Origin of the sequence: Hahella sp. KA22, from assembly GCF_004135205.1 — a bacterium.
Lineage (GTDB): Bacteria > Pseudomonadota > Gammaproteobacteria > Pseudomonadales > Oleiphilaceae > Hahella.
The window spans coordinates 4,274,995-4,505,680 of record NZ_CP035490.1 but is presented as its reverse complement, the minus strand read 5'-3'; the positions used below and the strand labels follow the sequence as shown (position 1 = coordinate 4,505,680).

The following is a 230,686-nucleotide window of genomic DNA, read 5'->3' as shown; positions in this document are numbered from 1 at the left end:
TCTACGGAGTCCTTGTGCAGCAGCTGCGAGCGGAACCAGAAGTCCAGATGGAAGCCGTTGGCGTCCTCTTCGCCGTACACCTCCAGGTCAAAGCGGATCTGGCCGGGCTGCGGCAGGCGCAGCGGCGTCACCTGCACGCCTTCCAGTTCGAATGCGTCCATGGGCGCGTTCTGCAGCACGAACAACAACTGGATCAACGGCGGGAAGCTGAGATCCCGCTCAGGCTGCAGCGCCTCCACCATGCGCTCAAAGGGCAGGTCCTGGTGATTGTACGCGCTGAGGGCGGTATGTTTGACCCGGCGCACCAGATCGCGGAAGTTGGGATCGTCGGACAGATCGCAACGCAGGGGCAGGGTGTTGACGAAGAAGCCCACCAGGGCTTCCACATCCGCCTGATTGCGATTGGCGATCAGACTGCCCACCACCACATCCTGCTGGCCGCTGAGACGGCCGATCAGCACATTGAAGGCCGCCAGCAGCACCATATACAGGCTGGCGCCGGACGCGCCGGCGAAATGTCGGGCCTGATGCGCCAGACGCGCGGGCAGATCGATGCGCACGTAGTCCGCATCCGGCGACGGCTGCTGGGTGCGAGGATAGTCCAGAGGCAGATTCACCAGCGCGGGAGCGCCTTGCAACTGTTGACGCCAGAAGTCCAGTTCCTGCTGCAACAGATCGCCCTGCAGGCGCTCCCGCTGCCATACGGCGAAATCCGCATACTGCAGCGCCGGCGGCGGCAGTTCGCAGGGGCGATGGCGCAGGGCGGCGCGGTACAGGGCCGCCAGCTCCCGCACGATCACGCCCACGGACCAGGCGTCGGCGATGATGTGATGAATGCACAGATTCAGCCAGCTCAGACTGTGAGAACGGCTGCTGTCCAACTCCACCAGGGTGGCCCGCAGCAGCGGCCCCTGAGTGAGATCGAAGGGGCGGCGATTCTTCTCCACGAAATACGCCTGCGCGCGGGCTTTGCGGGCTTCCAGGTCGCTGTCGGCGAACCACACGCGCTCGATGGCGATGTGCAGGGACGGCAGCACCCGCTGGGTCGGCAGGCCGCCGTCGCTGACGAACAGGGTGCGCATAATCTCGTGGCGGGCGATCAGCGTATCCAGCGCCCGCTGCAGCGCGGCGGGGTCCAGAGGGCCCTCCAGTTGCAGCGCGGCGCTGATGTTGTAGGCGACGTTGTCCCCCTCGAACTCGTGCAGGAACCACAGGCGCTCCTGGGCGAAGGACAGGGGGAATTGATAAATCTGTACGGCGGTGGAAGCTTCGGTCATAGCGGCGTACTTGCTCGTTATTATGTTCTTTGGGTTGTCGTTATGGTTGTTGTCTGTTTAATCCTGTTGTCAGGACGACTCCGCAGCGGCGGGGTCCTGCGTCTCCGGGGTCTGGTTTTCCGGTTTTGGCGCGCTGACGGCGTAGCGTGAACGGTCGACGCGACGAATGCCGCTCTCGGACGCCGGCGCTGCGGCGGTCGCCAGCGCATCCATGGCGGCGGCCAGGTCCTTGAGCACAGGCTTGTCGAACAGCAGCGCCAGCGGCAGATCCCGCTGCAGTCGTCCGCGTAGCTGCGACAGGACGCGGGTGGCGCTCAGGGAGTGCCCGCCCAGCTCCAGAAAATGATCACTGCGGCCAATGGGGCGCCGATCCAGCACCTGACTCCAGATCTCCGCCACCTGCTTCTCCGTTGCCGTCTGCGGGGCTTCGTAAGGCGTTTCTGCGCGCAGTTGCTCCGCTTCGCGCTCAAGCGCCTTGCGATCCAGTTTGCCGTTGGCGTTCAACGGCAGGCGGTCCCGCTCCCGCAGAATGGCGGGAGTCATGTAGGACGGGGCGCGCCGCGTCAGCCATTGGCGGATGTCGTCCAGGTCCAGTGGCGAGTCATCCGCGCTGCGTGGCGTCACAAAGGCCGCCAGCAGCGTGTGTCCGTCCGCGCCCCGTGTCGCCGCCACCGCCGCGGCGCGCACCCGTTCGTGGCGGGACAGCAAGTGTTCGATCTCCGCCGGCTCCACGCGATGTCCGCGCACAGATAACTGGTCGTCGATGCGTCCGAGGAAATCCAGATTGCCGTCTTCGCGCCAGCGTCCCTTGTCTCCGGTCAGGTACACCCGTTCGCCGGGCTTGCAGGGGTGCGCCACGAAACGTGCGGCGGTAAGGTCGGCGCGCCCCCAGTAGCCTCGCGCCAGAGAAGGCCCGGCCAGCGCGATTTCTCCGGCTGCGCCCAGGGGAGCCAGACGTTGCTGGCGATCCAGAATCAACGCCTCGGCGTTGGCGATGGGCTTGCCGATGGGGTAAGGGCTGGGCTCCTGAGGCGCCAGGTAGCAGGAGGTGGCGCACACGCTGAACTCGGACGGCCCGTAGTTGTTTGAGACCTTGATACGGTCGCTGGCGCCGCCGTTGCGAATGCCTTTCAAGGTGTCGCCGCCGGATTGCAGCACGATGTTCTGCAACAGGTGCGGATAGTTGACGCAGGCTTCCTCACACAAGGCCGGCGGCAGAAAGGAGATATCAATGAGCCGGTCATGCAGAAATTGACACAGAGGACCTACATCCCGTCGTATTGCGTCCGGCGTGATGACAATGGTCGCCCCTGCGCACAGCGACGGCAGCGACTCCCATACGGAAGCGTCGAACGCCGGCGACGCCAGCAGGGTGGTGCGCTTGCCCGCGAGAATGCCGAATTGACGGCGGCTCCACTGGATCAGGTTGATCAGGCCCAGATGCTCCAGCATGACGCCTTTGGGCTCTCCCGTGGAGCCGGAGGTGAATATCACATAGGCCAGACTACGCAGCCCACAGGCGCGAGCCGGCGCCTGGGGGCGACGGCTGTTGGGGTCGAGGGCGTCCAGGGGGATGAAGGGAATCTGGCTGTGCTCGCGCCACAGCTTGTATTCGCCCCACAATGCGGCTTCCTCGGCGTCGCCGATCACCAGTTTGCATTGCGCCTGCTGGAACGTGCGCAGGCGGCGCTCCGGCGGGTAGTCCGGGTCTACCGGAACAAAGGCCGCGCCGGCTTTGCCCGCCGCCAGTTCGGCGATCAGCAGGGCGGCGCTGCGAGGCAGAGCGACGCCGATGCGGTCTTCCACTCCCACGTCATAGCGCTCTTGCAGCAACGCAGCCAGAGCGTTGGCGCGTTCATCCAGCTCGCGATAGCTGATGCGACGCTCGCCGTCTTCCACCGCAATGCTGTCCGGCGCAGCGGCGACGGCCTGCTCGAACAGATCCAGATAGCTGTCGCAGGAGGGCAACGGATGCGTCTCGCCATGAAAGGCGCGCAGGCGGTCGTACTCAGCGGCGCCCAGCAGGTCTATCTGCTGCAGCGGTGTGGAGGCCACATCCCCGCTCGCGCCCAGTCCCTGGCGCAACAGGCGCTCATAGTGTCCGCTCAGGCGCTCGACGAAGGCGCCTTCGAACTGCGCCGGGTTGTACAGGTAGCGCATCACCAGCGTCGTCCCCTGCGGGCTATGTTCCGGTGTGGCGGTGACGCCGAAATCGTAGGGAATGTCTTCGTGCTTGCTGATGCTTTCCACCTGAATGGCGTCGCGGAAAGCCCCGTCTGGTTGCGCCGGTGCGGGATAGTTCTCGAAGGCGAACAGATGGGTGAGCAGATCTTTGCCGAGAGGACTGAGCTGTTGCACCTCGCTTAACGGCAGGTACTGGCGCGACTCCGCCTCCAGCAAACGCAATTGCGTGGCCTGAGCCAGTTCGCGCAAGGTGGCGTCGGGACTGATGCGCAAACGCAGCGGCAGGGTGTTGATGAAGACCCCCACCATTTCCATAGTCCCGGGAAGTTCCGCCGGACGCCCTGACACCAGGGTTCCGAACACCAGGTCGTCACAATCGTTGTAGCGGGCCAGCAATGCGCCCCAGGCGGCTTGCAGGATGGCCCCGGGCGTCATTCCCCAGTCCGCCGCGGCCTGCCGCACGCGTTCACTGAGGGGCCTGGGCAGCGCGTGAGTGAAGGTGCGTTTGCCGGCGCCGGCGGGGGCGAGGGTCTGCTGCCGTGGTATCTGGGCGGCCTGATGGTAGTCCTCCAGTTGTTCGCGCCAATAATTCCGGGCCTGGGTTGCGTCCTGACGCTCCAGCCATTGAATATAACGGCTGTAAGGCGGCGGCGCTGGCAAATCCAGCGGGCGCGCTTCGCGCAGGGCGTCATAGATCAGTGTGAAGTCCCGCAACAGCAGGCTCAGGCACCAGCCGTCCATGAGGATATGATGCAGGCTCCACAGCAGCACAAAGCGGTCGTCCGCCAGTTGCAGCAGACGCATGCGCATCAGCGGCTCCCGTTGCAGATCGAAACTGCGCTGACGGTCTTCCGCCTGGGCCTGACGAACCAGCTCCTCCTGAAAATCCGGCGACGCCTTGCGTAAGTCGTTGTAATGAAACTCGCCGACCCGTTGATGCAGCACCGCTTGCAGAGGTCGGGACACTTTCTCGGCGATGAACTGGACGCGCAGGATATCGTGACGCTGGAATAACCGCTCCCAGGCCTGCTCCAGCAGATCCACCCGCAGCTCGCCGCGCAGCCGGTACAGCGCCTGCTCGTGATACACCGGCGCGTCGGGATGCAGCAGGCTTTGATAGAGCATGCCTTCCTGCATGGGGGACAGGGGATACAGGTCCTTGAGGTTTTCCTTTTTTATCATGAAATGATTCCTTCCAGCTCATCCAGGCTGATATCAGAATAGGTCAAATCCGAGGGCGTGACGGTGGCTCCCGCGCAGCCCAGGCAGTGCTCAGCCAAATGCGCTAGTTGTTCGCTCCAGCGGGTCAGCAGGACGTCGGCGTCCAGCAGGGGCCGCGCCCGGTCGATGCAAAGTTGCAGGCGCAGGCGTCCTTCCAGGGCCATGGCGCTGATCTCCAGAGCGCAGGGACGCGGCGCTTCGGGACGCACGCAATCGCCGCTGGGTTCATCGCTGAAGCGCAGGCTGGCGTCAGCGAGAGGCGCGTCGAGCTGCCCCAGATAGTTGAAGCTGATCTGCGGCCGCAGGTTGAAGCGCAGCGCCGCAGCAGCGTCGCCGCCGAATTCCTGCAACAGCGAGTAGCCCGCGCCTTTGCGGGGAACGCGACGCAGGCTCTCTTTCACTGATTTGATCTGATAGGCCAGTTCGCGGTCGCCGGGCAAGGTCAGGGACAGCGGCCACAGACAGGTGAACCAGCCGGCGCAGCGGGACAGGTCCAGATCCGTCTCCAGCAGGTCGCGGCCGTGGCTCTCCATCAACAGGCACAGGTTGACCGCCGTGTTGTCGGAAGGCGCCATGGCGCGGGCCAGGGCGGTGAGCAGCAGGTCTTCCGGCGTGGTGTTGTAAGCCTGATTGGCGGCGGTCAGCAGCGCCTGGGTCAGCTCAGGGTCCAGCTCCCGGGTCAGAGTCAGGGCGTCGCCATAGCGGCAGGGTTCGCTATCGGAGGCGTCGAGATCATGGGTTTCCTCCTGCGCCGCCCAGTAAGGGATGTCCGCCTGCAGTTCGCGACTGCCGCCGAAACGTGCCAGTTGCGCCGCCCAGTGCGTAAATCCGGGCGCTTCCGGCAAGTGCACGGGCTGGCCGTCGCAAGCCTGGGCGTACCCTTGCAGCAGATCATCCAGCAGAATACGCCAGGACACCCCGTCCACCGCCAGATGGTGGGCCGCCAGCAGCAGTCGGTCGCCGTCCGGGCAGCGCAACAGCGCGGCGGCGAACAGGCGTCCGTTTTCCGGGTCCATCGCGGCGTGCAGTTGCTCACCCTGGTGGACCAGCGCAGAGGGAAGGTCTTCGCTGTCCTTTAAATCGATTTCCCGCAGCCGCACTCCCGGCGCGTCGTCCAGGGCCATGGCCTCCTGCATCCAGCGGTTGTCGTCATCCCGCAGAAAACGCAGACGCAGGGATTCATGGGTGGCGTATACCCCGTCCAGCGCCGCCTGAAGCGACGAGGCGGACAAAGGTTGCTCGCTGCGCAGCAGGAGCGCGTGATTGAAGCGGCGCGGATTCTCGCTATGCTCCCGGAAGAAGCGACTCTGCGCCGGGGGGAGGGGAACCGGCCCTTGCGGGGCCGCCCAGTCCTGATCCTGGCGTTGCTCCAGCGGCGTGACCCAGGGCGCCAGCGCCGCGATAGTCGGATTGGCGAACAGGTCTTTGATGGCCATTTTCCAGCCTTCCCGGTGCAGCCGGGACGCCAGTTGGATGGCTTTGATGGAGTCGCCCCCCAGGGCGAAATAGTTGTCGTTGGCGCCAACCTGCTCCCGTCCCAGAATCTCGCTCCACAGATGCGCCAGCAGCGTTTCCAGGGGACTTTGCGGCGCGGTGAAGGCGGTGGTCACGCCGAGGCGCTCGCTTTGCCGCAGCGTCGCCAGCGCTTTGCGATCCAGCTTGCCGCTGGCGTTCAGAGGTAGCGCGTCCAGGGCGACATAGCCGCTGGGCAGCATGTATTCCGGCAAACGCTCTTGTAAGTATTTTCTTAAGGTGTCTGCGCCAACCTCTTGTTTTACAACAATATAGGCAAGTAGCTCGGCGCTGGCGGATTCACTCTCAGGGTTGGGGGCGACGAGCAACGCCGCGGCCTGCTCCACGTCAGGATGGCTGCGCAGATGGGACTCCACGTCTCCCAATTCGATACGATGGCCGCGCACTTTCACCTGATCATCCATGCGTCCCAGGAACTCCAGCGCGCCGTCCAGGGTCCAGCGTCCGCGATCGCCGGTCTTGTAAAAGCGAACCGCACCGGAAGCGGAACAGGGAGAAGAGAGGAAGACGAACTTCTCTCCGTTCAGCTCCGGCCGGTTCAAATAACCTCGACTGACGCCTGCGCCAGCCAGCGCGATTTCGCCGGGAACCCCCGCCGGGACCGGCGCGCCATGGCGGTCCAGCACCCAGGCGCGGGTGTTGCGCAGGGGCTGACCGATGGGAACGCAGGGGGATGGCGGCAGGCGTTTGCTGTCGATCACGTAGGCGGTAGCGTCCACACAGCACTCAGTCGGCCCATAGACATTGATCAGGCGGACGGCGGGCAGGGCCTCGCCAACGGCCTGCGCCAACGCGCTGGGCAGGGCTTCGCCGCCCACCAGCAGGGTGTCCAGCGCCAGTTCGTCGCTGCGCCGCGCCAGCTCCGGCAACCACAGCGCCAGCAGCGTGGGCGTGCAGTCGCTGAGCGTAATGCGTTGCTGAATGAACAGGTCGGTGAGACGGGCGGCGTCCTGCCGCGTCTCTTGATCCACCACCAGCAGTCGGTGTCCGTGCAGCAGGGCGGGAAACAGCTGTTGCACGCTGGCGTCGAATACGGCGTTGGCCAGCAGCGCCACATTGACGGGGCGACTGTAACGGCGGTAGGCGATATCCCAGAGCGCGTCGTTCAGGTTGACCACGTTGCGATGTTCGACGGCGACGCCTTTGGGGACGCCGGTGGAGCCGGACGTGTAGATCACATAGGCGAGCTGGTCCGGGCGCAGCGTCCGCTGCAGCTCCAGTTCCGGCGCGGCTTCCAGATGCTGGGCCGCATCCGGCAGCGCAAGGATCTGCACGGGGGCGCCGGCGTCGATGTCCCGCAGCGCCGCCAGCGTGGCGTTATCCGCCACCATGACGCGCAAGCCGCTGTCGATGATTTGCTGGCGCAGGCGCGCTTCCGGTTGTGCGATATCCAGCGGCAGATAAGCCCCGCCGGCGCTCAGTATTCCCAACGCTCCCACCGCCAGATTGACGGAGCGGCCGGTGCACAGGCCGACGGGCTCGTCGTCGGCGACATTCTGTTCCGCCAGGCGGCGCGCGAGTCGGTTGGCGGCTTCGCGCAGGGCGTCATAACTCAGCTGCGCATCGCCATCGCTGACCGCAATGCGTTGAGGCGAGGCCTGGGCCTGACGTAGGAAGCGGTCAATCAAGGTGTCGCTGTCCGGCCGCCAGGACAGCCCCTCGCAAACGTCCCGCAGCAGCTCCAGACTGGCTTCGGAAAGCAGGGGGATGGCGGCGACCTTAACCTCGATATTACTGCAGAAAGACTCGATAATTGTTTGAAATATAAGTGGAATAGATTCCACATAAGCGGGTTCGTAGCGGCTGCGGTTGTAGATCAGTTTGCCTTGCAGACGCTCTCCGGGCATGAATTGCAGGTCGAAGTCGTAATGGGTTTTTTCGAAGCTGAACACGTCCTCCACGGCGAAACCGAGGTCGGTCTGTTCTGTGGCCCGTTTCACCATCGCATCCACCGGATAGTTCTCCACCGCCATCACCAGATTGAACAGGCCCTGATCCTGACCGGCGAAACCGGCGGCCGCCTGAATTTTAGCCAGGGGATAGTAGTGATGGGGGGCGGACGCCAGATGACGCTGCTGCAGCGTCTGCGCCAGTTGCAGCAGGCTGTAATCGGGATCGACGCGAATCCGACAGGGGACGGTGTTGATAAAGGGCCCCACCATGTTTTCCACGCCCGCCAGATCCGCCGGCCGGCCGGACACCACGGTTCCGAAGGCCACGTCTTCCTGATCGCAACAGCGCGCCAGCAGGGTCGCCACGGTCGCCTGCAGCAGGGCGTTGAGGGTAATCCCATGCTGCGCGCAGAGGCTTTGCAGGCGCTCGGTCTGGCCCCGGCTCAACTGAAAGCTCAGTTCGGCGCTTTCCGGCTGGGCGTCCGGGCGGTATTTGCGAAACGGCGGCTCCGTCGGCTCTGCAAAGCCGTCCATATAGGTCCGCCAGTATTGCGCGGAGGCCGCCTGATCCTGGGCCGCCAGCCAGCGCGCATAGCGGCTGAACGGAGGCGTCGGCGTGAGGTTGAGCTGCGCCTCTGCGTCCTCGCCCTCACACAGGCTGCGATAAGTTGCGAGCAGCTCGCTCAACAGTAATCCATAGGACCATCCGTCCAGCAGGATGTGATGATGGCTCCACACCACTTCCCACAGATCGTCCTCCAGGCGCAGCAGGCTGATGCGCCACAACGGTCCCTGGCTCAGGTCGAAGCCCTGGCGGCGTTCGTTGTCGCGAAAGTGGCGGCAATAGGCGTCGGAACGCAGCGAATCAATGTAACGCAGGTCCTGGCGTTCAATATGCGGAGGCAGTTGGTGCAGTACGATTTGCAGGGGCTGGTCGCTTTGCTGGTGGGAAAACAGGGTGCGCAGCAGATCATGGCGCTGCGCGAGCAGACGCCAGGCCTGCTCAAAGGCGTCCGCGTTCAGTTCGCCCCGCAGCCGCCAGGCGGTCTGCTGAAAATAAGCGCTGGATTCGGGCTCCAGCAGCGCATGAAACAGCATGCCTTCTTGCACTGGCGTCAGGGGATAGATGTTCTTGATGTCCTTCTTGGTAACTGTCATGGTCCTTGTCCGATTCTTGTTGTTCAGGGACTTCTGGATCTGACGCCTTCAGCGACGCGGACTTTGCAGCCGCTGAAGGCGTTTTCCCGCACGTCTTCCCATACGAGCGGAACGGGTTAACTCAACCGGTCTATGAACTCATCCAGTTCCTCCAGGTTGAAGCCGTCATAGTCAATGTCCGCCGGGGTCAGCTCCGCTTCGGTTTTGTCGGCGGCGTGGCGGATGATGCGGCGCAGATCGTCCATCAGGGCTTCCGCGAACATCACCAGATCGCCGGCGCTGAAACAGCCGGCGCAGCCGGTCAGACGCAATTGCAGGCAACCGTCCAGCACCAGCGCCACCACTTCCAGCGCCTGCAGGTTCAGCGCCTGCGGGTCCCGGGTCGGTCCTGCGTTTTCTTCCGCGAGCTGTAACAGGTCGCCGGTGAAAGTGCGGTCGAACCGGCCGAGATAGTTGAACGCCACCGCGGGCAAGGGGGCAAAGGCGATGGCGTCGTCGCCGTCGATATCTTTCTGATCGCGCATGTAGCGAAGGATGCCGTAGCCCGCCCCCTGTTGCGGCGCGCTGCGCAAGGTCTCTTTCACCACTTTGATCTGGCGGTCGATCTCGTCTTCAGCGTTAACCGCGAAGGCGAGGGGGTACAGACTGGTGAACCAGCCCAGGGTGCGTGAGATATCGAGGCCGGCGCCCAGGTCTTCGCGGCCATGTCCTTCCAGCAGCAGGCTGGGCGGCGCCAGCTGTTGTCGCATCAGCGTACGCAGCAGGGCGGTGATGAGCAGTTCGTCCCCTCGGGTGCGGTAGCCTTGGTTGGCGTCGCGCAGCCATTGTTCGGTGGTTGCGCCGTCGAGATGGCTTTCCACATAGTGGTAGGCGGCTTCGCGGCGCTGCAGGCGCGCAGGGATGGGCTGACTGGCGCGCAGACTCTCCTGACGCCGCCAGTAATCCAGCTCTTTATGGGAAAAGACCGGCGCGCCGCTGTTGACGGCCTGGGCCCATTGAGCGAAATCCGTCACTGGCGCCAGCGTAATCTCCGATCCCGCAACAGCCTGCTCGTAGGCCAGGGTCAGGTCTTCCAGCAGCACGCGCCAGGACACTGCGTCCATGATCAGATGGTGGGCGGTCAGAAACAGACGTTGCTCGCCATCGCCCAGGCGATACAGCGCCGCTTTGAAGAGGCCGCCTTTACGCAGGCTGAAGCGGGTTTGCAGATCCGCCATATGGGCCTCCATTTGCGTCCTGAGGTCCGCCATCGGGTCTGCTGTGGAGTCCGACGCAGCAGGCAGGTCAATGACGCTAAGCAGGCTGTCGGGATCGACCTTCACACGCACTTGACGCAATTGGTCAGGCTCGCCCTGAAAGGCCAGTTGCAGCGCGCCATGGTGATGCAGCAGCGCGGTCAGACTGCGCTGCAAAGGCTCTGTTTGCAGTTCGTGGGCGGGACGCAGCAATATCGCCTGATTGTAATGATCGCGACGACCTTCAAAGTGACTGAAGAACCAGCGCTGTATCCCCGTCAGCGGCGCTTCCGCCGGCGCGGCGTTAGGGGCGATGGTTTCTACGATGGCCTGTAGCTGCGGCGCCAGTTCAGCGATGCTGCGGTATTCGAAAATCTGCCTGACTTCCATACGCCAGCCGATTTGACGCAAGCGCGCAGAGATCTGCAGCGCCTTAATGGAGTCGCCGCCGAGCGCGAAGTAGTCGTCCTGGGCGCTGATATCGGCGATATGCAGAACGCTGCTCCAGACCTCCGCCAAGGCGGTTTCTCTGGCTCCGTCAGGGGCGCGGCGCGGACGTTTTTCCTGGTCGGGAGCGGTGGCTTCGCATTGCGGCAGGGCGCGACGGTCGATCTTGTTGCTGGCGGTGAGCGGCATCTGCGCCAGAAACGACCAGCGCGTGGGAATCATATAATCCGGCACGCGATCCTGCAGAAAGCTGCGCAACGCCTCCACCGCGGGCGCCTGCGCCTCTTCCCGCAGAGTGAGATAGGCCGCCAGCTCATGGCGTCCCGGTTCGGTTTCCAGGGCGATCGCTGCGGCTTCCGCCAACGCGGGATGCTGGCGCAAGTGCGATTCGATTTCTCCCGGCTCCACCCGATGACCGCGGATCTTGATCTGCTGGTCCATGCGGCCGAGGTACTGGATGGCGCCGTCCTGCAGCCAGCGTCCGCAGTCGCCGGTGGCGTACAGGCGGCGCTCGGAAATCTCGGGGTAATAGGCGAATTTTTCCCGGGTCAGAGCGGGTTGATTCAAATAGCCGCGGCCGACCGGGTCGCCGCCGATGAATATCTGGCCGGGGGCGCCCAGAGGAACCGGCTGACAGAACCTGTCCAGAATGAACGCCTGCGCGTTAGGCAGGGGCGTCCCGATAGGAACGATGGGAAAGTGATAGGGATTGTCCCGGGGAACCCGCAACGCGGTGACGTCCACCGTGCATTCCGTGGGGCCATAGACGTTGAAGAGCGTGGCCCGGGGGTTTTGTTGATAAAACGACTGCGCCAGCTCCCGGGTCAAAGGCTCGCCGCCGGTAAGCAGAGCGTCCAGGCGTAAGCCGGGCGTCGCCGGCAATCTGTCCGCCGTCATGATCGACAGCAGGCTGGGCGTGCAGTCCGCCACCGCCACGTTGTGATCCAGAAAACACCGGGCCAGGCGCGCTGGTTCCAGACGTTTCTCCGGAGCCACGACCAGCAGTTTATGTCCCAGCAGCAGAGCGGCGAAGATCTGTTGCACCGAGGCGTCGAACACCGGGTTGGCCAGCAACGCCACGCATACCGGCTCCTTATAGCCCCGATAAACCAGATCCCGCAGTCCCTCCACCAGATTCAGCACATTGTGATGCTCCACCTGACTGCCTTTGGGCGCGCCGGTGGAGCCGGAGGTGTAGATGATGTACGCCAGTTGGCTGCGTTGTATGGCGAGTGGGCTGGTGGGAGCGGCCACTGGCCTGGCCAGGGCCTGCTCGATGCAGATCAGCTCGGCGGGATAGGGCGCCACGGTGGAGCGGGCGGGGTTCAGCGTGGCCTGGTCGACCACAATCAGGCTCAGGTGGGCGTCGCGGATCTGGTGCTGCAGGCGGGCGCGGGGATGGGCGATGTCCATGGGCATATAGCCGGCGCCGCTTTTCAATATGCCCAGGATGCCAATGATCAGATTGAGGCCGGGACGTACGCACAACCCCACCGGCTGATCCGGCAACGCGCCCTGATGACGCAGGCGCGCCGCCAGCGCATCGCTGCGCTGGTCCAGCTCGGCGTAACTTAACTCGCCATCGTCGGCGATGACGGCGGTCTGCTGCGGATTGCGGGCCGCCTGCTGGCGGAAGCAACTGACGATGTCGTCGCCCAGAATAGGCTGCTCCACCGGGCGAGCGGCGGTGGGAGGCGAGCGCCAATGCTCGTTGAAGGCGCGTAGCTGGCGCAGGTCTTCGGCGTCGATCATGGTCAACTGATCCAGCTCGGCTTGCGGCGCCATGATCACGCTGTCCACCAGAGTGGCGAAGTGTCGGGCCATGCGCTCAATAGTTCCTGACTCGAACAGGTCGAGGCTGTATTCAAACTCGCATTGCAGGGCGCCGTCGGTCTCCGTGACCAGCAGCGACAGGTCGAACTTGGCGCTGCCCCGGTTGACCGGCAGGGATTCAATGGTGAGGCGCGGCAGCCGCAGGCTCTCCATGGGCGCGCTTTGCAGCAAAAACATGACCTGGGCGATGGGCTCGTAGCCGGGGCGGCGCTCCGGCTGCAACGCCTCCACCAGTTTGTCGAAGGGCATTTCCTGATGTGCGAAAGCGCCCAGCGTGGTTTCCCGCACCTGTTGCAGCAATTCGATGTAATTGGCGACGCCGCTGAGATTGACCCGCAGCGCCAGGGTATTGACGAAGAAGCCCACTACGTTTTCCAGCTCGGGACGTTCCCGGTTGGCCACCTGGGAGCCCACCACCAGATCGCTGGCGCCGCTGTAGCGTTGCAACAGTATGTTGAAGATCGCCAACAGCGCCATAAACAGGCTGCACCCCTGTCGCTTGGCCAGGGCCTGCAGGGCGTCGCCCCGGTCCGCGGACAGGGTGATGAAATGACTGGCGCCGCGATAGCTGCGTTGCCGGGGGCGCGGGTGATCATACGGCAGATCGGGGGGCGGCGGCGGATTCTGCAGGCGCGGCAGCCAATATTCGCGCAGACGAAGCAACTCCGCCGGCAAAAAGCTTTGCTGTTGCCAGCAGGCGTAGTCCGGGTATTGAGTAGACAATGGCGGCAGCTCGCCGGAGCCGGCGTAAAGCGTCATCAGCTCACGGGTGAGAATGCCCTTGGACCAGCCGTCGGCGATGATGTGATGCAGGGTGAACAGCAGCACGTGGCGCTGTGGTCCCAGTTTCAACAGGCGCGCACGGGCCAGGGGAGCGCGGCTCAGGTCAAAAGGGGCCACGGCCTCCGCATCCGCGAGTCTGGCGGCGGCGCGCTCCGCCGCGCCGGGCTCCAGACTGCTCAGGTCTTCCTGGGTCATCGACAGAGTCGCCTGTTCGGCGATGTGCTGGCGGGGCCCGTCCGGCCCCTCGATGAAACTGACGCGCAAAGCTTCGTGACGATCTGCAATACGCTGCAGGCAGCGGCGCAACAGGCTAATGTCGATGACGCCGTCCAGACGCAACGCTTCAGGAATATTGTAGGCGGCGTCGCCAGGTATATCGTAGGAGGCATCGACAGGGATATCGTAGGAGGCATCGACAGGGATATCGTAGGAGGCATCGCCAGGGATATTGCAGGCGGCGTCGCCTCCCGGGCCGGTCTGCGTTTCCGCCATGGCCATCACGAACCAGAGTCCCATCTGATTCAGAGACAAGGGCGCGTTGTTAGCGTAGGCCGGGGCGCGCGGCGGAATGCCCCGACGCGGAGCCACCGCCTGCAGACGGGGCGGCGCCGGCTGCCTGGGCAGCAGGGGCAGAATGGTGTCCTTCATGATCTTGAGGCGGGCGACCAGCTCCGGCGTCATGGCGTTTTTCGGCGCCCGATAGCGCAGCTGCCCGTTATCGTTCCAAAGCTGTACGCCGCTTTGCTCGACTTCCCGTAGAAAGGCGTACACTTCCATCACAGCACCCCTTCATCCATTTCTTCCGACAGATCCGTGTCCACGGCTTCCGGACAGGCGCGCTGCAGCCATTCGGCGAAGGCGGCCACGCTGGGATAGTCGAACAGGGCCTGCATGCTGATATCCGGCGAGAACCGGCTTTTCAGCCGCGACGCCATCTTGATGGCGATGAGACTGTCGCCGCCCAGGTCATGAAAATTGTCGTGTCGTCCCACCAGGTTAACTCCCAGCACCTCGCGCCAGATGGCGGCGATATCCCGTTCCAGATCGCTGGCGGGCGCATCGGCGCCGGCTTGCTCGTCCTGGGCCGCGTTGCTGAGTCGGCCCTGTTCGACGATGCGCTGCAGGTTGACGTTGCGGGCGTCCCGCAACAGATCGTAGATATGGCGGCGGGACATTAGCACCTGACTGAGGCCGCGTTGGGACAGCATGCGCAGGAAAGCGTCGGCGCCGGTTGCCGGGTCCATGCCGCCTTCCGGGTCATGCCCTGTTTTCTGGCGATACAGGGCCTCGTAGGCGCAGGCCATGCCCACATGCCGCCAGCGTTCCCAGTTGATGGACAGGGCCGCCACGCCCTGGCTGCGCAGTTGATGAGCGAAGGCGTCCACGCAGGAGTTAGAGGCGCAGTATTCGGCGTCGCCGACCCCGGGCGCCACGGCGCTGGTGGAGGAGGACAGCGCCACGAAATCCAGTTCCTTGACCGGCAATATCGTCAGCAGGTTGCGCACGCCGTGGACCTTGGCGGCGAACTCGCCGGCGCCGGGATCAGGTTGCTTGAGCTGAATGGGGCCGCGGTTTTCCGAGGCTGCGCAATGAATCAGGCCATTGATGGGGCCGAAATGCTGTTGCGCCTGCGCCAGTTGCTCCTGTAGCGCCGCCAGATCGGCAATGTCCGTCTGTAAGGTCATGACCTGGGCGCCGAGACTGCGCAGGCGACGCAGTTTGGCGCTGCGGTCGCAGGCGGCCCTTTCCGCGTCAGGGCTGACCAGGGCGAACGGCTCCGCCACGTTGGCGTCGCCGGCGGCGGCCAGTATCAGGCCGCAGTCGACTTCCTCCGGCCTCCTGTCCTCACCGGGGAACGCGCGCACGTCCTGATAACCCAGATCTTCCAGCAGCACGCGCCATTGCGGCAGAGACAGAAGCGGACAGTTCTCCCGCAGTCCGTCAGCGAAATACCACCATCCCGCCGCCAGCCCGTAGGCCATATTGGTCCAGCGTTCTGTGTGGGTGGACTCCAGCAGGCACAGCAAACCTCCGGGGGCCAGCAAACGCCGGGTCTGGCGCATGGTGGCGGGCAGGTCCGCCGTGGCGTGCACCGCGTCCAGCTCTATCACCAGATCGAAACTGTGCGGGTCCAGCCCCTGTTTCTCCGGCGGCAGTGAGGCGTCGAATTTGGCGAAACGCATTTTGCCCGCCAGATCGGGATCTTGCTGAAAGCGTGCTTCCGCCGCCATCACGAAGCTGCGGCCGATATCGGTGAACCAGTATTCCACGTTCGCTTCACGCAGGGCGGGGGCGATCCAGTCGGTAAGAATGCCGGCGCCGGCGCCGATTTCCAGAATCCGCAAAGGTCTGGCGTCAGGCTGCGCCGCGCGGGCCTGATTGAGGTCCCGCAACAGTCTCTGCAATAACAGGCCGTACAGACGGTGATGCGTATGCTCCACGGTTTCCGCTGCGGCTTTCTTCAGCTTGTCCCCCTGACCGGAGGGATACAGCACGCTGATGGCGTCGACTTCACCCGTGAGAGCAGGGCGATAGTGGCTGACGCAGTGATCCAGAAACGCCAGCATGGGGGCGAAACCGGGATGCCGCTGGCTGATTTCCTCGCGCATGACGGAGGCGTCCGGCAACTGCTCCAGGGCGGGTGACAGGCGCACTTGATCACCATCCAGTCCGACCACTTCGTCCTCCGCCAGAATGGCGAACATCCAGCGGAAGAACTTGTCGAAACGGGCGTCCAGACCGCAGACATTCATGAACTCATCCACACTGACGACCTTTCTTTCGTCCAGATGGTCCCGCCACAGGGCGCTGATAAACTGACCGAGATAGGCGGAGCACAGGCCATGCAGATCAGCGCGCAGACCCGGATGAGCGTCCACGGTCTGAATCCCCAGTTCGTCCTTCAGTTCGCTTTCCATGGCGGCGATGCGCTTGGGCTCAGGCAATTGCGTGATGAGGCCGCTATGGTTGGCGCCGGCGTCCTCGCTCCAGGCGGGAGCGGGCTGGCGACCGGCCAGAATCAGCCTGGCGCGGCATTGTTGCGCTACGCACTCCGCCAGTTGCAGGCCGATGCCGCCCAATCCGCCGGTGATCAGGTACACGCTGTCATCACGTAAAGGCAATTGTTGCGGGTCGCTGATCGCCGCGGTGGGCGTGGGCGTGAATTCGCAGACCCAACGGTGATGGCGGGGCGGTTGCGTCAGATCCAGGCCGCGCAACGCCAGTAAGGGCTCATCGCTGGGACGCTGGGCGAGGTCGATCAGATCGCGACACAACGCCTCCTGCTGGGCTTGCGATTGCGGCGGGATAACGTCGATGCACAGACTGCGCAGGTCGGCGTACTCCAACGGCGCCACCTTGATCGGCCCCATGACCGCCCCCAGTTCCGGCGTGACGGTTTCGTCGCCGAGCACCGACTGTGCGGTCGCCGTGACGGCGCACAGCATAGGCGCAGGAGAGGTCAGGCTATCGAACTGCTGGATCAGTCGGATCAGACTGCTGTATCCCAGGCTCAGCAGTGTCTCACTGCGTTTCTGTGCGTCGGTGGCGTCGATGTGGGGCGCGTAGGCCCAGGCGTGCAACACGACATCCGGCGCCTGGTCGTCCGCCTGTAATTGCGCAAACAGGGCCTGGAAATCTTCTTCCTGCGCGGGATCAATACGCAACGTATTTGCTATGTGCAGATCTTGAGGCGCATAGGTTGAGCGCACCTGAGTCATGCTGTCGCCGCGCCGCTCAATCTCGGCTCGCAAGCCCTGGGCGAGCGGGGCGTCGTCCACCAACACCAGCCAGTGACGGGGCCTGGCGTCTGTATCTGGCTTGTCTGTACCTGACTTGTCTGTATCTGACTTAGCCGAAGACCGCTGATCTGAGAGTTCGGCGGTCATGGGCAGACGCCGCCAGGACGGCGCATAGAACCAGTCCTGTAACGGCGGCTCCGCCTGATTGTTCCGGACGCTCGCTGTGATCGTCTGATTGCTGGGAGGGTCGATCCAATAGCGCTGGCGGGCGAAGGGATAGCCTGGTAAGTGCCGGCGCTGGTAACGGCGACGACTCTCTGGCGCGGCGGCGTTGATGACGCCATCGTAATAGGCGCGCCAATCCAGGTCGCAACCGCGACGCCAGAGTTCCCCCAAGGTTTCCAGTAGCTGTCGTTCCGGATGTTCCCGGCGCGACGCCGGCGGAATCAGCGACAGAGCGTCATGACGCCAGCCCTGTTGATGCGCCAGGGCGGTGAGCGCGCGTCCCGCGCCCACTTCCACGCAGACGTCCACCCCTTCGCGCCTCAACGTTTGCAGGCCGGCGGCGAAGCGCACCGGCTCCAGCATATGGCGTACCCAGTAGTCCGGGTCCGCCGCCTGCTCCGGGCGCAGCAGGTCGCCGGTCAGGTTGCTGACAATGGGAATCTGCGGCGCCTGCAGGCGCAGGCTGCGCAACAACTCACGCAAGGGGGCCGCCACCGGGTCCATGGCTGGCGAGTGGAAGGCGCCGCTGGTGTTGAGGCGCTGGCAGGTGACGCCCTCGGCGATGAGGCGCGCCTGCAGTTGTTCGATCGCCGCCGGCGGGCCGGACAGAGTGCAGCACTCCGGGCTGTTGACCGCCGCCAGAGACAGACGTTCGCCCTGGCCTTTGTCGCCGGCGTGGGCGCGCAGATAAGGAATGACGCTTTCTTCGCCAAGGGAGACCACCAGCATGGCGCCGGCGGCGGTGTCCTGCATTAAACGGCCGCGTTCGGTGAGCAGACGCAGAGCGTCCGGCAGGGAGAACACTCCAGCGAGGCAGGCGGCGACGTATTCTCCCAGGCTGTGACCCAGTAACGCATTAGGTTGCAAACCCCAGCTTTGCAGCAGGCGCGCCAGAGAATACTCCAGCGCGAAGTTCAGCGGTTGCGCCAGGGAGGTGGGAGTAAGCGCGCGGTCTTTCTCCCTGTCGTTGCAGAGCAGCGAGCGAATATCCAGGTTCAACAAGGGTTGCAACAACGCCGCGCATTGATCCAGGTCGCGACGAAAAGTGGCGTAACGCTGATACAGAGACGACGCCATTCCTGCGTATTGAGAACCCTGGCCGGTGAGCAAGAACGCCAGCTTGTGGACAGGGCGCTCTTCCGGGTGGTTTCTTTCGTGAAAGTCCGCCGTACCTTGGTCGCTGATTGTATAAGCGCGCTGCTCCAGACGACGGCGTCCGCAGGCCAGGGTGAAGGCGACGTCCGGCAGCGCCTGCGCAGGCAGGGTTTGCAGATGCTCGCGTAATTGCGCCTGCGCCTGTTGCAACGCGGTGTCCGTGCGGGCTGAGACCAGCAACAGTTGCGGCAGCGCCGCCTCTGAGTCTTGCAGGGCATGGGCGTCAACGCAGGCGTCCGGGGCCTGCTCCAGCACCACATGGGAGTTGGTGCCGCCGACGCCGAATGAGCTGACGCCGGCGCGCCGGGGTAAGTCAGCAGGCCAGTCCACGGTTTCGGCGTTGACGAAAAACGGACTGTTTTCCAGATCCAGTTTGGGATTAGGGCGCTGGAAATGGCGGGTGGAGGGAATCTTGCCGTGTTTGATCGCCAGGGCCGCCTTGATCAAACCCGCCATGCCGGCGGCGGTGTCCAGGTGGCCAAAATTGGTTTTCACCGATCCCAGGGCGCAGAAGCCTTTGCGCGCGGTGGTCAGGCGGAAGGCTTTGGTCAGCGCCGCCACTTCGATGGGGTCGCCCAGGGGAGTGCCGGTGCCGTGGGCTTCTACGTAGCTGATGGTGTCAGCGGTGATGTCCGCCAGCGCCTGCGCTTCTGCGATCACGGCCGCTTCGCCGTCGACGCTGGGGGCGGTGTAGCCGATTTTGTCGGCGCCGTCGTTGTTGATGGCGCTGCCGCGAATCACCGCATAGATGTCATCGCCGTCCTCCAGGGCGTCCTCCAGTCGGCGCAGCAACACCACGCCCACGCCGCTGCCGCCCACCACGCCCTGAGCGTCGGCGTCAAAGGCGCGACATTGGCCGTCGGGAGAGGGAATGCCGCCTTCCTGATACAGATAGCCTTCTTCCTGAGGCACGCGCAGGGTGGAAGCGCCGGCCAGGGCCATGTCGCACTGACAGGACAGCAGACTCTGGCAGGCCAGATGCACCGCCACCAGGGAGGTGGAGCAGGCGGTGTTGACGTTGAAGCTGGGGCCTTTCAGGTCCATCTTGTAGCTGACCCGGGTGGCGGCGAAGTCCTTGTCGTTGCCGATCAGCAGCTGATAATCCATGTCCGGTCCGGTGTACTGCGGATGCGGAACAATATTGCGCAGGATATAGGTGGGCATGCCGACGCCGGCGAAAACGCCGATGCGGTTTTCCTCACCCTGACCGGTGTGGCCGCCGTCTTCCAGCGCGCGCCAGCAACTTTCCAGAAACAGCCGATGCTGCGGGTCCATCATTTCCGCTTCCCGGGGCGTATAGCCGAAGAAAGCGGCGTCGAATTTGTCGTAATCGTTGACCACGCCTTTGACGGGAACGTAGTCCGGGTGGTCGATCAGCGCGGCGGGAATTCCTCCCTGCAACAGTTGTTCACGGGTGAAGCGGGTAGTGGAGATCACGCCGTCGAGCAGGTTGCGCCAGAACCCCTCGATGTCGTCCGCGCCGGGAAAGCGGCACGCCATGCCGACAATGGCGATAGCGTCCGCTGGGATGTCTTGGGATAGGGTGTCCTTCATGGTTGTATTCTTTTTTTTCCGTTTATTGTTCTAGCATTTACTTGATTGGCAGTGATTGACTCACGGCGCGGGCGTCGGCCTGGCGGCGGCGCGCCTGTCGTTGCCGGTCCACGCGCTGGGCGACGCTGTCCCGCAATGCGGCGCGTTCGCTCTCCTCACCGCCGCCTGCCTGGTCCGCCAGATGGGCGGCGAGCTGGGCGATGGTGGGATAATTGAACAAGGCAGTCAGCGGCGTCCGGAGCTCCAGGCGCAGCAGGCGTTCATAAACTCGCGTCAGCAGCAGGGAGTAGCCGCCGATGTCGAAAAAGTTGTCATGGATACTGATGCGTTCCTGCCCTAATACGTCGCGCCAGATGGCGGCGATTTCCTGTTCAAGGCGATTACGGGGCGCCTGGAACAGGGCGGAGGAAACCCGGTTGGGCGTAGCCTGGGGCAGACGTTTGCGGTCAATCTTGCCGTTGCTGTTGAGGGGCAGCTCCGACAGGATCATATAACTGGTGGGCGCCATGTACTCCGGCAGCTTGCTGCGGGCCAGCTTGCGCAGTTCCTCGAACAGGCTGGCGGGATCGTCTGGCGCGCGACGCGGCACCAGAAACGCGGCCAGATATTCGCCGCCATCCTCCGCGTACTGTTTGCACACCACCGCCTGATTCACCAGCGCATGCTCGGTGAGCAGCGACTCGATCTCTCCCGGTTCGATGCGGAACCCGCGCAGTTTGATTTGAAAGTCGCTGCGTCCCAGATAATCGATGGCGCCGTCGGCGCGACGTCTCACCAGATCGCCGGTTTTGTAAACACGGCCGCGACACAGCGGGTGCGTCATGTGGACGAAGCGCTCTGCGTTAAGCTCCGGACGTCCCAGATAACCCCGGGTGACGCCGGCGCCGCCGATGCACAGTTCACCGGCGACTCCCGCCGGGGCGGGCTCGCCAAAGGCGTCGACGACGTACAGTTGATAGTTGGCCAGGGGCGCGCCGATAGGCAGCGTCGCCAGCTCCGCGTCCGCGCCGGTGACCCGATGAATGGAGGACCACACGGTGGCCTCCGTCGGACCATAAAAATTCCATACCGGCAGACCGAATTTTAATATCGGCGAAACCAAGCGGCCGGGAAACGCCTCGCCGCCGCAGCAGAAAGCGCGTAACCGGTAGGGAAATGCGTCGTCCTCCCGGGTGGCCGCCAGCAGTTTCTCCATATTGCTGGGGGTCAGGTTCAGCACAGTGGCGTTCTCCCTGCGCAGCAGCCGGGCCAGGGCGTGGGGGTTATGACGCTCTTCCTCAGTGGTCACCAATAAGGTGCCGCCGTACAACAGACAGCCCCAGATTTCCCACACGGAAAAATCGAAAGCGTATGAATGGAACAGCGTCCATACATCGTCCGCAGAAAACTTCACGATGGGTTGCAGCGCCGCCAGCATGTTGAGCACGTTACGGTGCTCGATAGGCGTGGCCTTGGGCGCGCCGGTGGAGCCAGAAGTGAAAATGGCGTAAGCGAGATGATCCGGGCGCGCCGGGTTGCCAGGCGTCGGTAGGCCGCAGCGGCAGGGCTGGCGGCTCAAATGGTCGACCTCATGCAGGTGACGTAACGGATCGCTGCACTCGGGGTCGTTGCGCAACAGTCGGTCCAGCCGCACCAGGGTGCAGCCATCGGGCAGGTCCAGCGCCAGATCCGAGTGGGTGACCACCAGCGCTGCGCCGGCGCTGGCGAGCATATCGGCGATGCGGTCGCGGGGGTTGGCCGGATCGATAGGCAGGTAGGCGGCGCCGGACTTTAACACCCCGACGAGCGCCGCGATCATATCCACGCTGCGTCCCATGTAGACCGCCACCAGTGTGTCCGGGGCGACGCCAAGATGTTGCAGCTGTAACGCCAGCAGGGTGGCGCGGCGGTCCAGCTCCAGATAACTGATGCGCTCGTCGCCGCAGATCACAGCGGTTTTATGAGGGTGCGCCAATGTCGCTTCCCGCAGCAGGTCGGTCATGCGCCGGTCGCTGGGCAGGTTTTTCGCGGTCGCGGCGGCGTCGTTCCATTGCTGGGCTTCCGCCGCCGTTAACATGGGCAGACGCAGTGGCGGCGTATTCAGGCCTCTCGGCAGTTCCGCCAGCAGTTTGCGATAGTGTCCGATCATGCGGCGGATGGTGGCGGCTTCGAACAGACTGCTGTTGTAGACAAACTGCCCCTGCAGCTCGCCGTCCACTTCCCACAGATGCACTTCCAGATCCACGCTGACGTTGCGGCGCTTCAGCGCCAGCGGTTCGATCAGCAGTCCGCGCAGGCTCAGTTCCGGGTGCGGCGTATGGCGCGGCGAGTTCTGCAGGGCGAAGATCACCTGCACCAGCGGATTATGGGAGAGGTCCCGCTCCGGTCGCAGCGCCTCCACCAGTTTTTCAAAAGGAAGCTCCTGGCGCTCCATGGCGCCCGCGCAGAAATCCCGTACCTGATCCAGGTATTCAGAAGTGGTGGCGCAGGCGCCGGGGCGCAGCCGCAGGGGCAGGGTGTTGGCGAAATAGCCGAGCAGCCCTTCTACTTCACGGCGGTTGCGATTGGCCACCGGAGAACCGATCAGCAGATCGTCCTGGCCGCTGTGGCGGGCCGCCAGCACGCCAAACGCCGCCAGCGTGGCCATGTACAGCGTCAGGTTGTGACGGCGGCACAGGTCTTTAAGCGGTTGCAGTAAGGTGGCGGGAATCGTGAAATGCTCCACGTCGCCATGAAAGTGCTGCACTGGCGGGCGCGGATGATCCAGCGGCAGCTCCAGACGCAGGGGCGCGCCCAGCAGTCGCGGCAGCCACCACTCCAGCTCCGGCGGGCTGGCGTCGCGGGAGTAGCGTCGCTGTTGCCACGCCGCGTAATCGCCATATTGAATGGGCAGCGCCGGCAACGCGGGCGGACGATTCTGGGAAATGGCGTTATACAAAGCGGAGATTTCCTCCACCATGACGCCAATGGACCAGCCGTCGGTGACGATATGATGCAGGGTGATGAGCAACACATGGTCCTGCGCGCCTTTACGCAGCAACTGCATGCGCAGCATCGGCCCAAGCTTCAGATTAAAGGGTTCGAACGCCGCTGACGCCGCCAGTTCCTGGATGCGTCGGTCCTGTTCCGCCGCGGGCAGGGCGGACAGGTCCAGCTCCGTCAGCTCTACGCAGGGCAGCGGCTCTACGAACACTGCTTCGCTGTCCGGGTAGCGCGTGCGCAACACTTCATGGCGCACCATGAGAGCGCGCAGACTCTTGCGCAGCGCATCCACATCCAGCGGCCCCTGCAAGCGCATGGCGGTGGGCATGTTATAGCCCTGACCGCCGCCCTCAAGCTGGTCGAGGAACCACAGTCGCTGTTGACCGAATGACAGAGGCGGCGGTTGCTCGCGCCCGGCGGGCGCCACAGCGTCGCCTTCGGCGCTGCTCTGTCGTTGCAAAAAGCGGATGACTTCGTCCTTGCGGGACTTCAGTTCGTCAATCAGTCCGGCGACGACTGGATCTTGCAGCAGTTCGGCGGGCGCGTTCAGTTTCAGCGCGCCCTGGTCCAGTCGCAAGCGCACATCGCTTGCCGCCAGTTGGGCGAGAAAATTATGAATGCCTGACTCCATAGTCACCCAACACTCCCTTTGTCTGTCGTTGTCTTTATAGTTCTATTTCAACCCTCGTCGGCGCGTCCGCAGATGGCGCCTGACCGCTTTCGGCGCTGTCCCCGCCAGTTTTGTCACGGGTCAGCGCGGCCAGCTCCCGCACCGACGGACATTTGAAAAAATCCGCCAGAGACAGGTCCGCGCCACAACGTTCGCGAATACGGGAAATCGCTTGCGTTGCGATCAGGGAATCGCCGCCGAGATCAAAAAAATTGTCCTTTACGTTAAGGATCGGTACAGCCAGAAGTTCGCCCAGAATGTCGCACAGCATAAGCTCCGCGTGATCGCCGGGCGCATGATCACCGCTACTGCCGGGAGGTACTGAATGTGGCCGAGAACAGGCTCCGACGTCATGGCCGGGAGCGTTTCTCCGGGGATGGTAAAGTCGGTAGAACCGAGACTTCAGCGATAGTGTGGATATCGCAACTTGGTGCTCGTCTTCCATCTGTAGCAAGGCATCCGATAACTGCAATGCCTGCTCAAGCGCCAAAAACCCTTCCTTTGAATCTATAGCATTGGCGGCCAATGTGGATTTGTCAAAAAATTCCTGCGCAATTTTTGCGTTCGCGCCCATCCCCAGGCCGCTGGCGCTATCCGGACGCCAAGCATCCCAGTTAAGCGACAGCCATTTGGCGCCCTGATTTGCGTCGCGGCGGGCGGCGCACTGCGCGACCTCCAGGTCCATGACCAGATTGGCGGCGGCGTAAGCGCCCATGTGATAGCCCCCCAACAGGGCCGCCAGGGAGGACATGCAGACCACCCGCCGCACCGGACGTTGCGCGACCAGCCCGGCCAGCGCGCGGACGCCCTCGACCTTGGCCTGGATCATGGTTTCCCAGGCCTGCGCCAGGTCGGCGTTGATGGCTTGTTCCTGGGCCTGGGACATATCGGCGGCGGCGTGAATAATCGCGTCGATGGCTCCGTAGCGATCGCACACTTCATCCAGCAATGCGCCCATGGCGTTGGCGTCAGTGACGTCCGCCGCCGTGACGCTGACCGGCGCGCCGGTTTCTTGCAGGGCCAACAGGGTTGAGATGGCGTGGCGTTGCCGGGCGGGCGTTGATGGATCGTCCAGATAATGCGGCCACTGTTCAGGTGACGGTATAGGCGTGCGCGACACTAAGCGGATATGTCGCGCGCCGCGCTGGGCCAGACCTGTGGCGAGGGCGAGCCCGATCTTGCCGAGGCCGCCGGTGATCAGATAAACGCCGCTGGAGACGGGTTCATCGGAGACGGGCCTGGTCGTTCCCGGCTCAGCGCCGCTCCGACAGGGGCGCCATTCACAGCGCCACGCATGACGTCCGCGCAGGGCGACAAGGGGCGGGCCGGCGTTGAAGTCCGCCTCCTGGTTTGGGTGAGCCAAAGCCAGTAACGCCGGGATCTGTCGCGTTAGTGCGGAAACAGCGGAAGCGTTTTCCACATCAGTTTCCACATCAGTTTCCACATCAATCAACAACGTGCGCAGGGCGGGAAATTCCTGTCTCGCGCTTAACAACGGCCCCAATAGCGCCCCTCGGGCGGGTCGCAGGGATTCCGAGCCCAGCACCGACTGGGTTCCGGCAGTCGCCACGGCGACGAATACGTCGGATCGCAATGCGCCCAACTGTTGTAATAAGGCGCTCAACAGAGACAGATCCTGAGACGTGGTCTCAAACTCCGCGCTGATTGAAGTCTGTGGGCTCAGGTTACGGGCGAACAGCACATGGTCCGGCAACAGATCGTTCTCCGCCAGCAAGGCGAACAGCGCGGCGGGGTCTTTCGCCGTCTCGGCGGACAGGGCGATGGTCTGGCGCTGCTCGGGATCTTCGGTGTGAGGCGTCAGCGCGGTGACCGCGGTGTCCGAGACGGTGACCAGCGTGTGCGGTTGATGATCTGACAGCCCCCGAATTAATGCGTCAGTAAGAGCGTTAGCGTCCGACCCGGTCAGCAGCAGCCATTTGCCGCCGCTGGCGTTGAGGTTCAGCGCGCCGCTCAAACGGCTCCAGGAACGGGTGTAGAACCAGTCTTCCAGAGCCTGGCGTTCTTCTGAAAAGACGTCGCCGGTGAGCTTGGGAGGATCGATCCAGTAGCGGCGGCGGTCGAAAGGATAAGTGGGCGTGGGGATGAATTGTCCGTCCAGGTTTGCAAACAGGCCCGGGCGGTTGATGGCGAATCCTTTGCTCCACAGACGGCCGACGCACTCCAGCGCGCTTTTGCGCGAATCCTGGCCAGGACCGGCGGCGAAGGTGGCGATGGCTTCCCGACAGCTCTCTCCGTTTTGCGGCAGGGCGCCGGCGAATGCGGTCAAGGCGCGTCCCGGGCCCACTTCCAGCAGGGTATCAATATGGGTGTCCGCGCACAGGGTATGCAATCCCTCGTAGAACTGCACCGGGCGACGCAAGTGCTGACGCCAATAGTCCGTGCTGACCGCCTCTTCGGCGCTGAGACGCGCGCCGCTCAGGTTGGAGTAGACCGGCAGCCGCGGCGCCTGCAGCGTCATGGCGTCCAGCAGTTCGGCGAAGGCGTCCAGCATGGGCTCCATCATCGGCGTGTGAAACGCATGGGAGGCCTGCAAACGGCGATAGCCGATCTGCGCTTCCTCCAGCGCGGCGGCGAAATCCTCCATGGGGCCGGGCGGACCGGCGAATACATTGGCGTGCGGGCCATTCGCCACCGCCAGGGAAACGCCCGCGCCGGCGTAGGCTTCCGCCTGCTGGCGGGGGATGCGCACGGCGATCATGGTTCCGCCGGGCATGCTTTGCATCAGACGGCCTCTTTCCGCCACCAGACGCACGCCGTCTTCCGGGCTGAACACGCTAGCCACGCAGGCGGCCACGTATTCTCCCAGGCTGTGTCCGATCAACGCCTGCGGGGTCAGCCCCCAGCTTTGCAACAGCATGGCCATGGCGTAATCGACGATAAACAGCGCCGGTTGCGCCAGCGCGGTTTGTTTCAGGTCTTTGTCTCCCTGTTCCGCGTCCGCGCCACGAGGACAGGTCAGCAAAGGCCGCAGCTTTTGCGCAATAAGAGGCGGCGCGGCGTGCAGGCACTGGTCCACTGCCTCACGGTAAACTGGTTCTGACTGGTACAGCTCCGCGCCCATGCCTGCATACTGCGCTCCTTGCCCAGGAAACATGAAGGCCGCCGTCGGCGCGCTGTCCTGCACCCGTCGCCAGCTCAGGTCGTTGGGAAAGCGCAGTTGCGCGATGGCTTCCGCTGGCGTCGCTGCCGCCAAGGTCGCCCGATAGGGCAAGGCTTTTTTGCTCAGAGCCAGGGTATAGGCGAGGTCGCCGAGATGAGTATGGGGCCGCTCGTCCAGATGCTGAGCCAGACGTTCCGCCACCTGATCCGCCGATTGTTCGCCGGCGGCGGACAGCAGCAGCAATTGGCTGGGCGCGGATTTGTCGTCCTGACGTGACGCCCTGCGGGGCGCGCGGGTTGCGAGAGGGGCTTCCTCCAGAATGGCGTGCACGTTGGAGCCCCACATGCCGAAGGCGCTGACCGCCGCCAGTCGCGGCGCGTCTCCCCGGGGCCAGGATTCAGTTTCGCTGCAGACCCGGAAGGGCGTGCGCAGCCAGTCGATCTGGGGATTGGGCTGCTGGCAGTGCAGGCTGGGAGGCAGGGTTTCGTAGTGCAGGCACAGCACAGTTTTGATCAGACCGGCGACGCCGGCGGCGGCGTCCAGGTGCCCGATATTGGTTTTCACCGAGCCGATGGCGCAGCGGCGACCGCCCCCCGGCGCAATGTCGAAAGCCCGCGCCAGCGCTTCAATTTCAATGGGATCGCCCAAATGCGTGCCGGTGCCGTGAGCCTCCACGTACTGGATCGAGCGAGGATCGATATTGGCGGTGAGCTGCGCCTCCCGGATGACTTCCGCCTGTCCCTGCACGCTGGGAGCGGTGAAGCCTACTTTGCGGCGTCCGTCGTTATTGGCGGCGGTGGCGCGAATCACCGCCAGCACGGGATCGCCGTTTTCCAGGGCGTCGTCAAGGCGTTTCAGCGCCACCAGTCCGGCTCCGCTGCCGACGGCGGTTCCGTCCGCCTCGGCGTCAAACGCCCGGCATTGTCCCCGTGGCGACAGAATCATGCCGCTCTGGCTGCGAAAGCCGCCATGTTGCGGCAGTTGCACCGAGGCGCCGCCGGCCAGGGCCAGGTCGCAATCGCCCGCCAACAGGCTCTGGCAGGCCAGATGCACCGCCATCAGGGAGGTGGAGCAGGCGGTCTGCACTCCCACGGCGGGACCGGTGAGGCCCAATTTATAGGCGATGCGGGTGCTGAGGAAATCCTTGTCGTTGAGCAGCATGGCCTGATACAGATCCGACACTCTGCGGGCGTCCGTATTTGGCAGCACATGGCGATAGAGATAGTTAGGCATGCCGCAACCGGCGAATACCCCGATGGGACCGGCGAATTCATCTGGATTGCAGCAGGCGCGCTCCAGCGCTTCCCAGGCGCATTCCAACAGCAAACGGTGCTGCGGATCGAGCAATTGCGACTCTCGGGGATTCATGTCGAACAGGGCGGCGTCGAAGCCGCTGACGTCTCCCAGCGCCGCGACTCTGCGCACGTAATCCGGGCGCTGATATTCGCTTTTCGGTACGCCGGCGGCGTCCAGCTCCGCATCCGTCAGTTCGGCGACGCTCTCCACGCCGGCGACCAGGTTGCGCCAGAACGCCTCCGGCGTGTCCGCGCCGGGAAAGCGACAGGCCATGCCGACGATGGCGATAGCGCCGTCGGCTTCGGGATGGTCTTCAAAGCTGTTCATTGGAACGCAGACTCCTTTGCGCTTCTTTGGCGTTGCGACGGCCCGCCAGTCGGTTGGTTTTGCGACGGGGAGACTGCGACAGCCCGTCGTCGTCCGGGGCGGCGCTGAGCAGACGCGCGGTGGCGGCGATAGTGGGATTGGCGAACAGATCCACCATCGCCACCGGTTGTCCGAAGGCGTCGCTCAGTTGGCGTTGCACCTGGGCCAGCAGCAAGGAGTGGCCGCCAAGGTCGAAGAAATTGTCGTCACGGCCCACGCGGGACAGATTGAGGCAGTGTCGCCAGATGTCCGCCACCCGTCGCTCCACTTCCGACACCGGCGCGCCCCCGTCCATGGCGGCGACGCCTTCCGGTTCCGGCAAGGCGCGGCGATCCAGTTTGCCGCTGGCGTTCATGGGCAGACGCGGCAACGCCAGGATATAGGCGGGAATCATGTATTCAGGAAGCCGCTCCCGTAAATGGGTCTGCAGCGCCTGAGCGCTGGGCGGCGGGTTGGCGTCCTGACGATACACCACATACGCCGCCAGTTGCTGGCGTTGCGGGAACAGGGCGACGGCGCATTCCGCGATGGCGTCATGGGCGGCCAGCTGACTTTCGATATCGCCCAGCTCCACCCGGTGTCCGCGAATTTTCACCTGCGCGTCCCGGCGCCCCAGATAGTGCAACTGGCCATCGTCGAGCCAGCGGCCCAGGTCGCCGGTGCGATAGGCGCGGGGGGCATTTAATTCCGGCAGCGCGACAAACTTTTCCGTCTGCAATTCCGGGCGCTTGAGATAGCCGCGGCTGACGCCGTCGCCGGCGATCACGATTTCACCTGTGGCCCCTGTCGGCAAAGGCTGCCCCCAGGGATCAAGCACAAACAGACTGGCGCCGCGCAAAGGACGGCCCAACGGCGCGATGGCGGTTTCCGGCAGAGCGTCGCGCGCCAGAGCGCAGGCGCTGACGTCGACGCAGCATTCCGTCGGTCCGTACACATTGATGAGTGTGGTGTGGTGGTTGGCGTCATAGAAGGCGCGCACCAGCTCCATCGACAGGGCTTCTCCGCCTACCAGCAAGCAATCCAGCGTCAGACGACTGGCCTGATCCGCGCCGGTGAGCATGCCCAGCAAACTGGGGGTGCAATCCGCGCAGCGCACCTGTTCGGCGCTGAGTAAGTCGGCAAGGCGGGCAGGGTCGCGACGACTGTCGGCGTCCACGATCAGCAGCCGATGTCCCAGCAGCAAGGCGGCGAAAATCTGCTGTACCGAAGCGTCGAACACGCTGTTGGCGCACAGGGCGATGGCGATGGGCTGCTCATAACGATGATAGACCTGATCCCACAGGGCGTTGACCAGATTGATGACGCTGTGGTGCTCCACCAGCGTTCCCTTGGGCGCGCCGGTGGAGCCGGAGGTGTAAATCAGATAGGCGAGACTGTCCGGCCCGAGAGCCACCTGGGGTTCGTCGGTCGTGGCGGCGACGTCCTCCACACACAGCCATTGTGCGGCGCCGAGGCCTTCCAGCGCGGCCAGGATCGGCATAATGGCGTGATCGGTGACCAGGGCGGCGACGCCGGCGTCTTCAAGCTGTGCGATCAAGCGGGCGGGCGGGTGCGTCGGGTCCAGCGGCAGGTAACCGCAGCCGCTTTTCAGAATTCCCAGCAGGCCGACAATGAGATCCACACTGCGGGACACGCAAAGTCCTACGGCGGCGCCGACGGGCGCTCCCTGTTCACGCAGACAGGCGGCGACGCCATTGGCGCGCTGATTGAGTTCGGCGTAACTGAGCCGGCAGGCATTGTCGGATACGGCGATTCGTTCGGGATACGCCTGCGCCATGTGGAGAAATCCACTGACCAGATCCGGCGTTGTGAGTCTGGCTTCTGCGGGGGTGGCATGACTGGCGTTTTGCTCCATCTGACGGCGCTCGTCCTGATCGTACCAGGGCAGATCGACCAATGGCCGGGCGAGCTGTTCGCCGGCGCTGAGCGCGGACAGAACATGACGATAGCGTCGCACCAGTCTTTCGACGCTGGCGCGGCTCCAGCGATTGGCGTCGTATTTCAGGAAACCCTGCAGGCCATTGGCGCTGTCGGCGATCTCCAGAGACAGCTCAAACTGGCCTTCCTGCTGCGGCATGGGATAGGGCGACAGTTGCAGATCGCCCCAGCTCACCCGCAGGTTATCGTCGGTGGCCAGGAACAGATCCAGGGTGGCGTTGTCGGTTTGCGGCTTCTGCATGATGAAGGTGGTCTTCACCAGAGACTGCCCCCTGCCGTTACGCTGCAGGCCAAGCCGCTCCACCAGCAATGGCAGGGGATAGTCGCCGTGAGCGAGGGCGTCGAGCAAGGTGCTCTGCTGATTGCGCAGGTAGGCGTCCAGGGTCTGCTCGGGATCAAAACGGCTGCTTACCGGCGCCAGATTCACAAAGTCTCCCACCAGCGGCTGGAATTCCGGGCGACTGCGTCCGTGCACCGGCGTGGCCACGATAACGCGCTGCTGTCCGCACAGGCGATGCAGCAGCAACTGGTACGCCGCCAGCATCAGGCTGAACAGCGTGGTTCCCCGCTGCTTCGCCAGGGTGCGCAGCGCTGTGTCCAGTTGCGGGGCGAGCTGAAAATGAATGGATTCGCCAACCGCCTTTTGCATTGTTCCATGGCGGGGAAGGTCAGCCGGCAGATTCAGTTCGAAGTCGGCGTCCGCCAGGGCGTCGCGCCAGTAATGCCAGAGTTCTTCGCCGCGCTCCGTCTCCAGCATGGCGTTTTGCCAGCGCACGAAATCCACCTGGGAGTAAGTCAGCGCCGGCAGCGCGGCCTGTTCCGGAGCGACGCCTGCGCGGCGCGCCTCATACAGGGCCTTGAGTTCATCCAGAATCACCCACAGCGACCAGCCGTCACAGACCGCGTGATGGGCGGTCAAAAGCAGCACGCTGTCCTGCGCGGTGACGAACACCCAGGCGCGCAGCAGAGGCGCGCGGGACAGTTCGAACGGCGTTTGATAGGCCCGTCGCACTTCCTGATACAAAGTGGAAGCGTCAAGGTCATGAGCGTTCACGACTTGTAAAGGGATCGCGATATCGTCCCGAGCCTGCTGGCGTGGCTTGCTGTCCACCTGAATCGCCGTGCGCAGCGCCGGATGACGGCGGGCGATCTGGTTCAAAGCCGCCTGCAGGAAGGCGTGATCCCGCTCTCCCGCAAAGCCGTCGCGCAGGCGCGCAGCGAAGGACACATGATAGGCCGGGCTGGTCGGGTCCAGTTGATGCAGGAACCATTGCGCCTGCTGGTTATACGAAAGCTCCCAGGGCGCGCCGCAATCCAGAGGCGCGGGCAGAGTTTCCGGCGCAGTGGAAGCGCCGTTGTCCGCGTCACGCTCAGTAAGCCTGTTAGCGACACTTTGTGAGAGATCGTCCAGACCATTGCTTTTCAGGATATCAACGATGCTGACGTTGGCGCTCAGGTTTTTCTCGATACGATTGCGCAGCTCCACCGCCATCAGCGAATCCAGCCCGTATTGCGTTAAAGGCGCGGCAGGGTCGATATTGTCCGGGTTCAGGCGCAATACAGCGGCGGCCTGGGCGGTTAACCAGCGCAGCAGCGCCGCCTGGCGTTGCTCGTGGGGCTGATCGAGCCAGTCCAGGGACGTTGAGCTTTCCTCCGCTGTGCTACTGGCGGGTGCGTCAACCTGTACGGGTTTGAGTCCTTGTAAGTACAAACTGTCTCCGGCGTAAGCCGCCAAACCAGGATCTTCCAGAGTGACGCCGATGACGGCCTGGTTCGCCGCCAGCAGCGCCGGCGTCAGCGCCACGCAGGCGTCTGGCGTCAGACCTGCATTAGTTGCGTTGTTATCCCTTTGCGCCCGCGCCATCAAACCAATCTCGCGGAATGCGCCCCATTGCACGGACACCGCCAGCTCTCCCAGCGCGCGTCGTCGTGCGGCCAGTCCATCCAGCCAGGCGTTGGCTGCGGCGTAGGCCGCCAGACGGGGAGACGGCAACGCGGCGGAGGTGGAGGAGAACAGCAACAGGAAGTCCAGGGAACCGACGGGGAAGCAGCGATGCAATGTTTCGCCGCCGCAGACCTTGGCGGCGATTTCACCGCGCAGCGTCTCCCGATCCAGAGCCTCGACGGCCATGGCGTGAGCGACGCCAGCGGCGTGCAGCACGCCGCGAATGGCGGGTTGCTGTTGTTGATACTGGTGCAGCCAGGCGGCGCAGGCTGCGTTATCAATGAGATCAATTGAAGCGAGGGTGATTTGCGCTCCCAGCGCTTCGATCTCCCGAAGCGCGGCGACGCGTCGTCCGTCGCGGGAGTCTGGAGACAGTTGCGTCCACTCGGAGCGCGGCGGCAGGCCGTTGCGTCCCATCAGCACCAGCCGTCTGGCTCCTTGCTCAGCCAGCCAGCGCGCCCAGCGCAGCCCCAAATCTCCCAGACCGCCGGTGATGAGATAACTGGCGTCGGCGCGCAGGGAAAAAGTCCGGTTTACAGGCGCGGTGAGGGTGGTGCGATCTAATGTCGCGCGATAAATGGTGCCCTGACGCATGGCGAATTGAGCGTCTGCGCCGCCAGCCTGACTCAGTATGGCGTCCAGCAGCAGATGTGGGTCTTGAGCGGACGCTTCTGGGTCCAGGTCCACCATGCCGCCCCAATAATTGGCCTTCTCCACCGCCAATGCGCGTCCAAAGCCCCACAGCGCGGCGGCGTAGGGACAGACAGCGGCGTCCGTTTCGGTTACAGCGCAGGCGCGATGGGTGAGCAACCAAAGCCGGGGCGTGTCCTCGTCGTCTTCCTGTGCGGCGGCCAGAGCGTCAAGGATGGCCTCCAGCTGTTCCACCAGATTGTCCAGCAGCACGTCCGGTTCGGCGGAGTCCTCTGGAATCTCTGGCGCGATGCAGAGCAGTGCGGAGCCGTAGCGACGTAGGGACAAATGGGGTGTTTGATTTGATAAAACTGCGTCTGTTTCTGAGTCCTGTTGATGACTGTCCGTGAGGGGCGCTTCTGGCGTGATCTCAGTCTGATTCCAACGCAGTTCAAAGGCGAATCCCTGTTCGGCCTCGGGGCTATGTCCCACCGCCGCATCGAGGAAGCTGAAGCGTAAGCCTTCTACCTCCGCGAGCAGCTCGCCGTGATTGTCGAAAATGGACAGCGATCCGCTGAGCAGATGGTCCGACGACGTATTCTGCGGCGCCAGGCGGGCGCGCACCCAGTAGCTATATTTGCTGAAGTTACGCAAAAGTCGCAGATTTTGTACGGAATGTCCGACAAATGCGCCTTTCTCATCGCCTCCCAATGCCGCCAGCGTCTGCGCGCAGGCGTCCAGCACGCCAGGGTGAGTGCGGTAGGCGTCGAGCTGCGCGGCGGTCTCTTCAGGCGCCTGTATCAACGCCCAGGCTTCCTGTTGCGAAGACCAGATGCGCTGAATGCCCTGGAACTGGCCGGACCAGTCATTGCCCCGTTGACGCCATTGTGCGTAGAACTGCTCTCCAGACAGGCTGTTTTCAAAGTGCGCCAGAGCGGCTTCGGTGGGGAGAGGGAGTTGCGGTTCCCGATTCGCTGCTGCGTCCTGACGGCTGACTTCGCAACTGGCGTGCAGTCGCCAGGGCGCTCCGCTCTCGTCGCGTCCGTCACGATTTTTACGACCGTCACGACGGGCGAAGATCTTGATCTGCGCGGCGTCAGCGCCTGCTTGAATAAACTGAGTCTGCAGCCGCCAGTGGTCGAGATCGTCGACGACCAGCGGCGCGTGGAATTGCATGTTGCGGCAGAGCGCGCCGGCGTCCGGCCAGTGTCGTCCTGCGGCGGACAACGCCATGTCGATATAGGCCGCGCCGGGGAACACGACGGCGCCGCTGACCTTGTGTCCCGTCAGATAAGCGTGCGCATTGGCGTCGAGATGCTGGTCGTACAGGTCGCCTGTCGGTTCCGCCAGCGAGGTGGCGCGCCCGAGTAGCGGGTGGCCATCGGCGGCCCGATCTCCGTTTGCGGGAGATTCCTGGTAGTTTTGCGGCCAGTAACGATGACGCTGAAAGGGATAGCTGGGCAGCGCGGCGTCCCGCAAACGGCGTCGTCCCGGCAGCGTGCGCCAGTCCGGCGCGCCGCCATGGCAATACACGCGACCCAGTGCATTGAGCACCGACGCCTGCTCGTCTTCGCCATAGCGAATGCTATGTATCCAGGCGGCTTTGCTGTCCGGCAGGCAACGTTTGCCCATGCCGCACAGACTGGCGCCGGGGCCGATTTCCACAAACAGGTCCACGTGGCGATCCGCGGCGGTGAGCATGCTCTTGCGGAATTCCACCGGATTCATGGTGTGGCGCAACCAGTAATCGTGTTCGTAATCCTCCACCTCGATGAAGTCGCCGGTGACGTTGGATAGCAGAGGAAATTGCAGTTGTCCCAGGGGCGTGGATTCGGTCACCTTGCGCAGATCCGGCAGAATGGGCGCCATCATCGGCGAATGAAAAGCGTGAGAAACCTGCACGGACTGGAAGCGAATATCCTGCTGGGACAACAGAGGGCGGATCTGCGCCATGGCTTCGCCGCGACCGCTGATCACGGTGAGATCGGGTCCATTGTCCGCCGCTATGGCCAGAGCGACGCCAGCGTCCTGTAGCAGCGCTGCCACTTTATCCCGGGGCGCGAACACCGCGAGCATTTCCCCGGCGGGGAGAGACTGCATCAGTTCGCCGCGCCGCAACACCAGTTTCATGCCCTGTTCCAGGCTGAACAGACCGGCGGCGTGGGCGGCGGCGTATTCGCCTACGCTGTGCCCCAACGCCAATTGCGGTTGCACGCCCCAGGACATCCACAGCCGCGCCAGCGCCGCTTCACAGGCGAACAGGGCGGGCTGAGTAAAGCGGGTTTGATGGATACCGGAATCCGGGTCGGGATTGAACATCAGCGTCAGCAGCGATTGCCCCAGCAACGGCGCGGCCACCGCTTCACAACGGTCCAGGGTGTCACGCACCACCGGCTCGGTCTCATACAGACGCCGCATCATGCCGGGATACTGGGCGCCCTGACCGGAGAACAGGAACACAATCACCGGAGCGTGTCGGGCCACGCCGAGACTCAGATTCGGCGCTTCCTGTCCTTGAAACGTCTTGAGCGTCCCGGCGGCGTCCTGCGCGCTCTGTGCGCTGAGAGCCAGACGATAGGGCAAGGCCTCCCGGGCGTTGTTCAGAGTATGGCAATAGTCCGCCCAGCCAGCGCCGTTAGCCAGTTGGGCGTTGGCGTGCAAGGTCGTCAGATGTTCGCCATGACGGCGCGCCAGCGCCTGTAGCGCCTGAGCGTCGGCGGCGGATAGCGTCAACAGGCGATAAGGCGCGTCATCCCCTTGCGGCACGGTGGCTGCAGCGACGACATCGGAAGCGGTTTCGGTGGGCGCTTCTACTATGCCTTGCAGCACGACGTGGGCGTTGGAGCCGCTGAAACCAAAAGAGCTGACCCCCGCCAGAAATTCGCCGTCCCAGGGCTCACTGCGCTGGGGCAAGCGGAACAGGCGCTCGTCGATATCGATCAGAGGATTGCGTTGACGCAGATGCAGGCTGCCGGGAATCACCCGGTGTTTGAGCGCCAGGGCTGTCTTGATCAGCCCGGCCACGCCCGCCGCCGCTTCCAGGTGACCGATGTTGGTTTTGATGGAGCCGATGCTGCATGGGTGGTCCGCGTCGCGGTTTTCTTCCAGCACGTCCCGCAGGCTGTTCACCTCGATGGGATCGCCCAGGGCCGTGCCGGTGCCGTGGGCTTCCACATAGCGGATGCGGCAGGGCTGCACTTCGGCTTTGAACAGCGCGGAGCGGATGACGTCCTGCTGCGCCTGTCCATTGGGCGCGGTGAGGCCGTTGCTGTGGCCGTCCTGGTTCACGCTGGAGCCGCGGATCAGCGCGTAGATTTCATCGCCGTCCCGTCGCGCGTCCGCCAGACGTTTCAAAACGACGACTCCGCAGCCTTCGCCGCGCACGTAGCCGTCCGCCTCGGCGTCGAAAGTTTTGCAGCGGCCGCTTGGCGACATCATGCGTCCCTGGGACAGGGAAATAGTGCCTCCGGGCAGCAGGATCAGGTTGACGCCTCCCGCCAGCGCCAGGCTGGATTCGTTGCGGCGCAGGGATTCGCAGGCCTGATGCACCGCCACCAGGGAGGACGAGCAGGCGGTGTCGATGGTCATGGCGGGACCGCGCAAGTCCCAAAGATAGGAAATACGCCCAGACGCCACGCTGGCGGCGGCGCCGGTACCGGTGTGCATGCGAATGGCGTTGCGGTCTGCGTAGCTGATGCGTTGAAACTCGGTATTGCAGACCCCCATGAAGACACTGGCGTCGCTGCCGGCCAGAGAGCTGACCGCAATGCCCGCGTCTTCCAACGCCTCCCAGCAGACTTCCAGCAGCAGACGTTGCTGTGGGTCCATGGTTTCCGCTTCCCGCGGCGCGATGCCGAAGAATTGCGGGTCGAACTGGTCGATGTCGTCCAGAAAACCGCCCCAGCGGGTGTTCATGCGTCCATCGACGCCGGCTTCCTGATGATAATAGGCGTTGTTGCTCCAGCGCTCCGGCGGCGTCTCGCGAATTGCGTCCACGCCCTCGTTTAATAAACGCCACAACGCTTGCGGATTGCCCGCGCCGGGGAAACGGCAACCCATACCGACAATGGCGATGGGATCGTTGCTTTCAAATGGCGTGGCTTCCACATCCACCAGACGCGCGGCTTTGTGCTTCACTTTGGCCGCGCCGCCGTTCTGTTTGACGCCTGGCGCGCCGCTGGCCAGCGTAGCGATAAACGCCGCCAGCCGCGCGATATTGGGATGCTGATAAAACAGGGTGGGCGGGGTGGCGACGCCCACATAGCGTTCCAGCTCGCCGCTGAGTGCGACCACATGGCGAGAGGCCAGCCCGAAGCTGGCGAAATCTGCGTTAGGGTCGATATCCGCGACGGGCAGGGCGGTGATCGCCGCCAATTGCCGGGATAACCAATCGGCGATGTCTTTGGCGCCCAGGCTTTCCGTCGCGATGGGTGGCGCGGCGGCTTGGGAGGCTGCGTGTTCTTGCGCATGGGGCGCAGCATGCTCGGTTATATCTTGCCGGGTGTTGGCGCGCCATTGGTAGATCGGTTGCAGCGAGCCATCCAGCCAGGCTTTGCGATTGGCCTGCCGCTGGATCTTGCCGCTGGTGGTCTTGTAAGCCTGCAAGGGTTTCAACAGGGCGATGGCGTATACCGGCAGCTCATGCTCCTGAAAAACCGCCTGACGAATGGCGCGAGCCACGGCGTCGCCGTCCAACTGACGTACGGCGGTGCGTTTCACCTCTTGCACGATAACCAGACGTTCCTCGCCGTCGATCTCCACGGAGAACGCGGCGCCGTTGTCGGCGGTCAGGTCTGGATGGCTGGCGAAAACGGTTTTTTCGATGTCCTGTGGGTAGTAGTTGACGCCGTCGATGATCAGCAGATCTTTGCGGCGGCCGGTGATGAATAACTGCGCGCCATGAATGAATCCCAGGTCGCCGGTGCGCAGGTAGGGGCCGGAGTATCTGCCCTGGGGGGCGGCGAGATGCGCGTCGAAGATATCTGAGGTGGCTTCCGGGCGCGCCCAGTAACCGCTGGCCACGGAAGGGCCGCGCACCCAGATTTCGCCGATTCTGTCCGGCAGACAGGGAGTCCGCGTTTCCGCATCGACAATCAGGCTTTTGGTGTCCATGTCGACCCGCCCTGAGCCAACTAATGGCGTGGAGCCCGGCGCGCCGGCGGCGACGATTTTCACTTCACCCTGGGACAGGGCCTCCCGTTCCACATGCAGAACAGTGGGCGGCTCGGATATGGGAGTGATGGATACTTTGACAGTGGCTTCCGCCAGACCGTAGCTGGGGGACAATGCGTCGTAATCGAAGCCGCAATCGCTGAAGGCGGCGGTGAAATCCCGCAGGGTTTCATAGCGCACGGGCTCCGCCGCGTTGCAGGCGACGCGCCAGCAGGATAAGTCCAGGTCCTGCATTTGTTCGGCGCTGATTTTATCGATACAGAGCTGGTACGCGAAATTAGGCGCCGCACTGTGTGTAGCGCGAAAGTCGGAGATCGCCTGCAGCCAGCGCACCGGGTTGCGGATGAAGGTCGCCGGCGCCATCAGGTAGCAGATTGAGCCTGCGTACAACGGCGTCAGAATGGCGTAGATCAGCCCCAGATCATGAAAATGCGGCAGCCAGCTCACCACAATGGCGTCGGCGTCATGGTCGTAGCAGCGATGCAGTTCGTCCAGATTCAGAATCAGGTTGCGATGGCTCACCATGACGCCTTTGGGGGCGGAGGTGGAGCCGGAGGTGTATTGCAGAAACGCCAGGTCGTCCGCGTGCAGCGATGCGGGTTCGCTGCCCTCGGTATTGTTTTCTCTGTTGCTCTTGTTGTTGTGCTCGCTGTTACTCTCTCTGTCGTAAGCGCCGTTGTCTGTTGCGGTATCGGCCGGGCTTAACAGACTTGCGTCCACTGATAACCAGACCGCTTCCCGCAAACGTTTGTCGCCGGCGTCCGCATCCGCGATGGCGGCGACGACGGAGTCATTGGCGAGGATAACGCGGGCGTCGGCGTCGTCGAGAATGCTGTTGAGACGTTCTGCGCTGCGGTTCTTTTTCGGCGGATGCATGGGGATCGCCGTGACGCCTGCATACATGCAGCCGAAGAAGGCGGCCAGAAACTCCAGTCCGGGGTGAAACAGCAGCAGCGCCCGTTCTCCAGGTTGGGCGTGGCGTCGCACCAAGGCGGCTACGCGACGCGCCTGTTGATCCAGTTCAGCGTAGGTGAGCGGGAAACGGGCGTCGCGATCATCGGTCAGGAAGACGAAGGCGTCAGCATCTCCCCGGGTAATCGCATGAGACTGTAACGCGCGACTGATGTCGGCGAAAAAGGGACGGCGAGTGGCGTCAGTAACGCGGCGAGTAGTATCTGTAACCATGATTCGATGTCGTAATTTATTATTTTTAACCGACGCATAGCGCACGCCTCTCTACCGCATAGAGGCCCACGGCCATAACGCCACGGGACGACTTCAGGCTACTTCCGGTAAAGCCTTCTAATATTTCTTCAGTAACGACGGCGTGATTGCTTGGCGCGTTAACGCCATCCGGGTGAAAAAATATTGGAAAACACGACCATGAAGCCCATTGAGGGAATCACGGCGAGGTCTTGACGAGGTGCTTGTCCGCCTGGGCGAAGACGACGATCAGGCCGACGATGGGAGAGAATATAAATGAAATAAAAAAGTTTAAGGTAAAGCCGAACTTCTTATTTTTGCCAAGGAACGCGACAAATAAGCATACAAGCAGATATAACAGGACGTGAAGCATAATTATTCTGATCCTTTTCCATGCCTTTCTCTCTCCTCGGCGGAGAGACGATTCAATCCTAAGTAACGGCTATAGCATGTAGGGCTAACTCCAGCTGCAGTCAAATGGTAGACCCAAATTATGACGATATCAATTAAGCAATTAAAAATAATGCCGCAGGCTTGGCGATGGGCCTCGCGACCCTTTTGCGCGATGGTTTGGCCGGCGTTATCCGAAAATTCAGGAGGTCGGCGTGAAAGCCTTATATGACAGGGGGTTTGCAGGATTGAAATATGGCGGCGGGGGCGTTGAAACAGGGCGCGAATGCACAAAAAAAGTACTTGCGGGCCTATAGGTATTGAACTAGTCTCAGTACGGACACTTCGGAGGTCCAGGACTTCTTTTTGTATATGTTGTTTGTTTTATTGCACTCGCTATAAGCGGCGAAAAGTAAAATAGTAACGATATATATAACCGCCCGTGAATTTGTATTTGATGTTTTACGGACGTATATACCCTGCGTAAGTCTAATAATCATCAATATGGGAACATCAGTATGGCTGCAACAGCAACTAAAGAAGACACAACAGAAACGGAAGTGAATGTAGAAGAGCGTTTGGCGGGCGTGCGCGCAATGACCAGAAAGTACGTGCTGGGGTCAATGGGCATAGGGCTGGTGCCGATTCCTGTAGTTGATTTCGCCGGTTTGACGGCGCTGCAGTTGAAAATGCTGCACAGCATGTCAAAGACTTATGAGATCAAATTCTCCCAGGACATCGGCAAGTCATTGATTGCTTCTCTGGTCGGCTCTGCGGCTCCCGTTCCTATCGGTATGAGCCTGGCCAGCCTGACCAAGGTGATTCCGGTCATCGGCACAGTGTTGGGCTCCACCAGCGTGGCGATTATGGCGGGCGCCTCTACTTATGCGCTGGCGCGGGTGTTCATCCAGCACTTTGAGTCCGGCGGCAACTTCCTGAACTTCGACCCTGAAGCGGTGCGCGCGTTCTACGCGGAAGAACTGGAGAAGGGCAAGGCCTACGCGGAAAATCTCGGCAAAGACGACAAGACCGCTAAAACGGCTACCGCCAAGGCGTAAGCCGGACGCTGACTGTTTTTCCGAACTGACGCGTTCACTCTGACCGCATATTATCCCGGCGTGCATTCGCGCGCCGCGGACACGCCTGCGCGCGCCCGGCGCGCAGGTCTCCCTGGTATTCTCTGGAGCAAAGAAAAACAATGGAAAGTTCCTCCGGCGTCGCCTCTCTGTCTGTCGTTTTCCCTGTCCTCGCCCTGATGTTTTCGCCTTTCGTCGCCGCTGACGAGTCCGCCTCAACATCCACAGCGAATACATCAACCCAGTCCGCTCAGGATAAAACCCCCTCCGTCCAGGACAAAACCAAGTCGCCATTGCGCAAGATGCTGAACATGCCGGACGCGCTGACCATCGGCGCCTCCGCCAGCATCACTTCCAGTAAAGGACAGACCGATTACGACAGTCGCACCTATGTGCTGGAAGCCAGTTGGACCACGACCAAAAACATTATTTCGACCTATAACCAGATCCAGCGCAGCGAGACCGGTTCTCAGGTGTTATCGGACAAGAAAAGCAGCGACAACTTCTGGCAATACAATTTCTCTGAGCGCTATTACCTGCTGGCGGGCTACCGTTATTCCTCTGATGAAATACAACTGGTGGACAGAGAACATGAGGTGTTTCTGGCGCCGGGATTCTATCCCTACCGCTCTCAGACCTGTCGGCTGAGCACGGCGGCGGGCGCGGTGTACCTGTCCCAGGACTACTCGCAAACCGCCATCCTGGCGGGTGAAGATGCGCACGAAGAAAGCTGGCGCTACGGCGCCTACGAAGCTTTTGACTGCGCGTTGATGGGCGGAGCGCTGAGCTTGTCCCAGAGTGTGATTTACTCGCAGAATAAAGAAGACAGCGACGATTATCGTTACCGCTCCATGATCGGCGCCTCCGTTCCCATGGCGTATGGACTTTCTGTCAGCGTCAGCTACAACTTGAGTTACGACAACCAGCCCAAGTTCGGCGTGGATAAGAAACAGGCGGACCTCACCACGGCGCTGTCTTATAAGTTTTGATGGCGGCAGGGTTTGCAATAGTCGACGACAGGACCTGATCTGCAATGACTTGCTCAGGTCCTGATGCGCCAGCCAAGTGATCTGTTGTGCAAGGCAAGTAGCCTGAAGCGCCAGCCAAGTAGTCTGAAGCGTCAGCCAAGTAGTCTGTAGTATCAGGCAAGTAACCTGTAGTGTTGTACAAATAGAAAGCGATCAGCTGTCAGTGGAGCGCGTCAGTGACTCCCAGGCGTCGATGTCTTTCTGCAGCGCTTTTAACTGCTCCCTCACCAGTTCCAACGCATCGCTGCCCAAAAGTAAATGCGCCGGCGGCTGCTCAGCGTCTATCAGGCGTAGTATCGCCGCCGCTGCTTCTATTGGGTCTCCCAACTGCTTACCGCTTTTCTCCAGACGCGCTTTTCTAATCGGATCGAAGGATGCGTCGTAATCCGCAATCGAGCGCGGGGTGCGCACCATTGACCGACCGGCCCAGTCAGTCCGAAACGATCCCGGGGCCACGGACGTGACGAAGATATTGAACGGCTGCAGCTCTTTTCTTAACGCGTCAGAAACGCCCACCATCGCAAACTTACTGCCGCAGTAATCGCTGCTCCGCGAACTATACTTTCACTTCCTGACGGGGGAGCAGGGCGGTGTGATTCGCTCAGCCCTGGCGATGCAGGGACAGTTTGGCAAGATCAGCCGGGTGCTAAAAAGCATTCATGGTAATTATGCGCAGTCGCTCAATCTGACGCAGCTGGCCGCTGAGGCGGGCATGAGCGCGCCCACCTTTCACAGCCACTTCAAAACCATGATGCGCCAATCCCCCATGCAGTACGTTAAATCCGTACGTCTGCACCAGGCCAGAATGCTGATGGTGCGCCAGGCGATGACCGCGTCAGCGGCGAGTTACGCGGTGGGATATGAAAGCCCCTCGCAATTTAATCGCGAGTTCAAGCGACTGTTCGGCCTGCCGCCTGCCGAAGAAATAAAACGCATGAAAGCCCACTTCGCCGTTCCCCCCGCTCAGCAGTCAGCGGATTACGTGTCGTCTCATTAAGTCGGTTAGGTTCTTTACGTAATTGCGGCAATGGCCTGAAGGGAGGCTACAAAGTCGGTGGCAATTTAAAGCCGCGAGATCGGCTACTCAACAATACAGGACTCAAGGTTCTCCGGCGTGCAGTAGTGGTAGTCGAGATGATAAAACTCTTTTTCGGGCGTCTCTCCATGTTTGATATAGCGGTACAGAAGCTCTGCGCCCAGCCTGCCCATTTCAAACGGTCTTTGCCCAATATTCGCTGTAGACAGCCCTTCGGATAGGGCTTTGAGTTGTAACGGCTCGGTATCGGCGGAAATGATGACGACATCATTGCTGGCTATTCTGGGCGCGTATTTCTTGAATCGGGGAATGTAGTCCTGGGAGAACTGTGCAAAGCCGGCGACGGCGATAATGACGGGGGCAGGTTTGTACGCCGTTATCATTTGCTCCAGTTGAAAAATGGCGGTATCTCTCTTGCCCTCCGAATAGAGAGGGCAGCGGCTGTTTTCCTTCCAGCCCGAGGTTTCACTGGAGAAGCTGGCGGGATTGGCTTCGCTCAACGCCAGGCGAACGCCTTCAATACGTTCATTCAGATTTGGCGTGGTCGGGTGGCCGCTTTGGATGCAGAATTCCGTGATGCCTTCAGGGCGCTGATACTTTTTGGCGTATTCGCCCAGCGCTTTGCCAAAATCCACGTTATCAGTGCCGACATAAGCCATCCTGTAACTGCGGTGCTCCGGCAGCAAATCCGAGTCAAACATAATCGTTGGGATGGATTTTGATTTGGCGATGGTCAGGGCTCTTTTCACCAGATGCTCTGAATCCGTGGTTGAAATCAGCAGCCCATCGACGCCCTGGTTGATAATCTTCTGCACCACCATGGCTTGCGATCTGGGGTCCTGGAAGTCGGCGGGGCCATCATAAATACAGGTGACGTCAGGGTAGGCCGCTGCAAAGCGCTGGCACCCGTTGTAAGAGGAGATATAAAAACTGTCGTTCTTGGTTTTTCCGATTACTGCGATCACCATAGCCTCCGCCGAGCTGTCAGCAGCAAACAGGAGGAAGGCCAGGGTGAGCGTAAGGCGCCTGATCATCATGCTCCGCTCAAAAGTCAATGTTTGCGGTGAGGCTTGTTCACAATCACTGTATTTATTTCATTATAGAACGCGTTGGCGAAACTGATGGGTAAAAGCTCAGATCTCCCACAATTTTGAATAGCCGTTGAAATGCCGCTCCGATCATGAAAGACTTGCCGAGAGTCATCGCAATCTGGATTTGGAGAAGGCTATGAAGTCGGAACAATCCTCAATCATTGACGATATCTACCGCTTGACCCTCGCCCTGGATGCGCAGCCGCCCGTTAGTTACAAGGATAAAAAATTACGCGAGGAGCAATTGCAATTGCTGCAGGAGCTTTGGCGCGAGCTTGATATGGTTATCAAGCATGAGTGGCCGGACGGTAAGGCGTGATAGTCGAACAGCTTCACTCTGATAGCCGTAAAGTATAGAACCTGGCGCTGCCAACGGGCTATTTCTAACCCACGGGCTATCTCCCGCCCTCCAAAGCGTTAGTGGTGAGGTTTTTCCGCCGCCTGAGTGGCTGCTTCATATACCTTGTAGGTGTTTCTTCCTGCTTCCTTCGCCGAATACAACGCCTTATCCGCCATTCTGACCAGATCGTCCGCCGACACGTCGTGAGCGGGCAGTAGCGCGACGCCAATACTTGTTCCCACCTGGATACTCAGTTTGTTTAGTTGAAACGCCTGCTTCATCGCCCAAAGTATTTTCTGGGCGATGTGCTCAGCGTCGCCTTGGTCGCCAATGTTCTCGGCGATGATGACAAACTCATCTCCCCCTAAGCGGGCCAGCGTGTCGGATTCTCTGATAATCAGTTGAATGCGGTTGCTGAACGCGGTCAGCAGTTCGTCGCCAACGCCGTGGCCGTGGGTGTCATTGATCGACTTAAAACGGTCGATATCCAAATACATAAGGGCGAACTGCGCTTCGTTGCGATGGGCGCGCGCGAGGGCTTGATTGAGGCGGTCATAGAATAAGGCGCGGTTAGGCAGGCTGGTGAGGCTGTCGTATTGAGCTAAATGACGTAGCTTTTGCTCTGTCTGTTTCCTTTCAGAGATATCATGGAGAAAGGCGTAAAACTGCCACTTTTCTCTTACCGAAATGGCGGAAATCGTGATTTCTACCGGTATCTTCTCGCCTTTTATATTGAGGGCGAGCAGTTCAAGGCGCTTTCCTAAAACGATGCCCTGGCCGGTCGCTATGAACTTGCGCATGCCCGTCTCATGTCTTTCACGGAGCCCTGGCGGAATGATTAAGTCTGATAATTTACGCCCGATCGCCTCGGTCGCAGTCCAGCCAAAGGTTTCCTCGGCTTTAAGATTCCAGTCTGTGATAAAGCCGCCTGCGTCCATTGCGACGAAGGCTTCATGAGAACTTTCTATGATGCGCCGGGTGCGCATTTCGTTGGCTTTGAGTCGCTCTTCAATCCGCTTTCGCTGTTCCACTTCTTGCTCCAACTGCATCAGCGTTAGAGACTTCGCCTCTAATAAATCCTCTTTTTCCTGCAGCCTGATTTTGCGGCCAATGGCTGCGCCAATGAGGCCGGCCATCATTTCCAACGTTTTCAGATCATTATCGTCAAACGCATAGGGCGTGTCGGAAATAATTTTGAGTACGCCCACCACATTGCCATCTTCATAGAGCGGGGTAACCACCATTGAAGCCGCTGCGATTTTTTTGCACGCTTCATGATTCACCCTGGAGTCATTGGCGGTGTCTTCGGCGATAAGGGCTTTGCGGTCAATGACGCAGAGACCGGAAAGGCTGTTGAGTAAATTCAGTCTCATGCCTTCGAACTGGCGAGCGGCGCCGCTGGCGGCTTGATAAACCATCTCTTCGCCTTCTATCGATTCGATAAAGGCCCCAGTAGCGGGAGTGACAGTCAGCATTTTTTCGGTCACAAGCTGGGTAAAGGCGGCCATGTCTATTTCTGCCTGAGACAGGTGAGACTGGGTTTCAACGATTTGGTTCAGCTTTTCAGTCGCTTTTTCCAGCCTGATTTCTGTTTCGCGATACTCCCGCAATACTTCGAGCAGATAGTCATTGGAGGTCGCCAGTACTTCTCTTTCACTCTGTAACTTGGCGACGGAGGAGTGATCACCCTCTTGTTGCGATTTGCCGCCATGAATATCCGTGAAAGAAACGAGCCAGCCAGGGATGTCGCCCTGCTCATCGGCGAGAGGGACGATATGACAAACATGCCATCGATAAGATGCGTCGGAAGCGCGCTGCAGGCGCATCGTCAATTCGAAATGGCTTTTGGCTTCGATGCCGATTCGCCATCCTCTTTGAACTGCCGAGATATCGTCCTGGTGGATGACTTCGATCCATCGCATACCGGTAGAGCTGGTCGCAGAGAGTCCAGAGTACTGGCTCCATCGTGCGTTGCATTTAATCCAATCGCCGTTCTGATCTGTCTCGGCGAGAAGATGGGGAAGCGGTAGCTTCCATAAGTTGGCTAGTCGCATAGAAATACTGATTTTGGAGCTACAGAAGAGTCCGCCATCAAGCCCCAAATTTTTGTAAGTCCGTGTAGGTAAAAGTATAGATGATATGAGCTATATGTCTGCTTTCATTTGAGGAAGTGAGAGGCGTATGAGTCTCACCTCATGGGCGATCATGGTGGTTTCTCTGATAAAAATGGGTAGGAAAGTTCTTCCATCGAAAGTTGAGTTTGGGGAAGTGCAGTAACAATTGATCGCTAAAGTCGAAAGTCTCACAAATCGGGATGCCGCCAAGAGAAGCGTGAGGAAAAGCGCTTGATACGTCATTTTCAAATAGGGCCGAATAAGTGAAAGGCGCGCCCTTAAGTCAATGGCGGGCTTTATTATGCCATTTCAATATAAACCGGAGCTCACTGACCTTTTAATATCGTCTAAATTTATAATTGTTGGCAAAATTCCGCTTGAAGAATATCGATAATGACAAAGCCATATGTCGACTTTAACTGGGCCATAGCAGGAAGCGCCGACACTCCCCAGGAGCAAGTGGTCAATACGATTGTCAGTAAGTTGATCCAGTTATGCGAACTCTCCGTTGCGGCGGAAGAGATGCCCGACATTATGTGCCAGATTCTGACATGCCAGAGCTGCCTGCATAATCTTAAGGGCCATATTGGAGAAGCTGACTTCACCCATTATTTCTCTCTGGCGGACGTTGAATTGGAAAAGCTGGATGGACTGCTTGAAACCGGGGAGTCAGAACAAGGAAATGAGCCGGAAGGCTTTAACTTGGAATGACTTTGCTTTGGTAATAGTCAGACGTACAGAAGCGCCTGCACGGCGACTTAATGCCGGATATTAAGACAAGAAACTCCGGCGATGCTCTACTTTTCATTAGGGCTCAAGAAGTGCGGGGATATGGGTATGGCCGAGATATTGGTTGACGCTGATTGGGGCCTGAGGTTAGGAGGGGAAGAGACCCCTTCCGCAGTAAAAGTCAGTCTGATTGAAGCCAAACGACAGCAATTAGCGCAGTTGAAAGAGAGGCGAAAGCCGTCAAACAAGCTTATATATTTGATAAACATAACGATTAACGAACTGACTAACCTGAAGAAAAATCTTGAAGCCAGAGAGCACACTTTGCTTTATGGGCGGGTGACCTACCTGCTGAGACAGATCGAAAGTGAACTGCAAGATGGACTCGGTTCGGTAGATTCGGCGTCTTGAATCAGGAGCGTATATGGACAAAGTGGATATGGACTGGTCTAAGGGACAGGGATGAACCCATAAGGTGAATGCATGCCGCAACGCTTTGTTGATGAACAATGGAACCGAATCGGAAACAGAGAAGCGCCGTATAACGCGATTCTGGATTGTGTCGCCAATAAGCTTCTAAGTCTGAAAATGCTGCAGGAAGTAGCCTGTCATCAGGAAAACTTAACCTTTCAAGCAAAAAAGTGTGAATGGGCTATCCGTTTGCTGCCTTCTCTGATTGGACGCGACGACTACCTGAACTTCCATCGCTATGTCGAAATTGAGCTGGAAAGGCTGGATGAAATGCTTGCTGATTATGGAGCGAAAACCGGGTAAGCCTTGCACGGCGACAACACACATAAGGATATGAGCAAATGCCGACAATAGATAGAACTGATAACGCCGACAGTTACGCAAAACCAGAAGAATATAACCATCTGGTTCACTGAGATGGATACCCTCCCTGTTCACCGGTCTCCCTATTCCCATCTGTATGGCTGGATACGCTTTCTGAAAGGGGAGGGCAATAGTCAGCAGGAAATCCTCAAGGCCTTTGAAATGTGCAGCGCTGTTCGATTAGAGCCCTTTGACAAAGGGCAGGTGGTGCTGGCGAAGACTATTATTCGACATGCTTTAGGGGAGTCGCCGTTACTGGAATTCGAACACTACTGTCCGCCTACGCGCGTACTTGGTTTGATAGCGGTGGTTAATTGCACCGAAGGATACATATTCAAAGCGATTACCCCGGTTGGAGAAGAAGATTTTCTATTTTGGGTGGGCCGCTCTGAAGTCAGCGGGAACCCTGGACTGAGTGAATTACAAAGCAGGCTGCTGGAACTCAATAAAGACATACGCGAACTCCTGCTGTTCAAAGTCCATGCGGGAAAACGATATTGTATGGAGAGGCTGCCTTATCGCCCCCTGGTGACGATACTAACAGCGAGAGACTTCGGACTGCCCAAACCATTTTCGTATAGCGCGGACTGTTATAGAGCGCAGTGGGGCAGGGGCGGGTTGAGTCTGTAGTGTGTTCAAGTATTTGCCTGTCTCTTGCGGTGGTGGTCCACCTTTTACAGTTCCTGCTCCCACTTTTCCTTTTTGCGATAGATCGTGGAGGCGCTGACGTCCAGCATTGCTGCAGCTTTGGGGATGTTGCCGCCGCAGTATGTGATGGCTTGTTCGATGGCTTCTTTTTCAATGAGCCACAGTGGTTTGATGGGGAAGTCTTCCTGTCCTGCCTCGGGGGATACGGGCTGTTCGAGGTGCGGGGCGGAGGGACGTTGCAGTAATGGCGACGCCATTGAAGCGGTGTGAAAGGGGATCATGTCCGGCGTGACGGCTTCATCGTTGTTAAGCACCACAATGTTGCGGATGACGTTCTGTAATTCTCGGACATTGCCCGGCCAGTGGTGGGCCATCATGATATTAACCGCCTCTGGCGTGAAGCGGGTGAAGCGTTTTTTTTCCTGTTTGGCGTATTCCCGCAGAAAGCTTTCCATCAGCAGTTTGATGTCGGTTTCCCGCTCTCTGAGCGGCGGCAGATAGATAGGAATGACGTGGAGCCGGTAATACAGGTCTTCACGGAAACGTCCCGCCTGCACCTCCTTTAAAGGATCACGGTTGGTGGCGCATACGAATCTGACGTCCACGGTTTCCTGCTGTGAGCCGCCGACCCGTTGAAAGGTCCCGGTTTGAATAAAGCGTAGCAATTTGGTTTGCAGCTCCAGGTCCATCTCGCAGATTTCGTCCAGAAACAGGGTGCCGCGGTGGGCTTGAGTGGCGGCGCCGTCGCGGTTGTTCAGCGCGCCAGTGTAGGCGCCTTTGACGTGGCCGAATATCTCGCTTTCCATCAGGTCTTTGGGAATGGCTCCGCAGTTCAAGGGGACGAAAGGCCCTTGCTTGCGAGGACTGCGGTTGTGGATCGCTTCGGCGCACACTTCTTTGCCGACGCCGCTTTCGCCAGTGATGAATACCGTTGCGTTGCTGGGGGCGGCGCAGTCGATGATGCGATACACCCCCTGCATGGGCAGGGACTCGCCGATGAAGCCTTCATAGTGACGGCGTGCGAACTGCTCCCGATAGCCTTGCACCTCCTTCACCAGATTATTATTGGCCAGCGCGTTCTTCACGGTGACCTGCAGGCGGCGGGCGTCGAAAGGTTTCACCAGAAAATCGAAGGCTCCGTATTGCATGGCGTTAACGGCGATGTCGATGGAGCCGTGCGCGGTCATGACGATCACCGTACAGGGCAGGTCATCCTGCTGGATGCGCCTGAGAATATCCATGCCGTCCATGTCCGGCAGCTTGAGGTCCAGCAGCACCACGTCCGGTGGCTCTCGCAGAATTTGCACGATGGCGTCGCGACCGGTTTCCACCGTGACGATCATATAACCGCCCGCTTCCAGGTAGCTTTGATACAGGGACGCCAGGGACTGGCTGTCTTCGATCAACAATATCCGTTTCTTCACATCAGCTTCCATTGGGTCATGGGCGAATCCATCTCATCGCCACGAGTGCGCGTTCAAGGACTGGCTCTGAGCAGCAACAGAGTCGCATCGTCCTCAAGCGTGGAGCCGGCGGCGCGCAGGGCTTCGTCCAACTGGGTCTGCGCCGGGGCCTGCGGGTATTGCTTCAGGTTGGCGGCGAGCAGCATGCGGACGGCGTCTTCCCGATCCTCCACTGCGCCTTCTCCATGCTCTGTTAATCCATCAGTGTAGCCAATGAATATGGAATCTTCCGGTAGTTCCAGTTCACATTCTTCATAAGAGTAATTATGCGCCAGGCCCAGCATCATGCCGCCGCAAGCCACAGGACGAAGGTCGCCCTGAGTCAGCAACCAGGGTTCCGGATGCCCGGCGGAGGCGATGGTGAGGCGGCGGCTGTCCGGGCGCAGTTGTATGACCAGGCAGGTCAGCCCGGTGCGGGCGAGCAGCGGCGAGGAGGCGACAAAATGGGACAGCTGATTAAGCAGCTGTCCCGGCGAAGCGGAATGGGGCGTGGCGTGGCAGAGGCCGTGCAGATAACCCGCCGCTGCATGCGCGAAAAACTTGGCCTGCTCACCATGCCCCATGATGTCCCCGAGAATCAGGGTGAAGGCGTCGCCGCTGTCGCGATGGAAGATGAAATCGCCTCCGCCTCTGGCGGCGACGCGGTAACCGGAAGAAATCCGTATCTGGCTGAAGCGCTCGGGAATAGGCGACCACAGCAGAGAGGACACGCGGTTGTCCAGTTCGGCGTTAAGGGTGTTTCTCACATCCTGAGAGCGCTTGATGACCTGGGCGACGGTTTGCTGCAACCGCTGCTTGGTCATGGGCTTTTCGATAAACCCGTCAATGGATAAATGCGCGGCGCTGCTTTGCACTTGCTGGGGCGCGCATCCGCTCATGAAAATGAACGGAATCATGCGGGTGGCCGCGCGTTCCGCCAGCCGTTTACGCAAATCCAGACCGTTGAGATGGGGCATGTTGATGTCGCAGAGAATCAGCTGCGGCGGCTGCTCGATAATCGCCTTTTCGGCCTCGCGGGGATCTTCCAGAGTCGTCACTTCGTATTCATCCGCCAGATAAGCCTGCAGCAGATGAAGCTGAGTCAGGTCATCGTCGATCACGGCGATGCGCGGTTGCGCGCTGGTCAGTTTTACGCGCACGCAATAGCTGTTGAAGTCTCCGTCTTTGCCGAGGATGCGCTGGTAGCGCGCGTGGGGCGCCAGACTGCGAATCAGCGTCAGCCCCATGCCGCTCTCATGCAAAGGACTCTCCGATAACAAATCCTCGATATTGCGATCTGCGTCGAACAGGGAGGATTGATCCGCGCCATTATCCAGTAGCAGCAGATCGACAAAACCATCTCCACTGCGTTTATCCAGCGCAATAAAATCCGCCTGGGCGTCATGTTTCACCACATTGGTGAAATACTCCGCCACCAGCAGTTGCATGTCCTCACTGGTCTGATTAGCGACGCCTTTGCCCAGCAGAAAACGGGCCGCGCATTCCCGCGCCGCGCCCACGGCGGCGAGATCCGGGCGGGATTGATAGAACAGTCGGTCGTAACCGGGATGGCTAGTTAAAAGGGTGGAGTTCATTCAACGCCTCTAATGTCGAGTCGGTCAGTTGGCGCATGCAAAGATATTCGTTCTCCGCCTCCGTGTAGTTATGCGCTTTGCAGGCTTCCTCAATGGCTTTGGCGTGCAGATGAATGCGCTGCGCGCCGAAAGTCTGCGAGCTGCTTTTCAGGGCATGGGCGCAGATTTCAAACTGCTCGTAGTCCTGGTCGCCAAGGTGTTCCTGCATGGCGTCCACCCGCTTGGTCAGCTCTGTGGAGAAAATCCCCAGCATGCGTTTCAGGGTATCCGCCGAAGTGTCATTGAGCAGTTGCTCCAAGGCTTTGGGGTTGATCAACGCATTGCTGACGCCGTGCTCGGCGGCGGGTTGCGTAGTTGTGGACGCCGGACTGGAAAGTGGCGTTTGTCTGGATAGCGGCGCTGGCGGAGCGGACCTTTTGCCGTTTTTCTTGATCCAATGACTGGCCATTTCAATCAGGCGGGCGCGATCCACCGGCTTGGTGAGGAAATCCTGCATGCCGCCGGCCAGACAGCTCTCCCGCTCTGAGGTCATGGCGTGGGCGGTGAGCGCCACGATGGGCGTGGTCAGCCCGCGCCGGCGCATGACCTCCACAGTTTCGCGGCCGCTCAGGCCGGGCATGCGCATGTCCATGAAGATCAGGTCATAAGCGCTGCTTGCGGTTTTCTCGATGGCCTCTTCGCCGCTGAGAGCGGTGTCGACGTGGAACCCGGCGTATTCCAGGAATGAGCGGGCGATAAGCAAGTTGGCGTCGCTATCGTCCACCACCAGAATCTCACCCAGATCTGTCTCCATCGACTGCGGAGACGAAGGCTCATAGAGATGGTCGCGACGCAGCTCGACTTTTTCAGCGCTTTCCGGCGCTTCAATGGGCCGACCCAGAGCGCAGGCGAGCAGAGCCTGCAACGTCTGTTTGCGGGTCGCGGGGGTATGCAGGACGCCGTAGCAGCCTTCCGCTTCCGTTCTGGGATGGTTGGCGTGGCGATAAACGGCGATGCGGGTCAGCGTGGGCGTCTGGAACGCCGCGTCAATCCAGGTCGGGGGATTTTCCATGTCCAGCAAGATGATGAGCTTGAGGCCGCTGTCGAGCTGCTTGCGCAGGTCTTCCTCTTGCAGGCAGCACATGCTGTCCAGCGTCCAAAGATGCAGTTGCCATTGAAAGGCCCGGCGCCACTCTCTGCTGTTGCTGGCGATAATAATGCGATGACCTTGCAGCGGCGCGACCAGAGCGTCCAGATTGGCGTGATTGACGGCGGCCGGCGCGGCATTGGCGAGTGGAAGCTGCAGGCTGAAGGTGGAGCCGGAGCCCACTTTGCTGACCAGGGTGATGTCGCCATAGATGATGTTCGCCATATGGCGCGAAATCATTAGTCCCAATCCCGTGCCGTCTCTGTGACTATGCTCCTGGAAGAACTCGGAAAAAATCTTCTTTTTCGCTTCCGCGCTGATTCCCGGGCCGGTGTCGCTGACGTCAATGCAAAGGTGTTGGCTTCCATGCAGATGGGCGACGTACACCATCACTGTGACGCCGCCGCGCTGGGTGAACTTGATGGCGTTGCCGATCAGGTTGACTAGGATCTGGCGCAGGAAACTGCTGTCGGTGACGATGCTGGCGGGGGTGTTGGCGTCGAGCACGCTTTGAATGAACAGCCCTTTCTGGTGGGCTCTCTGGGATAGCAGGCGGGTAACGTATTCGACCTTCGCAGGCAGGTTGCAGGGCTCCAGATGAGGCTCCAGTTTGCCCGCTTCGATTTTGGCTAGATCGAGCACGTCGTTGATGATTTCCAGCAGATTCTTTCCGGCGCTTTCCGCAGATTGCAGATAGTGGCGCTGATGACGGGTGAGAGGTGTGTCTTTCAGCAGCTCGACGTTGCCCAGCACCACGTTGAGGGGCGTGCGGATTTCGTGGCTCATGGAGGCGAGGAAATCCGACTTGGCGTGATTGGCGCGGTCCGCTTCTTCAATGGCGTTGCGCAGGGATTCCTGCTCCTGACGGCGCTCGGAGATATCCTCCAGCATGGCGGTGAAGATGTAGCAGCCCGCCAGTCTGGATACGGTGACGGATATCTCGATGGGAAAATTAACCCCGTCCCGGCGCTCGGCTTTCCCTTGCAGGCGTTTGTTGAGGAAAGGCGAGCGCCCCGTCGCCTTGAACTGATCCAACTGTTCCTGAAAGGCGCCTCGCAGGGCGGTTGGAACCAGGTAATTGGCGACGGGCTGAAACATGACGTCGTCTCTGGAGTAGCCGAACATGTCTTCCGCAGCAGGGTTGAATTCAACGATTTTGCCGCCGTCGTTGACGGAAACAATGGCATTGAGGGAGCACTCCAGCATGGCTTCTTTCACCGCCAGGTTGATGTCCGCCATTTCCTTCAGTTCTTTGATCTTGGATAAATCCCGGAAAGTCAGGATGGCGACCTGGTCTCCGTCTATTTCCGCGGCGTTGATGATCAGGTCGATGGGGAAGCGGCTGCCGTCGCGGCGATAACCCCATTCGTCGGTCTGCCGCGTGACATGCGCCGGCGCGCGATGATGATACAGTTTGAGGATAAAGCCCTCGATGCGGTCCCGCTGCAACTGGTCGACGATAATGAGGTCGTAGCGATGCCCCTCCAGCTCTTTCATGGCGTAGCCGAACATGGTTTCCGAGGCGTGGTTCATGTAGCGAATTTTGCCCTCGGCGTCCAGGGTGATCAGGCCGTCCAGCATGTTGTTGGTAATGGCGCGCAATTGCGCCTCGTTGAAATGCAGTTTCTGCGCCAGCGCCCGGGCTTGCTCCAGGCTTTCCCGCATGTCCTGATGCACGCTTTCCAGCTCCCGGCTCATCAGGTTGAACGCGTTGATGGTTTCACCGAGTTCATCCCGCCCGGGATTGGCCTCAATCAGACTGAAATCGCCTTCCTGCAGGCGACGCAGGGCGCTGCGCATCAATTGCAGTTGTCGGGTCAGATAAGAGCCGAACATCATAGACACCAGCGCCACCAGCACCACGCCGATAATCGCAATGCGAATGCTCTGATCCCGGGCCTGTAGCCAGGCCTGATCCAGGGCGCTGGCGTCGAGTCCCAGTTCGACGGCCCCGAAGACCGCGCCGCCCACCTTGATGGGAATCTGCTGCAACGTGGCGCCGAGTTCATCGTCGGGAGAAGGGCGCACGCCGCCGCTGCTGAGGACGCCACTGTTGTCATGGATGGACACGTAAGTGACATGAGGGCTGGTCAGGAGTTCGGCCACCATGCTGTTCAGCGTGGCGATATCCGAGGAAAGCAGCGCATCGGTGGCGGCGGCGCTGAACAGCGCGCCAAAACGGGCTGCTTCCTCCTGCGCCTGCCTCAAGTGAGACTGATTCATTATCTGCAAAAAGTTGAAGATCAGCACCGACACGAAAACCGCTTCGATCAGCGCGACGCCCAGTATGGTTTTCAATCGAAAGGACATATTTTCAGCACTCTTATTTACAGCACTCTTTTTTGCGCCTGTCGCCGCTACAGCAAATCAATCTGTAAGGCGCGAATGTCATCCCAGTCGGCATTGGCGGCGGGAATGAAACCGCGCATATTCAAAGGCTCCAACAGGGCGCGGCCCTGCTCGCTGTCGCCCATGCTGATCAGCGTTTCCGTCACCGCCTGCACCACCTGCGGCGGTACGCCGGGAGCGCTGGCGATGGCGTGAGGCGTGTACGCCGGCGTGGTCCACAGAATGCGCAGGTTGCGGGTGACGTCATCCGGCATCGCGTTAAAGGTGCGCATCACGCCGCCGCCGGCGATAAAGCGCTTCTGCATTACATTGAGATACACGGAATCGTGGGTCAGCACGTACTGGGGTTGAATACGGATGCCCTGGCGGGCCAGGATCGCCTGCGGCAGAACGCTGGCGGCGAAGGCGGCGGGAGCGGGGAAGGCGAGCTTGGCGTCTTGTAGACTCTCCAGTTCCCGAATGGGGCTGTCCGCAGGAACCACGATAATGCCTTTGATCATTTTGTCTTTCTCCCGGGCCACCGCCTGATAACCGGGATATTTGTTGTAGACCACAAAGTGGTAGGGATTCATGTAAGCGAAGTGATATTGGCCGCGACTCAGTCGCGACTCGAACTCGGGAATATTCGGAGCGGTCTTGAACAGCAGGCGAACGCCGCTGCTTTGCTCAATGTACTTGAGCACCGGGCCCCAGGCCCGCGCCAGCCTGTCGGCGCTTTGTTGCGGCACGATGCCGAACTCGTAGCCCTGCGATTCGGCGGCGCTCAGCCTGGCGCTGAGGAGTGCGGCGTAGATCAGGCAGAGGAAGCTGACTAGTATCCGCATGCGTGTCCCCCTATAACGGCATATTCAGAAAACGGCTGGATTGAATCCAGCGGCGAAGGCGGGCGGCGAAGTTGGGAAAGCGGCGCGCCAGACGGTTGATTTCACGCTTCAGTTCCGCAGCGAGACCGGGGTTTTCGATGTCGTTCATCACCGCGCCGAGAATGCGCGCATCATGGGATTTCAGCTTGTGGCAGGCGTGTTCCAGGTCCGCTTCCGTAGTCGCGCCGGATTTCACGATCAGAATGCACGCCTGACTGGCGGCGCAAATCAGCTCTGCTGGAATGTTTTGATGGTTCACCGCCTTTAACGGCGAGGTATCGAAGACAATGGCGTCCACTTGGCTTTCCCAGTCCTGAATGACTTTCCTGATGAGTCCTGTGTCCCTGAAGCCGATTGATGAATTCAGTGTAGCAGTTAAAACCTGCATGTTTTGCCCGGCCTCAGCGATGGCGCTGTGGCTGGAGCCGTTGTCCAGCGACCAGGCGGCCCGCGGTAACTGGAAACGGATATCGGCGGAGGGACGGAACAGGTTCATGTCCACCAGCAGGGTTTGCCGGCCTGAGGCGCTGTGGCGGCGGGCCAGGGCGTAGGCGAGGGTGGAGCAGCCGTCCCCGGAGTTGACGGCGGCCACCGCCAGGGTGCGCAATCCCTTGCCCAGAGTCTGCGCGTAAACATGTTCGATCTCGACGAAGTTTTCGATAGCGGGCATCACAGCGCTCCTATGATTCCGACAACGGAAATGATCTTGAACACGCCTTCCAGACTGCTGCTGAGCGTGGCCCAGTGGCTGTCGGACTTATCTGGAACATACAGCGTGTCGCCGGGGCGCAGCACTGGCAGCTTGCTCATGTCCGGCGCTTTCACAAAGCTTTCCAGATCGAAGCTGCTGGCGCTGTCAGCGCAGCAGGAGGTATTCACCACCACAATGCGTTCGATATAGGCGCTGGCGGTGGCGCCGCCCGCCTGGGCGAGCAGGTCCAGCACGGTCATGTCGTCGCTGAAGCGATAGCGTCCGGGTTTGTTGACCGAGCCCAGCACTCTGACGGTGTTCTCTTTGCTTTCTTCCAGCCAATTACGGTCTTTTTCCGGCACGAAGATGGAGTCGCCGGGTTTGACCACGGGCAGCAGGGTCTGATCTCCGGTTTCAAAGTAAAGCGCCAGGTTGAGCTTGGAAATACGCGCCTGAGCTCCGTCCCGATGCACAACGCGAATGTTGTGGATGTCCGCGGAGCCATTGGGACCGTCCGCCGCGGAGAGAATGTCGAGAAAGGTCATCTCTTCATTGAACATGTAGCGGCCGGGCGCGCCCACCTGACCCATGATGTAGATGGAATTCTCTTTCGCCTGACGCACCCACTGCGCCTTGTTGTCCGAAGGGTCTTGCGGCAGCTCCGGGATGATCACGGACGTTCCCGCGTCGAGTTGCGGAATCTCGCTCAGGTCGCCGCCGTATTTGATGAAACGGTCCAGATTGAAGGTGCTGGACAGGACTTTATCGCCGCTACGACGCATGATTTTGATGTTGGCGATATCAGCCCGAGCGGTAGGGCCTTGGGCGTGTCCCAGCAGGTCCATCAGAGTCATTTCATCGGACCATTCAAAGCGGCCCGGGTTGTAGACCTGGCCGATGATTTCCACGGCGCGATCTGGTGGCGTTTTCAGCCAGGAGGCTTCGTTGACATCGGTTTTTTCCGGTACGAAAACCGCGTCTCCCGGCGCCACTTCCGGCAAAGCGACGCGACTGACGCCTTCCGTATAGGCCTGCAGGTCGAAGGGGATCACCGCGCCGTCCGCCTTGAGGATGCGAATCTGGCGCGATTCCGCGAAGCGGGTGGGGCCGCCGGCGTTGGCCATGATGTCCAGCAGCGTGGCGCCGGGCTTGCCTTCAAAGGCGCCGGGTTTAAACACCTCGCCCATCACATAGACCACGTTGGCTCCGGCTTTGATTTCGTCCTGCTGGATGGGAACGAAAATGGTGGAGTTGGGCTTCAGTTGCGGCAGCAGCGAGGCGTCGCCGCTTTCCAGATAGCGTTTGAGATTGAAATTGTAGGGGGCGCTGTCCGAGATGATTTTGATCTGTTCGACCGCCGCGTAGCGGGTGACGCCGCCAGCGCGCATGATGGCGTCGATGACGCTGTAATCCGGTTCATAATTGAAGCGGCCCGGGCTTTTCACTTCGCCGAAGATGCGCACCGCCTGACGGTCGTCGCTGGCGTCGCCGCTGGCCGCCAGGGTTTGCGCGTCAAAGTCGATCTGCACATTGCCAATCAGCGGCGAAGCGGGAATAAACAGGCGGTCCAGGGAGCGCAGCGGCGGCAGGCTGGAGCGGTCGCCGGAGTCCAGATACGCCTTGTAGCTGAAGTAGATAATGTCGTCGCCCCGTTGAATCTGCATGCGGTCCAATTGCGCGCCGGGCAGCAGTCCGCCCGCCAGGGTGATGGCGGTTTGCACGTCGCCGGCGATGGGCGTCAGCACGCTGCCGGGGTTCTCCACATAGCCGGAAACGTCAATGATGAGATTGCGTTCCGCCAGAGTCACCTGCAGGCGCTCTACATCCCGATAAACCTGTCCCAGCGCCAGCTGGATCATCTGCGTCGCGGCGCTCAGCGATTGTCCGGCGATTTTCACCGGGCCGGCTTCCGGCAGCAGAATGCGTCCCTCGCGATCCACAGGGAAGTTACGATTGAACGCCTGTTCGCCCGTTAGTCCCAGGTAGAGTTGATCGCCCGGTTGTAACGGAGCAGTCGTCTCTTCAGCGCTTACATGGCGGCAAGTCAGTAGTATTCCGATCAGCGCCGTCAGCCAAATCGTCAACCGCGTTAGGCGAGCGCCTTGCTCAGGCGTTCTGATCGAGTGAGGGATGATAGGGTGCGTCTGACTTGCCATAGTAATTCGGGTCCTGTTTTAGAGGTAGCGTCCTTGTAAATGGGACTCCCAATCGCGCTGGGGAATGGGCGTTGATACTGCACCGCGTTGTTGCTGGCGATTGAGGTAGATTTCCACCCGACGATTGAAGCCATGGGAGTGGCTGTCCGCGTCCCGCAACAACGTCTGTTCTTCGCCCTCGGCACGAATCAGGATGCGCGTCTGCGCCACCCCTTGTTGCGCCAGAAACGCCGCAACCGCCTTGGCGCGGACCTGGGCCAGATGCTGGTTGGCGTCGTTTTCGCCACGCTGGTCCGTGTGTCCAATCAGTTCGATAGATACCGAGTCGTCCGCCAGCAGGTATGCGGATAAACGGGTGAGGTAACCCTGATATCCCTCTGACAACTCTGACTGATTCACATCGAAATGCACCAGCATCGGAAAGCCGCTCAAGGCTGAGTCAGAGCCGTTATGGTCGTCGGCGATTGCGCAGGTGGTGTGCTCGTTGAGATAAGCCAGTTGGGCGTTGGCGCTTTTCGTCTCTTTGTGCAGAATCGCCAGACTGTTGTAAGCGTCCGGCAACAGCCCCGCATCCAGCTCTCTGAAGGCGCGATGCAAACGCTGTCTCAGCGTTTTAAGCTGGGCGGGAATGCAATAGTCGCCCCCCAGCAAGGTCAGCGCATCCAACTCCAGCTTTTCCAACTGGGCCTGTTTGGCGAGGCTGTCCTGATCCGGCGTGAAACTGATCTGATGATAGCGCTGCACCTCGCCGCTACGGATTTCCGCCGCACCGCCTTTGCCTTCCTCAGGCCAGCTCTGGCAGCCGGCGAGGGCGCACAGCCCCACGCCTAGTATCAGCAGGCGACCCCGTCTCATGCCCGCTGCTCCTGCACGGGTTGCTGCAAAGCGATAAAGCTTTTCATGGTGTCAAAAGACAGAATAGTGCGGTCGATCCGCAACAACGTGGCCAACCGCTGCGGCTGCCCCTGCAACCCCACCAGCGCCATCTGTCTACGGTTGGCGTGCAGCTGTTTATAGATGAAAACCAAGGCGCCGATGCCGGAAGAATCCATGAAAGACACATCGCTCAAATCAAAAGCGACCCCACCAACATGATTCAACGCCGACTCCTCCAACTGCTCGCGGCAATGCTGCACCGCATTAGCGTCAAAAGTCCCATCCAGCGCGATGACGAGATAATCGTTGCAAGAATATTCAGTGATGTTCATAACGTCCCCAGGTCGTAGTGATAAAACTCACAAGACCTGGAGCAACCCCTGTGCCAGATTATTTTTGCAATAAAAACATATGGTTAGTGAGTGGCGTCAGAAGTTAGAACGAGCTAATTCGCTTTTTGCAGTTGCGGATTGCGAAGATTTTGGGGGGCTGTGGGGCGTTCGTTTTGGTTTGAAACAAGAAAAAGTACGCCTGAGTGGCTATGGCGCGCTGAGCTGTGTTTCATGAGAAGTAGCTCGAAACTCACCCTGCGATTAAGATGAAACGTCCGAATGTGCTGAAAAAAGGCGGAACAAATGACCGACGAACTGGAGAAAAAGATACGTAGACTCTCTCCTCCTAAGCAGTAGGAGTTTATAGAGCTCAGCCAGTTTCTAGACTATTTCAGCACGGTCTATGAAGATATTCCCCCCGAAGACCCCGTTCACCCGTCCCACGCGCTGGACAGCACCCTGGACGAGTTTGGCGCAGCGGCAGCACTAGCGGGATTACGGGAAGCGATCAAGGACATCATAGAGGACACTTTGGACGTAGACGCAGAAACCTTGCAGCAGGTCGACGCCGACTTGAGTGCGAATGGCCTGATCACACTCTCCGTATTGCGATACCGATACTGGACGAAAATTGCAGGCATACGTAAACGAGGCCGTATCCGCAACGAATTGGAATACCACATGATCTCTGGACTGCTCGCAGATACCGAAAACGAACTCTGCGAGGAAGATACAGAGCTGTTTAATCAACTGCTGATGGGCTACGAAAGCCGTTAGCTATTGTTGTAGATGGAGCGGCTTAATAGTCACAAAATCATAATGTGAAGCTGATGAGTAATACGCTGCTTAAAAGAAAGGTTGATGCCGTAAATAACGCCATGGCTCATTCCGCTTGGTTCGACTTCGAAGTTTTCAGCTTTAATGCGAATGAGTTGATAATTTTGGGTAGCGATCCTCACATTACCGCTGTTTTCTCCTTGGTCGAAGAAAGTAAGGCGCTGAAAGTACTGCAGGAGAAAAAGGTAAATGGATATTTTGAGGTATTTGAGTTTTCAACGGATGATGGCGCCTCCATCATCATCGCAGCGCTGGATATCGTGGTAAACATGGATACGGTTTACTACTACTTGAGAGAGAATCTGAAGGAAAATGAGCGCATTGCGGACTGGGTCAAAAGTTGATGGTTAATGAATCGGCGGATAAATAAAAGTAGGCTCTTGGGATCGTTGTAAGGTGGCTGAGTAGATGCAGTGGCTTGAGATTTTAATGGAAGTGGTTTGTGCGTAAAAAGCTTGAAGATAATCCTGCTGTTGAAGCTGCAATAGAAAAATTCATTGGTGAATTCCTCCAGAAGCATCCTAAGAGCGATATTCCAGCCTGGTTTTTTGAAAAAACATGCCCTGGAACTATAGATGACGGTGATTACTGGCGGATTGCGATAGTTGCTAAAAAAAATCCCAGAAGGCCCTTAGAGTCAAATGTCTTCATTGATGAGGAAAGCGGAGAAAAGAGGTACGTGATAGCAGACTCGTATGAAGAGGTAATCTTGTTTGAAATGAGTTTTAAAAAATCCGACTTATCTGGGACTATTTTAACTGACGTTGATCTGAATGATATTAATGATGATGAATTGGCTGTGGTGAGTTAAGGAAAAGTATTCCTGCCGTCCTGACTGCACAAGTCGGTAATGCTCTGTGCATGTGAAATTTATGGGAACGTATACCCTGCCTTATATTAATCATTCGGCTCGTTCGCCAACAGAAGTTATGTCTGGGCCTGTTACAACTGGTGTGGCCATTCAGCTCCGCATGTCGGAAGGCGCTTCGCTTTTCCGACCTACCCATTTCTGATAGGAGGGTGGGGGAGGAAACGTAGGAGTTCTGTCAAAACGCCTGGCGTTCTCTTCGGTCTGTATATGGGCGCAGAGTGAAACGTAGGTTGGATAAGCGAAGCGCCATCCAACACATACGCTCCAGATTTATCCTGCCCATAGAGCCCAGATAGTGGCTACTGCTTTGGAATAGATTGCACCAAACAGGTGGTTGCTCAAAGCGAAAACGGTTTCGCAGAAGCTGTTGAAATTCGCCCGCTAAAGTTCTAGATAGTCGAGCCTCATCATCACAATGAGGCTCCATAAATAACGAACAAACTCACACGGAGCTATATCGCTGGCTTAGACGATCTTTGTCGTGATGGACCATCCTTTCATGGTCAGTTGTGTTTGTATGCTGTTTCCACCTAAATGTGAGAGTCCGACGGGCAGCACGGTTACGCTGGGCCCTTTGACGCTTGCGGCGGCGTTGATCAAATGAGCGGCGATCCCCGGATTGCGTTCGTCTGATTTGGCCGCCAGTCCCTGGTCGACGACTTCGACGGTATTTTCACCTTCGGCGAACAACACGTCTTTCAAAAGCGTCGCCTTGTAATAGAACAAAGAATGATTTATTGATCCGAGGTTTTTATCGGCGGGATCGGCAATGGTGAGCTTCTCCATCTTGGTCAGTCCGGCGCCTGATCCAACGATACTTCCGTTCTTGATAGGGAGTTCGACTGCTGCAATGGTCGTATGCTTGCTCCCTAATTTGCCGATGGCGGCGACCACGGCTTTGGCGCCTGCAATCATCAACGTTTGATCGCCGGGTAAAAGCGGCGATAACGTCTCTGTACTATGCTGTTCGCCAAGCAGGACGATGAAGCTGCTGTCTTTCTTTAGAATAACCCCTAGAGGCATGCCAGGATCAGGCAACATAAGCCCGATACCGTCAATCGTTAACCCTTTCTTGTTTAAAGGCAGATAACTTAATTTGTAGGCGTTTAGTACTGCATCCGCGTGATTTTTCGCCTCTAACTCTCCAGACATAAGAACTCCTTCCTTTTGTCGATTTAATGAAGTCTTTCACCGAATTTTTTCAGAGAACTGCGTCAGTGGGATCTCCCATAATCTTCCTGAGCGCCTTTCATAACTGGCTGAATTCATTGCCATCTTCATCATACTAAATAAACCTGAAATGTCCCTCAGTAAATTTGTCCGTTATTTTTAGGGGAGGGGCTTCAATCTGATCCCATGCCTGTACTGCTTGTGATAGCAGTAACGACCGTGCGCCTATAACTTGGCTTTTACAGGCAATCCAGTTTTTAGAGGGGGGGCTGACCATGATGAGAACCGCTTCTCTGTTCTATATTTTTTTCAAGACTTTTACTGCTTTCACGAGATAACGCCGGCGCTCGTCATGGGGTAGGGGAAACCAGGAAGGCGTTCATCAATGTATTGCATGATCACTTCGACCATTCGCCAACACATTCCATTACCAACAATAGGCCGCCAGGGGTAGGGTTAATAGCCGGTACTTTGGCTGTGGCGACCCAGGTAGTATCAACGTCCCCGGGGAATGCTAGCCCTGATTTCTACACTTAATATGGATTTTTAAGCATGTCATATTCCAGAAGCCGAACACATATTGCGACGGAAACAAAGTATTCGAAAATTCGCCGTGAAGTTATCGAAGACGCCAATGCCATTCTTCCTGTTCAACTTAAATCGGTCGTTTCATACTCCCTCATTACCCAAAAGGCCATTATAGAGCAGCGCTCCTGGCATAATACTTTCGGTCGTCGAGTGGAGTGGGACTGGGAAAGAGATGACTATGGTTACTATCACTTTTTGTATCAGGAACCTAAGCGCTTTGAGTTAGCTATTTGGTGGCGTGAAATGAAGCTGTGCGCACTCTCTTTAGGGCAACCTACATGGTCTGGCAGTCGTCTAAGACTTGATTTCATTGAGTCTGCCCCTGGCGATAATCCTCTAAAAGGAAGCACTTTCAACTTAATCGAGATTGCGGCCAGAATATATGCTAAGCATATTGATGCTCATGAAATCAGACTTATGAAACCAGTAAACGCCAATGTAATTGACTTCTATTGTTCCAAGGGCTACGAATATAACAGCCGCGGTAACTTTTGCTTCAAGGTGTTGAGATGACTGAAGATAAAAAGCGAGACTCCGATTATGAGGAGTTCCTGCGTCAATTACGTGAGGAGATAAAAGATGGCTTCGGAGCGGTCATGGAAGATGAACCACAGGTTCAGTTGGGCTCTTTAGATTTGGTTTTTACACCCGATTCGGAGCTTTTCCCGAGTGAACTGGAAGAATACAGACCAGAGGAGAAAAAGCTTCGCCTGGTAAAGAAGTGAGCCCGCATGAGAAGCGGGCGGTAGATGAGCAGGAGTCCACCTGCCTGGATGGATTCACTGCCGATGAGCTGGAGGCCATTCAGGAGGCCGTGCTGCGTGTAAGGTCGGCCCGTCACTCCCAGAGTCCCGAGTGGGTCAAGGGAAATGCGCCGAAGGAGCTTGGGCAATATCTCGTTGCCATTGAGAGCCAGGCAGGGAGCACGATTGCCTGCTATCGCTACTCTCCTGTGTTGGGTTGGGCCCATAAAGATCCAAGTGAAACAATTGTGGCGTATATGCGCTTGGAAGATGCAGTAAGCGCGCTACCTTCTCCTTGGGAGAGCAAGAAGTAGCGCGGCGATCATATCAGATCCCCCCACATAACCTTTCCTCACCAGGGGCTATTGCCCCCGGCCTCGTATCATTACCCAAAAGGTTCGCAGGATTATTTCGATGTCGGTTTTCAGCCATGAGCTGAAGTTGGACAGGCAGAGTGAATAGGCGTGGTCGTAGCCGATTTTGTTTTTCACATCTTCCAGGCAGGCGTCGTAGCCTTGGCGGACCTGGGCCATACCGGTGATTCCGGGCGTCACGAAATAGGTGCGTTCGATGTAATAGGGGATGGCCCGGTCCAGGTTGTTGCTGATGCCGGGGCGTTCCGGGCGGGGGCCGACGATGGACATTTCGCCGCGCAATACATTCAACAGTTGCGGCAGTTCGTCCAGGCGCGTTTTGCGCAAAAAGCGGCCAACTCGTGTGACTCTCGGGTCGTTGCGGGTGGCCCAGACGGCGCCGGTTTCTTTTTCCGCATCAACGCGCATAGTGCGGAACTTGATCATGTAGAACAGCTCCGTATAGGTCGGCGTCGCGCGGCCGACGCGTAGTTGCCGGAACAACGCGGGCCCCTTCGAATCAAGGCGAATAGCCAGAATAAGCAATGGCCACACTGGCGCGCTGAGGGCCAGTCCGAGCAGGCTGACGGCAATGTCGAAACAGCGCTTGGCCGCCAGGGTAGTGGCGGGGATATAGTTCGTCGGCGAATCAATGGCGGCTGTGCGCGTTTGCATCATGGTCGGCTCCGAGGCGTTTTTGGCTGCTTTGGTGAAAACAAGATCAATCATGATGGGCCTCCAGTTTGACGCGCTGCCAGCGGCCGCTTTCCTGTCCGGACAGATAACGTAACGCGCCCAGGGCATTGGCGAAGTGGCCGCTGACCAAGTAGTGCACCAGATTGACCAGTTTGGGCCAGGGAACACCGGGAGTCAGGGCGCGGATGCTGGCGAGGCCGTAGACCAATATCTGTCCCAACAGCAGAACCATCGCCAGCCAGGAGTGCAGCGACAGCAGTAGCGTGCACAGTAGAAAGACGACCAAAATCAGAGGCATGCACACCCGTAAAAACTTGCCGGAAATATAGTTGAACGCAGTGGCGCCATGCTTCGGATTCAACAGCGGCGTAAGCATCAGCGCCTGTTGCACATTGCCGGCGGCGATGCGCTTGCGACGCTGATGATCCATAGTGAGGCTGGCCTGCTCCAGCTCTACGGCGACGATATCGCGGTCATAGATGCAGCGATGGCCTTGCGCGACGATGCGCATGGGAAGGATGAAATCATCGTTGATGGCGTTTTCTGGCAGCTCCTCAAACAGGCTGCGACGAAAACAGTACAGGGCGCCATGGGCGCCGATGGTGGAGCCGACTACGCTTTCCATCTCTTTGATGTTGGTCTGATAACGCCAGTAAGTTTCTTCGCCTTCCGAGCCGGGAGTGAGTATCTGATAAGAGGCCGCCACGACGCCAACGCTGGCGTCGCGCATATGGCGGGCGACGATTTTCAAGGCGTCGATAGAGATCAGCGCAGAGGCGTCGGACAGTAACACCAATTCCGTAGACGTTTCCCGCATGGCCTGATTGATGACGGCGACCTTGCCTTGGTTGACCTCGTTGGCGATGACTTGCACCCGCAACTTTTTCACATCGGCTTCCTGCAATGTGCGATGGATGATCGAGAGTGTGTCGTCCTGCGAACCATCGTCGTAAATGCGGACTTCAAAGCGATGAGTGGGATAGTCGAGAAACGCCAGATTACGCAGCTTTTCCGCAATCACCTCCGCTTCGTTATAGGCGGGAATAATGATGCTCAGTTCAGGATAATCGCTGCGCTCTTCCTCCTGATGACGATGTAGGGATTGCTGGCGCTTACGGTTGGCCCAATAGCGCAACAGCACGGGGTAGCCCACGTGATGGTAGACGATGATCAGCCCCAGGATCAGCGTACAGCTCCAAAGTAGTGTGTCGGTCATGATGAATTACCTCTTTGGTGGCGATTCTTGATGTGTCAGCCGCCCGCGTTCAGCAGGCGACGCTATGCAACTGGTCGTAAGCGGCGACCATGCCGCGGATATCCCGATACTGCATGACGAAATCTCTGGGGTCGGCGCTCAACGTCGTGCGCAGGCTGTAGCGCAGCGCCTTGGCCAGGGCCGCGGAATTATCCGCAGGAACCAGAATGCCGGTGGTTGGACACAGCGCCTCGCGACTGCCGCCCACGTCGGTGATGACGGCGCGGGCGCCGCAGGCCTGCGCTTCCAGCGGGGACAAAGGCATGCCTTCCGCTTTCGACGCCAGACAGAACACGTCCAGCGCCTGATAAAAGCGCGGCATATCGTCCACCAGGCCCAGAAAATGTACCCGATCGCTGAGATTAAGATCCCGCACCTGACGCTGCAGATGCGCTTCCTGCGGGCCTTTGCCGGCGAGCGCGAGATGCACGTTGGGCGGCAGGCGAAACATGGCGTCGAGCAGAATGTCATGCCCCTTTACCTCATGCATACGCGCGGCGCAGCCGATGATCGCCTGATCATCCGGCAGCCCGAATGAGCGCCGTGCGGCGGCCTTGTCTCCAGGCTTGAAGCGACGCGTATCTATGCCGTTGGGAATGACCCGCGGCTGCGCGTGAGGGATGCGGCTTCTGATGTGATCCGCGACGATTTCGGCGTCCGCCACCAGTTGCGGGCGAATGAATTTCAGGCATTTGGAGGCCAGGCTCTGATGGTTGTCCAGACCCAGATGCCAGGCGTCGTGTTCGGTATGAATCAGCACGGGAATGCGCGCCAGACGCGCCGCCGCGCCGCCGTACAGCAGAGGTCCGATATGATGGGTATGAACCACATCCGCCTTAAGGCTTTTGAACAGCGCCGCCAGCTTTAGCAGTAGACGCGGTTGCAGGCCGGGGGGTTTATCGAGGAAGTGCATGACGCCGGCATACTGACTCAGGCGCGGCCACAGGGAGACCATTTGCGACTCCCGGCCTTCCAGGCTGACTAGATGCACGTCGGCGTTGGAGCCGGCGAAACTCTGCAATTCCAGACAAATACTTTCGATGCCGCCCGGCGACAAATGCTGCACCACCTGGACGACCACTTTGCGCTGAGAAGATGTCGATGTCATGGGTATACCTCGTTAAATGGACTGCGATCAGGATTCAACCGGCGTCAGGTCGCGGGCGGATTGGAATCCGATGGCGACTTGCCTGAAGTCCGGCAGGCGCGAGATGACTGGCGCGCCGATAATTTTTTCCGCCACATCGCGACGGATAATGCTGGTGTCGATAATTTCCAGAATCACGGCGATGGCTGCGCCGAGAAACAACCCGCCCAGGGCGCCGCTGATGAAATAGACCACCAGGGGCAGATTGATGGGCGCATGGGGCGTGAACGGACGATCGATGATCTTGACCCGGTCGTGCTCTTCGAAACGCCCCAGAGCGCCAGTGACTTTGGCCATTTCATAGCGCTTCAGCAGGTCGTCGTAGATATGCTGTTTGGTGGCAATATCCCGCTCTAACTCCCGCAGGCGCTGTTCGACCTGGGCGAAGCTGTCGAGCTTGGTTTTCAGACGCGCCAGAGTCTGCTGCAGGCTGGCGGTCTCTTGCGTCAGCTGTTGCTGGCGCGACTGCGCCTGCTGAATGGACTCCAGTTGCGACACCAGTAATGGGCTGACTCGACTGCCGGCGGCGCTGCGGTCTTCATCCGCGTCAGCGAATTCCGCCGCCAGACGCCAGAGTTCGTCGATGTTTTGCGGGCTCATGCGTCGGGTCTGCGCCACCAGGGCGTCGCGCTCTTGGCGCAGCCGCTGCAGACTGTGCCGGGCGGCCACCACCAGGCTGTGCCTGTCGGTGTAGCGGGCCTGCAGTTGGTTCAGTTCGGCGCTGGCGCGAATGATATCCGCCTCAATGGACGCCAATAGCGGATTGGCCTTGAGCAACTGCGTGTTCAGAGTCTCGATGGCGGCGTCAGCGCCCGCCAGCTCGACCTGTTTGATCTGCAGTTGCTTTTCCGTTTCCCGTAACTGCTCGATATCGAAGTGCATCTGCCCGGGCAGGTTGCCGCTGTACTGGGATTTAAACGTCGCCAGTGTGTTTTCCGCCGCCAGCAGCGCCTGCTGTTGCGCCAACAGTTGCTCTTCCAGAAAATTTTCAGAGGCGTCGATGGAGGAGCGCTCCGGTGCGAGCAACACATTCAGAAAATGTTTGGAGGTGACCTCCAGCGTGCGCGCCATATCATGAGGCGAGGAATCCGTCAGGCTGATTTTGATGATATCGGAGCCGATCAGCTCGACCTTCAGGGAGTGTGAAAGCCGATTCAGCACCGGGTCGCCGATGTGGCCGCTGTCTTTATCGCCCAAACCCATTTCCATGGCGACTTCGCCCAGCATATGGCGTGAATGCAGCAGCGCTTGCAGAGCCGCCATACGCTCCTTGAGCTGGGTGGATACGGAGAAATCCGCCAGGAACGGATTCAGTTTTGACGTTTCCTGAATCAGCAGCGTGGTGTAGCTCTGGTATTTCTTCGGCGTGACGGCGCCGATAAGCAAAGCCAGAAACGGCGCCGCCAGTAAAGGCGCTACGATAGCGTAGCGGCGACGCCAGGCCGCCGCGGCCATGTAGTGCAAATTCAGGAAGACGCCAACGCGCATAGCTTACCCCTTGGCGCTCAGACGCGCGCTGGAGGCGGGCAGGCTGGGGTCGAAGCGGATATCCACCGGCAGGCCCTGCATCGCTAACAAAGCGCGCAGTTTGCCGCCCCAACGCAGGCTTTCATTGAGCGCCTGGAACGGCTGCGCGGCGTTGGTGGCCGCCACTTGCAGCAGCAATCCGTTGTCAAAACAGGTGGCGCAACGGCTGACGAACGCCATGGCGCGCGCTTCCAGTTGTTTCCAGTCCGGACTCTGCAAGGGGGCGTCAATGGCGTCGATAGTCAGCGTCAGATAGGCTGGCGCAGTTTCTTCAGCGGGGAGCTGCGTCATTGCGAACAGGGTTTGGTTGACGCGTTCTATGTCCACCCGCTCGCTTTGTATGGCGCAACCGGTCTGCAATAGAACTGCGATAATCGGTAAAGTTTTAACCCATTTGTTCATGTCGATGTCCGTTTGCGTTAGTGAGTTCGCGTGCCTGAAAATCGGGCTTGTATGAGTAGAACCAAAAAGCGTTCCAATTTTTTTTGTGTGCTAAATCAATGAACTATGCGCGGCCTTGTTTGGCTGCTCGCATTTTGCGTCGAGTTGTGCGGCGCTATGCGCAAATTGCTTCAGGCAATGTTTGACGGTTTGCGCCCGTTGCGACCAGGACTCCTGCGCTGCGGCTTTTCTCAGTCGGTTGGCGCTGGCGTGGAAGGGGCAGGCCTCGATCTGTTTTAAAGCATCGACGAAATCCGCCGCGGAATCGGCGATGCGCAGCAGATCACTGTAGCTTTCCACCGCTGGAAAACGGGTGGAGACGATACTGGCGCCCGCCGCCATATACTCCCGCAGCTTGAGCGGGTTGCAGGCCATGATTTGACCATTGCGCCGAAACGGCAGCAGGGAGGCGCGCCAGTGTTGCGCATAGGCGGGCAGCTCGTGATGGGGACGTGGTCCCAACAGGCGTACATTGTCGAGGCGGCGCAGCGGCCCCACGTCAGTCTGGACGGCGCCGATGACCACAAACGTCCAATGGGGCAGGGCGCGGGCGCAATGGCTCATCAGCTCGACATCGAACCATTCCGATACCGAACCATAAAACCCCGCCACCGGGCCTTCCGCCGGCAGATCCTCTGGTCGAGGCTGCGGCGAGCTGAATAGGCGGTAGTCCACGCCGTGAGGCAGCCACTCGGTTTTGGCGGCGGCGAAGCGATTCCCCAGGGTTTCACTGGCGACGAAGATTTTATCCGCCTTGCCCGCCAGTTCAGATTCCATCGCCGCGATGGGGCCGTGATCCACTCCCGCCAGGCTGCGGAAGTCGTCGCCACAGTAATAGACCACGCCACGTTCGCCGAGGCGTCCCACCAGGTCCGCCATTGACGGCAGGGAGGACCACAGAATCAAAGCGCTGTCTTTGCGGATATAGGGCGTCAGCTGACGTTTGAGTAATGCTGCGTTGAGCTGTCTTACCCATCTCGATCCGAACAGAGGAATCACCAACGGATTGATCAGACGACAAGGAGCGGCGTCTTGCGCGCCCTGTTGACTTGTACGTTGAGCGCTGGCGCCGACGCGGGTCATCAGCTTGCGACACAGACGCAGTAAATCATGTCGCGTCAGGCGCGGGCGGCGCAGTCCAATGGAGTTGACCCAGATGACCTCATAGTCGTCGCCAAGATGACGGATAAGGTGCTGGGTGCTGCTGGGATGCGCGCCCCAGTCTTCGCCGAAAACGATCAGTTGCTGCTTTTGCGTGGCGTTCATCATGGCTCATTCCTCCTCCGTCAGAGTCCTCAGCACCAGCGCAGGAACGCCCCCCGCCAGCACGTTGGCGGGAAGGTCGCGGGTGACCACGCTGCCAGCGGCCACAATGGTGTTGCGGCCGATGCGGACTCCCGCCATCACGCTGACCCCGGTGGCGAGCCAGACGTTGTCTTCCAATATGATCGGGCCGGCCTGATCGTCCGTTTCAGGCTTGCCGGCGGCGCGCGCCGCCGCGTCCAGAGGATGGCCAGGATAGCCCGCCAGGAAGGCGCGTCCGGCGATGCGCACGTTGTCACCCAGAATGACTTCGGAACCTACGGCAATGGTGGTTTGCCAGCCGATGTCCACATTGTCGCCGACGATCAGGCGAGGCGTATTGGGAGATGAGGTTCTGCCCGAAAAGGTTGAGAGCCCTGAGACGCGACAGTCTGCGCCCATTTGCACGCTCAACGCCCCAGTGACCAGCGGCATGCCGGAGTACAGGTAAAGGTTGCGGGCGGGGGATTCCAGCCGCGACTGAAACAATGGCGTCCAGTAGAAAATGCGCGACAGATTCTCCAGCATGCCGCTCAGGCTGCGATGAGCCAGATACAGCGGCTTGTGCAGAACGGGAATGCAAGGAATCTGAAAGCGACGAATTCCGAAATAGACGGCGCGCAGCGCGCATGCCGCCATGGAGTCGCTGTGTTTGATGCGGGCTCTTAATGTCGCCCCGGATAATGTGCTCATCGTCGACCTCCTCGGATTGTTTGAGAGGTCCTACGCAGTTTATGGGCCAAAGCGGATTATCCCCGAGGGATCAGAATCTTAGCCTGCGACGAGGGCGAAACGGGTCTTAATCTGATGGGGTGGTTATGGCGTTTTGATTTGCAAATTACAAATGGAGCGGAGTTTTCGCCAAGTGGAATTGATATGAGAGTGTCGTTAAATCACTGCTGTAGATAGATATTTGCGGGAATTTAACTAACTGGCGCAGATGTTGAAACGACTCGTAGCAAAACCATGAGGAACGAGTATGACCATTTGCAGCATCAGCATTCCCCTGCAGCAGGGGCGCCCCGTCATTTCATTGGAGCGTGACGCATCCGTCATGTTCAAACGCAATGCTCACAGCGCGTTGACGCACTTTTCCGGTCCCGGTTTTCATCTGCTGGCGTGGGGCGATCCTGCGCACTGCGATCAGGATGCGGAGATCCGAGGCAATTGTCGTCGCGGTCTGTTCAAGCCTTATTGGGGCCGGTCCTGGATTTATGTCGACCGGGAACGCAATGAAGTCGCCGGCTGCACGGATCGCCTGGGCCTGTTTCCGATTCTTTATTGTCACCGTTCGAGCCAGTTGACGGTGACCTCGGATCGGGGCGTCATGCTGGAGTTGCTGGGTGATGAGGCGCAGATCAACCCGCAGGCGATGCTGGACCTGCTGGCTTTCGGGCAGGTGATGGATGAACAGTCGATCATGCGGGGCGTCACGCAATTGCGCGCGTCCCGTTGCTTCCATTTTTCCAGCGATGGCCAGCTGCAGCTGCGGGACTTTCCTCCTTATCGGCTGCAGAAGGTGCGTTGCGCCACGCTCAATGAAGCCGTCGACGCTTTTGTCGGCGCGGTGGACAAGTGTTTTCAGTCGAGCCCACGGGTGGCGGTTTCCCTGTCCGGCGGCCTCGACTCGCGGTTAATTCTGGCGGCGGCGCTGAAGCTGGGACACAAGCCGGTGGCGTTCAGCTATGGTTGTCCCGACTCGGCGGACATGCGCATCGCCAGGGATATCGCGGAGTCCCATGGACTGCCTTTTTTCGCCGGCGATATGCGCGGCTCGGATCGCTGGACGTCCATGAAACGCATTGCGTTGCGTGGCGGTTGCGAGGTCCCGGTGCAGCATGGCCACGCCTTGGCGGATGAAACGCTGCTGGATCAGACCCGGGGGTTTACTGTCATCACCGGCACGGGCGCTGAGACATTCCGGGCCTTTTATTACGACCGCGGCGCGCCGGGCTACTCGCTGATGGCGGTGGACAGGCTGGCGTCGCGCTTATTGCCTTATGCGCGTCGATATATTCGCGAGGAATTCGGCAAGCTCGCCAACCCGGTTATTCGCGCATTCCCTGAGCTGGGGGGGCGTCTGGAGGCGCGCTTTCAGATGATGCTGGATCGCTATCACGATTGCGAGACCGACGCGGCGGACCTGATGGACAACGTCTATCTGGCGGAGCGGGTCGGGCGCATGGTGGTGTCTGGACAACAACTGCTGGACAACGATTACGAGCGCTGCCACCCCTTTTTGCATCCCAACGTGCTTGAGACCTTGGGCGCGCTGCCGGTGCGTCTGCGCCTGGGCAGTCTGTTTCACCGCAAAGCTATCGCCAAACTAAGTCCGTCGCTGGCCAGCGTTGACTGGGATAAAACCGGCAGACCCCTGCGTTCGGGTCTGCGCTGGCGGGAACGCTATCCAGGTCTGGCCGCCCGATTGGGACGTCAGCCTTGTTGGGGCAAGGCGTCCAGTGGCGTGTTTGACTACACCGCCTGGCTGGATCTGGACAATGTGGAGCCCATGCGCGCGTCACTGCTGCAGGAAGGACTGAGCGAAGGAGATTTCAAACGGGGCGTCGACGCCTTGTTGACGGATGCGTCAGCGTTGCATGTGCGCGGTCTGAACATGGTGCTGGGTTATCTGAACTCAGGCCGTCGATCGGCGGAGGGCGGGCTATGAACGCGATATGTCGAGGCGCGCAGGACTTGCCGGCGACTGCGCCGCTGAAGTCGGTGGGCTATGTATTGCCGCAATTTCCTGTGCTCACGGAAACCTTTGTGGGAGTGGAAATGCGGGCGATGCAGCGCCTGGGGCATCAGGTGACGCCCATCTCGTTATCTTATCCGCAGCAGGATGGACAACCCCGGGACGAAGCATTGGCGGCGGCGGCCTTGTACGTCGGCGATTGCAGTCGTCGGCAGGGCTGGCTCACGTGGTTGAAGAATCTTCGCGGCTGGGGACCCAGCGCCCGTTTTGCGTTGGGACAGGATGGCATCCGCGCGCGTTCGCTATTGTTGCAGGCCGCCCAGGTCGCGGCGCTGGCGCAACATCGAGGATGCCGTCATCTGCACGCGCATTTCGCATTGCACTCTGCTGCCGTGGCGATCGCCGCGGCGCGGTTGATAGGCGTGTCCTGCTCATTTGTCGGCCATGGCTTCGATATTTACGTCAGTCCGGCGGACCTTCGCCTCAAGTTGTCTTGCGCGGATTTCAGCGTGGCGGTTTGCGGCGATATGGAGCGACTGTTTCGCTCCCTGTCCGGTGGCGGAGCCGAGATCATTAACATTCCCTGCGGCGTGGAGCTGGAGCGTTTGCCCTACCAGCACGGCCTGGGAGTGAGAGGCCGGCTTCTGTTTGTGGGGCGGCTGACGGAGAAAAAGGGGCTGAGACATTTACTGGATGCGTTGGCGTCAATGCCCTCCGCGGAACGTCTCAGTCTGGATATTGTCGGCGAAGGGCTGTTGTCTTCCGCGTTGCGGGCGCAGGTCGACAGCCTGGGGCTGCAGGAACAGGTGTCATTTCTCGGTGGCCGCGAAGCGGAGTGGATCAGCGCCGCCATGACCCGCTATCACGCTCTGGCGGCGCCGTTTTGCGAAGCGCCTAATGGCGACCGGGATACTGGTCCGTTGGTCTTGAAGGAAGCCATGGCGGTCGGGCTGCCAGTGGTGACCACGCAATTTATGGGGGCGGCGGAGATCGTGCGGCCCGATTGCGGTTTTCTGGCGGCCCCGGGAGACAGCCAGAGTCTGGCCTGTGCGATTCAGCGTCTGCTGGATACTTCAGATCAGGCGTTGCAGAAGATGGTGCTGAACGCCCGCAGACGCGTGGTGGCGGAATACTCCTCCGTACGCCAGGCCCGTTTGTTGTCACTGGCGATTCAAGGGTTGTAATCATGTCGTCGCTGTTCAGACAAGCGGTGTATTACGGGTTGGGGCTGGTGCTGATGAAGGGCGTCAGCTTCGTGATGCTGCCGGTGATCACTCATTACCTGTCGCCCCATGAATACGGTCGTCTTGATGTCCTGTTGACGCTGATGAACCTGCTCGGACTGGTGATCGGCCTGGGGGTGGTGGACGCCATGTATCGTTTTGCGGGGATGGCCTCCAGTGAGCAGCAGCGACGTAAAGTGATCGGCAGCGCCTATTTCCTGAGTTGTCTGGCGGGCGTCGTCGTGTTTGCGGCGTTGCGTCCGGCGACGTCCTGGTTGAATCAATGGTTGCCAGCCAGTTACAGCGATCAGGAGTTGTCTTTGTGTCTGGCGGCGTTGGCGTTAAGTGGATTTATTTCTGTGCCCCTGGCCTGGATGCGCATGCAGGACCGGGCGGAATGGTTCTTTTGTTTCAGTGTGGGCAAGGCTTGTCTACACGCGGCGTTGGTTTATGTGTTGTTGCGCCGTGGCATGAGGCTGGAGGCGGTGTTGTGGGGCGCGCTGGCGTCCAATGCGGCGTTGGCCCTGGCGGCTCTGGCGGTGCAGAGCCGTCATATCGCGCCTTCCGCTGCGGCGACGCTGGCCAGGCCGTTGCTGAAATACGGTTTGCCCCTGGTCGGCGGCGGTTTGTGCATCTTCCTGACCCAGGGCGCCGAGCGTTGGCTGCTGGCGGGATTAGGCGGTGCGGAAGATTTGGCGGTATATGGCGTAGCCGCTCAATTTGCGTTGGTGGTGGCGCTGGCGATAGAGCCTTATACGCTCTGGTGGTTCCCCCGTCGCTTCACCGTGTTGGGCCGCGCGGATGGCGTCGCCCTGAATGCGCATTACGCGGCGGCGGGCGCCATGATGGCGTTGTCTGTGGCCATTGGCGCAGGCTGTGTGGGGCCTTGGGCGCTGCGCTGGTTGCTGCCTCCTGAATACGATATGGCCGCCCAGTTGTTGCCTTGGCTCGCCCTGGCCATGGGCTTGAAACAGTGCTCTCATCTGATGAACGTCGGCTGTTATGTGGAGACGAACACCCGTCTGCCCACGGCGCTGAATGTGCTGGTCGCGGTGGTCGCCGTTCCCGCATACGCCCTTGCGGCGGCGCACAGCGGCGTCTTCGGCGTAGTGTACGCCGCCGTATTGATATACGCCTTACGCTTCGCGGTGTTTGTCTGCGCCAGTCAGCGCCGCTTGCGACTGAACTACCCCTGGCGCGATCTCAGCATCGTGTTGAGCGCTGCGGTGTTCACCCCGGCGCTGATACAGATGGATCAATTCGTAGCGGCGGCATGTGTGGGCGGGGTAGGGCTGGCCCGCGCCGGAGCGACCTTGTTGCGTAAGCAGCGTCTGGTGTCTGCGTCTATAGAGTCTGCGCCGTGCAAGCCCTGAACAAGCGCGATCAATTGACGCTGGGCGCCGGCGGCGCGGCGCTGTTGGCTTTGGGATTCTACTTTTCACCCCATCCATTGCTGGCGGGGCTGGCGCCCCTGGGAATATTGGCGGCGGTAGGCGTGTTCAGAGCGCCGTTCCTGGTCTGTTTGGGCTTTATTCTGTTCTCATTCTTTCGCCTGCACGAAGCGTTTCCCGTCCTGGGGCCATTTCGCATTCCGCAACTGCTGGCGCTGGCGTCCCTGGCTGTGCTGAGCTGGCGCTTATTCGTTTCCAGGGCCATCGAGGTGTACTGGAGTCGTGAGTTGACGCTATTCGCGTTTTTCTTCGCACTGACTGCCTGTGGGGTGATGCTGGCCACCAATCGAGGCGCGGCCATGGGCGCGTTTACCGGCACGTACGTCAAAATCGCCATCATGGTGCTGGCCATCGCCTGGCTGACGCGTACGCCACGGGATTTTGCCCTCGCCGCCTGGGCGTTTATCGGCGCGGGCGTGGCGATCGCATTGGTCGCCATTTCCAACAAGCTGAACGGCATCGGGCTGGTGGAGGGCGCGCGGGTCACCATCGGGCGCGATATCGGGTCCATGATCGGCGACCCCAACGATTTGGCGCTGGTGCTGACGTTTCCTCTCAGTTTCGCCGCCAGCATGGTGCTGACCAAGGGACAAACCCGCTGGCGGACTCTCTTGGGGCTGCTGGCCTATGGCGTGATTGTATGGGCGATCATATGCACGCAAAGTCGGGGCGGCCTGCTGGGCATCACAGCGGTGACTGGCGTGCTGGTGTGGCGGCGGGTGCAAAACAAAATGCTGGTGATGATGCTCGGAGGTATGGCGTTGACCGTTTTGGTCGCCGCTGCGGGTATTTCCGATCGTGCTTCCGGCGGCGCGGCGGAGGACGGCATTGATGAGTCCGCCATGGGGCGAATTTATGCGTGGCAGGCCGCGTTCAACATGGCGCTGGCGCATCCCTTTACCGGCGTCGGCATCGATAATTTTTACTCCAATTATTACTTCTACAGCCCGCATTGGGATGGCAAAAATCATGCGGTGCATTCGACTTGGTTTCAGGTGTTGGCGGAAACGGGATTTGTTGGCATCAGCTTTTTCATCGTGTTGCTGGTGGGAATGTTTCGCAAGATTTTCAGTCTGCTGCGGCGCTTGAGTTATTCAGCGACGCCTGACCGCACACAGCTCATGATGACCAACGCATTGTTATCCGGACTTACGGGCTTCTGTGTGTCCGGAACCTTTCTGACGCAAGGGTTTATCTGGCCTCTGTATATTTTGCTGGCGTTGACCGTGGCGGCGGGGCGCGCCGCCGAGCGGACGCAACAGAGCGATGCGTTGGGATGATCCGCGCCATGGCGTACTTGGTACGTATGCTGCAAATACCTGCTTATACACATCCAGACAGGTTGTTTGGTCTGGCATTTTTGCAATCTGCGAAGCGTAACGCTATTGAGGTAGCAACATGAGCACCCCTTTACCTTTGATTTCCGTCGTCATTCCGTCTTTCAACTGCCTGAAGTACCTTCCTCAAGCGGTTAATTCCGTGCTGGAGCAGGATTATCCAAACCTGGAGTTGATCATTGTTGACGACGGCTCAACGGACGGCTCCAGAGAGTGGCTGCGTAATTTCACTCTGGGATACGACGGAGCGATGACCGCTCTGTATGACAAAGGTCTGGGCGCCGGCGGCGCGCGTAATCTGGGCGTGAGCTACGCAAAAGGGGAACTGGTGGCGTTTCTGGACGCCGATGATCTCTGGGAACCGGGCAAACTGGAGCGACAGGTGGCCTATCATCAACAGACCCCGGATGCGGTGCTGAGCTTTACTGACTATGTGCATGTCCACGAAAACAACAGTGCGGTGATATGCGGCTGTTTCGAATTCTGGCCGCACTTTCAGGAAGTCGCCTTGAGCGGTCTGAGAGCAGGGGATAAGCGCGATCACGCTTATTGCACACTGGAGCGCGCCACATCGACTTTGTACGTCGAAAATGTCGTCGGCACCTCCAGCGTCATGGTGTCGCGAGACGCTTTCTTCGCCGTGGGCGGCTTCGACGTCAGCCTGCTGTCCGCCAGCGACTGGGATCTGTGGCTGAAACTATCCACCGTTGGCGACGTAGGATTCACCCTGGCCCAGGACATGCGCTATCTGATTCGCCGCGGCGCCATTTCCCGCAGCATGGGCAAACGCCTGGCGGCGGTGAGAACAATCCTGTCGCGACATTTGGACGCCGCCACCGCACAGGACCCCCAGTCTCTCAGACTGGCCCAGGCGCAACTGGCGGCGGCCTACCGCGATTACCACCGCAGCCGGGGAGAGTGGTGGAAAGCAACCGCCTCCGGCATGTCCGCCTTCCTGAAACAACCCACCCGACGCCACCTCAAAGGCGTCATCAGCAGCCTGCTGGCGCACAGGGAAGTGCGTTTGCAGTAAAACGAGTTAGCTGTGCTGGAATGACAACAACCACAATAAACCGTTCGCCCTGAGCCTGTCGAAGGGCAGCAGTTTCGCAGTGACCTTGAGCCAATCAATAATCCAACAGGAAATATCTTCCCCTTGGGCGGACTGGATGGTGGTAAACGCTCTGGAAGGCCCTTCGACAAGCTCAGGGCGAACGGGGTGGGGGGTATCGCTTGTGGTTTGCTCACACGTCCTTACCCTCATGGGAACGGGAAAAATCTGACTACTGGATTGATAACAACCACCAATAAACCGCTCGCCCTGAGCCTGTCGAAGGGCTGCAGTCCCGCAGTGATCTTGAGCCAATCAATAACCCAACAGTAAATATCTTCCCCTTGGGCGGACTGGATCGTGGTAAACGCTCTGGAAGGCCCTTCGACAAGCTCAGGACGAACGGGGTGGAGTTGTCGCTTGTGGTTTGTTCACACGTTCTCTCCATCATGGGCAAGTGAGTTATCTGACTACTGAATTGACAACCACCACCCAGAAACCGTTCGCCCTGAGCCTGTCGAAGGGCCTGTGATACCGCCGCGATGGCGGGCAACATTCCTTATCGGCACATAGATGCAAGCCAGCTTTTCGACCTTTCTGCTGATATAAAAAATACCGCTTATTGACTAATCTCTGCGCGTTATAAAATCGCGAATTATTCTAATAAATAATGACAATATATTTGCTGCAGCCAGATAGTTACGACTATCAACAGCTTCATTTCGATCGGCGTCTGTTTCTGAGCAAAGCGAAAAATATTCAGGAACAGCGACAGTACTTAGCCTTTAGCCTTCACAACCTACCGTTAGAACCCTTTTGGGAAGGGAGTTGGGTTGGTGAGTTTAGGTCTGATGACGATGAGTCACATCGTCCAATTCCTGATATCAGCATGTGGTTACCAGGGACGATGATCCTTTCGCCCAAAGCGTATAAGGTGCTCGCAGAGCTGATTTCGACATGCGGGGAATTACTGCCCGTTAATTGCCAGGGAGAGCGGTTTTACATTTTTAATTGCATGACAATAGTGAACGCGGATGAAGCAGGTAGCAGAAGAACGATGGAGGGAGGGCGTATTGTTTCTATCGACAAGTTGAATTTCAGTCCTACAAGTCGTGCGATCTTTAAGACCACGTATGACAATACATGGGGGCTCTACTGTCAGGAAGCAGTGAAAGACGCTATCGAGAGGAGCCACCTGTCTGGCATGCAGGTCAGTGAGGAGCTGTCCAGATCGTTTGATCAATAAGGCGCCTATCTGCCTTAAATTTGATGTCGCAGGTTGGAGTGGCGACATTAAATATTCGGGCTAACAAGTCATCTGGCGAAGCGTATGACTATCTACAGAATGCGAACCGATGGAAGTGAGTTTCAAGAGCTAATTTTTGATCGGTTTTTGTACCTGAACAAAGTTGGTGGATTGGGAATACAATAACCAAGTTCCGTTCGCCCTGAGCCTGTCGAAGGGCCTGGGTATCGTCACCTTGCTAATTCGGTAGTAATACAATTCTATTGATAGGGATCTTTTTGAGTTAACGCTCTGGGAAGCCCTTCGACAGGCTCAGGGCGAACGGGGTATGGTTTACCCTGAATCTTTCCTCTTTCCTCTTTCCTCTTTCAGATGGACGATGGTGATTCGACTGCCAGATTGATAGGCAGTGAGTTGCTGGAAGATTTATCCCGTTCGTTTGACTAAGCCTCGGCGCGCTAATCTCAAAACAGGTCGCATGTTTATTCCGTCATAAAGACGCATGCTGTTTCCCCAGGGTTAATCGGCCCAACCTTCCTCTAAAAAGCCTTATCATCCACTATCATTTCCTGACAACTTTAAACTCAAAAAGAAACACAGTTACGCCCTTTGTTTTTACTCTCATAGAGGCGTTCGTCCGCCAGTTGTAGCAGGGATTCCATTTCGTAGACGTCTTTCAGGGAGCTGAGGGCGGCGACGCCGAAGCTGGCGGTGAAGTTGAGTTCGCCGTTTTCGGTGGTCATCACGGAGTGCTCCAGAATGCTGCGCAATTTTTCTGCGGTGCGGACGCCTTTTTCCAGTTCTGTGTTGGGCAACACAATAACGAATTCTTCACCGCCGTAGCGGCACACCCAATCGACGTTTTGGCGCAGGTTTTCAGACAGGGTGCGGGCGAAGAACTTGAGGGCGCGGTCGCCGATCAAATGGCCGTGGCCGTCGTTGATGCGTTTGAAGTAGTCGATGTCGGTCATGATTACCGATAGCTCGATGTGATAGCGTTTGGAGCGTTTAATTTCCCCGGGCAGCCTGGTGTACAGAAAGTGCCGGTTATAGACGTTGGTTAACGGGTCGCGCTCCGCCAACTGGGCGATTCTCTCTTTCTGCTCTTCCAGCTTGCGATGTTGTTGGATGATGCGCGCGCCGCATTTGACCCGCGCCATCATTTCGCTGGGGGAGGCGGATTTTTTGATGAAGTCGTCGGCGCCGGCGCTGAGTCCTTCCACTACTTCCGCAGAGGTTTCCTTACCGGTCAACAGGATGATGTAATGGTAGCCTTGCTCCCAGCGTCGCACCTGCATGCAAAAATCCAGACCTGAGAATGCGGGCATCATCCAGTCGGTGAGGATGATTGAGCAGGGATGGGTTTTCAGGATGTGCAATCCCTCCTCGGCGCTGGCGGCTTTCAGCACTTTATGGCCAGCTTCTTCCAGCAGCAGGGAAATGTACTCGCGGAAGAAAAAGTCATCGTCGACCAGCAGCACTTGCATCCCGGATTGTTGACCTGAGCTCTCGAACTCTTTCTTCGGCACGGTTGGCGACTTCATATAAACGCCCTCAGCGGAGTGGTTGTATTCATAATCGTGGTGCTCTAAACAGCGCAGGCCTTTTCGTAAATGGAAAGCAGTTTAGGAATGCAGGCCGCGGCGCTGTACTGGCTCGCGACGCGATTGGCTGCGGCGATACGCAGGCGACGGCGCTCATAAAGCGTTTGTGTTCGCCACCTTTCAATAGCGTTAGCGAAGGCGTCCGCGGCGCCGGCGCAAATAAACCCGTTCTCACCATGATCTATCAGCTGGGGCAGGTCGCCGACGGCGGTGGAAAAAACCGCAATGCCGCGGGACATGGCTTCCAGAGCTGCATAAGGCAGGCCTTCCGTATTGGACGTGATCAACAGCTCATCGGCGTTACGCCAGATTTTCTGTTGGTCCGGCTCGCTACCATGTAGCGTCAGGTTGTCTGGCGCCCGTGCTCGGAGCGTGGGTTCCAGCGAACCAGAGCCGTACATATGGAATTCCGTCTCGGGAAGGCGGGCGGCGATATCGAGAAAGAGGGAAGGCCCTTTCTCCTTCTCCAGTCTGCCTACAAACAGGACTCGTTTTTGCTGGTTCTCCCAGGGCAGGTCCAGCACCGGCGCGTCGATAAAATTGTTGACCAGATCGCTGGCCCAGGGACGCAGTCGTTGCTGAATGTCGCGACTGACGCAAATGTTGGTGGAGAGGCCAGCGCTTAGCTTATCAATCAACGTATAAAACCAGAGCTTGCCAGCGCCGCGATCGCCGTTGTGGAACGTCGAGACGCATGGCGCACCGGTTGCGGCGCCGGCCAGACGACCCATGACGCCCGCCTTGTAGCCGTGGGTATGCAGAACATCGGCGGACGTCGAATTCAGCAGGTGAATCAGCTCCCGCAAGCCCCGTTTTAGTTTCACCGTCGGAACGCCACTCGCGGCGAGTTGCTGTTCCAGTGGATGCGCGCCGTAGTCCGCCAGCAACGCTAAAATCACATTGACGCCATGGGCCTGTAAGCCGGGGGCGAGGTGCGAGATATGCGTTTCTATGCCGCCGTAGCCACGGCTGTCCAGGGCTAGCAGGACAGTTTTAGGCGTCATTGAGCTTTCCGGACTGAGACGTAACGGTTGCATTAGCGTCACCTTCTGATACGTAGTTATACAGACTCACTCAAGATTCAAGCCAGAAGCCTCTGTGCTGAGTTTGGGCTCTGTTTTTACAAGGGTTTTAGAGGACTGACGCAAACTTGCGGCTTGAGGCGCTGCATCGAATAGATGGCGTTTCGGCAATGCCACTCTCGATTTGCATTGCAATCCGCCAATGAGAACTAGTTAAGGACGGATGATCGCAGTTCTGACGGGGCATGCGACTTGGGCATAAAACCTGCTGTCATAGGTAAAACACATGTATGTAAAACACATGTAGATAAAACACGAGTAGTTAAAACTCATCAGGAAACGAAAGCATGACGGAAAAGCAGACCCGCTTCTGGTCGACCACCGGCGCATTGCTGGTCATAGCTGCCCTGGGGGCTGGCGCGTTTTGGCCGGTGAAGTCCTGGCCCTGGCCGCGCTATATGGGAGAGCTAATGGATCTCGCGCATCTTCCGGCCGGGTTCATTCTTTATCTGATTACGCCCATGCTGGCCCCACGGCTGGCGAGACGTCCGCTTGCGCGCATCCTGGCGTTGACCGCCTTGCTGGTCTTGATGGAGCTGGTGCAGCCTTTGGTGGGGAGAAGCCGCAGCCTGGAGGACGCGGTGATGGGCGTGGCGGGCCTGATGGCGGGATGGCTGTGGGGCGGGCTGGGCTATAGCGAGCGTTCAGGGCGCGGCTTGTCCCTGCGCATCCTGGCGATCGGCCTGATGCTTGGCGCGGTCTGCTGGCGGGGCGCCGGACTCTGGTGGCTGCTGCGGCAGAGCCTGACGTTTCCTGAACTATTGGAGATGGAGTCGCGGTTGACGCTGCAGGCCTCCTGGCGCGGGTTGGGAACGCCGAAGATTTTGCTGCTGCAGGAGGCGCCTGGAGGAAATGGGGAAGAGGAAAGCGCTAAACAGTCGTTTATCCGCGCGCGGTCGGGAGCCGGGCGCTGGTTTGGGTTTGAATTCGTCAATCCGGATCGTTCCTGGCGCGGATATTCGCAACTCTGTCTGACCGTAAGAACCCATACTGAAACCGGCGAAGGACGACTGGTTGTGCGTATTGGCGATGGGGATTCGGTCAACTACATGAGCAGCGCCACATTTGAGCGGGATATCGACGCCGCCTGGTCGCGACACTGCTTTTCTCTGGACCAGCTACGCTCAGTGGACGGTAGGCGATTGAACCCTGAACGCATGCGCGAAATCCTGATCTATATGGCGTCTGGCGAGCCAGTGCGATACCTGGATTTGCAAAGCGCGAATCTGCAATGATGATGGCGTCGGGGCGGGTTTTAAGCACAGGTTTTGATAGACAAAACTGATCGGACCCCCGCCTTGACGTAACCTGCGTCCACTTCTACATTCCAAACATACCCCTCCCGAGGATAAATCGCGACCACTCATGGAACAGATACTGCTCGCCCGCCAACCTATTGTCGACGCATCGCTGGAAATAGTGGGGTATGAGTTGCTGTTTCGTTCCAATGACCCCGCTGCAGGTCCGATTCTGGATGGCGATAAAGCCACTTCTGTGGTGCTGCTGAATGCGTTTACCGAGAAAAGCATCCAGGAGGTCACCTCTGGCCATCTGGCGTTCGTCAACTTCACTGAACAGTTGTTGATGGAGCCGCCGCCGTTTCCGAAAGACCTGCTGGTGATCGAGATTCTGGAGTCGGTTGAACCCACCAAGGAAATCTGTGAAGCCGTGGCGCGCCTGGCCAAACGCGGTTACACCATCGCCCTGGACGACTACGATCTGAATAGCAGGCAGGAAGTGTTGCTGGAGTACGCCTCTATCGTAAAACTGGAGTTTCCGGCGATTGAGAAGGGGGCGTTGAAAGGCTTGGTGGACAAGATCCGTAAACGTAAGAAAGTGCGTTTGCTGGCGGAAAAAATTGAAACCCACGACGACTTCGAGTTCTGCCTCAATAACGGCTGTGACCTGTTTCAGGGGTATTTCTTCAGCAAGCCGGAGATCGTCACCGGCCGCAAAATGCCCCAGAGCAAGCTGGCGGTGCTGCGTTTGATCGCCATGGTGCAGAATCCAGACGCCTCGTTCGATCAGATCGTGAAAACCATCGCCAGCGATCCGCCCCTGAGCGTCAAGCTGCTGCAACTGATCAACTCCATTTCGTTCCGGCGTCCGCAACCGATTGACTCCATTCACAAGGCGGCGGTGTTGCTTGGATTGGAGCAACTGCGGGCCTGGGTGATGTTGCTGGCGCTGTCCGGCATCGAAGACAAGCCGAAAGCGCTGATTGTCATTGCGCTGATTCGCGCCCGCATGTGTGAACAGATTGCGGCGATCATTGAGCCAGATAAGCGCGACACCTATTTCACTATTGGCCTGTTTTCCACGCTGGATGCGTTCTTTGATCGCACGATCGAGGAAATTCTCAGCAAACTGCCGCTTTCCGCCATGGTGATCGACGCGTTGCTCAAAGGCGAGGGTAAAGCCGGCCTGGCGTTGATTACCGTGCGCCTGTATGAACGCTGCGATATGCAGAATATTCCCTGGGCGCAGCTGGAAGAGCTGGGCTTGAGCGGCCCCGCCATCAGTAAGCTGTACCGCGACAGTATTGTATGGGCGGACGAGCGTTCCAGTCTGAAGACATAGGCGTTGCTGACGCCGCCAATAGCGGCGGGATCATACAGATTTCCTCTTGCGCCACCAGCTTTTCTACCCAAGACAGTGTTTGCTCCCTCAGATAGACTGCCCGGTTCTGGGCGTTCACTCCTTTAAAAATAATCCGCCCGCCAAGCCTGAAAACACTGATGAGAAGGTATTTAACAATATCGACGCGATGACGCTGTGAATGTCTATGGACGCATAGCGCCGTCTGCAATCGGATCTGAAAGGAATATCGGATTTAATTGATTGGTCGGAGATCCAATATGCGTAAATATCTTTGCAGCGCCGGGGTGGCGCTGTTTCCCTGTTTATTGCCCTTGTCCACTGTCGTCTGGGCGGAACCGGAAGCGCCGCCAGTGAAAGCGGTGCTGGTGAAATACAAAAGCGACGCCTTGGCCCATGGAGTCCGGCGCGTTGCGCCGTTGGCGGGCGTCAACGCCGCTGATCCGGTCACCCGGGATGGCGCCCTGGTGCGTTACGATCTCAATGGCATGACGCCGGAAGCGGCGGTGGCGCACTTCGCTGCGGACCCCGCTGTGGCCTACGCCGAGCCGGATTACCCATTGCGCATGGACGCAACGCCGGACGATCCCGCGTTGACTAAGCAATGGGCCCTGTTCAACGTCGATGACCGCAACAACGACATTCGCGCGTTGGACGCCTGGAACCTGCAAACCGGAGACACGCATGTGCTGCTGGGCATGATCGACAGCGGCGTGGATTATCGACATGAGGATTTGCAGGTCAACCTGTGGATCAACCCTGGCGAAATCCCCAATAACGGTCGTGATGACGATGGCAATGGTTACGTGGACGATATCTACGGCGTTAATGTGGTTAACCGTTCCGGCGATCCGATGGACGCCAACAAACACGGCACCCATGTCGCCGGCATCATGGCGGCGGTGGGCGATAATGGCCTGGGCGGCGTCGGCGTCAACTGGCGCGGCGCGTTGGTCACCTGCGCCTTTATCGACGAAGATGGCTTTGGTTATACCTCCGACGCCATCGCCTGCATGGACTACATGGTGGATCTCAAGCGTCGCGGCGAAGCGCTGGCGGCGATCAATAACAGTTGGGGCGGCGGCGCGCCGGGGCAGGCGATGGAAGAGGCGATCCAACGTGTAGAAGCCGCAGGCGTGCTGATGGTGTTCTCCGCCGGCAATGACGGTCGCAACAATGATCACTATGGGCACTTTCCCTCCAATTACGATAATCCCGCCATTGTCTCGGTGGCCAGCACGGATCGGGAAGGGGAGTTGTCCGGCTTTTCCAATTACGGGCTGGAGAAAGTGCATATCGCAGCGCCGGGCTCGGATATCTATTCCACCTTGCCCAATCACGCCTACGGCTCCCTCAGCGGCACCTCCATGGCGGCGCCGATGATCACTGGAACCCTGGGGCTGATGGCGGCGCATAACCCTGATCTGGACGCACAAGCGCTGAAACAGGCGTTGCTGGATGGCGCCGACCAAGTGGCGGCGTTGCAAGGCAAGATTCCCGACGGGCGTCGTCTGAATCTGGAAAAAGCCCTGCTGGCGGCGGATGATCGACCGGGCTTTCGCATCGCCCCGGAAACGGACGTGGTGGATATTCCCCAGGGCGAGATGCGTTCGTTGACCGCGCGTTTGCAGCCTTTGTTCGACTGGAGCGGTATGGCGGATCTGTCCGTTTCGCAGCCCCAGGCGGGCGTTTACGTACAGCTTCCCCGGGCCTTGCAAGCGAATGAAAGCGGCGATATGACTTTTAGCGTCGGCGCGGAGACGCCGGTGGGACGTTATTTCGTGGAGCTTAAAGGCGTGGAAAGCGACAAGGCGAGCCAGCCCTTCAAAAGCGCCAAGCGCATCACTGTCAATGTGTTGCCGCAAGGAACGCGGGACTTTGATTACGCCAATGGCGCAGCGACGCCGATTCCCGATCATAATTCCCGTGGGCTATGGAGCCCGATGCTGGTGTCTGAGAATCTGAACCTTTGGGACGCGTCGGTGAGTCTGGATATCTCTCATCCCTGGCGCGGCGACTTGCTGGTCAACCTGTTGTCGCCGGACGGGCGGAGCTTCCGTTTGCGGGAGCGGGGCGGCCTGACGGAAGATGATCTGGTGCGCTCCTATCGGCTGCCGCAGATGCGCAATATTCCCTCGCAAGGGCTGTGGTTTCTGCAAGTGATCGATGCGTCGCCGTTTCAGGAAGGCGTGCTGAATCATTGGGAAATGCGATTGCGAGGTCAGCCGCAGGCTGCGGCGGAACTGACGGAGCGTATAGTGGAGATCGGCGACGTCACCTTGCCCAAAGGCGAAACGACAGAAGTGTTGCTGCCGCAACATGCTGTAGGGAAAGTCAAAGGCGTTTCCGTGGATCTCGCCATCAGCGGCGCCTGGCTGGGCGGCTATAAGGTCACTCTGTTGTCCCCGGCGGGCACGGCGTATGTGTTGCATGACAAAAACGGCAGCTTCAATGACTACGACCTGCAACTGGCGGATCATTTCATCACGGATTTCCATGACGAAAACGCCGCCGGCGCCTGGAAAATCCAGGTGGCGCGCATAGGGCTGGACGACAAAGCGCTGCTGCGCCATGGCGCCATCAAGCTCTATATCGCGCCTGACTGATAGCGCGTTCGCAGTGATCGCCAAGCCGCCTTAATCGGCGGCTTCGGGCTCTCCGTAATGAAACTTCATGTATTCGCAATCCCAGGAGGAATCGCTCAGGACGCGTCTGACCTGATCGCGGCTGAATACATACATGTTGCCCTGATAGTTCTTTTTAAATGCTTCATGGCCCATATCGACGCTCTGCGCCAAAGCGGCTCTGAATTCCTTTGATTTGACTACTTCGGAAATTTTATCGCCCAACTTGGTTCGATACTCTTCGAGACTCATTGAGTCAACGTCAGGCCAATACTTGGGATTATGGATTTCGCAAAACGCCTCAGCTTCGTTCCTCAAATCCTGTGCGGGCGATGCTGCGTATGTTGGCGTGGCGGCAAGCGCAGTTAAGCAGACAATCAATAAAGGTCGCATTTTTGTACTCAATATTTCCTGATAAGAGAAAACGCTGACGCGGTTGGGGCGTGTCATCTACACGACAGTGTAGGGTTTGTCATTCACCTATACTCCTCGTTAAACCCATAAAAATAAACCATGGACGCCTGGGTATCATCGTTGGCGTCTGATAACGGGAGAAACGGGATGAAAACACTGTCCGAGCATTTGACCCAGTATGCGGCTTATCACCGTGACCGCCGCAATATCGCCACCCATTTTATCGGCATTCCCATGATAGTGCTGTCCATCGCTACGCTGCTGTCGCGGACGAGCTTCGAGCTGTTTGGGTTAGCGACGACGCCGGCGATGATCGTGGTGATCGCCTCGTTGATTTTTTATCTGGTGTTGGATTTTGCCTTTGCGTTGTTGATGGCGGTTTTGTATGCCCTGACATTGTGGGGCGCCGCTGCGCTGGCGGTGCAATCTCAGATGGTGTGGTTGAGCACGGGCATCGGGCTGTTTGTGGTGGGCTGGGTGTTTCAGTTCGTCGGCCATTACTACGAAGGGCGTAAACCTGCGTTTGTGGACGATCTGAGTGGTTTGATCATCGGACCGTTGTTCGTGGCGGCGGAAGCCTGTTTCTACTTCGGTTTGCGGCGGGAAGTTCTGCTCTCCATCGAAGAAAAAGTTGGCCCGACGCTGATACGCGATATGAGCGCGACCGATACCGACAGCAAGCGTTTGCATGAATCTTGATCTGATCGCCCATTGAGCAAAAAACTGATATCCCCCTCACAGATTTGTAACTGGTGAAGGATTAACCCAAAAAGCCCATTGCCCCAGGGCTTTTTTTTAGGCAATTTATGAAAGCGTTTTCATTAACGGAAATCATAGAATTACAAAGGGGGTAATCATGGCGTTTGTACAGGACAACAAGGAGCGGCCACGCCGTCATGCAGCCAGAGCCGGGCTGTTTATGCTGTCGGCGCTGTCCGCGGCCATGGCGCACGCGGATGTCGGCGCGTTGTTGTGGGAAGAAGATTTTGACTCGTTGAATCCCTCCGTCTGGAATGTCGACGAGGGCGATGGCTGTCCGAGCCTGTGCGGTTGGGGCAACCAGGAATTGCAATGGTACGCCAAGGACAATCTGTCCATCGAAGAGATTCCTGCAGAGCCAGGCAATCATGCGCTGGTGATTGAAGCCCGCCGCCAGGATGTCGGCGGCAAAGCCTTTACGTCAGGTAAAATCACCACCAAAGACGCCGTCTCCGTTCGCTACGGCATGATCGAAATCCGCATGCAGGCGCCGGAAGTCGGCGTTGGCCTGTGGCCAGCGGCCTGGATGCTGGGGACCAGCACCGCTAATTGGCCGGCCAAAGGCGAAATCGATATCATGGAAATGGGCCACAGCGCGGCGGGACGCAAGAACGCCGGCCACGACGGCGCCCCTATCAATAACTACGTCGGCTCCAACCTGATTTTCTATGCGGACTCAGCCTGTGTGCCGGAAAATCCCTCCTGCGCCGCCAGCACCGCCTGGAACACTGACAACGCCTATGTGGCGCCGACCCCGTTGAGTAATCGCTTCGTTACTTATCGTCTCTACTGGACGGAGTCTCAGATCCGCTTCGCTATCGTGGATAATGGTCAAGAGCACGACTTGTACGACAACCCGATTCCCATTGGCGGAGAGGCGGAAGAATTCCAGGCGCCGTTCTACTTCCTGTTGAATCTGGCGGTGGGCGGCAACTTCACTGACGCTCACGACAATGGCCAGGTTTCCGCGCCGCTGCCGGGCAAAATGCTGGTGGACTACATCCGCGTGTATGAGCTGGATGGGCAAGGCGAAGTCAAGCTCGGCCGTCCTGGTCCGGAAACCGGAACCTTCGGCGTATTTACCGATGAAAGCGCCACCACCAACAAACTCGAAGCTGGCTCTTCTTCCGATATCTATGTGTGGGACCAAACCACTTCCGGCGGCTCGGAAGCGCCTTATGAAGGCGAAAAAGTCATCTCCTGGAAAGCCAAGGCCAACACCTGGTTTGGCGGCGGCATTCAGGCGCGGCAGCCGGTCAATCTGAGCAAGTTTGACGAAGGCGAGCTGAAATTCCGCATCAAGATTCCCGCCGACGTTTCTTTCCGCATCGGCGTGACAGACACCCATACCAACCAGAACTGGCTGGATTTCCCCGCTTTTGAAGACAAATACGGCCTGACCCGTAACGGTGAGTGGGGCGAAGTCAGCATCCCTGTGTCAGAGCTGCGCGGCCCGCTGATTGACCTGCGCTCTATCCAATATCCTTTCGCTATTCTGAGCAAAGACGGTCAATTGCCGGGAGCGGACTTCGCTTTCGCCATTGACGATATTCTCTGGACAGGCGGAGGCGGTCCCGTAGTGGTGGACAGCGATAACGATGGCGTCAACGACAATGAGGACATGTGTCCCGGCACGCCGGCGGGTACGCCAGTCGGCGCCGACGGTTGCCCCTTGGAGCAGGACGCGGACGGCGATGGTGTGGAGGACAGCATTGATCAGTGTCCCAACACGCCGGCGGGCGCTGAAGTGGATGAGGTAGGTTGTCAGATCATCGTCACCGACAAGGTGAAAGTGCAGGCGGAAGACTACAGCGCCTTCTACGACACCACCCCGGGCAACAACGGCGGCGCTTATCGTGAGGACGAGGTTGATATCGAGACAACCTCTGACGTGGACGGCGGTTACAACATCGGCTGGACCGACGCCAACGAGTGGCTGGAGTACAGCGTCACTCTGGGGCAGGGGCAATACAGCCTCGACGCTCGCGTCGCCTCCCTGGTGGGCAACGGCAAATACGCGGTATTCATTGACGGGGATTTGGTTGGCTCAAAAACGGTCGACGCCACTGGCGGCTGGCAGCAGTTCGTGACTCAGGAGGTAGGCAGCTTCAGCGTCGAACGCGGGCAGCACACAATGCGGGTTGAACTGTATGGCGGCGAGCTGAATCTTAACTGGATGGAAATTCGCTCCATGGATGTCATTGACAGCGATGGCGACGGAGTCAAGGACGAGCGGGACCTGTGCCCAGGCACGCCCGCTGGCGACGAGGTGGACGAGAACGGCTGTACGGTCGTGCGTACTGAAAATGTCATCGTGCAGGCGGAAGACTATGACGCTTACTACGACACCACGCCGGGCAATCAGGGCGGCGCTCACCGGAATGACGACGTGGACATCGAAGTCAGCGGCGATATCGACGGCGGCCACAACGTAGGGTGGATCGCCGGCTCAGAATGGCTGGAATACAACGTGACTCTGGGCGCCGGCGAGTATGACCTGACGGCCCGCGTCGCCTCCGCCGTGGGCGGCGGTCGCTTCCGCGTGCTGGTGGATGGAACGGAAGTGGGACAGGGTTCGGTCGTCAATACTGGAGGCTGGCAGTCCTATCGCACGCTCCCCATTGGAACCTTCTCCGTGGATCAGGGCGAGCATCGCGTGCGGGTGGAGGCGAGCGTCGGCGAGTTCAATCTGAACTGGCTGAATATCCTCACTCATAGCGATGCGGACAGCGACAATGACGGCGTCGCCGATAATCTGGATCAATGCCCCAATACGCCTGCGGGAACGCAGGTGGACGCCACCGGCTGTCCAGTTGGCGGACAGGGCGACAGCGTTCGCGTGATGACGTTCAACGTTCGCACGGAGCAGGCGAACGACCCGGGCGAACGCAACTGGAGTCAACGCAAGGGGGAGGTCGTGCGTACGATTCAGCGCCAGAACCCGGAGTTACTGGGGCTGCAGGAGCCAACTGGCGGACAGTATGACTTCATCAAAAACACCCTGGGCGCGAATTGGGGTGCCACCAGCTACCGTCAAATTCTCTATCGCTCCGACCTCTACACCTATGTGGACGGCGGCCTGATTGATCTGGTGGCGGATGTGTGGGGGCCACGCAGCGCGGAGTGGGCGAAAATGCGCCGCAACGCCGATGGCCGTGAGCTGGTGTTCATCAATACGCACTGGGGCGTGGATGGTAATTCCCAGCAGGGCTCCGCCAATATCCTGAGAGATCGTCTGGGTGAGGTGAATCAGAACTGGAGCATGCCGACAGTGCTGTTGGGCGATCTCAACGCGTCACCCGGCAGCGGGCCGGTGAATACCCTGGTGAATCAGACCCCGTTGTCGAGTTTCTTCACTGGCGGCACGTTCAACGGCTGGAATGTACAGCCCGGACCTCAGCTTGATCATGTTGTCGGTTCCGGCGTCAGTGCGGTGGGCTGCGCTTTAGAGAAATATCGTGAAGGGGATTATCCGCCTTCAGATCATTATCCGATCGCTTGTGAGCTGCGTTTGCAGTAAGCAGGCTTCCGTCCTGATACGCCAGCGCACGTTTTCAGTAACGTGCGCTGGCTTTCGTGAACTACTCTGCGTCGTACTTCGCCTCAATTTCCAACGCGGCCTGATAGCTGGCGTGTTTTTCCAGCACAGACTGATAGCGTTGAATATTGGGATATTTGGTCATCGCGCCGCTGCGCTGCAGGAAATCCAAAATGAAAGACATCATGATATCCGCGCCAGTGAGCCGGTTATCCACCAGATAGTCTTTGCCTTCCAGAGAGCGCTCCAGGTGTCCGATCACCTTGCCGATTTCGGACTGCGCGTATCCCTGCAGGAAGCGGGTTTCAGTCCCGTCCATATCCAGAAACAGCTTCAGCAATAACGGCAGAATCGCTGAGCTTTCCGCGAAATGAATCCAGTACAGGTACTCCGCGAATGATTTGCTGTCCCGCGCCGGAGCCAGTTTCTCCGCAGCGTAGCGCTCAATCAGAAACTCGGTAATGGCGCCGGATTCCGGCAGCACAATGTCATCTATCTCAATCACTGGAGATTTGCCCAGAGGATGAATCTGAGTCAATTCCGGTGGCGCCAGAGATGTAGTTTTATCCCGCTGATAGGGGATCACGCTATAAGGCTGACCGATTTCCTCCAGTAGCCAGATAATGCGGCGGGAGCGGGATTTGTTGAGGTGGTGCAGTTTGATCATGGAATGAAGTCCTGTTCTCTGGGTGTGGTTGACACAGGGCGTTTGTGGCGCGGCGCAGGCTGCATAAAACGGCGACGCCTGAATGAAAACGCCCTTGAGTGAGTCAGACGCCGATGTTAAGTGATTGAAAAATTGCGGTAAATAACCGCCGGATGTTTTCGGTGTAAATTTTGTTAATCTGAGCCCGGCAGGCTTTTTCCCTCCACTATAATTAAGGTATAGCCGGGAAAGCCTGGAGTTAGTTTTACTGCGCGTGAGGCGACGTTCCGGACCCACTGCAAAACGTCTCTGCATGGATCATCAACAAGGTCGATTTCATCGACGGGTGCTGTCTATGAGAGATACCAGAAAAGCGTTCAAGCATTTACCTTCTGTCTGTCCATGGTTGTTTTCCATTCTGATCAACGTTTTGTGGGTGGCGAATCTGCAGGCGGTTGATTTCGATACGTTCAAGCAGGAAGCGGAGAAGGCGGGGGCGGTGTATATCGCCTATTCTGACGGAGCTGAATTTCATCAGCTTTTTGTCGAGGGGAAAGCCAGTGAGGCGATACATCGCCTGCAGAGCCTGACCCCGGACGACGCCAAGTCCGTCTATGATTATTTCATTCTCGGCAACATGCTTTACCAGCTCGATCCGAACGTCAGCTACAGCTATATGATTCGCGCCGAGCGCCTGGAGCCGGACAATCCCTTGATCCTCTATGAACGGGGCATGCATGAACATCGCAACAGCCAATTCCAAAGTGCGCTGCGTTACTACGAAAGACTGGTCAGGGCCAGACCGCAGGGTCTGAATCCCATCGCTTGGGCGTATATCACCCATGCCTATCTGATGCAGGGAGACGTGGATAAAGCGTTCGACGCCTGGCGCAAATCTGACTTTAGCGAGCATCATATCGCCATAGAAAAAGGCATGTATACGCTGTTCTCCGATAGCCATCAGGAGGCGCGCCGGGAGGCGTTTATTCGGGACATTGAGGCGGGAGCGGCGGATAAGTTGTGCGACCTGTGGGCGTTGGATTCGAACTGGGAAATAGACTGGTGGAATCAGCGTCCGAAAGAAGATTATCTGGCGTTCGACAGGGCTTTAATCGGCAGGACGGTGACGGACGCCAACTCGCCGCAAGCGGCGCAACTGCGTTTGTGTCAGGACATCGACCGGCTCTCGAAAGAGGAGCTGCTACAAAGGCTGCAGGCGCTGAAAATTTCTCCGCCTGATAATCAATTGCCTGTTTCCGCAACACTGATCCGCAAGATTTTCACACAATTGACCACGTTGAAGGCGGCGACGCCCAACCAGCTTTTCGACAGGTACGGCGCGCAACTGAAAAGCTACGCGGCGCAGTTTCCTCAAGAGCCCCTGTATTACGATCTGCTGGGTTTCTTGTACGCCAATGCGGGCAAGAGCGACGCACTGAAAGAAGTGGACGAATACGGCTGGAAAATTCTCAAGAAGGAGAAGTTCGCCAACAGTTATGTGGTCGGTCTGGGGCGGGAAAACAAGGCTTTTATTCCCACTCTCAATGAAGCCCTGCGCGAATTCCCCAATAGCACGTTCCTGAATACGATCTATCTGCAATTCGGCGAAAAGAACAAGCAGACTCTGGCGCGCTACGTGGCGTCCCAGTTCAGCAATGTCAGCGGCTCAACCTATCGTTTGAGCGATTATATGGCGAGCCTGCAGTACGAGATTGAGAACCTGTAGCCGGGATCTGAAAGGCGAGTGCGCGTCAGGTGAGACGCGCACCGGCGAGATTAGCAACAGGGAGCGCCTGTACTGACTGAGGGAGATGCGTCGTCAAAGGGGGTAGCAGTTCCGCATCCCTCAAAGATGCCGTAGTGTCGGCTAAAGTCCCCGATAAACTGAAAGTGATGGGCGAATCGCGTGTCGCTCAACATACGCCAGGTATTGCCGCAGACCGGGAACACGCGGCCGGTTTCTAGCGCATGGTGTTTGTCGAGCACGAACTGATGGGGATGATCAGGAATGGTTCCCTGATAAATGACCGCCTGCCCGTAGTCCTCACAAGCGGTTTCCAATTCGTCTATTTTGAACAGCCTGTAGGTGGCGGAGTAAAACCCAATCGCGCCGATGCGCGTCGCTAATTCGGCGTCGGTTATCGCCAGTGGCCAGTCTTCCACCAGACGCGGATCAGCGAAGCCGGTCTGATGCGCCAGTCGCAGGAAGTCGTTCCAATACAGCGCGCCGCCCAGGCATTCGCCATAGAGGGTGGGGTCGTCATGAAGGTCCGCTGGAACACGTCGGTCGGCGTACACATCTGAGAAGTAAAACTCACCGCCGGGCTTTAACAGGCGGTGTAATCCGCGCAATACGGACGCTTTATCCGGCGACAGATTAATCACGCAATTGGAGACGATGACGTCAAAGGACTCAGGCTCAAGATCCAGTTCGTCCAGTTTCTCAATATAACCCTGCAAAAAGCGCACGTTATCGAATCCAAACTGTTCTGCATGCCAGGCCTGATGAGATCGGGCGACCTGCAACTGCTCATCCGTCATATCCACACCGACCACCTGCCCATGGGGGCCCGCCAACTGAGCCAGCGCATACACATCACGCCCGGAACCGCAGCCCAGATCCAGTACCCGGCAACCTTCCAACAACGGCGGACACACCAGCCCGCACCCGTAATAACGGGCGGACACCTCTGGATGAATCCGCGCCAACAAAGGCTTCAACCAGGCGGGAACACTACTGACATCGCAACAGGCGGAAGTTTTCAGGTCAGAAGAACTTTGCAGTTGTTTGCCGTAGTAGTCTTTGACGAGTTCGTACATCGGTTAGTACCTTTTTATAATCAGTTTTGAGTCAACTACGGTTTAAACTACAGCTAAGACTTCTCTAATTCCACCATCGACATTATATGGTTTACATCCTGCAGCATACGTTCACTTCTTGCGTCTTTAGAACCTTGTTCAAAGGTGAGCCAAAAACATATGGTGATATAGAAACAGTCATTTAGCGGGTAGGCCCAATAGTGAGTAATGTCAGGGCCAGGTATTCCCTCACCGACTAAAGAGTAGTGAAGCCAATTAGTCCCATTTATATGCTGTTTTATATAAGTTTCAGGCAAATGAACAAGTCTGTTTGAAGGAACTTCTCCTTTTGTAGTTATATTGTCCTTGAACTCTTCTCTAGCTCTCCAATTGACTCCCCTCTGGTTGCCTTCTCCAGGAGTTTCATAATAGTCCCAATAGTCCTTTTTTAGATAAGCCTCCAAGCTATCTAGGTCATTTTCTGAAATAGAACACTGGCTGCTTATGCGATTAATATCTATGTGCATAGAAAACTTGCAAAGTTGGCCGAAAGCACCTTGCAAAAAGAACCCTTTATAGCTCCACCATTGAAACACCAATCGGGAACACACCCGATTGTACTCTTGTTTCAGCTCATAGGATTCAAATATATCTGGATGAAGATTAATATGATCTGGTTTAGGACCAGAGGGGCGCCCGGACTGAATTCTATTAGATGGAAGCCTATAACTTAGACGGTACTCTCCAATGCTAATACATTTATCTGTTAGCTGACTAAAGTCAGGGCCTTTACCTGTTGTAACTGAGTTCAATACTTTTTTCAGCATCAGCTTAGCAAATCGCGCTCTTTGATCATTTGCTCTGCGTAGTCATCGTAGCCGCACATCTGTAGATGGCGTAGACTACATTCAAAACCCAAGTAAGGTAGCGTATGAGGACTGGTTTGTACAGGGTGGCCATCTTCGTAAACTAACTTGCGGAAATTTTTACAGCGGCTTCTTGATGATTTGGTCAGGTTGTTTAACCCTGCCAAATGAGGGACGAAATCGAAAGGGCTTTCTCTGGCTAGTTCAACTATCTCAATACCAGCTTCATTAAATGCTTTCTCAGCTCGCTTCTTCTTGTTTCCTCCAGCATGTATTGCAACTTTCTGACCATCTAGGCGAACTCCCATTTTATTCACCAATTCTACTGCCCGGACAAATATAATACCGCCCTGACTATGGCAAACCCACTTAACTTTTCTGTTCTTTCTTTGGCAATCAGTTAGTACAGCCGCTAACTGTTTACTAAGCTTTGATGAACTGATTCTGTCTAGTGCGCATTCAAAAAGGTCTAACGCAACGCCCTGCGTTGGATTGTGAAAAAGAGTGTAACTCTTTGGATGGTCATCCCAATAAGCTGTATCAAGGTGCACGCCCATTAACCACCTTGCCTTCCTGAGGTCATTCTGCATACCATTAACCGCAGCATGCTCTGTGGTAACCTCAACTTGGGCTCTGGGTTCCCCCCAGGCTCTCTCTAGCGCTCTGACGTCCTCATCGGAAGAGTGTTCATGATAGCGTGTATCAGATACTCTGGGTACTTTGTACAGGCTCGCTACTTCATCTTTAGCAGCGGATTGGCTACCTACTATACTAGGATCAATCTCAATTGAGTTGATAACAATCTTTTCGGAGTTTACGCTGTAGATTAAGCATAAATTACCTGCTGCTGTGATCGACTCTTGCTTGGCGCGCATGGACATAGGTTTTAGTAAAAAACCTGCACTACCTCGACCATAACCACCTTCTGCAACTATTTTATTTATAGCGCGATAAATTTCTGTCTTCTGATAATCATTAAGATTCATAAGGAAGCTATTAGCTTCTTTGGTGATAAGAAGCTCCTTGCCGCTCAGCTTTCTACGTAGTCCCCAACGTGAAACGGGGTTTTCTAAAGGGATTAGCTGGTGGTGGTCTGGAAGGTTGCGTTCTTGCATGCGTAGTTCCTATTGGGACAGAAAAGAAGAACCATCCTAACGATTAAATTTGGTGTTCCAATAATCCATGTGGCTTGACCAATGTGGCCTATGGGGAGAACCCTAGGCGCGAAGCTTCTCAACTAGTGTGATTAACATAGAGCAATAGAGTGCTGCGCTATCTCTCATTAATCAACGAAGTCAAAACATGATCCGTCCATTTGCCGTTTATCTTCAGATAGGATCGGGCTTTTCCTTCCACCTCAAAACCCAGGGATGCTAATAATTTGCCGCTGCGGTGATTTTCAGGGCGGTAGTTGGCCATGATGCGGTGGAGTCCGTAGTGGTGAAACATGAAGTAGATCCCCGCTGTCAGGGCCTCCTGCATCAAGCCTTTGCCTTGTTCTTGTCCTGCGATGGCGAAGCCCAGGTGGCAGGCCTGGAAGGCGCCGCGTACGATGTTGGAGAAGTTGCAGATGCCGATAACGTCATCAGACTGTCGGGGAAACATCAGTAAGCTCACTGCGTAACCTTGCTCCATGACGCGAGCCATGTCCGTAAGCCGCCGCAATTGTCCTGAAAAAGTATAAAAATCGTCGTCCCGGGCAGGCTCCCAGGGCGTCAAATGGGCTTTGTTATGGGTGTAGTAGTCGAGCACGCCCTGGGCATAAATAGGAGAGGCCAGGCGTAGAGAAAGACGTTCTGTCAGCAGTCCTGCGCCGGGAAATAGCTGTAATTCTGGGAGCATTCTTCTATTCCATAGATAAAACGATAGATAAATAGGCTGTCTAGTTTACCGAATTACGGCTGTAGAAAGCCCATGTGTAGTGTTAAATTACCGCCCTGAAATTGCACTCGCTCAATATGCGCATTCACAGGTAACGCGCAGCGGGCGAAGCGCCTCACATCTCAATTCCTCTTAGGGAGATAACTGGCATGATCAGACTCGCGCAGTTTGCCGGCGCAGCAATGGCGGTGATCGCCGTGGCGCTCCTGTTGATCAAAATCTTCAGCGGTGAAAATGCCGGTCTTAGCGATGAATCCATCTATTTTATGTCTCTCTTTCAGGCTTTCCTTGGTGGTCTGGTGATTTACGCGGGGCAGTTGAAGATTCAGGGGAAAGAGAACGGCGATAAGATTTTCAGGGCGAGTATCGCCGCAACGCTGTTGTTTTTTGTTATGGCTTATCGCTGGTTTTACAGTGGGGTGTAGCGCGGCGAGTTTTCAAAAGCCTTTAAAGTGCGCTGTTGAAAAACGATGATAACTTGGAAACACCAGCCAGAGGATGCGTTCGTATCCCGCTACATCGAGTGTTATTGGTTTCTCCGCAAAGACCCGGACGATATCGCTCATGACAGCCCCAAACTGAATCCTTGTCCAGAAGCCCATTTAATTATTGCCCCGCCGGAGCAGCCGTATACGTACGGGCTTTGCGAGCGGGAGCTTTCCGGAAAAGGGACGCACTTGAAGCTTCCCAATACCAGCAGTATGACTTTACATCAGGCGGAGCCTTTCGCCATCCTGGGGGTTAAATTCAAGCCGGGCGCGCTCTATTCAATCGCCAATGGTTTCGCCGCTATTGATGACGTCATCTCTCCGCCGGGTTTTCTGGCTGAAATGCCTGATCTGCTGAGAGAGGATGTTCTCAAAAACGCCGCCGACAACGCTGTAACCGTAGGCCGGAACTTGGATGCATGGTTCAAGGCGCATTCGGACTGCATCCGGGAAGATCGGCATAGCCGGCTTGCGCGAGATACTCTGGCGCTGCTTGCAACCACGAAAGCGTCTGAACTTGAGACAGGGCTGTATCGTTCTTTGCGGGCGGTGCAGCGCGCCTTTGTGCGGGTGACCGGACTGACGCCAAAACAATATCAGATCATGGTGCGACTGGATGAGCTACTGTTGTATCTATATCAGCACAGTACCGAATTCATGAGCTGGGCGGATGTGGCGGCCATCTTTGGCTTTACTGATCAGCCCCATCTGATTCGATACTTCAAGAAACTGATTGGCGATACGCCTCACGCGTACCGGCAAGCCAGGAATTTAACGATAGACGCCTATGGCGACTTTGAGTAAGTCAGGCTTTTGCGAGGCACTGCAAGTGGAAAAATTGTTGTTCGACCTGTCTCAGTTGAACGTTCTGCAGGGCTAAAAAAAATGAATAGCAGAATTCATACGCTGCTTTTATCCGCCGACGTCAGGGGCAGTTGGGAGTATCCTCCTGACTTTAATTGGGAGTCCTCCGTCAGGGAGATTGAGAAACATAAGGGGGCGTTGGAAAACATCATGTCTGCGGAGCTTGAGTTAGACGCAAACGCCCAGGACGCTTCATTTTTTGCGGATATCTATCAGCTTGAAACGTCGTACGCCGCCAGCGGGGCGCCCCAGGCCGTGATTTATCATTTTGCCTTGCGCTTTTCCAACTACGGCAGGTTATTTACGCTTCTCAACGAAAGTGCATGCGACAACGTCGAGCAGCGACAGTTGCAAAGTTGTATCGCCTATCTTGAAGCTCAGGGATATGTCTACATACCGGTGAGTGAACTGGACTGCCCCTACGATGGCGTCAATGCTGGGGAGATTTCGCCAATAACCTGGTGGACGCGATACTTTGATTATCTGTAACTTGGCTATTTATGCGCGCACTGGCGAATACGAACACTCCATATTTGGCCCTCTGCGTAAAAAGTTTATTAATCTGACCAAAGACTTGCTTAAACGGACTGAAACGGAGCGGCAGAAGGGCTGCATATTCTTGGGCTGTTGTCGCGAATATGACATATAATCGCCTCTCCATTACGCGCACGGATTATCGAGGTAGTAAATGAGCGATAGCGCATACAGCGATCTGGCGGCAGGCCAGATCGATTCGAGAAACGCAGAAAGGCGTTTCACCCGCAAAGATGAGTTTCAAACTCAAAAAGAATGGGGCGAGCAGTATTTTGGAGAAAGAATTGGCGCGCTTCTAGTGACGCTTTCCATGATGTTGCTGGCTTCAGTCTGGATGATCACTGTCACGGACTTGACCCGTTATGGCGTGACAGCCGCCGTTGCACTTTCGTACTGCTTACTGGCGAAAGTGTTATTCAGGAAAAAGCGTGAGCTACAACGCTTCAGAGAGGCGCAGGCGACACGTTTCATGCGCCGTAAGCAATGGCTTGACCAGCAGGCCAAGTCGGTAGCGTAGTTTAATCTGTGAGTTAATTGAGCGGAGGCAGGGCGAATGGCTGATATTCAGATAGAAGGCGTTTCACTGGCGGAAATCCTCAGCTGGACAGAAGCGGAGTTTGACGCCCTGGTCCTTACCGATAAGCCCCTGGTGGTTAACATCGGCTCCGCATCTGTACTGGGGCAGTTCTCATACACAGATAAAATCCGGACTGTCGAACTGGCGCAAATCGACGGCGGAGGCGAGGGCGTTTTGCCCGCCATTACCCGCATTGCGAAAAAAGCGGCGCAAATTAAGAACGCTGAACACATAGAATGCGTCATACACGCCATCCACTGCGCCAACCCCAACCTGAAATTACGCGCCCATTTGGAGCGCACCGGCTTTGCAATCAAGCAGGTGGAAGGGAAAGGCGAGGCGTATTTTAAGAGGATTTCTGTTTAGGATCTAAAAATAGCGATTGGGACCTTGAAGCTTAGGCTTTCAAGTGACGGTCGAGGAGTTATTTACATGGCAATGATATTGGCATGTAAATAACGTAGCGCTCAGGACGGGGCATTGAATCAAAACAAGCCGCCCGCATTCGAGCGACTTGCCGTCTTACATGCGTCAGTTAGATATATATCTGACCGTTTTTCACAAACACGGATTTATTGAATAGCCCCATATCCAACGGGTTGGGCAGCCTGACATCTTTGATCGTCGGTATCGCCCGCTCACCTTCATCAAAGCGTCTGTCTATTTGCGAGATGAAAACCAGGATGCACTTTTGGGCTCTGGCGTAGCTTTTCAGATCTTCGATCTGCTGCTGAAGAGGGGGCTTGTTGCGGTTTTGGTCAAGCAGTTGCAGGTAATCTACGGCGATTAACGACCCTTCGGTAACCCTTTCTTTTGTCTGATTTATTATATAGTCCGCAGATATCTCGTCAGATATATCCAGCGCTAACAGAGGCTGGTTCAGCTCGAATTGCTGGTCAAGCGCGGTGAGTTTTTCAATGAGCGCTTTTTTTGAATATTCCAAAGAAAAAAAGAAGCATTGTCGTCCCTGTTTGATTGCCTGTAATAAAAGCTGCAGGGCCATCGTTGTTTTACCCAGGCCCGGCCTGGCGCCAATCAATAACAAGTCGCCGGGATACAGATAATCTAAAAGTTCTTCTGTTGTTTTGGGAGCGAAGGCTTTCACCTTGGATTGCAAGAGGCTCCAGGAGCTAAAGCCCTCAGCTCTGGCTATCTGGTCCAACGCTTCGGTCATAGAGATGGCTTGAGAGCGTTTCAGGGCTTTAGCTTTGCCTTTAAGAACATGTACGGGAGCGGTAAGTTTCATATTGAACCTTTAATCGCGGGTTTCTAAACATTCCCTTCTTCTGTTCCAAACCCAATTAAAGGTTAAAGGTGACGATGAACAACCCTGCACATAAGTGCTTTCCCGGTGAAGGGGGGAAGCGCGAGTCGAGCGCGCTTAAATGTTAACAGACCGCGCTTAATATTCAATATATTCAATGCCGTCCACAAACCCTGTCAGCAGCTCAAATCCCTCACGCCAGTCTCCCAGGTTGGAGCTGGCGTTAATGTGTCCCTTGGGACCAATATTGGTGATGCTGGCTCCCCATTGCTGGGCGCAGCGCTGCGCATAGTCAATGGAGCCATAAGGATCGTCCTGGCTGGCGATGAGGGTTAAAGGTAAAGCGGCGTTATGCTCAAAACCCCTACGAAAACCTTTCGCCTCAGCAGGAAAGGCGGCGCTCATGGGGTCGGGAACTGCAACAAGAAAGCCGCCCACCAAATGCTCACAACGATGCATACTGGCCCATTCAAGCAGCAACAAACAACCCAGACTATGCGATACCACTACAGTGGGCTGGGTGAGCTGAGCGACCGCCTCGTTCAGTTCCTGAACCCACAGGTCGCGCTGAGGCGCTTCCCATTCTGAATGCTCCAGCCAGATAGAATTAGGCAGTTTATTCGCCCACATCCTTTGCCAGTGCTGCTCGCCAGAATTTCCTATCCCCGCCAGGAAAAGCCAGCTCACCTTATCAAACTGCATATTTTCACCCTTTTTATTTGTTTCAATCTGCTGCATTGAATTAATCGTCTACGTTGAAGCAACCTTAGCGGATCGAATGTAACGATTTTGATACAGGGCGTCACTATAAGGAATAAATTCGGGGAAGGGGAGGTTTAAAGAATAGTCTCCTAAAGCAAAAAAGCGGCGGGTTATATTGGTATAATTGGCGGCTCCTATAGCGAGGAGCCATGGCGCTTATGTCCTATGATAAACCGGTTAAACTAATCGCGTTTCACGAAGCTAAAACAGCGCTTGAACTTCTGGACCTGATCCGCCATCGATATCAGATGCTCGCCAATGATATAGACACTCTGAACGGTATTTTGATGGGGTTCAGCATGGCCAACGGAGAGTTTGGCTGGTACGACTTTGCTGGCGATTTCAGGCGTTATTTGATGGAGAAGTATTCGCTACCAGAGGATTATCCGTTCTCTTGGACGACTATCATTAAAGAGCAGGCAGTAAACTGCGAATATCAGGTCCCTGTGTTTTTTGAGTGTTTGGCCGCACATCGAAAACTGGAAATACAGTTGCTCGGAGAAGCAACTTTGACGCGGGATCAGCGTTACTTCGATTTCGAGCGGATGCTACGACAAACCAATGTTGACTACCCAAGCTTGCCCTTGAACCCCCCCCATGTTTTGAAAGCGGTGAAAATTCCCGGAGTCAAAGTTCACGCTTTCTTCTATGACGAGAAGGGGAGCAAGTATTATGAGCAGGCGTTCTCTGATTTTGAGCATCTCTTAGCCTGGGGTGAGCAATGCTTTGATATTCCTGAAGGACAGTGGATTATTCACGGTTGAAAGAGGCGCCTAAGCTGGACCTCTTCTCAGCTTTGGTATCACAGCGCAGTCTTGTGCAGACTCACAATCTTTTTCTGATATGGCGAGTCGATATCTACTCTTGAAATATCGTCTTTTTGAATCAGTTTATATAGCGGCGATAGTGACTTTTTGTTGCCAAGCGCATGCACTTTTAGCCAGTCGTCGTCATGGTCAATAATTTGGCCCACATCGAATCGGGCTTCTGAGTGATGTTGATACAGGCATAGGCTTTCGTAGGCGCTGTTTAGCTCGATAAGAATATCTGGAAATATCTTTCCTTTAACTTTGGGAAAGTTAATCTCTTGGGATGTGTCGATCAGGCTGGCGATCGCTTTGTGTTCTCTGTTGCCCCAGTAAACTTCGTTGATCTGGTCTGTTTCAAAAACGGCGATGCCTTCATAGTCGCCATCGTTTGAAAACAAACTCATGATGATAACTTCTTCTGTTGCGGTATGGATGAAGCCGGTTAGCTCTTCATCGTGGCAATTTCTTTCTATCGAAACCAACTCTTGGTTTTCTTTTAGGGCGTTGAGTTCTTTTACGAGCATAGTGTTTCCGAGGGTATGTGATGTTATTGGCATTATAGGGGGGAGTGGGGTTAATGCTACTCATACGTTGGGGAGACTGTTGCGGGCGGTTCTGCGGGCGGGCCGCCCGCGCTCCCGGAGAAGGGGGACTTCTGACTGTTGTGAAATTCTGTCTCTCCCCCTAGCATAGGCCTTGGTTGTTGGGGCCTATGCGCCTCATTTTTTCGTTTCCTTGATACTGGACTCACTGCGCCATGATGCCCGCTGTTCCTCTTCCTTTTGTCATTGCGTTATTGCTGGGGATTCTGCTGTTTCAGCTTATTCGTCAGAACGAGCCGTCCTTGCGTCCAGCGATAATCTTTACGGCGGCTTGTACGCTAATGGTGATCATGGGGGGGCTGCGTTGGACCTTTGATGTCCGCTTTATTCGCTTTCTCCAACCTGTCATGGCCTCCATGCTGCCCGCAATAGCTTGGTATTGTTTTACCGGAGCGGGGGCGTCCGCTCGCATGAAACACTGGCTGCATCTGGCTCCAGTCGGTGTGGTCACGGTGCTTTCTTTCACCTGGGCGTATTGGTTTCCGCCCATAGATCTGCTGTTGGCGGGGCTTTATTTCGTTTATGGCGGGGCCTTGATTCGCATGGCGTCCCGTGGACCGGATGCGTTGCCGGTCATCCGTTTCAGCGAGGCGCTACAAGCGCTTAAAGCTACAAAAATAGCAGGGTGTACGCTGATTATCTCCGCGGTGAGCGATGTGCTGATCGCCGGGGATTTTGATGTTTACCAGGGCGCCCACGCGGCGGCGATTGTCGCCATCGTCCAGTTGCTGCTGTTGCCGGTGATCGTTTATGGCGTCGTGACTTTCGGCAGGAGTATTCCTGAGGGTGAAGGCGCGGCGGTCAGTTCGATAGCCGAGAGCGGGAGTGCTTCCGTAGCGTCAGCAAAAGACGTGGACAAGGTTGCTGAATGCGCTCAAGCGACACAAGCCGCTGAGGCGGCGGAGTCCTCTGAGACGAGTACAGAGCCCAGCGCTGATGATCATGAGGTCATCCAGAGCCTGGATCAGATCATGCGTCAGCAACAGCTATATCGCGATCCAGACCTGAACCTTAACCGATTGGCGCGACGCATGGGGATTCCATCCCGGCGGATATCCGCCGCGATCAACCGGGTGTATGGCCGTAACGTATCCCAAATTGTTAATGAATTCCGTATCGATGAAGCCAAGCGGCTGTTGCAGGAGACGGACCTTCCTGTCACCAGCCTCTTGTTTGAAGCGGGTTTCCAAACCAAATCGAACTTCAACCGCGAGTTTCAGCGGGTCGCTGGCATGACGCCGAGCGACTATCGCCGTTCCGTTTCATCTGGAGAATAGACACGCGCTTTTTATATCTATAGCGCTGCGTTTTTTGCTGTTAAAGCCTGCGCCAGGAAGTCGATAACCTGACTGGCGACCTGCCGGTGAATCTCCTCTCTACTACGACCGTCGCCGTCCTTGCAGATAATGCCGTCGCCGGGAGCCTCTTCTTCTAATAATGCGATTGCAGCGGGCTTGCAGCGTTGCATAAAGCTGAAGTGGGCGGCGTCGGGAATTTCGACGTATTGGGTTTGCGCGGGAGGTAGGTGGATGGCCAAATAACCCGATTCCATCTTGGCGGGTAGGTCGCCGATATCCACGCCCGCCCCGAATATCAGCACGGGTATTGGCGCCGCCGCCAGGCTGGCGGGCGTAAAGCCGCGGGCAAGGCCGAGGTCCAGTGAGACGACCGCTCGCACCCGCTGATCCGCCAAGCTGGCCTCAAGTGAAGCTTTGGCCGCGCCCTTAGTGCTCAAGCCCAACTCATCGCTTAACCCGCAAACGCGAGGATTGGGGTGCGCCAGACACTCAGCAGCGAAATGGGCCTGATCGAAGCGGGCGCCGGCCAGGGCCATAACTGTCCAGCCTCCAAGCGAGTGGCCGATGGCGGCGATATTGTCCGCATTGATCTCCCCCGCTAACTGTGGGTTGTCCAATATGAAATCAATCACCCGACTGAGATCATGAGGGCGCTCCCACAATCTCGCCGCTTCCGCTGGGCGTCTGTCGAAAGTCGTCGTGCCGGGATGATCCGGCGCAGCGACTACATACCCCTTAGCAGCCAACTCCGCCGCCAGCCAGTTCAGGTTGCGCCAGTTACCGCCATAACCGTGCGACAAAACCACCAGTGGGTGTCCGCCTTGCGCTGGTTCCGCATCAGGGCTCGCCTGCACACCGAAGAACGCCCGATTCTCTCCTACGGATGAGGTTGGCGTCTCGGCTGTTGTAGAAGGATTCGTCTGCGCGGGATACCAGATGCTGACGTGCAAAGGCCGATTTGCAGGACCGTCAGTCACTTGCGCTTCGCGAAAACCAATAGACGCGGCCAAGAGATTTGCGCTGGAGAACAGCATTAAAAGGAGGCTAAAAAATATGGATCTGTGCATGGTTCCCTCTCGTTCGTTCAATGAGCCTCCATTAAGCCTGAGGGGGCGAGTATAGCGAGACCTAAAACAGGATCGAGGACGTGAAATGCTTGCTGTATCTGGCTTTGCGGCGGATATTGGACTTACAAGAAGAGCCCCAAAGACGGGGCTCGGGAGGAACGGGAAGCGGGTCCTACATCTGATTGGACAGTTCGTTCTTCAACTCGTCCCTTAGTTCATCTGGCGGCATGATCCAGCTCGAATCATCCATCAGAGCAGGGAAGACATTTACATGCAGACCATCCTGTTGCAGCCCGGGAATCCATTTGTTCAGGAAATGGGGCAACGCGATGCTTTTAGGCGTCAACTTCTCACCCAAGTCATTAGCGTACTCTCTGGCGAACTCCTCAGCTGGCCAGATAGGCAGGTATTCAAAATCCTCTTCTTCCGAAAACAGCTTCAAAAACTGGTTGTCGTCATTGATAAGAATCCAGACCTCTTTGCTATCCACCATATTCATCAGTGAATAGTCGTATCTTTCATCGCAGCTTAGTTGCAGTATTTGCTCAATCTGATCTTGATTCATGCACTTTCTCAATTAATCAACGGAATGCTGGCGCCATTACAGGCAGGCCTGTCGCTCGCAGGCCGTAGCCGCTTAGGATACAACGGTGAGAGATGGATTGCGCTGTAAATGTTTGGGTTATCGCGTTGTAGCGGGTATAGCGTGTAGCGGTACCATTGGCCGCCGCTCCGGCGACACGAAGTATTTAAACTGTCCCCACCAATCTAACTGGCGCGCCTCGAATTGTGTCGGCGAGAACAGCGATTCATAAAAAATGCGGTTTTCCAGGCGTGTGGTGTTGGTTTGCAAGCCCCAGGCGATCAGCACAATAGAGTTTTCCGCCGCCCAGTTAAACTCAAACGCTAGCAACACTTCACCGCTCGGCAGCAAGCCTAGCCCCCGACTTCTGAAACTGGCGGGCATCTGTGAGAGAGGCTCATTCGGGTCGAAGTGGAACAACTTTCCGACAGGCATTATCTGTGTTTTGTCTTCATCGCTCAGGCTCTTGCGCTCTGCGATGACTTGTCCATTGGCGTCGAGGATTTGATACGCGTCGCCAGCAGTTTCTGGTTTTTTAAAAAACAGTGAAGGTGAAATGCGGTCCGTTTTTTGGTTGCTCAGTAGGCTTGGTAAAGGCATATCCGGCGCTTCGTTCGTTTTTCCTCCACCGTTATTCTCACTCTCCGTTGCCGACGTATTCCCTGTTTGCGCTTTGCATCGCTGCTTGGGCGACCAAGTATAAGTGGCGGAGTCCAATTGCACTGTGCGGAACACACACGCGCCATAGAGCGGGCTGTGTGGAACTTTCGTGAGCTTGAAGTGAGCAACCAACATGTCGTCGGCCATGATTTTGGCTTGGTCAAAGAAATAATCATCGGGCTTCAACTCGAACAGGGTGAGCGCTTTTGAATCCAAGTCATAATCTAAAAGAAACCCTGGACGTTCTATCGTTTTGGAATCTCCCAAGGCGTACCACTTGCGTTCGCCCTCAATGAGCAGATGGACGCGGGACTTGGTCATACTGGCATAGCTGACATTCAGCAAGGTCGTTTCCGCGCCAAACAGATACTGATACAGGAACAGGATGAACGCGACGCCCAGTAAGGCTAGAGTCGACAGGACAAGGGGGATTCTCATTAATTATTGTTCTCTAAAAATAACGACGACTTGAACGTAATCTCATAGTTTAGGCGAGAATCGTGGGCCAGGCGAAGCATGGAGAATGAAGCAGGGGGAAGACAGGGCGCAATTGTAAATGGAACGCGGTTATATAGATCCACCCTTCGACAGGCTCAGGGCGAACGGAGCAGGGCGGAAGTTCATCGATAACTGGCCGCCCTGTCGACCCTGTCCTTAACTAGGCCAGCGCCTTAAAGTAATTTTCCCGATGGATATCCAACAGCTCAACGCACAATTGGCAGTCGCCGCCTGACAGTTCTTTTTGATACGCCTCGCGAAGCGCCTGCAGACAGAGGTCGCCGACCAACTGCTTAAACTCCTGGCTTCTGCCAGCAAGAAGCGCAACCTTCAAATGAACGAAAGACCTCCCGATATCACCGTCCCCGATAACATACTCAGTAGCCTCATACGCCCGCGACTTGATATCATTCAGCGAAAACTCGCCTGTGCTCATCATTCCTGTGTGAATAGCGCTGAACAACCGCTGAAAATCAGCAGCGCCACGCAAGTTAGAGGTATATTCCAAAGTCAAATGCGGCATATTTACATCACCTTGTACGTTAACGATTTCGTTGGGCGCTCACATAAAAACAACACGAGCAGCCCAAAAATATGGATGGGGAAAAGCGCAGATTCAGGCGCATTATGCGCCGAAAAATATCGGTGAGAACTTTACAGCGAGTCGTGGCCAAATTCTAATATCTGCTCGCCAAATACCTCTATGGAAGCTTTCTGGATGCTTTTTAACGCCATTGCTGCCCCCATTTGATCATTCGCATAGAAGAACTCATCATCTTCTGTCGCCTCTGGGTTTGTAGCCTTCAGATGACACATTTCTTTGTAATGAACAAGAGCTTGAATAGCATACCTTGCTTCACTTTCAGTCAACACTACGCTAACTCGTTTGACTAAGCTGCTCATATTGGTTGTAAATCTCCTGGAGTTTTAATTTTGAAGTACTTTTCGCTCAGTGGTACTGCTACTTCTCTTCATCCAACAGCCCCTGCTGCTTCCGCTCAGTGTAATCACGCGACCTTTCAGAAATAAAGGCGGCGCTCCTGATATCGTTGGTTGCTTTGGCCAACCTATAGGCCTTGCTCAGGAGATGACGATCACTACTCCAGTCACCCTCATCGTAGGCAACAACGGAAATGACTTCTTCCAGCTGAATCCGGCTTTGATCGAAATGTGCTTTCAGCGCAGAAACAGCCTCTTCTTCAGTACTGGCGGGAACAACTGTGCGACCGAATATATACGTCGAACCGTCATCACTGAGACCGCATCCTTCCAGCGCTGTAACTTTGGTGTCTATGACCCAGAAAATCTTCATCGATACTCCACTCTAATCTACCTTTCCCCGCGCCAGGTCCTACGACTCGTCGCCCCCCACCGCTTGCACTATTCAGCCTGTGATTAGCGAACCGCGAGCGCCTCTCTAAACCACCCGTTCGCCCTGAGCCTGTCGAAGGGCCTCCCAGAGCGCTATTCCAAATTCTAATCAGCCCGGGTTGAAAACAATCAGGCTTTTTACTTTAGTGGCCAACTAATTTCCGTGTCCTCCTGTGTTGAGCCGGCGGCATCATTAAGAGCCCTTCGACAGGCTCAGGGCGAACGGGGGAATCGGCAGACTCTGTACAAGGATATTATTGGCCGATAATTTTGGGCGTTTTGAAATGGGCCTATTGCCCCCATATTTCAAAAGGTGGATGACGTAATTTGTATGATTGGATTTGCTCTATTCACAAGTCTTAACCACTCACTTTTCCCAATACCCGCCTCCCTTCCTATATTTTCTCTTTAGCCTTATGCGACATTTTGTCGGACCAGCATAACTTTTTGTTTAAAAATTAAACGAATAAAAAAGTCCAATATAACCAGCAACATATACGGCTCATGCTGGGTTGGCGCGCTATTCGTGGCACTTCCCCTTGATTTGTTGTCATGCACACGATTACAGTATTTTTCCTTATTTTTGGGTGTTTTTCTAGTCGTGGGGCGTCATGAGTGCGTCATAAGTGCTTCGAAAGTGCGTCACAGTCAGGCTAGAAACTGGGTAGCGTATTTCTATACTGGGGTATTTTAGCATGGCGACGGCTAGAAAGAGGGTTACTAAGTCGGGCGAAGTCCGCTGGTATCGAGAGGTAAGGATTAAGCGAGACGGTAAAATAGTATATCGCGAGGGTAAGACTTGGCCATCTAAACGGCTCGCCGAAGAATGGGGCCGGCGTCTTGAATATGAGTTGTCTCAGCCCGGCGCACTGGAAAAATTGAACCATGGCGGCTCGACATTGGCTGATGTACTGGCTTGGTATTACAACGAGTATAAAGATGTGGCCAAGTTTGGTGAGTCAAAGTCATATCGAATCCGGGCATTAATGCAAATGGAGAAGTTGCGGGTTCCGCTAACATCATTGACGACGGCTTACCTGGTCGAGTTCGTGAAGCAGCGAATGCGGAGTTCAGGTCCATCAACAGTAAGACAAGATTTTGTCTACATTAAAGGCGCGGTGAAGCTTGCGAGAAGCCACTTTGAAGACTTGCCCGTCAGTGTTCAGATGTTCGACGATGTGAGCTCCTTCTGTTGGAAGAATAAGCTTTTTAAAATGGCGAATAAGCGTAGTCGGAGGCCAACAGCTGATGAGCTTCGTTTGCTGACTGACTATTTCCGTAATCGCGCGCTTCGGCCCCGGATGCGGACCCCTATGTACGACATTATGTGGTTTGCTATTCATTCGTCGCGGCGCCTGGGCGAGATTACTCGGCTCAGGTGGGACGATCTGGACGAGAGCACTTTAACGGGCTTGGTTCGTGACGTTAAGCATCCGACTAAAAAAGATGGCAACCACCGCCGGTTTAAAATGACGCAGGAGGCTTGGGATATCATTTGTCGTCAAGAAAAGGTGGAAGGTGAAGACCTTATTTTTCCGTATCAGACAAAGTATGTCAGTATCTGCTTCACTTGGGCGTGTAATGATCTGGGCATTCAGGACTTGCACTTTCATGATTTGAGACGAGAAGCCACGAGCAGGTTGTTCGAACGTGGCTATGATATTGTACAAGTGCAGCAATTCACGCTGCATGAGGGCTGGAAAGACCTGCAGGTGTACACTACGTTGCGCCCTGCCGACGTGCCATTACTCCCCGCGGCGGCGCACCATTCAGACTTTTCCAATGGGTGACGGCCGTTTCCCGTTCCTTGTCGATCCACTCCGCCAGGTCCTTTGCGTGTACGATCCACTCTGCGGCGTTGGAGTTAGATGCGCGATAGACCGGGAACGGGAACTTTTGCAGCTTGGCGCGCTGCTGGACATCGCGACGGGTGGTTAAGTTGAAGTACTTTGCCGCGACGTCGACCAGTGGAATTTGACTGGTTTCGAATTCGGCGAGTAGTAGAAACATCGTATTCATTGTTATTCCGCCATTGATGTAGCAAAGAACGCGGGCACTTGCTCCATGTCGACATTAAACTTACCGATGATTGGTCCATCTTCGGCAAGGTGTAACGTGAAGGTCATCGGCCATGTCGATTCCCATCCATCGTGATCGTTGAAATAGTCTTCTGCGCACTCTTTAGCGATTGATCCTAAAACCCTTCCGTACTTCAGGCTTGCGGGAGAGAGATCTGTGCTTAACTCGTATGTGCTTTCCTCGCACTCGCTTGGCACTTTGTAATAAATGGTGGTCATGCGTATTCTCCGGGCTCTATATATTCGACTTCTAAATCCGACATATCAGTAAAATCCGGATCGTCCTCCACATATACGCAGTTAAGGACATTACTTTTCTGGATAACCTCATTTAGGGCTTCTACAAATTCCTCTATTGCATATTCATCGGGGGCCACGATAACTGAGAGGGACAATTTCCGAAGGCGCTCAACGTCGCCGCTGAGCTGCCGGCGAAAGCCGTTCATTGAGAATTTCACGGTTTTACCTCCGGGAATTCGTCCCAAGTGCGACCGTCAAGAGTGCGGCCAGATAACTTTTTTCCTACGTTCTGCATATAGACTTCCCGGCCTGCCTTATCATCGCAATGAGATAGATGTCGTGTATTCCTGCCGTGCTCTCCCAGCCTAATGACGTGCGGCCACCGCCGACACTGCGGGTCAAGGGACGAAAAGTCAGTTCCTGCATTCCAGCATTTTGAACGCGGCGCCCATGACCCCCATTGTTTGAAGAAGAAAGGGACGTTTGCCCGCTGGCATTGGTCGCGGAGACTTTCCGCCCATATCGGGTGCATAGGTCGTGCGTTTTGTCCAGACTCCCCGCCAACCACAACCCAATTGATAGAGGGAAGTTGTTCGCGACGGTTGAACAATGGGTCTAATGCAGTCGTTTCCCCTGTTAATGCGTTCATTGTTTTAACGACTTCGCCGCTGACTCCGTTAAGTCTCCATGGCATGTTTGTTAAGTCCAAGGCCCCCAGCAGGGGCTCTGCGCTTATCCAACGCACTGCGGCTGGCGTGCCTAATAACTTGGGTATGCGATTATTGGCCGTTTCTTGATTTTCTGTGCTGACGCCCAGCCATACATTAGATAACGGTGGGCCTAACTGATTTAGCAGCTTGTGCATGCGATCAGCTCGTTTTGTGAGTACCTGAAAGGTGTGTTGCTTGGCCTCTTTCATAACTTCCCACACGCGCAGAATCCATTCGTCAGGCACTGATTCGTGGAAAAGGTCGCCATGAGCGCAGACAAAGATCATGCGGGGCTTGGTCCATCGCATCGGCAGGTCTGCCCATTGCTCATTGAATCGGACCTGCCCATTCCAGACTGGGCCGCTCTTGGCTAAGGTAGTGAGACCAGCGCGGGATGGGTGATTCTTCAGCCTTGAGCCAGCCAACTTCATTGCATAGCAATTTGTGCAGCCTGGCGATTTGAAACTACATCCAGTGATAATGTTCCAGGTAGATCCAGTCCATTCGATTGTGGTTCTGTCGCTCACAATCAGCCCTCCAGCTCATAGACTGTAATTGGAAAAGAATTGCTTTCTTTGGCTCCGCTGACTTGCGCCCAAGTCCTGCATACAACTCCGCAAGCGTCCAAGGCAATTATGTTGTGGGCCTGGGTGCTGCATTCTGCGTACAAAGCTTGTGATCTATCCATCCATTCGCCGGAGTTATCAAATTGAAAAAGCTTCCGCTTAAGTTGGATAGGTTTAAGAAGACGCGCAGGCGGTGGATCTGGTAATTCTTCTCCCAGTCCAATACATCCTTCTTCTGGGATTTCTTCAAACCACATAATGTGCGAGAAGTGAATGGGCTTTCCGTCATCGTCATTTAGTCCGCCTCTGGGGCCATCAGCAACACACACAAGCTGCTCGCGTTCGTTTTTGTCTATGTCCGAATAGTTGACGTTGTAACCAGAGTGCTGTGCCAGCTCCCCGACCTGCTGGATGGTCAGGTTAAGTTGCTGTTGTCCCTGTTCAAATGCCGATAGGGCTCTTTGTGCGCGGTCCAGCTCTTTTTTAAGCCGGTCATTGGCTCTTGTTGATCTGATCAGGTCGCGTTTTAGTTTTTCAACAAGCATGGTGTTGTCGTTGCTCATGAGCGTCCCCCTTTATTTTTACGATCTCGCTGTCTCTTAGTGGCCAGCATTTTGAGCCTCGCTAATGCCACCAGAATGGTGGTTCCGCCTGGCGGTAAGTCGGACATAGCGAAAAACTTATTAATGATGCCGTTCTCCTTTCGTGATAAAAGAACGAGGTTGTCTTTGTCGAAGTTTCTTAAGTCGCCATCGTTGAAACGAACCATATGTCCTGGCGGTACTTTCTTGCCGTGGTATTCTTCCCACTTGATGATATGGACAAACTTCCAGTTCTTTCTGGACATACCAGTTTGGGCGTCGTCTTTTATTTTCCGCTTCAAGTAACCGTCTTTGGTGACGATTTCCGTTCCTATTGCCACGTGGTTATGCGGTCTATTGCCTTTTTTGAACTGGGTTTCTTCGCTTCTGCCGGCGGCGGGAATGCTCTTGCCTGTATTCCATGGAGAAGCTCCTTTCTCGAACTGTCCGCTTCTGCCGGTTAACCATCCGTTCCGCTTGCATAGCGCAGCTATATTTTCCTTGGATAGAGACCTGTTGAACGTTTTATTGAAGAGTTCCGTCAGCTCTTTACGGGTTAATTCCTTGCAGGACTGAATGAACCTGAGTTCATCGTCGCTGTAAGTGATCCATTTGCCTCTCATGACAGCAGCTTCGGCTTGCTGGAGGTGAGCGGCATGTCTGAAAGTTTGATCTCGGCATCAAGTACAAGCCTGGCGTTTGCGACGATCTCTTTGGCGACGCTTGTGATTGCGCCAGTGCGTTTTAATTCTTTCTCAAGAGTGGCGTCATCTATGGATTCGTCGCTTAAGCGTTCGATTTGTGCGAAGAGATGATCATTTAGATCTGATAATTTGTTCTTCATGTCATGCTACCTTTGGTGTCGGTTTGCAGCGAAAATGGTTCACGTCCAACATTCTTGCCGAGAGGGGAGTCAGTCCACCAAGGTGGGCCGGCTGACGGTGGATAAGGTTGGAGGTAATAGACAGACCATTGTTCTCGGTCCTGGATCGGTTCTAGTGACTGGAAAAACCCCCATCCTTTACGCAGTTTGCCGTGGCAAAACAGTGTCCAAGTCTCTGGCTTGGTGCGCAGTATTTGGTGGGCTGCGCTCATAGGGAGTAGATTGATTCGGCCTGGACGGATAGTTTTGGTTTTGGTCGTGTACCCGCAGCGTGTACATAGGTTGATCAGTCGTTCCTCTGTGTAACCTCCAGTCAGACATAGGGCAAACCCGTTCCATGGGTGGTCGTGCACGCCTTCGTCGCCGTCGCCAGCGACGAATCGGTGAAGGTAAAACGTTAACCCGGCAACCTTCGCCAGAAAATACCGCTCTAAGTATGGCTTTCCTTGGCGATTTATAAGCCGACAAGGCAGCTGTGCAGTGAGATTGAAAAGGAGTTTTGCGATCATGCAGACTCCTGCAGTACCAGTTGATAGGTGGCTTTTATAGAAACCTCTGAACGAAACTCAATGACAAATGCCTTGCCGCATCCGCCTTCCTCTTCGTCGCAGTAGGTGAGTTCCCGCTCAGTATATGGAGACATGAGAAGGCTATGTCTCATGCTCAAAAGGCAGTAAGGGCAAGTGATATCAACTGGTCCGCGCCTAGGGTTGGTATTCATCAGGCGGTCCCCTGCAGGTCATCAGCGATCGCGTCCAGCACTTGGCTAATGCCTGGGTCCAGCAGGCGGCTTAGTTGGTCCAGGACGTCGAGTTTTAGTTCCTTGTCGATGACCTGTTGTGACAACCTGGTTTTAAGGGCTTTAAGCGCCTTATCAGCGGCCGCCTTGTTCAACGGTTTGCCAGTAGTCCGGGAGTCTTCCGGTTTTTTGACCGAGATTGAGTCTTCGCCAAAAGGGTATACCGACTTCCAGGTCTTACCTTCTTTGATGACGTCTCCCGCAGCTTGTAGCGCTTTCAGTTCCTTCAGCAAATGCTCCTGGCTTTCGAACCAGTCGCACTTGCTGTACAGATCCGCCGTTGTGGCGCCGTTGGTGGGAATGCTTTCTAATAAGGTTTGCATAGTTGGCTCCTACGCCGCCTCTGGGTTTCTGAGGCGGTCACGTTCAGCGTCGGTGAGGGTTTCGGCGATGAAACCCGTGTCGAATACATGCGTGTGATTGACGGACTGCAGAGCGTCTTTCTTTTGTGACTTAAAAAAGTCGTCCAGCTCCGGAAGCTTGCAGCGCTCGGCGGTGATCAGTTCCCGCTCCTCGGTGTAGCGCGTTCCGTCTGGGGCCTTGCAGTAGATCAGCACGCGCACGCGCCAATTGAGCATCAGTTTTTTAATGGCCTCGATGTCAACAGACCGTAAGGGCATGCCGTGGCTTTTGTGCCGGGCTTTAAGCTCCAGCCCTCCGCCGGCGATGTCATACCAGCTTTCCCGCGTCTCCATGATGATGTTGTCGGAGACCATGCGGGCACGCTTCCAATGGTTGTTATGCTTTGCGTGTTTGTTTTTGCGTGACTTCGGCATGCCTTGTATCGTCCTTATGCTGCGCGTAACGGCTTGATGCCGGTCGCCATGGTGTAGATGATCTCGCTTGTCATTTGCGCGTCGTAGGCGGCCCGGTGCAGGCTGGTTGCCGCTGCCGGATGTCCTATTTGCTCCAGCGCTCGAGCCTGGCTTTGGTATTTAAACTGTCCTTTCTCACTCCATTGGCCATGGAACTCTGCGTAAAGCCGCATCGCGCAGAGTGGAGTGAATGGAATAGGTGGAAGCGCCCATGCATTACAGGTCTGACGCAGTATCCGCACGTCGAAATCGGCGTTAAAAATGATGACTGGGCGCTTGTAGAGCAGCTTGTATACGCGAGGGTAGGTGATCGGCCAGCTCGGCGCGCCTTTCAGCTCAAGCTCTGATATCTGGTGTACATTCTGCGCCGCTGCCGACATGGGGCCTTGTGGTTTAACCAATGTGTTTAACAGCTTGGTCCCGTGGCGGTTAGTCACGGCGATCTCGACCACTTCGGCGGTCTGATCTAAGCCCGTTGTCTCCGTGTCCAAAAAAAGCGGGTCCATGGCCAGCCAATTGCCGGCGATTTCCCGGCAGCGCTCCCGGCGAGTCGCCTGGGTGCTGTTGCGATATGCCGTGATTCGGCATAGTTTCTGGTCGATGTGTTGTAACAGTTTCATAGGTCACCTGGGTTGTGTTCGGCGGTGGCCAGACAGCGTTGGATTTCCAACAGGCCGTTACGCATGCGATAGGCTTGATCGTCGTCGTCCGCGAGCGATCGCAGGTCAGCGAAGCAAAAGCGCCGGCAGTAGTCGGCCAACGCTTCTGCTGTTTCCTGGTCCAGCTCTACATTCAATTGCACCTTGTTTGTCATGGCTCGCGCCTCCCTTGGCGGCCCATTCCGTGGGCGCGGCTGTTGTTATTTCCGGGTGGTGAATGTTCCCATGTGGACAGGGAAGGTCATGATCTCGTTGTTCATCGGCTCGAAAATGCGCTTGATCATGTCCGCGAATTCGGTGGCGATTTCAGTTTGGATGGCCTCGGGCCGTGATATGCGGAGGATCATTTCGACTTCGCTGCGGCCTGGGCAGGCGGTTAACCGGGCGAAGATAGAGCGCTCGCCCATTTCTGAATAGGGCTCGCAGACGAACTCAATCCCCCAAAACAGCTTTCCGCCAGAGCTTTGCGCCTCGATGCGCTCCAGGGCTGTTTTTTGGCTTGCGAACTCCTGCTCCTCTTGCGTTTGTTCGCTGACGTGCTTAATCGTTACGCTGCGGATGCGCGAGATGGCTTGATGGATAGGGAGTGTTTTTCCCGCATCTTCGCCGAAGGGGGATTCCTCATGCACAACGATGTTGTGGCGCCAATCCTCCAGCCACTCGGCCATATTTCGCTGAGAATGCCTTGCGCCGTCGATCTTTTCGATCGCCTTAAACTCAGCCGTTTTATTGAGTTGCACTACTGCGGTGTGTTCGGCGTGTCCAGGAATGTCGGGATTGCCCAGATCAAAAATGGCGGCCGCGTCCATGGCGTTCCCGTCAACGAAAATATGGGCGCCGTCAAAGCTTTGGCAATATACGCCAAAGGCATCGATGCTTTGCGTGGAAAACCGCCCACGAAAGCGGGCTGGATGGTCCATATACTGTTCCAGCGAATGGATTCTCAGGTTGTCTGGAAGAACAACCGTGGGAATGCTGGTAGCACTCATGTCCTGCGCGGCGGCGATCGCGGTCTGTTGGATCAGTTCGATAGCGGATCTATCCATGGGTTACTTGGCCTCTTTGTCTTTGGGGTTGAACATGTCGGCCTGATTCTCAGGGAAGACGGATAGATCGCCCCGCTTGCCGACGTGCATAATGGATTCGGTGGTGTCCTTTTGGGCGACTTCACCGCGTTCTGTTGGCCGCTTGAACGTCAGCGTGTGGCTAATTTCGACCTGATAGCTGTTGGCGACCTGGGCGATATTAAGCTCAATGCTGACGCGGCCTTTTTTGCCGGTGTTGACGACGCCGAGAGCGACCTCGGATAAAGCGGCGGCGACTTTCTCCTCGAATACGCCGCCGTACAGCTCGGAAATAAACTCTTGAACGTTGGTAGGCATGATTGCTCCTGATTAAAAAAAGGCGTACTGCAGGGACGCCAATGTGCTCGCTTGGGTTAACTCTCCGTCTCAGCGGCGTCGAGTTTGCGAAAGTGGTCGCTGTAGCGGTTTAGATGAATCTGATGCCTGATCCACCGCACGGTAATATCCAGGCCGCCTGGCATTGGGATGCGATACACGTCAGTGATGTAATAAATGCCGTCGACGATGTCGTGCTCGACGCGGCGCTGACATGGGGTGTCCTGCCAGTAAAGGTGAAGGACCAGTGCGGCGAGAATCAGTGCGCACACGATAAAAAAGCCAATGCTTAACACGGCTGCTGCTGCGGTCATGAGTGGGGCTCCAGTACTGGTTTGAGGCTGAGTCCGTCAGGCGTCCAGCGCACGCGCTTGCCAGCGGCGTTGGCCAGTTTTATGAGATCCACCAAACGCATGTCAGGCGGCAGTTGAAGCCGGCAGCCGGAAGCCGCTGGCGGATAACTTGGGCGTTGTCTGCTCATGATGCGGCCAACTCCTCAACAATCTTTTCAAGGCGCAGGCGGCGCTCATGATGCGTCTTATGGAGTGCAACCAGAGTGCTGTCGATGCGGTCGCGGCGCCGGCGAGCTTCGGCAAGATCCACTTTTTCCAAGCAGTAATGCATGCTCTCCGCAGCGAATTCGCGCCAGTTGTCTGGAAAGGTGTCCAGATGGCTGGCTTTGGCGCGGCGCAGTTCCGAATGATTGTTGTGGGCAATGGCGTCGTAAATATCCCGCCATCCCGAGAGCAGGCAAACGGTGAACTGGTCGCCTTCAACTTGAAATGATGTTCTGACTCTGGGCATGTTGACCTCGTTAAATGTTGGATTTTTTGCTGTAGTCGGAACGCAGAATGGCTTCGGCTAGTTCGAGCGCTGCGCGACGCATTTCAACGCTGATACACACAGGGTCTAGATCAGGCGTCCAGTAGGGGGACTGGCGATCTCCGAGATTGCGGATGCGCCACCGTCCGACAGCCTCTCTTAATCGGTCGATTCCTTCTTCAATACCGGATAAGACAAAACAGTCCATCAAGCTGGTTGCGCAGTACGGGCAAAAACAGATGTCGTCATTGGGATTGCGGTTAACGATCTGGACGGTCTCTTTGCATCCAGGGCATTCGCCTGTATATGTGTTGCCAACTTCTACCCAGATTCCCATGTTCCTTTTCTCCGTTCTTTGCAGAGCCGACGCTTAATAAACGCCAACTCCACATGCTTTTTGATCAATTCCCGCCACTCTGGCGGGGCTTCAGCCAGTAGCGCTGAACGCTCCGCGGTAGTCCGGAGTGCTGCAATTTCGAAGGCCCACTCCCGCGGGCGCTTGCTTGACGATTCCATCGAGCCACCTCAAGCCTTTTTCGGTTACCAGTGGGCGCACATACTCCTGTTCTCCCAGGTGAGAATGGGTCCAATACGTACGCTTGGTTTTGAAGTACCCCTGGTGGATGTAGGTTGCGTGGGGCTTGTTGCCGTCGTTCAAAATATTCTGGTCACGCAAGTGCGCGAACAGCTTGTGCGCGTTGACGTCAAGGATGCCGGCGGCTTCCTGCATGGTGTATGTGTTGCCGTTGATCAAGCTCTTATTAACCATCTCTCACCCCACTAATTCGTTGGTGTACAGGTAGTCTTTAGGCCTGCCGCCGGAGCGCTGTATTCGGACCTGCGCAGTGCGTGTGGGCCTGGGTGCGGCGCGTTGTTGCGTCCGCATTGCGGCTGGGCTGAACAGCAAGAAAATGACAATAGAAAGGGTTATCCAGCGCTTTACGCCACGAATAGAGGGCTCGGAAGTCTCTGCGCGAGGGCGCAGATAGCCGTTAATGAATAGCTGGGCAACCATGTCGGTGCGGTCTGTTGCACGGACATTGTGCATACTGGCCTGCAGATGTTGCTTAACGGCGGGGACACTAACGCCAAGGGCGGCGGCAATGCGCTCGGTCGAATACCGGGCGATCAAAAGCAGAATGACGATGGCTTGCTTGTGTGTGTATTTACCGCGGCCATCGAAAACGACTTTGCTGTCTTTGATTGCGTCGTTAATATCCATGCGACATTCCAATACTGTGACTGTATTGGAATGTTACGACTGTAAGAGTATTGGAAGGTATTTAAATTTGGCTATTTATAAGTCATTTTTGATTGTCATTTTCTATAATGAAAGATGAAATGACGGCGTGATCGGGAAGAAGATTGGCGGCTATGGGATCGGTAATAGGTATGAACAAAACGTCGTCGCCGCTTTTTACGGCAACGACTTGCTGAACAAAGTCGATTTCAATCAACTCCATCTGAGCCCCCACGGGATTGTTATTTTTTTCTAGCTGGTATTAGTCCTGAGCGTCGTCCTGGTCGCGATGAAATGCGTTTACCAGCTGCTCGATTTCAAGCTGGCGTTCGCAAAGAGTGTGGATTTCAGACAGGCCAATATCGGTCAGTTTGTGAAGGATGGTTGTGATTTCGTTAATCAGTTCCTTTCGGTCCTTTGGCATAAGTAAATACTCCTATTAATTCCGTAACGTTGTTATACGGTATTTCAAATTTTTGCAAAACCCGAGGATGTTCCGTGGCCTAACAATCTCGGTGGTCGTACCATAGGAATGTACTGATCTATAACATTGGGTTAAAAAATGATCCCTGAACTGTTTCATGATGACGTTCAGTTCGACAGGGAAGGGTTTAAACTGAGACTGCGCCAGGCGCAGGATTACTATGGATACACGCAACAGCAGGTCGCTGACGCTATCGGTGTGCAGCGGTCTAAATATGCAAAGTGGGTGCTGACCGAGCGGTCTGAACTGCCGGACTTAGGGGAGCTGACCCGGTTGTGTGTGTTTTACCAGCAGTGGCCGATCTGGTTTTTAGCAGGGGTCCAAGGTCCGAGCAGGCACAAGGGGCAACAGTTGCTGCAGGATGATCTGTTTGCGCGCTGGAATAGCGACGGAGACTTTCAATACCTGGTCCGCATGCTGATGACGATGGACGTAAATTTCGTTAAGCGGCTGGCTGGGTTGGTGGATGATTTTCGGCTGGGTACGGCGGGCGGAGAATAGGAAAACGGGCGATAACGCCCGTTATTCATTGGCGGTGATTGTGTCTATTTTTCTATGACTCATCATCCCAAGGCGAGGGCAAAGCGTCTATTGCATCATCAAGCCTCATATGAGCGACGATAGTTTCATTGGGGTCCTGGTGCGACCAACCCTCAACAAGGGAGTAGTAGTAGCACGCTATGATCCCCATGCCCATAGGATACTCAATGGCGACAAGGTATTGTCCAGCCTTTTCAGGCTTTGAAGACTTTATCCATTCTGGTGGGTGTGTATGCTTAGGCATTAGTTTGCATTCCTGAAGTCTTCCGCTTCTTTCCCATATGCGCGCAATTGGTCATGTCTGTTATCAAGAAACCAATGGGCATCATTCCAAACGATAGCTAAGATTAAATAGTAATCTGGGCGGCAAAGGCCTTGGCAATAAAAAATGCATGCGTCGCTGGTGCGATCATACTCCGTACGGAGGTGCATCCTCTTAATTTTGAATTCCTTTTCCTCAAGTATGTGTGCGTGGTAGACCTTTTCTTCCTTGCAGATCCTTGGGTCTCTTGTAATAACGTCCCGGCCAAAGAGCTTGCCGGGATCGCCCGTATTCTTCCAATGTTTAAAACCTTCAATCAGGTGCTTGACTGCTGGGAGGTGCTGTATTGGCTCAACATCCTCGCCCAAAAATACCTCAACCGACATATCGCTTAAACACCCTTTTCCCTTTGGTCTTAGGTCTCCCATTTGCAACTCGGTCCATCCGGACCCGCAGAGCTGCCTGTTTGATTTCTTCCATCTCTGCGGCGGTCAAGCCTTCCATGATGTCTTTGCCGTTTTCTTTAATCACTCGCTTCTCGGACATGAACCATTCTCCTTTTCTTACGCTGTGCAACGCTTACGTAAATTTTAACATAGACAGGTGTGTGGCAAATAGAACGAAAGACCTAGTTGAGTGGTGGCGCGACCTGCATTACCTTGGTTTACCGGGCTAATTGGCAATGATTAACAGTTAGCCAGTATGAAAAAATTGCGTAGATTCGACCGTAAAAGTCAGTGACGTTGTTACTGGATTTATCAACAACGCTGGAGGCTCCTGCAGCCATGCACTGCTTGGCGCGATCGTCGGACACGCTGTCTGTCAGTATCACAATAGGCGTGTGCTGATTCGCGCCAGGCTTACGCACGGCGGACATAACCTCAAAGCCGTTGGCGATAGGTAATCCTATGTCCAAAATGATCAGGTCGTATTTCGCCTGTTGCACTTGGTAAAGCGCTTTGGCGCCGTTATCGACAAACTCAAGCTGGCAATGTATGTCCTTCCTGTCCAATACGCGCTTGATAAGCGCGATGTCGTCCGGGTTGTCTTCAACTACTAAAACCCGTTTAGATCTCACTATATTGTCCCCTCTACACCTATCAGAGGCCATGCCACGGGATCTCCGTGATTATTGACTGTGTGGTATGATTTTTGACCATGTTGGGGGTGTTCGGCATCGGTTGTACTACTGAATTTCCTGTTATTTTTGGTAACAGCCGGTCAAAAGTCCTGTTCGAGCCGCTTAAATATCCTGCCTAAGTACTTCCCGCCTGAGACCTGGTTTAAGTAGATGGGGCGGTAACGGTCTTCGTTGGCGGGATGTATTTCTCCGCCATTCCGGCCTAAATACTTACCCATAACAACGCCGCCTCCATCCCAGTATAAGCAGATCACGCCGTCTTCTAGTGGTAAAGCAGGGTCAACAGCAATGAGCTGATGCTGGTTAATGATGGGTTCCATAGACCTATCTATAGCATGAGTGATAAATGCTCTATCGCTTGCGTTGCCTAATATATGCCTAGTTTGTCCTGTCTCCTTTAGATTGCCGTTGACAACCTCCATTACGGGGAGGGTGGTGGTAATCAGAAAGGTCTCCGCAACCTTGATGATGCCTTCCTGGATGGTTTGTTCGCGGTCGGGTATGTTGTCCTTAAGATTGGATAGCCATGGTGGTGTATCCAAAGAGTGCGGTTCAAGTCCTAACGCTTTTTCAGCCTTCCGAGCAAACCCTGGTCCAATATCTTTTGTAGGGTTTTCTTTAAGTATTTGAGATAAGTATGAGTGGTGGCACCCTATCTTCTTAGTTAGTGCTTGGTAACCTTTCCGGTCATGCCCGCTCACATGTTTTTCGGCGATCTTCCTCAAATTGATCCGCCGTATCTCGCTTATATTTAGTGTTCCCATTGTCATGCCTTGGCCACTTTAGCGGTCGTTTGGACAAAAAATTCCTAACAACAGCTTGATAGAGGAAATACTTTCCACTACTCTGACAGTCGTTGAATGTTTCAAAAGCTGACGATGGTTAATCGGTATGAGTGATGCGCTATCTTTGAAAGACTGGCTTGCTTCGACAGATCGACAGGTAGTGAGCGATCTATGCGCCCTAACTCCGACGAGCGGAGAGTACTTGTATCAGGCAAGTATGGGCTTCAAAACGCTTGGTCCCCACAAGGCACGGCGCGTGCACTTGCTCAGTCTGAAGTTGACGCCAGAAAAATACATCTCGTTGCGCAGCCTGCGCCCCGACTTTTTTCATACCGAGAAACTACCCCCAGAGTGCATTTTAAACGTCTCAGTTCCCATTGGGAACAACTGTAGTAGTTAGTCGGCGGCGTTTTAACTACCTCTGGTATATGTACGTTTGTACATAAAAATACCCCCGGCCGAGGCGGTCGCCCCATTCAGGGCCGCCAACGCTACCCGGCGCAACTGGATGGCTAACCCGCCCGCAAGGGCTCCCGGACGAAGGTAACCGGGCTCGATTTGTGTGATTCCGGCAGGATGCCGGTTTTTTCTTCACACATGAGAGCGCTCCGCCAGGGTAGGGATGCTGTGTGACTGGGTGAGAAAGGGCCTTGGCGGAACGCTCTCATGTGTGGTGAATGCGCAGGCTGATGCGCGGGGAATGGAGACAACCGGGTCGATAGACCTCCTATGGCATGATTTGGTTCGTGTCTGCTATGAAAAATGGCGCTCGACTCTGTGCCGGGGATCAGTGCCGGCCGCCGCACTACTTTTTAGTTGAGATATAGCAGGGTAGATCAGTGGTAGATCGCCGGGCTCATAACCCGGAGGCCGCCGGTTCGAATCCGGCCCCTGCGTCCAAATAAGGGAAAGGGTATGAGCGATTACATTACTGATAACGCCGCCGCCTTAAGACTATCGGCTTCCCCGAGTGAGACTGAGGCTGTCTCAGAAGACCGTACGGATATGCGGATTAAAGAGTTGGTGCTGATTTGTAATTTGCTTCAGGACGAGGTCGAGGAATTGGAAAAGCAAAGCCATCTCGATATGAAGCTGCATACAGAAATGCTGGATGTAATTGAGCAGTTAAATACCAGTATTGCCAAGCTCCAAGATGAAAACCTTCAGCTAAAGGCTCGCTTGGGGTTGGTGGAATCGGGGCCCTGGGTTGAAAGCCTTACCAAAGGGTTTCTCCGGCCTCAGGACGTATTACTGCCGATGCCGACATTTCATCAGCCCTGAACGAATCCCTGCTTTGCCCCATCGGGGCCTTTTTAAAGCGCTTGGCTGGCGATGGTTTATACCCCTTCGTCTACAAGTTGGAGTCAGTCGAGCGCTCTAAAAAGGCTAACAAAGGAGTACCAAATGACGCTTAAGTTTGATGACCTCCGAAAGGCGAATATAGCTCGGCTGCCTCATTTCAAGAATGCCAAAGGCCAATTGGCTCATTGTGAAAACTGGACTCCGGCAGATTGGCTTCAGGCCTTGCATGGTGAGCTGGGCGAGTATGCAAACCTTATGAAAAAGGTTAAGCGGGGTGATTTCGCTATGAGTGAGGTCCACGAGAAGCTTGCTCTTGAGTTGGCGGATGCTCAAACGTACCTCGATTTGTTGGCTTGGAGTATAGGTGTTGACCTGGGAGACATTACGACACGCAAGTGGAATGAGGTCAGCGCAAGAATCGGCTACCAGGGCTATCTCTATAAAAGAGAGAGCGATGGCGTCGTTAAATTTTGGACGCCAGGAAAGGGGTATTGGTGACTTCCTCGGTGCTGGAATATGTGGCTTTCGGCATGTCGCTATTGAGCGTCTATTGCTACGGCCATACCGCGAAAGCTGGTCCATTGGTCGGCTTAATGACAGCGGTAGCCTTTGTGATATGGGGGCTTGTCTCAGGCGTCTACTCGGCGGTCTTCGCGAACATAGTGTTTTTCATTCTGCACGGTAAAAACTGGGTATTAGCATGTCGTCGTCCTTCCTGACCATCCGTGTATGGGTAGTGCGCAAAGCATACAGCCTGTTAGGGGATCGAGACCGGAAGGTCATGCTTGCGGCCGGCGCTGATCCGGCGACGCTGAAGCGCAGAGGGTATCTGTAACAACGAAAAAACCCGCTGAGTCCGGCAAGACAGTCAGCGGGTTTTAATTTCTCACTTAAGAGGGCTTCATTGTGTGCGAAAAACGAACAGAACACAACCGCACGTTGCATAAAGGGGGTAGGGGTGCTCATTGACGAGGTGTTAGACCGGTTACGGTCTGCCGGCCTGGTTGTTGACAGTCTGGACACGTCCGGCGACCTGGTGCTTTGTCCTGTCGACGGAGACCGTCGAGGCAAAAAATCTGGCTGGTATATCTGCTTTAAAATCACCGCTGACTCTGGCAAAGAGTCCTATCAAGGCCGTTTCGGCAATCAATCCATAGACGATAAAACCCTCTATTTCGACATCAGCGATCCCGCTATGTCCAAGGATGAGTTACGCGAAGTGCGTAAGTCCTTCCTGGATCGGCGGCGTGCTGAAATGGACGCGAAAGAGGAAGCGAGTCGGGAAAAGGTTCGCCGTAGATCTGCGCAGATATGGGAAGGGCTCCCGCTTTCCGGCGCCTCTCCGTACCTCTCCAATAAGGGCGTCGCCGGCTTCGGGGTGAGATATACGCGCGGTTCAGTCGTTGTGCCTGTACGACGCATTGCTGACGACGTGTTAACCGGCCTGCAGTTTATCAACTCTGAAGGCGGTAAGAAGTTTCTCACGGGCACGTCCAAGAAAGGGGCGGGGCATTTAATCGGAAAGATTGATCCGGACTGTCCGCTGATAGTTTGCGAGGGGTACGCGACAGGGGCCTCATTGCATATGGCGACCGAGTGGCCGGTGCTGGTGGCGTTTGATTGTGGCAATCTGCTGCCGGCGGCGCAGGCCATACGTGAGTTGCGTCCCGACGTGCAGTTGATCATTGCCGGGGATAATGACGCCAGTTCGGAGGATAACCCAGGCAAAGCAGCGGCGATCGCGGCGGCGCAGGAATTGGGAGCTATTGCTACCGTCCCTGATATTGAGAGCATGCCCGAATGTCTCCGTCCAGACTTCCCCAAGCTGGACTACAACGATGTGCATTTGGTCAGAGGGCTTGATGTTATCTCTCATCAAATGACGGGCGTTCTCAGTAACCCTGAACTTAACTTGGCCGCGGCTTCCCCCGCACCCCCATTAGAGGAAGAGTCGCGCGCGAATGGTGAAGTGGTCAGCATCGATCTGGAGCAGGTGCTTAACCGCTATGCGCTCATCGCCGGCGAGACTAAGTTTTGGGACTGTCAGGAGCGCCGAGAGATCAAAAAGACGGCGTTTGTCGAGCTGATCGGGAAGTCGATCTACAACGAATGGAAAGAGCATGAGCGCCGGCGGGTGATTACCCGCGCCGACGTCGCCGCCATTCAAAACGGGGGGGAGGGGGGCGACCTTCGTATACTTCAGCGCTACGTGTACATTTACCCAACCAAGGACGCCTGGGACACGGAGCGCAAGGATCGAATACCCCTGGAAAACCTGCGTGCGGCCATGCCGAACGATTACGACTGGTGGCTGAAGCATCCGCAACGACGCCAGGTTGATTCTGATCGCCTGGTGTTTGATCCGACGATGACCGCGGACCCCAAAACACACATCAACATTTTCGAAGGGTTGCCGCATAAGCCGTCGCCCAAATCGGAATTTTGGCGCTGCGACGCAATCCGGGAGCTGATCAGGTGGCTGTGTAATGATGACGTGGACGTCATCGATTGGGTTATGAAGTGGCTTGCCTATCCGATCCAGAATGTCGGCGCGAAGATGGACACGGCGCTGATGTTTCATTCTGATGTTCACGGCTCGGGCAAGTCGCTGCTGTTTGCCGATATCTGCCGGCAGCTCTATGGTAAATATGCCGCGGTGTTGGGGCAGCATCAGCTGGAATCCCAGTACACGGATTGGCGGGACCGGTTGTTATTCGCGGTATTCGAAGAGGTGTTAAGCCGAGACCAGAAATATGCGCACCTTGGCACCATTAAGCATATGATTACCGGTAAGACGCAGCGCATCGAGAAAAAGTTCGTGTCGGGCTGGGAGGAAGCCAACCACATGAACTGCATATTTCTCAGTAACGAGTTTCAGCCGTTCCCCCTGGAGCCTAGCGATCGTCGTTTCCTTGTAGTGTGGCCTCGGGCGACACTGCCGGAACACCTGCAGCAGCTTGTCAGCAATGAAATGGAAAACGGCGGCATCGAAGCCTTCTATGGCTACCTGCTGGCCTACAACACCAAAGGCTTTAATGAGCACACCAAACCACTGATGACGGACGATAAGGCCAGGTTGATTCACTTCGGTTTATCCGGGACTGAGCTGTTCTATCAGGCTTGGCGTGATGGTCTGTTGGAAGCTCCGTATATGAGCTGTATCACGACAGACCTGTATGAGGTCTATAAGCGATGGTGCAGCCGCGAGGGCGAACGATCGCTGACGCAGACAAAGTTCTCTCTGCTGCTGTCGGTTAAAGAGCAAAAATCCCGCGAGCGGTTCATTGAAGGCACATCGATATCGGCTCGACAGCATATGTTCTTCGTTGTTGATGAGGATGGTCATGATCGATCGATTAGTCGGCAGCAATGGTTAGGCAATTGCGTCGTCAAATTCAGACAGGACTCTGGGCTTCATAGGGATGATTCATTCTGATTTGTGCAGGGTTAAGTGTCTTTTGTGCAGGGTTTAGGCGTAAATGTGCAGGGTTTGTTCAAACCTTTAACATGTAATTGTTCTTTAAAATCATTGTGTTGGGTAGTCGTGTGCAGGGTGTGCAGGGTTCTCGCGGGCGCGCATACGCGGGAGATTATAAAAGTAGTTCTAGCTTACCCCCCTGATTCTTTTTTTTACTTCCCATGCGCGAGGACGACACCCTGCACACCCTGCACGTAACAGTGATTTGTATAGTGTTAACAGTGGCTTGCCGGAATATGTACCCTGCACATTTTTCGGCGAACCCTGCACATATAACCGTTAACCCTGAACATTTTAATTAAAACTCTGCACATAAATATTTTTTATAAGGATTAGTAATAAGCAAGGAAGAACGAACGGAACTGAGGTGAATATGACTGATTCAATCTTGCTGGATGTTACACGGGACTGGCTGGTTCGATACGGGCGTTGGGTGAGAGCTGGGGGCGTGCTGCCGCGTTATGAGCGAGTAGATTCTCCTCTTGATGAATACGACGGCTCAGAAATGCTGACAGACGACCAGGCGCTGATCGTCGATAAGGCCTTGGCGCTTCTAAGCCGAGTTCAACCATTTGAGGGTAAAGCGGTTAAGTGGGCTTACATCGATCGGCGCGAGATCCGCGTCATAGCCAGGGATTTAGGGCGGAGCTATGGGGCGGCCAGGGAGTTGCTGAGAATGGGTGAATGCATTATGTCGGGGTTGCTTCAGCATCATTTTCCGTCAGGCACATTGGCAAATCGCTAAAAGACTAAAACTTCTCTGTTTGAGCATAAATTCTGAAGTGGGTGCTATATTTAATTTGGTTTTATGTTGTCGGGATGGAGGAATGCTAATGGCGACAAAAGTCGAAACCTTGGACTATGTCTCACTTCACTTCACCGAGTCCTCGGATGGTTTTGATGCTGAGGAATTTACGCTCTTTTTAAACGCCTTTACCTATGTGTATGGAGCAGCTCTTAGGGCAGTTGTTGATACTGGCTCTGGGATTTTATTTTTAGAGCCCAAGATTCAAGAGCGATTAGATCGCCCTCTAGAATCAATGGATGAACTTGCCAGACTATGTAAGAAGACCTGTGAGCATCTAGATATTGCTGCTAGCCAGTATGTTCGAGAGGAGTTACTTGGTTGTGATCGGGGAGTGATTACTGAGTCTCCGACACTAAGTTACAGTGCCACACAGATCATGAACCGGTCTTACGATAATCGTATAAGTATTTTTGATCATCGGAAGTTAGCCAGTTCGTACCATAAGCTGACAATTACATCTATTAATTACAATAGCCCTTTGAAAGTTAGCCTTAAAGGATCTTTATCTGTTTTAGTTGTTGTTGTGGCATTGTCTGGGGGAGAGATAGACTTAATAGGTGGGAAAGCTAAATTAAATGGAATAGTCGATGCAACAATAAAGCTTCTGAATTGCATCTACTCATTGGAGTCAATAGATAAAGCTCATGAGATTGAAAAACAACAAAATGAAGATGATATTAGGTTAATAAAACGTTACAGAGATAGCGGCTGATCTTATGTTTTGTAGTAATCTGTTTTTTTAGAGAAAATACTTTACAAATAGGCCCATTGGGCCTATTATTCGTTTTGTGGGCTGATCAAGCCCCGACACCCAAAAAAGGAGACAATTAGTGAAGCTTTCAGTATCCGAAATCAACATTATCAACCAAGCAAACGCCATTATTGATCGCAAGGTTAAGCTTGGTGACGCCATTATCGACACAATCCAAGCAATGAACCTGCTGCGTCCTCGGATTGCTCTCTTAGAGTATGAGGTGTTCATGGTTGTGTTTCTGGACAGCCAACACAAAGTAATCGCTATTGAGGAAATGTTCCGTGGGTCGATTTCTTCAGCAAGTGTCTACCCTCGCGAAGTGGCTAAGGCGGTGTTGATGCACAACGCGGTGGCCGTCATCTTTGCTCATAATCACCCGTCAGGGCAGACAGATCCATCGTTGGCTGACAAGGATATTACTCACGCGTTGATGAATGCCTTGTCTCTGTTTGACGTGAGAGTGTTGGACCACTTTATATTTGGAGCTGGGCCAACGGTTAGCATGGCGGAGCGAGGAATGCTTTAAGTGAGAGGGGCCGAGAGGCCCCTTTGTTTCAATCGATCAAGGTGTAAAAGCTTGGGAGGCCTAAGCTATGACAGAGATACGCGCACAATATACAACAGGCAACAGCGCTAGTTTGAGCGACATAAAAGGGCGGGCTTGTGCTTTGAGGTTTGCTGAACCAGGCTACGAGCCGCCGACGTGGCGAGACCTTCGGGATCTGATGGCGGCGACTGGGTGGACGGGGTCAGAAGTAGCTCAGATAGCGGGAGTGGGCGAAACAACCAATGCGGGGTCCAGGACCGTCCGGAAGTGGACAGCAGACCCAGAGAAGACGCCGGAGAACGCTCGGGGAATTCCTTATGCTGCCTGGCGGTTGCTTTTGATCAATGCCGGCATAGTCGGAAAGTAAATATTTTGTACTGCTACAGTTAAGGGCGCATTCAACAGTTGTGCGGCTTAAAAGGCCGTTAGTTACTCTTACGGTAAGGTCTTAAAAAGTTATTTAAAAACAGTGAGTTGACGGCGTTTTGATCAAGAATTAGTATTTTTCACGTAGGCTGTCGCAACTGCGTTCAGCAAGAGTGTAGATAAACCTTACATTAACCCGGTTCAGCCGGGTTTTTTTATGCCCGGAGAAACCATGAAGCGACAAGCAACGCGATTTGTGGTGGTGCATTGCTCGGCCACGCCGGCATCAATGGACGTTGACGCGGAGACTATCCGCGCATGGCATAAGGATAAAGGGTGGTCGGATATTGGTTACCACTTGGTTATTAAGCGGGACGGGACTGTGCAAAACGGTCGCGACCTGATGTCTGTTGGCGCACATGTGCGCGGTCATAACGGTGACTCGGTTGGCGTGTGTCTAATTGGCGGAGTGGATGACGAGTTCACGCCTGAAGACAACTTCACGGAGGCGCAAAAGAACGCCTTGCGTACTGTTCTAGCTGGCTTGTTGGCGCGGTTTCCCGGGAGTGAGTTGCGTGGTCATCGTGACTTCCCAGATGTCCATAAAGCATGTCCGAGTTTTGACGTCCGGGCATGGTACTTCAATCGGTGATGGGAAATGAAAATGCCGGATGAACGCGAGTTAGCTCAAAGGGCTGCTGAAACCTCATCGATATGGACGAGTAAAGAATTCTGGACGGTGCTGGTGCTGTTCGTTGCGGGCTTCGTTGCGCGCACGTTGGTGTCGCAGGAGCCTTTCGACAGGAAAAAGTTTTTGGGTGAGTTGATTTTAACCGCTATTGGAGCGGTAGCGCTTTATGCAGCGGGGGCGCTGCAGGGCATGTCTGACCTGCAAATGCTTATGTTTGGCGCATTGGGATCGTTGGGCGGCTTGCGGGCGGTTGAATGGGTTATCAAAGCGGCGGCGCAGGTCAAAGGTAAGGCATGATTTTAAAGGCAATGGTAGGCGTCATCTTGGCGATGGCGCTGGCCATTGCTTATTTCTATTTTGTGAACAGAGCGCTGAAGGCGGAAAACGAAACGCTGACGGTCGCCGTTGATCAGTACGAAAGCCAGCACGTTGCCGACCTGGCGCGAATCAATGAGCTGGCGCGGGAGATGAAACGCAGGGATGACGTTATAAGCCGCCGAAACCAGGCGCAGCAATCCATAGCAAAACAATTGAGGGCTGATAATGATGCGCTCCAAGTCACGCTTGCGAATGAAAACAATCGCGAGTGGGCTCGCGCTCGTCTGCCTGATGATATTGCAAACCGGTTGCGCGCGGACACGGCTGATCACTCAGACGCAGACAATTAAGCAGTTTCCTCCCGAGGTTTTAATGCAGCCGTGCGACATTCCCGCATTCACTGGTTCGACGAATGCGGACCTAGTTGTTTATATCGAGCGGTTGATTGCGTCATTGCGCATGTGTAACGCGGACAAGTCGGCGTTGCGGGAGTGGGCGCAATAATGGCGTGGATAATACCGGACACGGCGACGCATCAGGATCGTAACGGCGATGTCGGCGTTGGTTCGTTCAGCTCGGCCATGAGCATTGTGGGCAGTTACTCGTTAGCTCTTGATGCGGACCTTACTCTAACCGGGCCCGACTTTGGTGCGGCTCCAACACTGTTTAATTATGCGGATTTTAACGAGGGCTCAGACGGCAATACCGTACCGGCTGCAACGGGCACGAACGGCTTTTTCAGCGTGATTGGGGCGGGTGTAGACGCTCCTAAGTACATCAATGGCGGCCGCGTGGGTGCGCTAGCCTGTAGAGTTTACGGCGAGGAAGCGGAAGGCAATCAGAACTATATCGCCAGCCGTTTTAATACGGATTTCGGGGGCGGGATCACTGAGCTGTACGCGTCAGCGGCGTTTATGTTTCCTGACTCGGGTATACCTCCGCAAGAAGGTACAACGGCCAATGCTGCCTATCGCTATTTAGGCTCAGGCAGCAGCATGAAGCTGATTTGGGCGAATGAGAATAACTCGACGTCAGAATCTGATGTGGTGTTTTATAGCCACGTTGGCGCTAGCGCAATCACCGTGGACGGCAACGATATTGATGTGCTGATGACGGCTGTTCAGTTGGGCGGCGGGACTCCTAATACTCCACCAGAGTGGTGGGTATGGGATCAGTGGATGTTGCTTACCGTATGGGCAAAAGCTGATCCGGTGAACCCCGCGACAGTTGACGGAACGTTGATACTGGAGATTTCCAACCCTAACGGGCGTTGGAGATACGAGAAGGCTATTCCGATATTCAAAGGCGCGGCGGCGGGTGATTCGGCTCAGTGGACGCATTGCCGTATACCTGGGTGGATGAGTCAGCCTGTAAACGGCTTCGGTACGCCTGATCAGACTGATGTCCGCATGGATACGGTTTATTTAGCTAGCAGCCCTAAGCGGATAGTTATTGCTGATGCGGCGAATTGGGAAGACGTTACGGAGTTTTGCGATTGTCCATTCGCTGCGTGGGGGACAGATGTAACGGTTAAGACCAAGTACACAGGGACAATGTCTGGGCCGCAGTACGCCCATTTCATGGGAGATGATGACGTTTCGTTGTATTCAACGTTTGTAGGGGTTCTGTGATGGCGACTTTGGTATATGCGGACACCTTTACTGACACGGCGGGGACAGCATTAACCAGCCACGAATCTGACAGCGAGCACACCTACACCGGCAGCTCTGGCGCGACAATCAACGCAGAGGGTCGGGTATACGGCGCTACCTCGGGCACGCACTTAACCAAAGTGGTTGAGATTGAATGCGAGCCTGGCATGTCAATGCAGATGCAAAGTCACTTCGCCACGACCAATGGCGATGGCGGCATTGCATGGTGCATACAAACGCAGGTGTCAGCCGATGACGCATACTACCACCTGCGTTGGAACAATCAGGACTTGCAGTGGTATCGGTTTACGTCAAGTGGCGCGACATTGCTAGGGACTTACGCGGTATCGACGAATGCGGGTGAGGATTATCCCTTAGTCACAGTGGAGGATACTGGGACTGGATGGCAAATCAATGTTGGCGCTGCAGAGGATGTCATCCCCAATTCTGAGCGAGTGTTGGCGATTGTCGGCCAGATCGGGATTCGGTTAATCAACTATTCCGCCAGCGGGGCGGGTGCCCAGCCGGATTACGTTAGTTACTCAATTAGCGGATTTGCGGTTACGGGTGTGACGACGGCGGCAGTCGAGGGCGTTAGCTCGCAGTATATCCAAGCAACCATTGCCCTGACCGGTTTTACTGCGGCAATAACGTCAGTGTCGTTTGTGGGTGGGGAGGCTTGGACGATATTGGAGTCTGACCCGTCAGACGAGGAAATAACCGTTCGCGCGCCGGGTGCTGAAAGCTCAGGCAGTAAGACCTTGCGCGTTAGCGATGGTGTAAACCAAGCTGACTACCCTGTCGAACATACCCAAACGCACACACAAGAATTCCCTGCGCCAGGCACCAGCGCAAATGATAACTCGTTCGCTGCTGGGCAGGGCGGTGGTAATGAGCCTTGGTTTGAGCCGCCTCCCTTTCCGTTATTGGATACGTCAGCAACCTATAACCTATTGCTCAAGGCAGGTGTAACAGGGGTAGACCAAGACAACCTGGTCTTAGACGTTAATGACGTCGTCGAGGCGGAGTTAGGAACGCCAGAGGGAACAGTTTTCGAGGTCACGTTCCAGAAGATATACAACAACGGAGTGACTGCAACATGGATGGTGACGCTCACTGTTGGGGAAGGCGGTGACTTGGAAGTATCAAACATTACAAGGCCTGTGTTCAGAGACATATTCAGACCTGTATTTAAGGGGGTCGCATGATTGAGTTGCCAGTAGATACCAGCGATGCAAATTGGGCAAAGCGCCAGGTAAGGCAGCAGCGTTATTACTTTGAAGAGACGTTGACGGCGGCGGGTAATGGTGAATGGATCACATTGCCGCCTGGCCATGACGGGTTTCTAGTCGGCATGGAGATAGGAGCTGGTGCGCAAGGTCGTGTCGAATACACCACTGCGCCGATAAGCGTGATCGAAAGTGGAGCGCCCTTCGCGCGGGCATGGCCTCATGGCGATGTGAGCGCTACGCCTGATGATCTGGAGATCACTTCCAAGGCTACGGCCGTGCGTGGGGTGAATATCTCAGGTCAAACGCGGTTTTACGTCAGCGGCTAGCCGCCAAAGGGGCTGCGGGTCCTTCCCCGGCCGGCCCCCTGTGAGGGTGCGTAGAGTCCGCGTTTTTTGCAGATTTAGGATGGCCTTAGCCTTCCTTCCTTTTATTTCGGGGGCGTTGTGAAGGTAAACAAGAAACAACTTGCTGACATATTCGGCATCAGTGAGCGGACCTTCACCCAGTATCAAAAAGACCCCGACTTTCCGATTGTGTTGGATGCAGGGCGGGGGGCTTCGAATCAATACGACACGGTTGCCGTTTTCAATTTCCTGAAGGATCGGGCGTTATCCGGAGCGAAATTCGAATCAGCCCGAGACAGACTGGATCGCATCAGGGCGGAGCGGGAAACCCTGGCTTTAGGTCGTGACCTCGGGGAGCTGGTGCCCGCAAGTGAGCTTGAGGCGCTGCTTGAACAGGTCGTCACCGCTATCAAAACAACCTTGCTTGATAGCAATCACATTTTAAAAACCGAATTGGATGCTCGTTACGATATAGATGTTGAACCAGACATTCTCGACGAACATTCTAGACAAGCGCTCACCCATTTGGCTGCGCTTGGTGAGCAATACGCGGAGAGTGATAGCGAAGTCACTGCTGAAGTTTCAGCCTCCGCCGAAGATGACGACGAAGGATTGGGCGAATAAGTATCGTTGGCTTGCTAAAGAACAGTCAGCCCGCCCGGGGAAATATAACTCCCGTCTGACGCCTTGGATTGAAGGTATCATGGACGCGGTCGATGATCCCCGAGTGAAAAAGCTGGTTGTAAAGAAATCAGCTCAGGTCGCCTACACTGATGGGTTTTGGAATAACTATCTTGGGCGACGAATCCACACCGATCCTTGTCCTATTGTGTTGCTTTTTCCGAAAGAAAAAACGATCAAAAAGTACTTGGATCAAAAGTTCAACCCGATGATCACCGCTACACCAGTGCTGCGGGATCTGGTGGATGTTACAACCAGTCGAAAGGCTGGCAACCGCCAAGATCAGAAGAACTTCCCCGGCGGGTTTTTGTCGTTGGTTGCATCGAACGCTCCAGATAACGTCAAGTCGACTTCGGCGCCGGTGGTGGCCGTTGAAGAACCGGACGACTGCAACACGAACGTATTCGGCCAGGGCGACTCAATTAAGCTCCTGGAAGAAAGGGCCAAGACTTACGATCGCCGGAAAGTGATATTCGGGGGGACGCCTACGGTCAAGGGCGTTTCTCGCGTTGATGAAAGTTACAAAAACAGTGATCAGCGCAAGTTTTACATCCCTTGCCATGAGTGCGGCGAGTCTCATGTACTGTCTTGGGACAATATCAGATGGGATGAGGACGAAAGCCGCAGCCATGAAGTCTTTGGGAAGATCATTCCTGAGTCGGCGTTCTATGTTTGCCCGCATTGCACCTGCGTCTGGAATGATAACCAGAAGAACCGGAACGTTAAAAACGGCGTATGGGTTGCTGAGGCTGATTTTTCAGGGACAGCCGGATTTTATATCAACGAGCTGTATGCGCCTTTCCCAGGCTCCCGGTTTGCAAATCTGCTGACAAAGTACTTGGAGGCGAAGCACAAGAAGGAACAGGGAGACGACGGGGATATGATTGTTTTCGTCAACTCCACTTTGGGCTTGTCTTATGAGTACGAAACCGATTCGGCCAATGAGGACGAACTAGAAGCCAAAGCGCTGGAGTATCCAGAGAAAAGCATACCTGTCGGAGGCCTGATTCTGACGATGGGCGTTGACGTCCAGCATGATCGTCTGGCTGTCATCATTCGGGCGTGGGGCCGAGGCGAAGAAAGCTTCCTCGTTTATTGGGGTGAGCTGGCTGCGCAAACGGCTTGCACCGATAAAAACGATGCAGTTTGGAAAGAACTGGATACGGTTTTATTCGGGGTCTATGAGCATGCGTCCGGCGCTGGCCTGCGAATCTCTGCAACCGGCATTGATAGTTCAGACGGCGCCACGAATGACGCCGTTTACCACTATGTCCGGAGTCGGAAAAAGCTCGGCGCGAAGATTATGGCGATCAAGGGCGACTCGGAGAACACTAAGCAAGCCAGTGATCGCGAGATTGTCACGCCTCCCCGCAAAGTGGACGTGAACAGCCAGACAAAGGCCTCTAAATATGGGCTGCAGGTCTATATCGTCGGTACACAAAAGGCGAAAGACCTGATATCTGCGCGCCTGAAATTGAGCGGGATTGGTCCTGGTCGAATGCACAACTATAAAGACGTGCGCTCAGACTATTACGCGCAGGTACTAAGCGAGATTAAGGCGCCCAGTCGGCGCCAACTTGGTAAAAAGGTTTGGCAAAAGAAGGCCGGCGTTCGGAACGAAGCGTTGGACTGCGAAGTTTACGCGCTCCACGCGGCAAGAGTGCTGCGAATACAGCTCAAAAAGCCAGCTGACTGGGACAATATTGAGGCGAATTTGAAGCAGGTAGACCTGCTATCACCAATAACCATACCGACCCAACCGGATGAAAAGCCGTCTGCTGGCGTATCAGTCAAGCATGCAGGCGAAAGTAAGTCTGGAGGATGGGGATCATTAGGACAGAGGGCTACCTGATGGCTACGCAAGCAGATTTAGACGCCGCACGCGCAGCGTTAAACAAGCTCCTGACCGGGCAATCAGTCGTGCAGGTCCAACACGACAACTACAGTGCTACTTACAAGCCGGCGGACGCAGCAAAGCTGCGCGCATACATCGCAGGTCTTGAGTCACAACTCGGTCTGACGACGCGCAGCCGGCGCGGGCCTGCGGGGGTAACTGGATGAACGACACCAGTGTGCGGATTTTAGACGCGAAAGGCCGGCCAATGTCGTCGGTATATACCGGCGCGGGCGCAGGCTTCGGCAACCAGTTGGTCAATTGGAATCCGATGGCCCAAACGGCAGACGCCGCCCTGTTACCGACCCTGAAAATGGGCAATGCGCGCGCCGATGACCTCGCGCGGAATCACGGTATTGCGTCAAACGGCGTGCAACTCCATGTTGATAACATCGTCGGTCACCTGTTCCGCTTGTCATACAAGCCACGCTGGCAACGGCTCGGGATGTCAGAAGAGGATGCGGCCAGTTTGGCGCGGGATATTGAGCAGGCCTGGACGGAATACGCAGAAGATGACGTGCATTGCTACCTCGATGCGGAGCGCAAGCGCACCTTTACGATGCTGATTCGCGAAGCGATTGCGACCCATACGACAAAGGGCGAAATAATGGCCTCGGCGGAATGGGAATACCGGCCAGGCAGCCTTTTCAAGACCTGCATTAAGACTATTACCCCACATCGGGTGAGTAATCCTCATAATTTGATGGACACCAACCGTTTGCGCGGGGGCGTTAACGTCGACAGATATGGTGCGGCGAGATCGTACAACGTTCGAGACACTTCCGTGCCTGGTTATATGTTTGGCGATGGCATGGGCAGTACCTGGCGCGAGATCCCGCGAGAAACAAGCTGGGGGCGCGAACAGTTTCTCCATGTGTTTGAGCCAACCGAGGACGGTCAAACCCGTGGTGCCAACCGCTTTTTGGCGGTGATGGAGCAAATGCACATGCTAGGCAAGCTCCAGCACACCAAGCTCCAAAACGCCATCGTTAACGCCATGTATGCCGCTGTAATCGAATCCGAAATGGATAGCTCCGCCGCTTTTGAAATCATCGGCGGTGATGGTGGCGAGGATGTCCTGCAGAAATGGATGATGTCCATGTTGGACTACCACGCCGGCGCTAACATCCGTATGAATGGGGTGAAGATCCCGCACCTGATGCCAGGCGAAAAGCTTAACCTGATGACGTCCTCAAATGCGGACAACGGGTTTGCGGAGCTGGAAGCCAGTATATTGCGCTGGATTGCTGCGGGCTTGAACGTTCCGTTTGAGGCGTTGGCGCGCGATTACAGCAAAACCACCTATAGCTCGGCTCGCGCCTCGATGTTGGACGGGTGGCGTTACTTCATGGGGCGCCGGAAGGTGATTGCCGCCCGGTTTGCAACAAAGATATTCGCGTTGTGGCTTGAAGAAGCTTTCAGCCGTGGCGTGATCGTACCGCCGAAGGGCGCGAAATCCTTCTACGATGGAAAGGCGTCCTGGTGTAACTGCACTTGGATCGGTTCCGGCCGCGTCGCGATCGACGGATTGAAGGAAGTCAAAGAAGCAGTCCTGCGAATCGACAGCGGTTTGTCGACCTACGAAAAAGAGCTGGCGCTGATGGGCGAAGACTATCAGGAAATATTCCAGCAACAGATTCGAGAGGTCCGCGAACGCCAAGAGGCTGGCTTGCCACCGCCGTCCTGGATGCGAGTAACCAACATGGCTCCGGACGAACGCGAAGCCGCCTAGAAACAGACCCGCCGCCGGCGGGTTTTTTTATGGAGTCACCATGCCAGCAAATACAAATTACGCGAACTTGGCCAGTCGGGTATTCAACACCCCTTTGGCGGTTGAGCCTGCTTACGCAAAGACCTTCTTTTCTGCGCTAAGTAGTCGTCTGGGTATCGTCGAAATCAAAGCCCCAGACGGCGAGGTGATATTAGGCGAAAAAATGCGTTCCAAGGCGGCCAGTTATGGGCCAAACCGAACGCGCGAACGCCCTTACCAAGTCGTGGATGGGGTCGCGATCATTCCTGTATCGGGAACGTTGGTCCATAAGTTCGGCTACTTGCGACCGACCAGCGGCATGACCGGTTACGACGGTTTGATTGCACGCATAGTCGATGCGATCGGCGACCCAGAAGTAAGGGGAATATTGCTTGATATGGATTCGCCTGGCGGCGAGGTCGCTGGATGCTTTGACACAACGGCCATGATCGCCGCTTATGCGAAGCAAAAGCCTATCTGGTCGCTTACTTATGACATGGCCTGCAGCGCATGTTTCGCGATCGCAAGCGCCACCAGCCGCCGCCTGATTACTCAATCAGGCGTCGCCGGTAGCGTGGGCGTGATCATGGCTCACGTCAGCCGGCAGGAAGAGCTTGCGGCCATGGGGCGTAAAGTCACGCTGATCTATTCCGGCAAGTACAAGGCAGAGGGTAATCCCTACGAAGACCTGCCGGAGGAAACACTATCTCGCTTTCAGGCAGAGATGCACACGCTCCGTGAACAGTTCGCGGGGATAGTTGCAACCAACACTGGGCTATCGATTGAGGCGGTAATGTCTACCGAGGCCCAAGTATATCGTGGGCAGGGTGCGATTGATGTCGGCTTTGCGCACGAAATCGTCAACGGTCACGAAGCCGTCGGCATCTTCAGTGAGTACTTGAAAACCAACAGTAAAAAAGGGGTCGTTTACATGACAACCGAACAAACGCAACCCGTCGCCGACGTTGCCAAAGAGCGCACACAAGCTGCTACTGAGGAGCGTGGACGGATTAAATCAATCCTACAAAGCGAAGCCGCCGCAGAACGTCGCGAGCTGGCCGAATACTTCGCATTTGAAACCAGCATGCCAGCAGATCAAGCGTCAGCGGCGCTCGATAAGGCACCGAAAACTGCGGCGTCTGGAAGTGTGCCGCAGGGGCTGCTTGATGCAGCGATGGGCAACACTGAGCAGCCGAAAGTTGGCGCGGACACATCAAATCCTACAGGCGACAAGCAGGACGAAGCTGCAACCATCCTGTCTGATTTCCGAGCGGCGACAGGTAAAGCCAGGCGCAGCGCGTAACCGTAGCGAATGCAAACCATTAACGAGAGGGCATAGTACATGGATCATGCAGGATCAGAGACTGAAGTCTATACACCGGACACCCTGTTGCTTGGCGGACTGGTTTCGACCGCGTCAGGCATCCTTGCAAGCGGTGAGAATCGGACGCGCGGGACTGTTGTGGGCCGCGTAACGGCAACGGGTGAGCTAAAAATGGCCGCTGCGGCGGCCGGAGACGGCTCTGAGGTGCCTATCGGCATCCTGGGTTTTGACGTAGACGCAACTTCCGGTGCCGCAACGTGTGCTTATTACACTGGTGGCGATTTTGATCAAGCGGCTTTGACCTGGGGCGCGGGTTATACCGATCTCCAAAAAGCGGCGGCGTTTGATAAAACGCCGATCACATTGAAAACAGCCTATTAACCCGACGGCGGAAACAGCGCCGTCCTGATAGATAAACAGTTTTGGAGACAAATTAATGAGCTATGATACTTCAACGCTCCTTTCGGTAATGCAGGAAATGGATCGGAATATTCCGTTTCTGTTGAGCTTGTTTTTCACCGAAGAAATAATGTTCGATACGGATGAGATCGACTTCGACGCCATTGATGAAGACGTCCGCATTGCTCCATTCGTCAGCCCTCTTGTAGCTGGGCAGGTGATGAAAGAGCGCGGATCAACTCTGAAAAAATTCAAGGCTGCCTACATCAAACCTAAAACACCCGTACTGCCAAACCGCCCTTTGAAGCGGCGAGCAGGAGAGCCTATTGGCGGAACTTTAACGCCAGCCCAACGAATGAACGCCATTCGCGCTGACATTTTAAATAGCCAAATGGACTCAATTGATCGGCGTATGGAGTGGATGGCGGCTTCTGCTTTGCGTACCGGTCAGATTATCGTATCAGGTGAGAAGTATCCGACATCAGTCGTTGATTTTGGGCGCGACCCTAACTTGACGGTGGATGTATCAGGTGGGGCGGCCGCTTGGGATCAGAGCACGTCCACACCCAAAGAGGATCTGGAAGATATTTTTGCGATCATGAAAGCGCCGTGCAACTACGTGATTGGCGGGCGTGGAGCTATTAACGCGTTTATGAAGCACGCAGACATCAAGGAACTCATGGAAACCCGCCGTGGTAGCTCCACTCAGCTTGAGACTGCTCCAACTGTTAATTTGGCTGATTACAAAGGCCGTTTGGGGTCTGCAGGCCCAGAAGTTTGGAGCTATCAAGGCTATTACACAGACGAGAGCGGAGCGCAAAAACTGTACATCCCTGACGACGAAATTATCCTGGTTTCAATGGCAGTGGAAGGTGTTCAGGCGTTTGGGGCTATTCTTGACGGTGAGGCGGGATATATGCCGGCGCGGTATTTTCCGAAAAACTGGGCTGAGAAAGATCCTCCCCTTGAATATCTCATGACACAAAGCTCTCCTCTGACTGTGCCGAAGCGCATCAACGGAACAGCAAAAATCAAAGTGCTATAAGGCGGCTCCCCTCCCTTTCTCGTCGCTGAAATCCTAACCAAACTCAATTATTGGAGAACACTATGGCTGCAAAAAAGGTCAAGGTGAAGGCTAAGCATCGCATCGTCGACATTGATCAAAAAGGGCGTCATGTAATCCCCGCCGGCACTGAATTCGAGGCAAGCCAAGCGTGGATTGAAAAACGTCAGCAGGCTTTGGAGGAGGTTGTTCCTAAGCCGGCGGCGCCAGAGGTCAACGTCGGCGACGACGACTGATGGGCTTTCCAGGCGACGCCGGCCAAATGATTGCTGATGTCTTTGCGCATCGCGCGGAGCCTGGCGCTCTGGCCGGCGTTGACTGTAACGCCATCGTGAAAGAGGAAGTCGTCCAGTTGGTCGGCTATGAGTCTATCTCACACGTCCGGGAACAGGTTGCTGAGTTCCTTCTTTCCGAAATTACGCCCCGCAAAGGTCAGGCGTTAGTGATGGAGTCTGGCGGTAGCTATGTTTTGGGTGATGAAGTGCGGAAAAACCGATTTGTGGCGGCATACAGGCTTAAAGATCAATGAAGTTTAAGCTCGATATTAAGGGCGCAGATACGGCCATCAGGCAGTTAGAAGGGCTCAAGAAAGAAGCCGACCTGATGACTGTGCGGGCTCTGAACAAGGGACTGTCAAAAGCCGCAACGTTGTCTAATCGAGAGATCCGGGGCCAAGTTAACCTGAAGCTTAACTACGTCAAAGAGCGTATGACGCTGATTAAGGCAAACCCGGATCGCCTGGCGGCGGAAATCAAGACCCCACGTAGGGGAACACTTATGACGCGTTACCCGCATCGGGTTTTAAAACGCGGCGTGAAAGTGCGCGTGAAGAAGGGCGCGGCGAAGCTTATTCGCGGTGGCTTTGTTACAACGCTTAAAGCCGGTAATCGCCGGGTGGAGGCGATCGCAGTAGCGCAGCCAAAACAGGGCGGGCGCTGGCCGCGCTATAAGACGGGTAACCGGAAAATTAATGTCCGCTATGCGCCGTCAATTTCCCAGGTATACCAAAACGTGAAAGGCAATGTCGGCGAGCAGGTCGATCCATATATCAGTGATCAGATGCAAAAAGAGATCAACCGGTATTTGAGGCAAAGCAGGGGCAGGCGATGACGGCAGAGGCAATCATAGAAGCGATCGTGACTAAGCTTGGCGCTGTTGTCGCCGGCGGAGAGTATGAAAACACTATCTCTCACGTCGAAGAAGCGCCTTACAACGTCAGTAATGATGACCTTGATGAGGGCGTGACGGCGGTGGTTGCCTATGCTGGGCAGACTATCGCGGATCAATCGCCACACGCGCAGCTCGACGAGCTTTCTGTCTTGGTCGAGGCTCATAAACGCCTGACCAGCCAGAACGCGCAACGCGAAGCCATGAAGTTAGAACAGGATATTCGCCGCGCAGTACTCAAAGACAAAACTTACTTAACAGGACTTGCCAGGATAGACCGAGTTTTCGCGGAGTCGTCCGGCATTGAATCATCAGACAGCGGCGCCGTGGTAATTGCCATGGTGACAATCAGAATTCCTCATGTGCAGCGGCACAGTAGTCTATAAGCGGAGTGTAAATAATGGGTTACAGAGACGAGTCCTATATTGGATCTGGCAAGTTTTGGGTGCGTGAAGCGGGCACGACAGGACCGTTTTACGAGCTTGGCAATATTTCGGCGGCTAACTTTGGTATAGATTCTGAGTCGCAGTCGCTTCGTAACTATCGTGGTGGCGGTGGCGAGGCGAACAAACTGGAACGAATTACAGCGGTAAGCCTTGCGCTGACGTTGCACGACTTTAACAGCGCCAACCTGGCGATGGTGCTCTACGGGGATACCTCTACAGAGGCAAGCGCCGCTGTTGCAGCCGAGGCAGTGACCGGAAAAGACTCAGGATTGCTGCGAACCGCGTTTATGATCGACACGACTCAAACCGTGACGGTTACTGATACTGCAGGTCCTACGGTTTTGGCGGAAGGCACTGACTACACAATCACTGCAGCCGGTATCGAGATTGTAGAAGGTGGGGGCATTGCTGATGCGATGGCGTTGGAGGTTGATTACACCAAAGCTGCCGCTACCTATGTAGACTCGCTGAAAAACTCCGGCAAAACCTTCGAAATGATCATTGATGGCGTGAACGATGCGCAAAGTGGTCTCCCGTTTATCATCGATATCTGGAAATTCAAGCCGTCTCCGGCCCAAGAGGTTGGCGTAATCTCTGACGACTTCGCGTCGTTTGATATCTCCGGCTCGGTGTTGATCGACTCCAGCAAAACCACCAAATCCCAATACTTCCGCCGGACGCAGAAAGTAGCGGCGTAACACCATCGAGGGCTTATGACCTACTCAGTGACAGTGCGTGAAAGGGAGATAGCAGTCAGGGAGTTGACTGTCGGTGATATCCGGGAGTGGCTGACCATGATGGCAAGCTCTAATCAAACGAATCTCGTCGACGGCCTTCTGTTTCAAGAGCAACAGATGATCACGTCCGAGATTGCGTTCATGACCACTTTGGACGTCAGCGAGCTTAACCAGTTCACCCCGCGCGAATTGGTTAAGGTTATCGATAAGTGCAAAGAGGCTAACCCGCTTTTTTTTCAGTTCCGGGCGGCCGTGATCGGCGCGGACGTCCGCATTCAACTCCCCAGCGAATAATACGGGATCTAGAAACCAATATTGTTCGTTTGGTGGCGTTAGGACATGCAAATGTTCTTTCTTATCCATGGTCGATCTATGTGGCCGCTGTAAAGGAGCATTCGAAGAATGAGTGACGTCAAGCTCCGGCTCGTTGGCGATAACGCTGATTTTAAGAGCGAACTAGACGCCGCCACCAAGGCCCTTAAGAAATCTGTCAACCAGATGGCTGATGCCGCCGGCAAGGGGTTTGTCCGGATAACTGGTGAGTTTGACTCAATTCCTGGGGCCGCCAAGCGAGCTGCCGGCGGAACGAAAAGCCTGGTGGTGGCGCTGCGTGGCGTTAGCGACTCTGCAGACAATCTGGCGCGGGTGCGAAGCGACATCGTTGCAATTAACGCCGCGGCAAAGCTTGCGAGCGGCAGCGCTGACAGGCTGTCGACATCCGTGCGAAATGTAAGTGCAAAAGGCCTCACTGCTATCCGCCGCGACATGGAAGGCGTGGCTCTGTCGTCACAGATTGCAGCCAACAAAACGGCCGGCCTTGTCACCACTTTGGGCGGGATCGCTTTAGGTGGTGGAGGCCTGACGGCTTTGGCGAAAAGCGCTGTATCTGCTGCTGATAACATTGCAAAAACGTCTCTCCGGCTTGGTCTCGCGACGGATGAATTGCAGCGATACCGGTTTGCGGCTGAGCTGTCTGGTGTGGCCACGACAACATTTGACCAGGCGTTTCAACGCTTCGGACGCCGGATTGGAGAGGCCGCGCAGGGCACAGGAGAGGCTAAGGACGCGATCAAGGCCTTACAGATCAATGTGGCCAACCTCGATGGTAGTCTACGCCCGGTGAACGAAGTCTTTGACGAGGCGATCGACAAGTTGGCCAAGGTCGAAGACGTCACTATCCGCAACGCTTTGGCCATGAAGTTGTTTGACTCTGAGGGTGTTGCGCTGGTCCAAATCGGTGACAAGCTTCAGGACTTGAAAAGGCAGGCGGATGACCTTGGCATTATCATCCCGGAAGAGATCCTACATAACGCGGAAAACCTGAACGATCAACTGACGATCGTCAGCAAAACTCTCCAGCTCAAGCTTACGGCGGCGGTCATACGCTTGGCGCCGCAGCTTGATAAGCTAGCTGATGGCGCTTTGTTCTTGGCCGAAAACTTCGACACGATCGTCGAGGCGGCGGTGACCATGGCCAAAGTTCTTGTCGCGATCAAGCTGGCCACGTTTGCGAATACCCTGTATACGGTTGGCGCTGCGTCGCTGGTCGCTGCGCGGGGTGTAGGCGCCCTAACCTTGGCGTTACGTGGGCTGAAAATAGCCACTATTGTCGGAGCTCTGCTGGTGGCATTAGAGGTCATCATCTCCAACTTTATCGACTCAGTTGATACCAGCATGGATGAGATCAACAAGAAGATAGAGCAGGCATCTAAGGACATTGCTGAGGCCACTGAGGACGCGGCGGACAGTCAGACGAAAGGGCTGTCAGCGGCAGTTCGTGCCAGGGCCTACTACAACCAGCAGATAGACCGTCTGCTGAAAAATGAGCTGGCGGCTTTAAATAGCTACCTGGTCCAGCAAAAGAAGATTCTTGCCGAGTCCGAAAAGTCGCTTGATCGGTCAGCAAGCAAGGTTCAGAAAGCCGGCGATGAGTTTAGGGCGGCCTTCGACAAGATCCGCAACGCTGGAAAAGATAGCGGCGACCTGAATTTCATCGACTTGTTTAACCAGATCCGCAAGGCGCAGAAGGAACTCGATAAGGGCAACTTTGAAAAAGCGATCGAGGAGTCTCTTAAGGCGAAAGACATCGTCGAGCAGATCGCTGAAGCGGGAGAAACCAGCGGGATCGCCTTAGAAGGGGCGCTCAAAAAGGCGCAGGAAGTGCAAACCAGCGCCGCCAACAGCTTATTAACTTCCAATGCCAAAGCTATTGACCAAGCTAAAAAGGCCGTTCAGCAAATCCAGTCGCAGATCAACCTCATCAGCTCTATTACCTTCGACTTCGATGAGGTCGGCAGCCTGGAAGGCGCCCGCGCGTTGATCGAAGACATAAAGCGGATTGTCCGCGAAAACCCGATTGTCGTGCCCGTGGTGCTCCAGCAGCCTGGCGGGATTGATCTCGATGGTGGCGACGTTAACGCGCCTGGCTTTGCACAAGGCGGCTTTATCAGAGGGCCGGGTACAGCCACGAGCGACAGCATATTGGCGCGCCTGTCTAATGGTGAGTATGTCATGCCTGCGAGTGTGGTCCGGTACTTTGGGCGCGACTTCTTTGATGAGTTACGCCGGCGGAGATTGCCGGCTTTTGCGACTGGTGGACTGGTGCAGACAAAAGCGCCGGCGCCGTCAGGTAATCCGGTAACGCTTAACCTGGATGGTCGCAGCTACTCCATGACAGCTGACTCAAACACTACCAAAGATTTGCGCCGCGCAGTGCAAATTCAGGCGCTTAAAACAGGGCGAAAGCAGACATGAGTTTGATTATCGACGGAGTTGAAATCCCGGTTGATGCACGGCTAGACCTGAGCGTCAGCTATCAGCGCCTTGAGCGTTCTGCGACTCATCGGGTCGGGCCTGCCGCAACAGCGATCAAGCAGACGCTCTGGTCGGGCAAATACCGCGTAACTGTCAGCGGGTCGGGATGGTATCCCCCCGGCCTTCAATCTGTGGACTTTTCAGGCGCCGTATTGCTGGCAAGCATCGCGCCGTTGTCGATAGTTGGCGGGGTCGGCGATATCGTTATTGGAGCTGATACCGATCGCAGGGCGGAGGCGAATTATGCGCCCTATGCACATGCGATCATGATCGACGGGAGCCGGCAGGATGCGGAGCTTTCGGTCGCGGTAAATGGCGACTGCACAATCACACCAGTTGCCGGTGCTGTTCGCTATCAGGTTTTTTGGTTCCCGGTTATGAGTTTAATTTTCTCCGATCCGCCGGCAGAAAACACCGACATGTCGGGCATTACAACGTCATGGGAGATGGTAGGGGAGCAGGTTTGACATGGGGTATTACGCGGATTATACAACTGCTGTGGCTGACGGTCTGCGGCATCATTTTAAGCTGGATGATGACTCAGTAACCGATGAGATTGGCGGACCATGGGAAGTAGAGTATTGGAACTATTTGGGACAATACAGTGCTGCCGAATTGGCAGCCTTGTTTGTGCCTGGGGCGCTGTATAAGGGCTTTGAGCCCAGTCGGTATGGAGCGACAGAACACGATTCGGCACCGGCTGAAATTAGTCCTGTGACGGTTGATGCGGGAGTTGTTTACTCAGATTGGACTGTCCGGGTTCTGGCAAAAAGGCGTGGCGATGGTTACGGGAGTCACTACTCGTTTATTGTGACCTTGTTGTCAAATCAGATTAGAATCGGATTGACCGATACGAATAAGTTTTTTGCGCAGACGACAAACGGAGATTATCTAGAATCATCGTTAACAATGCCAATAAACACGTGGTCTGAGATTGTTCTTACCAAAAGTAGCAACATCATGACGCTTTATGTCGACGGCGTTAATTTGCTATCAGGAGTAACCACGGATTCAGTCATACCTTACCTCGGTTACATTTGCGTGGGTAACTATAGTCACGGTGGCTCTCAAGTATTTAATGGAGTTATCGACGATTTGGGGGTTTGGGATCGTGGATTATCTCAGGTAGAAGTCGAGTCATTATATAACGGAGGTATATTTCAACAACTGGTAGGAGCCCCGCCAGTTATCACAATTGGTGATTTTTCCCTTCCTTTAGAAATTGATGTGACCCCTGATATTGGGGCGCTTTCCCTGCCTGTCTCAATTAATGTGTTTAATGAGGTTGGTGTATTTTCTCTTCCTGTATCTATTGGGGTAGATGGTGCGGGCTCGGTTTCGATTCCCATTGCAATCAATGTTTACGGTTCAGGTGGTGTTCAGTGGGCTGTTCGAGTTGTGATGGACGGTGCCGACATTAGCGATCGTTTAGTGGGTGACATTATTGTTGACGGGGAAGAGGGAGCGGCCAGAGTAGCAGAGTTAAATATACTTCCTGTTTCGGGGCCTGTTGATCCTGATCAGTATATTGCTAATTCAGTGGATATTTATTATTTGTCCGCAGGTTCAGAGTTTTTACTGTTTCACGGTGAGGTGGAATTACCTACATATGATATTGGGACGGGGCTTTTGTCTTTGGTTTGTACAGATGCTTTTCAAAGCTTTATCGATCGCACGACTTTGGATCAAGCGCTAGCGCTGACGGGCGGTAAATGGCATAAGTCCGTTTTTGGTGAGCCTGATAGTAATGCCCAGTACATTGATGATGTTATGTCCACTGTGCCTGCAAGCTTGGATCTGGATTTGTTAGGTATACCCAAGGTGACGCCGTGGGAGGTTGGTGGTGCGTATTCAGTGATTGATGATTATGTTGTCGACTCAGTTCAGGTTGAGTTGGCATCGAGACGCGAACTCATCAACAGAGTAGACATCAGCCTTAGTAATAGGTTTCCGGTTTTAAGGGAGAGGCGCACCGGATTCACTTGGACTGCTCCTCATTCGTTTTCTCAATTCTTAACGACAAAAAACCACACACTGCCCAACAACGACATGGTGCAATCAGCGGTTGACTCGTCAGGGTGGAGGGTAGTCAGCTCAATCAGCTACGATCGGCTTCAGCCATCAGGTTATGTCAATACCGGGAGTGGGAAAGGTACAAGCTGGCTAATTGATGAACAATTGCGTGCCTATCTTGTGTGGGGGCTGAACATGACTCTTGCTAAGCGTTGGGAGCAGTCCTATACGGAAAATTACAGCCTGACAGTCCAATGCACTCCTGAAATTAATCTGATCGGGGAGCGTAGTGAAGCGCGAGCCTATGTTATTGACGTTGAGTCTGAATACACAGGCTTTACAGACTTTTCCCAAACACCAACTGAGCCTGCCGCCAACATAGGTAAGGATAAGGTGTGGCCGCTTTCAACGTTTTCTGATCTTAGTGATGCCTTGGAATGTGCGTCAGCTTTGGCAAGAGCAGAAATACTGGCGAGCCACCGACTTAATACAGTGTCTTTTGAATGTATCATCAAGCCTTGGTTGGATCGGGTGCATTATGTAGAGCTAAATTCGTTGACTGTAAATGCGCGAGGCAAGGTGTCTAAAGTTCGCCATGTATTGAGCTTGGATAAAGGCAGTGCGTTGTCAGAGATTGAGATATCCTGCTATCGGCGTAAATCCAGCTTGATGTCAGATTCGGTTTGGAGCATGGAGCCAATTAACTATTATAACGAGCCTGATTCGTCTCCTAACTTATCAACAATTCTGCCTACCCACTTAGGCGGCGGAGCATATTCAACAGAAGATAATGAAGCATGGTCTGGCTATGTTGGTAACTATCAACCACCAGATACCAGCCAGCCTATCTACTCAGAGCGGTTCGTGTTGGATACTCCTGAGATTGAGGCGGCCGCCACTGATCCGGTAGATACCAATGTCAGTATCACCTACGAAATATCAATTCCAAACGATTTGCTCAACATTACAGCATTATAGGTGACCAATGAGCGTTACATTAAAGGCGTATGCGGACGCTGCTCTGACAACTGAGCTGTCTCAGCTATCAGTTAACCAGAAAGCTGATGGTTCAACGGGGCCAGTGGACGTGGTTTTTTACTTAGGAAGTGTTGCGTCAAATAGCATATTTGAAGCCACGAGCGATCCGGGAGTTGATGATATAGTTCTCAGCATTGCTGACGCCAACCCTGGTTTGGGACATGAGGCCTCGGAAGTTAAACTGGCTTTATCATCCGCAGGGTTGGATACAGCGGTTGCTGGCGCTCCGTTGTCGATCGGTTCAAGCGTCAGTAGCGGAGTGCCGAATGCAATCCCTGTTCACTGCAGGATTGAAGACACTACTGGAACAGTTGGCCTTTCAACAGAGCTTAGTTTGCAAACCAATGAACTTCAGGAAACCGCCCTTTAATGTCTAACCGTCTTCAACGTGACTTGAATAGGCTTATTAGGCACCCGCGCAATAAGGCGTCGGGGTTAGGTAACCTTGTTTCCACTCCTATTGGGCCTGGTCGTGGAGTTGGAAGGGGCGCGCCAAACACTGCGCCGTCGACTGCGGAGGAAACCGCATACTTAGCCTATATCTTAAATGGCGCCGGCAGTACCTCCTTTGAGCTTGATGTATATGTGAATACCTATAACAGCAAAGAGGAGGTTGTAGAAACGCCAGTTGATTTAGCTGATCAGTTGGGTACTGCGGTTGGCCTGCGCCGTGTCAACAACGATCTGTGGTGGTTGCTTTATGGCGATACCATGTATATAAAAAACGGAACATCGTCTGCCTTTATTTCTTCCGATCCTCTTTATCTCAATCGCTATGCGGTAAATGAAAGTAATTTCTTCCTAATTTATGACGGAGATATAGAGTCCTACAATCATACTGGATCATCAGCTGGGACAATCCCTCTTTTCTACTCATCTCCTGAGCAGGCTACAGATCTCAGGGCTAACAACAGTTATTTATATGTGTTCAGCACATTTGTTGATAGCTCATCGGCACCTAAGATTACCCAAATAACGATGGCTGGAGGGATTGGTTTTAGTGTTACGGCAAACGTGCCTGGTTTAGGGGTCTATGCCGTGACTGAGGATAGGCTGTACGTGCCGGACACGACCAGCGCGCAAATTGCTGTTTATAATTCTACCACTGGAGCACTGATTAAGCTGCTGTCTGATCCTGATTTAACTCCTACTCAATTTGAGCGCTGCCTGTCATTTGCAGCCACGGATGACTTTATCGGTTACATAGAAGGAAACGCATCGGCATGGGATGGGGTTGCTTATCTGCATATGTGGCGACGTGTTGTGAATTATGACCAAGACGGGAACTTGGTTCAGGAAACCTTCACTAAAATTCTGCGTAGCTTGATCAATATAGGGGATGACTATACTGTCATTAGTGACGGGCTCGCTTTGGGGTGAGTGCCATCATATGAGCAAGCGCCATGTGAGCATTGGCGCTTGCTCGTTGTAGGAGTTAGGGATTTTTCATGTCTTCCCAGTACTTCAGGCAATGCCCACAAATCCATATCCCATCTTCCATTGTTTCTACCGGCCTGCCTCCGCAATTCTCACAGTTTTTCGGCACTCGCAAGAATTTGAAGTAAAAAACAGCCGAGAACACTATCGCACTGCATAAAAGAACGCTCAAAATAATCCACAGCCAGTACATTTCACTTGCTCCTGTCGTTAGCTTTCTGGGCGTCAAATGTGCGTCATATGTTTTTAATGGCTCTCAACTTACTGATATAAAAACACTTTAAAAAAGCAATATGCGACATTTTGTCACACCCTTGCAAGCCCATAGTTATCAGCTTAATCCATGTTTCTTACCTCAAATTTTGAATTTAGGTTGTAGGGACTATTGAGAAACTGACGATCCGTTACTAGAGTGTTTTTTGATCAGTGGTCGCAGGCTTACCGGCCGGCAGGTCACTGGCGTGAGCGACCGGGCAAAACCCGGGCTCTATAACTACTAAATAGGCCTAATAAAACGTTTGCTTTTCCTTGCGGCGGCCCACTGACCGTGGTTGACCGGCTGTAGTGGTAGGAATGGCTTCTAAGTAATGGAGATACTTAATGAACAAGTACCTACGACTGACCGTACCGGCACTGCTGGCGGCGTCGCAACTCGCTCTTGCAGATGATGTATGGATCACTACGGACGCCGATGGCTTTGCGGCCATTAAGCGGCATTTTCCGGAGGTGATCGAAGCGAATCGGGCGAGAACTTTTACCGCTAATGGCGTGTCCGCGTTTCTAGTGAGCGAAGATCGGATTCCCGAAATTTCACAGATGATGCACCACGAGTTGAATCGGTGTGGCGGTTTCATCGCGCATGCCTCTCAGGAATCCGCGCAAAGCGCGGCGTTGTATGATTCGTTAATGGCGCCCGCCATCGCGCCGCGGATAGTGGATTACAGCATTGATAACGCGGAGGTGGTGGCGGCCATGCAGGGCAAGGTGAAAGAGTCGGATATCCGCGCCACCATCGAGAGCCTGGCCAACTTCACCAACCGTTATTACACCACCCAGACCGGTCTGCAGGGCGCCCAGTGGATCAAGGATAAGTGGCAGGCCCTGGCGGGCTCGCGCAGCGATGTGACGGTGGAGTTTTTCACTCACAGCTGGCGTCAGCCGTCCGTCATCCTGACCATTCAGGGTAAAACCAAACCCAATGAAATCGTGGTGCTCGGCGGACATCAGGACTCTACCGCAGGCTTCGGCACTGGCGAGGGCACCCGCGCTCCCGGTGCGGACGACGACGCCTCCGGCATCGCGACGCTGACGTCCGTCATCAAGGCGGCGATGGAAGCTGGTTATAAGCCGGATCGCACTGTGTCGTTCATGGCCTATGCGGCGGAGGAAGTAGGTCTGCGCGGCTCACAGGCGATCGCTCAGTCCTACAGCAGCCAAGGCAAGAACGTGGTGGGCGTGTTGCAGTTGGACATGACCAACTACAAAGGCTCCAGCGGCGATATTTATATCATGCAGGACTACACCAACTCTGGTCAGAACGACTTCCTGGCGGACCTGGTCACCACCTATCAGCCGACAATCACCGTGGGATACAGTGAGTGCGGCTATGGCTGTTCCGACCACGCCTCCTGGACCAACCAGGGCTACGCGGCGTCGTTCCCGTTTGAGTCAACCTTTAACGGCTCCAACCCTCACATTCACTCCGCTCAGGACACGCTGGACAAGAGCGGCGGCAATGCTAATCACGCCGTGGGCTTCGGCAAACTGGCGGCGGCGTATGTGGCGGAACTGGCCAAGGGGAACTTCAGCGACGATCCCGGACCTGACCCTGATCCAGATCCTGAAGATCCCGTGACCGAAGAGTTCAGCGGCAGCGTTGGTCGTAGCCAGGCGGATAATCATGGGCCGTTCAAAGTAGAGCCGGGCACGGACTTCAGCGCAGTGATGAGCGGTACGAACGACGCTGACCTGTATGTGCGTTTCGGCGCAGCGCCGACCACCCGCAACTACGACTGTCGCCCCTACAAAGGCGGCTCTGACGAAACCTGTGATCTCAAGGTTCCGGCAGGGAAGGAGGAAGCCTATGTGATGGTGCGCGGTTACAGCAGCGCAACCTCCAACTATAACCTGAAAGTGACCTATACTCCTTTGAAGTAACCAGACCCCAGCGACGGCTTAATGCCGTCTGACCGCGGAGGCTACTTCTCCGCGGTCACTTTTTCTGTCGGATTCGTCACGCGCCAATTGCGCCCGCCCGCCACCTGCACGGAAAATTGAGAACTGCATTCAGATTGATGACTTTCCCATTAACTTTGCTCCATAAATCAAGTTTTTAAGTTGACATATGTGCGCACATAAAGGGTACCATTGGCCCCAGTTTGCCCATGTGACTCTCAGAACGAAACTATTAGTTTAGTTAGTGATAGTTACTAATCAGTAGAAGTTAGAAAGAGATCCATTCTTACCCCATGCTTAGCCGTTTCCCGCAACGATATCGCTGGTTGATAAAGCCATTGCTGGCCCTGTGGCTGCTTTGCGCCAGCTTTGTCGCCTGCGCTGGCGCGTCGACGGCGATTGCCGGAGCGTCTCAGGGGGCGCCGCAGCTGCAAAGCGGGCATGAACATCAGCATCACGGCGGCGCTGTGTCGTTGTCTGGAAAAGACATCGCTGGCAAGCAGGTTGCTCAGACATCGGACGGCGCGTTCTCTATGGACTGCTGCGATGAGCATGATTCCACCACGGGTGCGCAGCCTTCGCAGATATTGAAGCTGATTCTGGCGGCGGCCATTTTCATTTTCTGGCTGGTGTTGATCGCGCGCGTGGTGCGAGTGTGTCGCGCCCGCTACCGTGAACACAAGCTCGACACCAAACCTCCCTCCCTGCAAGACATCCACTGTACCTATCTTAAATAGCGCCTTTTCTCAATTGCTCGCATAGCTGGCGTGACGGCGGGATTTTCCGCGCCCCGGCTTTGGAACTGCGGCCGGCTGTCGCTGCGTCGCACGACATGATCATCGAGATTGGAGCTTCCCATGAAGCCGTTGCAAAACCTGTTTCTATCCGGCCTGCTGTTGGGTTGGAGCGTCGCCGCGTCTGCGCAGAGCCTGACTCTGTCGCAGGCGGAAACCCTGGCGGTGCAAAGAGACGCGGATATCGCGCGTCTGCAACAGTTATCCCTGGCCAGTGAAGACATGGCGGTGGCGGACGGACAATTGCCGGACCCAAGCCTGTCTCTGGGCGCCTTGAACCTGCCTACAGACACCTTCGCCACCGACCAGGAACCCATGACGCAATTTCGCGTCGGGCTGGGACAAAAATTTCCGGCGGGAGACACGTTGGCGTTATCCCGCCGTCGCGGCGAGCAAAATGCCGTCGCACAACGCTGGATGGCCCAGGATCGCGCTCATCAGGTGCGCCGCGAAGTGCGTCTGGCCTGGCTGGAATCGTTGTACTGGAAGCAGGCGCAGGATGTCTATCAACAGGATGAAGGGCTGTTCCAGCAACTGCAGGAAGTCACACAGTCCCTGTATAGCGTCGGACGCAGTAAACAGCAGGACGTATTGCGTGCGGATCTGGAGTTGAGCCAGCTTAATGATCGCTTGATCAACGTTCGCCAGAAAGAGGATGAAGCCCGCGCGCGCCTGGCTCGCTGGGTCGGTCCCGAGGCGATGAGCAGAGAGCTGGACGCGGCGCTGCCGGAATTGAATGCGCCCCATGTCGGCGCGTTGGAAAGCGCGTTGCTGGCGCATCCGGCGGTGAAAGCCCTGGATGCGGAAGTGGATATGTCCGCCACCAATGCGGCGCTGGCGCAGCAGTCTTATAAGCCATCCTGGGGCGTGGACGTCGGCTACGCCTGGCGCGACGGCGAAAACATGGACGGCTCCGCGCGCGCAGACTTTTTCTCCGCTGCGGTAAGCGTGCAACTTCCCTTATTCACTGGACAGCGACAGGATCGCCGCGTCTCAGCCGCCGTGCGCAATCAGGAAGCGAGCCGCAGCCGACGGCTGGAGATGTTGCGCATGATGGATGCGGAGGCGCAAGTGGCGTTCAGCCACTGGCGGCAGGCGCAGGAGCGCGGTCGTCTGTACGTGGAGCAGATCACGCCCCAGGCGCTAAGCCAGGCTGAATCGGCGTTATCTTCCTATCAGTCGGATACGGCGGACTTCGCAGAAGTGATGCGCGCCTACCTGACCGTACAGAAGCTCAGGCTGGAACAGCTACGCATTGATATCGACGGCCGCGCGGCGCTGGCCAGACTCGATTACTTCTTCGCCGCGGAATCCCCCATCGATAGCCTGTCCTTCAAGGAGTGACCCATGCGTTTAGTGATCAGTTTAGTTTTTATTATCGTTGCCTTTGTCGCCGGATGGTTCGCCAGTCGGCATCCCGCGATGACTGGGCTATTGGGTGAGATGGGTGAGATGGGTGAGATGGACATGGCCTCTGCGGAGGCGGGTGGCGAGAAGAAGCCATTGTACTGGGTGGCGCCCATGGACCCTAACTACCGTCGTGACAAACCCGGCAAGTCTCCCATGGGCATGGATCTTGTGCCGGTCTATGAAGAAGACGCTCAGGGCCAGAACGATGATGGCGGCGTCACCATCAGTCCAAATGTGGAGCACAATCTGGGCGTGCGCGTCGCCCCAGTCGAGAAGGGCGAACTGCTGTTGCCCATTCATACGGTAGGTTATGTAGCGTTTGATGAAGATCGTCTGACCCATGTGCACAGTCGCGTGGAGGGCTGGATTGAAGCGCTGAATGTGAAGTCCAGCGGCGACCCGGTCAGCAAGGGACAAAAGCTCTATGAAATTTATTCTCCCGCGCTGGTGAATGCGCAGGAGGAATATCTGGCGGCGCTTCGCAGCAATAATCGCCTTTTACTCAAAGCTTCCAGCGAGCGCTTGTTGGCGCTCGGCCTCAACGCTTCTCAGGTTAACCGGCTGGAGAAACGCCGTAGCGTGGATCAGCGCATCAGCGTCTATGCGGACCAGAGCGGGGTGGTGGACAGCCTGATGGTGCGGGAAGGCATGTTTATCAAACCCGCCACGGAGGTGATGTCTATCGGCGGTTTGGAGCAGGTGTGGGTGATCGCAGAGGTATTTGAGCGTCAGGCGGGCTGGGTGAAAGCCGGGCAGCCGGTGACTATGCAGGTTGCGGCGGCGCCGGGGCGCGCATGGGAAGGCAAAGTGGATTATCTGTATCCGGTGCTGGACGCCAAAACCCGTACTCTACGGGTGCGCGTGCGGTTTCCTAACCCGGACCTGACATTGAAACCGAATATGTTCGCCAATCTCACTCTGCGCGCTAAGATTGATGAGCAGGCATTGTCTTTGCCCCGAGAAGCGGTGATCCGCACCGGCAGCCATGATCGCGTGGTATTGGCTGAAGGCGACGGCCGCTATCGTCCCGCGTTCGTGAAACTGGGCGTGGAGGCGGATGATCGCGTGCAAGTGCTGGAAGGACTCAAGGCGGGAGATCAAGTGGTGATCTCGGGACAGTTCCTGATCGATTCGGAGTCCAAAGTCGATGTGGCGCTGGCGGCGTTGGAATCCTCTAAGAAAAGCGCGCAACAAAATGCAGCGCCAAGTACGGTGTGGGCGACGGGTACCATCAACAGTGTGATGGCGGGCCACGGCATGCTGAATATCTCCCACGACCCGGTGAAGGCGTGGAACTGGCCCTCCATGGACATGGACTTTACGACAGTCGACGGTTTGTCCCTGGATGATGTCGCGCCCGGTCAACGCGTGCGCTTTGAAATTACCCGCAGCAGCCCTTCCGACTTCCAGGTGACGGCGCTGGATATCATCGCCGCCGCTCCCACCGCTAAGACTATGAATACAAAAGACGCAGCCAAGGACGCTGAGATGCAAGCGGAAATGGAAGCGGACATGCAGATGGATCACGACATGGATCATGATGGCGCCATGCCGGCGGAGGGCGCGCAATGATCGCCGCCATCATACGCTGGTCGGTCGTCAACCGTTTCTTCGTATTGCTGGCGACTTTTATTTTGGTGGGCTGGGGCTGGCATTCCCTGCGCAACACCCCCATCGACGCTATTCCCGATCTGTCCGACGTGCAGGTCATCATCAAGACCTCCTATCCGGGGCAGGCGCCGCAGGTGGTGCAGGATCAGGTGACCTATCCGCTGACCACCGCCATGCTGTCAGTGCCGGGAGCGCAGACCGTGCGCGGCTTTTCGTTCTTCGGGGACTCCTATGTCTACGTGATATTTAAAGACGGAACCGACTTGTACTGGGCGCGCTCGCGGGTACTGGAATACCTGAGTCAGGTATCGGGACAACTGCCTTCCGCCGCCAAACCGCAATTGGGGCCGGACGCCACCGGGGTGGGCTGGGTTTACGCCTACGCTTTGACGGATCGGAGCGGCGGTCACGACATCGGACAATTACGCGCGATTCAGGACTGGTTCCTGAAATTCGAGCTGCAAACAGTGCCCGGCGTGTCGGAAGTGGCGACCGTCGGCGGCATGGTGAAACAGTACCAGGTGCAAGTGGACCCGAATCGCCTGCGCGCATACGGCGTGCCGCTGGCTCATATCAAGACCGCCATCCAGAAGGGCAACCGGGAGAGCGGCGCCTCGGTCATTGAGATGGCGGAAGCAGAGTACATGGTGCGGGTGACCGGCTATATCCAGGGTATCGATGAGCTGAAAAAGATTCCCCTGGGCCTGAATGTCAACGGCACGCCGCTATTGCTGGAGGGCGTGGCGGATATCGTTATCGGCCCACAGATGCGTCGAGGAATTGCCGAGCTGGACGGCGAAGGTGAAGTGGTCGGCGGCGTGATCGTCATGCGTTTCGGTGAGAACGCGCAAAAGACCATAGAAGGGGTCAAAGAGCGACTGGAAGAACTCAAGAAAGGCCTGCCTGATGGCGTGGAAGTCATTCCCACCTATGATCGCTCCCACCTGATCGAAAGAGCGGTGCACAACCTGTACGAGAAACTGCTGGAAGAGTTTATCGTGGTGACGCTGATCTGTGCGGTGTTCCTGTTCCACCTGCGCTCGTCTCTGGTGATCATCGTCAGTCTGCCTATCGGGATACTGGTGGCCTTTATCGTCATGCAGCACCAGGGCATCAATGCCAACATTATGTCCCTGGGCGGTATCGCCATCGCCATTGGCGCTATGGTGGACGGCGCTATTGTCATGGTGGAGAACGTGCACAAACACATGGAGCGCACGCCGTTGACCGCTGAAAACCGCTGGCGAGTCATTGCGGACGCAGCGTCGGAAGTGGGGCCGCCGCTGTTCTTTTCCCTGTTGATCATCACTATGAGCTTCCTGCCGGTGTTTACGCTGGAGGCGCAAGAGGGCAAGTTGTTCGCCCCCCTGGCGTTCACCAAAACCTACGCCATGGCGGCGGCGGCCGGACTGGCGATCACTCTGGTTCCTGTGCTGATGGGGTATTTTATCCGTGGCAAGGTGACGCCTGAGCATAAAAATCCCCTCAATCGTCTGCTGACGGCGATGTATCGTCCGGTGATCAAAGGCGTGCTGAAACATCCGTTGCTGGTGATTTTGTTCAGCGTCGTCATCCTGGCGGTGGGGCTGTGGCCGGTGAACAAGCTCGGAGCGGAATTCATGCCGCCGCTGGATGAGGGCGACCTGATGTACATGCCCACCACCTACGCTGGCGTGTCCATCGAAGAGGCGAGGGAAGTGCTGCAGCGCACGGACAAGCTTATTCGCACTGTGCCTGAAGTGGTTTCCGTGTTCGGCAAGATCGGTCGGGCGGACACCGCCACGGACCCCGCGCCGCTCACCATGATCGAGACCTTTATCCAGCTCAAGCCGCGGGAAGAATGGCGGGCGGGCATGACGCCGGATAGTCTGCGTAAAGAACTGGATAAACTGGTGAAATTGCCCGGCCTTACCAATGCCTGGGTGATGCCGATCAAGACGCGCATCGATATGTTGTCTACGGGCATCAAAACTCCGGTAGGCGTGAAAGTTTCCGGCCCGGATCTGAAGGAAATAGAGAAGATAGGCAAGCGCCTGGAGCAGGTGTTGCCAAAGGTGTCGGGAACCGCATCCGTGTACTCAGAAAGAGTGGCGGGCGGCCGCTATGTGAAAGTGGATATCCGTCGCGCCGACGCTGCGCGTTATGGCTTGTCGGTGGCGGACATTCAGGATGTCACCAGCGCGGCGGTGGGAGGCATGAATGTGACGGAAACGGTGGAAGGGCTGGAGCGTTTTCCCGTAAATATTCGTTATCCGCAGGCCTATCGGGATTCCGTTGAGCAGTTGAAGCTGCTGCCGGTCGTCACTGCGTCAGGGCAACGTATCGCTCTCGCGGATGTGGCGGATATTTATATCGATGACGGCCCCCCTGCAATCAAGAGTGAGAACGCCCGCCTTAACGGCTGGACCCTGGTGGACATTGAAGGTCGTGATCTTGGTTCCTACGTGGCCGAGGCGCAGAAGGTCGTGGCGGAGCAGGTGGAAGTACCTCCGGGTTATTCCATTGCTTGGTCGGGCCAGTACGAGTATATGCTGCGAGCCAAGGAAAAGCTGACGCTGGTGGTTCCGCTGACGTTGATGATCATCGTGGTGTTGCTGTACATGAACTTCCGCAATTTCATTGAAGTATTGATCATTATGGGCACGCTGCCGTTTGCGCTGGTAGGCGGCGTATGGCTGTTGTACCTGCTCAATTACAACCTGTCCGTGGCCGTCGGTGTTGGATTTATCGCCCTGGCTGGCGTGGCGGTGGAGATTGGCGTGTTGATGCTGGTGTATTTGAATCAGTCTTTCTCCGCCATGCGGGAGAAGGCGGTGGAAGAGGGACGGGCGTTGAATCGCGAGGATCTGCTGAACGCAGTGATGCAGGGTGCGGGCATGCGCGTCAGGCCGATTATGATGACCGTTGCGGCGATTGTGGTGGGACTGGTGCCCATCATGCTTGGCGAAGGGACGGGCTCAGAAGTCATGCAGCGCATCGCGGGCCCCATGATCGGCGGTATGCTGAGCACATTGGCGCTCGCGCTGTTGGTGATACCGGCGTTGTATTTTCTATGGAAGCGAACCGGGCTGCCGACGGGAAGATCTGTATGAGTCTTAACATCCCTGATGTCATGTCCGCAGGGACGACTGGATCGATTAATACTTTGAACAAAACCTTAAGTAAAACGAAGCAAGAAGAGAAAAAGATGTCAGTAAAAAACTGGATGTTCGGCGCTCTGTTGATGGGCGCCAGTATGACGGTCGCCGCGTCAGGCGGCCATGACCACTCCCACCATCACGAGTCAAAAGGTTCTCCAGCCGGCGCTCCTGGCGACGCCGCCAAGGTGAGCCGCACTATCGAGATAAAAGCCACCGACGCCATGAAGTTCGAGCCGGGAGCTATTGAAGTCAAAGCGGGAGAAACCGTGAAACTGGTGATTACCAACATGGGACAAGTGCGCCATGAATTCTCCCTGGGCACGGAAGAGGAGCATCGCGCCCATGGCGAAATGATGCGCGCCATGCCGGACATGAAGCACGACGACGGAGCCTCCGTCTCCCTGGAGCCCGGCGAAAGCCGCGAAATCGTCTGGACTTTCGCCAGCGCGGGAACTTTCGAAATGGCCTGCAACTTACCGGGCCACTATGAAGCGGGCATGCACGGCGATGTGACGGTGAAGTAGGGCCGCCCTCGCGATATGGCGCAAGGATGCGCGTTTGCTATGAGCCTGCCTTAGTGAAAGATGATAAGCTGAAAGCCGTTTTTTAAAGCAAGCTAATGCGTCTAACCTATCATGCACACATTGGAAATATACAGCGCTCCAAATTCTAGAGACAAGGCCCGGTCCTTTGCTGACTACAAGATCGGCAATATCAGATTGGCGAAACATCTAGGGATAAATGACGGCTTCAGCGCTATTGAAGTTGACCTTGATTATGCGAAGCAGCTACTACTAAGAATGCCTTCATGTCTGGCGTCAGGACGCGTTCCCCTCTATTTGTGCGGTTGTTGTGCGGACTTGGGCTGTGGCGCAGTAACGGTAAAGGTGAAGGATCTGGGCGACCAAATAAAATGGAGCGACATTGGATGGGAGTCAGACCCGGGACAAGGCTTTAGCCAGAATGACTGGATGAAAAGAACCGGCCCTTTCTACTTCGACAAGACGGCTTATATCTCCGCCTTGCAGGTTTATGCGAAGAGATGAGGTTGTGAGTTGGCCGTTTATAAAAATTGAGCACGGGGCTCTATCAATGGCGCGATGGGGGAAAGTATGAGAAAAGCAATAAAAGTCGTCAGCCTGTTAGCCTTGTTGTTACTAATCGCTTGCTCAGAAACCCAAACAGACACCGGCCGTTGGTACACCAAAGCTCAGGCGGAAGCAGGAAAAACGTTGTTTGAAGCGAATTGCGGCATGTGTCATGGGCGTCGCGCCCAAGGGCTGGCGGAGAATTGGAAGAAGCCGGACGCCAATGGACATTATCCGCCCCCACCGCTGAACGGAACGGCGCATGCGTGGCATCATCCCATGGAAACCCTGTTAGCGACGATCGAAAATGGCGGTGCGCCGGTAGGAGGTGTAATGCCGGCCTTTGGCGACAAGTTCAATAAGGAGCAGAAGCTGGCGTTAGTCGCCTATTTCCAAAGCCTGTGGCCGGACGATATCTACCAGCAATGGAGAGAAATCGACGACCGTAATTAGGTCTCAGGAATTCTTATAAACAGCAGGACTATGACGCCGCTAATCGCTACAATGCCGCCCCCATAGCAGCTTGGCGCGGTGAAGTATTGAACTGGAAACGCTACGGCTGAATTGGAAGACAGTGATAAGGGAAAGTGGGTCGGTAGCACATGTATTTAGCGGTATTTTTTGTTGTCATAAGTGTATTGGGAGTAGCGGGGGCGGTTTTTGGACTTCACAGCACCAGGGAAGCGACTTATTTAGGTCTGATATTTGTGTTTTGGGGAATGTTCGCCATTAGCGCCAGTAGTTTACTGCGCAGAATGAAGTATTTTAAAAACTCACGAACGCCAGTGTCTGTACACATATTAGGCATTTCCGTATTTGCCGTGCTCGCAATTCCCATCGTTACTAAATGGGTCCAAACTGATTTTTCAAATCCGAAAGTACTTCTTGCGCCTCTGATAGGCGTCGTATGTGTCTATGGCGTTTACGGGGTTTGTCGTCTGCGTATGGGGAGGGACGTAATCTAAGTTGGGAAGACGTTCGAGCGAGACCAAAGCAATGGCTGAGGTAGATCAGGAAAGATCAAACAACGTAATCAAATCCCCCAAACCCATATATTTAAACTACGGGCTTGCCAGTTCGCCACCCGCTACAATGCCGGCCGCAGAGAGAGTGTGAATACTTGCCGAGATTGATTTTTGGTTGAATTCCAGTCAGTCTCAAGCGACTTAATACTCATCATGAGAGGTGTAGTTCAGTGGAGATTAAGTACTGCAATCAATGCGGATGCTCCGTCAGTCTGGCCACTCCCATCGGCGATAGTCATCCCCGTCATATCTGCGGTCAGTGCGGTTATATTCATTATCAGAATCCAAAAGTTGTAACCGGTTGTCTGGTGTACCAGGGCGACAAAGTACTGTTATGCAAGCGGGCTATTGAGCCGCGGTTGGGAATGTGGACTGTACCGGCGGGATTTATGGAGAATGGTGAGAGCACCCGGGACGCTGCAAAACGGGAGACCATGGAGGAATCCGGCGCTATCGTGGCGATGCAGGATCTGTTTCTGGTGGCCAATCTGCCGCACGCCAATCAGGTGTATATGCTGTATCTGGCGGAGTTGAAGGATACCGGCCCTCATGGTCCTGAGACCTCCGAGACGCAATTGTTTAATAAAGATGATCTGCCTTGGGATGAGGTGGGCTTCTATACCGTAAAATATGGACTGATGCGGTTTTTTGAAGATTTGGATAAAGGTAAATTCAGCTTACATGAAATTGATTTCTAAGCTACGCAGGACTGGACTTGTATCCGTCGGCGCAGCGTTCCTGTGTTTTGACGGCGCGATATGCGCCGCGGCCAGTTTTGATTGCGCTCAAGCTTCGTCCAGCGTTGAAACGCTGATATGCGAAGACGAAAACCTGTCTAACTTGGACGAGCAGCTGGCCGCCGCATACAAGCAGGCCAGAGAGTCTCAGTTCGGTAAAGAGATAAAATTCAGCCAGACACTGTGGTTGAAAGAGACGCGCAACCTGTGTGTAGACGTAGACTGCCTGCGCAACGCCTATGAGCGACGCATTGAGCTGCTCGGCAAGTTAAGCGGCGCGCAGGGCTTATTCCGCGCTAGATATGAGCGCCAACTGGTGGGCGAGGTAGATGCGCCGCAGGTTCCCGACTATCTGGAGGTCAACAGCGATAATGGCGGCGTGCTGCAGTTCGCCTACGAGTCCAATCACGCGAATGGTCACAGTTGTAACGTCGAAGGTGAAGCATTGCAGGCGAAAAGCGGCGTGTACGAATATCGTGACCTGGATGTGGGACAATGTGTTTTCCGCATTTATCTGGAAGATGAATCTTTAGTGTTCGAGGATGTCGACGGCGCCTGCCGTACCTATTACTGTGGCGCCAGAGGCTCTATCGCAAAAGATCGTTTCGCCATTGAGTCGCCGAAAGCGTTGCAGGTTTTGAGTGGTGCGAAATGATAGATTTCAGTGGTCGGGATGAACCCGCTCAAAAAGTCATGGAGCATTATGCCCAACGATACGGCGACCCCTTTGTCGTCGGCCTTTCACAAGGCGCCGCATCGGTGGTGGCGCCGGAGCAAGCAACTGGAGCAGCAGAGTTCTTCTGGTGGATGCTGGACCAGTCCATTGCTGATGGCGAGAGTAGGAAAACTCTACGATGCTAACGTCCCATTTTGGGTGGAAAGGCTGATGACGATCATCAGTGGTTATTTGACCGCCCAAGGATTTGAAAAGGAGTGGGAATTTGTGTGTGATTGGGCCTGAAACGGCCAGTCCTAGAACTTAAAATCTGTCGCCTTAATGTTCACCCAACTGCCTTCGTCACTGGTGAAGGCGAACTCGGGAATTGTAATTTCAAGGCTTTGAGAGTCTATAGCAAATAGCTCTTCTGACATGGGCCTCTTTATGGCGATTACATGCTTGCCATCTTTGGTTCCAGCATACCACCAGGACTCCGCTGAATTATTGATGCTATCTTCGAGTTTAGCTTCCAAACTCTGCTTATCTATTGGTTTCATTTCAGTGTTACATCCTGTGATCATTGTTAGTACTGACAGTATTAGCAGGGCTTTTCTTACCATGAACTTAATCCAGCATTTTTGAGAATTTTGGGCTTGGTTTTACTTGTGGGATCTTTGGCCTCTAAAAGGACGATATTTGTTCCCAGCTCTCGTGGCGTTTCAAAACCGCCCCAGTCGTCAGCGTCAACATCTTTTCCTGTAGCCTGATAGACCACTTCGCTGGCCCAGGAGGCGCAGGTGTTGGTATAGGTCCATGTTACATTCTGAAGTAGTAAGTTCCTGAGTGTATTGGTCTGCTCTGGTGTTAGCTGATAATAGCGATTTGCAACTCCTGTGGGAGGCTCCATATTCTTCCTTATATCAGTGCCAACTCCATTGTCCACTGTTTTGGGATGAGCGTCAGGCCATAAGCCATAACGGGTGGTTATACCTGCTTCAGTTACAGATATCCACGCGTGACCGCTGGTATACTCTCCAGAAGCTACATTTGAATGAATCCCGAGTATTATCGCCATAACTGATTCTGTCTAACTCCTTTAGCCGCTTGTCTTTACTGCAGAGGCGAATGGTACAAAAAGCTGCAGGCAAATGTGATCTGGCGGATGGGATAGGTGAGAGGTTCATCAGATATCAAGGTTGCAAGTCAATCTGCCTCAACTTTCACCCCATAGGCCTTCTTCGCGCTTTCAATCTGCTGTTCAACGTTTACCTCAGGAAAAAGCAGGTAGCTTGGGGCGAGAATATTGGCGGATCTGGAGATGCTGACTTCAAAGATGTTTTTAATGGGGAAGCTCTCTCCCGCCAGGGTTTTAAGTTGGTTCAGATAGTCATTCCACTCTGGAGCTGCAGGCTCGATTACCCGCGCATCGCCTTTTATTTTGCAGCCTCTTTGCTCAAAGACATCGATATAGCTGACGCAAACTCTGGGATTAGCGCGGATATTGCGTTCACTGATGGGAGAGGCGATGTTGGCGATTAATAATGTTGTGGGATTCAGGGCGAGGAAAATCTCTTTCGGCGAGACATTGGGTTCTCCCTCAAGACTTGATGTAGCCAGCCAGCAAAGTACGCTTTTGTTGGCGTATTCCTGAATATCCAGTTTCATAAGTTAGTCCATCTAAGTATTAAGCCGAGCTTCTTCCTTGGCGATATTGCCAAGCTTTAAGAGAAAAGTCCGTTAGGCGGCGATTATACTATCACTATGAAAAATCTATGAAATTCAACCACATTCCAGAGTATAACGCCATCATGGATGTATTCTCCCCGTTCGATTTTTCCCACTACCTTGAAGCCCAGTCCGCGCACGGTGAGGATGCTCTTTTTGTACACGAAAAAGACGGTTGCATCTGGTTCTGCGTCGCTGATGGGGCCGGCGGAAAAGAGGCTTCAGACTATGTGGCCGATGCATTTTCACAGTTGCTTGAAGAAGACCTGCATTCACCAGATGAGCTTGAGTGTTATTTGCGGCGTTGGGATCAGGAAATCGCGGCTATGTCCCCTTTGGGTGAGACGACGGCGGCGATTGGTAAAGTCACCAATGGCGAAGTGATTGGCGCCAGTGTCGGCGACTCTCAATGTTGGCTGTTTCATCCGGAATTTGTGTATGAATTGACGCAACTGCAAAGACGTAAGCCTCTGTTAGGGAGCGGCGAAGCGGTTCCTATCGGCTTTGGTCCGATGATTCTCCAGGGAGTATTAGTCGTCGGTAGCGACGGTTTTTTCAATTACGCCCCTTGGTCGCACATCAAACAGTTAGTGAACTCCGCCGGTGCGACGGCGTCGCAGTTTGCTGATTTGGCGCGCAATAAAAGTGGGGCATTGGCGGATGATTTATCGATTATTGTGATCCGCCAGTCGTAAATGTCAGCCTTCTATAAAGCAGGCTCAATTCGTTGCCTCAGCGGCCCGTTAAAAGCGGTCAAATAAAGTGATAGTTACTCCGAAGAAGCTACTTATCTGATTAATACTTAGAGCATCTTCCTTACACTAAATACAGTATTCACTCGAAATACAAGGTCTGACTCACAGGATAAAGTTCAAGTCGCGCCATTTAATTCAAAAAGCACTTGTAGCTTAAAGGGAGTGAATTAAATGTTATATCGCCACTTTAACTGCTAAAGGAGTAGTTTCTTATGAAAAAATTATTTGCAATGATTGCTATGACTTTTTTGTCTTCATCCGCGATGGCGGACATGTCTGGAAAATGGACCTTGACTTATGATTATGGGTGCGATGGCACTAATAAGGCGTCAGTTTTAACGTTTACGGAAGAATCCAGCGACGCCTCCGAAAGTAAAGGCGTGTTCGCAACTTCAGGGGGTGGATCAGGCAGGTATTTGGAGAAGAAAGTTAAGCTTGATCATGTGCTGATTATTCAGTATCAGAGTAATAATACATACAATACGGTCTATGCAGCTAAAAATACAGGTGTAAATAATTTTACTGGTGTTATGCAAAATACTGGAAACGATGCGGCTAGTATCACGGGTTGCTTTTTTCTATCCAGGCTTGGAAGTATAAATGGTATGGAGTTAGAGCCAGAGTCCGAATAGAATCCTTAAAAAAGATGCGGCCTGAATCAGGCTGCATCTTTTTGATACTATATGTCTAATCCTTCTTTAATAGCATACCGCACTAAATCAGTAGCTCGGTGTAGCCCCAATTTTCTCATGAGTCGCGTTCTGTGCGTATCGACTGTTCTTGGTGAAATATGTAACTCTTTTGCAATTTCTTTATTGGAAAGCCCATTGGAAATATAGTGGACAATTTCCGCTTCTCTCGCGGTTAAACCTTCATGGGATCTGTTTGACCGGTAGGTGGCTAATTCGCTATTCAGTTCTATAGAAAGATATATTTTGCCTTGTGAAACCAGCTCGATAGCGCTCAAAAGATGCTCAAACGCTTCGTCTTTAAGTAAATAGCCTGATGCTCCTTGAGCCATCGCGTGGTCGATGATCTTAATTTCTTTATGCATAGTGAGAAAGATAATTCGGGTGTTGAGACCTTCCTCCAAAACATGTGACATAACTTCAAGACCATTCATCCCCGGCATGGAAACATCTAAAATAGCAATGTCTGGTTTAAGATTCTCAATAAAAGTTAATGCCTCTGTGCCGTTATCACAATCATTCGCTATCTCTATGTCTGAGTTATTGCTAATAAGAGAAATTAGCCCCTGCCGAAATACTTGATGATCATCGGCTATTAAAATTTTTATATTTTCCATATTGTTAAATAATTAGCTGAATAAAGTTAATCAAAGGTTTCGGCGTTACGCCTTTGTCCATTCAGTCCAATCTATATTGAGGCGCCTCCTTAGAACCGTTCACAAACATATTTTCCAGGGGAAAGACGGCTTTATTAGATCTTCGTCTCCTGTGCAACACTATAAATAAGCAACTTTTTCTATGAATAACGATATTGGTTAGTTAGAAAAAAACTCTAATGTGGGTGATCGTTTCGTAGACGTTGCTTTTTTGTGCGCTTTGATGTTTGGCAATATTATTGCCGGATTCGGATATGGCTGAGACTCACCGTCACGAACTTACTGGCGAGGATGAGTGATAAAACAAGAAGTGGAGTGATTCTTCGACGTGCTGGCATTGCGTTTCCCTTCGCATACATGATGACACTGCTGATTGAAATCCCGGAAATAATATGAATTAACAAGAGTTAATAGTCAAACAAGAGATCTCTCAAACGGTAATCTGCTACAGAGTCGGCGAAGGGCAATCTCAAATCAGGCGCAAATCGCTCCTGAACTGTATCGCTCCGCCAAAAAAAGTCGGAAAGGCGACAGTATCACTTTGTTGAGTGCAGTTAGTGTTAGTCGGGTTGAGCTTATTTGAACCCTGTTCATATCGGGCGGCGGTGGTTTTCGCTTTCTGTTAAAGAGCTCTTTTACATCATTACTGGAGAGGTGAGCCGTACCAGGAAAGACCTAATAAAGCATGCAAGATCAAGGAGCTGAAACGATGCGCAAGAATAAAACGGGTCTGGTGAGGGCGGTAAACGCCAAGGGGAATAGTCGTGGCAGTGGCCTGAAGAGGCGATTCAAGAAACTGGCGTTAAGCGTGACGGCTATTGCGTTGGCGCTGGGCGTTTCTGGTGTAGCGAGGGCGGAGGCGCCAGCGGCCGCTTCGGAAATGCGGGATGTGCTATTAGTGGGGAATGCGCAAAGCGGGACGGTAAGCTTTATCGACCCATACACCTTTCTCAATCTGGGTTCGGTGAATGTGACGGAAGATAAAGAGGAACGCATCAGCGAGATGGGCATTCTGAAGCTGCTGTACGATGCGTTTATTAATGAAAACGGCGGCGAACGCAATGTTGACGATGTCTTCCTGTCCCCCGACGGAACAGTGCTGTATGTATCCCGCGGCTACTTGGGCGATGTGGCGGCATTCGATCTCACCGCGCCGGGACATCGCATGCTGTGGCGGCATCCGGCGCCGGGGTTTCATGCGGACCACGCGGCGCTTTCCCCTGATGGAGGGACGCTGGTTGTATCAGATTCCACATCCAAGAAAGCCTTTCTGATAGACGCCGTCACCGGCAGACGCACAGGCGAATTCGCCACAGGAGACTTTCCTCATCAAAACGATTTCTCCCCAGACGGCAAGCGCATTTACAACACCAGTATCGGCAACGTATTGCTGCCTCACGCCTTGAACTTCATGAAAGGGGAGCGTTCATTGCGCATTGTCGATGCGGAGTCCCTGCAGTTGTTGCGCACCATCAAGTTTCCCCAGGGAGTGCGTCCCAATGTGTTTACGCCGGATGAGAAAACCCTGTACGCCCAGCTTTCCTATCTGCGTGGATTTGTGAAAGTGGATCTGGAGCAGGGCGCTATTACTCATACGGTGGAAATGCCCGCCAGCGAATTCGGCAAAGCTAACTATCCCAATTATGACGATTTCCCGAAAAACTCGGCGCACCATGGTCTGGCGCTATCCGGCGACGGTAAGAAACTCTGTCTGGCGGGAACCATCGATAACTATGTCGCGATCATTTCCACGGAAACCCTGGCGACGGATCGCATTATGGATGGCTACGATCTTCCATATTGGGCGACGACTAGCTCCGACGGTTCCTACTGCTTCGTTTCCAATAGCGTGGAGGGCACGGTTGGTGTGTTTGACTACGACACGACCCAAGAAGCCGCCCGCATTCCCGTGGGCGAGTTCCCACAACGCTCCCGGATGGGGAAAGCCCCGCAATCCGTGTTGAACAGCTTGGACCCAGTACAGGGATAATCCGCTTTCCGTACCAGACGCCGCCATCTGGGCGGCGTCTTTACAAACATTTCCTCAACAATTGTTCGTAACGAGCAATTTTCTCTTTTTCATCAGTCACATATCGCCGAAAACCCGAGACACAATCACATAGTTGCATATCCCTTTTTCTTATCAGATTTCGCCGCTTATTCGATGCATTAGAGTCTAGTCTCATTTGTATCGACCCTGGCTGAAACCCCTGTCGTTTCTAGTCTTGCCGATACTCTCACAGACGCCGCGGGTAGGCCCTGGTTCCTAGCATATCTGTCCGAATTGTAGGCCTCTTTGTGAGCGTGTTAGCTTGGTCAGGCTGGGCGCCGATTTGGTTTGCTGTTGCGGGAGCGTCATTGTGTCCCGAAATTAGCGTTCAGAATCAAGCAGGTAGCAGTTGTTGAATAATCTAGAAGAAGCTGCCTGATGTTATTAACACCAATCGCCAATGAACTGATAGAACTATGAAACCGTTTCAAAAGAACCTGCTGGCAGGGATGATTGCCGGCCTCACCTTTAGCGGCGCGAGCTACGCGAACCCAAGCGCGCCGGAAGATCTAAGCGTATATCGCAATTTGACGCCCAAGATCGTCGGCGGTGAAGACGCCGCCGAGGGCGAATTTCCCTTTATGGTGTATCTGCAATACAACGGCGGCCAGTGGTGCGGCGCGTCGGTAATAGATGATTATTATGTGCTCACCGCGGCCCACTGTACCGCCGGCATTTCCGCTGAAAGCTTCAAAGCCGTCATCGGTCTTCACGATCAGAACGACATGCGCGACGCACAGAAAATCCAAGTGGTGGAGGTGATCAATCACCCGGAGTTTAATGAACAGACTCTGGAAAATGACATCGCTTTGCTGAAGCTGTCGGAAAAAGTGGACGAGAAGTACACCCGTATTACTCTGGGCGACCCGAATGACATTATGCCCGGCAGTGATGTGACAGTGATTGGCTGGGGCGCATTGCGCGAAGGCGGCGGCTCTCCGGACGTCCTGCAGAAAGTGGATGTGCCGGTAGTGACTCTCGATGAGTGTCGCATGGCCTACGGCGACGGCGCTATCTATGACTATAACCTGTGCGCGGGGTTGGAGCAGGGTGGGAAAGACTCCTGTCAGGGCGACTCCGGCGGTCCTTTGTTTGTTAACCAGGCCGGCGAGTTCCGTCAGCTGGGTATCGTAAGCTGGGGCGATGGTTGCGCAAGACCAGGAAAATACGGCGTATACACCGCCGCGCCCAGCTTCAAAGACTGGGTAGCCTCCTATGTCGGCGGCGACACGCCTGATCCCGGCGATCCGGATGATCCAGACGGCCCCGATGATGGCGATGGCGACGACGATAATGTGCTGGGCAACGGTAAGCCAATCGACGATTTGAGCGGCGTATCCGACAGCAAGGTGTACTACACCATTGAAGTGCCTGAAGGCGCCAAGCATCTTTCCGTTAAGATCGAAGGCGGTCGTGGAGACGTTGACCTGTACGTCAGAGCGGAAGAAGATCCAACCCTGACCGAATACGATTGCCGTCCCTACAAAAATGGCAATGAAGAGGTCTGTGACGATCTGGTGGTGAGACCTGGCGTGTATCACATCATGCTGCACGGCTATTTGCGCTATAGCGGCGTGACGTTGACCGCCTCTTATGATGATGACTCGACTGATCCAACGGACCCAACTGATCCAACCGATCCAACCGATCCAACCGATCCAACCGATCCAACCGATCCAACTGATCCAACTGATCCAACTGATCCAACTGATCCAACTGATCCAACCGATCCAACCGATCCAACCGATCCAACCGATCCAACCGATCCGACAGATCCAACGGACCCAACCGATCCAACTGATCCGACAGATCCAACCGATCCAACCGATCCAACCGATCCAACCGATCCAACTGATCCGACAGATCCAACCGATCCAACTGATCCGACAGATCCAACGGACCCAACTGATCCAACTGATCCAACTGATCCAACTGATCCGACAGATCCAACCGATCCAACCGATCCAACTGATCCAACTGATCCGACAGATCCGACAGATCCGACAGATCCGACAGATCCGACAGATCCGACAGATCCAACAGATCCAACGATCCAACTGATCCAACTGATCCAACTGATCCAACTGATCCAACTGATCCAACTGATCCAACTGATCCAATCGATCCGGACGATCCTGGATTTCCGACAGATCCAAATGACCCTAATGATCCTAACGAGCCAGGTGAGCCAACCGACCCCACAGATCCAACCGACCCTACAGATCCAACCGATCCTACAGATCCCACAGACCCTACTAATCCAGATGATTGCGAGTTGACTGAATCGCAAAAAGCCCTGCTGGAAGCGCACAATAAAGCGCGTAGCGAGGGCCGTAACTGTGGTTCAGCCTACTTCCCGGCGGCAGAGCCTCTGGTATGGAACTGTAAGCTGGGCGCCGCGGCGACCAAGCACACTGAAGATATGGTGAACAACAACTTCTTCAGCCATACCGGTTCTGATGGTTCGCAGGTTGGCGATCGCACTCGCGCGGAAGGCTATAACTCCTGGCGCGTAGGCGAGAACATCGCAGCGGGTTATGAGTCTACACAGCAAGTTATGGCTGGGTGGCTGAAGAGCCCGGGTCATTGCTCCAATATCATGGGAGCGGAGTACACCGAAATGGGCGCGAAGAAAGTGAGCACGTCCTCGGCCAGTTATCCGCATTATTGGACCTCCGTGTTCGGCGGGGAATAAGTCCAGCCTTCACACCGCGCCGCCTGGACCCTCCTGCGGCGCGGTCTTTTTCTCTTGTTACCACTCCTTTCCTGATTACCGGCCCTTTGCGGCGGACTTTCCAACGATAAGCGCGCAATTGATATCGAAGTTTTGTAAGATCTGTGCCTGAATCGCGCAAAATTTCATTGCCATCACCCCACAATAATAAGCGCTGCGCCATGCCTGACAAGCCGTCCACCCACGAGTATTACGACCTGCTAAACCGCGGAGCCTGGTTTCGCGCTATTCCAGAAGATTTAAAGACCGACCTGCTGAATCTGGCGCAAATTAAGACGCTTCGATCGGGGGAATTTCTGTTTCGACGCGGCGACAAGCCCGCCGGTATTTACGCTGTGGTGAAAGGGTCGTTAAGAGTCACTGGCGTCAATGAAAATGGCAAAGAGGCGATTCTGGCGTTTGTGGAGCCTCCCAACTGGTTCGGAGAAATCGCCCTGTTTGACAGACTGGACCGTACTCACAGCGCCTTGGCGGAAACCCCGACAACCTTGTTGCATTTGTCGCAAAAAGGACTGGAATCTCTGCTGGCGGCGAAGCCGCATTTCTGGCGGGACTTCGGCGTGCTGCTTTGCTTCAAACTGCGCCTGGCGTTTCGCGCGGTGGAAGACGCCACCCTGCTGCCGGCGCCTCTGCGATTAGCGCGCAGGCTGGTGGTGATGGCGGAAGGTTATGGCGACTTCAGCGGGCAGGCGCGACGCGTGATACACATTCAGCAGGAGCAATTGGGCATGATGCTGGGGGTGTCCAGACAAACGGTTAACCAGATACTTAAGGAGCTGGAGCAGAAAGGGCTTATCGCCACGTCCTATGGTGAAATACAGATCCTGGACATGGATGCGTTGAAGTCGCAGGCGGGCATGCTGGAATAAACGGATCACCATTCATAGCGGTCAATGCGCTTACCCTGATAACGCACCACAGGGCAGTTCACCACAATGTCGGTGCGATGTATCTCCAGCTTTCCCTGACTCTCCGCCACGAAAATCTGTTCCTCGGATTTAAGCTCTACAGGAGCGACGCCCGTTTTCCAGACGACTTCATACATCAGCCACAATGGACTGTATTGTATGTTGACGCTTTGCGAGCCTAAGGGCTTTGGCGCGGAGGGAAATATACTGGGCTGGTCGACATTACGGACCCGGTAGACCCTTTCCAGTACGGTGCGGACCTGAGGCGGCTTAGGGTAATCTGGAATTGCGTCTCTCAAGCGGGGAGCGTAATTGGCCTGCATCATCTCCGCCATATCCCGATCAGAGACGTCTGTGGTGATGTAGTAAATGCGCTCGCCGTCATACCAGGCGGGATGCACCGCCATATCCACATGGGGGCGGTGTGTATTGGAGTATCCTTGTCCCGCACAGCCGGGCAGGGCAAGGGCGAAAACCCATATGGCGAGGCGCTGCATGTCCAACTCCCTTGTTCGCATTCCTATCCAGTGTAGACAAGGATACGCCTATACGCTTGAACGAAAGGCGGGGGAACAGGATTGTGTCAGGGGCCTTCGTAGGAAATAGGTTTGACCTCGAATTCCACGGAAACCGCGCCGCCATCGGCAAGATTCAGGGTGACGTTGACATGGTCGCCGGGATTCAGCGGGCGCTGACGCTGCATCAACATCAGATGCATGCCGCCGGGAGCGAACGAGATTTGGCTTCCTGCCGTCACGGCAAGGCCTTCTCCCATGTGTTGCATACTCATCTGACCGTCGTCATTCACTGTCTGATGCATCATGACATGGCCGAAGTCCACGCTCTCCGCGCTGGTAATAGTGACCGTCTGGTCGGATGGATTGTTGAGCGTGAAATAGCCCGCCATGGGAATGGTTCCCGGTGTAAAACGAATCCAGGCGTTGTTGGCTTCAACCGTCTGCGCGCTTTCATTCTGCGCAGAGACAAGCATTGGCGAGGACATCAGGGTGGTGGCGAGAAGGGCTTGGATCAGGCTTTTTTTCATCATCATTGAGAGATTTCAGGTGCGGTTACGGGGTTCAGGCGGCTATCAATCAGGAGACTCAATCGGAGTCCAAGCCTAACACAGTGCGCACACTGAGAAAATGTAGCGTTAACGCGGAGTTATGCGTCAAATTGTCGCTGGACAATTTCTGATCCGAAAGGCACACTGCGCGGCCATATCCTTCCCATCATCAGCGCGAATGAGGTTTTGACGTTGCAGTTCAAGCGTTATTGGGTGAGGGGCGCAGCATTGCTCGCCCTGGTGTTGCTTCTGGCGTCGTTAGGTCTGGTGCGGCAATGGCTTCCCAGTTCCGGCGCTCTCGATATCGACCAATTCAAGAATATCCGTTTTATACAAGTCACTGAATGCGCGACTGAGCAAGGTCAGTGCAGCCTTCCAGTCGATGTAGGCAATGTGCGCTTTTCATTTGGCGATGAGCCGATTCATCCCGCGCGGGCATTTCCTATTCACCTTCAATTACAAGGCATAGAGGCGGAGCGGGTCCGAGTCGACTTTGAGGGCGCCGATATGTACATGGGGCTTAATCAGACCAAACTAACGCGGATGGCGGACGGATCATTTCAAGGGGAGGGATACCTGCCCGTGTGTATTACCGGACGTATGCTGTGGAAAGCGACGATTTTCATCGGTAGAGAGAACGACACGCTGGCGCTGGTGTCGGAGTTTGTCACGGAGTAAGTAAAACGTCCCTGTTCGGTTGTAGTCGGGAGGGGTGTAACAAGAGTGTAAAAAAACTCTACACTCTCCGCTGCGCCTTACACCTGTCACCCTGTTCTTATCGACTTATTGTATTAATCTGCAGAAATCAGGCTTTTTTACGGCGGGAAAGGCTTAAGCTAACAAGCCCCAATCCCAGCATCGCCAGTGTGCCTGGTTCTGGAACGCTCAATCCGCCTTCAATAACATCATTAGCGCAAGTGGCGGCCCAACGTAGACCTAGTGCTGTGGAAGAACTCAGGTCTGTGATGCCGAGGTCAGCCAGCGTTAACGTGAATGACAATACGCCCATGGTTCCAACTGTTGTGCTGACGCCGCTTAAATCTGCACTTGAAGTCTCACCCGCCACTAAAGTGGCTTTGCTGGTGTTAACTGCGACTTCCTGGTTTTTTCGAACGCTGCTGCTGGTACCGGAGCTGACTAGTTGATCCATGTAATCAACCATGGACAGGCTGTAAAGATCGCCAGTGGAGGTGTCCAGAGCGAATTCCCACTTTTCACCGTTGGTGATGTCATCGTCTTTGTAGCGATCTGCTGCGTTACCGAAAGGACTCCAGCCATCGACGCTTATAAAGAGATCCCCATACTTGTGCCCGTATGAGTCCGCGCCTTCGAAAAAGTTTGTGAATACGGATACATAGAGGTTGTCGCTGTCGTAGGTAACTTCCATACGGTCGACTTGGTAGACATTGGGATCGCCAAAAACGTCGGCGTTGTATGAGAGGCCGGCCCCGTTATATCCGTCGTTGATAGTAACGGCATGTGCGCTGACTGCGGCTACGCTCAAAGACAGCGCTGTAAGGGCGTGCTTTATTCTTGAGGTCATAACCAACTCCTTTTTTTCTAATTGGGGTAAGTAGGTCTGGGTACATCACCGCTTTCTCACGCATTGGTTGTGCCAAAACCCAATTAACCTTATTTTTCAATGTGACAGCCTGTCATTAAGTAGTCCGTATTGCCTAATCCGTAAAATTTACTGACATACGAAGGGAGGAGTCTGGGAAAGCAGACATATGAAATTACTTAACGAAGTCTTTTTATATTATTGAAAATAAAGGATTAAAAAGTTACACGCAGAGAGCGTTGGCGCTTTTACATGTCAGTGTAACCTGACAGAAAAAGCCAGTTTCTTAAACTTAACCTTGTAAATTTTCTGACGGTTGTGTGCTTTATCGGACACTTGCGTAGGCGCATCTGAAATGAAAAGCGGCGCATAGCGCCGCTTTATTGATTACCTGATCTTCGCTGAGGAAGACGAGTAAAGTTTTACAGGCTTGGCCAGGTTTGCACGCCGTCTACGAGAATGCTTGGTTTATCCAGGCCATAGCAGAACTTGTCGCCGCCAGACGCATAGTACTTACGCGGGGCCACAGGCAGACTGAAGGAGGCAACCTGGGCTGAGGCCTTGGCGCTAAACGGCAACGCCCACATGGACAGGTAATCACGGAAATCCAGGCCTGTAGCGTAGGAGACCGCCACCGTCATCCAGTCATTGCTGTTGATGCTTTTTGCTTCATCCAGACTGTATTGAGAGAAGCCAAGATTAGCTTTCGCCGCTGACCAGGCTTCCTCGCTGGCTAACGCCGAATTGAAGTTGCGATCGAGAATGTGCAGTCTGGGCAGCAAATTCCAGCCGTCATTCAATTTGCCTTCGCCCTGAGCGGTCATCATCATTTGCACCGTGATTCCAGCGCCGTTGGACCAGCCGGTTAATTTTTTGCTTTGCACGTAGGCCTGTGGGTTGGATTCACTGACGGAGTCGCGCAGCACATTGAACATACTTTCGAAAGGCAAAGACTGGCAGTCCGGATTTTTGCCGGTATCAATGTAGTAATGCGACTTCGAGTAGTAGGAGTAAGGGTTAGTGCTTGCATGTCCATCCCAGCCGTTAAAGCGGAAACGGCCGCGCTCCAGGCCATGCCCTAATTCGTGAATGTCGCCGTGTCCAATCGGACTGAATTCCCAATAGGCGTCATATGGGTTGCCTGAGCAGCCATAACCACAGGTGGCCTGATCCGCGTTCATGTGCTTAACGATATCGATATGCTCGATTTCCAGGCTGTGCGCCGCCGCGAAGTCATGTATTTCCGCCACTACGTCAATGCCGGGTCCTTTGAAGCCAGCCAGGATGTGCGGGAAGTTATGGATGTAGCGCATGGTTCCCGCCGCCAGAGCCGCGCCGGTTTTCCAGTTTTCGTCCTGCATGGACTTACGCATTTTATCCAGCTTGGAGTGGACTTCGAAGCCTGGCGTGACGAGTTCCGCCCAATCGTAGTCGCCCTGAGCCAAGGCCTGTTCAAAGCTGGCGTTGTCTTCTTCGCCGTTCCAGAAGGGATGTTCGCCCACATTCTCGAATCGGAAAGAAACGTTCTTGCCGTTGCCGCCAAACTCAATCTGCACCGGGCCTCCGTAAGCGGAGGTGAAGGTAATGCTCTCGCCGGATTTTATACTGAACTTCGGCGTCTGCAGGAATTTCGGACGGGTATAGCCGTTCTTCTCAAACTGATGGGTGGCCCCGGAACGCTGTGTGTTGACAAAGATAGAGGTGGCCACGTCGGCGCTGTCCAGGCGAGTCACCTTGACCGTGTGTCCAGGCAAAGCGTAAACGCCGGCGGCGCGGAAATAGCGTTTGCTTTCCATGTCTATGGTCTTGGTGACGGTTGAGACATGATCGAAGTTGCTGCGGCTGAAATTGCCCATATCCTTTTGTGCGGGATTCAGCGCGCGGTAGTTGTAGACCGAGTAGTCCGCGTACAGCGATTTCAGGAACGCATTATCTTCCGTCGTAATCTTGTCCATAGGATAGGTGGCGCTGGCGCGGTAGTGGTCGCCCAATAACGCGAGCAACTTTTGATAGCGCTTACCTTCGTTGGCGAAGATATCCATCTTACTCTTGTCCAGGTTGGACATGATGCTGCGCACTTCGTCTGCGCCTTCGAAGAAACCGGCATTCAGGCCGCTGACGGCGGAGCAGTTCTCGCCATCACAGGCGGACCAGTCGAAAGCGTAATCCTCGTTTTCAAAGTGAGTCAGCATGGTTTTAACGTGTGTGACGCTCTCCGGGATCTTGCCCATGTCGTCGATGGAGTCATAACCGCTTAGATAGAGCCTTTTCCAGTAGTTGTCTTCCTGGTAGGACACGTTAAACAGCGTGAAAAGTTTGCCTCCCAAGCTGGTCAAATTGCCGTCCCAGTGCAGATACAGCACTGGCGTCCCTTTCGCCATGGCGGCGGCTACCGTCGCAGTGATGGCGTCAACATCCGCTTCATCGCTTTTTTGGGAAATGATCAGCAAGTCCGGATTTGTATTGAGGCAGTCCGCCAGTTTGGAACCATCGCAATCTCCCTGCGCGTTGTAGCTGACGTTTTCGCCATAGCGCTGGTCCAGCCACTTGCGCACGCCGGTGGCGTCATGAAACCAGTAGCTTTCATCCATTTGCGCCATGACCAGCTTAAGCGGTTGTGCGTCGAAATTATTTCTACCAGTCAGCCAGACGATCGCGTTTTGCATAAATTGGTGCATTTGCTCATTGGCGCTGCCGCGTTCGCGCATGGGGTTACCGCCAAGGACCATATAGCGCGCATCATCTTCGCCGATAACGCCAAAGCCGCGGTTATAAACCGTTTTGCCTTCATTGGCCGCATTGGATATCAGAATGGCTTCGTTTTCGCCAAACATGGCGCTTATCTGCGCGGCGTCGTGAGTAGGGTCCCAATCAATGGCGGTGAGGCTATCGCCTTTGGCGGTTCCATCGGTATTCAGCTGGAACAGATCAATGCGGGCTTGATTGTAGCGGGTGCGGTTGGCTTCAATCGTGCGCAACGCGGCGGATGCGAGATCGCGGCTGTTTTCGACGACCAGTGCGTCGCCTGTACGAATGGCCTGTTCCACGGGATTGAAGGCGATTTCCAGATCAAACTTCAAATCGGCGCTTTTTTCCCCGTCAGATACGCGAATGACAATGCCTTTCGCCATGCCCAGGTCATCTGCGCTGGGAGATCCCGTAACTTTGCCGGTGTTAGCGTTGATGCTCATCCAGGATGGGCCGTTCACTAGCTGAAATGTAAGGGTGTCGCCGTCTATATCGTTAACAGTGGGGGTGAAGCTGAAGGGGTCGCCTTCTTTGGCTAATGGGCTGGGCGTCCCGGAAATAGTGGGGGGCTGGTTGGCGTCGCTGCCTGAGCTATCGTCGTCAGAGTCGTCGCTACCTGTGTCGTCATCACTGCCTGTATCGTCCCCACTGGAACTATCGTCAGAGGCGTCATCTCCATCACTGGTATCGTCGCTGTCGCTGCTGGCGTCGTCGTCATCGCCGCCTGCGCCATCAACAGAGTCTCCGCCAGTGGAGTCGCCATCTGTCGCGCTGTCTCCATCAGACTCGCCGTCGTTGGCGTCGCCGCTACCATTGGAGTCATCGCTATTAGTGTCGCCGTTTCCGGTATCGCTTCCGCCGGAGGTTGTTCCGCCGTCAACTGCTGATCCGTTGTCGCCGCCGCTGTTATTACCGCCGATCTTGGCGTCGTCGTCTGACCCACAGCCGGTCAAAGCGATGGCGCTTGCCAGGAGTATCGATCCGGCTAAAGGATGAAACCGCAACATCTTATTTCCTCGTTTTCTACATTGGCGTTGATCAAAAAGCACGCAATATTACGTTGTCGTAGAAACGCGTGCTATAAGCGGCGTGACAACAATTATAAAATGTGAAGGCGCGCCAATTTATATGTAATTATTTGTGTATTTATGTGTTATTGAATTACTTCTTTTAAACTAAACTCAACAAACTAATCGTAAACGAATGATGTTGAGACGATATTAGAGATATCGTATTTAAAAACAGGTAATTAGAGAGATATAAATAGAGAGTTGATGAGGATAAAACATATCTATTGGGGGATCATTAAGCCAAAAACATTAAATTAATTTAGTGCTTTTGGCCTAATTATTAATATGTTTCGCCGAAAAACTGTTTCGTTATGAATTTACTGTGACGACGTTGGCGTGATGAATGTTATCTCTGTCCGAAAACCGCCGTCCAATAAGAAGGGTAGTCTGCGTCGGATGCGTCGACTTTGGCGGCCCCCATTTCTGTATAACCTTTGCTCATGATATTGGCGCAGTGACCTGGACTGTCCAGCCAGCCTTTCATGACCTGCGAGACGGAACCGTATCCGGCGGCGATGTTTTCTCCAACGCGTTGATAGAAGTACCCTTGTGATTTTACGCGCGCGCCTACGCTGAGGCCGTTGGAGCCGGTGTGGCTGAAGAAGTTATTGTCCGCCATATCTTTGCTGTGAGCGCTGGCGGCGGCGGCGAGTTTGCAGTTCCAGGTCAGCGGGGGAGCTTTGCCGTAATTTTCATCGCCGCAGGAACGCGCTTGCGCGCGGGCCTCGTTGTGCGCCTTGAGCAATTGCTTGTCCAAGTCCGTCATCTGGCAATCGGAAGGGGTAGTGGTTCCGCCGTCGTCAGCGACGTTATCTCCGCCGCTCCCGCCAGAGCCGCCGCAACCAACCAGAGATACGGCTCCGGTCAGCAACAGAATGCGAGTGATGTTGTTTAAATGCATTTGGAATTCCCCCAATAAATCATCTTTGCTTTGACGGACGGAGATACGGCGGTCCTTGCTCTATGAATCAATAAAATAAAACATCTACTTAAAGCTATCATTAAGCCAAATAGGGTGTTTTATTAGTGCTTTGGGATGAGTTCCGTTTGGTATATAAAAGTTGATGATGGATTTGTTCTTGTTGGGCCACGCTTGACCTTACCCTTGGGGAAAGCTTCAAGCTGGGGGTGAGCATTCATTGACGGAGTTGAGAAATAACATGCTGACGATTGGGCAGATGGCCCGTCTATTCGATGTATCCACCAAAACATTACGCCATTATGAGAGCGCTGGGGTGTTTCATCCAGCGGTATACGGTCGTGAAAATGGATATCGCTATTATGCGCCATCGCAAATCGACGAGCTGCAACGCATTTTATGGCTGCGCGACATGGGCGTGCCGTTGGAAAGCATTCGCAGTCTCAAGGAGCAGGGGGCGTTGAGCGATGAACATGTATTACGCAACAAGCTGTGCGTGCACGCCACCGGGCTGGAGCGGGAAATCGAAGATAAACGCAAGCTTCTCAATGAATTGCTGATATACCTGAAGCAACCCATTATGGAGAACAATAGTATGAATTCGACACAAGGCGCTGCAGTAAAACCGCAAGTCAAAGAGCTTCCCGCATTCACTCTTATCGGAATGGAGTATCGCAGCAGCGACGTCAGGGACTCTATACCCATGCTGTGGGGACGTTATCTACCCAGAGAGGATGAAATCCGCGGCCGGGTTAATTACGAAGCGTCCTACGGTCTGTGCCTGCCATTGGAAGACGGCGAGTTCCGTTATATCGCCGGCGTGGAAGTGGCGTCGGGGAGTCCGGTTCCTGAGGGCATGGTGTCTGTTGAGGTGGCGGCGGCGCGTTACGCCGTTTTGACTCACACAGGACCGGTTGCGGGGCTCAACGCCACCTTCCGCAAAGCCTGCTCCCGAGACCTGCCGGAAAGCAATCTGGAAAGAATCGAGGGCCCTGACTTTGAGCTTTACGATAGACGATTCACGGGCCCTGACAGCCCAGACTCGCAAGTGGATATCTATCTGACTATCGCCTAAATGACGTGATGTATTTCTAGCACCGGATCAGCTCAACAGGTTCGCCGTTAAGCGCCTGTTGAGCTGAGTGCGTTATCAAATCGCTTTCAGAATAGCGTCGACGCTGGCTTTGGCGTCGCCGAACAACATAAAGGCGTTATCGCGGAAGAACAGCGGATTCTGAACTCCGGCGTAGCCAGCATTCATACTGCGTTTGAATACGATGACGTTCTTCGCTTTCCATACTTCCAACACGGGCATGCCCGCCAATGGACTCCCTGGATTCTCCGACGCGGCGGGATTCACGGTGTCATTAGCGCCGATCACCAGGACAGTGTCTGTTTCCGGGAAATCCTGGTTGATCTCGTCCATGCCCAGGACGATGTCGTAAGGGACTTTCGCCTCCGCCAGCAGTACGTTCATATGACCGGGAAGACGACCCGCCACAGGATGAATGCCGAAACGGACTTCCACGCCATGCTCACGTAACTTTTGCGTGATTTCATAGATAGGATGCTGCGCCTGAGCCACCGCCATACCGTATCCGGGAGTGATGATCACCGAGTGCGAGCCTTTCAGCATGTCCGCCACGCCTTCCGCATTAATCTCCTGAGGATCGCCATACTCCGCATCTGCGTCTTCAGGCGCGGGGTCATTACCAAAACCGCCCGCGATGACGCTGATAAAGGAGCGGTTCATCGCCTTACACATGATGTAGGAGAGAATCGCCCCTGAAGAGCCTACCAAAGCGCCGGTGATGATCAACAGATCGTTGGACAGCATGAAACCCGCCGCCGCAGCCGCCCATCCTGAATAGGAGTTGAGCATGGATATGACGACAGGCATGTCTGCGCCGCCGATGGATGACACCAGATGCCAGCCAATAAACAGAGCGATCAATGTCATCAGCAGCAGGCTGAAGCCGTTGCCGCCGGCTTTGACGAAATACAGCATAAGTAAGAAAGAAACGACGCCCGCGCCCAGATTGAGCTTATGGCGATGGGGGAGCATGAGGGCTTTGGAGCTGATCGACCCGCGTAACTTCCCGAAAGCGACAATTGAGCCGGTAAAGGTGATTGCGCCGATAAAGACCCCGAGAAAGATCTCAGTCAGGTGAATGCTCAACAGCGCGCCGCTCAGCGGGCCATGTTCAAGATAACTGTTGTAGCCGACCAGAACTGCGGCGAGACCGACGAAACTGTGCAGGATCGCCACCAGTTCAGGCATTTGCGTCATTTCCACCTTTAAGGCGACTTTAACGCCAATTACTGCGCCGACGGCCATGGCGAGAATGATCAACCAGACGGTGGACACCTGTGGATTGGCGATAGTGGCCAGCAACGCCAGCGCCATGCCAATGACGCCGTAGAGGTTGCCGGTTTTTGCGGTCTCCTGCTTGCTGAGACCCGCCAGACTGAGAATGAACAGCACGGCGGAAATGATATAGGAGGCGGTGATTACACTGTATGACATGAGTCGCTTCTCCTATTTCCGAAACATTTTCAGCATGCGATGGGTGACGACAAATCCCCCAACGATGTTGATGGTTGCAATCAGCGTCGCGGCGGCGGCCAAAAAGGTCACTAACAGGCTGTCGCTGCTGATTTGCAGTAATGCGCCGACGACGATAATGCCGCTGATGGCGTTGGTGACGCTCATCAATGGCGTGTGCAATGCATGAGTGACGCTCCAGACGACGTGATAACCCACGATGCAGGCGAGAACGAAAACCGTAAAGTGAGACAGAAATTCCGAGGGCGCAGCGCTGGCGAGCCATATCAACGCCAGGGCTCCTGCGGCCTGCAGGCCGTGTTTGAAGGAACTCGACATCGGCTGCGACTTGGGCGGAGGCGGGGCGGCGGCGGCCTTCGGCTGTTGCGGCGCGGCGCTGACTTTGATTGGCGGCGGCGGCCAGGTTATTTCGCCGTCTTTCACGACAGTGACGCCGCGAATGACTTCGTCCTCAAAGTTGATGTCGACGGCTCCGTCTTTGTTTTTGCACAGCAGCTTCATCAGATTGACCAGATTGTTGCTGTACAACAGACTGGCCTGAGTAGGCAAGCGAGAGGGGAGGTCGACGTAGCCAACGATTTTAACTTCGTGAATCTCCGCCATCTCTCCAGGCTGGGTGAGCTCGCAATTACCGCCGTTGGGGGCCGCCAAGTCGACGATTACACTGCCGGGGCGCATGGCTTTCACCATTTCCTCGGTGATCAGTTTGGGGGCTGGTTTGCCGGGAATCATGGCGGTGGTGATGATGATGTCCACATCCTTCGCCTGTTCCAGGAACAGCTTCATTTCCGCTTCGATAAAGGCCTTGCTCATCACTTTGGCGTAGCCGTCGCCGCTGGAGCTTTCCTCTTCCATGTCGACTTCCAGGAACTCCGCGCCCATGCTCTGGATTTGCTCTTTTACCTCGGGGCGAGTATCAAAGGCGCGCACGATAGCGCCGAGGCTGCCCGCCGTGCCGATCGCCGCCAGCCCGGCGACGCCGGCTCCGATGACCAGAATTTTGGCGGGTTGCACTTTGCCTGCGGCGGTGATTTGTCCGGTGAAAAAACGACCGAAGTGGTGAGAGGCTTCCACCACCGCTCTGTATCCGGCGATGTTGGCCATTGAACTTAACGCATCCATGGACTGGGCGCGGGAGATGCGGGGAACGGAATCCATCGCCAGTACAGTGACGTTCCGTTGCGCCAGTTTCTGCAGTAATTCCTCATGCTGGGAGGGCCAGATAAACCCGATAAGCGTTGCTCCGGATTTCAGCAGTTCGACTTCTTCGTCATTGGGTTCGTTAACCCTGAGAACGATATCCGCTCCCCAGGCTTCCTCTCTTGAAACGACCTTGGCGCCGACTTCCTCATACATCCCGTCGCCAAAACTGGACAGCCAGCCGGCGTCGGCCTCAACCGCCACCGAAAACCCCAGTTTGATCAACTCCTCAACTGATTTGGGCGTCGCCGCCACACGCTTTTCATGAGGTCTACTCTCTTTGGGTATGCCTATTTGCATCGTCTTCCTCACTTTGTTGTTATTTCAATCCTTAGGCTGGATAACTCACAAGTGGCTATGGGTTAACCATAAGTCGTTCATTGTATACCCATATTTTGGGATTGATGAGCGAATCTTGGGCTCCGTAAGTTTCCCTGGGGCTACAGTTGTCAATTGATACGCTATCTCGCCTTCTGTGCAAACCAAATTTGGGCGTTTAAGGAGATATTGGTGGCCCTTTAAAATGAGTCGCCCAAGGTTTCTCTAAGGACTCATCCCTGGACTATCGTCGCAAACATCCTGCTGCTAGCCCGGAGCAAGGCCGTGTGATACTGCCCACAAAAACAGGCCCTGGTAAGGGCTGGATGAAATCGAGCGGGCGACCCTCATTTGGGAGAGTGGTTCAACAATCGTCGATTTGTGCGGTCGATTGGAGATGCGCCTCCCGTCGAGTACGAAAACCTGTATTATCAACTAACCTATCAGGGCGGTAACCCAATGCCATAGGGGGGCAAAATATGATTGTGAAATATGTTGTTAATGAAGCCTATGAGGACGAGAAAGAATATGAGTCCGATTTGTATGGTTTTTTAATAAATTTACAAGGAGGTCCTATATATTGCGGTGTTATTCCCCCTTATCATATTGCAAAAGAATACTTTGATAAGAAAATTCATCCTCAAGTTAAGTGGCGCCCCTTTGAGCTACGAGAAAAGGACTACCGAGAACTAGTGGAAACTATACTAAGCGATAAGAAAGGCGCTTTACGCAACTTACCTCAATTTCAAATACAAAACAAAGGTGTTCGGCTGGAACCTGAGTTTGATGATGCAAAGACATACAAGGAGTGGATGCAGCGAGTACAGAACGCATATCTCCATGATGTCTCTATAAGTAATCTCGATTACTCAGTTTTTCCACATGGTTCTGATGGAAAGAAGCAGCCTTTTGCTTTCTTCTGGCATGGACCACTCAGTCAGTGGCATCCGAGCAAGTTTGAGGTTGCTGGCATTGATTTCAATTGCGCTGAACAGTTTATGATGTATAGCAAAGCCAAGTTATTTGGCGATGAAACATCCGCGTTGAGTATTCTGGCTGCGACCGATCCGAAGCAGCAAAAAGTGACTGGTAGAAATGTATTAAATTTTGACCAAAAAACATGGGACCTCTTTAAAGAAGCTATAGTGTTTCAGGGCAATATGGCTAAGTTTTCGCAAAACCCTGATTTGCAGGAGACCTTGATCTCTACAGGCGATTATTACTTGGTGGAAGCATCTCCCTATGACAAAGTGTGGGGGATAGGTATGGCTGTAGAAGACAAAGGGGTTAATGACCCAATTAATTGGAAAGGTCAGAACCTCTTAGGTGAAGCTCTCATGAATGTGAGAGCGGCGATAAGATATCGGCTTGATCACCTAAAAAAGTAAAAGTCCCTAACCAAATGAGTATGGCGCATTCAAGACTCTTTTCGAGTCGTGGAATGAATGGTTAGATATGCGGCAGACCTTATGATTCTTGAAGACAGACCTAAACAATGGCCAGAAGATGACTGTTTAGATACTTTCTGGATTATGTTGTCGATAATTTGTTCTGAAAGAAGTGATATAGAAGGTGTTTTGCCTGGTCGAATTCCAAGTAAGGATAGCCCTTACTTGGAAGATGGCAGATACAACCCTCTTATATCATTCCTGTCTTTGGTATCAACATCAGGTGGTTGGTGGTGGGTAGATTTACCAGAAGTAGAAGACGAGGTTCACGCGCTAACAGGTTTTATTAACGCTGGATACTCTAAACATGACTCTTGGGAATTGCATTCAGTAGAAGGATTGAGCTCAAAATGGTGGGGAGAACTTAAAAACCTTGCGGAAAAAGTTCTTCAAAAAGGAGTTGGAGGCAGTAGAGCCAAATTGCCAAAAAAGTTTGACCCATGTGATTATAATGAATTTGAATCATGCCAGTTTGATATTGACTATGAATCTTTAGACCCTAAATATTAGGGAGCCTCTGAATAACCCATAGTTATTGTATTGCCCCTCTCCATTGTGAGTTTGACCCAGCCATATAAGGCTTTCCCGGCAACTTTCGCCCAGCAGCCTCCGCAGGGAGATCGTTTCAAACTCTGTGGTTCGCACGTAACGAACTCACTAACCTTTTCGTATTTGGCTCGGCCTTGACCCAAACCACCAAGTGACGGCCATCGTTGTCAGAAATAGCATCTGCGCGATGGCCTCTTTATACAGGGCCATTAACTCGACCGGGCTCAGCGCGCCAACGCCACCGAGATGGCGGCTAATATTCAGGGTGACAAACGTCGCCAGAATAAGCAGATAGCCAGTAATCAGTGGTCGCATTAGGCCCCGGATAGCGTCGACAAACCACATCCCCTAAGTTTGGCTCTGCTCTTTAAGCCCATCCTTGAACGCCGCGGTCTCCGCGATATCCCGGTTTATTCTCCCTTCCGTATCCGCCCGCAGAATCTGTTTGTCAGCTAACGCCAGTTCGTGGTTGTATCGAAGGCGATTTTGGAGCGAACTGAGGTTATTATTAGTTATGCCTGACGCATCAGGATTAAAGTAGGCTTCCACTATGAAGTTATATTTTCACTTTGAAATCAAGCATGACTTAATAAGAAAAGACTCAACATTCCCTTCGAATTAGGATAACACTATCCCCTCAACCGATTTTCAACCCAAGAAAAACGAGCCAATTATGCAAACAAACCACGGCGTCCCCAGAATTCAAGAAACGGCTAATTGCTGCCCGGATACGGGCGAGGTGGTGTGGGCGCCTTTGAAGTCCTTTTGGTATTTGGGGCATTTGTTGATTGCGCTTATTGGCGGGTATTTGACGTTTTCGCTGGATGCGTTGCTGGTGTTTGTTGTGTTTACCGCAGCGACGTTGTGTCTGGGGCATTCTTTGGGGATGCATCGGCGGTTGATCCATGGGAGTTATGAGTGTCCGAAGTGGATGGAGTATTTCTTCGTGCATCTCGGGGTGTTGGTGGGGATGGCGGGGCCGTTGGGAATGGTGTATCAGCATGATCTGCGGGACTGGGCGCAGAGAAAGGCCAAGTGTCATTCGTATCTTCGCCATGGAACTGGGTTTTTGATGGACGGGTGGCGTCAGCTGAATTGTGATTTGCGTCTGGAGCGTCCTCCCGCGTTTTGCCCAGAAAGCGCCATCAAAGATGATTCGGTTTACCGGTTTATGGAAAGAACCTGGATGTGGCAGCAGTTGCCCTGGGCGCTCTTATTGTATTGGCTCGGAGACATTAGCTGGGTGGTTTGGGGCATTTCTGCGCGTGTCGCCGTGTCTGTGACGGGGCACTGGCTGATTGGATACTTTGCGCATAACAGCGGCGAGCGCGACTGGCATGTTAATGGCGCTGCGGTTCAGGGCTATAACGTTCGCTTTGCAGGATTGCTGACGATGGGAGAGTCCTGGCATAACAATCATCACGCTTTTCCTGGCTCCGCCATGCTGGGAATTTATAAAGGGCAGTCTGATCCCGGTTGGTGGGTGTTGAACCGGCTGATGAATATCGGATTGGTGTGGAACGTAAGGTTACCTGAGCATTTACCGGTCAGGCCTGAACTCAGTGCTTTGACGCCAGCGCGAGCGGATAGTGAGGCAATGAAAGAGCCGTCTACCTGTCCGTTGCTGGGATGTATGGTGAAGCCTTGATCTTTCTGACGTCGACATCGTCATCGTCATATCTATTCTTCCTGATCAGGCTCTCAATATCCGCTCTGCACGAGTAGTGCAGAGCCATCTTTTCCTGTTTTGAACGCTGTCAGTTCGTTAAAAATCTACGTCTTTACGACTCTGGCCACAGCGGTATTCATCGTAGTATACGGTGTAAGTTTCCGGTGTATCGTCACGGTACAGGCCGAATTTGAAGTAAGGGCCCTGGTCGTCGTTGTATGCATTGGGGCCGGTATAATGAATACCAGTAGGTTTCGTTCATTCTGGCTCTTACTGGGTCTTTCAGCTCCGCTCGGAATCCGTCTTTCTCGCCATCTTTGATTTCGAACTTGGCGGCATACCGGCCTTTGCGCACGATATCGCTCTGGATCTGGATGGCGTCTTTGTTGCTGACTTTGACGTCGAAAACGCGGGGGATGTCGCCAGACTCAAAATCCGCGCTGTTGCAGCTTGTCGTCGCCGAGACGGGGTCGCCAATCAACAAAAGGGTCGTCAATGACAGTCGCTTCAAAGAACGTTGTTTCATGCCATGTCCTTACAACCTGAACTTTTCAATACGGGAATGAGGCGTGGACTGTACAGTCTAGACGAGCAGCATGCCATACCTGTTTGTTTTAATTGAAAATAATTAGGAGCAAAAGATTTAAGAATGGAAGGGAGAGAGTTACGGGCCTGGAAATACAGGAAACAGACGGATCGCCAAACAACGTCTACTGTAATCTTTTTGATGAACTATAGTTATTACACTCGCTATGTGTCTTTGTGGGAAGCCTGTATCCGCGCTTTTAGTTATGCTGGATGACATCGTCAGGCTGACCTTGGGCTCTGAAATCGAACACCATGCAGGGAAAAGCGGGTTATGACCGTAGAGACTAAATCTTCCAGTGACGGCGCTGTCACTATCACCATTCGGGGTCAGTTTGACTTCGGACTGGTAAATCAATTCAGGAAAGCCTATGAAGCCTACCCGCAAGCGCGAAGTTTTTGCGTCGACATGCGGCAGACGGTTCGCATAGACAGTTCGGCGCTGGGCATGCTGCTGAACATGCGACGTTATCTGGGAGGCAATGACGCGAAGATAAAGATCATCAACTGCTCCAGAGAAATCAGGAAGATTTTTGAGATAGCGAAGTTTGAAAAGTCATTTGTCATCGAGTCCGCTATCGATCCCTGATAACGGTTACGTCACCCTAAGCGGTCCTGATTGCTGGTGGCTCCAGCCAAAACTTACGTATGGCGGAAAGCTATTTCTTTCTGCTTTTTATATCCACAATCACGTTGACGCTCGATTCGTACACAATGCGATTCCTTCCCGTGCGTTTGGCCTGGTACAGCGCTTCATCCGCTTTTTTAAGAATCTCTTTGGGTTGAGTGATGTCGTTGCGGCACTCGGCCACGCCAAAACTGCAGGTGACCTGAAAGCTCTCGCTCTCATGCTGAAACTCCAGCAAGGAGATATCGATGCGCAGCCGGTCAATGAAGGTTTTTACTCCGTCGTCCAGGTGTTCGGGAAGAATAATGCAAAACTCTTCACCGCCTATTCTGGCGATTAAGTCGGAGCTTCGGAGTGACTGACTCAGAAACGCAGACAGTCTGATAAGCACCTCATCTCCCGCCGCATGACCTCTGGTATCGTTAATTTTTTTGAAGTGATCGATATCCAGCAGCACCAGCGTCAACCCTGTGTCATAGCGCTTCGCCCGACTGAACTCATAATTCAAGCGGTTTTGAAAGAAGCGTCTATTGTAGAGGCCGGTCAAAGAATCCCGGGCGGCGATTTCCCGTAACTCGATGTTTTCCTTGTCGAGTTCTTTGGTTCTCTCGAAGACCTGACTCTCAATATTGTTTCTGAGTTCGTTAATGGATTTGGACATACTGTTAAACGTGCCGGAAAGACGTTTTACTTCGAATAGACTCGCCGGCAGCGTGCTTTCATAGGGGTGACCGTCAGCGGCGTTCTCAACCTGTTTGATCAGGCTTTCGATCGGTCTGGCGACATACAGGCTGACGGCGGCCCCAAGTCCTATTGAGAAGATGACGATCATCGCCTCAATGAAGAACAAGCGATGCTTTTCCTCCGCGACGATGGCGGCGGCCTCGGACTCGTCCAGCTCCGAGACCAGCCCCCAGCCAAGACTCGGCAAATATCGGGTGGAGGCGATCACTGGCGTACCGGCCAGGTTTGTTGCTTTGCGCATGATGACTTCGTTGCCTTGCAGCGCCTCAATGATGGGGGTGCTTTTGGGGCCTGATGGAATGACTTGGTAGGACACCCGCGCTTTTTTCTGGTCTATGGGTTCGACCAGCAGGAATTTTTCATGGTCGCGTAAAGCGAACATCCATTTCTCGCTGTCGCCTAAACCTTCGCTTTGTTCGTGCAGAATGCTTCCCAAGTCGTAATCAACTTTGATGGCGCCAATTAGCGTCTCCTTGAATATCAGGCGCATGATGACGGACACCTGGGTGGCGTTTTCTTCTGGATTGAAAAAAATGAAGATATTGCCGTTGGCTGACGGTGGCGTACGCAGCGGTTTCATTCTACTTGCCGTACTGGAGACAGGACGGCGGATTTTATCGTAGACCGTAATGCTTCTGATATTCTCACGGCCAGCCTTGGGGTCCTCAATAATGCTTTTAATTTTGCTCGCTTCGCTTTGGCTCTCCATGTTGTTCCAGTTGTCCAGGCTGGCGCGCATTTGTGTTCGACTGGAAATGAGGGCGGTGCTTTCCACCAGCCTCTCTACAGAGCCAAGCAGGCGGTTTTTATGGGCAAGCGAGATTTCAGACAGGCGGGATTCGATTTTGGCGTGATATTGCTCGGTGGTGAACCTGTTCAAGTATTGCAACGTGAACATGAGCGGCAACGATGCGACTAGAGTAAAGGCGACAATCAACAAATACTTGAGCTTCATTAGCCAGTCCTAGCCACGAATTCCATTGGGGGGATATTAAAAGATTAGTTAAGCCGTCAGAAACGCGCAAACTCCCCGTAAAGGTATAATCTACCTACGTTTAGCGATGAGGATACCTACGAAATGTCGAAGTTTTACTTGTATTCAGTAACAACTTGTTTGCATATCTAGACTAGACTTGTATAAGCGCCAAAAGTAATTCGATCGGAAATACCGTTGGGCCGCCCAGTGTGACTCAGGCCGGCAAGGGAAGGTAAGGGAATGGTGAAGCATTGGATTTCTTCTGCCTCGCATTTCGGTTTGAGGGCATTGTCGTTGGCGCTTCTGATTTTTCTGCTACTCTCCGTCCCCGTCTATTGGTTAGCTTATTCAGTTGAAGAAAAGAGGGTGTTGGAGCAACAACAGAGGGCGCTGTATGAGCAGCTGCGCCACCGAGCTGAAACTCTTAATGAAGAAGTCGATGAGTTTAAGAGATATACCCTCTTTCTCGCCCAAACGCCTCCTGTCCCCGGCATTGTTCGCGCCGCCGCCAATGGCGGTTTTGATCCCAAAGAAGAAAACTCCATCAATACATTAAAAGAGCGCCTGACCACTATTTTTGCCAAGTTCATCGAGACCAGCGGAGAGATTTCGCAAATCCGTTTTATTGGGGTGGCCAATAACGGGCTTGAGCTGGTTCGCGTGAACAACCGGCGGAACGAAATTATCGCCGTTCCAGAAGGGCAATTGCAGCAGAAAGGCGGTCGCGATTACTTTCTCGCCACCCTTGAGCGGGCTGAGGATGAGGTATATGTCTCGGACTTCAATCTGAATCGGGAGTTTGGTGAAGTCGAGCGGCCGGATGTGCCCACATTGCGCGTCTCGACGCCTGTTTATGATGAGCAAGGCGCTTTGTTCGGCATTGTGATTATCAACGTGGATGTGAATACGCTCATTGCGGATCTGTTAAATGGGCTGCCGGGTGAACTCGCCATTTTTCTTCTGAATGAAAACAATGATTTTCTGCTGCACCCTGATTTAAGCAAGACCTTTGGTTTCGACAAAGACGAGAGCCATCGATGGCAGGACTATTATAGGCTGGTGGGAAACCGTTCTGGATTGGAACTGCATGATACCTCTGATGGTCTCGTTTATGCCGCCAGACGCACCCTGGCGCTAGATCCGTTGGATACGACCAGACATGTGACGCTTATTGTGAGTGTGCCGGAGGCTTTTGTTTTGACTCCGGCAAGGCAGGCTGGCGTGTTTGCGCTGGAAATGCTCGCGGGCGTTATTGGCATGATGGGCTTGATTCTGTATTTCTATTTGCTGTTGATGCGTCATCGGTGGCGGGAGACCCTGGAACAGGCTCGTCTGGCGGCGATTGTGAATAGCTCCAGTGAGGCGATAATCGGGCTGGATCTGAACGGACGGGTATCCGACTGGAATAAATCCGCGGAGCAGATGTTCGGATTTACCGAGAAAGAGGTTCAGGGCAAACCGTTAGACGAGTTAATTGTTCCGCAACAGGAACGGGAAGAAACCTACTCCGCGTTGCAAATGATCCGGGAAGGCCGCCCTGTGCGCAGCATCAACACGCAGCGACGCTGTAAGGACGACAGATTACTGGATGTATCCGTGGCGGCCTCGCCCATTAAAGCGGAGGAGGGGGATGTCGTCGGTTTTGCGTTCGCTATCCGGGATATTTCAGAGCAGGTGGCCATTCAACAGGAGGTATATAAGCTCAATCTCAGCCTGGAGCAGAAGGTCAGGCAAAGAACCATGGAGTTGACCATGGCCAAGGAGTGCGCGGAAAAGGCGTCCCGAGCCAAATCAGATTTTGTGGCGAATATGAGTCATGAAATTCGTACGCCGATGAACGCCATCATCGGCATGTTGCAATTAATGCAGATGACGCCTCTGAACAGCCAGCAAATGGACTATGTGGAGAAAACCACCGCCGCCTCCCGTTCTTTGTTATCGATCCTCAACGATATTCTGGACTTCTCCAAAGTGGAGGCGGGCAAGCTGACGCTGGACCCTCATCCCTTCAATATTGACCGGCTAATGAGTGAGATCAGCGCCATGATGTCCGCTAATCTGGGGGACAAAGAACTGGAGCTGTTGTTTGACATCGATCCACAGGCTCCTCTACATCTGATTGGCGATAGCCTGCGCCTCAAGCAAGTGCTGCTGAATCTGGTGAGCAACGCAATTAAGTTCACCCAGGAAGGTGAGGTCACGCTGTCGATACGCATGGTGAAACTGACCGCGCAAAGCGCCGCGCTGGCGTTCAGCGTCAGCGATACCGGCATTGGCATTTCCGAAGAACATCAGCAGTTAATTTTTGATGGCTTTTCGCAAGCGGAGACCAGCACCACCAGAAAGTTTGGCGGCACTGGCCTGGGGCTGGCGATTTCTCGCCAACTGGTCAACTTGATGGGCGGAGAAATTCGGGTGCAAAGTCGCCCCGGTAAAGGCAGCGTTTTTACGTTTACGCTGGAATTGCAACTGGATGACAATCACAGCCTGAACGCTTCGGTGGCCCATCCGCTATCGCAGAAGCTGCGTAACCTGAATGTGCTGGTGGTTGACGACAATAAATACGCGCAAGCCGCCATTGCCGATATCGCCCGTTCATTCGGTTGGGAGGTGCATATGGCCGCGTCGGCGGCTGCCGCGATTGCGCAGTTGGAATCTCCAACCACTGGCCAGTTTGATGCGATATTCATGGACTACTGCATGCCGGGTACGGATGGGTTGAAGGCCTGTCGTCGCATTCGGGGCATGACGCTGCTGGAAAAGCGTCCTCTGATTATCATGATGACCGCCCACGGCAAGAATGTGCTGGATAAGATGGGATTTAACTACAAATCGATTCTTGACGGCCTGTTAGTCAAGCCGGTTACTGCCTCCATGCTGTTGGATGCAGTCGTCAACGCTCAGGCGTCGCAATCAGGCGGGCTGGACGAAGACGTGTCCGCCTCCGACGCGTCAGCCAGTAAACCCTTGCTTGGATTACGTTTACTGTTAGTGGAGGATAATCTCACCAACCAGCAAGTCGCGACAGAGCTTCTGACGCGGGTGGGGGCGAAGGTGGAGATCGTGGGCGGAGGCAGGTGGGCGATCGCGGCGGTTAAAAAGGCGTCGCCCCAATTCGACCTGGTGTTAATGGATATTCAAATGCCGGATATGGACGGCTACACCGCTACTCGGGAAATTCGCAACACGCTGGGAGAAAAGCGCCTGCCTATTGTGGCGATGACAGCCAACGCTATGGCTTCCGATCGAGAGTGTTGCCTGATGGCCGGGATGAATGATCATATTGGCAAGCCTTTCGACATCAAGGAAGTGGTGGCGATCGTCCTGCAGCATACAGGCGGCAAAAAGATCCCTGCATCAGCCTTCAATAACAGTCTCCCTTCATGGCAGGAATTGATCGATGCGGGGTTGAGAATCGGCTTGGACGTCAGCGCCGCCTTGAAGCGCTTTGGCTCCAATATGGGCGCATTTCGTATGGCGGTTAGTTGCTTTGGCGTTGAGTTGTCCAAGGTGCGCGACTTCCTGTCGGACAGCGCGTTATTGAATAAAGCGCCATCTGAGTTATCCCGTGCATTGCATACATTCAGAGGCATCGCCGCTACTGTCGGCGCGGATGATTTGGCCAGGTTGACGCAGCAGGTGGAGCGCGAGGCGATTCATGGCTCATACAGCAGCGGTCCGCTGGGTCGTTTGCAGGGTGAGCTGGACGCTATGAGCGACGCTATTCAAGGGCTGTTGGACAGCCTTAATCAGCAGCTGGCGCCGCCGGATGACGCCGATATTCCCTCCGCCATGATGTTGCGCAGGGAGGTCATTAAACTGGCGAAGCTGGTTGAAAACTCGGATATGAGCGCGATGACTCACTTTGAAGAGCTCCGAGCGAAGTACCAACGACGCTATCCAGACTACTTCAGTAAACTGGAAGCGCACATGACCCAACTTGATTTCATCGCCGCCCTGGGAGATTGCGACGATTTATTGAAGACAATCGGCTAGCCGTCTGCGACGGGCGCGTATGACGCGTTATCAATGGGCCTGGTACAGCTGAAAATACTGCATCGCCCACTTCTTGAATAAGCTGTTTTTGGGATAGTTTTCTTCCTGCAGACGCTCTTCGACAAAGCGCTGCATCTGCGTCACGTCTGAATTACGGGACGCAACGTCATACCAGCGCCGAACTTCTACTGCCTTTTTGGCGATTGAAAATTCATTGCGCTTCCCTGAGTCCTCCACGATACGTCCGATGGAAATATCAAGAATGGCGCCCAGACGAGACGCGTTTTGCTGGGTATGGATCAGGGCGGCGCCGGAGTTCTGTATTCCAGCAGTCAAAATCGAATAGTTGATGTACAAGGGGTGTTTTCCTCCTACTTCAGAGCGATCAGTGTATGCCGAATTGCAATGCTTCCTACAATATACTCTTATCGCCCGCCCGAATATTCGTACCGCTACGCAAAAATGAACACTGATATCCGTAGCGCTACGGAGCAGGGGCGAAATATTAGATGTAGGAAGCGTAGTAAGCTGGCGGGCCTGGTGGACAGGCAGTAGATGTACTGGGAGGGAAAACGCCACAGGCGTTCAGTAATACTACTGAGATATTCCCGAAAAAGTTCCGTAGCCTCCCGTATTACTCCCTCGCTGATAATTCCCTAAAGTAAGGTCTCGAAGATACGCAACCCTGGACAAGTCTGGCGCGCCAGCGTCATCCGTTTTGCGCCAGACTCTTTTTTCTTTCACTATCCGAAAAACTCAATAATGGCGGCTCCAAAAGAGCCAGTAGTCGTTATGCGCTGAGGTCCTTTATGATCAACGCCCCATTGATAGACGAGACGTGGAGCAAAATTGGCGTCACTTGCCAGAAACATGAAGCGTTAAATTGCATAAATGGGAAAATGCAGCAGCTTTCCGCTTTGGAAAGCGATAAGGCCCTCACGGAAGATATCCTGCGGCAAATCAGAATCTGCAAAAACTGGATGGACAATCTCAAACGCCATTTGGGCGGCGACGATCATATCACTCACCATTGCCTGACCACCGATGAGCTTGTCTTGCTGGAAAAGATGGTCAGGACACTGAATCAAGACGGCTCATAACTCAGATTGAGTCAATGGCTGGCGATCAGCCAGAACATCGCTCCAAGGCGGGCGGACCCTGTCAGGCGCCTTCGCTTTGAACCTGAAATCGCAACTGACGCGTGTCTGATCGGTTTGATTGGCGAATGTGCCGTGTTTTAGCAAGCCGCCGTCCCATAACAGGGCCTCTCCATACTTCAGCGTGAGTGGCTGGTAGATATTGCTGTCGTAACGCTCTTCACACCATACCGTGCAGGTTTCGAAGACGTCGGTGAAGGGGAGGTAGCAGTTGATCTGATCCAGTCTGCCGGTCACGTCCGCGTCGCGATGAAAATCGCTCACGCAGCTGGTCCCAGCCAGATGCACGCGCATTTTCGGATGCGCGGAATAACTGATCTTGCCGCCGTAGAGCGGGGCCAGCACATGGGCGATCCAGGCGTGATACACCTTATAAAACGGGGAGTCGTCAGGCAGGCGCTGCATCAGACTGCGCAGCGCCATGTTGTCCTGATAATGCAGTTTGTCCCGGTTATTCTGTCGCCGCCACACCACATGCAACTGGTCCAGTCGCCGCACTTTAAAGACATAGTGCGACAATACTCTCTGGAACGGATACTGCTCCGTATCGTACGTCAGTGTCAGGGCGCGGCTGAGCATCGGATCAAAACTCCACAGTGCTTTCGCTGCTGAGGGTCTGGCCGCGAAATTTGGCGGTTATTTTCATCGCGCCGCTGACTTTTCCTGCGTTGACGGCCACTCCGCTGACGTCCATGGCGTAAGTCTTGGCGACGGTTTTGCCGTCCTCGGCGTAGAGCGTCACCGCGACGGAGGTTGGCTTATCGTCAGTGACATTGGTGATCACGGTTTTAAGTAGTGAGCCATCGCTGCGCGTGATGGTTTTCTTATAGGCGGTGGTTTGGCCCTCCGCGTTTTTCATCGTGCTGGTGTGGGTCAGGTACTGTGGCGCTGAAGGCTGCGTCGGCGTGGCCATCAGTTCTTCTGCTTGAGCCGTTGTATTGGTTGTGCTGGTTGTGGTGGCCGCCGTGGGCGAGGTGAAGGTTTTTATGGTCTCGATGGAGCTGGCGTCCTTCAGGTTGGTCGTGGTGATTTTGGCGTGACCGCCAATGGGTTTGCGGCGGTAGTTAAACTGTGTGTTGGCGTAGTCCGTTTCGATCAGAAACAGCGGCGTTTGTGTGTCCGGGTCCAGCGTGCGGCTTTGAATTTTGGCGGGCGCTCCGCTGGCGTTGTAACTGGCGTCCGTCATGGACATCAGCTTTTCCGCTGCGTTGTATTCCCGGGTATGAACCGTGCTGTTGATGGCTCGCAGTTCATTGTCGAATGTCGCGCCTTCGTACGATGAAACCACTTTACTGAGGACCTGGTTGTTGGCGTAGTTTTGCGTGACGGTATTTGACGGGACGCCGTTTTGATAGGTCACCACTGTTTTGTTCTGCAAGGCTCCGCTGGGATCGCTGACGCTGTAGTGGGCTTCACCGCCGTCGATTTCGTTACGGGCGTTGAACTGGGTGTTTTGGAACTCCGTCAAAACCTGTGACTTCATTGCGGCGGAGACAGGGTCGAAATTTTTAGTGTGAATCTGGTCTATGCGGCCGCTGGCGTTCATGAATACATTGGATTGTGAGTTCTCTGCGCGCGCGGCGTTCTTGGAGGAGACGGAGAAGTAACCGCCGATAATGCGGTCGCCGACGAATTTGGTGTTGCTGTAGTCGATGTCCGTATAGCCTTCCACGCCGCCTTGTCCCTCCGGCGAGTAATGGCGAAACGATCCGCTCGTTATCAGCTCATTGGCGTAAGTGACGAAGCCGTCGCTACGCAGGGTTTGAGAATCTCCGCACCGGGATGTGAATTTGACCTGGCCGCTGTGAATGGTGGTGGCCGGCGTCCATTTCACATTACCGAAATCCGCTTCCACCTGCTTGGCGACGCCACTGGCGAAGCGATTGTTGATCTGCGTTTTGGCCGAGGCGACATTACCGTTGGCGAAGGCGAGGGTGGAGCTGTTAAGCGTATTGCCATTGGCGTCCGTTGCGGTATGACTCAGGGTTCCACCCTGAATGTCGCCCTGCGGGGACAGTTTTAGGTTGGCGTAACTGGTTTTGGAATAGGACGCGATTTGCTTGCCGTCCGCCCCGTAATGAGTGGTGCTGGCGTTCTGCGGCAGGCTGGCGACGACGCCCGCCAACTGGCTGACGTTGGCGATATTTTCCGACGCTTCGAGGTGATCGCTGAGTTCGTGTGTGGCGTTCAAGGCGCATTCCTCCTCAAGGATTAAAGAAGATGGGTTAAATAGCGATTGACGATGAAAGTCGTGAGATTGAACTTTTCCCACTTATGCCATAACAGCAATCCTCCCTTATGGCTGTTATGGCGCGCGATATCCGCCAAGTGGCGCGCGGCCCAGTCAGGCAGAGTCGGTCCGCAATAATCGGGCGTCGTTGGAGAGATGGAGGAGCCGTAGCAGGTGAAAACGCCGTCCTCTTCGTTAGAGCGGGTGGCGCCGTACAGCTCAATGGAGTTGATGATGGGATCACGCAAAAAGGTCGCTTCCCCTTCGTAGCAGGCTTTGTCGCCGCCGCGCCAGCGCAGCGTCCCCCTGTTAAAAGAGAACTCTGAAACAATGCGCTGGTTGATCGTCAAGCCAGTCTCCGACACATTGAACTCGTTGATGTCCCGGTAAAAGCGTCCGTCGGTGCGAACGGCGTATTCTCCATAGATGGCGCTAATGTCGTCACACCCGCTGAAACTGCAGGCTTGGGCGCTAAGCGCTTTACGTTCCGGGTTGGCTTCCAGGGCGACAAAAGCGGACTGGGCTCCGTCGCTGGCGGCGTCGCTCCAGATCTTGCCGATCAGCCGGCGTGCGCCGCTGGCGTCCACGTCCAGGCGCAGAAAGCCGTGATGGGGAACCTGACCGCCCGCCTTCCAGCGAATGGCGCCGGAGTCAAAAGTAAAGGATCGGATACGGACATCGTTGATGTAGATAACGCTCTTATGACGCTGTTTGCGGGCGCCGATAATCGTTATCGCAAACTGCTGCTCTGGCTCGATATAAACCCCGGTCCAGGGGAACAGATTATTGCGGAAGATAAAATCAATGGCCCCGCCCAAATGCGCCCACTCAACCTGATAGTTCCTTGATTTTAGCCAGGTCTCGAAGGCGGCTCTGGCTTCCGCTTTGGGCTGTCCCCCCAGTGTTTTCAGCAGCTCCATCGCGACGGACTTTTGCGTCAGACAGGCGGTCACCGTCGCTTCTGTGGCGGGGGAGCGGATATAGGCGCCTTTGGCGGCGATTTGAATGGCGCCGGAATCCCGCGACGCCAGCATCGCCCGCTCACGATCTGATAACGAGCTGAAACGAGGGTCCTGCAGCGCGGCGCCGGGATCGCGACGATAAAGATCCTGCAAGCGCGTATCGAAACGCAGCTCAATCAGGAAGCGGCTGGCGGCGGTTTCATCCTGCCATTTGTAGGAAGCGGGGATGCGAAAGCGCTTAAATGCGTCGAAGGCTTTCATTTCCCGTGGGCCATAACGGTCGATTTCACGCAGGGGCGAGCGGGGCGTCAGCAATTTTTGCCCGGGTTCGATGACGCCCAGATCGACGGCGGTTTGGTAGTCCGTCGGGACCGCCTGCATGGGCGGAATATAGAACGTGGACAGGCCTGTTATTTTGATCTGATTTTCAGGATCATGCAGCGCGCTGAGGCGATAGGTTTCGATTAGCGGGTCAATGGTGGGATAGCGGGAGCCAATGTAGTGAGTGACTTCATAATCCACTCCGTAAATAGACTGCAGCCAGTGGATGAAATAAGAAAACTTATTATTCAGGTATCCTTGCCGGCGATAACCCATTTCTCCAATCAGGCCGACCTGCCATAACACCACATGAAGGCTGGCGTCCAATTGACGGCGTCGGATCAGGCAGTCGGTGGCTTCGTGAGTCTGCAGGCCAGGGTAGCAAGGGTCGATGCCCAGGTCGGAGCACAGTGTGTCCAGCGCGCAGACACCCGCCTTCATGGTGGCTTTATAGCCCTCCCGCCGCGCCAGTTTGATGGCCCGATGAGTGGATAACACGAATATGCCCGGGTGGCCGTAGAACACCACTACGACCTTGAGTCCCTGCCGCACCCAGTAGAGCTGGGCTTCCGTCATCTGCATGTAAGTGGTGTAGCGGACTTTGTCTTCTCCGTACAGCACGTACAGATCCAGCGAGTCCGGTCGCAACTGCTTGAGCCAGACCACGGTGGCGGGGTCGGCCACACAGTACAGCACCTTGTCCGCTTCCTCGATGAGGCGGATGTCGCCGACGGAAACGCCAATGGTCTCGATGCCGGTTCCCAGAATGATCAGCTCGCCTTGTTTTGAGCCGGCGGGAATTTCGCCTTCTTCCACCTCCCTGACTTTGTCTCTCAGCGCAGCGATGCCTTGCGCCAGTTCTTCCCAGTGCTTCTGATGGTCTTCATATTTAGGGTAAGCGCTCGCCATGTATTGTTCTCCCTTAAAGAATTTTGGCGACGAATTTCAGGGCGACGCTGGCGCCGACTTTTAACGGCAGTGTTTTTCCCTGATAGGTGTAGCTGGCGAGTGTGGTGTACGCCTTCGGCCAGTCGCTTTGCGCGGAATACTGCGCCATGGCGTTGACCGCCGCGTTCTCGTCGTCCTGACTCCAGCGCCAGGCGTTGAAGGCCTGATCCTCGGCGTCGTTTTTCAGGGACAGGATGCCGGATACCGCCATGTTCTGTTCGTCAGCGCTGGCGCCTTGATCCACGTAGTAGGAGAAGGTGGTCCAGCGTTCCTGAATCGTGTTGGCGGGGTTTTCCATATAATCCATGAGCAGGCCCAGTGGGGCCGCTTCGGAAGGCTGTTCGTCGGCGTAGCTGGCGCCGGCCTTTTTGCCCCACATGCCCAGCAGTTTCTGGGCGGCGGTCATGCCACCCATCACCGCGGCGTTTTTAAGCACAAACTTGAAAATAGCGCCTTTATTGGCCCACAGAGACTGGCCGATGTTCTTCACCAGCGAGCCCAGGGCAGAGCTGTCGACATTGATATCGGTGTCGATGTCGGTGTCGATATCAGTCACGTTGTCGACGACATTGTCCACGACAGTGTCTACATCGGTATCGATGTCTACATCGATATCCACATCTACGTCCACCACCACCAGAGCGTCGATATCTATGTCAATGTCCACATCGATATCTACGTCTACATCCACATCCGTATCCACGTCGGTGTCTACGTCCACGTCGACATCCACGTCCACATCGGTGTCTACGTCCACGTTCACCAGATCGCCATTCTCCGCCGCGGCGCTGGTGAACTTGCTGGATATCCATTGTGCGACGTTACTGAGGTCGGATTTGACGGCGCTGATCACCGCCTGGCCCCCGGTTTTCAATGCGTTGAACAGCGTAGGCAGGTTATTCGCCAGCGCAATGACTGTCTGGCTGATCATGACGATGTTAATGGCGGTATAGGCGGTGTACGCCAGATCATAGGCGGACATCCACCAGGCCAGTTGCGGAACCTGATAGGGCTGGACAATGACGTCGTCGCCATCGACTTTGCCGGTAAAGAACAGTTCGTAAACGCCGGCGTCGCCGCCATGCATGATCATGTCCTGCATCACCGCGCTGAGATTGACGCCGCTGGTGTCGGTGGCGCCGTTGGAGGTCAGCGTCCCTTTGCTCAGCGTCAGCTCCACCGTGCTTCCGCTGGTGGGTTGATACAGAGCGCTGCCATCAGCGCCGAGAATAATCTGGCCGCTGCTGTCTTTCGGCAGCACCAGCGGAATAATGGGTTGCGGCGGTTGTGGGTTGTAGCAGTAGAGGGTCAGACCTTCGCTGCCGGCCCAGGCGCGCACGTCGTTTTCCGCCCAATAGGAAACGGAGGAGAAGGTGTTGTAGTCAAAGCCGACATTGTTGTCGGAGAACCATTGGTTCAACTTCTGGTTCTGTTGCGTCAGGTCGCTGTTGTTCAGAATGATGTCGTTGACCGCCAGTGCGTTGGGACTGTACGGACTGCCTTTGTAAGCTTTGTAGAACGCAAAGGCTTTCTGTGCGCTGGTGAGGTCATCAGCAGTGATGGTGACATTGGTGTCGCTCAGGATATTGGTGACCTGATTCAGCAGTGGCATGCCGTCGGACTGGCGCGCAAAAGAGAGGTTTTCCAGAGGGTTGGAGGGGGTATAGGTCTTCTTGGAATTGGCGGCGACGGAGTCCACTTTGGTGTAAACCGGGTACATCGTGCTGGGATTATCCGCCGAGGCGCCGGAAGGCACGGTAAACGTATAGATATCGAGAGCTTCGCTATATTGATTGTCGATGTTAACCACATTCGCGGCCATGCGGATCTCCTTCAAGCGTGGGTAGGGCGTGACAAAGGCGACGACGGGAGTGCGCGTCGCTGCGCATCCCGTCGTCAATGGTCAATGAAGTGGGTGTTTAGAAATCTTCGAATGGCTTGATTTCGTCTTCCGCTTTGGGATCGTCGTTGGCGGCGTCCTCTTCCGCATTTTTCTCGGAATTCTCGATATCTTCGCTGACTTTTTCGCTGGCGGCCTGATTGCTTTCGATCTGCGCCTTCTGCTCGCTGGAAATGGTCTGATCGAGGGACTCCGTCAGTGCGGAGGTATTGGCCTGAATGTCTTTGAATGCGCTGGTCTGCTCGGTGACGACATCATGGAGATTCTCTTCTGTGGCGCTGTTCAGCGCGTCATTGGAGTTCTTGATGCTGGTGGCGCTGGATTCCAGTTGCTCCAGCTGTTGGCCGTTCATTTCGCTTTCATATTGCGCCTGAATTTCCAATGTGCTGGCTTCGGCTTTCAGACCTTCTTCCAGATTAATGGCGTTCAGATTGTCATCAATGGAGCCCCGTTCCGAATTGATTTCATCCAGTGCGCTTTCGGTATCCTCCGGCGCGTTCTGCTGGCCATTGGTGAGCTTCTGCACGGCAGTGTCGATCTTCTCGTTCAGAGCCTTCTCAAACGCTTCCTGCTGTTGCTTGAACAAATCCTCAGTGGTGGGCTCCTTGGCTTTGCCGCGGTTCTTGACCCACTTGAAGATGCCGTACAGAGTCGATCCCACGAAATGCAACATCATCACCGCGCCGCCAATGGTCATGATGGAATTGAATACTTGCGCGGAGTTTTTCGGGTGGAAGAGGGTATTCCAGAATTCCGAACTCTGGTCAGTGCTCAGTTGCGGAGAGTCGAACCCAATACAGGTTTCCCCGGCGATGCTGCCGGTTATAACCGGAATGATTTGGGTGTCGGACGGGTTTTGGGTGAAGACGCGTTTCAATTGAAATGTGCCTTTCACCGCTACGTCCGGGATATCCGCGTTTACGTTGTCCACAAATAAGGCGTTGGTGTAAGTCAGCGTTTTGGCTTGCGAAGAGTCCACATCGACAGTAGTGGTGTCGGAAGGGTTTTTGGCTGGTGTAAAGGTACAGGTATAGCCGGCGTTGGGTTTGCTGAGATCCAGCGCCGATGGTTTGGTCAGAGAGAGTGTGCCCACAAAGGACGTGGTTTTACTGTCGCTGCTGTACAGGTAATAGGTCGTGCTGTCATATTGCGCCCACACGAACGGGAACTTGCTGTAGTAGGACTCCACCGCAACCAGGCCCGCCAGGGTGACGTTCTGGAAACCCTTGGTGGACGCAAAGAAAGCATTGACGCTATTGGTGATGGAATTAGCCACATTGTCGGAAGAATTCGCGCTGCCGTCCGCCTGACCCTGCGCAGTGGTTTGCGCGCCGTTCATGGCGGCTTCATAGTCTTTGGTTAACTGGGAGGTAGGGTAGGCGGCGATGGTCTGATAGAACGTGGCTGCATTGGCTATGGACTGCTGTTCGTCCGCAGTCACTGTTTGCGCCGGAAAGGTGACTGGCGAGCTGAAGATATTTTGCATGACGCCGATATTGTCTACCGGGAAATACCAGCTGGAGGTGCTGGCCAGCAGGTTATAAACCAGCGAATACTGCTGCTGTTTGGTATTCGGATCAGTGTAGTACTGGTCCAGATAAACCGTTCCGGAACCGTTCTGACTGATCACAGTTCCGCCTTCGAGCAGAGATAGAATTTCCAGATCCTGATCGTAAACGCTGGCGTTCTGTGTATCGCCAGGAGCCTGGGAGGTTGTGGGAGACAGAATAACGATATCAGAGGTGCAGCTATTGCTGATCACACACTCTTTGCTTTGGTCTGGTTTAGTGGTGGAAGCGGCTGTTGACATGGTACTGGTCCTTGTTAATCGTTGTAGTGAATGAAAGCGTCCTTCGTACTACAAACTTCGCCTTGCGGCAGTGCGTGCGCTTCCTTACTCACGGCGCGAGAACAGAGGTAACTCGGCTTGTCTCGCAGGTCCCTGAGAAGCGCGCGCGGGAACGCGCCATACTTTTCGGCGGTTAGTCAGAGGAACGACTCCCCCGATGCGTCATAACTGTTTAGTCAGGATTTCCGGTTTAAGCAAGGCGGCCATGGAGAAAAAACTAAAACAGTTTTGTCTTACTTTTTATGGGCTGATCGCGGCCGGTTATATCGGGTCGTCAGGCCATTGTTATATATTGATTTATCCTGTTTTAGTTTTTAACTAATGGCGCTTGTATTATAAAAGTGTTTGCTTTTTATAAAGTTAAAAAGCATATGTGATATTTTGGTGGGTTATGCCAAATGATTAATGTAATAAATCAAGATAAGAGTTTAACAAAGAGATTAATAAGAGAAACTCAATGACACTACTGATATCCATGCCCATGTTCACGGAAGAGCCGCGAATTTCGCTTGCGAATATAGAAGCGTTCGCCCTTGAAAACTGGACGGATGTAGACGCGTTCAAGGACGCCACGGAGGAGGAGGGCGCTATATCTTTTACGGTGCGAGACTCCATTGTCGCGATTGGAATCATGCCGGCGCCAATCCCCTGGAGCGATCTCGAAGGCCCTTGCTCCACCAGCTGTTTGTGGGCTAATGCCAAAGAGGAAATCAGCGGCCATCAATATCACTTGGTCGTAGCGGTAAGCAGTGAAGCGCTCTCCAGCGTTGAAGCCGCTATCCTTCTAACCCAAATCAACGCCGCATTGTTGGCGGTGGTCCAAGGAGCGATTGGCGTGTTTTGGTCCCATGCGTCATTGCTGATTCCCCGTGACGTATTCATTGAGTTCGCCCTCAGTGTCTTGCCGGAAGGTTCGCCCGTGCCTATTTGGGTGGACATCAGAGTGGGGCCAGGCGAGCAAGGCGCGTCTACCGGGTTTACAACAGGATTGGCCGCGTTTGGCATGATGGAAATCGAAGCTATCGATGCGCCTGAGAGTATGGCTGACCTCAAAGACAGGCTAACTGGCCTGGTGGATTACCTGCTCCAGAATGGCCCGGTAATTAAAAATGGCGACACTGTGGGCGAAGATGAAAATGAAAGAATCAAAGTGGTTTATAAGAAGTCCAAATTGGGCCACAAAGGGAAAGTGATGAGACTTAACTACTCGAATGGAAAGCCGAAGAGATTCAGCCTGAAGTTCTGGTAACTTAACGAACCGCTGAAAAACTTTAACGCCGCAAAGGCGCCGCAGGTAGTTTTTCAGCGGCTTCTTAATTTCGGATACCATGATGCGCTGACTCGGGGCCTGACGCTCCGGAAATGGTTAAGGAGTTGAATCATGATTTCAGGTAGTTGCCTGTGCGGCAGAGTGAAATACGACATTACGGGAAAAGTGGGCGACATCATCCACTGCCATTGCAGAACCTGCAGAAAAGCCCACGGCGCCGCTTTTTCAAGTGTGGCGCGAGTGGACGACAATGACTTCAACCTGCAAGGCGGAGAGCACCTGAACTCCTTCGAGTCCTCCCCAGGAAAATCCCGCTTCTTCTGCTCATGTTGCGGCACGCAGGTCTACGCGAAAAGAGAAAACACCCCCTTCATCATTCTACGACTGGGCTCCTTGGACAATGACCCACAATCCCAGGAAAGAAGCCACATCTGGGTCTCCAACAAAGCAAGCTGGTATGACATCAACAAAGAACTGCCGGTGTATGATGAGTATGAATAGCTTTGCTGAAGAGCTTAAATACGAAACGTCTTTTCTATGAAAACTCTCTGAGGAAATTGTGCACTGAGATTGGACCAGAACACGCCAATGGAAGCATTTTGGAGAGAGCATTTCGTGTGCATATTGGTTGAATAAAAGATATTCGCCTTGAGCTGTTTTAAAGTCATCTTCTACAACCTTATATTCATGGCGGACGACGCCAGATGGATATTTTAATGCTGGCCTGTAGCTATTATTAGGAAATTAAAAGTGGAGAAAATCGAGTACTACCCATACCTGTTCAGACTGGAAAATACTGATCGCTACCTTATTTGGTCAACGGAAAGCCCCTCAAGGATTTCCCTGATTAACGGTAAGCTCGCGCAGTTTTCTTCCATTTCTCATCTTGAGGATTTTGCCAAGTTAATTGGAATTGAAATAGAAAAAAATAGTGACCCAATATTAGTGGACTTGGATCTAATTATTAGATTTATCCAAGCCCCACAGAAGAGTAGCTTCGACGCAAGTCAATCCCTATCTGCATGGAATTTGATCGACGACTCACTCTTTAGCTGCCTTGGGGAGACTAATAGCTTTAGGAAAGAATTTCGGTCAAAGCGGTCTCTTTATGAAAAGCTTTTCTTTGATAATAACTATTACTTTTATGATCGTAGTAGATCTTCCTCAGGAATTACCTGGAGCAACGCCAACATAATAGAAATCGCTGAAATACTAAGCCTGGGGACTGGGCTGTTTAGAAATAACTTAACTGACATCCAATAGAGGTTAAAAGCGCATGGGAAATTCAGGCCACTGCGTCGACCAAACCACAGATAGGTGTGAACGTCTACTTCATCCGTCGTGCATAATGATCTAATAGACTCGTTTGACGCAGGGAAAAATCTTTACCTCCGTGGGCGTAAGGCTCTTGGGATTAGGTTTGGGCTCAGTTTTGGACTAATGGAATAAGTACAAATCAAATTTAAAAAATGAAAACAACAATCGAAAAATTTAAGAGCCAAATTGTCCGTAAAGCGATTGTCTTTGATATTGGCGGGTTTCAGCCTCCAGAGGACCCATTAGGTTCCTGGTTCGGCAAAGTGACTTCTGGTAGCAAAGGGGAGGTCTGGCCTGAGTATGCTGGACGCCCCATGCATGGCCTTGCGCAAATCAATCTTACAGGGCTGCCATTTAAACCCGAAGGGCTTGAAGACCTGGCATTCATTAGTATCTTTATCTGTCCTGATGAGCTTCCAGATCACGACCCAAATGGGACGAAGTGGCTGATCCGGACTTATACAAACATTTCCGATCTTGTCCCATTGCAGAGCATTGCAACAGAAAGCTTGATTAAAGCCTTTCCTATGAAGCCTCGGGTGGTTGAGCAGGATTTCCCTTGTTGGGAAGACTTACCTGTAGACTGCCCTGATGAGTTCGAAGATGAGTATTACGACCTGTTTGAAAACGTCGATGGCTTTAAATTAGGAGGCTGGCCAAGTTTGATTCAATCGGAGATCTTCTGGGCTCCACGGAATAAGCACGACGCCGCCCCGGATTATGTTTTTCAAATCGACTCCACTGAAAAGGGCGGGTGGATGTGGGGGGATAATGGCGTCGGCTATTTTGGTCGCGGGACTGTTTCTGGCAAGAAAAACGAATGGGCGCTGGAGTGGCAGTGCTTCTAACTCTCGCCATGCGCTGATATTGACGCGTCAAGCAGGCCCTCTCAGATTCTCTCGAATCCCTCCCAGAAAGTGATGTAGAACATTTAATCTCATCTTAACTTACTGTTTATACGGCAATTAACTTACTATCTAAGTATCTTGGTGGTGTTTGAGCTGAGAGGTTAATGCGCCGATTTTCGTTGGCGTTATTGATCATGTTGTATGAGCAGAAAGAGGTATCCGAAGGGGATTTATTTCCCCTGGTGGAAATTAGAAGTTTGGCGAAGTAAGGAGAACAGAAATGCCAGATGCGAGAGCGCGTATTTCAGAGGCGACCAGGTCCAGTACGAGTTGGTTTGGCCAGTTGGTGTACGGAACGAACAAGTTTCTTGCGGAGAATAAAGTGCCTTTGAGCGATCAAAGCGCCAACTTTGTGATAGAGAACGCGAGAAGAGCGAATGAAGGCAGAATTTTTTCCAGCACGGCGCACAGGCTGGAAGCCTGGCATTGGCTGCGGGAGTGGCGCAAACCGCAGGACATGCAATTGAAAAACGCGGTAAGCTCTTTGGACCCTAACTGGTATCTGAGAGGCGTTGTGTTGAATACAGCAGCTTCGTTTTGGAACTGCATCGACCCCGCCAGTGAAGGACCGGAGTTCGCGCAAACGGGATTTGATCCCGGCGTTGACGCCTATAATCTGTTTAAGCGCTCGGCAGGCTAGGAGTCGAGGACTTCTGATCAACGCTGCGCAGTGTCGCGCAGCGTTATTGGCGCAATTAGAATTTATCCCCCATACCACACTGTCTTGGTCTGCACGTACTGCTCCAGTGCTTCCAGGCCTTTGTCCCTGCCGCCGAAACCGGAGGTTTTGTAGCCGCCGAAGGGCGTGGCGATGTCGCCTTCGGAGAAGCAGTTGATGGAGACCGTGCCGGCCTTGATGGCGCGGGAGACCCGTTGAGCGCGGCGCAGGTCGGAGGTGTATAGAGAGGCGGCCAGACCGTAGCTGGTGGCGTTCGCCAAGTGAATGGCTTCGGCCTCGGTTTCGAAGGTTGTGACGGCGAGAACGGGCCCGAATACTTCCTCCTGAAACAACGTCATTTCCGCCGTGACTCCATCAAAAATCGTGGGCTCAACGCTCATGCCCGCTCCCAGTTTCAGAGCTTCGCCGCCTCGTATTAACTTGGCGCCTTCCTCTTTGGCCGCCTTGATATAACCACAGACTTTTTCAAAGTGCGCGGGTTCGATCATCGGTCCGATAGCCGTCTCCGGGTCTTGCGGATCGCCGACTTTCCAGCCGTCCACCAGCCGCTTTTGCAGTATTTTGAGCAGCTCGTCCTTCACGTTTTTGTGAACGATCAAACGCGAGCCGCAGCTGCAGTTTTCCCCCATATTCCAGAATGCGGCGGAAAGAATATTGTCGGCGATTTCCTCCAGGGCGTAGCTGTCCTTGAAGATAATCTGCGGACTCTTGCCGCCGCACTCCAACACGATTTCCTTGAGATTACTTTGCGCGGAGTAGGTGAGGAACAGGCGGCCCACCTCGGTTGAGCCCGTGAAAGACACCATGTCTACGTCAGGGTGCAGCCCCAATGGTTTTCCGGTTTCCTCTCCCAGGCCGGTAACCAGCGTCAGTACGTCTTCCGGGATTCCCGCTTCATGGGCCAGTTGCACGATGCGGTAGGCGCTTAAAGAGGTCAGCTCTGCGGGTTTGATCACCTGTGAGTTGCCGGCGGCCAGAGCAGGCGCGGCCTTCCAGGCCAGCATCAGGGCGGGGAAGTTCCAGGGCAGTACGGCTCCGACCACCCCAATAGGCTCCTTCACAATCAGCCCCAGGTTGTCGCTGGCGGTGGGTGAAATCTTTCCAAACAGCTTATCGACGGCTTCGGCATACCAGGCGATGGTGTGAATAGTGTCGGGAATGTCGGTATTCAGGCACTCTGTGATGGGTTTGCCTGCGTCCAGGCAGTCCAGCGCCGCCAGCTCTTCATGGTGCTCCTTCAATAGAGTCGACCAACGCAGCATGATGCGTTTGCGTTCCCCCGGCGACAGCGTTGACCAGACGCCAGATTCGAACGCGGCGCGACCGGCTTTCACCGCCGCATCCACATGGCGGCCGTTGCAGCGCTGTACCCGTCCGATGACCTGCTGATTGAACGGGTTCAAGGTGTCGAAGTGAAGCTCATGGCTATTGTCCAGGCCGGGAACCAGCGCGCCTGCATAAAGCTGAGCGTCTCTGGCTAACTGAAAAACATCTTCTTTTTTTATTGGCATGATGGTTTTTCGTCCTTGTTGTTATTGATTTACGATGGCCGCCGCCAAGGCTTCCAGAAATTCCGCTTTGTCTTCTTCGCTGATCGACGCCAGTGGCGGACGGGTGTCGCCGACGGGATAACCGATGTAAGCGCAGCCGACTTTGGCTTTCTGGTTATAATCCGCTTTCTCCTGATTCTTGAGGGCGGGAAGGATTTTACGCATGCCGTCCCGCAAGCGCTGATAATCGCCAGCTTGCGCCGCCTCGATCAACGCCACATGTTCCTTGGGAAGATAATTGGCGGCGCCGCCAATCCAGGAGCGCACGCCCCAGAAGAAATAATCCGCCGCCTGATCATCCGACCCGCATACCACTTGGAAGTTCGGTAGATTCGCGTTGATCAGGGTCAGTGCGCGACTGAAATCGCCGCTGCTCTCTTTGATGCCGACTATGTTTTTATCCCGGGCCAGCTCCATGACCGCTTCTATGCTGATCTCCACGCCGGAACGGGCAGGGAAGTTGTACATGATGATCGGCATACCCACGGCCGTACTGACGCTTTGATAATGCTGAATGATTTCGTGTTGCTGAGGCAGGCAGTAAATGGGCGGCGCCAGCATGAGGGCTTGATAGCCCATCTCTCTGGCTTCTTTCGCTTTGGCGATGGAGCCAGCGGTGTGCGTATCGTTCACGCCAGCGATCAATAGCGCGCGACTGCCTACATGCCGGGCGATATACGCCATCAGGTCGCGTCGCTCCTCGACACTGAGCGTATAGTACTCGCCGGTGGTGCCGCAGGCGACGATCCCTCGTACGCCGGATTCTATGAGGTGGTCAAGTAATCGGCCCAGCGCCGGATAATCAATCTGATTCCGGTCATCGAATGGGGTGACGACAGGGACCAGTACGCCATCTATGTTCATCCTTATTACCTTTCGCGTTCGCTTGTTTTTGTTTTTCCTGCTCAGCCGCCTTAGGTCTGTAACAGGGCTGGGCTGGAGTCATCGCTCTTCATCTTATGTAAACGGTATATTGTATACAATATACGAATTGATGTTTCTTCGTACGTTTATCTCGGTTTTATCTCTGTATAGAGGACGACAGGGCCTGACATGTGCAGGCCCTGTCGTTGCAGGCCAAAAGAAGGAAGCTGTTTGTCCGCCGGGTGACCGGGTGAATAGTGAGTCGAAAGAGAACAATGTAAAGCTGAGAAGTTGGCGTCCGTGCCGGGGGGCATATCCCTATCTGAATGGGTGAAGCGTCTCCGCCAACGTAAGTCAGCGGGGGCCGGCTTTAGCCTTCAACAGGTTGGGCAGACCGGATGCGTTGTCCAAGTCATAAGGATACAGCTGAACGTCATAGAACACGCTGTCGCCCGTGTCGCGCTTTTCATCTGTGGCGGACGAGCCGGCGTACACGTTGCCGGTAGCGTTTAAATAACCGGACTCATTCCAGTGTGGATAGCGGGCGTTTTCGAAGTAATTGTTCTGAATCAGCCCTTGCGCGCCGTTAGAAGCGTTAATGGAGAAATAAGTGATGTTTCTCCAGTAGTTGTTGTAGATGTGGGCGCGCGTGTTGTAACCATATAGCTTGGGGTTGCGTCCTGAGGCGCGGTCCCAGAAGTTGTGATCAATGGTCGTCTGACTGTCCTGCACCAACATGGTGTAGTGATGCTGATTGCCGCAGACGTTGGGATTATAACCGTCGAAGTGGTTCCAGCTCAGCGTCAAATTAGCGCTGTTTTTAATATCAATATGCCCGTCGCTGATCATTTTGGTTTTAATATGATCCACCCAGATATGACTGGCGTTTTCGATGGAAATGGCATCGCCGGCCTCCACCAGGTGGGGGTTCACGTTCTCGATGGCGACATTATTAATAATGATATTTTTTACGCCGTAGATATTGAGTGTTGCGCCAATTATTCGACTATTTGCGCCTTGGCCCAATAGCGTCTTATTGGACTTAACCTGAATACGGCTTTCGTTACGGTTAACGGATACAGTTGCATTATTTGGGGCCCCCAATTCTTTACAAGTCTGGTCCCCAACGGGTACGCGGTAGAAGGTTTTGCCGGGATCCTGATATGAGGGACAGGAAATGGCGCAAGCGGCGACTTTACGCACCGGCGTGCGGCAATCGATGGCGGTATTGGCGGGAATAACGACAGTTTTGGGGCCATCGGAACTTAATGCTGACGTGAGAGTCTGGCAGTTGGTCGCGACTACTGTTTCACCTGCCGCTCCGCCCGTGGTGGTGGCGAGGCCGTCAGCGCCTCTTTGCCCGGCGAACCCCTTCGCTTGATGGCAGGAGCCGTCTACGGGATTGAAATACCATCGTTGCAGGCCGCTGCCTGTCTCCGACGTTTGCACAATGCGGGCGCCGCTATCTTTTGCGCTGGCGGTCAACGCTTTGCCAGAGTGGCGGGCTCTGACGCTGTAGCCGCCGGAAGACGACTGCACCAGAAACCATTTTTGATTATCGCCGCCCCAGTAGGGCCATTGAATCAGTTCGGCGTTATCGTGCTGGGCCAGATTGAGCACATCCAGCGCCAGGTTGGAGTGCATGGCCTCAAACTTCCAGGAATTACCGCCGACATCCGTCGCTCGGAATTGCTGGTTCAGAGAGCCTTTGCTGCGCCACTGAATCAATGACGCTCTCTCCAATGGGCTGCTCTTTTCAATATCCAGCGCCAACCCCGTTTCCCTGTTAACGATCGTATAGATCTTGCCGCTGACAGGCGCGGCTTCACAATTGGAGGCATGGACGTAGGCAGAGGGCAGAAGCGTGCAGGTGAGTAAGGAAAGACTGGCAAGGCAGGAGCTAATCCTGTGAGTCTTTATATTCATTTTTTATCCTGAATTTGTTTATTTGGTTTTTTGGATATTCGGTGAGCTGGGGTAAATATATATATGGAGTGTATTGGTGTACATGTAACGGAAAGTGATTTGTGAGAGTGGTCACGACAATATTAAATTATAATTCTATATCCTGGGGAAGAGTGTGCTTAAAGGGATAGTCCTAATGGTTTGTTTGGGGGGCGAAGTTAGTAGGGTATATATGGGGAGTCTGATTGAACGCCATTAATTAAATGGCATTCAATTAATATTTGGTGGAGTGGATATTTGTAATACAAATGTATATTTATATTGATAACATGCCAATATCATTGCCATGTTATTGGGATATTCCCGTCAGGGAGGTCTGGCGTGGCGAGAGCGCCTGACTTTTCGACTCTCAAAAGCGGCTCAGGCGCAAAGACTGTATATCCACAGTCGGCGTCTGATCCGTCGCTAACTGACGCACCAGTTCACCGGTCAGCGCGGCCTGAGTCAGCCCCAGATGCTGATGCCCGAAGGCGAGTATGATTTGGCGTCGCTCGCCCACGCGGTCAATGACTGGCAGTGAGTCGGGCAGAGAGGGACGGAACCCCATCCAGGTCTCGCCCTGGGCGTCGTCCAAACCAGGCAGTAGCGCACGGGCGTGGGTGGCGAGCATGGTCGCTCTGCGCATGTTGGCGGGCTGTTTCAAACCGCCAAATTCGACTGTGCCGGCAAGACGCAATCCTTCGCTCATGGGGGTCATAATGAAACGCCGCTCAGCGGAGGTGACCGGAATCGACAGGGAGGCTCCGGCGTTGCGCAACATCAGGTGATAGCCGCGCTCCGTATCCAAAGGAATCGACTTACCGGTGAGTTGCTTCACCAGCGGTTTGGACCAGGCGCCTGCCGCCAGCACCAGCTTGGGAACCCGAATCCGGTCGCCGTCGCAATGCAGCAGTACGCCATCCGTCGTTGGCGTGGCGCTATTTACCATTCTGTTTAGCAGCGTTCCGCCTCGGGTTTGGAATAGCGCTCCCAGGGTGCGGGTGAGATGGTATGGGTTGGCGGTATGGCCTGTTTCCGGAAAAAACACGCCATGTTTGATTGTAGATCCCAATCCGGGCTCCAGATCTCGCGCCTGAGCGCCATTAAGAACCTGGGTTTTGACGCCGCGAGTGCGCAGCGTGTCCAGCGTAGTCTGATAGCTTTGAAAACTGGCGTTGCGTTCGAAGGTCAGCAAGGAGCCATTGACCCGGATCTGGCTTTCCTCGCCGGTACCCGCCAACAGGCGACGCCAGGCGGGCAGGGAGGCGGCGTTCAAGGCTTGTAACGCCTTACCGCTGCGGTTGTAGGAGGCTTCGCGAGTATTGAGCATGAAGCGGAGCAACCAGGGGGCGATATGAGGGAGATAAGACCAGCGAATCGCCACCGGTCCCAGTGGGTCCATCAGCATGCCGGGAATCTTCCACAATAGACCTGGCGTGGCCAAAGGCAGTATCTGCTCTGTAGCGAAATGGCCTGCATTGCCCCGGGAACAGCCTTCGCCGACCCCTCGACCGTCAATCAGGCTGACCTTCATGCCCGCTTGCTGCAGCGACAGGGCGCAACAAACCCCGACAATGCCGCCTCCCAGTACTGTGATGTCCGTGTCCAGCTCTTGCATCGAAAGCCCTCTTCATTTGTGAAATTGAATATTGTATAAAATATACATTTATCTGGGGGCGGACAATCCACATCCAGACACTATGGCTGCTGATCGGTGGATTCGCTCTAATGACAGCCCAAGCATCACTGCAAAAATAAGACAAGAAGGGATATGGATATGAGAGAAGGCACGTTTTTCTGTATCGACGCGCATACCTGCGGCAATCCGGTGCGCCTGGTGGCGGGGGGTTATCCGGCATTGCCGGGGAGCACCATGAGCCAGAAGCGGCAATACTTCATGGAGCATTACGACTGGATTCGCCAGGCGCTGATGTTTGAACCCCGCGGTCATTCCATGATGTCCGGTTCCATCGTCTATCCCCCTTGCTCCGAGGACGCCGACGCATCGATCCTGTTCATTGAAACCAGCGGCTGTCTGCCCATGTGCGGTCATGGGACCATTGGAACTGTCACGGCGGCCATCGAGAACGCCATTATTCGTCCGCGGGTTCCCGGCAAACTGATCCTGGATGTGCCGGCGGGCAAAATCGCCATTGAGTACGAGCAGCAGGGCGCTAAAGTCGAAAGCGTCAAAATCTATAACGTGCCGGCTTATCTTGCGCACAGCGAAGTGGCGGTACAGGTTCCTGAAATTGGCGAACTGGTGGTGGATGTCGCCTATGGCGGCAACTATTACGCCATCATTGATCCGCAAAAGAACTTCCCGGGGTTGGAGCATTTCAGTGTGGATCAGATTCTGCGCTTCAGTCCGCTGGTGCGGCGTATTGTCGATGAAGTGGTGGAGTGCGTGCACCCTGACGATCCCACCGTACGCGGCGTGTCCCATGTGCTCTGGACCGGCAAACCTGCGCAGCCTGGCGTGGACGCCCGCAACGCCGTCTTCTACGGCGACCGCGCCATAGACCGTTCTCCTTGCGGCACCGGCACCAGCGCGCGAATGGCGCAATGGTTCGCCAAAGGTAAACTGAAAGTTGGCGATACTTTTGTGCATGAGAGCATTATCGGCAGCCTGTTCCATGGCCGGGTAGAGGAAGCAGCGACGGTGGGACCGCATACGGGGATACGTCCGAGTGTACAAGGCTGGGCCAGAGTCTACGGCCATAACACCATCTGGGTGGACAGCGAAGACCCCTACGCCCATGGATTTGAAGTGAAATAATAAGCGCCCGGCACAAATCTTCGCTCGCCCAGAGGAAATTTTCATGACTACTGCGGCGAGCGCCTAAAATGATACTATTAATCCCGCGGCTAGCCGCCGCGCAAGCGCATCCATGCGCCCGAGTATTAACTTGCCAATATCATTGCCATGTTAATATCGCCTCCTTCTTTGACACCCGGGATCATTTATTGTCCGTTATGAGCACCGCAGCCGTTTATAAAACCCGTACACAGATGGTCGCAGATATTCTGCGTAAAAAAATTCTCTCTGGAGAAATCGTGGCGGGAGAACCTTTGCGACAGGACGCTATCGCCAAAGAGTTCAACGTCAGCCGCATCCCGGTGCGGGAGGCGCTGTTGCAACTGGAAGCGCAGGGGCTGGTTTGCTTCGAGCCGCACAAAGGGGCCACGGCGACAGAGTTGCGTCCATCGGAAATTCGCGAGCTGTTTGAGCTACGGGCGTTGATAGAATGTCATGTGCTGGAACAGGCTATCGACAATATGACTGACCAGGATCTGGCCGCGGCGGAGAAAATACTCAAAGCCTTCGAGGCGGCGGTGGAGAGTGGAGATCAGGTGGAGAGCTGGAGCGAGCTGAACTACGAACTGCATGCCGCCTTGTATCATCCCGCCAACCTGGCGCAGGCGATGGAAGTCGTGCGTAGTCTTAACATCAAGTCCGACCGCTATATCCGTCTGCAATTGTTATTCACCACCGGCATAGAAAAGGCGGAAAGGGAGCATGCGGATTTATTGGAATTCTGTCGCCAGCGCAACAAAAAAGCGGCGTCTGCGTTGCTGAAGAAACATATTCTGGAAGCCGGTCAGGCCATTCATGACTTGCTGATCGAACAGGCGGGCGGCGCGAGCCACTGACAACGCAATATCGCCGCCGTGCTATTAATCAGGCAGACAAATAGCTTCCTTCTATTTGTCTGCAACGACAGGGCCTGCACAGGTCAGGCCCTGTCTCCCGCGGCTTAACGCCGCGCAGGCGCGTCCATGCGCCTGATGATTAACATGCCAATATCATTGCCATGTTAATAACAATAACAAGTTAAACCGAGGTGTTTATGGCATCGTTCTGGGTGGTGGATACGAAATGCAAAGTCGCGCCGGAAAGCACTCTGCCTCAGGATGGCAGCGCCTATTACTACGGGCGCAGCGTCGTTCCTCCCTTTTATAATCCCGCAAATGCGCCAGCAGCTCCGGCACGCTGATTTCTGAGTAAACCTGCGTCAGTTCGAAGTAGCCATACTGGACCCAGTCGGCGTACCAGGCGCGGTTATGAGAGGGGCTGCTGATGGTAATGAGGTCCTGCCCAACCGCCAGGAACTCCCTTGGACTCATGCCGTAGTACATCTTCACCGATTTGTTTAGATGCGACAGATCGTAGAAACCCGCTTCCGCCGCCGCGTGGGTCAGGTTATGAGCGATACTGTAGCGCTCGAAGAAATACTGCAGGCGGCTGACGACCTTGTATTTGTTGTAGCTCAGGCCGTTTAAAGCGCTGAACAAGGCCATAAAGCGGGTTGGGCTCAAATGCACCTGTGCGGCTATCTCGTCGATGGACAGATCGCTGGTTGGATTGCGGATAATATGCGCGACCGCCTTGGCGATACGCCTATCGTATTTCTTCAATGTGATTGGGGTTTCTTCTTCATAAATAGCGTTGAACAGACACCAGGTGGCGATGGGGTGAGGTATGTCGCCTTCGTCAAGATAGAATAAAGTTTGCTGCAGCAAATCTTCATTCATCCTGTAGCAAATGTCTTTTACGCAGGCCTCCCACGCATAGTTACGCAACAGGCAGGCATGCTCTTGCGTCGCTGGGTTGAGAGGCAGTAGAGCCATTCGCGGCGCTTCCGAACTCACTGTAAACGGCTTATTGGGCGATAGCAGAAACGTATTGCAACAATACTGTTCTCCCATGAATTCGACGACGAACGGCTGACTCCCCATTAACAGGGTGGGCGTAATACCCATTGAATGATGCGGCTGGCGTCGACCGTTGTAAAAGAGCAAGGACTTATCGCCCCATTCGTAAAGCTTTGGCTGCATGAAGGTGAGTAAAAATAAGATCAAAAAAGGAGATGACAAGGCGTTATGTTAGCAAATGCGCGCGACGTCAGTTGCAATAACCAGCTGCGTCGGGGTTTGCAGGCTTGGTTTAAAACCACAGATAAACGCCTATAATCATTCAACAAAACGGATTTCCCCTGACCATCTGCAAGCTGGCTGACAAAACCCATCATGGCTACTCTCAAATATGTATTGGCTCCTATCTGCTTATTATTCGCCGCCGCTCATGTGAATGCGGAATATTGGTGCGGCTACAGTGATGACAACATCCGCGACTGGCGGGTCAACAAGGCCAGCGAATGCCGCTTGCCGACAGGGGCGGGGGAGCTGGTGCTGATCGAGGCCGAGAAACACTTCAATGTATCCAGCAATACCTGGTTTACGCCGGAGAAGGGGCGTCATCCTGGCGCCATGTTGCGCAAGTGCGAAGGGGGCAAGGCGGTCACTTTATCCGGCGACACCATGCTGACCACCGCCAAGTTGCAGAAAATCTGCAGCCTGAAAAAGGACGGCGCGCATGAACTACTGACTTCCGAGGGCGTTCAGGCGACAGTGGAGTGCCAGCACTATCAGGCCACGAATATCAAAATCCAAACGGAAGCGGGTGAGAAAGACTGTGGCATGCCAGAGGTCCTGAAGGTGGCGACGCCGCATTTCAAAATTGAATCCGCCAAGTATGGTCTCGATAGCGCAGACGTTAAGCGTCGTGGCATCGCTCCGGAAGAGGAGCTGTGTTCGCTGGCGGTGACGGACCCGACCTATCCGGAAGATCTCACTATTGCGTTTGTGTGGGGCGATGTCGCCTGCCATTTGACCAACTATTACAAGAATAAGCATGCCTGCGGCTGGTTCGCTAACGATAACGGCATGCGCGGCTCGAAGATGTCCAGTTTTTACGCCCAGCCGGTGCTGGCCAAGCTGTGCCAGAAGACCAGGGACGGCGAAGTGGAAGTCACCAAACCTTTCCGACGGCTTGATAACCACGATGAAAGCCTGTCCTACGTGAAAGGCTATATCCAGTGCGCCAAAGGCGCGCCGACGGGCGTCAAGCTGGCGATTAAGCCTTTGGTAGGGGAAACACAGGAAAAGCAGTGTCCCATACCAGAGGCGTTGTTGAAGGATAAGCCTGTCCATAAATCCTGATCGTCAACGAACGGGCTCAGTGAGTCCCGTTCTTTTTGTTCTGGTTGCTGCGTTGCGTATTGTTGTACCGGTGTCTCAGTTCGCCGATGGCGGCTGCGGTCAGAATAAGGACAATAATTAGTGCGATATTTATGGGGGTTCTCCGTTTGCGTTGTTGATGAAACGGATGTTAGGGCGACCCCATGCGCCGCTGAATCTCACGGCTATCCAATCGCTCTCTAATTTATCTCAAATTTATATTAATGCTTATATATCAATGAATTGATGGATGGCTGGAAGCCTGAAATCAGGCGACTCAATCGAACAAATGATTGTCGATCAGCACGGCGGAGACCTCGCTGAGAGGGATGACCGCATCAAATGTTTCTCGATTGCGCAGCTCCTGCAGGCGTATCACTTTGGCGCCGACTTCCTTCAGTACCCCATGTAATTCGACGCCGGAATTCAATAGCACGCCGATCTTTTTGTCCGCCTGTCCGCGCAGCACGTCTTGCAGAGAATCGTTCTCTTTGATCACCAGTTTGGGCTCGGCGGCAAGCGCGGTTGTCGACGTAAGGGCGATCAAGGCCCCAAGCAGCCAGGTTTTAGCATTCATGGTCAGTACCTTTAAGATCCCAATTGAACTTCATCTATTGAATTAATATAGCGCGCAGGTCTTCTCAATGGGCTCGCCTACGACGGGCTTGAACAACAACTGAATCGCTTTGGGCTGCTGTTGTTCGCATAGCAGATAAGCGTCCAGCGAGGTTTTGTCTTTGTACTCAGGACGCCACCAGCCTGACGGCGTTAAGGCGATTTTGTCCGCGCCGGCGGCGCAGCGACTTTGCAGTTGTTGCTGGGTGAAGAAGTCGCTCACCGTCGCCCCGGTGCGTTGCGCATTGTGGCTGACCACGCCGCATCCAACCGGGTTGGAGCTGCTGTCCGTGCAGCGCCGTGAACCCCATATCCAACCGAACTCAATGGTGTCGATCCAGGTGGGGTCCTCTGCGTGGAGAAGGCAATTGGCCGCTTCATCAATGCCGATGCCTGCGAGTTCGTCGCGGCGAACCCCGTACCAGTAATCCGGGTCTTTGACGGCGTTAGGGTGATTCGTGGTTAAGGCGGCAGGCAGGGCGCAATGTTTTTCCGCCGTCGACGTCTGCAAATGAATGGATTGCGGCAGATACCCCGCACAAACCAGTGATGCGCGGGCGCCGCCTCGTTCGGCGATGTCGACTTCGCCGTCGCCTTGCGCCATACAACGGTTTTTCAGGGTGACGAAATTCAGGAGGCTGTTGTTTTTGTGCCCCTGTCGTTTGTGATTGTTCTCACAGAAGAAGATGTCGCCGGCGATATCGCCTGTGTCCGCCGATTGATAATAAGATGAGCTGATCTGCGCCATGCGCTCGCCGATGGCCAGACCAAACTGGCCTTGATCCGTTTCCAGCATGCAGGCGCTGGCGGGATCGACGCCCAGACGCTGCATACGTCCCTCATCGACGCCGCACCAATAAGTCAGCGCCGGGGGCGCATCCTCGCGGCCGTACATCAGCTTGACGATCAGCGTGGCGCCCGCCAGCAGGAGTAACGCACCGCCCAGCATCATGGACTTTTTGCGCCGCGGTGGGGCGCTGGACGTCGATGTGTGGGGAGTCACTTCTGTTACGGGTTCTGGCGGCGGCTCCGCTGGACTAACCGGCGTACTGGCTTCCGGCTCGGGAGTTGGTACAGGCTCCGCGGGGGGCGGGGGAGTGATATCCGGTCTGGGAGGATAGGGGATGACAGAGACTTCCTTGAGCAGGCGATACCCTTTTTTAGGAATGGTCTCAATGTATTCAGGGGCTTCGCTGCTGTCGTTGAACGCTTTGCGCAATTGCCAGATGGCGGTATTCAGCGCCTGCTCGCCGACATATTCGTTTTCATTCCAGACTTTCTGAATCAGCGTTTCCCGGCTCACTGTACGACCGGGATTTTCCGCCAGCGCCAGAAGCACTTTGCAGACTTTATCACTCAGTTGATGCTCCGCCGCTTCACGATAGAGCCGGTTCGTTTCTACATTGATGCGCCACTCGCCAATTTGCATTTCTTCATAATCTCGGTCGGACACGGAGCGCTCCTATGCTGAAAACGGTTGGTCTGCATTATACAAATCCTTTACCGGATATCCGCACAGGAGTTAAGAGATATTCTCAATTAACTGGGCTCGCCTATGGTTGTTCAGGCCACGCAGATCTTAAGTTCAGATTCGCTCAGCCATAACTGCGAGGGGCAGATGCCGAACAATAATTTGTGGCATTTGTTTAAGTGCGCCAGATCCGCAAACCCGGAATCATGCGCAGCGGTAGTTAAATTACGGCTGCGCGAAAACTGCTTGATGAAATACAACACACGAACCCCCAGGCGAAATCGCGAGAATGAAATATTGGTTTCCTGCTTGAACAATCGACTGAGATGCGCGGCGGAAATCGGCATAAGTTCCGCATAATCGTCGATGGATTGAGAGTGATCCGGATTCTTCAACAATAATTCGATCAGCTTGCGAACTCGGCGATCCATTAAAGGTGGAGCAAGCGGATGTTGTTTAGGGTTAAGAATCTGATCCAATATCTCCTTGGCGTCATTGGCGCACGGACGTTTCTTATATAAGTCCCGGAAAGCCCGTGCAATATCACACGCGCCCAGGAAATCAAAAAGAAGCCCGTCCTGCTCACAACAATAATAGTTATAGGTCAGGGTGGTTTTAATATTGCGCCAGAAATGAGATGACACAAATGCAATGCGCTGGTTGTTCAATACAAAATCACAGCGGGCGTTAGCGGGAATCATCAAACAGCGTGTGGAAATAACCTCTCCACTCGCCAGCTTAACGACAAATTCATTATCAAGACTGACAATGAAACTATCCGCAATATGCTGCCAATGATAGGCCCCGTCAAAGCGACCCATATAAAGACATAAGTTGTTCCAATGATAATACAGCGACTGATCCATTTTTCACCTCGAGCATCGATCAAATGTCAATGCGATCGATTATCGAGAGGCGACGTTTTTCATGAATCTCGCGGGTATCCGGTTTCTCTCCAATTTATCTCAAATTTATATTTATTATTAAAAATCAATTAGTTGAATATGGGGTGGCGCCGCTCTCCCAACCTCCGATAAAGGCCGTTCAGTCTGCGCAGGGGCTCCCAATGGCGCTTTTTGGACATGGGTGAACTACGCTATAAATTACTCAAAAAGAGTGTTTTTATGGGATATATAAGAGACTTGAACGACTCTATTTCTACTGCTGATGCCGAAGATTTAAAGATATACAGCAAAAATGGAGACCTGACGCTCCGCTATCAGGACTGGCGGGAACAAAAAGTCGAAATATGCTTCAACGACGTTGTTGCATATCAGTGGAGCGAAGCGATGGAGTTACTGGACGGAGAGCGGGATGACTCATGCTATGAAATCTGTGACTCCGAATGGATTAAGCTGCATTGTGATCAAGGCTTAATGCATGAGAAAAGCCACCGGCATTACAAATTTAATTTTAATGATACTGGCCAACTGGAAGTGTTGGCGGCCGGTTACAACATAAAAGAATCCCTCTGATAAATAAGCGTATACATGGTAAAAGAAAAGCCGGCGCAAGGCCGGCTTGGAATCGGGCGCTACTTGGATGCTAGATCAAGAGGCCTTGCGGCGACGCGCCGCGAACAGGCCCGCCAGGCTCAGGCCGAACAGGCCCAGTGCGGTTGGCTCGGGACACTCAACGGTGTCGATGGTCAGCATCTTCAATTTGAAGTGATCGTTCAGTTCGTTGCACAGCTCGCCCAACTCACCGAATGCGGGATTGTAAGCGCCAATCAACCAGAACTTGGAAACCAGATCCGTGCTGGTCGCGGTTTCTTTGGTCATGGTGTTGGAGTAGTTGCCAGCCACGCTCCAGCCGTCGCTGAGCAGGCCTTCCCAATCTTTATCGTTCAGATTGTAGGAAGGCGCGCCGCCGGTGTAGGCGAGCAGGGAGACATCTGAGTCGTAGGCGTACCAGCCGTTTTGAAATGAGCTCAGGCTAACCGCTTCGGAGAAGGACAGCATGATCATGTCAAAATCGCCATCGCGACCTGGATCATTGTCTGTAGAGTGCTCTGGGGTGGCGCAACGAGTCTTGCGGTATTCGTCGTCGTTACAGACTCCAAGACCATTCCAGCGACCTAGGCGGGCGCCTTCGATTTTATCGTCCGCAGGACCTTTTGTGTCGCTCCAGCCGGTTACGGTGAGGCTCATACCGTCTTTCGAGTAGGAAAGAGAGTTATTGTATGAGCCGTAACGAACGCCTTCGGTCAGGTCCCAGGTGATTTGGCTTGCATAGGCGGAAGACGCCGTCAGCGCTGATAATAACAATCCCTTGGTTAATGTTTTTAGCATATGAATACTTCTCTCCATTGTAGATTTACTTAACAAAGCAAATCGACCTCAGCAATTCCTGTGCCATGCATATATATCAATGCTTTTGGCTGTATAACAAGTTTTTAATGTCAATTAGTTTGACAAAATATAAAGCGAAAACATTATCGTATTAATGTGATAATTGGTTACTTAAATGGGGTGAATTGGTTACGAAGCGGCCAAAAGTAAACAATGTTAAGCAAAACTAATCTAAACCCTATAGTTAATAAGTTTGAGTCTGCCAAAATGGTTCTCCATTAAGGGATAGTCTTTTGAGAGTATACGAGAGAAAAAACCTAGGGTTTTCCTGTGTAAAGGTGGGATTACACTGAAAATGACTGTTTTATACAGCTCGCTCAGGCATAACTCAGAAGTGCCTTTCAGGCAAAGATAAAAAGTAATCTATAGGCTTTGTCATCTTGAAAGGATGATATACGCCGCTTCTTCTCAAACTTGCCGAACACCAGAATTATAGTTTTAGCACCTCAGCGGGCCCTCATTATCAACAAGACATTACCCTGACTTGTAAAAAATAGGCGCCTTTTAGGAGGTGGCGGGGCCTCAGATCTCGCACCTCTAAGCGTGCCGATGACGATTGTAGTTATTCTGTCATGTTCATGCGCTATACCTATCAACAGCCAGGAGCGCTTCCCAAGTCCATTCTGATACAAGAATCGCCCCATCAAATTCGCAAAAGAAGTTATTTATGCAAGTACGGTTGGTTGATCACTCATGGTTGGCTGCCGGGGATGGAACTCTGGATACGGGGACGATGCTGTCCCTGGTCAATCGCAAGCTGGAGCAAATCAAAGACATTGCGCAGTGGATTGCGCGCAAAAGCGGGGAATGCGCTCTTGAACGGGTGCTTAATTACTCCGCTTTGGTTACTGCTCTCCTGAGATGTAAAGAATCTCTCTCAAGTCACGACGATGCGCTCAAACAGGAAGTTTTCTGTGCGCTCAACGCCCACGCCACGGTGCAGCTGCTGGCGGCGGAGCGCAAGATTCATTATGAATTTGGGCATATGGAGAGCTGGTAGCCAACTCAGGTTACAGGGTTTATGAGCATATGTTCATATGCTGATTATTAACTGGAAATGAAACTGCTAAGTAATATTAATGTCTAATACTTGAGCACTATTCTCTAGCAGGAACAAAAGTATCCTACATCTGTAGGATACTTTTATTTATGAGAAACATATACCTTCACAAAAGTAGATTAAGTATCTGATCAATATAATACTATTTATTTGTGGTGGTTTTTATGCCTTTCATAGTTGATATGGGAAAGACGATGATTCTAAAAAGTGGTGAATTCGGCGTGCTCAGATCTGGTCCTTTGACCTACTGTAGCACAATGATATTTAGAGTTATTGGCTCGGAAGGGACACAAATAGGAGTTGGCCTGTCGCATAGAGGGATAGAACCCTCACATGTATTTATGGCGGGATTGACCCAATCCTTGGTGAGGTTCGGCCCATTAAGCTCATTAAAAATAGTTCCTATTACTATTCAGACTGCGTCGGATACGAATATCTCTTCTATTCCTGATGGCGGGTACATTAAAGGAGGACATGAGTGTACTCACGCTGCGCTATTAAAAGACTTTAGTAATATAGAGTCCCTTAGATTGGATGAAAGTGCGTACAGGATGAGAGACGTTGCGCCTGGTAATTGCTTCTCTCATAAAGAAAGCGCCGTAATTGTAAAGCAGGCTGGACGCATTTTGGTGTCGCGGCCAAGCTCCTTTTTAAATGTATTTAATGACTCTAAATTTCTCGCCGTTTGATGGATGCGCCTGCGCGGCGGCTGGCAGCGGGAGGAAGGGGGTGACCTTTGCAGGCCCTGTCGTTGCAGACCAATAGAAGGCGGCTATTTGTCTACCTGATTAATAATAACAGACGTCACTTGCGTCGCTGACGCCGCTTCTAAAGACGGTCTAGGGTATTGACTGTCGCATTGGACCAGGGCGGGAGTACTGGTCCTTTCTTTTTTGCACTAATCCTGACGCTCTCCAACTCTCTTTCGCACCGGATGTGCGCGAACGCCTTGTATGAGGGATGTTTTATTTGCGCCATTATGGGGCGCATAACTATCTAACACACTGTTATCAAATAGGTTTGTTGAGCTTCTGGCCCCTAATTTGCGTTGTTGGAGTCAGCATTTACGTCCTTGACGCCAAATGCCATCACCAAACTTATAACATGATGTGAGAGTTGCAATGGCTTACTTAATCCCCTCAGAGTTTGTGACCAAGATGGTCGATGCTGGCGAATCCAAGATTTTCATGTCGACGCGAGATACCTTGATCCGCGCTTATATGGCGGGCGCCATTCTGGCGCTGGCGGCGGTATTCGCCGTCACGGTTGCGGTGCAGACGGGCGTGTTTCTCGTTGGCGCCATGTTGTTTCCTGTTGGCTTCTGCATGCTCTATCTGATGGGCTTCGATCTGCTGACCGGGGTGTTTGTGCTCACGCCTCTGGCGTTGCTGGACAAGCGGCCGGGCGTGACGACCCAAGGTGTTTTGAGGAACTGGGGACTGGTGTTTCTGGGTAACTTCGCCGGCGCGCTGACGGTGGCTTTCATGATGGCTTTCGTGTTCACCTATGGTTTTAATACGGACCCTGGTCCGGTGGGAAGCAAGATCGCCAGCGTGGGGGAGGCCCGTACTCTTGGCTACGCGCAATATGGTCTGGCCGGATGGTTAACCATTTTTCTGCGTGGCATGCTGTGTAACTGGATGGTGTCCATGGGAGTGGTCGGCGCGATGATTTCTACGACGGTTTCCGGTAAAGTTCTGGCGATGTGGATGCCTATCATGTTGTTTTTCTTCATGGGATTCGAACATTCTGTTGTGAACATGTTCCTGTTTCCTTCGGCCATGATTATGGGGGGCGATTTCTCTATCATGGATTACTTCATCTGGAATGAAATTCCGACTGCGCTGGGTAATCTGGTGGGTGGATTGGCTTTCACCGGGCTCACCCTGTACAGCACTCACTATAAAACAGCGCCGAAACGCAAACTGGCGGCGTCCGGTAAAGAAGCGATGGCTTGATCGGCGCGCCTGATTACACAACACCTGAGGACAGTTGCCGGCCCTGGCGTCTGCGAACGGACGTCGGGGCTCACTACATTTATGCGCAATGAGCTGACGCTTTCCTTCGGTCAATGGACCGATAAAGGCCGCAAAGAGATCAATCAGGATTTTCATGGCGGTTGTGTTCCCAAGGGTGCGCAACTCACCATGAAAGGCGCTGTGTTTGCGATGGCCGATGGGGTCAGCAGCAGCTCGATCAGTCAGGTCGCCAGTGAGACGGCGGTGAAAAGTTTTCTGGAGGACTACTTCTGCACCTCCGACGCCTGGACTGTGCAGCACGCGGCGCAGCGGGTTTTGCGGGCGACCAACTCCTGGCTGTATGCCGAAGGCCAGCGCAGCGTGTATCGTTATGACAAGGAAAAAGGCTACGTCTGTACGTTTAGCGCGGTGGTGTTCAAGTCCGACATTGCGCATATCCTTCATGTCGGCGACACCCGCGTTTACCGTCTGCGGGACGGGGCTCTGGAGCAGTTGACCCATGATCACCGTTTGTGGGTGTCGCAAAGTCAGAGCTATCTGAGCCGAGCGCTGGGATTCAGAGAACACATTGAAATCGACTACCAGCCATTGCGGCTCAGGCTGGGCGATATCTTTATCATGGCCACCGACGGCGTGTATGAATACTGCGACGCCCATACTTTGATCGAGGCGTTACAGGAGCCCGATGATCTGGACGCTATCGCCAAACGCATGGTCGATTATGCGTTGGAGCAGGGCAGTAAGGACAACCTGACGCTGCAGATCATTCGCGTAGAGGCGTTGCCCTGTGACGTGGATTCTTTGTTCCAACAACAGGTGGAATCCTTACCGCTTCCCCCGATTTTGCATGCCGGAGCGGAGTTTGATGGCTATCAAATCCTGCGCTGCCTGCAAACCAGCAGCTGTAGCCATGTTTATCTCGCTTTAGATCTCGCTTCTAAAACCAAAGTGATAATAAAAACGCCTGCGACGGATCAGCAGGGCGACCCCGCCTATCTGGAGCGCCTGCTCATGGAAGAATGGATCGCACGCCGCATTAATAGCCTGCATGTAGCGAAGGCCGCGCAGTTCGAGCGCCCGCGATGCTACCTCTACACAGTGAGCGAATACATTGAAGGCCGAACGCTGAGCCAATGGCTGCGGGACCACCCGCGACCGGATCTGGAAACGGTAAGAGGCATAGTGGAGCAAGCGGCGAAAGGGGTGATGGCTTTTCACCGCATGGACATGCTGCATCAGGACCTAAAACCGGACAACCTGATGATCGACGCGTCTGGCGTAGTGAAAATCATAGATTTCGGCTCAACCCGGGTAGGCGGCGTTGCAGAAAACGACCAGGGCGTGCGTCAGCCGAATTTGCTTGGCACAGCCCTATATGCGGCGCCAGAATATTTCCTCGGCGAAGTCGGTTCCCCCGGCTCTGACCTCTATTCATTGGGCGTGCTGACCTATCATCTGCTGTCCGGCGGATTTCCCTATGGCGCCGACGTCGCTAAAACCCGCACCGCAGGCGCACAGAAGCGTCTCACCTACAAATCCGTGCTCAGCGAAGAACGAGACATCCCCGCCTGGATAGACGCCACCCTCAAGAAAGCCGTCCACCCCAATCCCCACAAACGCTACACCGAAATCTCGGAATTCCTCCACGACCTCCGTCACCCCAACCCCGCCTACCTCAACCAGACCCGGCCTCCCATTCTGGAGCGTAACCCGGTGATGTTTTGGCAAGGGGTTTCGTTGGTGCTTATGGCAGTGTTGATCTGGCAGATGATGAGTTGATGGGGGCTACTCCCCTTCAGCGTAAGATATTGACGAGGACTGATGCAAATTTGTGCGTGAAGTTGTATTTGCCCTTCAGGAACAGCGAGTCTAAATTTTTACTCTCAACCTCGAAAATTCGCCGTATTAATCTCATAGACTTGGGAGAGGTAAGGTGATGGCACCGCGTTTGGCGACTCCACAGTGATTGGAACTATGAAATCAGTGGTAAGGAAATTAAGAGGACTGCCAAGTCATTTTAAGGGAATTAGCGAGAACATAATTTCCGCAATTCTGATAGCCATTATCTTTGGGCTTTGGAATGACTATCTCTATAAAGTTGATCGTTTGAGTGGGCGCTGGAAAGTGGAGTTTTATGTTGAGAATACCGAGTACAACCCTTACAAGGGGATGACAGCTACTCATGAAATTTTTCTAATCCAAAACGGCCTTGGTATTTCCGGTTTAGGCGAAAAGGTCGCGGAAGAAACAAATAGCGAGTCCATAGCATATCACCCCTCCAAGAGAAGCCACTCGGAAATTTCAGGCACGATAACGTATAAATTCTTTTCGGATAATCTGGTCGACTTAACTTTGAAGGAAGATGGGCTAATCAGAAAAAGTTCAACATTTGTTCATTTAGTCGCCGAGTCTAGCGATAGCATGTCGGGGACATTCTTTTCGACAGCGGCAAACTC

202 protein-coding genes, 1 tRNA gene and 1 pseudogene (2 of these 204 running past the window's edge) are annotated in these 230,686 nt (G+C 54.9%); 106 read left to right on the top strand and 98 right to left on the bottom strand.

Annotated features, from left to right (window positions below; all coding sequences use genetic code 11):
* The 8 genes from EUZ85_RS19885 to EUZ85_RS19850 form a co-directional block, all read right to left on the bottom strand.
* Positions 1–1,277, bottom strand: the start of a protein-coding gene (locus tag EUZ85_RS19885) for a non-ribosomal peptide synthetase (protein ID WP_127971214.1). Its footprint begins 6,598 nt before the window's first position; only the first 1,277 of its 7,875 coding nucleotides appear in the window; the start codon lies at positions 1,275–1,277; its stop codon lies beyond the left edge, outside the window.
* A 69-nt stretch (positions 1,278–1,346) separates the two neighbouring features.
* A complete protein-coding gene (locus EUZ85_RS19880; protein ID WP_127971212.1) occupies positions 1,347–4,643 on the bottom strand; it encodes a non-ribosomal peptide synthetase in 3,297 nt (1,098 codons plus the stop codon).
* Complete coding sequence (locus tag EUZ85_RS19875; protein ID WP_127971210.1) at positions 4,640–9,265, bottom strand: non-ribosomal peptide synthetase; 4,626 nt, start codon at positions 9,263–9,265, stop codon at positions 4,640–4,642. Before EUZ85_RS19875 ends, EUZ85_RS19880 begins: the two co-directional genes overlap by 4 nt.
* Positions 9,266–9,381: 116 nt before the next feature.
* Positions 9,382–14,340, bottom strand: a complete 4,959-nt coding sequence (locus tag EUZ85_RS19870) for a non-ribosomal peptide synthetase (RefSeq protein WP_127971208.1) — start codon at positions 14,338–14,340, stop codon at positions 9,382–9,384.
* On the bottom strand, positions 14,340–20,237 hold the full coding sequence (locus EUZ85_RS19865; protein ID WP_127971206.1) for a type I polyketide synthase: 5,898 nt from the start codon (positions 20,235–20,237) through the stop codon (positions 14,340–14,342). Before EUZ85_RS19865 ends, EUZ85_RS19870 begins: the two co-directional genes overlap by 1 nt.
* 37 nt (positions 20,238–20,274) lie before the next feature.
* Positions 20,275–23,829 (bottom strand): amino acid adenylation domain-containing protein, encoded by a 3,555-nt coding sequence (locus tag EUZ85_RS19860; RefSeq protein WP_241567093.1) that lies wholly within the window; start codon positions 23,827–23,829, stop codon positions 20,275–20,277.
* A gap of 34 nt (positions 23,830–23,863) precedes the next feature.
* Positions 23,864–28,612 (bottom strand): type I polyketide synthase, encoded by a 4,749-nt coding sequence (locus tag EUZ85_RS19855; RefSeq protein ID WP_129498753.1) that lies wholly within the window; start codon positions 28,610–28,612, stop codon positions 23,864–23,866.
* Complete coding sequence (locus EUZ85_RS19850) at positions 28,599–39,521, bottom strand: non-ribosomal peptide synthetase/type I polyketide synthase (RefSeq protein ID WP_127971200.1); 10,923 nt, start codon at positions 39,519–39,521, stop codon at positions 28,599–28,601. Before EUZ85_RS19850 ends, EUZ85_RS19855 begins: the two co-directional genes overlap by 14 nt.
* A gap of 926 nt (positions 39,522–40,447) precedes the next feature.
* Between EUZ85_RS19850 and EUZ85_RS19845 the strand changes: the two genes are divergently transcribed.
* The gene (locus EUZ85_RS19845; RefSeq protein ID WP_127971198.1) at positions 40,448–40,987 is read left to right on the top strand and encodes a YcjF family protein; all 540 of its coding nucleotides are present in this window, start codon (positions 40,448–40,450) and stop codon (positions 40,985–40,987) included.
* Positions 40,988–41,127: 140 nt separating this feature from the next.
* Positions 41,128–41,994, top strand: a complete 867-nt coding sequence (locus tag EUZ85_RS19840) for a DUF481 domain-containing protein (RefSeq protein ID WP_127971196.1) — start codon at positions 41,128–41,130, stop codon at positions 41,992–41,994.
* 192 nt (positions 41,995–42,186) lie between these two features.
* Here EUZ85_RS19840 and EUZ85_RS19835 read toward each other — a convergent pair whose 3' ends face one another.
* Positions 42,187–42,552, bottom strand: coding sequence for a hypothetical protein (locus EUZ85_RS19835; protein ID WP_127971194.1), 366 nt, complete (start codon positions 42,550–42,552; stop codon positions 42,187–42,189).
* A 73-nt stretch (positions 42,553–42,625) separates the two neighbouring features.
* On the opposite strand from EUZ85_RS19835, the gene EUZ85_RS19830 reads away from it, so the two are divergent.
* Entirely contained in the window at positions 42,626–43,030 is a 405-nt protein-coding gene (locus EUZ85_RS19830; protein WP_241566814.1) for a helix-turn-helix transcriptional regulator, read from the top strand.
* 83 nt (positions 43,031–43,113) lie between these two features.
* On the opposite strand, the gene EUZ85_RS19825 is transcribed toward EUZ85_RS19830, so the two are convergent.
* Positions 43,114–44,106, bottom strand: a complete 993-nt coding sequence (locus tag EUZ85_RS19825) for a substrate-binding domain-containing protein (protein ID WP_241566813.1) — start codon at positions 44,104–44,106, stop codon at positions 43,114–43,116.
* A gap of 190 nt (positions 44,107–44,296) precedes the next feature.
* Here EUZ85_RS19825 and EUZ85_RS19820 point away from each other — a divergent pair, with 190 nt between their 5' ends.
* Positions 44,297–44,479, top strand: a complete 183-nt coding sequence (locus tag EUZ85_RS19820; protein WP_127971192.1) for a hypothetical protein — start codon at positions 44,297–44,299, stop codon at positions 44,477–44,479.
* A gap of 98 nt (positions 44,480–44,577) precedes the next feature.
* Here the strand turns inward: EUZ85_RS19820 and EUZ85_RS19815 are convergent, their stop codons facing one another.
* Positions 44,578–46,554 carry a diguanylate cyclase domain-containing protein gene (locus EUZ85_RS19815; protein WP_127971190.1) on the bottom strand — a complete coding sequence of 659 codons (1,977 nt, stop codon included), beginning with the start codon at positions 46,552–46,554 and terminating at the stop codon, positions 44,578–44,580.
* A gap of 453 nt (positions 46,555–47,007) precedes the next feature.
* Between EUZ85_RS19815 and EUZ85_RS19810 the strand changes: the two genes are divergently transcribed.
* From EUZ85_RS19810 to EUZ85_RS19795, 4 genes are all read left to right on the top strand, one after another.
* A complete protein-coding gene (locus EUZ85_RS19810; RefSeq protein WP_127971188.1) occupies positions 47,008–47,325 on the top strand; it encodes a hypothetical protein in 318 nt (105 codons plus the stop codon).
* 126 nt (positions 47,326–47,451) lie between these two features.
* Complete coding sequence (locus EUZ85_RS19805; protein ID WP_127971186.1) at positions 47,452–47,754, top strand: hypothetical protein; 303 nt, start codon at positions 47,452–47,454, stop codon at positions 47,752–47,754.
* Between the two features lie 72 nt (positions 47,755–47,826).
* The gene (locus EUZ85_RS19800; protein WP_127971184.1) at positions 47,827–48,117 is read left to right on the top strand and encodes a hypothetical protein; all 291 of its coding nucleotides are present in this window, start codon (positions 47,827–47,829) and stop codon (positions 48,115–48,117) included.
* Between the two features lie 114 nt (positions 48,118–48,231).
* A complete protein-coding gene (locus tag EUZ85_RS19795; RefSeq protein ID WP_127971182.1) occupies positions 48,232–48,807 on the top strand; it encodes a hypothetical protein in 576 nt (191 codons plus the stop codon).
* 44 nt (positions 48,808–48,851) lie between these two features.
* Here EUZ85_RS19795 and EUZ85_RS19790 read toward each other — a convergent pair whose 3' ends face one another.
* From EUZ85_RS19790 to EUZ85_RS19755, 8 genes are read right to left on the bottom strand one after another with little or no spacing between them, the layout of a single operon-like run.
* Entirely contained in the window at positions 48,852–50,249 is a 1,398-nt protein-coding gene (locus EUZ85_RS19790) for a sigma-54 dependent transcriptional regulator (protein ID WP_241566812.1), read from the bottom strand.
* 53 nt (positions 50,250–50,302) lie between these two features.
* Positions 50,303–51,862: a SpoIIE family protein phosphatase gene (locus tag EUZ85_RS19785; RefSeq protein WP_127971178.1), complete on the bottom strand. Its 1,560-nt coding sequence runs from the start codon at positions 51,860–51,862 to the stop codon at positions 50,303–50,305.
* Positions 51,840–55,298: a PAS domain S-box protein gene (locus EUZ85_RS19780; protein ID WP_127971175.1), complete on the bottom strand. Its 3,459-nt coding sequence runs from the start codon at positions 55,296–55,298 to the stop codon at positions 51,840–51,842. Before EUZ85_RS19780 ends, EUZ85_RS19785 begins: the two co-directional genes overlap by 23 nt.
* Positions 55,299–55,345: 47 nt before the next feature.
* A complete protein-coding gene (locus tag EUZ85_RS19775; RefSeq protein ID WP_127971173.1) occupies positions 55,346–56,161 on the bottom strand; it encodes a phosphate/phosphite/phosphonate ABC transporter substrate-binding protein in 816 nt (271 codons plus the stop codon).
* A gap of 10 nt (positions 56,162–56,171) precedes the next feature.
* Entirely contained in the window at positions 56,172–56,870 is a 699-nt protein-coding gene (locus tag EUZ85_RS19770) for a hypothetical protein (RefSeq protein ID WP_127971171.1), read from the bottom strand.
* Complete coding sequence (locus EUZ85_RS19765; protein ID WP_127971169.1) at positions 56,870–59,047, bottom strand: SLBB domain-containing protein; 2,178 nt, start codon at positions 59,045–59,047, stop codon at positions 56,870–56,872. Before EUZ85_RS19765 ends, EUZ85_RS19770 begins: the two co-directional genes overlap by 1 nt.
* A gap of 18 nt (positions 59,048–59,065) precedes the next feature.
* Complete coding sequence (locus EUZ85_RS19760) at positions 59,066–59,902, bottom strand: OmpA family protein (RefSeq protein WP_127971167.1); 837 nt, start codon at positions 59,900–59,902, stop codon at positions 59,066–59,068.
* Complete coding sequence (locus EUZ85_RS19755) at positions 59,899–60,255, bottom strand: STAS domain-containing protein (RefSeq protein WP_127971164.1); 357 nt, start codon at positions 60,253–60,255, stop codon at positions 59,899–59,901. The genes EUZ85_RS19760 and EUZ85_RS19755 overlap by 4 nt, the downstream gene beginning before the upstream one ends.
* Before the next feature lie 531 nt (positions 60,256–60,786).
* Between EUZ85_RS19755 and EUZ85_RS19750 the strand changes: the two genes are divergently transcribed.
* The 3 genes from EUZ85_RS19750 (at position 60,787) to EUZ85_RS19740 (ending at position 61,903) form a co-directional block, all read left to right on the top strand.
* Positions 60,787–61,032, top strand: coding sequence for a hypothetical protein (locus tag EUZ85_RS19750; protein ID WP_127971162.1), 246 nt, complete (start codon positions 60,787–60,789; stop codon positions 61,030–61,032).
* A gap of 53 nt (positions 61,033–61,085) precedes the next feature.
* Positions 61,086–61,436 carry a hypothetical protein gene (locus EUZ85_RS19745; RefSeq protein ID WP_127971160.1) on the top strand — a complete coding sequence of 117 codons (351 nt, stop codon included), beginning with the start codon at positions 61,086–61,088 and terminating at the stop codon, positions 61,434–61,436.
* Between the two features lie 98 nt (positions 61,437–61,534).
* Positions 61,535–61,903 (top strand): hypothetical protein, encoded by a 369-nt coding sequence (locus tag EUZ85_RS19740; protein ID WP_127971158.1) that lies wholly within the window; start codon positions 61,535–61,537, stop codon positions 61,901–61,903.
* 525 nt (positions 61,904–62,428) lie between these two features.
* On the opposite strand, the gene EUZ85_RS19735 is transcribed toward EUZ85_RS19740, so the two are convergent.
* Entirely contained in the window at positions 62,429–63,115 is a 687-nt protein-coding gene (locus EUZ85_RS19735; RefSeq protein ID WP_127971156.1) for a hypothetical protein, read from the bottom strand.
* A 570-nt stretch (positions 63,116–63,685) separates the two neighbouring features.
* Here EUZ85_RS19735 and EUZ85_RS19730 point away from each other — a divergent pair.
* Together EUZ85_RS19730 and EUZ85_RS19725 are read left to right on the top strand one after the other, a co-directional pair.
* Complete coding sequence (locus EUZ85_RS19730; RefSeq protein ID WP_127971154.1) at positions 63,686–64,234, top strand: hypothetical protein; 549 nt, start codon at positions 63,686–63,688, stop codon at positions 64,232–64,234.
* A complete protein-coding gene (locus EUZ85_RS19725; protein ID WP_127971152.1) occupies positions 64,231–64,446 on the top strand; it encodes a hypothetical protein in 216 nt (71 codons plus the stop codon). The genes EUZ85_RS19730 and EUZ85_RS19725 overlap by 4 nt, the downstream gene beginning before the upstream one ends.
* 380 nt (positions 64,447–64,826) lie before the next feature.
* On the opposite strand, the gene EUZ85_RS19720 is transcribed toward EUZ85_RS19725, so the two are convergent.
* The 7 genes from EUZ85_RS19720 to EUZ85_RS19690 form a co-directional block, all read right to left on the bottom strand.
* Entirely contained in the window at positions 64,827–65,546 is a 720-nt protein-coding gene (locus EUZ85_RS19720) for a sugar transferase (protein ID WP_241566811.1), read from the bottom strand.
* Complete coding sequence (locus EUZ85_RS19715; protein WP_127971150.1) at positions 65,539–66,729, bottom strand: glycosyltransferase family 2 protein; 1,191 nt, start codon at positions 66,727–66,729, stop codon at positions 65,539–65,541. Before EUZ85_RS19715 ends, EUZ85_RS19720 begins: the two co-directional genes overlap by 8 nt.
* A gap of 49 nt (positions 66,730–66,778) precedes the next feature.
* Complete coding sequence (locus tag EUZ85_RS19710) at positions 66,779–67,876, bottom strand: glycosyltransferase (protein WP_127971148.1); 1,098 nt, start codon at positions 67,874–67,876, stop codon at positions 66,779–66,781.
* Between the two features lie 27 nt (positions 67,877–67,903).
* Positions 67,904–69,403, bottom strand: coding sequence for a chain-length determining protein (locus tag EUZ85_RS19705; protein ID WP_127971146.1), 1,500 nt, complete (start codon positions 69,401–69,403; stop codon positions 67,904–67,906).
* 3 nt (positions 69,404–69,406) lie between these two features.
* Positions 69,407–69,844 (bottom strand): hypothetical protein, encoded by a 438-nt coding sequence (locus EUZ85_RS19700; protein WP_127971144.1) that lies wholly within the window; start codon positions 69,842–69,844, stop codon positions 69,407–69,409.
* A 90-nt stretch (positions 69,845–69,934) separates the two neighbouring features.
* A complete protein-coding gene (locus tag EUZ85_RS19695) occupies positions 69,935–71,152 on the bottom strand; it encodes a glycosyltransferase (RefSeq protein ID WP_127971142.1) in 1,218 nt (405 codons plus the stop codon).
* A gap of 3 nt (positions 71,153–71,155) precedes the next feature.
* Complete coding sequence (locus tag EUZ85_RS19690; protein ID WP_206617925.1) at positions 71,156–71,878, bottom strand: DapH/DapD/GlmU-related protein; 723 nt, start codon at positions 71,876–71,878, stop codon at positions 71,156–71,158.
* 286 nt (positions 71,879–72,164) lie between these two features.
* Here EUZ85_RS19690 and EUZ85_RS19685 point away from each other — a divergent pair, with 286 nt between their 5' ends.
* From EUZ85_RS19685 to EUZ85_RS19660, 6 genes are all read left to right on the top strand, one after another.
* Complete coding sequence (locus EUZ85_RS19685; RefSeq protein ID WP_127971140.1) at positions 72,165–73,853, top strand: asparagine synthase-related protein; 1,689 nt, start codon at positions 72,165–72,167, stop codon at positions 73,851–73,853.
* Positions 73,850–75,064 carry a glycosyltransferase gene (locus EUZ85_RS19680; protein ID WP_127971138.1) on the top strand — a complete coding sequence of 405 codons (1,215 nt, stop codon included), beginning with the start codon at positions 73,850–73,852 and terminating at the stop codon, positions 75,062–75,064. Before EUZ85_RS19685 ends, EUZ85_RS19680 begins: the two co-directional genes overlap by 4 nt.
* A gap of 2 nt (positions 75,065–75,066) precedes the next feature.
* Entirely contained in the window at positions 75,067–76,476 is a 1,410-nt protein-coding gene (locus tag EUZ85_RS19675; protein WP_127971137.1) for a lipopolysaccharide biosynthesis protein, read from the top strand.
* A complete protein-coding gene (locus EUZ85_RS19670) occupies positions 76,464–77,834 on the top strand; it encodes an O-antigen ligase (RefSeq protein WP_127971135.1) in 1,371 nt (456 codons plus the stop codon). The genes EUZ85_RS19675 and EUZ85_RS19670 overlap by 13 nt, the downstream gene beginning before the upstream one ends.
* Before the next feature lie 118 nt (positions 77,835–77,952).
* Positions 77,953–78,924: a glycosyltransferase family A protein gene (locus EUZ85_RS19665; RefSeq protein WP_127971133.1), complete on the top strand. Its 972-nt coding sequence runs from the start codon at positions 77,953–77,955 to the stop codon at positions 78,922–78,924.
* A 700-nt stretch (positions 78,925–79,624) separates the two neighbouring features.
* Positions 79,625–80,188, top strand: a complete 564-nt coding sequence (locus EUZ85_RS19660; protein ID WP_127971131.1) for a hypothetical protein — start codon at positions 79,625–79,627, stop codon at positions 80,186–80,188.
* A gap of 584 nt (positions 80,189–80,772) precedes the next feature.
* Here EUZ85_RS19660 and EUZ85_RS19655 read toward each other — a convergent pair.
* The gene (locus EUZ85_RS19655; protein WP_127971129.1) at positions 80,773–81,732 is read right to left on the bottom strand and encodes a diguanylate cyclase; all 960 of its coding nucleotides are present in this window, start codon (positions 81,730–81,732) and stop codon (positions 80,773–80,775) included.
* Positions 81,733–81,776: 44 nt separating this feature from the next.
* Positions 81,777–82,829 carry a glycosyltransferase family 4 protein gene (locus EUZ85_RS19650; RefSeq protein WP_127971127.1) on the bottom strand — a complete coding sequence of 351 codons (1,053 nt, stop codon included), beginning with the start codon at positions 82,827–82,829 and terminating at the stop codon, positions 81,777–81,779.
* 332 nt (positions 82,830–83,161) lie between these two features.
* Between EUZ85_RS19650 and EUZ85_RS19645 the strand changes: the two genes are divergently transcribed.
* The 3 genes from EUZ85_RS19645 to EUZ85_RS19635 all read left to right on the top strand — a co-directional run bounded on the left by EUZ85_RS19645 (position 83,162) and on the right by EUZ85_RS19635 (position 88,078).
* On the top strand, positions 83,162–84,109 hold the full coding sequence (locus tag EUZ85_RS19645; RefSeq protein WP_127971125.1) for a hypothetical protein: 948 nt from the start codon (positions 83,162–83,164) through the stop codon (positions 84,107–84,109).
* A gap of 130 nt (positions 84,110–84,239) precedes the next feature.
* Positions 84,240–85,454 (top strand): EAL and HDOD domain-containing protein, encoded by a 1,215-nt coding sequence (locus EUZ85_RS19640; RefSeq protein ID WP_127971123.1) that lies wholly within the window; start codon positions 84,240–84,242, stop codon positions 85,452–85,454.
* A gap of 278 nt (positions 85,455–85,732) precedes the next feature.
* Positions 85,733–88,078, top strand: a complete 2,346-nt coding sequence (locus tag EUZ85_RS19635; protein WP_127971121.1) for a S8 family serine peptidase — start codon at positions 85,733–85,735, stop codon at positions 88,076–88,078.
* Positions 88,079–88,108: 30 nt separating this feature from the next.
* Here the strand turns inward: EUZ85_RS19635 and EUZ85_RS19630 are convergent, their stop codons facing one another.
* Entirely contained in the window at positions 88,109–88,489 is a 381-nt protein-coding gene (locus EUZ85_RS19630; protein WP_127971119.1) for a hypothetical protein, read from the bottom strand.
* Positions 88,490–88,657: 168 nt separating this feature from the next.
* On the opposite strand from EUZ85_RS19630, the gene EUZ85_RS19625 reads away from it, so the two are divergent.
* Positions 88,658–89,209, top strand: a complete 552-nt coding sequence (locus EUZ85_RS19625) for a DUF962 domain-containing protein (RefSeq protein ID WP_127971117.1) — start codon at positions 88,658–88,660, stop codon at positions 89,207–89,209.
* A gap of 157 nt (positions 89,210–89,366) precedes the next feature.
* Complete coding sequence (locus EUZ85_RS32060; RefSeq protein ID WP_127971115.1) at positions 89,367–92,789, top strand: carbohydrate-binding domain-containing protein; 3,423 nt, start codon at positions 89,367–89,369, stop codon at positions 92,787–92,789.
* A 61-nt stretch (positions 92,790–92,850) separates the two neighbouring features.
* Here the strand turns inward: EUZ85_RS32060 and EUZ85_RS19615 are convergent, their stop codons facing one another.
* The gene (locus tag EUZ85_RS19615; protein WP_127971113.1) at positions 92,851–93,474 is read right to left on the bottom strand and encodes a glutathione S-transferase family protein; all 624 of its coding nucleotides are present in this window, start codon (positions 93,472–93,474) and stop codon (positions 92,851–92,853) included.
* Positions 93,475–93,808: 334 nt separating this feature from the next.
* On the opposite strand from EUZ85_RS19615, the gene EUZ85_RS19610 reads away from it, so the two are divergent.
* Positions 93,809–95,179: a tetratricopeptide repeat protein gene (locus EUZ85_RS19610; protein ID WP_127971112.1), complete on the top strand. Its 1,371-nt coding sequence runs from the start codon at positions 93,809–93,811 to the stop codon at positions 95,177–95,179.
* Positions 95,180–95,229: 50 nt separating this feature from the next.
* On the opposite strand, the gene EUZ85_RS19605 is transcribed toward EUZ85_RS19610, so the two are convergent.
* From EUZ85_RS19605 to rimJ, 4 genes are all read right to left on the bottom strand, one after another.
* Complete coding sequence (locus tag EUZ85_RS19605; RefSeq protein ID WP_127971110.1) at positions 95,230–96,273, bottom strand: methyltransferase domain-containing protein; 1,044 nt, start codon at positions 96,271–96,273, stop codon at positions 95,230–95,232.
* Positions 96,274–96,326: 53 nt separating this feature from the next.
* Entirely contained in the window at positions 96,327–97,079 is a 753-nt protein-coding gene (locus EUZ85_RS19600) for a hypothetical protein (RefSeq protein ID WP_127971108.1), read from the bottom strand.
* Positions 97,079–98,233, bottom strand: coding sequence for a hypothetical protein (locus tag EUZ85_RS19595; protein ID WP_127971106.1), 1,155 nt, complete (start codon positions 98,231–98,233; stop codon positions 97,079–97,081). Before EUZ85_RS19595 ends, EUZ85_RS19600 begins: the two co-directional genes overlap by 1 nt.
* 157 nt (positions 98,234–98,390) lie before the next feature.
* Positions 98,391–98,960: a ribosomal protein S5-alanine N-acetyltransferase gene (gene rimJ / locus EUZ85_RS19590; protein WP_127971104.1), complete on the bottom strand. Its 570-nt coding sequence runs from the start codon at positions 98,958–98,960 to the stop codon at positions 98,391–98,393.
* A 188-nt stretch (positions 98,961–99,148) separates the two neighbouring features.
* Here rimJ and EUZ85_RS19585 point away from each other — a divergent pair, with 188 nt between their 5' ends.
* The 5 genes from EUZ85_RS19585 (at position 99,149) to EUZ85_RS19565 (ending at position 101,828) form a co-directional block, all read left to right on the top strand.
* Entirely contained in the window at positions 99,149–99,424 is a 276-nt protein-coding gene (locus tag EUZ85_RS19585; protein WP_127971102.1) for a hypothetical protein, read from the top strand.
* Between the two features lie 45 nt (positions 99,425–99,469).
* Positions 99,470–100,291, top strand: coding sequence for a helix-turn-helix domain-containing protein (locus EUZ85_RS19580; RefSeq protein ID WP_127971100.1), 822 nt, complete (start codon positions 99,470–99,472; stop codon positions 100,289–100,291).
* Positions 100,292–100,372: 81 nt separating this feature from the next.
* Positions 100,373–100,840, top strand: coding sequence for a hypothetical protein (locus EUZ85_RS19575; RefSeq protein WP_127971098.1), 468 nt, complete (start codon positions 100,373–100,375; stop codon positions 100,838–100,840).
* A gap of 199 nt (positions 100,841–101,039) precedes the next feature.
* Positions 101,040–101,402, top strand: coding sequence for a hypothetical protein (locus EUZ85_RS19570; RefSeq protein ID WP_127971096.1), 363 nt, complete (start codon positions 101,040–101,042; stop codon positions 101,400–101,402).
* 36 nt (positions 101,403–101,438) lie between these two features.
* Positions 101,439–101,828 carry a hypothetical protein gene (locus EUZ85_RS19565; RefSeq protein ID WP_127971094.1) on the top strand — a complete coding sequence of 130 codons (390 nt, stop codon included), beginning with the start codon at positions 101,439–101,441 and terminating at the stop codon, positions 101,826–101,828.
* Between the two features lie 169 nt (positions 101,829–101,997).
* On the opposite strand, the gene EUZ85_RS19560 is transcribed toward EUZ85_RS19565, so the two are convergent.
* Both EUZ85_RS19560 and EUZ85_RS19555 read right to left on the bottom strand, forming a co-directional pair.
* Entirely contained in the window at positions 101,998–102,708 is a 711-nt protein-coding gene (locus EUZ85_RS19560) for a DNA helicase (RefSeq protein ID WP_127971093.1), read from the bottom strand.
* A gap of 156 nt (positions 102,709–102,864) precedes the next feature.
* Positions 102,865–103,428, bottom strand: coding sequence for an alpha/beta hydrolase (locus EUZ85_RS19555; protein WP_164887298.1), 564 nt, complete (start codon positions 103,426–103,428; stop codon positions 102,865–102,867).
* A gap of 218 nt (positions 103,429–103,646) precedes the next feature.
* Here EUZ85_RS19555 and EUZ85_RS19550 point away from each other — a divergent pair, with 218 nt between their 5' ends.
* The gene (locus EUZ85_RS19550) at positions 103,647–104,252 is read left to right on the top strand and encodes a hypothetical protein (RefSeq protein ID WP_129498752.1); all 606 of its coding nucleotides are present in this window, start codon (positions 103,647–103,649) and stop codon (positions 104,250–104,252) included.
* 38 nt (positions 104,253–104,290) lie between these two features.
* On the opposite strand, the gene EUZ85_RS19545 is transcribed toward EUZ85_RS19550, so the two are convergent.
* Positions 104,291–104,821 (bottom strand): hypothetical protein, encoded by a 531-nt coding sequence (locus tag EUZ85_RS19545; RefSeq protein ID WP_127971087.1) that lies wholly within the window; start codon positions 104,819–104,821, stop codon positions 104,291–104,293.
* 233 nt (positions 104,822–105,054) lie between these two features.
* Between EUZ85_RS19545 and EUZ85_RS19540 the strand changes: the two genes are divergently transcribed.
* Entirely contained in the window at positions 105,055–106,176 is a 1,122-nt protein-coding gene (locus tag EUZ85_RS19540) for an AraC family transcriptional regulator (protein WP_127971084.1), read from the top strand.
* 17 nt (positions 106,177–106,193) lie between these two features.
* Here the strand turns inward: EUZ85_RS19540 and EUZ85_RS19535 are convergent, their stop codons facing one another.
* The 6 genes from EUZ85_RS19535 to EUZ85_RS19510 all read right to left on the bottom strand — a co-directional run bounded on the left by EUZ85_RS19535 (position 106,194) and on the right by EUZ85_RS19510 (position 110,317).
* The gene (locus tag EUZ85_RS19535; RefSeq protein ID WP_127971082.1) at positions 106,194–107,264 is read right to left on the bottom strand and encodes an alpha/beta fold hydrolase; all 1,071 of its coding nucleotides are present in this window, start codon (positions 107,262–107,264) and stop codon (positions 106,194–106,196) included.
* Positions 107,265–107,436: 172 nt separating this feature from the next.
* Positions 107,437–107,829: a DUF2750 domain-containing protein gene (locus tag EUZ85_RS19530; protein WP_127971080.1), complete on the bottom strand. Its 393-nt coding sequence runs from the start codon at positions 107,827–107,829 to the stop codon at positions 107,437–107,439.
* A 117-nt stretch (positions 107,830–107,946) separates the two neighbouring features.
* On the bottom strand, positions 107,947–108,945 hold the full coding sequence (locus tag EUZ85_RS19525; protein WP_127971077.1) for a hypothetical protein: 999 nt from the start codon (positions 108,943–108,945) through the stop codon (positions 107,947–107,949).
* Between the two features lie 220 nt (positions 108,946–109,165).
* Entirely contained in the window at positions 109,166–109,528 is a 363-nt protein-coding gene (locus EUZ85_RS19520) for a 5-carboxymethyl-2-hydroxymuconate Delta-isomerase (RefSeq protein WP_127971075.1), read from the bottom strand.
* Between the two features lie 131 nt (positions 109,529–109,659).
* Positions 109,660–109,908, bottom strand: a complete 249-nt coding sequence (locus EUZ85_RS19515; protein ID WP_011396850.1) for a hypothetical protein — start codon at positions 109,906–109,908, stop codon at positions 109,660–109,662.
* A gap of 58 nt (positions 109,909–109,966) precedes the next feature.
* Positions 109,967–110,317 (bottom strand): hypothetical protein, encoded by a 351-nt coding sequence (locus EUZ85_RS19510; protein WP_127971073.1) that lies wholly within the window; start codon positions 110,315–110,317, stop codon positions 109,967–109,969.
* A gap of 754 nt (positions 110,318–111,071) precedes the next feature.
* On the opposite strand from EUZ85_RS19510, the gene EUZ85_RS19505 reads away from it, so the two are divergent.
* The gene (locus EUZ85_RS19505) at positions 111,072–112,166 is read left to right on the top strand and encodes a site-specific integrase (protein ID WP_127971071.1); all 1,095 of its coding nucleotides are present in this window, start codon (positions 111,072–111,074) and stop codon (positions 112,164–112,166) included.
* Here the strand turns inward: EUZ85_RS19505 and EUZ85_RS19500 are convergent.
* The 22 genes from EUZ85_RS19500 to EUZ85_RS31185 all read right to left on the bottom strand — a co-directional run bounded on the left by EUZ85_RS19500 (position 112,096) and on the right by EUZ85_RS31185 (position 121,593).
* Positions 112,096–112,395 carry a pyocin activator PrtN family protein gene (locus EUZ85_RS19500; RefSeq protein ID WP_206617924.1) on the bottom strand — a complete coding sequence of 100 codons (300 nt, stop codon included), beginning with the start codon at positions 112,393–112,395 and terminating at the stop codon, positions 112,096–112,098. The genes EUZ85_RS19505 and EUZ85_RS19500 overlap by 71 nt on opposite strands.
* A 2-nt stretch (positions 112,396–112,397) precedes the next feature.
* Complete coding sequence (locus tag EUZ85_RS19495) at positions 112,398–112,673, bottom strand: hypothetical protein (protein WP_127971067.1); 276 nt, start codon at positions 112,671–112,673, stop codon at positions 112,398–112,400.
* Complete coding sequence (locus EUZ85_RS19490; RefSeq protein WP_127971065.1) at positions 112,670–112,912, bottom strand: hypothetical protein; 243 nt, start codon at positions 112,910–112,912, stop codon at positions 112,670–112,672. The genes EUZ85_RS19495 and EUZ85_RS19490 overlap by 4 nt, the downstream gene beginning before the upstream one ends.
* Positions 112,909–113,931 carry a DUF5131 family protein gene (locus EUZ85_RS19485; protein ID WP_127971063.1) on the bottom strand — a complete coding sequence of 341 codons (1,023 nt, stop codon included), beginning with the start codon at positions 113,929–113,931 and terminating at the stop codon, positions 112,909–112,911. Before EUZ85_RS19485 ends, EUZ85_RS19490 begins: the two co-directional genes overlap by 4 nt.
* Before the next feature lie 2 nt (positions 113,932–113,933).
* A complete protein-coding gene (locus EUZ85_RS19480; protein ID WP_127971061.1) occupies positions 113,934–114,533 on the bottom strand; it encodes a hypothetical protein in 600 nt (199 codons plus the stop codon).
* The gene (locus EUZ85_RS19475) at positions 114,530–115,174 is read right to left on the bottom strand and encodes an HNH endonuclease signature motif containing protein (RefSeq protein ID WP_127971059.1); all 645 of its coding nucleotides are present in this window, start codon (positions 115,172–115,174) and stop codon (positions 114,530–114,532) included. Before EUZ85_RS19475 ends, EUZ85_RS19480 begins: the two co-directional genes overlap by 4 nt.
* On the bottom strand, positions 115,171–115,395 hold the full coding sequence (locus tag EUZ85_RS19470; RefSeq protein ID WP_127971057.1) for a hypothetical protein: 225 nt from the start codon (positions 115,393–115,395) through the stop codon (positions 115,171–115,173). The genes EUZ85_RS19475 and EUZ85_RS19470 overlap by 4 nt, the downstream gene beginning before the upstream one ends.
* A 544-nt stretch (positions 115,396–115,939) precedes the next feature.
* A complete protein-coding gene (locus EUZ85_RS31200) occupies positions 115,940–116,077 on the bottom strand; it encodes a hypothetical protein (protein WP_164887297.1) in 138 nt (45 codons plus the stop codon).
* Positions 116,078–116,154: 77 nt separating this feature from the next.
* Positions 116,155–116,556, bottom strand: coding sequence for a hypothetical protein (locus tag EUZ85_RS19465; protein WP_127971055.1), 402 nt, complete (start codon positions 116,554–116,556; stop codon positions 116,155–116,157).
* Positions 116,557–116,565: 9 nt separating this feature from the next.
* Positions 116,566–117,009: a hypothetical protein gene (locus EUZ85_RS19460; protein ID WP_127971053.1), complete on the bottom strand. Its 444-nt coding sequence runs from the start codon at positions 117,007–117,009 to the stop codon at positions 116,566–116,568.
* A 14-nt stretch (positions 117,010–117,023) separates the two neighbouring features.
* On the bottom strand, positions 117,024–117,668 hold the full coding sequence (locus EUZ85_RS19455; RefSeq protein WP_127971051.1) for a 3'-5' exonuclease: 645 nt from the start codon (positions 117,666–117,668) through the stop codon (positions 117,024–117,026).
* A complete protein-coding gene (locus tag EUZ85_RS19450) occupies positions 117,665–117,862 on the bottom strand; it encodes a hypothetical protein (RefSeq protein WP_011396706.1) in 198 nt (65 codons plus the stop codon). Before EUZ85_RS19450 ends, EUZ85_RS19455 begins: the two co-directional genes overlap by 4 nt.
* A 45-nt stretch (positions 117,863–117,907) precedes the next feature.
* Positions 117,908–118,753, bottom strand: coding sequence for a YfdQ family protein (locus EUZ85_RS19445; RefSeq protein ID WP_127971049.1), 846 nt, complete (start codon positions 118,751–118,753; stop codon positions 117,908–117,910).
* A gap of 3 nt (positions 118,754–118,756) precedes the next feature.
* Positions 118,757–119,089 carry a hypothetical protein gene (locus tag EUZ85_RS19440; protein ID WP_011396708.1) on the bottom strand — a complete coding sequence of 111 codons (333 nt, stop codon included), beginning with the start codon at positions 119,087–119,089 and terminating at the stop codon, positions 118,757–118,759.
* Between the two features lie 56 nt (positions 119,090–119,145).
* A complete protein-coding gene (locus tag EUZ85_RS19435) occupies positions 119,146–119,421 on the bottom strand; it encodes a hypothetical protein (RefSeq protein WP_011396709.1) in 276 nt (91 codons plus the stop codon).
* Positions 119,418–119,588 carry a hypothetical protein gene (locus EUZ85_RS31195; protein ID WP_164887296.1) on the bottom strand — a complete coding sequence of 57 codons (171 nt, stop codon included), beginning with the start codon at positions 119,586–119,588 and terminating at the stop codon, positions 119,418–119,420. Before EUZ85_RS31195 ends, EUZ85_RS19435 begins: the two co-directional genes overlap by 4 nt.
* Positions 119,585–119,911, bottom strand: a complete 327-nt coding sequence (locus EUZ85_RS19430; protein WP_127971047.1) for a hypothetical protein — start codon at positions 119,909–119,911, stop codon at positions 119,585–119,587. Before EUZ85_RS19430 ends, EUZ85_RS31195 begins: the two co-directional genes overlap by 4 nt.
* A gap of 10 nt (positions 119,912–119,921) precedes the next feature.
* The gene (locus tag EUZ85_RS19425) at positions 119,922–120,266 is read right to left on the bottom strand and encodes a hypothetical protein (protein ID WP_127971045.1); all 345 of its coding nucleotides are present in this window, start codon (positions 120,264–120,266) and stop codon (positions 119,922–119,924) included.
* Positions 120,267–120,356: 90 nt separating this feature from the next.
* Positions 120,357–120,698: a phage antirepressor KilAC domain-containing protein gene (locus EUZ85_RS19420; RefSeq protein WP_127971043.1), complete on the bottom strand. Its 342-nt coding sequence runs from the start codon at positions 120,696–120,698 to the stop codon at positions 120,357–120,359.
* A 3-nt stretch (positions 120,699–120,701) separates the two neighbouring features.
* Positions 120,702–121,151 carry a hypothetical protein gene (locus EUZ85_RS19415; RefSeq protein WP_127971041.1) on the bottom strand — a complete coding sequence of 150 codons (450 nt, stop codon included), beginning with the start codon at positions 121,149–121,151 and terminating at the stop codon, positions 120,702–120,704.
* Positions 121,152–121,233: 82 nt separating this feature from the next.
* Positions 121,234–121,392, bottom strand: a complete 159-nt coding sequence (locus tag EUZ85_RS31190) for a hypothetical protein (protein ID WP_011396715.1) — start codon at positions 121,390–121,392, stop codon at positions 121,234–121,236.
* A 39-nt stretch (positions 121,393–121,431) separates the two neighbouring features.
* Entirely contained in the window at positions 121,432–121,593 is a 162-nt protein-coding gene (locus EUZ85_RS31185; RefSeq protein ID WP_164887295.1) for a hypothetical protein, read from the bottom strand.
* Positions 121,594–121,731: 138 nt separating this feature from the next.
* Between EUZ85_RS31185 and EUZ85_RS19410 the strand changes: the two genes are divergently transcribed.
* Positions 121,732–122,154 (top strand): helix-turn-helix transcriptional regulator, encoded by a 423-nt coding sequence (locus EUZ85_RS19410; protein WP_127971038.1) that lies wholly within the window; start codon positions 121,732–121,734, stop codon positions 122,152–122,154.
* A gap of 282 nt (positions 122,155–122,436) precedes the next feature.
* Here the strand turns inward: EUZ85_RS19410 and EUZ85_RS19405 are convergent, their stop codons facing one another.
* The 4 genes from EUZ85_RS19405 to EUZ85_RS19395 form a co-directional block, all read right to left on the bottom strand.
* Positions 122,437–122,841, bottom strand: a complete 405-nt coding sequence (locus EUZ85_RS19405; RefSeq protein ID WP_164887294.1) for a type II toxin-antitoxin system YafO family toxin — start codon at positions 122,839–122,841, stop codon at positions 122,437–122,439.
* The gene (locus tag EUZ85_RS31180) at positions 122,831–123,001 is read right to left on the bottom strand and encodes a hypothetical protein (protein ID WP_164887293.1); all 171 of its coding nucleotides are present in this window, start codon (positions 122,999–123,001) and stop codon (positions 122,831–122,833) included. Before EUZ85_RS31180 ends, EUZ85_RS19405 begins: the two co-directional genes overlap by 11 nt.
* Before the next feature lie 118 nt (positions 123,002–123,119).
* On the bottom strand, positions 123,120–123,533 hold the full coding sequence (locus EUZ85_RS19400; RefSeq protein WP_241566810.1) for a response regulator: 414 nt from the start codon (positions 123,531–123,533) through the stop codon (positions 123,120–123,122).
* A gap of 143 nt (positions 123,534–123,676) precedes the next feature.
* Positions 123,677–124,360: a S24 family peptidase gene (locus tag EUZ85_RS19395; RefSeq protein ID WP_127971032.1), complete on the bottom strand. Its 684-nt coding sequence runs from the start codon at positions 124,358–124,360 to the stop codon at positions 123,677–123,679.
* An 846-nt stretch (positions 124,361–125,206) separates the two neighbouring features.
* On the opposite strand from EUZ85_RS19395, the gene EUZ85_RS19390 reads away from it, so the two are divergent.
* From EUZ85_RS19390 to EUZ85_RS19185, 44 genes are all read left to right on the top strand, one after another.
* Positions 125,207–125,281, top strand: a tRNA-Met gene (locus EUZ85_RS19390).
* 15 nt (positions 125,282–125,296) lie between these two features.
* A complete protein-coding gene (locus EUZ85_RS19385; protein ID WP_127971030.1) occupies positions 125,297–125,662 on the top strand; it encodes a hypothetical protein in 366 nt (121 codons plus the stop codon).
* A gap of 123 nt (positions 125,663–125,785) precedes the next feature.
* Positions 125,786–126,181, top strand: a complete 396-nt coding sequence (locus tag EUZ85_RS19380) for a MazG-like family protein (protein WP_127971028.1) — start codon at positions 125,786–125,788, stop codon at positions 126,179–126,181.
* 202 nt (positions 126,182–126,383) lie between these two features.
* A complete protein-coding gene (locus EUZ85_RS31830; protein ID WP_255509281.1) occupies positions 126,384–126,518 on the top strand; it encodes a hypothetical protein in 135 nt (44 codons plus the stop codon).
* A gap of 123 nt (positions 126,519–126,641) precedes the next feature.
* Positions 126,642–129,119, top strand: a complete 2,478-nt coding sequence (locus EUZ85_RS19375; RefSeq protein ID WP_127971026.1) for a DUF5906 domain-containing protein — start codon at positions 126,642–126,644, stop codon at positions 129,117–129,119.
* Between the two features lie 415 nt (positions 129,120–129,534).
* The gene (locus EUZ85_RS19370) at positions 129,535–129,906 is read left to right on the top strand and encodes an antiterminator Q family protein (RefSeq protein ID WP_127971024.1); all 372 of its coding nucleotides are present in this window, start codon (positions 129,535–129,537) and stop codon (positions 129,904–129,906) included.
* Between the two features lie 88 nt (positions 129,907–129,994).
* Positions 129,995–130,681 carry a hypothetical protein gene (locus tag EUZ85_RS19365; protein WP_127971022.1) on the top strand — a complete coding sequence of 229 codons (687 nt, stop codon included), beginning with the start codon at positions 129,995–129,997 and terminating at the stop codon, positions 130,679–130,681.
* A 118-nt stretch (positions 130,682–130,799) separates the two neighbouring features.
* A complete protein-coding gene (locus tag EUZ85_RS19360) occupies positions 130,800–131,249 on the top strand; it encodes a RadC family protein (RefSeq protein WP_241566809.1) in 450 nt (149 codons plus the stop codon).
* A gap of 619 nt (positions 131,250–131,868) precedes the next feature.
* Positions 131,869–132,288 (top strand): N-acetylmuramoyl-L-alanine amidase, encoded by a 420-nt coding sequence (locus tag EUZ85_RS19355; protein WP_127971020.1) that lies wholly within the window; start codon positions 131,869–131,871, stop codon positions 132,286–132,288.
* A gap of 12 nt (positions 132,289–132,300) precedes the next feature.
* The gene (locus tag EUZ85_RS19350; RefSeq protein ID WP_041598631.1) at positions 132,301–132,624 is read left to right on the top strand and encodes a hypothetical protein; all 324 of its coding nucleotides are present in this window, start codon (positions 132,301–132,303) and stop codon (positions 132,622–132,624) included.
* 26 nt (positions 132,625–132,650) lie between these two features.
* Positions 132,651–132,995 carry a hypothetical protein gene (locus EUZ85_RS19345; protein WP_127971018.1) on the top strand — a complete coding sequence of 115 codons (345 nt, stop codon included), beginning with the start codon at positions 132,651–132,653 and terminating at the stop codon, positions 132,993–132,995.
* Positions 132,898–133,149 carry an Rz1-like lysis system protein LysC gene (lysC, locus tag EUZ85_RS32055; RefSeq protein WP_370454846.1) on the top strand — a complete coding sequence of 84 codons (252 nt, stop codon included), beginning with the start codon at positions 132,898–132,900 and terminating at the stop codon, positions 133,147–133,149. Before EUZ85_RS19345 ends, lysC begins: the two co-directional genes overlap by 98 nt.
* The gene (locus EUZ85_RS19340) at positions 133,149–134,276 is read left to right on the top strand and encodes a hypothetical protein (RefSeq protein WP_127971016.1); all 1,128 of its coding nucleotides are present in this window, start codon (positions 133,149–133,151) and stop codon (positions 134,274–134,276) included. Before lysC ends, EUZ85_RS19340 begins: the two co-directional genes overlap by 1 nt.
* Complete coding sequence (locus EUZ85_RS19335) at positions 134,276–135,505, top strand: hypothetical protein (protein WP_127971014.1); 1,230 nt, start codon at positions 134,276–134,278, stop codon at positions 135,503–135,505. The genes EUZ85_RS19340 and EUZ85_RS19335 overlap by 1 nt, the downstream gene beginning before the upstream one ends.
* Complete coding sequence (locus EUZ85_RS19330) at positions 135,502–135,855, top strand: hypothetical protein (RefSeq protein ID WP_127971012.1); 354 nt, start codon at positions 135,502–135,504, stop codon at positions 135,853–135,855. The genes EUZ85_RS19335 and EUZ85_RS19330 overlap by 4 nt, the downstream gene beginning before the upstream one ends.
* Positions 135,856–135,972: 117 nt before the next feature.
* Complete coding sequence (locus EUZ85_RS19325; protein ID WP_127971010.1) at positions 135,973–136,497, top strand: terminase small subunit; 525 nt, start codon at positions 135,973–135,975, stop codon at positions 136,495–136,497.
* Positions 136,472–138,406 (top strand): phage terminase large subunit family protein, encoded by a 1,935-nt coding sequence (locus tag EUZ85_RS19320; RefSeq protein WP_127971007.1) that lies wholly within the window; start codon positions 136,472–136,474, stop codon positions 138,404–138,406. The genes EUZ85_RS19325 and EUZ85_RS19320 overlap by 26 nt, the downstream gene beginning before the upstream one ends.
* Complete coding sequence (gene gpW, locus EUZ85_RS32050) at positions 138,376–138,615, top strand: gpW family head-tail joining protein (RefSeq protein WP_370454844.1); 240 nt, start codon at positions 138,376–138,378, stop codon at positions 138,613–138,615. Before EUZ85_RS19320 ends, gpW begins: the two co-directional genes overlap by 31 nt.
* The gene (locus EUZ85_RS19310; protein WP_127971004.1) at positions 138,612–140,180 is read left to right on the top strand and encodes a phage portal protein; all 1,569 of its coding nucleotides are present in this window, start codon (positions 138,612–138,614) and stop codon (positions 140,178–140,180) included. The genes gpW and EUZ85_RS19310 overlap by 4 nt, the downstream gene beginning before the upstream one ends.
* A gap of 40 nt (positions 140,181–140,220) precedes the next feature.
* The gene (locus tag EUZ85_RS19305; protein ID WP_127971001.1) at positions 140,221–141,501 is read left to right on the top strand and encodes a S49 family peptidase; all 1,281 of its coding nucleotides are present in this window, start codon (positions 140,221–140,223) and stop codon (positions 141,499–141,501) included.
* Positions 141,502–141,540: 39 nt separating this feature from the next.
* On the top strand, positions 141,541–141,903 hold the full coding sequence (locus EUZ85_RS19300; protein WP_011396740.1) for a head decoration protein: 363 nt from the start codon (positions 141,541–141,543) through the stop codon (positions 141,901–141,903).
* Between the two features lie 55 nt (positions 141,904–141,958).
* Positions 141,959–142,966, top strand: a complete 1,008-nt coding sequence (locus EUZ85_RS19295) for a major capsid protein (RefSeq protein ID WP_127970999.1) — start codon at positions 141,959–141,961, stop codon at positions 142,964–142,966.
* 62 nt (positions 142,967–143,028) lie between these two features.
* A complete protein-coding gene (locus EUZ85_RS19290) occupies positions 143,029–143,220 on the top strand; it encodes a hypothetical protein (RefSeq protein ID WP_127970997.1) in 192 nt (63 codons plus the stop codon).
* A gap of 26 nt (positions 143,221–143,246) precedes the next feature.
* Complete coding sequence (locus EUZ85_RS19285; protein WP_127970995.1) at positions 143,247–143,513, top strand: hypothetical protein; 267 nt, start codon at positions 143,247–143,249, stop codon at positions 143,511–143,513.
* On the top strand, positions 143,510–144,094 hold the full coding sequence (locus EUZ85_RS19280) for a phage tail protein (RefSeq protein WP_011396744.1): 585 nt from the start codon (positions 143,510–143,512) through the stop codon (positions 144,092–144,094). Before EUZ85_RS19285 ends, EUZ85_RS19280 begins: the two co-directional genes overlap by 4 nt.
* A complete protein-coding gene (locus EUZ85_RS19275; protein ID WP_127970993.1) occupies positions 144,091–144,537 on the top strand; it encodes a bacteriocin immunity protein in 447 nt (148 codons plus the stop codon). Before EUZ85_RS19280 ends, EUZ85_RS19275 begins: the two co-directional genes overlap by 4 nt.
* A gap of 14 nt (positions 144,538–144,551) precedes the next feature.
* Positions 144,552–145,295 (top strand): hypothetical protein, encoded by a 744-nt coding sequence (locus EUZ85_RS19270; protein WP_127970991.1) that lies wholly within the window; start codon positions 144,552–144,554, stop codon positions 145,293–145,295.
* Positions 145,296–145,310: 15 nt separating this feature from the next.
* On the top strand, positions 145,311–145,628 hold the full coding sequence (locus EUZ85_RS19265) for a hypothetical protein (RefSeq protein ID WP_127970988.1): 318 nt from the start codon (positions 145,311–145,313) through the stop codon (positions 145,626–145,628).
* A 108-nt stretch (positions 145,629–145,736) separates the two neighbouring features.
* Entirely contained in the window at positions 145,737–148,088 is a 2,352-nt protein-coding gene (locus tag EUZ85_RS19260) for a hypothetical protein (RefSeq protein ID WP_127970986.1), read from the top strand.
* Entirely contained in the window at positions 148,085–148,615 is a 531-nt protein-coding gene (locus EUZ85_RS19255; protein WP_127970984.1) for a hypothetical protein, read from the top strand. Before EUZ85_RS19260 ends, EUZ85_RS19255 begins: the two co-directional genes overlap by 4 nt.
* A 1-nt stretch (position 148,616) precedes the next feature.
* Positions 148,617–151,139 carry a LamG domain-containing protein gene (locus tag EUZ85_RS19250; RefSeq protein ID WP_127970982.1) on the top strand — a complete coding sequence of 841 codons (2,523 nt, stop codon included), beginning with the start codon at positions 148,617–148,619 and terminating at the stop codon, positions 151,137–151,139.
* A gap of 7 nt (positions 151,140–151,146) precedes the next feature.
* Positions 151,147–151,569 carry a hypothetical protein gene (locus tag EUZ85_RS19245; RefSeq protein WP_127970980.1) on the top strand — a complete coding sequence of 141 codons (423 nt, stop codon included), beginning with the start codon at positions 151,147–151,149 and terminating at the stop codon, positions 151,567–151,569.
* Between the two features lie 215 nt (positions 151,570–151,784).
* Positions 151,785–152,579: a hypothetical protein gene (locus EUZ85_RS19240; RefSeq protein ID WP_127970978.1), complete on the top strand. Its 795-nt coding sequence runs from the start codon at positions 151,785–151,787 to the stop codon at positions 152,577–152,579.
* Positions 152,580–153,236: 657 nt separating this feature from the next.
* The gene (locus tag EUZ85_RS19235; protein ID WP_127970976.1) at positions 153,237–154,793 is read left to right on the top strand and encodes a M20/M25/M40 family metallo-hydrolase; all 1,557 of its coding nucleotides are present in this window, start codon (positions 153,237–153,239) and stop codon (positions 154,791–154,793) included.
* 311 nt (positions 154,794–155,104) lie between these two features.
* Complete coding sequence (locus tag EUZ85_RS19230; RefSeq protein WP_127970974.1) at positions 155,105–155,548, top strand: hypothetical protein; 444 nt, start codon at positions 155,105–155,107, stop codon at positions 155,546–155,548.
* A 120-nt stretch (positions 155,549–155,668) separates the two neighbouring features.
* A complete protein-coding gene (locus tag EUZ85_RS19225; RefSeq protein WP_127970972.1) occupies positions 155,669–156,949 on the top strand; it encodes a TolC family protein in 1,281 nt (426 codons plus the stop codon).
* Positions 156,950–156,952: 3 nt separating this feature from the next.
* The gene (locus EUZ85_RS19220; RefSeq protein WP_241566808.1) at positions 156,953–158,587 is read left to right on the top strand and encodes an efflux RND transporter periplasmic adaptor subunit; all 1,635 of its coding nucleotides are present in this window, start codon (positions 156,953–156,955) and stop codon (positions 158,585–158,587) included.
* Positions 158,584–161,718 (top strand): efflux RND transporter permease subunit, encoded by a 3,135-nt coding sequence (locus tag EUZ85_RS19215; RefSeq protein WP_127970970.1) that lies wholly within the window; start codon positions 158,584–158,586, stop codon positions 161,716–161,718. The genes EUZ85_RS19220 and EUZ85_RS19215 overlap by 4 nt, the downstream gene beginning before the upstream one ends.
* A 95-nt stretch (positions 161,719–161,813) precedes the next feature.
* The gene (locus EUZ85_RS19210; RefSeq protein ID WP_127970969.1) at positions 161,814–162,290 is read left to right on the top strand and encodes a plastocyanin/azurin family copper-binding protein; all 477 of its coding nucleotides are present in this window, start codon (positions 161,814–161,816) and stop codon (positions 162,288–162,290) included.
* A gap of 195 nt (positions 162,291–162,485) precedes the next feature.
* Positions 162,486–162,812, top strand: a complete 327-nt coding sequence (locus EUZ85_RS19205; protein ID WP_127970965.1) for a hypothetical protein — start codon at positions 162,486–162,488, stop codon at positions 162,810–162,812.
* A 66-nt stretch (positions 162,813–162,878) separates the two neighbouring features.
* The gene (locus EUZ85_RS19200; RefSeq protein ID WP_127970963.1) at positions 162,879–163,307 is read left to right on the top strand and encodes a cytochrome c; all 429 of its coding nucleotides are present in this window, start codon (positions 162,879–162,881) and stop codon (positions 163,305–163,307) included.
* A 748-nt stretch (positions 163,308–164,055) separates the two neighbouring features.
* Positions 164,056–164,577, top strand: coding sequence for an NUDIX hydrolase (locus tag EUZ85_RS19195; protein WP_127974519.1), 522 nt, complete (start codon positions 164,056–164,058; stop codon positions 164,575–164,577).
* Positions 164,561–165,271: a lysozyme inhibitor LprI family protein gene (locus EUZ85_RS19190; RefSeq protein WP_127970961.1), complete on the top strand. Its 711-nt coding sequence runs from the start codon at positions 164,561–164,563 to the stop codon at positions 165,269–165,271. The genes EUZ85_RS19195 and EUZ85_RS19190 overlap by 17 nt, the downstream gene beginning before the upstream one ends.
* Entirely contained in the window at positions 165,268–165,477 is a 210-nt protein-coding gene (locus EUZ85_RS19185; RefSeq protein WP_127970959.1) for a hypothetical protein, read from the top strand. Before EUZ85_RS19190 ends, EUZ85_RS19185 begins: the two co-directional genes overlap by 4 nt.
* A gap of 111 nt (positions 165,478–165,588) precedes the next feature.
* On the opposite strand, the gene EUZ85_RS19180 is transcribed toward EUZ85_RS19185, so the two are convergent.
* The 3 genes from EUZ85_RS19180 to EUZ85_RS19170 form a co-directional block, all read right to left on the bottom strand.
* Positions 165,589–165,894: a hypothetical protein gene (locus tag EUZ85_RS19180; RefSeq protein ID WP_127970957.1), complete on the bottom strand. Its 306-nt coding sequence runs from the start codon at positions 165,892–165,894 to the stop codon at positions 165,589–165,591.
* Positions 165,888–166,349 (bottom strand): hypothetical protein, encoded by a 462-nt coding sequence (locus EUZ85_RS19175; protein ID WP_127970955.1) that lies wholly within the window; start codon positions 166,347–166,349, stop codon positions 165,888–165,890. Before EUZ85_RS19175 ends, EUZ85_RS19180 begins: the two co-directional genes overlap by 7 nt.
* A 128-nt stretch (positions 166,350–166,477) precedes the next feature.
* Entirely contained in the window at positions 166,478–166,939 is a 462-nt protein-coding gene (locus EUZ85_RS19170; protein WP_127970953.1) for a pyridoxamine 5'-phosphate oxidase family protein, read from the bottom strand.
* A 107-nt stretch (positions 166,940–167,046) separates the two neighbouring features.
* On the opposite strand from EUZ85_RS19170, the gene EUZ85_RS19165 reads away from it, so the two are divergent.
* On the top strand, positions 167,047–167,694 hold the full coding sequence (locus tag EUZ85_RS19165) for a PP2C family serine/threonine-protein phosphatase (protein WP_127970951.1): 648 nt from the start codon (positions 167,047–167,049) through the stop codon (positions 167,692–167,694).
* A 272-nt stretch (positions 167,695–167,966) separates the two neighbouring features.
* Entirely contained in the window at positions 167,967–168,386 is a 420-nt protein-coding gene (locus tag EUZ85_RS19160) for a hypothetical protein (RefSeq protein WP_127970949.1), read from the top strand.
* A 47-nt stretch (positions 168,387–168,433) separates the two neighbouring features.
* On the opposite strand, the gene EUZ85_RS19155 is transcribed toward EUZ85_RS19160, so the two are convergent.
* Positions 168,434–169,060, bottom strand: a complete 627-nt coding sequence (locus EUZ85_RS19155; protein ID WP_127970947.1) for a response regulator transcription factor — start codon at positions 169,058–169,060, stop codon at positions 168,434–168,436.
* 748 nt (positions 169,061–169,808) lie between these two features.
* Here EUZ85_RS19155 and EUZ85_RS19150 point away from each other — a divergent pair.
* The 5 genes and pseudogenes from EUZ85_RS19150 to EUZ85_RS19125 all read left to right on the top strand — a co-directional run bounded on the left by EUZ85_RS19150 (position 169,809) and on the right by EUZ85_RS19125 (position 174,752).
* Entirely contained in the window at positions 169,809–171,089 is a 1,281-nt protein-coding gene (locus EUZ85_RS19150) for a YncE family protein (protein ID WP_127970945.1), read from the top strand.
* Positions 171,090–171,565: 476 nt separating this feature from the next.
* Positions 171,566–172,690: pseudogene (locus EUZ85_RS32045) on the top strand (trypsin-like serine protease); the annotation flags it as partial.
* A 52-nt stretch (positions 172,691–172,742) separates the two neighbouring features.
* On the top strand, positions 172,743–173,210 hold the full coding sequence (locus EUZ85_RS32040) for a DUF4573 domain-containing protein (protein WP_210408480.1): 468 nt from the start codon (positions 172,743–172,745) through the stop codon (positions 173,208–173,210).
* Positions 173,211–173,424: 214 nt separating this feature from the next.
* Positions 173,425–173,844, top strand: coding sequence for a CAP domain-containing protein (locus tag EUZ85_RS19130; protein WP_246842209.1), 420 nt, complete (start codon positions 173,425–173,427; stop codon positions 173,842–173,844).
* Positions 173,845–174,044: 200 nt separating this feature from the next.
* Positions 174,045–174,752 (top strand): Crp/Fnr family transcriptional regulator, encoded by a 708-nt coding sequence (locus tag EUZ85_RS19125; RefSeq protein ID WP_127970943.1) that lies wholly within the window; start codon positions 174,045–174,047, stop codon positions 174,750–174,752.
* Positions 174,753–174,757: 5 nt separating this feature from the next.
* On the opposite strand, the gene EUZ85_RS19120 is transcribed toward EUZ85_RS19125, so the two are convergent.
* Positions 174,758–175,288, bottom strand: a complete 531-nt coding sequence (locus tag EUZ85_RS19120; RefSeq protein ID WP_127970941.1) for a hypothetical protein — start codon at positions 175,286–175,288, stop codon at positions 174,758–174,760.
* 86 nt (positions 175,289–175,374) lie between these two features.
* Complete coding sequence (locus EUZ85_RS19115) at positions 175,375–175,842, bottom strand: copper chaperone PCu(A)C (protein ID WP_127970939.1); 468 nt, start codon at positions 175,840–175,842, stop codon at positions 175,375–175,377.
* A 207-nt stretch (positions 175,843–176,049) separates the two neighbouring features.
* Here EUZ85_RS19115 and EUZ85_RS19110 point away from each other — a divergent pair, with 207 nt between their 5' ends.
* On the top strand, positions 176,050–176,535 hold the full coding sequence (locus EUZ85_RS19110; RefSeq protein WP_127970937.1) for a hypothetical protein: 486 nt from the start codon (positions 176,050–176,052) through the stop codon (positions 176,533–176,535).
* A gap of 127 nt (positions 176,536–176,662) precedes the next feature.
* Here EUZ85_RS19110 and EUZ85_RS19105 read toward each other — a convergent pair whose 3' ends face one another.
* From EUZ85_RS19105 to EUZ85_RS19095, 3 genes are all read right to left on the bottom strand, one after another.
* Complete coding sequence (locus EUZ85_RS19105) at positions 176,663–177,400, bottom strand: PEP-CTERM sorting domain-containing protein (protein WP_127970935.1); 738 nt, start codon at positions 177,398–177,400, stop codon at positions 176,663–176,665.
* Between the two features lie 440 nt (positions 177,401–177,840).
* Positions 177,841–181,173 (bottom strand): ImpA family metalloprotease, encoded by a 3,333-nt coding sequence (locus EUZ85_RS19100; RefSeq protein WP_127970933.1) that lies wholly within the window; start codon positions 181,171–181,173, stop codon positions 177,841–177,843.
* Positions 181,174–181,582: 409 nt separating this feature from the next.
* Complete coding sequence (locus EUZ85_RS19095) at positions 181,583–182,137, bottom strand: CAP domain-containing protein (protein WP_127970931.1); 555 nt, start codon at positions 182,135–182,137, stop codon at positions 181,583–181,585.
* 259 nt (positions 182,138–182,396) lie between these two features.
* Here EUZ85_RS19095 and EUZ85_RS19090 point away from each other — a divergent pair, with 259 nt between their 5' ends.
* A complete protein-coding gene (locus EUZ85_RS19090) occupies positions 182,397–183,230 on the top strand; it encodes a GyrI-like domain-containing protein (RefSeq protein ID WP_127970929.1) in 834 nt (277 codons plus the stop codon).
* A gap of 75 nt (positions 183,231–183,305) precedes the next feature.
* On the opposite strand, the gene pntB is transcribed toward EUZ85_RS19090, so the two are convergent.
* Together pntB and EUZ85_RS19080 are read right to left on the bottom strand one after the other, a co-directional pair.
* Positions 183,306–184,682 carry a Re/Si-specific NAD(P)(+) transhydrogenase subunit beta gene (pntB, locus tag EUZ85_RS19085; protein ID WP_127970927.1) on the bottom strand — a complete coding sequence of 459 codons (1,377 nt, stop codon included), beginning with the start codon at positions 184,680–184,682 and terminating at the stop codon, positions 183,306–183,308.
* 12 nt (positions 184,683–184,694) lie between these two features.
* Positions 184,695–186,221: a Re/Si-specific NAD(P)(+) transhydrogenase subunit alpha gene (locus EUZ85_RS19080; RefSeq protein ID WP_127970925.1), complete on the bottom strand. Its 1,527-nt coding sequence runs from the start codon at positions 186,219–186,221 to the stop codon at positions 184,695–184,697.
* A gap of 497 nt (positions 186,222–186,718) precedes the next feature.
* Between EUZ85_RS19080 and EUZ85_RS31410 the strand changes: the two genes are divergently transcribed.
* The 3 genes from EUZ85_RS31410 to EUZ85_RS19060 all read left to right on the top strand — a co-directional run bounded on the left by EUZ85_RS31410 (position 186,719) and on the right by EUZ85_RS19060 (position 189,884).
* A complete protein-coding gene (locus tag EUZ85_RS31410) occupies positions 186,719–187,627 on the top strand; it encodes an NADAR family protein (RefSeq protein ID WP_206617923.1) in 909 nt (302 codons plus the stop codon).
* An 81-nt stretch (positions 187,628–187,708) separates the two neighbouring features.
* Positions 187,709–188,197, top strand: coding sequence for a hypothetical protein (locus EUZ85_RS19070; RefSeq protein WP_127970923.1), 489 nt, complete (start codon positions 187,709–187,711; stop codon positions 188,195–188,197).
* A 712-nt stretch (positions 188,198–188,909) separates the two neighbouring features.
* On the top strand, positions 188,910–189,884 hold the full coding sequence (locus EUZ85_RS19060) for an acyl-CoA desaturase (protein ID WP_127970919.1): 975 nt from the start codon (positions 188,910–188,912) through the stop codon (positions 189,882–189,884).
* Positions 189,885–190,077: 193 nt separating this feature from the next.
* Here the strand turns inward: EUZ85_RS19060 and EUZ85_RS19055 are convergent, their stop codons facing one another.
* A complete protein-coding gene (locus tag EUZ85_RS19055; protein WP_127970917.1) occupies positions 190,078–190,431 on the bottom strand; it encodes a hypothetical protein in 354 nt (117 codons plus the stop codon).
* Between the two features lie 333 nt (positions 190,432–190,764).
* Here EUZ85_RS19055 and EUZ85_RS19050 point away from each other — a divergent pair, with 333 nt between their 5' ends.
* Positions 190,765–191,079: an STAS domain-containing protein gene (locus EUZ85_RS19050; RefSeq protein WP_127970915.1), complete on the top strand. Its 315-nt coding sequence runs from the start codon at positions 190,765–190,767 to the stop codon at positions 191,077–191,079.
* A 70-nt stretch (positions 191,080–191,149) separates the two neighbouring features.
* Here EUZ85_RS19050 and EUZ85_RS19045 read toward each other — a convergent pair whose 3' ends face one another.
* Positions 191,150–192,817, bottom strand: a complete 1,668-nt coding sequence (locus tag EUZ85_RS19045) for a sensor domain-containing diguanylate cyclase (RefSeq protein WP_127970913.1) — start codon at positions 192,815–192,817, stop codon at positions 191,150–191,152.
* A 387-nt stretch (positions 192,818–193,204) separates the two neighbouring features.
* On the opposite strand from EUZ85_RS19045, the gene EUZ85_RS19040 reads away from it, so the two are divergent.
* The gene (locus EUZ85_RS19040) at positions 193,205–196,834 is read left to right on the top strand and encodes a response regulator (RefSeq protein ID WP_164887292.1); all 3,630 of its coding nucleotides are present in this window, start codon (positions 193,205–193,207) and stop codon (positions 196,832–196,834) included.
* Between the two features lie 30 nt (positions 196,835–196,864).
* On the opposite strand, the gene EUZ85_RS19035 is transcribed toward EUZ85_RS19040, so the two are convergent.
* Complete coding sequence (locus EUZ85_RS19035; protein WP_127970909.1) at positions 196,865–197,191, bottom strand: hypothetical protein; 327 nt, start codon at positions 197,189–197,191, stop codon at positions 196,865–196,867.
* A 452-nt stretch (positions 197,192–197,643) separates the two neighbouring features.
* Here EUZ85_RS19035 and EUZ85_RS19030 point away from each other — a divergent pair, with 452 nt between their 5' ends.
* A complete protein-coding gene (locus tag EUZ85_RS19030; RefSeq protein WP_127970907.1) occupies positions 197,644–197,934 on the top strand; it encodes a hypothetical protein in 291 nt (96 codons plus the stop codon).
* Here the strand turns inward: EUZ85_RS19030 and EUZ85_RS19025 are convergent.
* From EUZ85_RS19025 to EUZ85_RS19005, 5 genes are all read right to left on the bottom strand, one after another.
* The gene (locus EUZ85_RS19025) at positions 197,929–198,570 is read right to left on the bottom strand and encodes a streptomycin biosynthesis enzyme StrG (protein ID WP_127970905.1); all 642 of its coding nucleotides are present in this window, start codon (positions 198,568–198,570) and stop codon (positions 197,929–197,931) included. The genes EUZ85_RS19030 and EUZ85_RS19025 overlap by 6 nt on opposite strands.
* Positions 198,571–198,574: 4 nt before the next feature.
* A complete protein-coding gene (locus tag EUZ85_RS19020; protein ID WP_127970903.1) occupies positions 198,575–200,182 on the bottom strand; it encodes a hypothetical protein in 1,608 nt (535 codons plus the stop codon).
* Positions 200,183–200,202: 20 nt separating this feature from the next.
* Positions 200,203–202,413 (bottom strand): SAM-dependent methyltransferase, encoded by a 2,211-nt coding sequence (locus tag EUZ85_RS19015; protein WP_127970901.1) that lies wholly within the window; start codon positions 202,411–202,413, stop codon positions 200,203–200,205.
* Between the two features lie 13 nt (positions 202,414–202,426).
* On the bottom strand, positions 202,427–204,274 hold the full coding sequence (locus EUZ85_RS19010; protein ID WP_127970899.1) for a hypothetical protein: 1,848 nt from the start codon (positions 204,272–204,274) through the stop codon (positions 202,427–202,429).
* A 97-nt stretch (positions 204,275–204,371) separates the two neighbouring features.
* Positions 204,372–206,162, bottom strand: coding sequence for a hypothetical protein (locus tag EUZ85_RS19005; RefSeq protein ID WP_127970897.1), 1,791 nt, complete (start codon positions 206,160–206,162; stop codon positions 204,372–204,374).
* Positions 206,163–206,658: 496 nt separating this feature from the next.
* On the opposite strand from EUZ85_RS19005, the gene EUZ85_RS19000 reads away from it, so the two are divergent.
* The 5 genes from EUZ85_RS19000 to EUZ85_RS18980 all read left to right on the top strand — a co-directional run bounded on the left by EUZ85_RS19000 (position 206,659) and on the right by EUZ85_RS18980 (position 210,336).
* Positions 206,659–207,450, top strand: coding sequence for a DUF4261 domain-containing protein (locus EUZ85_RS19000; RefSeq protein ID WP_127970895.1), 792 nt, complete (start codon positions 206,659–206,661; stop codon positions 207,448–207,450).
* Positions 207,451–207,582: 132 nt separating this feature from the next.
* Positions 207,583–207,972 (top strand): GFA family protein, encoded by a 390-nt coding sequence (locus EUZ85_RS18995; RefSeq protein ID WP_127970893.1) that lies wholly within the window; start codon positions 207,583–207,585, stop codon positions 207,970–207,972.
* Positions 207,973–208,221: 249 nt separating this feature from the next.
* Complete coding sequence (locus EUZ85_RS18990; protein WP_127970891.1) at positions 208,222–208,734, top strand: hypothetical protein; 513 nt, start codon at positions 208,222–208,224, stop codon at positions 208,732–208,734.
* Between the two features lie 206 nt (positions 208,735–208,940).
* Entirely contained in the window at positions 208,941–209,636 is a 696-nt protein-coding gene (locus EUZ85_RS18985; protein WP_127970889.1) for a DUF1963 domain-containing protein, read from the top strand.
* Positions 209,637–209,916: 280 nt separating this feature from the next.
* Complete coding sequence (locus EUZ85_RS18980; protein WP_127970887.1) at positions 209,917–210,336, top strand: hypothetical protein; 420 nt, start codon at positions 209,917–209,919, stop codon at positions 210,334–210,336.
* A gap of 62 nt (positions 210,337–210,398) precedes the next feature.
* Here the strand turns inward: EUZ85_RS18980 and EUZ85_RS18975 are convergent, their stop codons facing one another.
* The 4 genes from EUZ85_RS18975 to EUZ85_RS18960 form a co-directional block, all read right to left on the bottom strand.
* Entirely contained in the window at positions 210,399–211,886 is a 1,488-nt protein-coding gene (locus EUZ85_RS18975; RefSeq protein WP_127970885.1) for an aldehyde dehydrogenase, read from the bottom strand.
* A gap of 21 nt (positions 211,887–211,907) precedes the next feature.
* The gene (gene dapA, locus EUZ85_RS18970) at positions 211,908–212,789 is read right to left on the bottom strand and encodes a 4-hydroxy-tetrahydrodipicolinate synthase (protein WP_127970883.1); all 882 of its coding nucleotides are present in this window, start codon (positions 212,787–212,789) and stop codon (positions 211,908–211,910) included.
* A gap of 354 nt (positions 212,790–213,143) precedes the next feature.
* Positions 213,144–214,715, bottom strand: a complete 1,572-nt coding sequence (locus EUZ85_RS18965) for an RICIN domain-containing protein (protein ID WP_127970881.1) — start codon at positions 214,713–214,715, stop codon at positions 213,144–213,146.
* Positions 214,716–215,103: 388 nt separating this feature from the next.
* Entirely contained in the window at positions 215,104–216,351 is a 1,248-nt protein-coding gene (locus EUZ85_RS18960) for an FAD-binding oxidoreductase (protein WP_127970879.1), read from the bottom strand.
* Between the two features lie 153 nt (positions 216,352–216,504).
* On the opposite strand from EUZ85_RS18960, the gene EUZ85_RS18955 reads away from it, so the two are divergent.
* Together EUZ85_RS18955 and EUZ85_RS18950 are read left to right on the top strand one after the other, a co-directional pair.
* Positions 216,505–217,512 carry a 4-hydroxyproline epimerase gene (locus EUZ85_RS18955; protein WP_241566805.1) on the top strand — a complete coding sequence of 336 codons (1,008 nt, stop codon included), beginning with the start codon at positions 216,505–216,507 and terminating at the stop codon, positions 217,510–217,512.
* Positions 217,513–217,709: 197 nt separating this feature from the next.
* Positions 217,710–218,387: a GntR family transcriptional regulator gene (locus EUZ85_RS18950; protein ID WP_127974516.1), complete on the top strand. Its 678-nt coding sequence runs from the start codon at positions 217,710–217,712 to the stop codon at positions 218,385–218,387.
* Between the two features lie 195 nt (positions 218,388–218,582).
* Here EUZ85_RS18950 and EUZ85_RS18945 read toward each other — a convergent pair whose 3' ends face one another.
* A complete protein-coding gene (locus EUZ85_RS18945) occupies positions 218,583–219,572 on the bottom strand; it encodes a helix-turn-helix domain-containing protein (RefSeq protein WP_127970877.1) in 990 nt (329 codons plus the stop codon).
* A gap of 192 nt (positions 219,573–219,764) precedes the next feature.
* Between EUZ85_RS18945 and EUZ85_RS18940 the strand changes: the two genes are divergently transcribed.
* A complete protein-coding gene (locus EUZ85_RS18940; RefSeq protein ID WP_127970875.1) occupies positions 219,765–220,736 on the top strand; it encodes a hypothetical protein in 972 nt (323 codons plus the stop codon).
* Positions 220,737–221,031: 295 nt separating this feature from the next.
* Here EUZ85_RS18940 and EUZ85_RS18935 read toward each other — a convergent pair whose 3' ends face one another.
* The 3 genes from EUZ85_RS18935 to EUZ85_RS18925 all read right to left on the bottom strand — a co-directional run bounded on the left by EUZ85_RS18935 (position 221,032) and on the right by EUZ85_RS18925 (position 223,706).
* Positions 221,032–221,331 carry a hypothetical protein gene (locus tag EUZ85_RS18935; RefSeq protein ID WP_127970873.1) on the bottom strand — a complete coding sequence of 100 codons (300 nt, stop codon included), beginning with the start codon at positions 221,329–221,331 and terminating at the stop codon, positions 221,032–221,034.
* 42 nt (positions 221,332–221,373) lie between these two features.
* Positions 221,374–222,822, bottom strand: a complete 1,449-nt coding sequence (locus tag EUZ85_RS18930; protein WP_127970871.1) for a winged helix-turn-helix domain-containing protein — start codon at positions 222,820–222,822, stop codon at positions 221,374–221,376.
* A 110-nt stretch (positions 222,823–222,932) separates the two neighbouring features.
* The gene (locus EUZ85_RS18925; protein WP_127970869.1) at positions 222,933–223,706 is read right to left on the bottom strand and encodes an AraC family transcriptional regulator; all 774 of its coding nucleotides are present in this window, start codon (positions 223,704–223,706) and stop codon (positions 222,933–222,935) included.
* Positions 223,707–223,922: 216 nt separating this feature from the next.
* On the opposite strand from EUZ85_RS18925, the gene EUZ85_RS18920 reads away from it, so the two are divergent.
* Positions 223,923–224,315 carry a hypothetical protein gene (locus EUZ85_RS18920; RefSeq protein WP_127970867.1) on the top strand — a complete coding sequence of 131 codons (393 nt, stop codon included), beginning with the start codon at positions 223,923–223,925 and terminating at the stop codon, positions 224,313–224,315.
* A gap of 75 nt (positions 224,316–224,390) precedes the next feature.
* Here EUZ85_RS18920 and xdp1 read toward each other — a convergent pair whose 3' ends face one another.
* Positions 224,391–225,131, bottom strand: a complete 741-nt coding sequence (gene xdp1 / locus EUZ85_RS18915) for an exosortase-dependent surface protein XDP1 (RefSeq protein WP_127970865.1) — start codon at positions 225,129–225,131, stop codon at positions 224,391–224,393.
* A gap of 727 nt (positions 225,132–225,858) precedes the next feature.
* Between xdp1 and EUZ85_RS18910 the strand changes: the two genes are divergently transcribed.
* The 4 genes from EUZ85_RS18910 to EUZ85_RS18895 form a co-directional block, all read left to right on the top strand.
* Complete coding sequence (locus tag EUZ85_RS18910; RefSeq protein ID WP_127970863.1) at positions 225,859–226,191, top strand: hypothetical protein; 333 nt, start codon at positions 225,859–225,861, stop codon at positions 226,189–226,191.
* Between the two features lie 1,181 nt (positions 226,192–227,372).
* Entirely contained in the window at positions 227,373–228,209 is an 837-nt protein-coding gene (locus tag EUZ85_RS18905; RefSeq protein ID WP_127970861.1) for a formate/nitrite transporter family protein, read from the top strand.
* Positions 228,210–228,290: 81 nt separating this feature from the next.
* Positions 228,291–230,009 carry a bifunctional protein-serine/threonine kinase/phosphatase gene (locus EUZ85_RS18900; protein WP_127970859.1) on the top strand — a complete coding sequence of 573 codons (1,719 nt, stop codon included), beginning with the start codon at positions 228,291–228,293 and terminating at the stop codon, positions 230,007–230,009.
* 195 nt (positions 230,010–230,204) lie between these two features.
* A protein-coding gene (locus EUZ85_RS18895) for a hypothetical protein (protein WP_127970857.1) crosses the window boundary here: on the top strand, positions 230,205–230,686 show its 5' portion. 43 nt of this gene lie beyond the right edge of the window; the window shows 482 of its 525 coding nt (coding positions 1–482); the start codon lies at positions 230,205–230,207; its stop codon lies off the right edge, out of view.

Excerpts from the sequence above, each read along its gene's own strand:
- EUZ85_RS19580 (WP_127971100.1), top strand. The coding sequence starts at position 99,470 with ATGATAACTTGGAAACACCAGCCAGAGGATGCGTTCGTATCCCGCTAC.
- xdp1 (WP_127970865.1), bottom strand. The coding sequence starts at position 225,131 with ATGCTAAAAACATTAACCAAGGGATTGTTATTATCAGCGCTGACGGCG.
- EUZ85_RS19010 (WP_127970899.1), bottom strand. The coding sequence starts at position 204,274 with ATGGCCGCGAATGTGGTTAACATCGACAATCAATATAGCGAAGCTCTC.
- EUZ85_RS19585 (WP_127971102.1), top strand. The coding sequence starts at position 99,149 with ATGATCAGACTCGCGCAGTTTGCCGGCGCAGCAATGGCGGTGATCGCC.
- EUZ85_RS19600 (WP_127971108.1), bottom strand. The coding sequence starts at position 97,079 with ATGCTGAAAAAAGTATTGAACTCAGTTACAACAGGTAAAGGCCCTGAC.
- EUZ85_RS19295 (WP_127970999.1), top strand. The coding sequence starts at position 141,959 with ATGAGCTATGATACTTCAACGCTCCTTTCGGTAATGCAGGAAATGGAT.
- EUZ85_RS19290 (WP_127970997.1), top strand. The coding sequence starts at position 143,029 with ATGGCTGCAAAAAAGGTCAAGGTGAAGGCTAAGCATCGCATCGTCGAC.
- EUZ85_RS19860 (WP_241567093.1), bottom strand. The coding sequence starts at position 23,829 with ATGGAGTCAGGCATTCATAATTTTCTCGCCCAACTGGCGGCAAGCGAT.
- EUZ85_RS19545 (WP_127971087.1), bottom strand. The coding sequence starts at position 104,821 with ATGCTCGTAAAAGAACTCAACGCCCTAAAAGAAAACCAAGAGTTGGTT.
- EUZ85_RS19880 (WP_127971212.1), bottom strand. The coding sequence starts at position 4,643 with ATGATAAAAAAGGAAAACCTCAAGGACCTGTATCCCCTGTCCCCCATG.
- EUZ85_RS19125 (WP_127970943.1), top strand. The coding sequence starts at position 174,045 with ATGCCTGACAAGCCGTCCACCCACGAGTATTACGACCTGCTAAACCGC.
- EUZ85_RS19595 (WP_127971106.1), bottom strand. The coding sequence starts at position 98,233 with ATGCAAGAACGCAACCTTCCAGACCACCACCAGCTAATCCCTTTAGAA.
- EUZ85_RS19320 (WP_127971007.1), top strand. The coding sequence starts at position 136,472 with ATGACGACGAAGGATTGGGCGAATAAGTATCGTTGGCTTGCTAAAGAA.
- EUZ85_RS19385 (WP_127971030.1), top strand. The coding sequence starts at position 125,297 with ATGAGCGATTACATTACTGATAACGCCGCCGCCTTAAGACTATCGGCT.
- EUZ85_RS19825 (WP_241566813.1), bottom strand. The coding sequence starts at position 44,106 with ATGATGATCAGGCGCCTTACGCTCACCCTGGCCTTCCTCCTGTTTGCT.
- EUZ85_RS19835 (WP_127971194.1), bottom strand. The coding sequence starts at position 42,552 with ATGGTGGGCGTTTCTGACGCGTTAAGAAAAGAGCTGCAGCCGTTCAAT.
- EUZ85_RS19875 (WP_127971210.1), bottom strand. The coding sequence starts at position 9,265 with ATGACAGTTACCAAGAAGGACATCAAGAACATCTATCCCCTGACGCCA.
- EUZ85_RS19305 (WP_127971001.1), top strand. The coding sequence starts at position 140,221 with ATGCCAGCAAATACAAATTACGCGAACTTGGCCAGTCGGGTATTCAAC.
- EUZ85_RS19245 (WP_127970980.1), top strand. The coding sequence starts at position 151,147 with ATGAGCGTTACATTAAAGGCGTATGCGGACGCTGCTCTGACAACTGAG.
- EUZ85_RS19090 (WP_127970929.1), top strand. The coding sequence starts at position 182,397 with ATGCTGACGATTGGGCAGATGGCCCGTCTATTCGATGTATCCACCAAA.
- EUZ85_RS18975 (WP_127970885.1), bottom strand. The coding sequence starts at position 211,886 with ATGCCAATAAAAAAAGAAGATGTTTTTCAGTTAGCCAGAGACGCTCAG.
- EUZ85_RS18980 (WP_127970887.1), top strand. The coding sequence starts at position 209,917 with ATGCCAGATGCGAGAGCGCGTATTTCAGAGGCGACCAGGTCCAGTACG.
- EUZ85_RS19650 (WP_127971127.1), bottom strand. The coding sequence starts at position 82,829 with ATGCAACCGTTACGTCTCAGTCCGGAAAGCTCAATGACGCCTAAAACT.
- EUZ85_RS19575 (WP_127971098.1), top strand. The coding sequence starts at position 100,373 with ATGAATAGCAGAATTCATACGCTGCTTTTATCCGCCGACGTCAGGGGC.
- EUZ85_RS19500 (WP_206617924.1), bottom strand. The coding sequence starts at position 112,395 with ATGAATACGATGTTTCTACTACTCGCCGAATTCGAAACCAGTCAAATT.
- EUZ85_RS19180 (WP_127970957.1), bottom strand. The coding sequence starts at position 165,894 with ATGGTAAGAAAAGCCCTGCTAATACTGTCAGTACTAACAATGATCACA.
- EUZ85_RS19735 (WP_127971156.1), bottom strand. The coding sequence starts at position 63,115 with ATGTCTGGAGAGTTAGAGGCGAAAAATCACGCGGATGCAGTACTAAAC.
- EUZ85_RS19370 (WP_127971024.1), top strand. The coding sequence starts at position 129,535 with ATGACTGATTCAATCTTGCTGGATGTTACACGGGACTGGCTGGTTCGA.
- EUZ85_RS18955 (WP_241566805.1), top strand. The coding sequence starts at position 216,505 with ATGGATATGAGAGAAGGCACGTTTTTCTGTATCGACGCGCATACCTGC.
- EUZ85_RS19720 (WP_241566811.1), bottom strand. The coding sequence starts at position 65,546 with ATGATTGATCTTGTTTTCACCAAAGCAGCCAAAAACGCCTCGGAGCCG.
- dapA (WP_127970883.1), bottom strand. The coding sequence starts at position 212,789 with ATGAACATAGATGGCGTACTGGTCCCTGTCGTCACCCCATTCGATGAC.
- EUZ85_RS19625 (WP_127971117.1), top strand. The coding sequence starts at position 88,658 with ATGAAAACACTGTCCGAGCATTTGACCCAGTATGCGGCTTATCACCGT.
- EUZ85_RS19535 (WP_127971082.1), bottom strand. The coding sequence starts at position 107,264 with ATGCACAGATCCATATTTTTTAGCCTCCTTTTAATGCTGTTCTCCAGC.
- EUZ85_RS19560 (WP_127971093.1), bottom strand. The coding sequence starts at position 102,708 with ATGAAACTTACCGCTCCCGTACATGTTCTTAAAGGCAAAGCTAAAGCC.
- EUZ85_RS19260 (WP_127970986.1), top strand. The coding sequence starts at position 145,737 with ATGAGTGACGTCAAGCTCCGGCTCGTTGGCGATAACGCTGATTTTAAG.
- EUZ85_RS18940 (WP_127970875.1), top strand. The coding sequence starts at position 219,765 with ATGGCTACTCTCAAATATGTATTGGCTCCTATCTGCTTATTATTCGCC.
- EUZ85_RS31180 (WP_164887293.1), bottom strand. The coding sequence starts at position 123,001 with ATGTCCGAGAAGCGAGTGATTAAAGAAAACGGCAAAGACATCATGGAA.
- EUZ85_RS19805 (WP_127971186.1), top strand. The coding sequence starts at position 47,452 with ATGGCCGAGATATTGGTTGACGCTGATTGGGGCCTGAGGTTAGGAGGG.
- EUZ85_RS18935 (WP_127970873.1), bottom strand. The coding sequence starts at position 221,331 with ATGAATGCTAAAACCTGGCTGCTTGGGGCCTTGATCGCCCTTACGTCG.
- EUZ85_RS19030 (WP_127970907.1), top strand. The coding sequence starts at position 197,644 with ATGATCAACGCCCCATTGATAGACGAGACGTGGAGCAAAATTGGCGTC.
- EUZ85_RS19610 (WP_127971112.1), top strand. The coding sequence starts at position 93,809 with ATGAGAGATACCAGAAAAGCGTTCAAGCATTTACCTTCTGTCTGTCCA.
- EUZ85_RS19605 (WP_127971110.1), bottom strand. The coding sequence starts at position 96,273 with ATGTACGAACTCGTCAAAGACTACTACGGCAAACAACTGCAAAGTTCT.
- EUZ85_RS19080 (WP_127970925.1), bottom strand. The coding sequence starts at position 186,221 with ATGCAAATAGGCATACCCAAAGAGAGTAGACCTCATGAAAAGCGTGTG.
- EUZ85_RS19510 (WP_127971073.1), bottom strand. The coding sequence starts at position 110,317 with ATGAAGATTTTCTGGGTCATAGACACCAAAGTTACAGCGCTGGAAGGA.
- EUZ85_RS18985 (WP_127970889.1), top strand. The coding sequence starts at position 208,941 with ATGAAAACAACAATCGAAAAATTTAAGAGCCAAATTGTCCGTAAAGCG.
- EUZ85_RS19210 (WP_127970969.1), top strand. The coding sequence starts at position 161,814 with ATGTCAGTAAAAAACTGGATGTTCGGCGCTCTGTTGATGGGCGCCAGT.
- EUZ85_RS32040 (WP_210408480.1), top strand. The coding sequence starts at position 172,743 with ATGATGATGACTCGACTGATCCAACGGACCCAACTGATCCAACCGATC.
- EUZ85_RS19005 (WP_127970897.1), bottom strand. The coding sequence starts at position 206,162 with ATGTCAACAGCCGCTTCCACCACTAAACCAGACCAAAGCAAAGAGTGT.
- EUZ85_RS19865 (WP_127971206.1), bottom strand. The coding sequence starts at position 20,237 with ATGAAGGACACCCTATCCCAAGACATCCCAGCGGACGCTATCGCCATT.
- rimJ (WP_127971104.1), bottom strand. The coding sequence starts at position 98,960 with ATGCTCCCAGAATTACAGCTATTTCCCGGCGCAGGACTGCTGACAGAA.
- EUZ85_RS19280 (WP_011396744.1), top strand. The coding sequence starts at position 143,510 with ATGAAGTTTAAGCTCGATATTAAGGGCGCAGATACGGCCATCAGGCAG.
- EUZ85_RS19845 (WP_127971198.1), top strand. The coding sequence starts at position 40,448 with ATGGCTGCAACAGCAACTAAAGAAGACACAACAGAAACGGAAGTGAAT.
- EUZ85_RS19755 (WP_127971164.1), bottom strand. The coding sequence starts at position 60,255 with ATGAACATCACTGAATATTCTTGCAACGATTATCTCGTCATCGCGCTG.
- EUZ85_RS18945 (WP_127970877.1), bottom strand. The coding sequence starts at position 219,572 with ATGCAGCCAAAGCTTTACGAATGGGGCGATAAGTCCTTGCTCTTTTAC.
- EUZ85_RS19170 (WP_127970953.1), bottom strand. The coding sequence starts at position 166,939 with ATGAAACTGGATATTCAGGAATACGCCAACAAAAGCGTACTTTGCTGG.
- EUZ85_RS18965 (WP_127970881.1), bottom strand. The coding sequence starts at position 214,715 with ATGAATATAAAGACTCACAGGATTAGCTCCTGCCTTGCCAGTCTTTCC.
- EUZ85_RS19675 (WP_127971137.1), top strand. The coding sequence starts at position 75,067 with ATGTCGTCGCTGTTCAGACAAGCGGTGTATTACGGGTTGGGGCTGGTG.
- EUZ85_RS19095 (WP_127970931.1), bottom strand. The coding sequence starts at position 182,137 with ATGCATTTAAACAACATCACTCGCATTCTGTTGCTGACCGGAGCCGTA.
- EUZ85_RS18925 (WP_127970869.1), bottom strand. The coding sequence starts at position 223,706 with ATGGATCAGTCGCTGTATTATCATTGGAACAACTTATGTCTTTATATG.
- EUZ85_RS19265 (WP_127970988.1), top strand. The coding sequence starts at position 145,311 with ATGACCTACTCAGTGACAGTGCGTGAAAGGGAGATAGCAGTCAGGGAG.
- EUZ85_RS19405 (WP_164887294.1), bottom strand. The coding sequence starts at position 122,841 with ATGTCGGTTGAGGTATTTTTGGGCGAGGATGTTGAGCCAATACAGCAC.
- EUZ85_RS19155 (WP_127970947.1), bottom strand. The coding sequence starts at position 169,060 with ATGGAAAATATAAAAATTTTAATAGCCGATGATCATCAAGTATTTCGG.
- EUZ85_RS19690 (WP_206617925.1), bottom strand. The coding sequence starts at position 71,878 with ATGAGCACATTATCCGGGGCGACATTAAGAGCCCGCATCAAACACAGC.
- EUZ85_RS19350 (WP_041598631.1), top strand. The coding sequence starts at position 132,301 with ATGCCGGATGAACGCGAGTTAGCTCAAAGGGCTGCTGAAACCTCATCG.
- EUZ85_RS19070 (WP_127970923.1), top strand. The coding sequence starts at position 187,709 with ATGATTCTTGAAGACAGACCTAAACAATGGCCAGAAGATGACTGTTTA.
- EUZ85_RS19275 (WP_127970993.1), top strand. The coding sequence starts at position 144,091 with ATGACGGCAGAGGCAATCATAGAAGCGATCGTGACTAAGCTTGGCGCT.
- EUZ85_RS19150 (WP_127970945.1), top strand. The coding sequence starts at position 169,809 with ATGCGCAAGAATAAAACGGGTCTGGTGAGGGCGGTAAACGCCAAGGGG.
- EUZ85_RS19255 (WP_127970984.1), top strand. The coding sequence starts at position 148,085 with ATGAGTTTGATTATCGACGGAGTTGAAATCCCGGTTGATGCACGGCTA.
- EUZ85_RS19270 (WP_127970991.1), top strand. The coding sequence starts at position 144,552 with ATGGGTTACAGAGACGAGTCCTATATTGGATCTGGCAAGTTTTGGGTG.
- EUZ85_RS19025 (WP_127970905.1), bottom strand. The coding sequence starts at position 198,570 with ATGCTCAGCCGCGCCCTGACACTGACGTACGATACGGAGCAGTATCCG.
- EUZ85_RS18995 (WP_127970893.1), top strand. The coding sequence starts at position 207,583 with ATGATTTCAGGTAGTTGCCTGTGCGGCAGAGTGAAATACGACATTACG.
- EUZ85_RS19395 (WP_127971032.1), bottom strand. The coding sequence starts at position 124,360 with ATGGGAACACTAAATATAAGCGAGATACGGCGGATCAATTTGAGGAAG.
- EUZ85_RS19745 (WP_127971160.1), top strand. The coding sequence starts at position 61,086 with ATGAGTAATACGCTGCTTAAAAGAAAGGTTGATGCCGTAAATAACGCC.
- EUZ85_RS19515 (WP_011396850.1), bottom strand. The coding sequence starts at position 109,908 with ATGAGCAGCTTAGTCAAACGAGTTAGCGTAGTGTTGACTGAAAGTGAA.
- EUZ85_RS31190 (WP_011396715.1), bottom strand. The coding sequence starts at position 121,392 with ATGGAGTTGATTGAAATCGACTTTGTTCAGCAAGTCGTTGCCGTAAAA.
- EUZ85_RS19230 (WP_127970974.1), top strand. The coding sequence starts at position 155,105 with ATGCTTAGCCGTTTCCCGCAACGATATCGCTGGTTGATAAAGCCATTG.
- EUZ85_RS19820 (WP_127971192.1), top strand. The coding sequence starts at position 44,297 with ATGAAGTCGGAACAATCCTCAATCATTGACGATATCTACCGCTTGACC.
- EUZ85_RS19045 (WP_127970913.1), bottom strand. The coding sequence starts at position 192,817 with ATGAAGCTCAAGTATTTGTTGATTGTCGCCTTTACTCTAGTCGCATCG.
- EUZ85_RS19455 (WP_127971051.1), bottom strand. The coding sequence starts at position 117,668 with ATGAAACTGTTACAACACATCGACCAGAAACTATGCCGAATCACGGCA.
- EUZ85_RS19565 (WP_127971094.1), top strand. The coding sequence starts at position 101,439 with ATGGCTGATATTCAGATAGAAGGCGTTTCACTGGCGGAAATCCTCAGC.
- EUZ85_RS19685 (WP_127971140.1), top strand. The coding sequence starts at position 72,165 with ATGACCATTTGCAGCATCAGCATTCCCCTGCAGCAGGGGCGCCCCGTC.
- EUZ85_RS19475 (WP_127971059.1), bottom strand. The coding sequence starts at position 115,174 with ATGAGAGGCAAATGGATCACTTACAGCGACGATGAACTCAGGTTCATT.
- EUZ85_RS19165 (WP_127970951.1), top strand. The coding sequence starts at position 167,047 with ATGAAATTCAACCACATTCCAGAGTATAACGCCATCATGGATGTATTC.
- EUZ85_RS19480 (WP_127971061.1), bottom strand. The coding sequence starts at position 114,533 with ATGAGCAACGACAACACCATGCTTGTTGAAAAACTAAAACGCGACCTG.
- EUZ85_RS19160 (WP_127970949.1), top strand. The coding sequence starts at position 167,967 with ATGAAAAAATTATTTGCAATGATTGCTATGACTTTTTTGTCTTCATCC.
- EUZ85_RS19200 (WP_127970963.1), top strand. The coding sequence starts at position 162,879 with ATGAGAAAAGCAATAAAAGTCGTCAGCCTGTTAGCCTTGTTGTTACTA.
- EUZ85_RS19445 (WP_127971049.1), bottom strand. The coding sequence starts at position 118,753 with ATGGATAGATCCGCTATCGAACTGATCCAACAGACCGCGATCGCCGCC.
- EUZ85_RS19840 (WP_127971196.1), top strand. The coding sequence starts at position 41,128 with ATGGAAAGTTCCTCCGGCGTCGCCTCTCTGTCTGTCGTTTTCCCTGTC.
- EUZ85_RS19120 (WP_127970941.1), bottom strand. The coding sequence starts at position 175,288 with ATGCAGCGCCTCGCCATATGGGTTTTCGCCCTTGCCCTGCCCGGCTGT.
- EUZ85_RS19015 (WP_127970901.1), bottom strand. The coding sequence starts at position 202,413 with ATGGCGAGCGCTTACCCTAAATATGAAGACCATCAGAAGCACTGGGAA.
- EUZ85_RS19465 (WP_127971055.1), bottom strand. The coding sequence starts at position 116,556 with ATGCAAACCTTATTAGAAAGCATTCCCACCAACGGCGCCACAACGGCG.
- EUZ85_RS19225 (WP_127970972.1), top strand. The coding sequence starts at position 155,669 with ATGAAGCCGTTGCAAAACCTGTTTCTATCCGGCCTGCTGTTGGGTTGG.
- EUZ85_RS19525 (WP_127971077.1), bottom strand. The coding sequence starts at position 108,945 with ATGAGAATCCCCCTTGTCCTGTCGACTCTAGCCTTACTGGGCGTCGCG.
- EUZ85_RS31185 (WP_164887295.1), bottom strand. The coding sequence starts at position 121,593 with ATGCCAAAGGACCGAAAGGAACTGATTAACGAAATCACAACCATCCTT.
- EUZ85_RS19655 (WP_127971129.1), bottom strand. The coding sequence starts at position 81,732 with ATGAAGTCGCCAACCGTGCCGAAGAAAGAGTTCGAGAGCTCAGGTCAA.
- pntB (WP_127970927.1), bottom strand. The coding sequence starts at position 184,682 with ATGTCATACAGTGTAATCACCGCCTCCTATATCATTTCCGCCGTGCTG.
- EUZ85_RS19680 (WP_127971138.1), top strand. The coding sequence starts at position 73,850 with ATGAACGCGATATGTCGAGGCGCGCAGGACTTGCCGGCGACTGCGCCG.
- EUZ85_RS19550 (WP_129498752.1), top strand. The coding sequence starts at position 103,647 with ATGTCCTATGATAAACCGGTTAAACTAATCGCGTTTCACGAAGCTAAA.
- lysC (WP_370454846.1), top strand. The coding sequence starts at position 132,898 with ATGAAAACAATCGCGAGTGGGCTCGCGCTCGTCTGCCTGATGATATTG.
- EUZ85_RS19505 (WP_127971071.1), top strand. The coding sequence starts at position 111,072 with ATGGCGACGGCTAGAAAGAGGGTTACTAAGTCGGGCGAAGTCCGCTGG.
- EUZ85_RS19700 (WP_127971144.1), bottom strand. The coding sequence starts at position 69,844 with ATGAACAAATGGGTTAAAACTTTACCGATTATCGCAGTTCTATTGCAG.
- EUZ85_RS19460 (WP_127971053.1), bottom strand. The coding sequence starts at position 117,009 with ATGCCGAAGTCACGCAAAAACAAACACGCAAAGCATAACAACCATTGG.
- EUZ85_RS19710 (WP_127971148.1), bottom strand. The coding sequence starts at position 67,876 with ATGACATCGACATCTTCTCAGCGCAAAGTGGTCGTCCAGGTGGTGCAG.
- EUZ85_RS31195 (WP_164887296.1), bottom strand. The coding sequence starts at position 119,588 with ATGAGCAGACAACGCCCAAGTTATCCGCCAGCGGCTTCCGGCTGCCGG.
- EUZ85_RS19340 (WP_127971016.1), top strand. The coding sequence starts at position 133,149 with ATGGCGTGGATAATACCGGACACGGCGACGCATCAGGATCGTAACGGC.
- EUZ85_RS19300 (WP_011396740.1), top strand. The coding sequence starts at position 141,541 with ATGGATCATGCAGGATCAGAGACTGAAGTCTATACACCGGACACCCTG.
- EUZ85_RS31200 (WP_164887297.1), bottom strand. The coding sequence starts at position 116,077 with ATGTCTCCATATACTGAGCGGGAACTCACCTACTGCGACGAAGAGGAA.
- EUZ85_RS19695 (WP_127971142.1), bottom strand. The coding sequence starts at position 71,152 with ATGATGAACGCCACGCAAAAGCAGCAACTGATCGTTTTCGGCGAAGAC.
- EUZ85_RS19215 (WP_127970970.1), top strand. The coding sequence starts at position 158,584 with ATGATCGCCGCCATCATACGCTGGTCGGTCGTCAACCGTTTCTTCGTA.
- EUZ85_RS19785 (WP_127971178.1), bottom strand. The coding sequence starts at position 51,862 with ATGAACTCCACCCTTTTAACTAGCCATCCCGGTTACGACCGACTGTTC.
- EUZ85_RS19815 (WP_127971190.1), bottom strand. The coding sequence starts at position 46,554 with ATGCGACTAGCCAACTTATGGAAGCTACCGCTTCCCCATCTTCTCGCC.
- EUZ85_RS19555 (WP_164887298.1), bottom strand. The coding sequence starts at position 103,428 with ATGCAGTTTGATAAGGTGAGCTGGCTTTTCCTGGCGGGGATAGGAAAT.
- EUZ85_RS19380 (WP_127971028.1), top strand. The coding sequence starts at position 125,786 with ATGACGCTTAAGTTTGATGACCTCCGAAAGGCGAATATAGCTCGGCTG.
- EUZ85_RS19060 (WP_127970919.1), top strand. The coding sequence starts at position 188,910 with ATGCAAACAAACCACGGCGTCCCCAGAATTCAAGAAACGGCTAATTGC.
- EUZ85_RS19100 (WP_127970933.1), bottom strand. The coding sequence starts at position 181,173 with ATGTTGCGGTTTCATCCTTTAGCCGGATCGATACTCCTGGCAAGCGCC.
- EUZ85_RS19645 (WP_127971125.1), top strand. The coding sequence starts at position 83,162 with ATGACGGAAAAGCAGACCCGCTTCTGGTCGACCACCGGCGCATTGCTG.
- EUZ85_RS18900 (WP_127970859.1), top strand. The coding sequence starts at position 228,291 with ATGCGCAATGAGCTGACGCTTTCCTTCGGTCAATGGACCGATAAAGGC.
- EUZ85_RS19335 (WP_127971014.1), top strand. The coding sequence starts at position 134,276 with ATGGCGACTTTGGTATATGCGGACACCTTTACTGACACGGCGGGGACA.
- EUZ85_RS19855 (WP_129498753.1), bottom strand. The coding sequence starts at position 28,612 with ATGAACAGCTTTGAAGACCATCCCGAAGCCGACGGCGCTATCGCCATC.
- EUZ85_RS19730 (WP_127971154.1), top strand. The coding sequence starts at position 63,686 with ATGTCATATTCCAGAAGCCGAACACATATTGCGACGGAAACAAAGTAT.
- EUZ85_RS19870 (WP_127971208.1), bottom strand. The coding sequence starts at position 14,340 with ATGGAAGTGTACGCCTTTCTACGGGAAGTCGAGCAAAGCGGCGTACAG.
- EUZ85_RS19615 (WP_127971113.1), bottom strand. The coding sequence starts at position 93,474 with ATGATCAAACTGCACCACCTCAACAAATCCCGCTCCCGCCGCATTATC.
- EUZ85_RS19540 (WP_127971084.1), top strand. The coding sequence starts at position 105,055 with ATGATGCCCGCTGTTCCTCTTCCTTTTGTCATTGCGTTATTGCTGGGG.
- EUZ85_RS19055 (WP_127970917.1), bottom strand. The coding sequence starts at position 190,431 with ATGAAACAACGTTCTTTGAAGCGACTGTCATTGACGACCCTTTTGTTG.
- EUZ85_RS19365 (WP_127971022.1), top strand. The coding sequence starts at position 129,995 with ATGGCGACAAAAGTCGAAACCTTGGACTATGTCTCACTTCACTTCACC.
- EUZ85_RS19810 (WP_127971188.1), top strand. The coding sequence starts at position 47,008 with ATGACAAAGCCATATGTCGACTTTAACTGGGCCATAGCAGGAAGCGCC.
- EUZ85_RS18960 (WP_127970879.1), bottom strand. The coding sequence starts at position 216,351 with ATGCAAGAGCTGGACACGGACATCACAGTACTGGGAGGCGGCATTGTC.
- EUZ85_RS19220 (WP_241566808.1), top strand. The coding sequence starts at position 156,953 with ATGCGTTTAGTGATCAGTTTAGTTTTTATTATCGTTGCCTTTGTCGCC.
- EUZ85_RS19175 (WP_127970955.1), bottom strand. The coding sequence starts at position 166,349 with ATGGCGATAATACTCGGGATTCATTCAAATGTAGCTTCTGGAGAGTAT.
- EUZ85_RS19430 (WP_127971047.1), bottom strand. The coding sequence starts at position 119,911 with ATGCCCAGAGTCAGAACATCATTTCAAGTTGAAGGCGACCAGTTCACC.
- EUZ85_RS18905 (WP_127970861.1), top strand. The coding sequence starts at position 227,373 with ATGGCTTACTTAATCCCCTCAGAGTTTGTGACCAAGATGGTCGATGCT.
- EUZ85_RS18920 (WP_127970867.1), top strand. The coding sequence starts at position 223,923 with ATGGGTGAACTACGCTATAAATTACTCAAAAAGAGTGTTTTTATGGGA.
- EUZ85_RS19570 (WP_127971096.1), top strand. The coding sequence starts at position 101,040 with ATGAGCGATAGCGCATACAGCGATCTGGCGGCAGGCCAGATCGATTCG.
- EUZ85_RS19000 (WP_127970895.1), top strand. The coding sequence starts at position 206,659 with ATGACACTACTGATATCCATGCCCATGTTCACGGAAGAGCCGCGAATT.
- EUZ85_RS19470 (WP_127971057.1), bottom strand. The coding sequence starts at position 115,395 with ATGAAGAACAAATTATCAGATCTAAATGATCATCTCTTCGCACAAATC.
- EUZ85_RS19800 (WP_127971184.1), top strand. The coding sequence starts at position 47,827 with ATGCCGCAACGCTTTGTTGATGAACAATGGAACCGAATCGGAAACAGA.
- EUZ85_RS19440 (WP_011396708.1), bottom strand. The coding sequence starts at position 119,089 with ATGCCTACCAACGTTCAAGAGTTTATTTCCGAGCTGTACGGCGGCGTA.
- EUZ85_RS19665 (WP_127971133.1), top strand. The coding sequence starts at position 77,953 with ATGAGCACCCCTTTACCTTTGATTTCCGTCGTCATTCCGTCTTTCAAC.
- EUZ85_RS19425 (WP_127971045.1), bottom strand. The coding sequence starts at position 120,266 with ATGGGAATCTGGGTAGAAGTTGGCAACACATATACAGGCGAATGCCCT.
- EUZ85_RS19285 (WP_127970995.1), top strand. The coding sequence starts at position 143,247 with ATGATTGCTGATGTCTTTGCGCATCGCGCGGAGCCTGGCGCTCTGGCC.
- EUZ85_RS19770 (WP_127971171.1), bottom strand. The coding sequence starts at position 56,870 with ATGCCCGCTATCGAAAACTTCGTCGAGATCGAACATGTTTACGCGCAG.
- EUZ85_RS19105 (WP_127970935.1), bottom strand. The coding sequence starts at position 177,400 with ATGACCTCAAGAATAAAGCACGCCCTTACAGCGCTGTCTTTGAGCGTA.
- EUZ85_RS19310 (WP_127971004.1), top strand. The coding sequence starts at position 138,612 with ATGAACGACACCAGTGTGCGGATTTTAGACGCGAAAGGCCGGCCAATG.
- EUZ85_RS19630 (WP_127971119.1), bottom strand. The coding sequence starts at position 88,489 with ATGCGACCTTTATTGATTGTCTGCTTAACTGCGCTTGCCGCCACGCCA.
- EUZ85_RS19050 (WP_127970915.1), top strand. The coding sequence starts at position 190,765 with ATGACCGTAGAGACTAAATCTTCCAGTGACGGCGCTGTCACTATCACC.
- EUZ85_RS19235 (WP_127970976.1), top strand. The coding sequence starts at position 153,237 with ATGAACAAGTACCTACGACTGACCGTACCGGCACTGCTGGCGGCGTCG.
- EUZ85_RS19355 (WP_127971020.1), top strand. The coding sequence starts at position 131,869 with ATGAAGCGACAAGCAACGCGATTTGTGGTGGTGCATTGCTCGGCCACG.
- EUZ85_RS19495 (WP_127971067.1), bottom strand. The coding sequence starts at position 112,673 with ATGACCACCATTTATTACAAAGTGCCAAGCGAGTGCGAGGAAAGCACA.
- EUZ85_RS19435 (WP_011396709.1), bottom strand. The coding sequence starts at position 119,421 with ATGACCGCAGCAGCAGCCGTGTTAAGCATTGGCTTTTTTATCGTGTGC.
- EUZ85_RS32060 (WP_127971115.1), top strand. The coding sequence starts at position 89,367 with ATGGCGTTTGTACAGGACAACAAGGAGCGGCCACGCCGTCATGCAGCC.
- EUZ85_RS19640 (WP_127971123.1), top strand. The coding sequence starts at position 84,240 with ATGGAACAGATACTGCTCGCCCGCCAACCTATTGTCGACGCATCGCTG.
- EUZ85_RS19780 (WP_127971175.1), bottom strand. The coding sequence starts at position 55,298 with ATGTCCTTTCGATTGAAAACCATACTGGGCGTCGCGCTGATCGAAGCG.
- EUZ85_RS19725 (WP_127971152.1), top strand. The coding sequence starts at position 64,231 with ATGACTGAAGATAAAAAGCGAGACTCCGATTATGAGGAGTTCCTGCGT.
- EUZ85_RS19415 (WP_127971041.1), bottom strand. The coding sequence starts at position 121,151 with ATGGATATTAACGACGCAATCAAAGACAGCAAAGTCGTTTTCGATGGC.
- EUZ85_RS19450 (WP_011396706.1), bottom strand. The coding sequence starts at position 117,862 with ATGACAAACAAGGTGCAATTGAATGTAGAGCTGGACCAGGAAACAGCA.
- EUZ85_RS19190 (WP_127970961.1), top strand. The coding sequence starts at position 164,561 with ATGAAATTGATTTCTAAGCTACGCAGGACTGGACTTGTATCCGTCGGC.
- EUZ85_RS19850 (WP_127971200.1), bottom strand. The coding sequence starts at position 39,521 with ATGGTTACAGATACTACTCGCCGCGTTACTGACGCCACTCGCCGTCCC.
- EUZ85_RS19775 (WP_127971173.1), bottom strand. The coding sequence starts at position 56,161 with ATGCGGATACTAGTCAGCTTCCTCTGCCTGATCTACGCCGCACTCCTC.
- EUZ85_RS19185 (WP_127970959.1), top strand. The coding sequence starts at position 165,268 with ATGATAGATTTCAGTGGTCGGGATGAACCCGCTCAAAAAGTCATGGAG.
- EUZ85_RS19760 (WP_127971167.1), bottom strand. The coding sequence starts at position 59,902 with ATGAGACGGGGTCGCCTGCTGATACTAGGCGTGGGGCTGTGCGCCCTC.
- gpW (WP_370454844.1), top strand. The coding sequence starts at position 138,376 with ATGGGGATCATTAGGACAGAGGGCTACCTGATGGCTACGCAAGCAGAT.
- EUZ85_RS19795 (WP_127971182.1), top strand. The coding sequence starts at position 48,232 with ATGGATACCCTCCCTGTTCACCGGTCTCCCTATTCCCATCTGTATGGC.
- EUZ85_RS18950 (WP_127974516.1), top strand. The coding sequence starts at position 217,710 with ATGAGCACCGCAGCCGTTTATAAAACCCGTACACAGATGGTCGCAGAT.
- EUZ85_RS31830 (WP_255509281.1), top strand. The coding sequence starts at position 126,384 with ATGTCGTCGTCCTTCCTGACCATCCGTGTATGGGTAGTGCGCAAAGCA.
- EUZ85_RS18910 (WP_127970863.1), top strand. The coding sequence starts at position 225,859 with ATGCAAGTACGGTTGGTTGATCACTCATGGTTGGCTGCCGGGGATGGA.
- EUZ85_RS19530 (WP_127971080.1), bottom strand. The coding sequence starts at position 107,829 with ATGAATCAAGATCAGATTGAGCAAATACTGCAACTAAGCTGCGATGAA.
- EUZ85_RS19520 (WP_127971075.1), bottom strand. The coding sequence starts at position 109,528 with ATGCCGCATTTGACTTTGGAATATACCTCTAACTTGCGTGGCGCTGCT.
- EUZ85_RS19250 (WP_127970982.1), top strand. The coding sequence starts at position 148,617 with ATGGGGTATTACGCGGATTATACAACTGCTGTGGCTGACGGTCTGCGG.
- EUZ85_RS19420 (WP_127971043.1), bottom strand. The coding sequence starts at position 120,698 with ATGGTTAATAAGAGCTTGATCAACGGCAACACATACACCATGCAGGAA.
- EUZ85_RS19635 (WP_127971121.1), top strand. The coding sequence starts at position 85,733 with ATGCGTAAATATCTTTGCAGCGCCGGGGTGGCGCTGTTTCCCTGTTTA.
- EUZ85_RS19765 (WP_127971169.1), bottom strand. The coding sequence starts at position 59,047 with ATGGCAAGTCAGACGCACCCTATCATCCCTCACTCGATCAGAACGCCT.
- EUZ85_RS19115 (WP_127970939.1), bottom strand. The coding sequence starts at position 175,842 with ATGATGATGAAAAAAAGCCTGATCCAAGCCCTTCTCGCCACCACCCTG.
- EUZ85_RS19330 (WP_127971012.1), top strand. The coding sequence starts at position 135,502 with ATGATTGAGTTGCCAGTAGATACCAGCGATGCAAATTGGGCAAAGCGC.
- EUZ85_RS19715 (WP_127971150.1), bottom strand. The coding sequence starts at position 66,729 with ATGACCGACACACTACTTTGGAGCTGTACGCTGATCCTGGGGCTGATC.
- EUZ85_RS19410 (WP_127971038.1), top strand. The coding sequence starts at position 121,732 with ATGATCCCTGAACTGTTTCATGATGACGTTCAGTTCGACAGGGAAGGG.
- EUZ85_RS19705 (WP_127971146.1), bottom strand. The coding sequence starts at position 69,403 with ATGCGCGTTGGCGTCTTCCTGAATTTGCACTACATGGCCGCGGCGGCC.
- EUZ85_RS31410 (WP_206617923.1), top strand. The coding sequence starts at position 186,719 with ATGATTGTGAAATATGTTGTTAATGAAGCCTATGAGGACGAGAAAGAA.